Here is a 226,700-nt window from a genome sequence, read left to right as displayed (position 1 = left end):
CGAACGGCACCTCGCGCAGCGCCGCCATCTCGCCCCCGCGCATCTCGTGCAGGATCTTGCCCGGCGCGGCATCGGCGAGCGGATCGACCGCCTTGGCCTGGAAATGGGCGAGCCGCCGCAGCACGCCCTTGGCGATTCGCGGATCGACCCACAGCATCTGTAGCGCGGTGATCAGCCCGTCGCGGCCGAACGTCGTCGAGTACCAGGGAATCCCCGCATAGGGATAGCGGCCCTGCGGCGTCTCCGTCATCAGCATGTTGAGGTCGGCCATGGCCTGGCACAGCACCTCGTTGAAGATGTTGTTGGAGGTCTCGATGCTGGCGGCGCCCATCGTCGATCGGCGCATCTCGCGGCGGTGGGCGAGCAGGCTTCTGAAAAAGCGCGCCGGCTTCTCCGCGACCGGCCGATTGCAGGACACGGCCACGAACAGAGATTTCGACTCATGAGGGTCGAGTTCGAGCTGCCAGGTCGCGGCGTTCACCGACAATTTTGTCGGGCGCGGATCGAAATGCAGGCCCGTGGTGCGCTCGGCGTCATCAAGACCGCGGTAGTCGAACAGCACGTCGGTCGGTCCCAATAGCCGGCTCGAGCCGATGCCACGGCGCGGGCGCCGCTCGCCGCGGACTTCGAACAGATCGGCGAAATCGTTGTCGAACAGCAGCGTTAGCGCGAAAGCGGCCGGGCGGTCGCCGTGGTTCTGCACGCCGATGCGCTGATAGGCGGTGCCGCGCCACAGGAAGATCGTGCGTACGATGTGCAGCAGGTCCTTTTGCAGCACGAGGCTGCCCTGCCGGTAAATGTCCGGATTGGTGAGATCGACGGTCAGGGCTGAATTGTCGTCGCGCAGGTTCGAGCCCAACAGCAACGGCTGGAGATCGTCGAGCACGAGCTCGAGCCTCGCAAGGTAGCGCGTGTCGTGATGAAACAGGCCATCGGGACCGCCGGCCGAAGCGCCGATGTCGCCATGGCTGTCGAGCACGATAAAGGTGTCGTCGTGCTTGAGTGAACGCCGCGGCCGCGCCGACGGTCCCGTCATCGGGATATAGAAAGGCTGCTCCGCGACCTGGTCCACGGTCCGCGTCACGGAGACGAATTGGGTAACGGCTTCAGCCGACATCAGCAGCTCCCCTGCGCTTGTTTCGACACGCAACCGACTCGAACGCGACTGTTGGTTTACGCGGCGGCCTGGGCGAGCCGGCTCATTTCCTGCGTGACCAGCTCACGATAGGGACCGTGGCCCTGCATCAGACGCTCGGGCGACCCGTCCTCGATGATCTTACCACCCCTCAACACGACCACGCGATCGAAATTGCGCAGGGTCGCGAGGCGATGCGCGATCGCGATGACCGTGCGGCCGCGCATCAGCCGCGACAACGCCTCGCGGATCGCCTCCTCGGATTCGCTGTCGAGCGCGGCGGTCGCCTCGTCCAGCAGCAGGATCGGCGCGTCCTTCAGGAAGGCGCGCGCAATCGCGATGCGCTGGCGCTGGCCGCCGGACATCTTGACGCCGCGGTCGCCGACCATGGTGTCGAGACCGCCAGGCAGGCTTTCGACGAAATCGCAGCGTGCCGCAATCGCGGCACGCAGCACCTCGTCGTCGGTCGCGTTCGGGCGACCATAGCGGATGTTCTCGCGAATTGAGCGGTGGAACAGCGAGATGTCCTGCGGCACGACGGAGATCGCCTCGCGCAGGCTCTGCTGCGTCACCTTGGAAATGTCCTGGCCGTCGATGGTGATGCTGCCCTCGTCGGTATCGTAGAAGCGCTGGAGCAGCGTGAACAGCGTCGACTTGCCGCCGCCGGACTGGCCGACCAGGCCGACGCGCTGGCCGGGTTGCAGGCGCAGGCTGAAGCGCTCGAAGATCTTTTCGCCGCCGGGATAGCCGAAGGTGACATTGTTGAACGCGATCGCGGCGCCGCTCTTCACCAGCGGCTCGGCCTCGGGGTGGTCGCGCAATTCATGCGGCACCAGCAGCGTGGCGATTGCCTCGGTCAGTCGGGCAACGTGCTGGGTGACGTCGACCAGCGCCACCGCGAGATCGCGCGTGGCGTTCAGAATGGAAAGACCGAGGGTGCAGACCAGCACGACGTCGCCCGTGGTCGCCCGGCCATCCTGCCAGAGCATGATCGCCCAGGCCATCAGGGCGATCGTGAGCACGACAGTGACGCCGGCATGAATAAGCCGCAGCTTCTCGAGATACCGCAGGCTGCGGCCGCGCGCGGTGAGCTCCCGGTTCACGGTCGCGTCGAACCGCTCATGCTCGTGCCCGATGCCGCAGAAGGCGCGCACCAGCGGCATGTTGCTGATGACGTCGATCATCTCGCCGTCAACGACGGCGGCCTTGTCGGCGAAGTCGTCATGCAGAGGCTTTCCCGCGGCAGCCAGGCGGAACATCGCAAGCACCATGCCGCCGGCAATCACCATCAGGCCGAGTGCCATGTAAGGGCTGACGGTTCCTATCAATGCGATGGCCGCAACCGTTGCGATGCACGGTGGCAACACATTCCAGACGAACATGTTTTCGACCGTGAACACCGCATTGGACGTCGCCGTGATGCGGCTGGTCAGCATGCCGGGCATCCGGTCGGAGAAGTAGCTCGGCGCGTGGCCGGTCAGATGACGAAATATGTCACGGCGTAAATCACCCGTGACACGGACGAAGGTGAAGCTGGCCGTCCAGCTCGCGATCCGCCAAAGGAAATTGTCGGCGGCGATCAGCGTCATGAGGAAAATGAATGCCAGCCATACGTTCCCACCATGCGAAGCGCCGGCCGACAAGCTGTCGACGAGGGATTTGACGCCATACTGCGTGCCTACGGAGCAGGCAACGGCCGCCACGACCGCGGTCAGGATCACGAGATGCGACGCAAGGCGACGCCGAAGATAGCGCAAGACAAAAGCAAACGGCCGGTGCGCATACCCAGAAAGATGATCCATGTGACTATTGACCCCGTCGTGATGTTTTCAATTTTTCTGTTAGCCGACTGAACATCGACTACTTCGCCTCGGTTCCCGGGCACACTCATCACGACATGCGGATGCGGGCGTTCTGCGAAGATGTGATGGCAGCATCGCGACGAGCATCCGACGTGTCGAATAAGTAACGTTCTGAAGAAGGAACTTCGCAAGTGCGGGAACGTTCCCTTGATTGGCGTGCCGGTGCTGAACAGGCGGGGGCTTCTACAATCATGATCGCACAGAGGAGATGGTGAGATGCGCATTGCGCAGGTAGCTCCGTTGACGGAAGCTGTTCCACCCAAGCTGTATGGCGGCACCGAGCGGGTGGTGCATTGGTTGACGGAAGAGCTGGTGGCCCTTGGGCACGATGTGACGCTGTTCGCCAGCGGCGACTCGCAAACCTCGGCAAAGCTGGATGCGCTGTGGCCGCGGGCGCTCCGCCTCGACGGTTCCGTGCGCGATCCCAATGCTCTGCACATGGTGATGCTGGAGCGGGTGCGGCAGAAATGTGACGACGAGGAGTTCGACTTCCTCCACTTCCATCTCGATTATTATCCGTGGTCGCTGTTCTACCGGCAGCCGACGCCGTTCCTGACCACGCTGCACGGCCGGCTCGACCTGCCGGAGCATCAACCGGTCTTCAACACCTTCTCGAAGGTCCCCGTCATCTCGATCTCGAACGCGCAGCGCCGGCCGGTGCCGCAGGCGAACTGGGTGAGGACGATCCACCACGGCCTGCCGGAGAACCTGCTGACGCCGAAGCCGGCGAAACAGGAATACCTCGCCGTGCTCGGCCGCATCGCGCCGGAAAAGGGCGTCGACCGCGCCATCAAGATCGCGACGCATTGCGGCATTCCGCTCAAGATCGCCGCCAAGGTCGATCGTGCCGACCAGGATTACTATGACGAGCTGATCCGGCCGATGATCGAGAACAATCCGCTTGTGGAATTCATCGGCGAGATCAGCGATCACGAGAAGGCGGACTTTTTGAGCGGCGCGCTTGGCTTGTTGCTGCCGATCGACTGGCCGGAGCCGTTTGGCCTGGTGATGATCGAAGCCATGGCTTGCGGGACGCCGGTCATCGCCTTCAACCGCGGCTCAGTGCCGGAGATCATCGACGAGGGCCTCACCGGCTTCGTCGTCGAGGACGTCCTCAGCGCAGCCGGCGTCGTCGGCCGCCTGCAGCAACTCGACCGCTCCGTTATCCGCAAGCAGTTCGAGACGCGCTTCACGGCGCGGCGGATGGCGCTGGATTATCTCGCGGCCTATCGCAGCCTCGGCGAGGAACAGGCGCCGCGGATCAAGCTGGTGAGCAGCGCGGAGTAGCAGTAGCGGGCGGCCATCCCATCGCGACCGTCATGGCCGGGCATGTCCCGGCCATCGACATTTGCGCCATGCTCCATCAACACGTCATTGCGAGCGTAGCGAAGCAATCCAGACTGCCTCTCCGGAAAGACTCTCGATTGCTTCGCTACGCTCGCAATGACGGAAGAATGCGCTGCCCTATCTCACCACGGCCCGCTTCGGCTCGACGATCTCGAACATGCGCGGGAATTCGTCCATCAGGCCCATCAGCTCGGCGAGGCGCATCGGGTTGCCGGCGAGTTTGACCTTGCCGGCGGCCACCGCCTCCGGGAAGCTGGTCAGTTTGGCGATCACCTCGTCGAGCGTCGACCGCGCGAGCGTGAAGCTGGCATCGGCATTGTCAGCCTGCATGCCCTCTGTGTAGGTCAGGCGCAGTTCTCCAGATTGAGCACGAAGCTCTCACCGGTGTCAGAAAAATCCCAGTTCAGCACGATGTGCTTTCCTTCCGCCTTGGGTCCGTTGAGGCGGATGCCGAGCACGTCCCAGAGCTGTGCGGTGCGCAGCGCCGCCAGCGTCTCGCGCGGCATCGGCGGGCGTGCCGGCACCTTCGGCATGCCCTGGCGCAATTCCTGCGCGCCGAACAGATAGGCATTGCGCCAGGTCGCGCTTTCTGCGGCGTAGCCGAGCTGCTCCAGCGTATCCGCCAGCAACGCACGCGCGGCCTGATTGTCCGGCTCGGCAAAGACGAGATGGCCGAGCGCCTGCGCCACGAAGCGGAATTCGCCCTTGTCGAAATCGACACGTGCCCGCGCGAGGATGGCGTCGGCGCCGCCCATGTACTCGACATACTTCTTGCCCGACTCGACCGGCGGCAGCGGGTCGAGATTGACCGGATTGGCGTCGTACCACCCCAGGTACTTTTGATAGATCGCCTTCACATTGTGCCGGATGTGGCCGTAATAGCCGCGGCCGTGCCAGGCGCCCTCCAGGCTCTTGGGCAGCTGGATCGCTTCGGCGATCTCGGCCGCGGTGAGGCCGTGGTTCATCAGGCGAATGGTCTGGTCATGCGCGAATTTGTAGAGGTCGCGCTGCTGCCGGATCATGGTGCCGATGCGTTCGCGTCCCCACACCGGCCAGTGATGCTGGCCGCACATCGCCTCCGCCTTGCCGTCCCAGAGCTGCAAGGCCTCGCCCAGATATTTCGACCAGGCCAGCGCGTCGCGCACGTCGGCGCCGCGGAACGGCAGCAGATTGTGGAAATTGTGGGTGCAATTTTCGGCGAGGTTCAACAGCTTGTAGCGGGGGATGAAGAAATGCATCTCCGCCGGCGCTTCGCTGTTCGGCGCCATCTGGAACTCGAACTCGACGCCGTCGATCACGCGCCGGTCGCCGGTCGCCATGATCAAATCGGTCGGCCGCAGCAGTGCCACTGAACCTGCCGCCATCGACTTGCCGAGCCCGCAATCGACCTGCCCGCGCGCGCCCTTGGCGAGGAGCGGCCCGAACTGGTATTGCGCCCGGCGCAGCATCGCAGGTCCCGCGATGATGTTCTCGGAGACGGCATGCTCCATGAACAAGTTCGGCGCGATGATCGGCACGCGGCCGCTCGCGAGCGCATCCTCCTCCAGCACGCCGCGCGCGCCGCCCCAATGGTCGGTGTGGGTATGAGTGAAGATCACGGCCGCGACCGGCCGCTGGCCGCGGTGCTTGTAGTAGAGATCAAGCGCGGCGCGCGCGCCCTCGATCGAGGTCAGGGCGTCGACGACGATGACGCCACTGTCGCCTTCGATCAGCGTCATGTTGGCGATGTCGAGCCCGCGCACCTGGTAGATTCCGGGTACGACCTCGAACAGGCCGTGCTGCATGTTGAGCCGGGACTGCCGCCACAGGCTCGGATTGACCGTGGCCGGCGCCTGCTCGGCGGCGAGAAAGCCGTAAGGCTCGAGGCTCCAGACCGTCCGCCCTTGCGGATTGGTGATCGCCGCGTTTTCGATCGTGCCGAGGAAGCCGCGCGCGGCGTCGTCGAAATCGCGCGTGTCGGAGAACGGCAGCGCATTCAGCATCGCCGTTTGCTGCGCGACGACGGACGGCGTTGCGCCCTTCGGCGCGTCGCTGGCTTCAATGCTGCTCATAAGGCCCTCCCCGGCTCGTCGCTCTTGGGAGGCATCTAACCGCATCTCGATTGCGGTTCCAACAGGTCCTTACGCGGCCAAACCTCCAGTCACCGGCTTGCCGGAGGCGCGCATCTCCGCCATCCGCAGCTCCCGCGCCAGCACGTAGCCGCCCCCGTCCTGCTTGGCGCGGTACATCGCCCGGTCGGAGCGCGACAACAGCCCCTCCACCGTGCGTCCATCCTGCGGCGCGACGGCAACGCCGACGCTGACGCCGAGCCCGATCACCTGCCCGTCGACATCATAGGGCGCGCTGATCGATTGCACGATCCGCCGTGCCATCGCTTCCGCATCGGCCGCCGCGCGCTGCACCAGGATGAACTCGTCGCCGCCCATCCGGACCACGAGATCATCAGCTGCGGCAAGCGCCTTGAGCCGTCCGGCCACCTGCTTGAGCAGCGCGTCGCCGACGGGATGGCCGAAGCGGTCATTGGCCTCCTTGAAGCGGTCGAGATCGAGGGCGTGGACCGCGATCGTGCTGGAATTTCCATCCGCCAGCATTCGCGGGAGATTCTCCGCCAGCACCGAACGGTTAAAGACGCCGGTCATCGAGTCCGAGCGCGCGAGCTGCTCGAACTGTCGTTTGAGCGTGATCTGGCTGATCGAGGCATTGAAGCTCAGCCGCACCATCTCGAAGCTCGCGGCCACATACATCAGGATGAGGAGCCCGAGCCCGACATGCCGCAAATCGGGCTGCATCAACGTCACGATCGCAGCAGGCGCGGCGATCGCGACGAGATCGAGCAGCGCTGCGACTGGACGTAGCGCCAGCCGCGCCACCACGCCGGCACCGAAGCCGAAACCAATGCCGACCGCCATCACGCAGCAGAGCGCATCGCCCAGCACGATGCTGCGCGCCGCAAACACGCCGAGCACCAAGGCCGTCATGACGGTGCCGGCAATGTACCGCCGTTCCCAGCGCGCGGCCTCGGCCCGATCGAGCTGCGGCGGCTGCGTGAGGCGACGGCGGAACGCAGCGATTTCAAACAGACGGATGATGGCCACCACGACACCGGCGACGGTAAGGGCTGCCGTTACCGCGTCACCGGTCTCGTAGGTTGTGATCGCGCCGACCATCACCTGGCAGACGGCGGCGAGAATAGTGGGCACCGTCGTGCCGTGCAGCCCCGTGATCACTTCCATGTAGACGGCGTCGGAAATCGATGCCCGTCCGGATTCCATTCTGTTGAACAACATGCCAGCCCCATCCGCTGGCACGGTTCTACCGCACATCCGTAAAAATGCGTGCACCGCACAGTGGTGGCATTTGAGCGAGCAGATTTACCTCGCGTTAGCCATGCGTCGCCCGACGCTCGGTTACATCCCCAGCAATCTCGGCAGCCACAGCGACAGACCGGGCCAGTATGTCACGACCACCAGGAATCCCAGCATCGTCAGCAGCCATGGCCACACCGCGACCGTGAGCTCGGTGATGCCCATCTTGGCGATGCCCGAGGCGACGTAGAGATTGAGGCCGACCGGGGGATGGCACAGCCCGACCTCCATGTTGACCGTCATCAGGATGCCGAAATGGATCGGATCGATGCCGAGCTTGATCGCAACCGGAAACAGGATCGGCGCCATGATCAGGATGATCGAGGACGGCTCCATCACGTTGCCCGCCACCAGCAGCAGGAGATTGACGAAGAGGAGGAAGCCGATCCAGCCGAGGCCCTGGTCGATCATCCATTGCGCCAGCGCTTGCGGCACGTTCTCGTAGGTCATCAGGAACGAGAACAAGACTGCGTTGGTGATGATGTAGAGCAGCATCGCCGAAAGATTTGCCGACGACAGCAGCACGCGCGGCACGTCTCGCAGCTTCAGATCCTTGTAGATGAACACTGCGACGATGAAGGCGTACACCGCACTGACGGCGGCAGCTTCGGTCGGTGTGAACAGGCCGCTGTAGATGCCGCCGATCACGATCACGATCAGCAGGATACCCCAGATCGACTTGCGGAACGCATCGAAGCGTTCGTAGAAGGTTGCTTTCGGCATCCTCGGATAGTCGTTACGCCAGGCCCGATAGAACGTCGTGGCGCCGAGCAGCATGGCGAGCACCATTCCCGGCACGATGCCGGCGATGAACAGCTTGCCGACGGAGGTGTTGGTGGAGACGGCAAAAAGAACCATCGGAATCGAGGGTGGAATGAGAATTCCCAGCGAGCCCGAGGTCGTGATCACGCCCGCCCCGAACCTCTTCGGAAATCCCTGCGCGACCATCGCGGGCAGGATCACCGATCCGATCGCCACCACGGTGGCCGGCGACGAGCCGGAAATCGCGGCGAACAGCGCGCAGGCGACGACGCCCGAGAGCGCGAGGCCGCCGTACCAATGCCCGACCAGCGAAGTCGCGAACGCGATCATCCGGCGCGCCACGCCGCCATGGGTCAGGAAGTTGCCGGCAAGGATGAAGAACGGGATCGCCATGATCTCGAAGCTCTCGATGCCGGTGAACAGCTTCAGCGCCACCGATTCCGTTCGCACGTCGGTCAGCGTGAACATGAAGCTGAGCACGGTCAGGCCGAGCGCGATCGAGATTGGCATGCCCGTGAGCATCAACGACAGCAGAAGGCCGAAAACGACGGCGACACGCATGCCCTGCGGCAGCGTGATCACGTGCGCTGAATGGGCGAAGCACACGGCCACGATCAGGACCGGCAACAACATCAGGACCCAGCCGAGCGGGCTGCGCTCGTCGCGGATGACCTGACTACGCGTGACCGGGGCCGGATGAACCGGGTCTACTTCCACGCCCTCGACGCCGGCCACGTCGTGATGCGGCAGCTCGCCGGTGTGATAGAACGACCAGGCGACTTGCAGGAAGCGGAAGCACATCAGCCCGGAGCCGAGCGGGATGGTGAGATACACCAGCCACATCGGCGCTTCCAGATCGTTGGATTGCTGGCCGGTCTGCCACATCTGACCGACGAACGCAGCCCCGAAATAGCACACGATCGCAGTGAAAAGAGCGCCGCACATCAGGCCGAACGTGATGACGCGGCGGCGCGATCCGCCGGGAAGGATGTTGACCAGGACGTCGACGCCGACATGGATGCCAGTGCGCACCCCGTAGGCCGCACCGAACTTCGCCATCCAGATGAACATGTAGATGCAGAGTTCCTGCGCCCAGGACAGGTCGAGAGCGGCAAGCCAGACGAACGCGGCTCGCATGGGGACGGCCAGGAAGGCCAGGTTGCGGGCCTCCGCCCATTTGGCGATGTCGATCGACAGCCCGGCGCCATACCGGTGCAGCACGGCAACGAAGATGAGCGATGTCGCGGCCGCGATCATCGTCGCGATCAGCCATTCCTCGAGATGATTGAGCACACGATTCAATGCACGCAGCAACTTGGTCCCCTCAGCTTGGCTCATCATTCAAGAGCAACGGCCGGGAGTGCGATCACTCCCGACCGTTCATGGTTGTTCTCAAAGCGCGCCGGCGTCAGTTCATCTTGACGTCGAGTTCCTTGGCGACGAGATCAAGCACCTCCTGCCCAACCCGCCCCTTTGCCCATTTGTAGGTCGGCTGCATCGCTTCCTGCCACGCCTTGCGATCGGCGTCCGTCAGATAATGCAGCGTGGTCTTGCCTGTCTTCTTGATCTCGGCCAGCGCGTCTTCGTTCTCCTGGTGCGCGATCTTGTTGGTGTAGTCGGTCGCCTCGTTCATCGCCTTCTCGAGCTGGGCGCGGATATCCGGCGGCAGGCCGGACCAGAATTTCGAATTGACGATGACAGCATATTGCAGGTGCGCGTGATAGGACACCGTGATGTCCTTCTGCACCTCGTAGAACTTCTGCGTCAGGTAGTTGGACGCGGTGTTCTCGCAGCCGTCGACCACGCCCGTCTGCAAAGCCTGGTAGACTTCGGAAAACGCCATGATCTGGGGGATCGAGCCCATGATCCGGAGATATTGGTCGGCGACCTTCGATCCGGAGATGCGGAATTTGAGACCCTGGAAATCGGCCGGCTTCATCAGGGGACGGTTGGCGGAGAGCATGTGGAAGCCGTTGTCCCAATAAGCGAGCCCGGTGATGCCCTTGGTCTCGAGCCTCTCGAACAGCCACTTACCGATCGTGCCCTTCATCGCGTTCGAATAGGTCTGGTCGTCCTTGAACAGCCAGGGCAGGTCGAGCGCCTCGAATTCCTTGATACCGAGCGGTGCGAACTTCGCGGTGGAGGGGGCGAGCATCTGCACCGAGCCGAGCTGCAGCGCCTCGATCTCCTCCTTGTCCTTGTACAGCGTGGAGTTCGGGTAGATTTCGACCTTGACCTTGCCGTCGGTGTACTTCTCCGCAAGTTCCTTGAACTTCAGGGCGCCCTTGCCCTTGGGAGTGTCGTTGGCGACGACGTGGCTGAATTTGATGACGATCGGGCTCTGGGCCTCGACAACGGCGGGCGCCACGAAAATGGCCGCGGCGGCGACCGCAAGAAGCAACTTGCGCATGAACGAACCTCCCAACAACCTCTAAAACCGGGTCTTTTTTGTTTTCCGATTTCAGTAGTGACAGCAATCCGCCACCCGAACAACTAGACCTAAGCCCAATTTGCCGCAGCCAGGCTATCTTGCGCAACCCGGCTCCCGCTGCCGTTCCCGGAAGCGAGCGCTTATGTCGCATTGCGGCAGTGCGATCAGCCGTTGCGCTGGGCAACCATGAACAGACGCCGGAACGGAAACAGCGTTTGTCCCGCGGCGTTCTTCGGATAGGCTTTCGCGACCCGCATCCCATAGGCGGCTTCGAATGCCGCCTTCTCGTCGCCCTGCAAGATGTCGAGATAGCGCGTCAGCCAGGTCCCCTTGGTCCACTCCTTCACGGGGTTCTCGCCTTCCAGCACCTGCAGATATTCGGTCTCCCAGATGTCGATATTGGCCGACATCGGAGCAAGAAGACCGTGATAATAGGCCGGCGCTTCGACCGGCGGCGGCGTGACGAGATGCTCGACCTTGGACCGCCAGGGACCGTTCAGCGCGGTCTCGCCGATCAGCACATGCGAGGGCGCAAGAAAGTTGCGCGGCATCTGCACCGCGAGGATCCCGCCGGGCGTCACCTTCTCCATGATCGATGGAAACAGTGCCGCATGATTGGGCAGCCAGTGCAGCGCGGCATTGGAATAGACGACGTCATATTGCTTCGTCGGGCGCCAACGGCCGAGGTCCTCGTGGGACCATTCCACGTCCGGCGCCGCCTTGCGGCCGGCGGCAACCATCTCGGCTGAGCCCTCGACGCCGGTCACCGTCGCGTCCGGCCAACGCTCCTTGATCAGCCTGGTGACGTTGCCCGCGCCGGCGCCGAGATCGGCGACCTCACGCGGGGCGAAATCCGGAATGCGCATCAACAGATCGACGGCGGGCCGAAGCCGGTGGCCGGAGAACTTTAGATATTGCTGCGGATCCCACACCATCGCTCGGCGCCTTTTCTTTTTCGTGTTTCCTTCAACGCGGCTCTTGGTTACCACTGCTCGTCCCGTTCAGGCAATTCGCAAGCCGGCGGGACGGGGCAGGAAACGAACAGCAAGAAACAAACAAGAGGGCGTGTCACCATGGATCTCGGGCTCAAATCGAAAACCGCCGTCGTCACCGGAGCGAGCGTCGGCATCGGCCGTGCCATCGCGAAGGGCTTGGCTGCCGAAGGCGTGCGCGTCGTCGGCGTGGCACGGCGCACCGATCTGCTCGCCGGGCTGGTGACGGAAGTCGGCTCCGGCCTGATCACGCCGTTCGAGCAGGACGTGATGGCCAAGGACGCGGCGGAGAAGATTTCGGCCTTCGCGCTCAAAGAACTCGGCCATGTCGACATCCTGATCAACAATGCCGGCGGCAGCCGCCCCCTCCCCGTCGATGCGCCCGACAGCCAATGGGACGAGGCGATCGCGCTGAATTTCACCAGCTACCGCCGCATCGCGCATGCGCTGCTGCCGCAGATGATCGAACGCAAATGGGGCCGCATCGTCAACATCACCGGCAAGTCCGAGCCGGAAGGCCTCAACGCCGCGTTCGCCGCCAAAGCCGCCGTGCACGCCTGGGCCAAGGGCCTGTCGCGCGAGATCGGCGAGCACGGCATCACCATCAATTGCATCCCGCCCGGCCGCATCATGAGCGAACAGATCCGCCGCAACTACGCGCCTGATTATCGCGAGCGCTTCGCGGAAGAAGAGATTCCCGTCGGCTATTGGGGCGAGCCGGAAGACCTTGCGGCGTTGGCGGTGTTTCTGGCGTCACCCGTGGCGCGCTACATCACGGGCACGGTGATCCCGGTGGACGGGGGGCTGAGGAGGTATCAGTTCTGAGGCTATCATCCCTGGCGTCCATCAGTCCCGGAGGCAGGTCCTTTCCGGACTGTCTTCAGGAGGAGCGGAAAGTGCCAGTTCGCCCTGACGAACTGGCTAAGGACACCAGCAGAGCGGTGACGAACCGCCCGCAATCATCTCCATACCTCCAAAAGGATTTGACGGCCTGCCCGATGGCAGCCTTGCAATCGTGCGGCGCGAGGTCCTTCCAGACGGGATAGTTGCCGTTTAGCGTCGTTAGCCTAGCCGAAAACAACGTAAGCCATCGCTAGCGGGCCCGCGATCAATGCCGTCCTGATGAATCTTGGTCCTTTATGGACAGCGATGGCGCCTTATCGCCACCGAGTTGGCCCACATGCAGCATTGTCGGGTTCTTTCGAGGCCCCGCAACGGATGGTCCTTGACCATTGATCTAAATCAACCGACGACAGGTTGGTTCGTTCTCCTCTCAAAAGAATCGCTGGTCATCGTAATCGTACCGAAATCGAGCGATCGAGCTTCAATTGGAGAAAGGATGAAGCAGACTTGGTACGTAACCTTTGAATTGCCCTTACGGAGCTTTTCAAGGTTGGACGCAAGACCAACAAGAACGGCGATTCAGGTTGCAGCGATATCGCCTCACCCTATTCGCAATCGTTCCGCAATGGGGGTGGGGATATGCGAGACGGCAAGTTCTTCGATAGCCCCGCAGGCTTGACGGTAGCCAGAATTATCTCGCTAACCGGCGCCGAATGTCACGACGCGACACGACTTTCACATCTGATTACAAACGTTGCGCCACTTGAACTCGCCGGACCGAATGACCTCGCTTTTATCGAAAGCGGCAAGTACGCCGACGCGCTGACTACAACGCGCGCCGGGGCCTGCCTGATGCTTCATCGCTTCGAAAACTGCGCCCCAAGTACTCTCATCTCGCTGCTTGCGAAGCAGCCCTACCAAGCATTTGTCGACGTCCATAGCGAACTTTACCCCCGATCTCTTCGGCCCACCTCCGTTTACGAAGCCAGCGATATAGCTTCCGGCTCGATGATCCATCCAACTGCGCGCCTTGCTGGCGGAATCACGGTTGATCCGGGAGCCGTGATCGGACCCCGAGCTGAGATTGGGGCGGGAAGCATCATCTCCGCCACGGCCGTGATCGGCCCGGATGTTCTGATAGGCCGCAACTGCACGATTGGCGCGGGCTGTTCGATTACACATACGCTCATGGGCGAGCGCGTCGTAATCCATCCGGGTTCCCATATTGGGCAGGACGGTTTTGGCTATGTCGCCGGTGTCCGATGGCAAAAAGTCCCGCAGACCGGGCGAGTCATTATCCATGACGACGTAGAAATCGGTGCCGGCACGACGATCGATCGGGGCGGCATAAGAGACACGATCATCGGAGAAGCTACAAAGATCGACAATCTCTGTCAGATCGGTCACAACGTAGTCATTGGCCGCAATTGTATCATCGTCGCACAATCGGGTCTTAGTGGCAGCGTTACGATTGAAGATTTTGTCGTCCTTGGTGGCAGAGTTGCGATTGCTCCTCACGTCACGATAGGCAAGGGTGCAAGGGTGGCGGGGGGCTCGGGAGTTATGACCAACGTTCCCCCGGGAACGACCTGGGGTGGCTATCCAGCCCGGCCTAGAATGCAATGGATGCGGCAACTCGCTACGCTGGCTCGACTTACGAAATCGGGCATATAGCTGCCGCCACCCCGAAGCCTCCGTAAAAAACACGCAAGGCCCCGCAGGGCGACCTCATCCCAGCGGCAAGTTCTCCGCGGTCGCGGAGAACGAGGCTACTGCAGAGGTTGGGCTGTTATTCGATCACGTCATCCGCGCGCACCAGCAACGACGGAGGTATCTCCACGCCGAGCGCCTTTGCGGTCTTGTGGTTGATAACCGTCTTGAACTGCGTCGGCTGCTCGATGGGAATCTCGGCGGGGCTGGCACCCTTCAAGATCTTGTCGACGAAAACAGCGGCGTGGCGGAACATTGCGGTGAAGTCCACACCGTAACCCATCAGGGCGGCCCCCCGGGAGGCGACAATGGGTGCGGCGACCGATGGCACGCGGCACTTGTCCACGATCGCGGCGACCACGGACGTGTTGGTGACGAACGCGTTTGCGTCCGTGATCACGAGGCCGTCCATAGGGTTAGAGCCGACGAGTGACAGCGCGCTTTCGAGATCGCCGGGAACGTCGACCTCGATAGGTAGCAGCTCCATCTTCAACGCCTGCGCTGCGTTCCTCATGGTGCTCATTGTAGCGTTGTTCAGTGGATTTCCTCGCTGCATGAGCACCCCTACGCGTCTCGTCGAGGGAGTCAGGCCAGCGAGAATCTCCAAGCGCTTTGCAGCCAGTTCTGTCAGGAAAAAGGTCTGTCCCGTGATGTTGCCGCCAGGATGAGCCATGCTGGCTGCAAGGCCTATGGTCACCAGATCGGGGCCCACGATCATCACCGTCGGGATTTTTGCCGTTGCGTTGTGAGCGGCAAGAATCCCGGGAAATGTGGCTGTGACGAGAACGTCAATATCAAGAGCGACGAGTTCATTCGCAAGCGCCGGCAGCCTTGCGTCGTCGCCACCGGCGTCGCGATATTCGACATGAACGTTCACGCCGTCAACCCAACCGAGATCGCCGAGCCCCTTGAGGAATGCGTCGACTTCCAAATTCCGCGGTGGCGGGAGGAGAAGGCCAATTCGAGGCCTTCGCTTCCCTTGCTGTGCTCGCGCTGCCAGAGGCAACGCAGACGCCACACCAACCAGAGTCAGGAATTCTCGTCGTTTCATTACCAATCCAATCTCATACACTCCGGCTGAGAACAGCCATTGTTCTACGTTGCTCCAAGCGAACTGACGACCGGATCGGGGCAAAGGCGGCAGTCTGCACCGGAGGCGATGACTTCTGCTCTCCCCAGACTTCGGACTTGCCGATGCCCACGCCAACCGACGCTCCACGCCAGGGAGCGACGTCATTCCCCGCAGCAGCGGCTTGGATCATGGCGAGAGCGACGCCACGTAGGCAGCCAGCGCGATCATGTCGTTCTGCGACAACTTTTCGACGGTCTGTTGCATCAGGGAGCTTGCGCTTGCCACGCGCCCCCCGCTTTGAAACTCATGAAGCTGGCGCACGATGTAGGTCGGCGAGCGCCCGGCAATCGGCGGAATATCACCGACGCCCTTCAGCTCCGGACCGTGGCAGCTACCGCAGGCAACGGTTATTCCCGATCCGCCCGTCTTGGCGAGTGTTTCTCCCCTCGTCAGGCTTCCAACCGGCACATAGGCTGTGAAGGTCGCTCGGGAGTCTCGGAGCTCGAATTGATCCACATCGTCCGGCATCTCGACGATGCGCGGGCCGAGGATTTCGGAGCCGCCCTCGGTGCTTTTGACGAAGAACAAGCGGGACGGCCCCGTCTTTGGAATGCTTTCACTTTCGACGACCTTGATAATCTGCTGGGGCTTCTGCGCAGAGAAATACGCTGCCGCAGCACGCACCTCGGCGTCGGTCATGGCTTTGACTGACGCCATCATCAATTGTGTGGCAGGCCTCTCCGGCCCCGACATCTTTCGCGCGCCGCTTTTGAAATCAGCGAGTTGCTGAACAAGATAGCTCTCCGGCAAGCCCGCCAGACTCGCATTTTCAGGACCGCCGGTGCCCTCGACGCGATGGCACGATCCGCAAGCGCGGACATCCGGCTTTCGTCCGTTGGCAACGATCTCCGGCATGGCCGGATGGTCATCAGGATGCCAATCAGGCGCAAAGAAAAGGTCGCGCGCCTGCTTCCAGCTGAACGCGGCATTACTGCCGGCGAGTTGATTGGGCTTGTCGTCAGCCGGGGGCACCTTCACGGTCGGATCCCACAAGAACGCCCAGGCCGGAAGCCCATTCTGCGCCAAGGCAGCCGTTGCTGTAAGGATCACGGCTGCCCACAAAATTGGCACAGACATCTTCATGGCAATAAACCTCTGCAATGTATCGAGTAAAATCACCAAAAAAGAAAAAAGAAACTTAGCACTTCGAAAGCGGAGTGCCGGAGCTGCACGCCCAGATCTGCTTCACCACAGGAAGCGCACATCGCTCCTTCACGGGAAGCACACAATGGTCTTTTGTCGACCGGTGCAATCCTGGCATCCTGCCAGTGTTTTGCCCGACGCGTCAACGTCATGGCCGCGGCGAATGTCGTCGCTGCGCGTTTCGGAAATCCCTTATTAATCAAGGGGCCTTCTACTGTGCATGGGGTTGTTTTCGCGTTTTTTGTTTTGAGCCCTTAAAAAAAACACGCAAGACCCCGCATGACCACTCACCCGGCCTGCAGGATCTCCGCGATCGCCGCCCCCGCCGCGATGGTGCCGAGCTCGCCACCGACATCGCGCGTTGCCCTGCCCTCGCCGATCGCCTTCGCTACCGCCGCCTCGATCGCACGCGCGGCTTCCTCGTACTGCACCGCGCCGCTCTTCTCACCATGCCAGGCCAGCAACAACGCCGTCGACAGGATCAACGAGACCGGATTGGCGACGTCCTGCCCGGCAATGTCAGGCGCCGAGCCGTGCGCGGCCTGCGCCATGGCGTGGCTGTGACCGACATTGAGCGAGCCGCCGAGCCCGAGGCTGCCCGAGAGTTCGGCGGTGAGATCGGACAGGATGTCGCCGAACATGTTGGTGGCGACGATGACGTCGAAGCGGTCGGGGTTGCGCACCACATGCGCCATCATGGCGTCGACGAGGATGTCGTCAACCCCGAGGCCGGGATAGGCCTTTGCCGCCTCGCGGCAGATCTGGAGGAACATGCCGTCACCGAGCTTGAGCACATTGGCCTTGTGCACGATCGTCAGATGCTTGCGCCGCTTCATCGCCAGCCGGCACGCCGCGTGCGCGATGCGCTCACAGCAATGGCGCGTGATCCGGCGCAGCGAGATCACGACATCCGATGTGACCAGCATCTCGCCATTGCCCTGCTCCATGTTGCGGTCGGCGTAAAACCCTTCCGTGTTCTCGCGCACCACGACGAGGTCGAAATCGCCGACCCGGCCGGACAGCCCCGCATACGTGCGTGCCGGCCTGAGATTGGCGTAGAGGTCGAGGTTCTTGCGAAAATGCCGCGACGGGTTGATCTCGCCACGGGCTTCGTCCTTGAAATCGAAGGTCGCGGTCGGCCCGAGCACCAGGCCGTCGGCGGCGCGGACGGTGTCGAGCAGCTCGGGGCGCACCGTCGTACCGAATTGTTTGAGGCTCGCATGGCCGACTGCGTGCTCCTCCAGGCGCAGATTGAGCTGGAAGCGTTCGGAGGCCGCGCGCAGCACGCCTGATGTCGCGGTCGTGATCTCGGGCCCGATGCCGTCACCGGGCAAAACGACGATGTGCATGGCGCTCCCCTGACATTGCAGCCGTTCGCGCGATCATACGCCGGCGCCCGGAATCATCGCCCAGCCTTCGCGCATACACTGCATGCAAGCATATGCCTGTGGCAGGCGGCCGCGCCGTAGTACATGCCAAAGTCCCCTGGAGCCGGCCGCCGGAGCAACGCGCCCACGCAATGACAATCACGTTACCTGCCACCGCGCGCAAGCCCGACCACACCATTTCCGACGGCCTTCCAACCGCACAGCGGCGCTGGGCCATTGCCGCGATCTTCACCGCGCTGGCGATGGCCTCGCTCGACACCGCGATCGCCAACATCGCGCTGCCCGCCATTGCCGGCGACCTGCATGTCAGCCCGGAGCAATCGGTCTGGGTGGTCAACGTCTACCAGATCGCGTTGGTGGCGACGCTGCTGCCGTTGGGAGCACTCGGCGAGATCGTCGGACACCAGCGCATCTATCTCGGCGGCCTGATCCTGTTCACCATCGCCTCGCTGTTCTGCGCGGTGGCCTGGTCGCTTGAGAGCCTGCTGGTTGCGCGCACGCTGCAAGGGCTGGGTGCGAGCGGCATCATGAGCGTCAACACGGCACTGGTGCGCTTCGTCTATCCCGGCCGGATGCTGGGCCGCGGCTTCGGCCACAACGCGCTGGTGGTCGCGACCGCCTTTACCTTCGGTCCTTCGATCGCCTCCGCCATCCTCGCGGTCGGCCCGTGGCCATGGCTGTTCGCCGTCAACATCCCGTTCGGTCTGGTCGCGATCGGCATCGGCTTTGCGATGCTGCCGAAGACGCCGCGCGCCGATCACGGCTTTGACTTTTTCGGCGCGGCCCTCGCGTCGGCCTGCCTCGGCCTGTTCATCACGGGCATCGGGAGTGCCGCGCATAATCTGTCACCAGTGGTCGTGGGCATCGAGCTGCTCACGGCCTTGGTGCTCGGCTTCATCCTGACGCGCCGCCATGCCGATCATCCGGCCCCGATGCTGCCGATTGATCTGTTCAGCCGGCCGATGTTCGTGCTGTCGGCGGCGACGGCGGTGTGCTCGTTCGCGGTGCAGGGTCTCGCCTTCGTCTCGCTGCCGTTCTATTTCGAGGACGTGCTGGGGCGTTCGCAGGTCGAGACCGGCTTTTTCATGACGCCATGGCCGCTGGTGGTCGGCATCATGGCGCCGATCGCCGGACGCCTCTCCGACCGGCACGCGGTCGGATTGCTCGGCGGCATCGGGCTCGTGCTGCTGGGCCTCGGCATGGCCTTGCTCGCGATGCTGCCGGCCAATCCTGCGATCCCCGACATCATCTGGCGGATGGTGATCTGCGGTATGGGGTTCGGCTTCTTCCAGGCGCCGAACATGAAGGCGGTGATGTCGAGCGCGCCGCCGCATCGCAGCGGCAGCGCCTCGGGCATCGTCGCCACCGCGCGCCTGACCGGGCAGACCACGGGGGCGGCGCTCGCCGCGCTCTGCTTCTCGCTCGCTGGTCACAATGGCGCAGTCGTGGCATTGGCACTCGGCGCCGGCTTCGCAGCGCTCGGCAGCGTGATGAGCTTTTTGCGGCTGGCGGTGAAGTAGACCGTCAGGCCAGATGTCGGGCCGCCGTCACCTCGACGGTCGCGACCGGAACGACCGTCTCTTCGTCGAGTGCGGCGAGGCGCTCATCGATGGCAGCGATCACCTTGCGCGAGAACGGCCCGAGATGCGCATAGGCAGCGATCATCTGCACGGCGATCCGCGCCGATGTGGTGTCGCGCTTGGCGCAGTTCATGAAGGTCTGCCACAGCGGCCCGCGCGCCTCGGGAAGGGCCGTGACCACCTTGTGCACCGTTTCCATCGCGCCGATCCGGGCGCGGATGTCGCCTTCCGCGAGCTCCTGGCGCTGGCGAGAGCGGTCGAGCAGCGTCATCAGACGGTCGATGCGCCTCGCATAGGCCTCCGGGCTGTAGATGTGCTCCAGCACGCGCTTGTAGTCCGTCAGGATGTCGCGCAACGGGCGCACCGGATCGAAGTTGATCCCGGCGGTGCACTGATCGGCGCCGATGGTCGGCGCCAAATCGTGGCCCGGATGCAGCCGGCCTTCGCGCTCGAGGCGGCGCGTCAGCTGCGTGTTCGGCAAGGCATAGAGCAGGCCGACCATGCTGACCGGGATCGCCGCCTCTTCGATGAAGTCGATCATGGCATCCGCCATCGAAAGCTTCTCATTGTCAAAGCCGACGATGAAACCCGCGGTGACGAGCATGCCCGCGGCGTAGATCTTGTGGATGCTCTCGGCGATGTTGCGCCGCGTGTTCTGCTTCTTCCGCATCGCGACCAGCGTCGCCGGATCCGGACTTTCAATGCCGACGAAGATGGCGAAGAAATTCGCCTGGCCCATCAGGTCCAACAGCTCGGGATCGTCGGCCAGATTGACCGAGGCTTCCGTCGACAATTCGAACGGATAGCCATGAGCACGTTGCCATTCGGCGAGTTGGGGCAGGAACAGCCGCAGCGACTTCTTGTTGCCGATGAAATTGTCGTCGACGAAGTCGAGATGGCCGCGGTAACCCATGGCGTAGAGCCTGTCGAGCTCGACCAGCATTTGCTCATTCGTCTTGGTTCGCGGCACCCGGCCATAGAGCTCGATGATGTCGCAGAACTCGCAGGTGAACGGGCAACCGCGGGAATACTGCACACCGAGATAAAGGTAGTCCTCGAACTTGAGCAGGTCGAAGCGCGGCACCGGCGTCTTGGTGACGTCGGCCTGGAATTTCGGCGCGATGAAGACGCCGGAGCGTGCGCCACTGTCCCAGGCAGCGACGAATTCGTGGAGAACGCTTTCGGCCTCGCCGAGCACCTGGAAGTCGGCCCTCTCATAGATATGGGGGCTCGAGGTGGGATCGGGACCGCCGACGACCACCGGCTTGCCCGCGGCACGGCAAATTTCGATCAGGCGCAGCGTGTCGGCCTGCTGCGGCATCATTCCGCCGGTGAAGACGACGTCGGCCCAGGAAAGATCCTCGTCGCTGAAGGCTTCCGTGTTGCAATCGATCAGCCGGACCGTCCAGCTCTCGGGCAACATCGCGGCAACGGTGATCAGCCCCAAAGGGGCCGCGGGCCGCTTCACGCCCAATACTTTGCAGGATTCGCCAAAGCTCCAGAAGGACTCTGCCGAGAACAGCGGATAGAGCATCAGGACGTTGCAAGGCTGCGGTACGTTCATGGAACCCCTTTTTGGCTGATTCCACTGTAGCAGAGCATTGTCGACTTGCACCCTGCCAAAAGGGACAAACTGTCGCTCTCGGTTCCACGGGCGTCGGCGCGGAAGCCGGTAGACGTCGCCCCAAACCATGCCGCGGGCGCTCAGGGAAGGAATCCCCGGCGGCTGCCCCTCGGACTATTGATTTGAACGTTTCCAATTTGCCGGACACATTGCGCCCCTGAGTCCAATCGGTGGATTGGGCCAATCAGGGGACTGCGATGGCAAACCTAACAATCAACGGAAAGACCTTCACCCTCGACGTCGAGCCGGATACGCCGCTGCTCTGGGCGATCCGCGAGAACGCCGGCCTGACCGGCACCAAATATGGCTGCGGCATTGCACAATGCGGTGCCTGCACGGTTCACATCGACGGCGTCGCCATTCGCTCCTGCGGCGTTTCGGTCGGCGAGGCCGCAGGCAAGAAGATCACGACCATCGAAGGGCTCGCCTCCGGCAATGCACTGCACAAGGTGCAGGAAGCCTGGATCGCCCAGGACGTTCCGCAATGCGGCTATTGCCAGAGTGGAATGATCATGGCGGTGGCGGCGCTGCTGAGCGAGAAGCCGAAGCCGACCGACGCCGACATCGACGAGGCCATCACCAATATCTGCCGCTGCGGCACCTTCCAGCAGGTGCGCGAAGCGATCCACACGATCGCAAGCGCGTAAGGAGCCGCCACATGAACAAGCATGTCTCTCCCAGGATGAACCGCCGTGCCTTCGTCATCGGCACCGCCGCGGTCGGCGCGGGTCTCGCAATCGGCCTCGATATCCCCTTCGGCGGCCCCGCCGTGGTCCGCGCGGCCGACGGCTCCCCCGAGATCGGCGCCTGGGTGGTGGTCAGGCCCGACGACACCGTAGTCATCCGCATCGCCCGCTCCGAAATGGGCCAGGGCTCGCTCACCGGCCTCGCCCAGCTCGTCGCCGAGGAACTCGAATGCGACTGGTCGAAGGTCTCGACCGAATATCCGACACCGGGCCAGAGCGTCGCCCGCAAGCGCGTCTGGGGCGATTTCTCGACCGGCGGCAGCCGCGGCATCCGTTCTTCGCAAGACTATGTCCGCAAGGGCGGCGCCACCGCCCGCGTGATGCTGATCCAGGCCGCCGCCGAGGCGTGGAAAGTGCCGGCGTCGGAATGCACGGCCGCCAACAGCGTCATCACGCACACGCCGTCCGGCAAGACCACGACTTATGGCAAGGTCGCCGAGGCCGCGGCCAAGCTGACGCCGCCGGCCGACGTCAAGCTGAAGGACCCGAAGGACTGGAAGCTGATCGGCAAGGGCGTGAAGCGGCTGGACACCGCCGAGAAGACCACCGGCACCATGATCTACGGCATCGACGTCAAGCTGCCGGGCATGCTGAACGCCGCGATCAAGGATTGCCCGGTGTTCGGCGGCAAGCTGAAGAGCTTTGACGAAGCCAAGGTCACCGGCATGAAGGGCGTCAAGAAGGTCGTCAAGGTCGGCGATACCGCGGTTGCGGTCGTTGCCGACACCTGGTGGCACGCCAAGACCGCGCTGGATGCGCTGCCGATCGTCTGGGACGAGGGCGACAACGCCAAGGTCTCGAGCGAGTCGATCGCGAAATGGCTGACGGAGGGCCTCGCCAACGAGCAGCCGGCCTATGTCGGCAACAAGAACGGCGATGCCAAGGCGGCGATTGCTACTGCCGCCAAGAAGATCGAGGCCGTCTATAGCTATCCCTACCAGAACCACGCCACGATGGAGCCGATGAACGCCACGGCGCTCTACACGGCCGACAAATGCGAGGTCTGGTGCGGCACGCAGAATGGCGAGGCGGCCTTCGCGGCCACGTTGGAAGCGTCGGGCCTCCCGGCGGAGAAGTGCGACGTGCACAAGGTGATGCCGGGCGGCGGCTTCGGCCGGCGTGGCCAGACCGACTATGTCCGTCAGGCCGTCATGATCGCCAAGCAAATGCCGGGCACGCCGATCAAGCTGTTGTGGTCGCGCGAAGAGGACATGGCGCACGGCCGATATCACCCGATCACCCAGTGCAAGATGACCGGCGCGTTCGATGCCGACAACAATCTGGTCGCGCTGCACTACCGCCTGTCCGGGCAATCGATCCTGTTCTCGCTCCGTCCCGAAGCGCTGCAGAACGGCATGGATCCGGCCGCATTCCAGGGCGTCGCCCAGACCGGCGAAGCCGCGTTCGGTTATTCCGTGCCAAACCTCCTGGTCGAGCATGCGATGCGCAACCCGCACGTTCCGCCGGGCTTCTGGCGCGGCGTCAACGTCAATCACAACGCGATCTACATGGAATGCTTCATGGACGAGCTCGCCCATGCCGCAGGCCAGGACCCGCTCGAATTCCGCCGCAAGCTGATGGGCAATCACCCCAAGCATCTGGCGGTGCTCAATGCCGTGGCCGAGAAGATCGGCTGGAACACCCCGGCGCCGCAGGGCATCTATCGCGGCATCGCGCAGGTCATGGGCTATGGCAGCTATGTCGCCGGCGCCGCCGAAATCTCGGTGACCGACGGCAACAAGATCAAGGTGCATCGCATCGTCGCCTCCACCGATCCCGGCTACGTCGTCAATCCGGCGCAGGTGGAGCGGCAGATCGCGGGGTCCTTCGTCTATGGCCTCTCCGCGCTGTTCTACGGCGGCTGCACCGTCAAGGACGGTAAGATCGAGCAGACCAACTTCGACACCTACAATTCGATGCGCATCAACGAGATGCCGAAGGTCGAATCGGTGATGGTGCCGAGCGGCGGGTTCTGGGGCGGTGTCGGCGAGCCGACCATCGGCGTCGCGGCGCCGGCGGTGCTCAATGCGTACTTCGCGGCGACGGGCAAACGCATCCGCTCGGTGCCGCTGCGCGATCAGAACATCACCTTCGCCTGAGAAACGCCGCGGCGGCCGTAACGGCCGCCGCGGCACACTTTCCGGACAAGACTCATGAATGCGCCGGTGACACGGCGGGTTGCCGTCCTCGGCATCACCGCCGCGGCCACATCATTCGCCGCTCCTTCGATCCTGCGCGCGCAATCGGCGGGCCGCGTCGTCGTGGTCGGCGGCGGCTTTGGCGGTGCGGCCTGTGCGCGCGCGTTCAAGCGCGCCGATACAAGATTCCAGGTGACGCTGATCGAGCCAAACACGACCTTCACTTCCTGCCCGTTCAGCAACGAGGTGATCGCCGGCCTGCGCGATATCGAGGCGCAACAGTTCGGTTACGAAAAGCTTGCCGCCGAGGGAATCGCCGTCGTCGCTCAGGCCGCGACGACCATTGACACGCAAAAGCGCAGCGTGACCGCAACCGATGGCACCGCGTTTGCCTATGATCGTCTCGTGCTCTCCCCCGGCATCGACTTCCATTTCGGAGCCATGCCCGGCTACGACAACGCGGCATCAGAAAAAATGCCGCACGCCTGGAAGGCCGGCGCACAGACGCTGCTGCTGCGGCGGCAATTGGAGGAAATGCCGGACGGCGGCACCGTTGCCATTGCCATCCCCGCCAATCCCTCGCGCTGTCCGCCGGCGCCTTACGAGCGCGCCAGCCTGATCGCGCATTACCTGAAAACGAGGAAACCGCGCTCGAAGGTCTTGATCCTCGACGCCAAGGACACTTTCTCCCAGCAGCGGCTGTTCGAGAAGGCGTGGAAGGAGCTTTACGGCGACATGATCGAACGCATCGGGCTGTCGCAAGGCGGCCGCGTGACCTCGGTCGATGCCGCGACCAGGACCATCGTCACCGAATTCGGCAACTACACGCCTGATGTCGCCAACGTCATTCCGCCGCAACGCGCCGCGCGCATCGCCCAGATCGCGGGCGCTGCGGATGCGACCGGCTGGTGCCCGATCGACCCCGTTACCTTCGAGTCGAAGCTTGTCCAGAATGTCCACGTCATCGGCGATGCCTGCCTCGGCGGGGGCATTCCCAAATCGGCATCCGCGGCAAGCGCACAGGGCAAGGCCTGCGCTGCTGCGATCGTGAACCTCCTTGCCGGCCGCGCACCAGAAACGCCGCGGCTGACAGGCGTCTGCTACAACATCGTCGCACCCGGCTACGGCTTTTCGCTCGCGGGCAATTACCAGCCCAAGGGCGACATCTTCGCCGAGGTCGAGGGCGGCGCGACCAGCCCGGTCGATGCACCGCGCGAATTGCGCGCCCGCGAGGCGGCTGAAGCCGAGCACTGGTTTCAAACCATCACGGCGGACACGTTTGGCTAAGGCATCGGTCCATATCGCAGCTCTGATCGCCGCCAGTTGCGCCTTCGCCTGCCATGTGGGAGCCGAGGAGCTCCTGCCCTACAACATCGCCGGCGACGGCATCGCGGAATCGCTCACCGGCGCGCCCGGCGATGCCGCGCGCGGGCGCGCGCTGGTGCTCGCGCGCACGACAGCCTGCATCCTGTGCCATTCCGGCCCATTCTCGGAGACCCGGTTCCAGGGCGACCTCGCGCCTGACCTTTCGGGTGCGGGGAACCGCTGGACGGTAAGCCAGTTGCGGCTTCGACTGGTCGATGCAGCGCGTTTAAACCCCGAGACCATCATGCCGTCCTATTATCGCAACGACCACCTCGTGCGGGTCGGGCGAAATTTCGTCGGCAAACCGATCTTGTCCGCCGCCGAGATCGAGGACATCGTGGCTTTTCTTGCAACGCTTCGGGACTAGGACTGTTCATGCCAACCACGCGACGACAATTCCTAAATCTCGCCGGAAGCGTGACGTTCGCCGGGACGATCCCGATCGTCACGCTGCGGCCGCTCGGGGCGACACCGGCGATGCTCACCGCCGCGATCCGCAACGTCGTCGGCGAAGCACCTGTCCGCACCGGCAAGGTGAAGCTCGACATTCCGCCGCTGGTCGAGAACGGCAACACGGTGCCGCTGACCGTGAGCGTCGCGAGCCCGATGACGGCGAACGACTACGTCAAGAGCATCCACGTCTTCAACGAGAAGAACCCGCAGCCGAACATCGGCAACTTCCATCTCGGCCCGTCCTCCGGCCGCGCCCAGGTCTCGACCCGGATTCGCCTTGCGGACACCCAGAAGGTGGTGGCGATCGCGCGTCTTTCCGACGACACGTTCTGGCAGGTCACGACCGAAATCGTCGTGACGCTGGCCGCCTGCACCGAGGAGATGAATTAATGGCCGCGCTCATCAACGTTCCGGCGAAGGCCAGGCGCGGCGAAATCATCGAGATCCGCACGTTGACCTCGCACATCATGGAGACCGGCTTCCGCCACACGGCGGACGGCGCGCTGGTGCCGCGCGACATCATCACGAGCTTTACGTGCCGCTACAACGGCACCGAGATTTTTCGCGCCGATCTCTTTCCTGCGATCGCGGCCAATCCCTATCTGTCGTTCTTCACGGTCGCGAAGGACAGCGGCGAGTTCGAGTTCGAATGGATCGGGGACAACGGCTATTCGTCCAGCGCATCGGCGTCGATCACGGTCGAATGAGTTTTTGGCGCGCGATAGCGGCCGCGGCGCTCCTCGCCACCGGCCCTGCCCTGCTCGCCGGCGAGATTCCGCCGGACGCGCGCCGCTCCGGCTATTCGTTCATGGGGCCCGACACGCGCGCGATGCAGGATGACGACACCTCGAATCCCGGCATGCTGTTCGTGCTCGACGGCGAGGCGTTGTGGACGAAGAGGACCGGCAGTGCCGACAAGGCCTGCGCTGACTGCCATGGCGATGCACGCCGCAGCATGAAAGGCGTCGCCGCGCGCTATCCGGCGTTCGACAAGGCGCTGGCGCGCCCCGTCACGCTCGACCAGCGCATCAATCTCTGCCGCAGCAATCATCAGCAGGCAACGGCGCTCCCCTACGAGAGCCGCGACCTGCTGGCCCTGTCCGCCTTCGTCGCGCACCAATCGCGCGGCACCGCGATCACGGCTGGCGGCGATCCACAACTAAAACCCTTCGTTGAGCAAGGGCGCAACCTCTTCATGCAGCGCGAAGGCCAGCTCAACCTCGCCTGCGCCAATTGCCACGACGACAACTTTGACAAGCGCCTCGCCGGCGCGCCGATCACGCAAGGACAGCCGACCGGCTACCCGCTCTATCGCCTGGAATGGCAAACGCTGGGATCGCTGGAGCGCCGGCTTCGCAGTTGCATGACCGGCGTCCGCGCCCAAGCCTATGATTACGGCGCACCCGACCTGGTCGCGCTCGAGCTCTACCTGATGTCGCGGGCGCGCGGCCTGCTGATGGAGACGCCGGCCGTGCGGCCGTGATCCGTCAGATTAGGGCTAGGCACGCGCGGCACGGCCGCTAGTATCCCTCCCAAACAAAACGAGTCATCCGGGAGGGATACAGTGGCTTACCATCAGATTTCGCGTCGTACGCTCTTGACGGGCACTGCCGCAGCTGGCGCGCTCGGCCTGACGGGATTGCCAGCCCGCGCGGAGGTGAACTGGAAGAAATACGCCGGGACCAAGCTAGAGGTGATCCTCGCCAAGGGCCCGCGCGGCGACAACCTGCAAAAATACGTCAAGGAGTTTACCGAGCTCACCGGCATCCAGGTGGAGGCGGAGCAGATTCCCGAGCAGCAGCAGCGCCAGAAGGTCGTGATCGAGCTCACCTCGGGCCGGCCGAGCTTCGACGTCGTCCATCTCAGCTATCACGTGCAGAAACGGCAATTTGAGAAAGGCGGCTGGCTCGCCGACCTCACGCCTTACATGAAGGACCCGACGCTGACCGCGCCCGATCTCGTGGAGAGCGATTTCTCGGCCGCCGGCCTGCAATACGCCAAGAACGACAAGGGCCAGATGCTGTCGCTGCCCTGGTCGGTCGACTATTTCATCCTCTATTACAACAAGGAGCTGTTCCAGAAGAAGGGCGTCGCCGTCCCCAAGACCCTCGACGAGATGGTCGCGGCCGCCGAAAAGCTCACCGATGCCAAGGAAGGCACCTACGGCTTTGTCGGACGCGGCCTGCGCAACGCCAACATGACGTTGTGGACCAACTTCTTTCTCGACTATGGCGGCGAATTCCTCGATGCGAAGGGCAACATCCTGACCGACGGTCCGGAAGCCATTGCTGCAACCAAGCTCTATCAGACATTGTTGACGAAAGTCGCTCCGCCCGGCGTCGCCGGCTTCAACTGGATGGAGTCGATGGCCTCGTTCACGCAAGGACGTTCGGCGATGTGGATCGACGGCGTCGGCTGGGCGCCGCCGCTGGAAGACCCGGCGGCCTCGCGCGTGGTCGGCAAGGTCGGCTACACCGTCGTGCCGGCCGGTCCGAAGGGACAATATTCAGCGACCTATGGCGACGGCATCGGCATCGCCGCGGCGAGCAAGAACAAGGAAGCCGCCTATCTGCTCTGCCAATGGGTGGTGTCGAAAACGCAAGGCGCCCGGCTGTTGCAAGCCGGCGGCGGCGTGCCGTTCCGCAACTCGATCCTTGGCGATGCCGAGATCCAGAACGGCGTGAAGATGCCCAAGGAGTGGCTGCAGTCGGTGATCGATTCCGCCAAGATCAGCAAGCTAGGCCTGCCCGTCGTGATTCCGGTCGCCGAATTCCGCGATCTCGTTGGCGCGGCGATCACCGCAACCCTTGCCGGCGCCGATCCCGCGACAGAGTTGAAAAAGGCCCACGAGCAGTACCGGCCAATCCTGGAGCGCAGCGAAAAGGCGTGAGTGCGATCATACAGGCTAATCCGGCAGCGGCACCGTCAGATGCCGCGCCGGAGAAGGAGTTGCGGCCGCCGTCCTACTGGCCGTTCGTGGTGCCGGCGCTCATCGTCGTGCTCGCCATCATCATCTTCCCGTGGGTCTTCACGATCTGGATGAGCCTGAACGAGTGGAAGGTCGGCTCGTCAACCACCTTCGTTGGACTGTCCAATTATCTGCGGCTGACGAGCGATCCCCGCTTCATTGAGGCCATCGGACATACACTGGTCTACACCGTACTCTCCGTGCTGCTGCCGCTTGTGCTCGGCACGTTTGCGGCCGTGGTGTTTCACCGGAAATTCCCAGGCCGCGGCTTTCTGCGCGGCGTTTTCATCATGCCGATGATGGCGACGCCGGTGGCGATCGCGCTGGTCTGGACCATGATGTTCCACCCGCAGCTCGGCGTGCTGAACTATCTGCTGTCGCTGGTCGGAATCCCAGCGCAGCTCTGGGTGTTTCATCCCGCGACCGTCATTCCCTCGCTGGTGCTGGTCGAGACCTGGCAATGGACCCCGCTGGTCATGCTGATCGTGCTCGGCGGCCTGGCCGCGATTCCGAGCGAGCCTTATGAAAGTGCACAGATCGATGGCGCCAGCCTCTGGCAGGTATTCCGATTCATCACCCTGCCGCTGATCATGCCGTTCCTGTTCATCGCCGGCATGATCCGCATGATCGACGCCGTGAAGAGCTTCGACATCATTTTCGCAATCACCCAGGGCGGACCGGGATCGGCGTCGGAGACGATCAACATCTATCTCTACAGCGTCGCCTTCTCCTATTACGACCTCGGCTACGGCTCGGCGATCGCTGTGGTGTTTTTCCTGCTGATCGTTCTGCTCGCGGCGATGATGCTCTACGCGCGCCAGCGCATGCTGTGGACCGAGATCGCGAGCGGCACATGACTCCAAGGCAAATCATCGGCAAGATCGGCCTGTGGTTCTCGGTGTTCGTCATCGTGTCCCCGGCAATCCTGTTCTTCCTCTGGATGCTGTCGCTGTCGCTCAAATTCGAGATCGACAATGCCGCCTATCCGCCGGTGTTCATTCCCGAGCATATCGCCTGGAAGAACTATGCCGACGTGCTCGCCTCCAACCGCTTCCTGACCTATTTCATCAACAGCCTGATCGTGACCGGCAGCGCGACGTTGCTTGCGCTGCTCGTCGGCGTTCCCGCCGGCTACGGCATCGCGCGGATGGCCGCGCACAAATCCGCGATCGTGATCCTGATCGCCCGTATCACGCCGGGATTGTCCTATCTGATCCCGCTGTTTCTCATGTTCCAGTGGCTGGGACTGCTCGGCACGCTGGTGCCGCAGATCATCATCCACCTCGTGGTCACGGTGCCGATCGTGATCTGGATCATGATCGGCTATTTCGAGACGACGCCGATGGAGCTGGAAGAAGCCGCGTTCATCGACGGCGCCACGCGCTGGCAGGTCTTCCGCCATGTCGCGCTGCCGATCGCCAAGCCCGGCATCGCCGTCGCCTTCATCCTGGCCGTGATCTTCTCCTGGAACAACTTTGTCTTCGGCATCGTGCTGGCCGGACGCGAGACACGCACTTTGCCGGTCGCGGTCTACAACATGATCTCATTCGACCAGTTGAGCTGGGGGCCGCTCGCGGCCGCCGCGCTGATCGTCACCCTCCCGGTGCTGCTGCTCACGGTGTTCGCCCAGCGACAGATCGTCGCCGGGCTCACCGCTGGTGCCGTCAAGGGCGGGTAGCTACTCCGCCGGTGCCGCGTGCATGTCCGCATGCGGCATGTAGGGCTCGCTCGCGCCGAGCTTGCTGGCCGCGAACAGACCGGCGGCCATCGCGGCATAGGCGAACGCGACCGCTGGCGTGACGCCAAAGCCGCCGCCGATGCCGACGGCTTCGCCGTGCATGAAGCCAAAGTAGGTCAGGACCGCACCAACCAGCGCAAACGCCGAGGCCTTCTCGAAGTCACGCTCGATGATGAAGACGCCGATCGCACCCAGGATCAGGCCGCCGAGGATGGAGCCGCCGCCCATCACTTCTAACCCGTGATAGAACACGCCCTGCTGCGGCAGTGCTGCGATCGCGGCAGCCTTGACCGCGTCGGCCTTGTCGGCGGCCATTCCGCCGACGGTCGCAGCCGCGTTCATGGTCGAGCCCAACATGGTGTCGATCTGGAGCTTGGCCCACGCGGCCAGATGCGGCGTCAGCGCCAGCACGACCGCGGGTGCATGCTTGACCGGCGTGGTCTGGAATGCCTGTGCGCCGATGAGCATGCCGATATAGAGCAGGATCGGCGAGATCGCGACGACCGGCACCAGCGCCAGTAGCACCGGGATGATGCCGAACCACGCCAGCACGACCACCATGATGCCGGTCGCGGCCGAGTAGCCGATCCGGCCGCCCATCGCCTTCCAGCCGGGATGGCCGATATAGACGGCGTTAATGAAGGGGTTTCCCATCAGGCAGCCGATCAGGCTGACGACGCCATCGGCCGTGAGCACGCGCGTGGTCGGATATTCGTCGCCAGCGGCTTCCGCGCTCTCGACATTGTCCATGGCCTCGACAAGGTCGTAGATGCCGAAGGGAATGGCGGTGACCAGGATGACGCCAAGGAATTCGAATCCGGAGAAGACGTAGCCAACGGCGGGGATCGGCACCGAGAAGCCGAAACTCGCAAAGGCGTCACCGACGCCCTTGATGCTCAATCCACCCAGATTGAGCCCGAACAGGTTCGAGCCCCAGGCGATGACCATCCCGACTGCGATCGCGATCAGGCCCGCTGGAATGCTCTTTGGATATTTCACGCCGCCGAACCAGCTCACCAGGATGATGGCGAAGCAGACCAGGCCGATCTGCGGCGTCATGTACATTTCGAGCGCCGGTCGCATCGAGATGAAGGTGACGGAGACGCCGGCGAGCGTACCCAGCAGCGCCGCGCGCGGTGTGATTTTTCGAATGAAAGGCGCAATGAAACCGCCGATCATCAGGATGAAGCTCTGGAAGAACACCCAGACCAGGCCAGCCGACCAGCCCTTGAGCGGATCTCCGGTCTTGATCGTGATCGGCAGCATGATCACGAAGGTGACGATGAACATGTGCGGCACGCTGACGCCCGAGGGCAGCGCACAGACGTCGTTGCGGCCGGTCTTCTGCGCCAGACGATAAGCGAGGTATGCGTAGTAGAAAGTGGAAAGGCACATCATCAACCCGAGTGCGGGAAGGATGCGGCCGAACACGAGACTGTCAGGCATCTTCAGGACGAAGCGCAACAGGCCCGTGAGCACCAGCATGTTGACGAGGATGTTGGTGCCGAAGCCGAAAAACGCGTTCCAGTCGCCCGGTGTCCATAGTGCCGGCTTGAACTCGGAGGTGCCGGCCGTCCCCGTCGTGCTTGTGCTCATGGTGATGCCCCTAAGCTGGAATGTTTGAAGTCTTCATCGCCTCCAGAACCGCGGCTGAGCTTGCGACCCAGCCGAAGATGCCGCCCTGGGCCTTGATCATTTTCAGGCCCATCTCATGAAACTCGGGAAAGTAGGACGCGCAGCCGTCCGAGATGACGACGCAGCGATAGCCGCGGTCGTTGGCCTCGCGCACGGTGGTGTTGACGCACACTTCGGTGGTGACGCCGCACACCAGCAGATTCTCGATGCCGTATTTCTCCAGCACGTCGGTGAGCTCGGTGGCGTAGAACGCGCCCTTGCCGGGCTTGTCGACCACGATCTCGCTGTCGAGCGGATAGAGCTCCGGGATGATGTCGTGGCCGGCCTCGCCGCGAATGAGAATGCGTCCCATCGGACCGGGGTCGCCGATGCGCAAGGATGGCGCGCCGCGCTCGATTTTCGCCGGCGGCGCGTCGGAGAGATCGGGCAGATGGCCCTCCCGCGTGTGGATCACCAGCATGCCGGTATCCCGCGCGGCCTTCAGCACGGCACCGATCGGCTTCACCGCGCGCGCGAGCTGGCTGACGTCGTTGCCGAGCGTCTCGCCGAAGCCGCCGGGCTCCATGAAGTCGCGCTGCATGTCGATGATGAGGAGCGCGGTGGCAGGCCAGTCGAGCTCGATCGGCCCGGGTTCGGCGCTGATGACGCCCAATGTCGGCTTGCTTGAGTTCAACATGACGCCCGCCCCTCGCGAGAACTCTCTGTGCCAGGAGTTCTGCAAGCGCCGTGCCATTGTGTACAATGACGATCGGACGGACAGCGCGGGAAAATTTGCTGCACTGTCAGAACGTTATCAGGACGGCTCGCGTCTGCTTATTCGCTGTGCGGCGACTTTGCGACGTGCATTTGCTCAAAGGATGAGCGACAACGAAGCTCGTTTTTAGCGGGAGTATCTCCGTACAGCCGTCGATATTCTTCCTCATACGGCGCGTAGGAATCCTTCAGCGTCGCCATGTTCAGCAGCATGGTCGCCACCACAATGTTCGCCTTGTCGAACACGCGCGTCTTCACCCAGGCGCTCTCAGTGCGTCGACTGCCGGAGAGAGCGACCACCTCGCGCTCGACTTCGTACTCCTCGTCCACAAACAGCGGGCCCTTCACCAGCCTGATCTCCTGGTCGGCGAACAGGCCGACGGCCGGGCCTTTGGCCGGGAGAGGATCGTCCTTGGAGCGGTACTGGAACAGCACGCTCAGCATCTCCATCGGAATGATGGGCTTGCGCCATGGATTGTCCCCGCTCGAATAGTAAGGCAAGGTCTCGGTGATCACCGCGAGCTTCTGCCGCAGCGAAAACGGATAGAGCTCGCCCATGATCTGATCGAACGCCATCCGCACCGCCTGCCGCCGGCTCGTCTGCGCCACCTTCAGGTCGCGCAGGATCACGGGATCAGTGAGCGGCTTGAGTTCGCCAAGACGCGCCTCCAGGGCGGTTGCGGCGTGCGGTTCTCCGACCGAGGCCGTGCCGCGCAGCACCTCCGTGCCGTCGCGCTTCACCATCTGGATCTGGCACTGGCTGGTGCCGGGCAACGGCTCCGATAGGATCGCCTGCACCTCCTTCGTAACAGACGCTGCGGTAATGCGCGGAGAGACAGCCGCTCTCGAACCAGGCCTGTCCCCACAAACGCGCACACAGCGGTGCGAACTGGCTGAAATGGGTCGGCCCCTCGATGGTGCCGCCCTTGAAGCCAAGCTTCTGCGCGGTGGCGTCGTCGTGGATCGAGGCGTGCGCGTCGTAGGTTTGGGCTTGCAGCATTTGACGCGGCTGACGCCACGGCCCGATCAGAGCGCCTTCGGTCTCCGTGATCTCGGTATCGAACGCTTGTGCCGTCATGATGTCCTCCGCAAGCAAGCCATGACTAGCAGGAGCGCCACGGATGCGGCCAGCGATATTGACTTCGCCTCTGCATGCCCTTGACTGTCACAATTCGCGTCGCGCAGCCGCTCCTTCCTCCCGCAGCGCAAACCCCAGGTCAAACAAGAAACGAGGACTTCCGAGATGACGCTGATGCAGGTCGAGCTGGACGACAAATACCGGCTCGAATCGAAGCGGATCTTCCTGTCCGGCACGCAGGCGCTGGTCCGGCTGCCCATGTTGCAGCGCGAACGCGACCGGCTTCAGGGCCTCAACACCGGCGGCTTCATCTCGGGCTATCGCGGTTCCCCGCTCGGCATGTACGACCACGCACTGTGGCGGGCGAAGTCGCACCTCCAGCAGCACGACATTGCCTTCGTCCCCGGGCTCAACGAGGACCTTGCGGCGACCGCCGTCTGGGGCAGCCAACAGGTGGGCCTGTTTCCTGGTGCCAAGGTCGATGGCGTGTTCGGCATCTGGTACGGCAAGGGGCCCGGCGTCGATCGCTCGGTCGATGCGCTCAAGCATGCGAATGCCGCCGGCACCTCGCTCAATGGCGGCGTGCTCGCGCTTGCCGGCGACGACCACGGCTGCCAGTCCTCGACACTGGCGCACCAGAGCGAACAGGTATTCGCGGCGGCGCTGATCCCCGTCATCAACCCGGCGACGCTCCAGGATTATCTCGATCTCGGCCTCTACGGTTTTGCGCTGTCGCGGTTCTCCGGCTGCTGGGTCGGCTTCAAGGCGATCAGCGAAACCGTGGAGAGTTCGGCCTCGATCTATAGCGACCCCGAACGCATCCAGATCAAGCTCCCCGACGATTTCGAGATGCCGCCCGGCGGCCTCAACATCCGCTGGCCCGACCCGCCGCTCGACGCCGAGAAGCGCCTGTTCGGCCCGAAGATGGCGGCGGTACAGGCCTTTGCGCGCGCCAACCAGCTCGACCGCATCGTGCTCGACTCCAGACCGGCACGGCTCGGCATCGTCGCGACCGGCAAGGCTTATCTGGATCTGCGGCAGGCGCTGGCCGATCTCGGCATTTCCGACAAGGACGCGCAGGACCTTGGCCTGCGCATCTACAAGGTCGCGATGACCTGGCCGCTGGAGGAAAGCGGGGCCAAGCGCTTCGCCGAAGGACTTCAGGACGTGCTGGTGGTCGAGGAGAAGCGCGGCTTCATCGAAGACCAGCTGATGCGCATCCTCTACAATATCGATGCATCGAGGCGCCCGACCGTGACGGGAAAACGCGACGAGCGCGGCGCGCCGCTATTGCCGAGCGAGGGCGAGCTGACGCCGACCATCGTTGCATCCGCCCTGGTTGCGCGGCTGCGCAAGCTCGGGCATCACAGCCCGGTGCTTGAGCAGCGCCTCGCCCGGCTCGAGGCCTTCGACAATCCCGCCACCACCAGCACGCCGATCAAGCTCGCGCGCACGCCGTTCTTCTGCTCGGGCTGCCCGCACAACACCTCGACGCGCGTGCCGGAGGGCAGCCGCGCCATGGCCGGCATCGGCTGTCACGGCATGGCCCTGAGCATGCCGACGCGCCGCACCGATCTGATCTCGCATATGGGCGCCGAGGGCGTGAACTGGATCGGGCAAGCGCCCTTCACCACCGAGCAGCACATTTTCCAGAACCTCGGCGACGGCACCTACACCCATTCCGGACTGCTCGCCCTTCGCGCGGCATCGGCCGCCGGCATCAGCATCACCTACAAGATCCTCTACAATGACGCCGTCGCGATGACCGGCGGCCAGCCGGCCGAGGGCGGCTTCAACGTCGCCCAGATCGCGCATCAGGTCTGGGCCGAGGGCGTCAAGCGCCTCGCGATCGTGTCGGACGATCCGGGCAAGTATCCAGACGGCAATTACTTCCCGCAAGGCGCAACCATCCATCACCGCCGCGAGCTCGACGCCGTGCAGCGCGAGCTGCGCGACATCAAGGGCCTTACGGTCATCGTCTACGACCAGACCTGCGCCGCGGAAAAGCGCCGCCGCCGCAAGCGCGGGCTCTATCCGGATCCCGCCAAGCGCGCTTTCATCAACGAGCTGGTCTGCGAAGGCTGCGGCGATTGCTCGCAAGCCTCGAACTGCGTCTCGGTGCAGCCGCTGGAGACCGAGTTCGGCCGCAAGCGCCAGATCGACCAGTCGAACTGCAACAAGGACTTCTCCTGCGTCGAGGGTTTTTGCCCGAGCTTCGTCACCGTGCATGGCGGCATGCTCAAGCGGATCAAGACCTCGGCAGTGGACTCAGGCCAATTGTTTGCCGACCTGCCGCTGCCACCCGCGCGTGAGCTGGACGCCACCTACAACATTCTCGTCACGGGCATCGGCGGCACCGGTGTCATCACCATCGGCGCGCTGCTCGGCATGGCCGCCCATGTCGACGGCCGCGGCTGCTCGGCGCTGGATTTCACCGGCCTGTCGCAGAAGAACGGCGCGGTGATGAGCCATGTGCGCATCGCCGCGAAGCCGGAAGACATCTCCGCGGTCCGGATCACCACGGGCGGCGCCGATGTCATCCTCGGCTGCGACATGATCGTCTCGGCAGGTCCCTCCGCGCTCAGCCGCGTCGAGCGCGGAACGACGAAAGCGTATATCAACGCCGACCTGCAGCCGACCGCGAGCTTCGTGCAAAACCCCGACCTCGATTTCGAGATGGGCACCATGCAGACGGTGCTGCGCGATGCCGTCGGCGACAAGAACCTCGACATCATCGACGCGACCGGCATTGCCTCGGCGCTGATGGGCGATTCGATTGCGACAAATCCCTTCATGCTCGGCTTCGCCTTCCAGAAGGGCGCGATCCCGCTGTCGCTGGAAGCGCTGCTCCGCGCCATCGAGATCAACGGTGCCGCGATCGAAATGAACAAGCTCGCCTTCACCTGGGGGCGCCTCGCCGCCCACGACATGTCGCGGGTGCGCAGCGTGCTGCAATTCAGAAGCCGAGCATCCACGCCGACAAAGTCGCTCGACGACATCATCGCAACGCGCGCGGAGTTTTTGACCGGCTATCAAGACAGGGCCTACGCCGATCGCTACCTCGCCGCCGTCGCCAAGGTGCGCAAGGCGGAAGCAGCTGCCTCGCCCGCGTCCACGGAGCTGACCGAGGCTGTCGCGAAAAACCTGTTCAAGCTGATGTCCTACAAGGACGAGTACGAAGTCGCGCGGCTCTACACCGACGGCAGCTTCACCAAGAAGGTCTCGGAGAAATTCGACGGCGACTTCAAGCTGAAATTCTATCTGGCCCCGCCGATCTTCGCGCAGCGCGACAAGACCACCGGACATCTCCAGAAGAAAGAATTCGGCGGCTGGATGATCCATGCCTTCCGCGTACTGGCCAAGCTGAAATTCCTGCGCGGCGGCGCGTTCGATCCGTTCGGCCGCACCGAGGAGCGCCGGACCGAGCGGAAGCTGGTCGCGGATTATCTCGGCATGATCGATCAGCGGATCGCCGGCCTGAAAGCGGAGCAGATCCCGCTGCTGACGAGGCTCGCGCGGCTGCCGGAGACGATCCGCGGCTTCGGGCATGTCAAGGAAGCCAGCATCAAGCTGGCGGCCGCGGAGAAGGCGCGGCTGGAAGCGGAACTGGAGAACAGCCGCTTTGCGGCGGCGGCGGAGTAGCGGAAGACTGGCGCTACATTCTCGGTGTCATCGCCCGCGAAGGCGGGCGATCCAGTACTCCGAGGCGGTTGTGATTAGTCCGATGGGCTGCGGCGTACTGAATCCCCCGCCTTCGCGGGGCATGACAGCGGTGGGGATGGTTAGACTGAGGCTGCGGCCGTGCCCATCGCGGCCACACTCCCCTCCGCCAGATGCCTTGCCGCGATGTACCCGAACGTAAGCGCCGGTCCCAGCGCGATCCCTGGCCCCGGACAATTGCCGTTCATGATCGAGCCCATATCGTTGCCGCAGGCGTAAAGCCCCGCGACCGGCGTGCCGTCCTCACGCAACACGCGCGCCTGGGCATCCACCTTCAAGCCGATCGCCGTGCCGAGATCGGCGGGATAGATCCGCATCGCAAAGAACGGCGCGCAGAGGATGGGTGCGACGCAGGGGTTCGGCTTGTGGCTGATATCACCAAGGTGTCGCTGATAGATGCTACTGCCGCGACCGAATTCCGGGTCACGCCCGTCCTCCGCATCGGAATTGTAGTTGGCGATGGTCGCCACGAGTGTCGACGGCTTGATGCCGATCTTCGCTGCGAGCTGCGCGATATCAGCAGCCTCGACCAACTCGCCGCTCGCCGCATAGCGCCTGCTATTGCGCGTGAACGGCTGGATGCGGCCGAGGCCATAGCGCCAGAGGAACTGACGATCGCAGATCAGATAGAACGGCCGGTCCGATTCGCCGTCGCCATCGCGCAGCATGGCGAGCATGAATTCGTGGTGCGACAGCGCCTCGTTGACGAAGCGCCGGCCGGCCGCATTGACCGCGATCACGCCGGGCTTGGCGCGGTCGGTCACCATGTGCGGGAAAACACCACGGCTTCCATCCGGGCGCCGGAACAGCGAGGCCGGCACCCAATAGGCCGGGCTTGTCGCATCCGTATTGAGCGCTGCCCCGGTTGCGGTCGCGAGGCGGATCCCGTCGCCCGTAGCGGACGTGTGGGCCGCCGAGATGAATCCGGCTTTGGGCGGGAAGATGCGTTTGCGCAAGGTTGCGTCGTGCGAAAAGCCGCCGGTTGCGAGCACCACACCGCGCCGCGCGGCGATCAGGCGATCGCGCGAGCCATGACGGATGACCACGCCGCCGACGCGCTCGCCCTGCATCGACAAATCCTCGACGTCGGCGCTGAAGAGGACCTCGACCTGCCGGGCCAGCAGCGAGGCATACAGCCGTGCGGCGAGCGCATTGCCGAGATGGAGCGTCGTGCCGCGCGGGCTCCGCAGCCGCTGCCACGCATACTCCAAGACGAGCTGCGTAGCGCGAACAGTGGAGCGCAGCGATTTTCCGACCCGGCGCAGATGCGGGATGTCGAGGCGGTTGACCATCATCCCGCCGAACAGCGTGAACTCCGGCAGCGGCGCGCGCAGCCGCGCGAAATGCGCGCCAAGCCGCGTGCCGTCGAAGACGACCGGCTCAAGCACGCGCCCGCCCGGCGTCGCGCCTAATCGCTCCGGATAATAGTCCGGACAGGCTTCCACCGGCTGGAGGCGCACTTGCGTGTTGGCTTCGAGATAGGCGACCGCCTCCGGTCCGCGCGCGAGGAAAGCGGCGCGCAGGCCCGCATTGGCAGGCTCGGGCACCGTGTTCGACAAATATCGCACGGCATCGGTGACGCTATCGGAGAGCCCCGCCTCTTTCATTTTGGCATTGGCGGGAATCCAGATCATGCCGTCGGACCATGCGGTCGTGCCGCCGACGAAAGCGGTCTTCTCGATCACCAGCACGCGCAGGCCCTCGGCGGCGGCAACGGCCGCGGCCGTGATGCCACCGGCGCCCGCGCCGACGACGATGACATCGTAGGTCTCATGCGCCGGCATCATGCGGCGGGGTTCCCGAAGCGAGGCATGACACCGTCATACCCCGCCTGGGCGCCCTCACGCTAGCGGGCCGGCTTGCGCTCGACCGGGTCGATATCGATCGCCCGCAGGCGGCCGAGCCGCAGCACGTCCATGGCCAAGCGGCGGCCGATCCGGTCGCGGTCGAGCACGCGGATCAGATCGTCGACGCCGTTGATCTCGACGCCGTCGAGGCCGATCACGACATCGCCGGACAACAGGCCCGCCTTCGCCGCCGGCCCGTCCGGCTCGATCTGCGCCAGCAGCGCGCCCATCTTGTTCTCGACGCCGGCCAGCACCGCGTGCCGCCGCGGGATCGGCGCGGTCTGGCCGGCCACGCCGATAAAGGCACGACGGACATAACCGTGGCGAATGATCTCCGACAGCACGAATTGCGCGGTGTTACTGGCGACGGCAAAGCAGATGCCTTGCGCGCCATTGATGATCGCGGTGTTGATGCCGATCACCTCGGCATTCGACGATACCAGCGGGCCGCCGGAATTGCCGGGGTTGAGCGCAGCATCGGTCTGGATCACGTCCTCGATGGTGCGGCCGCTGACCGAGCGGATCGAGCGCCCGAGCGCCGAGACCACTCCGGCGGTGACGGTCGATTCAAAGCCGAGCGGATTGCCGATCGCGATCACGAGCTGGCCTCGCCGCAAGGTCTTGGAGTTGCCGAGCGCCGCATAGGGCAAGTCCCGCACGCCGTTGGCGCGCAGCAGCGCAAGGTCAGTGTCGGGATCGACGCCGAGCACCCGGGCGTCGCCGACATGGCCCTCGACGTCGCGCAGCCGGATCTCCTTCGACGAGCCGACCACGTGGCTGTTGGTGAGAACGAGCCCGTCCGGCGAGATCACGATGCCCGAGCCGAGCCCGCCGCGCTCGCGGCCGTTCGGCACTTTTGGTCCCGTCTCGACGCGCACGACGGCTGGACCGACGCGGTCGGTCACGTCGATCACGGCATTGGAATAGGCGTCCAGCAGGGCCCGGTCATTGTCCGGGATAGCCGCCGCCGCTCGCGATGACGGTGCGTCATCGACGATGTCTGAAGTAAGATCCAACATGGCAGGAGTCCTTGAGGCTCACACAGATGGTGGCCTGCTCCGTGAGGCGCAAGGGACCCGTCCGGGGCGCAAGGCTGGACTGCCCAGGTGGCTAGGGCGCCCGTCGCAGCGTGCCGCCCCTCGCCTTGACCGGCTCCAGCAGCGACCAGTCACCATCCGGCAGCACATGGCCCTTGGGAAAAGGTGCGCGCGGCTCGAGCCCGAGCGAGCCCAGCACGCGGTCGTCGCGGTAGTAGCATTGCAGTACCACGCGAACGAGCGTGTCCCCAGCCGCACCGCCATGCTTGCGAAACTCGTGCGCCACCGCATCGCGCCTGGCAGCATCGAGCTTCGCGAGCGGTTGGCCGGCTAGCCGCGCCAGATGGTCGAGCGCCGCCACCACCAATTTGCTGTCCCGTCCCAGCGTCGCCAGCATGTCAGCCTGGATCGCGGGGTCGTCGGCGCCCGGCACCTTGTACTCGTTGCTGGCGGGAACGATCATCGCGGCGATGGTGCGGAGGTCGTCGCGCTGTCGCGGCGTGAGGGGGAGTTGATCAGCCATTATGTCCTCTCGTTAGAACTTTACAGCCGCGGTGACGGTGCGCTCCCTCCCCCGCTTGCGGGGGAGGGTCGGGGAGAGGGTGCCTCCGCAGAGAGACTCCCCCAGAGGAGAGAACCCTCACCCGGCACTTCGTGCCGACCTCTCCCGCAAGCGGGAGAGGTGCACCGAACGCGCGGTCAGGTTTGAACATAATCATTCTCAATCGAAGAGGTTCGCGAGGCGCTGCTTCATCTGGTCGGCGATGTAGAGCGCGAGCGCCTGGATAGTGGACGTCGGGTTGACCCCGCCCGAGGTGACGAAGATGCTGCCGTCAACGATGAAGAGGTTTTTCACGTCGTGCGAGCGGCCCCATTCGTTGACGACGGAGCGTTCGGGGTCGGTGCCCATCCGTGCTGTCCCGAGCAGGTGCCAGCCGCCCCACGGGATCGGCGAGTTGACACAGACGTCGCTCGCTCCGGCGGTTTCGAGAATCTCCCGCCCGCGCGCCAGCGCATGCTCCATCATCTTCCGGCTGTTCTCGCTGATTGTGTAGTCGATCCTCGGCGCGGGAATGCCGTGGCTGTCCTTCAAGAGCGGATCGAGCGTGACCTGGTTATGCTCCTCCGGCAGGTCCTCGCAGATCGCGGAAAATCCGAGCCTGTGGCCGTTGAGCTTGCGGAAGACGCGGTGATGATCGGCGCCCCACGGCAGAATGCCCTTCTGCTCGCTGACGACAGCCTCGAACACCGGTCCGGCGCCGCGCACGAACTGAACGCCGTAGCCGCGCACGAAGCCCCGCGACGGGTCGGTGTCGTACCACTCCTTGCTCCACAGGCAGGTCGGCGGCGCGCGATTGCTGTCGGTCGGCTCCTTCACATAACCGTAGATCTGCGCATAGGGATGGAACATCAGGTTCTTGCCGACGAGGCCGGACGAATTGGCAAGCCCGTTCGGAAAGCGGTTCGACGCCGAGTTCAAAAGCAGCCGCGGCGTGCCGACGCCGTTGCAGGCGATGATGACGACATGCGCCGGCTGGAATTGCTCGACGCCGTCCTTGTCGTAATAGACCACACCGGTGGCCATGCCGTTCTCGTCGGTGGTGATCTCGCGCACCCGGCAGTGCGTCCGCAGCTCGACGCCGGCGCGGACCGCGTGCGGCCAATAGGTGATGTCGGTGGAGGATTTAGCGCCTTGCGCGCAGGCCGGCGTGCAATGGCCGAGATTGATGCAGCGCGCGCGGCCCTCGTAGTCCATGGTCGCGACCGTCGTATCCGACGGCCACCAGTGCCAGCCGAGCTTGTTCATGGCCTTGCCGATGATGGCGCCGGACAATCCGAGCGGCTGTTGTGGCATCGGCGGATGCGTCAGTGGCGACAGCGGATCGCCCGAGAGGCCGGACGTGCCCATCATCCGGTCGTTCTCTTCGAAGAACGGGGTCAGCGCGTCGTAGTCGATCGGCCAGTCGTCGGCGACGCCGTCGAGCGTCCTCACCTTGAAATCGGAGGGATGCAAACGCGGCCAGTGCGCGGTGTACATCACTGTCGAGCCGCCGACTGCATTGTAGTTGACGACCTTGATCGGCGAATTGTCGTCGTTGATCGGATAGTCCTCGGGCCGACCGCGGACGTTGGGGCTGGACGACCACTCGCCGTAGAACTTGGCCTCCCAGTCCCGGCCCGTGCTGGGATATTCCGCCGGGTTCATCCAGCCGCCCTGCTCCAGGCAGAGAATGTGCATTTTGGTCTCGGCCAGCGACCACGCGACCGCCGCGCCTGAAGCGCCGGCGCCGATGATCAGGACGTCCACGGGGTCTTTCATCGCGAAATTTTCCTCCCTTCGCCGCTTCCCGGGCGATTCGGCCTCCGCTCCGCAAGGCCGGCGAACGATAGGATCAGAGCGACGGCCGAGTAAAGCCACGGGGCCGGAATGTCGCACTTCGCGGGGCGCAGACCATTGGTATCGCCACATCCGGATGCTAGGAACAAGGCGAACGAGCCATCGATAGCGAGACCTTATGTCCTTCCGAAAATCCTTTGCCAGCGCCCGCGCTTTTGCGCTCGTTTCCTTTATTGCCCTGTCCGGATTTCTGGGCACCTCCGGCCCCGCCTCCGCGCTGACCGCCGCCGCGACGGTCCGCGACGGCAACGCCGTCCAGCTCGGCGACGTCACCTATCGTCTCGACGGCGTAGACGCGCCCGAGCTGGACCAGGTCTGCATCGACGATCATGCCGATCCCTGGACCTGCGGCATCGAGGCCCGCGACCAGCTCGCCAAGCTGATTGGCAAGCGATCGGTGCGTTGCGACGATGTCGGACCGGAAAAGAGCTTCGGCAAGCGGCACCGCGCGATCTGCACGGCCGAAGGCGACAAGACCAGCTTGAACGAGCAGCTGGTCAAGCTGGGCTTTGCAATCGCCCGCGAGCCGGTCAAGGCGAACGTCAAGTCGGCCGCGGCCGACGCGAAATCAACCTCCGCCGGAATCTGGAAGGGCTGCTTTGTTGCACCGCAAGAATTCCGCACCGGCAAGAAGGACGGCGCGCTCCTTGGCGCCGCCTGCCGCGCCGACCGCGACAAGGAGATTCGCGCGGCGCTGTTCCCCGAAAATCTGACGATGCCACCGAGCTGTGGCATCAAGGGCAAGCTTGCGGTGCGCGCGCGCGTGACCGGCAATATCGGCATCTACCATTTACGCGGCTGCCCGAGCTACCCCGCGACGACCAAGCCGGACCGCTGGTTCTGCTCGGAGGAGGACGCCCAGGCCGCGGGCTTCCGCAAGGCCTACAACTGCCGGCGGCCGAAATAACCAAGCCCATCACGCAGCCGTGAGCGCCAGCCGGAGACAGTATTCATCCGGAATTGAACTCTATCGGGAGTTGCTGCATTTGTAAGCGTACGCAAGCGCTTTGCGCGAGCGTTTCCTTGGCGGCAATCCGGCTCCGGCCCGATTGCTTTGCTCGGGCGTTTCCTCCCTAGACTTGGGCCGCTTGTCACAACAAGCGGCTCTTCTTTTTTGCACAATGCGCTAGTGGCGCATCGGCACGATCTGATCCATCGCCGGCATGTTCGCATTCAGATGCGCCATGATCCAGACGGTGCCACCGACCACCAGGAACACGACCAGCAGCCCGAACGCGAGCGCCAGCACGTTGTTGGTGTTGTCGGGGCCGGTGGTGATGTGCAGAAAGAACACGAGGTGCACGCCCATCTGCGCGATCGCCAGCACGATCAGCGCGACGGGAATGGAAGGCTGCCAGACCAGATCGGTGCCGGCGATGAAGAACGAGGTCGCCGTCAGCAGCAGGGCGAGAACAAGACCCACCACGTAGCCGAGGACGCGCGTGCCGACACTGTGTTGCTCCTCGTCGCCCGGCGCAAGGTCATGACCGGCCGGCATGTGCGTCTGATCGCTCATACGCCACTCCCAAGCAAATAGACGACGGAGAAGACTCCGACCCAGACGATGTCGAGTGCATGCCAGAACAACGCAAAGCACATCATCCGGCGCAGCACGTCGGCACGAAAACCCTTCGCAGAGACCTGGGCCATCATGGTGAGGAGCCACAATATGCCGGCCGAGACGTGGAGGCCGTGGCAGCCGACGAGGGAGAAGAACGCAGTCAGGAACGCGCTGCGCGATGGGCCATCGCCTCGCGCGACGAGATCGGCGAACTCGCGAAACTCAATGACCAGAAAGATGAGGCCGAGCAAACAGGTCACGGCCATCCCGAGATAGAACCAGAACCGATTGCGCACATCGGCGGCGATGCTGGCCATGCCGCAGGTGAAGCTCGACAGCAGCAGGCAGACCGTCTCGATCGCAACGTTTCGCTGATCGAATATCTCCGAACCCTTCGGGCCGCCGGCGGTCTGGTCGGCCAGCACCGCATAGGCCGCGAAGAAGCAGGAGAACATCACGATGTCGGAGAGCAGGAAGATCCAGAAGCCATAGGCGGTCACGATGCGCTTCGGCGCTGGGCCGGGATGCTCGATGACGAGCCCGATGTGATGCGGATCGGCGTGTGCACGGCCGGTGGTTGCGGTCATTGACATCAGACTGTCCCCGCCATGCTGACAAGACTGCGCCGCTCCTCGAGATTGACGCGGTCTATTGCAGCGACTTCGTCGGCCGGAATGACGTATTCGTCATGGTCACGCCAGGCGAACACGACGAAGGTCGCGAACGCTCCGATGCCGCCCAAAATCACCATCCACCAGATGTGCCAGATCAGCGCAAAGCCCATGACCGTGGCGAAGAACGCGCAGACAAAGCCGGTCGGCGAATTCCTGGGCATCTCGATGTCATGATACTCGGGCGCATCATGATCGAGCGATTGCTGCTGGCCACGTGTCTTAATGTCCCAGTAGGCATCCTCGCCGCGCACATCGGGATTGAAAGCGAAGTTGAAAACCGGTGGCGGCGACGACGTCGCCCATTCCAGCGAACGGCCGTCCCAAGGGTCGCCAGTGCGATCGCGCAGGGCCTCGCGGTTGCGGATGCTGACCACGATCTGCATGATCTGACAGATCACGCCGATCGTCAGCACGGCCATACCGACGGCTGCAACCAGCATCCAGGGCCGCCACGCCGCGACGTCGTAGTGCTGCATGCGCCGCGTCATTCCGAGCATGCCGGCGACGTAGAGCGGGATGAAGGTGACATAGAAGCCGAGAAAAGTGAACCAGAACGCAAGCTTGCCCCAGCGGTCGTCGAGGCGAAAGCCGAACGCTTTGGGGAACCAGTACTCGAACCCCGCGAAGGCGCCGAACAGCACGCCGCCGATGATGACGTTGTGGAAGTGCGCGACCAGGAACATGCTGTTGTGGAGGACGAAATCGGCCGGCGGCACCGCGACCAGCACGCCCGTCAATCCGCCGATGATGAAGGTGACCATGAAGCCTATCGACCACAGCATCGGCGTCTCGAAGCGGATGCGGCCGCCATACATCGTGAACAGCCAGTTGTAGATCTTCACCCCGGTCGGTATCGCGATGATCATGCTGGCGATGCCGAAGATGGCGTTGACGTCGGGGCCCGCGCCCATCGTGAAGAAGTGATGCAGCCAGACCATGAAGGAGATGACGCAGATCGCCATCGTCGCCAGCACCATCGAGCGATAGCCGAACAGCGCCTTGCCCGAGAAGGTCGAGACCACCTCGGAGAAGATGCCGAAGGCCGGCAGCACCAGGATGTAGACCTCGGGATGCCCCCAGGCCCAGATCAGGTTCATGAACATCATGACATTGCCGCCGGCCTCATTGGTGAAGAAGTGGAAGCCGAGATAGCGGTCGAGCAGCAGCATCGCGAGGGTGGCGGTCAGAATCGGGAAGGCCGCGACGATGAGGAGGTTCGAGGCCAGTGTGGTCCAGCAGAACATCGGCATGCGCAGATAGTTCATGCCCTTGGTGCGCAGCTTCAGCACCGTCGTCACGAGATTGATGCCAGCCACCAGCGTGCCGACGCCGGAGATCTGCAGCGACCACGCGTAATAGTCGACGCCGACGCCGGGCGAGTAGGACAGTTCCGACAGCGGCGGAAACGCGAGCCAACCGGTGCGGGCGAACTCGCCTATCACGAGCGAAAGATTGACCAGCAGTGCACCGGTCGCGGTCAGCCAGAAGCCGACCGAATTGAGCGTCGGGAAAGCGACATCTCGTACGCCAAGCTGGAGCGGCACGATGAGATTCATCAGCCCGATGACGAACGGCATCGCCACGAAGAAGATCATGATGGTGCCGTGCGCAGAGAATATTTGGTTGTAGTGCTCCGGCGGCAGATAGCCTTGTGACTGGTAGGCAACCGCCTGCTGGATCCGCATCATGATGGCGTCGCTGCCGCCGCGCAGCAGCATCACCGAGGCCAGCAGGATATACATCACGCCGATGCGCTTGTGGTCGACGCTGGTGATCCATTCGTGCCAGAGATAGGGCAGATGCCCCTTCACCACGACCCAGGCCAGCACGGCGAGAATCCCGACCAGCACCACCGCGCCTGCGATCAGGGGGATCGGCTGATCGAACGGAATGGCCGACCAATCGAGCTTACCGAGCATCATGGCCTCCACTGTGCGACCGGCCTGCTTCGGATGCGAGCTCTGGGCCCGGTCCCGGCGGAATGTGCTGGGTCGCGATCAGGTCGAACAGCCGGGGATCGTCGAGCCTGTAGGTCGGCCTGCCCTTTTCGATGCCCTGCTGCATCAACTTCTTGTAGCTGTCCTCATTGAGGACGGCACCGCTCTTCGCCGTGGTCGCGACCCAGTCCGGAAAGGCGAGCGGAGAGATCACGTTGACGTCGAACATCATGTCCGGAAAGCCGTCGCCGGAGAAATGCGCCGACAGTCCCTGGAGCTTGCCTTCGTTGTCGGCGCGCAGGTTCAGCTTCGTCACCATGCCGTTCATGGTGTAGATCATGCTGCCGAGCTGCGGGATGAAGAACACGTTCATCACGCTCGACGACGTCAGCTGGAAATTCAGTTCGGCGCCGGCCGGCACCGTCAGGGTGTTGACGGTGGCGATGCGCTGGTCCGGATAGATGAAGAGCCATTTCCAGTCGAGCGAGACGGCCTGGATGCGCACCGGGCTGCCGGTGCCGGGCACGGGTGCCGCGGGATCGAGCTGGTGCGAGCCGATCCAGGCCACGCCGCCGAGCAGGATCACGGTGAGCGCGGGGATCGCCCACACCACCATTTCCACCCGCCCCGAATAGACGAACTCCGGTTGAAAGCGCGCCTTTGGATTGGATGCGCGAAACCAGAACGCAAAGGCCAAAATCGCGAAAATGGTCGGCACCACGATCGCGAGCATGATGAAGACGGAATCGACCAGGATGGTGCTGTTGGCCGCAGCCACAGGCCCTTGTGGATCGAGCAGATTCATCGGCAAGCCACTGGCGGTTGGGAAGCCCCGGGACAGAGCCTAGCGCGGGAAAGGCTCCGCAACAAACGCGATCGCGCGAGGTCGGTTCCTAACGGCGCGGGGCGATCGTTCGCCCTTCTCGCGCGGCGGCATGCAATTCCATGCGATGTCAATGACATGAAAGCGGGAGCCCGGCCCTTCTCGCCGCTCGGGGCGATTGCTAGACTGCACGAAAATGTTTGGGGTGAAACGATATGCAGGGGCCCGAGGACGATCCCGGTCTCGCCGGCAAGGTGGCGCTGGTCAGCGGCCGCGGCGCTGCGGGCGACGGCATTGGCAATGGCCGCGCCGCCGCAATTCTACTGGCTCGCGCCGGCGCCAAAGTGCTGGTGGCCGATCGCGACCTCAAGCTCGCCGAACGTCACGCGACAAGCGCCCGAACGCGAGTCACAAGAACACTAGCAAGGAAAGGAAACACAGGGATGGCCCGCCTGCCCTATCTCGAGGCCGACCAGGTCGCGCCAGAATATCGCGACATGCTCAAGCGCAACACCAATCTGCACAAGCTGCTGGTCAATTCGCCGGAGATGGCGCGTGCCTTTAACGGCATCGGCGGCTACATTCGCTTCAAGAGCAAGCTCGATCCACGGCTGCGGGAGCTTGCGATCCTCCAGGTCGGCTGGATGGAGAAATCGGAATACGAATTCACTCACCATGTGAAGATCGGCAAGGAATTCGGCGTCACCGATGATGATATCGCCGGCCTGATTGCCGAGACCGACGGCGAGCCCTCGACGCTCGAGCCACAGGCGAAGGCGATCCTGAAAGGTGCCCGCGAGATGGTACGCGAGCTCGCGATGTCGGACGCAACCTTTGCAGAGATCAGGCAGCATCTCTCGGACGAGCACATGGTCGACCTCGTGCTGACCATCGCCTTCTATTGCGGCGTGGTGCGCGTGCTCGCCACCATGAAGATTGACAACGAGCCGTATTACAAAGAGGTACTCCAGCAGTACCCGATCCCGGGAGTGAACTGACATGCGCTTGAAGGACAAGGTTGCGATCGTCGTGGGCGCCGGCCAGAGCCCCGGCGAAGGCATGGGCAATGGCCGCGCCACTGCTCTGACCTTCGCGCGCGAGGGCGCCAAGGTGCTCTGCGTCGATCATCATCTGGAATCGGCGCAGGAGACCGCCGCCATGTTCGCGGCGAACCATGGCACCGCCGCGGCGTTCAAGGCCGACGTCACAAAGTCCGCTGACATCAAGGCGATGGTCGCGGAGGCGCAGGCGCGCTGGGGCCGGATCGACGTGCTGCACAACAATGTCGGCGTCAGCCTGTCCGGCGGCGACGCCGAGCTGCTGCAAATTACCGAGGAGGCCTTCGACCGCGTCGTCGCGATCAATCTGAAGAGCTGCATTTGGGCGGCGAAAGAGGTGATCCCGATCATGCGCGCGCAAGGAAGCGGCGCGATCATCAACATCTCCTCGATGGCGGCGATCACCACCTATCCTTACGTCGCCTACAAAGCGACGAAGTCGGCGATGATCGCTTTCACCGAGCAGCTCGCCTACCAGAACGCGGAATACGGCATCCGCGCCAACGTCATCCTGCCGGGCCTGATGAACACGCCGATGGCGGTCGACACCCGCGCCCGCGAATGGCACAAGACCCGCGCCGAAGTCGAAGCCGAACGCGACAGCAAGGTGCCGCTGCGCAGGAAGATGGGCACAGGCTGGGACGTCGCGAATGCCGCGCTGTTCCTGGCCTCGGACGAGGCGAATTTCATCACCGGTGTGACCTTGCCGGTGGATGGCGGAGCGAGTGTGAGACGGGGGTAGGCACCGCAAGCACGCTGCTCTTCCTTCTCCCTTGCGGGAGAAGGCGGTGCGAAGCGCCGGATGAGGGGTTTCTCTCCGCACACGCAGAGGAGTTCGCCGATAGAACCCCTCACCCGTCTCGCCGCTGCGCGGCGAGCCACCCTCTCCCGCAAGGGGCGAGGGTACACCTTCATCGCGGCACGCTTGTCACCCGCCAGATCGTCCCGTTGCCATCCTCCGACACCAGCAGCGATCCATCCTTCGCCACCGCAACTCCCACCGGCCGCCCCCACACCTCGGTGTCGCTGACCACGAATCCTGTGACGAAATCCTCGTACTCGCCGGTCGGCTTGCCGTCCTTCATCCGGATGCGGATCACCTTGTAGCCGGTGCGCTTCGACCGGTTCCAGGAGCCGTGCTCGGCCGCGAAAGCATCGCCCCGATACTCGGACGGAAACTGCGTGCCCTGATAGAAGGTTATGCCGAGCGAGGCCGAGTGCGGCTGCACCAGCACATCAGGCACCGTCACCTTGTCCTTGAGGTCCGGCCGCGCGCCGGCGTGGCGCGGGTCTTCATTGCCGCCGATATAGAACCACGGCCAGCCATAGAAGGCGCCTTCCTTCACGCTGGTGACGTAATCAGGCACGAGATCGTCGCCGAGCCCGTCGCGTTCGTTGGTCGAGCACCAGGGCAGCCCGGTCTGCGGCTGGACCGCGAGCCCGACACAGTTGCGGATTCCGGTGGCGTATATCTTCCGCTCCTTCCCCTCGGGGGTAAAGGCGAGCACGGTGGCGCGCTCGGTCTCGCTGGCCCAGGCCGCACCGAGCGGTTGCGCTTTCGACCAGGCTTCCACGCCACCCGGCGCCGTGCCCATGCCCTCGGCGACATTGCTGAGCGAGCCGACCGATACCAGCATGCGCTTGTTGTCGGGCGTGAACACGATGTCGCGGGTGGAATGACCGCCGTCATGCGGCAGGCTCGCCACGATCGTCTCCGCCTTGCCGCGCGCCTTGAGATCGCCGGCCTGATAGGGAAAGCGGACGACGCTGTCGGTGTTGGCAACGTAGACCCATTGCGGATTGTCGCCGTTTGGGAAGAAGGCGATGCCGAACGGCTGCCGCAGTCCGGCAGCGAACACCTCGTTGGTCGCGACCTTGCCGCCGTCGCCGGCGCGCAACACGCGGATGTTGCCCGCGCGCGTCTCGGCGACGAAGACATCGCCGTTCGGCGCCACGCGCACGATGCGCGGGGCGCGCAGACCCTCGGCGAACAGCTCGATCTTGAAGCCGGCCGGCACCTGAAGCGCCCCCTCCGGCGGGCGCGGCACCACGCGCGACGAACTCGCAACCGACCGGGTAGCGCCGGGCCTGACCAGATCCTGCGGCCGGATCAACCTGACCGTGCCGGGCTTGTCGGCCTTCCAATCGCCGTAGGCGTCCTTGCCCTGCAACAGCGCCTCAGCCTGGGCGCAGGTCGCGACCGCGACCAGCCACCCCGTGGACATCGCCACGAACGAAATCCTGTTCTTCAAATCATTTCCTCCCGGCCGTTACATCTGGCGCATCAACGCCGATTGGCGCGCAAACGTTCTGCGACAGGTCAAATGCCTGCCGAATCCCACGTCAGCTCATGCCCGCACGATGTGCATCAGCCGCAGCCCATCGTACTGGAAAATGCGGCTGATCGGTGCGACACATTGTAAGGGCGGGGCCGCCGGTTGCGGTCATCAAGCTGCGGCATTGGTGTCGCATCTGTTGGGGTGGTCATGTGGGGATCCATCATATCGGAATGGGCGAGCCTGCTGCTCCGCTGGTTGCACGTGGTCGCCGCGATCGCCTGGATCGGCAGTTCCTTCTATTTCATCGCCCTCGACCTCAGCCTCAAGCCTGACAGCGATCTGCCGGACGGCGTGCAGGGCGAGGCCTGGCAGGTCCATGGCGGCGGCTTCTACCGGATCATGAAATACCTGGTCGCGCCCGCCCAGATGCCGGACGAACTGACCTGGTTCAAATGGGAGGCCTACACCACCTGGCTGTCCGGTTTCGCGCTGATGGTGGTGGTGTATTATCTCGAAGCCGATTTGTTCCTGGTCGACAAGTCGATCCTCGACCTCACGCCATTCCAGGCCGGCTTGTTCAGCCTCTGTAGCCTGGCGCTGGCATGGCTGCTCTACGAAGGCGCCTGCCGTACCGGGCTCGCGCAACGCGAGCTGCCCTTCGCAATCGGCGGCTATCTGTTCCTGGTCGCGTTGACCTATGCTTTCACCCACGTGTTGAGCGGCCGCGGCGCCTTCAATCAGATCGGGGCGATCATCGGCACCATCATGGTCGCCAACGTCTTCACGCTGATCATCCCGAACCAGAAAAAGATCGCGGCCAGCCTGATCGCAGGACAGGCGCCCGATCCAAAGCTCGGCAAGTCAAGCAAGGAGCGCTCGGTCCACAACAACTATCTGACGCTGCCTGTCGTCGTACTGATGATCAGCAACCATTATCCCCTGCTCTATGCCACCCGCTTCAACTGGATCATCGTCGCCATCATCCTGGCGCTCGGTCCCGTGATCCGTCATTTCTTCAACGAGGGTCATGCCGGACGCAGATCGCCGTGGTGGGTGTGGGGTGTCGCAGCCGTCGGCGTGATCGCGATCCTGTTCCTCTCGGCGGCCGGCCCACGCGAGGTCAAGGCAAGCGCGCTGTCGGCGCAGCCGACGCTTGCCAATGTCGAGGAGATCGTGATGTCCCGCTGCAGCATGTGCCACGCGACCGAGCCGGTCTGGGCCGGCATCGTCACCGCGCCGAAGGGCATATTGCTCGACGCGCCCGAGCACATCCATCGCAACATCCGCCTGATCGGCCGCGTCGCTGCCTGGTCCAATGCGATGCCGCCGGGCAACATCACCGAAATGACCAGCGAGGAGCGCGCCATCCTCGCCGCCTATATCGAGCAGGCGCGCTGACGCCATCACCCGTCGATATCGGCTTTCGCGGAACGAAATTTCTGCATGTCCCGCCGATTTGAAAATGACTTGAACGCTTATCCGGCGTAGACAGAAGCAGTGGCCCGGCGCGGCCTCAAGTCAATTTGCATGCGGGGAAAGAACAGTGGCCCTCAAGAACGTCATCGGTATCGACCACGCCGTGGTCATGGTTCAGGACCTCGACAAAGCCGCCGAGAACTACCGGCAGCTCGGCTTCACCATCTCGCCGCGCGGCACCCACAGCGCGCATATGGGCACCGGCAACTACACCATCATGTTCGACCCGGATTATATGGAGCTGCTTGGCGTGCTCGCCGCGACCGAGCACAACGCGCCGGCGCGTGCCTTCCTTGACAAGCGCGGCGAAGGCATCGAGCGCATTGCCTTCACCGCGATCGATTCCACCGCCGGCGCGGAGGAAATCCGCGCGCGCGGCCTGGAGCCGATCGGCCCGACCGATTTCGAACGACCCGTGACGCTGCCTGATGGCACGATCTCGGCGGCGAAATTCCGCACCTTCATGTGGCCGACCGCTGAAGCGCCCGGCGGCGTGCGCATCTTCGCCTGCCAGCACAAGACGCGCGAGACGGTGTGGATTCCCGAGCTAATGAAGCACGCCAATGCAGCCAAGCGCATCAAGCAGACATTGATCGCGACGCCCGATCCCGCGAAGGACGCCTCGCATCTGGGACGGCTGATCGACCGCGAGCCGAAGGCCGAGGCCGACGGCGCGGTGACCGTGCCCTCCGGTGGCGATCGTGCCGATTTCGTTTACTTGACGCTGGAGCAACTCGGCAAACGCTATCCCGGCGTGCCGCTCGCGGGTCTTTCCGAACGCGGTGGCGCTGCCCTGGTGCTCGTGAGCGGCGATCTCGCGGCTACCGAGAAGGCGCTTGGTTCGGCAGCGGTGCGCAGCGGGCCTGCGATCTGCGTGCCGCCGGCCAAGGCGAACGGCACCCTGCTCTCCTTTGTTGCCGGCTGATTTGAACTAACTCTTTAACAAGCTGTCGCCCGGCGATGCCGCCGAGATCGCGATGCGCAAGGACTTTCCCAAAGACTAGTTCGAGGCGCGCCTGCCGCCGGACTTCCCCTGCTGCTCGGACGAGGAGTCCGTCGGCGGATCCAGGAAGACCACCGGCATGCCGCGCTTGACGTGTTCGCCCAGCGCGCGCACGTCCCAATTGGTCAGCCTGACGCAGCCATGCGACGCGGACTTGCTGACCCTGTCGGGCTCCGCCGTTCCGTGGATGCCGTAACCCTGTGCGGACAAGCCGATCCAGTATGCTCCCACCGGATTGTTCGGGCCCGGCTGAACATCGAACGGCTTTTTCGATCTGACGCTTCTGAACTTGTAGTCGGGGTTGTAGTGATAGACCGGATTCTCGTGCGTGCTGGTGATCTTGAGCGTACCGCTCGGCGTCGGACGATCCGGACTTCCGATTGACGCGGGATAGAAGGCGATCAGGGTGCCGCCCCCATCGAATGCTTTCAGCGTGCCGTTCTTCTTGTCGATCTCGAGCCGCGCAACATCTGGTAGCTCGCTTCGTGCAGAGACATTCGCAACGGTAATCGTCTCTCCAGCCTTGTCGAAGGACTTACCGGGATTGAGCGTCCGAAGCAGGTCTGCGCTCATGTGGAATTTCTCGGCAAGCCCTTCGAGCGGACTGGTGTAGCTCAGCGCCTTCAGCGGCTTCATGTCATCAAGCTTGCCGGGCAGCTCCTTCAGAAACGGCCCCTTCACATCGGCGTCGGTGATCTTGTATTCGACGAGGACAGGGCCTTCGCTCGCGGCATTCAACTTGTCCCAAAGCTCCGGTGCGATCATTTTGTCGGATGCAACGCCGTTCTGCTCGGCGAATGCCTTCAGCGCCTTCTGCGCGTTCTCGCCGAGCTTGCCGTCGATCTCCCCGGGCGAGAACCGGGCACGATCGAGCAGAATCTGAAGCTTCACGATTGCGGCGTTGAGCTTGTCGCTAGCAGGTGGCTTGGCGGGACGCGCAGCATCGTTCACCGCTGCTGCATCGAGATTGCCCGCAAGCGCCGGAGAGATCACCGACAGCAAAATCACCGCGCCCAGCATCCACCGCATCATCTCGTTCGTCCCAATTCGCCAATGCCCGCAAATTCGCGGAGCAGAGAGTTTCCCGGCGGGAACACCGTAGTAACACCGGCGGAACCGACGAGACCGCAGCTTTGCCGCAATCGCAGGGTTAAGAACTCCTTAGCGTCGGCGCACCGCCGGCCGTTCACCCACAGTTCGAGGTTGCTCCAGCAAATGCGATTTGTCGTCGCGGCTTGCGCCGCGTTCATGATTCTGATGTGCGACTTCGATCCGTCGGCGTCCCGCCAAACATCAGCTTTCGACCGTGCCGTTCTTCAAAACACTCAGGCCTCGCCACTTGTTCCCGTGGTCGAGCTGTTCCTCGCAAGCGTGCAGGCCCTCGAGCTTGCCAATGCGCGCGCGGCCTATGAGGAGACACCCGCGCCGCCGCGGGCGGTTGAACCCATCGCGCAGGCGCCGGCTTCGCCGACGGAGCGATTCTGCCACGCGCTTCGTGGCGCTGCCGAAGCCAGCGGCATTCCCGTGCCGTTCTTCGCGCGCCTGATCTGGCAGGAGAGCCGCTTCAAGTCGAACGAAGTCAGCCAGGCCGGTGCGCAAGGAGTCGCACAGTTCATGCCGGAAACCGCAGCGGAGGTCGGGCTGGATGATCCGTTCGACGCGATGAAGGCGCTGCCGGCATCGGCCAAATTCCTGCGCAAGCTGCGCGACGATTTCGGCAATCTCGGCCTTGCCGCAGCCGCCTACAACGCAGGCCCCGGCCGGATCCAGAAATGGCTCGCCAAAGAGAGCGAGCTGCCGCGCGAGACACGCGACTATGTCCGCATCATCACCGGCACCAAGGCTGAGGACTGGACCGAACGCGCGGAAGCCCTCGCGATCCGGATCGACCTGCCGCGCGAAGCTCCATGCGAGGGCATCGGCAGCCTGTCCAAGACCAAAGACGTCGCCTGGGTTCCGGTGAACCTGACACCCTCGGTCACGACCATCATTCGCAAGGCGGAGCAACTGGCGGCGCGGTTGACGGCCAGCCGCGCGCGCAAGCGGCTCGCGTCCCTGATCCGGAAGAGCACCCACGGCAAGGCACGCAGCATGATCGCCGCGCGCGCGGCGGGAAAGAGCGCGAAGGCCCGCGCTATCCGTTTTGCAGCGCGCGAACGATCTTCGGGCTGATGCGAAACCCGGAAGCCGCTCAATGGAGCGGCTTCCGGCGGTCCGCGTTCACTTGAAACGTTGGCTAATTGACCTACGCTATGCGCCGCCTGCACGGAACCAGCGATGCCATCGAAAAGCGCCGGGATCATTGCCTATCGGAAGCGCCTGGAGGTCGAGGTCCTGCTCGTTCATCCCGGAGGACCGTTCTGGCGCAACAAGGACCTCGGTGCATGGTCGATCCCGAAGGGCGAGTATGCGGACGGAGAAGACGCAGAGATCGCCGCGCGACGGGAGTTTGCGGAGGAGCTTCGACTTGAGCTGTCCACGCCGCTGACTTCGCTTGGTCAGGTCAAGCAGCGCGGCGGCAAGGTCGTCTCCGCGTTCGCGGCCGAGTTCGACGACGATTTGCGCAGCATTCGCAGCAACACTTTCGAGATGGAATGGCCGCCGCGCAGCGGCAAACGTCAGACCTTCCCGGAGGTCGACCGTGCAGAATGGTTCACGCTCGCGGAAGCGCACGAGAAGATCAACGCCGGACAGCGCCCTCTGCTCGAGCGGCTGGCGGAGGTGGTCGACATCACGCCAAGCAGACGCGCTACTCCGCCTTGATGTTCGCGGCCGCCACGACTTCGGCGAGCTCCTTGGTCTCCTTTGCGATCTTGGCCGCATACTCGGCAGGACTCAGCACGCTGACGACGCCCTGCGTCTCCAGCCGCTCCCGTAACACCGGATCGTTGGCGGCGGCGACGATCTCCCGATGCAGCATCTCCAGCGTCGACGCGGGCGTTGCTTTCGGCATGAAGAAGCCGACCCAGAACGAGATGTCGAAGCCGGGATAGCCGGCTTCCGCGACGGTCGGCACATCCGGCAGCGCCGGCAGCCGCTCGGCTGAGGACACCGCGAGCGCGCGCAGCTTGCCGGCCTTCACCAGCGGCACGGCGGACAAGGGATCGAACACCGCCAGGACCTCCTGCGCGAGGATGCCGACCTCGGACGCAGCACCGCCGCGATAGGGCACGTGGATCATCTTGACGCCGGCCTTCTGGCTGAGCAGCTCCATGGCGAGATGGGCGAGGTTGCCGTTGCCGCCCGAGCCGTAGGCAAGCGCGCCGGGCGCGGCCCTTGCCGCCGCGACGAGATCGGCGACGGTGTTGATGTTGGCCGTCTTGGGATTCTCCGGATTGACCACGAGCACGAGCGGCGCGGACACGACGGTGGTGAGCGGCGCGAAGTCTTTTTCCGGATCGTAGCGGATATCCCTGAACAGCGTCTTGTTGAGCGTGATGGTGGAGGAGTTGCAGGCCAGCATCGTGTAGCCGTCGCCTTCCGCACGCGCGACGCCTTCGGCGGCGATCATGCCGTTGGCGCCGGCGCGGTTCTCGACCACGAAGGCTTGTCCGAGCTTGTTGCTCAGCCGATCGGCGACGATGCGCGCGACGACGTCGACCGGGCCGCCCGCGCTGAAGCCGACCATGATCTTGACCGGCCGCACCGGATATTTCTGCGCAAAGGCCCCGGTCGTCGCGCACAATCCGGCGACGATCGCCAGCAGGCGAAGCGTTCGTTGCATTCGTTCTCTCCCCAGGCGACTCAGGCCTCTTTTGCATGAGGCGGCGCATTCGCAGATCATGATGAGGGGGTGCGCCGGATTTCGCAATCGCGTTTGCACGCTGGCATTCCGTCGCGCGGCAGGTCGGAGCAGCTTCAAAACAAAAAACGTGAAAACAACCCCATGCACAGTAGCCGGCACTTGCGAAATCAAGGACTTGCAAGAACAAGGACTCGCACGAACAAGGATTTGCACGAACGAGGATTGCGCGCTTTGCAATCTTCGTTTGACTCGTCGGGCAAAACACTGGCAGAATGCCATCATCGCAACATTCGCCAGCGTCCACGCCGCCCGACCACGGGGCGCCTCGCGGCAATTGCGCATAAGCCCTTCATCAACATCCCGAAAATCCCACAGGCGCGCAGCGAGCGATCGATGTCGCGCGCAATGCGCCCGCGCGGGCAAAGGACACAGCACATGACGACATCTGCGAAACGCCACAGCACGCTGCCGGTTGCGGCAAACGATCGCAGCGGCCCCGCCGCGAGCCCGCGGGTCAAGCTCTACAAGCGGCGGATTGCGATCCGCCATGCCGACCCGCAAGCCGGCGAACGGTTACTCGCCGAGGCGCTCGGCGCCGCCGACCGCGACGCGCTGCATGGTCTGCTCAGCCAATTGGTGAAGGCCAGCGTGATCGGGCGCAAGCCCGATGAAGCCAACCTCGCCTTCCTGATCTCGCTGGTGAAGAATATCGCGCCGAAGGACTCGATCGAGGCCATGCTCGCAGTGCAGATGGTGTCCGTTCACGCCGCAGCGATGCGCTCCGCCTGCCGCCTCGGCCTCACCGACGACATTCCGCAGCAGGAGAGCCTCACACGCGCCCTGACCCGGCTGGCCCGCACCTTCGCAAGCCAGATCGAGGCACTGAGCCAGCACCGCAACAACGGCGAGCGCGCGATCACGGTCCGGAATTTGTCGGTGCAGGACGGCGGCAGGGCGATCGTGGGCAACGTCACGCAACACGCGAGCATGATCGTCGCGGCGCCGAACCTTGCGACGGCCGCAGGACCAGTCCCGCCGCGCGAGGCCGGCGAATACGAACGGGCCGAATCCAGACATGGCGCCAGCGCATGAGCGGCGATCACATCCGCAACACGAGCGCGATGTGGACGAGCCCGCGTTGCGGCGCCGAAACGCGACGCGGCACCACCTGCCGCGCGCCCGCAGTGCACGGCAAGTCCCGCTGCCGCATGCACGGCGGCGCACGGAAATCAGGCGCGCCGCAGGGAAATCAGAATGCGCGGACGCATGGCGCATTCACGGGCGATGCGGTCGCTGAACGAAAGCAGGTTCGCGAGGTGCTGGATGATGCGTTGAAGCTGCTTGGGAAGCTGTCGCGAGTTGCCGAATAGATTCTCAAGGCAAGCCACCGTAGATCGCAATCGTTGTTGACGAACAGGTTGCTGAGACCCGCAACAGATGCCCTGCAGACTTGCACCGTGGGTCATTTCTTAAGTCCGTGAGGGCTTCGGTCGGCTACGCCGTCACGAGCGGACAAGCTCGGTGTCAGCCAAGAGGTCGGCTAAGGGCCAAAACCGGAAGTGCCAGTCATAAGGCTTGAGTGCTCGTTACTCCGGCAGCCCGGCTTGGCGTAATCCTTCTTCGCATCGCGAAACGTTCTCGGTCTTTCGATAAGGGCACAATCCGTCCTTCAAATTGGAAGCGAGCAGCTTGGGATATATCTCCCGCAGCCGGTGCAGCGAATGCCGTCCCGCTCCAGGTGTCCGGCATTGTGTTGCTTGCAGCGGCGATACGAAAAGCACGACTCGGTGCTGCCGCTGTGCTCGCGGGGCGGCTGCTTCATCGCCGTAATTCGGCCGAAAGAGAGCCGTCTTCAATTGCAAACTTCTACCGTCCCGCCCCGCCGCCACGCGTCAGCATACATATTAGTCGGTTGTAGGCGACAGCCCGGACGCACCGGCCTACAGCCACCCTGACCACAGACGATCTGTCCAGTCGCCTGCGGCTTCGCGGGCGCGGCCTCAACCTTCCTCCTCTCGTCGTCTCGCTTCTTGGCATCCTCGCGGGTCGCAACCGGCTTCTTGTCCTGCACCTTTTCGCACTCGTTGTCGTCGTTGACGCGATAGCCAGCCCGACATGCAATCTTCACGCAGGCATCTCCATCGGCCTTGAAACCTTGATCGCACACTAGCGGACACACGCGGCCTGACCGGGCCTTGATGGCGTCGAGCGCATCTGAGCTTGCAAGCGCCGTGTTGAGCTTGGTTCCGGCATATTTGTTGAACAGTGTGAGGGAGCGCTGTGACTTGGCGCTCCACTCACTGCCCTCATTATTGGCGAGACAGCCGACGCGGCGTAGTTCGGAATGTACCGCCTTGGCAAGCTCTTGCGGCGACTGCGTGGGTTCGGGCGACGATGCGGGCGATGGCAGGGCCGCAAGCTTCTGGTCAGTTTCAAAGCTGACTTTCTTCTCTGCTGCCTGCTTGTCGGCTAGAGCCTTGAGAACTGCGGCCTCAATCTCCTTACGCCGTTGCTCGGCTGCGGCGGTTTTGGCCTCCTCGACCTGCTTGACCTTCTCGGCGGCGAGCCGCGCATCCTCAGCAGCCTTGGCGATGGCTGCGGCCTTGTCCTGGTCCGTCTTCTTCGCACGGTCGGCGGCAAGCCGAGCCTTGTCATCTTCGGCCCGTCGAGCTTTCTCGACTGCTGCTGCGCGGGCTTCCTCGGCCGCGATCTTGTTGAGCTGACCTTTGGCAAGGTCGGCATAGAAGCCATCGGCGTGTCGGCTCAGGAAAGCCGTCCAGCCATCGCGGGTGCCGAGTTGCAGTGCAAGCTCATAGTTGCGGCGAATGGCATCATCAGGGCTGGCCTGAGGGCCGGTTGCTGCCGGCTTCGCGGCCACGATCGCTACATCATCACCGCCCAGCGAGCCATAGACATACGGTTCCTGCTTGTAGCTGGTGTTCTTCAAGACATCGTCACGGACGAAGCCGAATGCCTTGCGCAGATCGAGACCCGGCGTCGGTAGCCGCTCGACTAGCGCTGCGGCGAATGGGCTGTTCTTGCTGTCGCCATCCGAGGCGGTAGAGCCTGCCTTCGCCGCGAACGCAATCATCGTGTTCGGGCTGGTCGGCTCGACCTTGGCAAGGCCGCGACCAATGGCACGGGCAGCAACCGTGCGCTTCATGGTTTTGGCGAACGGATTATCCCGGCAGGCATCGAGGATAATCAGCCGAAGCTGTTTGGCAGGCTCGACGGCGAACAGCGCCCGATCTAGCGCCACGGTCTCGTCAAGAACGTCGCTGTCGGTCTCCAGAGACGCGTCAGTCGGGATGAGGTAGTTGGTGCCGTCAAGTTCGATGCCGTGACCGGCGTAGTAGACGACAGCGACCTCAGCATCTCGCGCCCGCCCGCCGAAGTCACGCAGCGCCTTGCGCATCTCGGAAGCATTGAGATCGGTCCTGATGTCGATCCAGTCGAACCCCGCCTTCTTGAACATACCTCCGACCAGGGCGGCATCGTTCGCAGGGTTGGAGAGCTTGGGTACGCTCTTGTAAGCCGAGTTGCCGATCACCAGCGCGATACGGCGCTCGGCATGGGCTGAACCGCACATCAGCCATATGGAAACGAACAAAGAAAACCAGCGAAAAGCGCCCATTACAATCCCCGGCAATAAGTGCGCAGCCTATGCACAGACTGCCGAAAGGCAAGTAGGGCTTATGTGACAATTGTCACATTCGACATGCTTGGCGACTCGGTGACGTTCCGAGACGCCGGAGTCCGCTTTGGGTCACAAACGGCGCTCGCCGCCAAGCTGGTCGACGTCCGGTTTGCCCCTGATAACCGACATGAGACGTCTTCAAGCGACCTTCGGCGATGGGCCAGAAACGGACACTAGGTGCATCCATCAGCTAGAAGCAGACGGCCGGTCGTCGAGCCATGACGAATTGCGAAAAGCTTCTGCGCCTCAGGGACTTTCAACAACGCTTCGGCATCTGTACGACTAGCAAACTCAATAACGACAAGTCTCTCATGCTTCCATTCGCCTTCGAGCGGCGTTGGCTCCACGCCCTGAACTATATACTTGCCATTATGTCTCGCGAGGATCGCAGGGATCGAACCTCGTTATCCCGTTGTTTGGTCGCGTCCGACAATCTTTAGGCGAGTTCCTCTTTCGAGTTAGTTAGAAGGTTGTTTAGTATTGATCGTCTGCTTCCGAAGACTGATCGCCCAATCAACAGCCGCTTTGGGTCAGAATGCGAAGAACTCAGAGTGAGCAAAGTCAGTCCATCTACCCCACCAAGCGGACCTCAATGAAAGGTGTCGCCACTTCGCTGATGGGGCCACTTCAGACATCGCCGATGGGTATATAGAATCATCGTCCACGCTGGAGCACAGCCAAGTGGCCCGAATAGAAACCTTCGTATTGATCGTAACGACTTTCATAGTCATTTTGGCCGCCACTCCACTACGGGCTTTGGCAACACCAGAAGCGTCTGCATGCGGGTACCTCGCTGGTCTAGTTGATAAGGCACAGCCAGGGCCGTTGTTTTTGCACAGCTATCCGACCGTGGAATCGGGGCCTCTCCATGGCGCCGCATACCTTTATGACAATGCGGTGGCCGCCATCGCGTTGGTCGGTTGCGGTGAGCGAGACAAAGCAGGTCGGATCGGCGCGGCGATTCTCTGGGCCGTCGATAACGACCGGACCTGGCATGATGGACGGCTCCGAAACGCTTACGCCGCGGGTGTGGTGGCGAATGACTCCGCCAAGCTTCCGGGTTGGTGGGACAATACTCGGAACGAATGGTTGGAGGATCGATATCAGGTGGGCAGCGATGTTGGTAACATGGCATGGGCCATGTTGGCGTTGCTGTCGATTGATGATGTGAACACCGGCTCCCGGTTCCGCGATGGTGCAGCGCGGCTCGGCGCTTGGGTCGCGCAATGGGCCGATACGCGCGGTACTGGCGGTTTCACGGGAGGTACGTTTGGGCACGAACCGACGCCGGAGGTGCGGACGTGGAAATCGACTGAACATAATACTGACCTCGCCGCCGCATTTGGCCTTCTTGCGATCCGTACAGGCGATTCGCGCTGGCGCGATAAGGCAACGGTTGCCGAGTACTTTGTAAATACGATGTGGGATCCGGGGTGCGCCTGTTTCGCCGCAGGGACCGCTGAAGACGGTGTCACGCATAATCCGATTTTGGCTCTGGATGCCCAGATCTGGCCCTTGACAGCGCTTCACGGAGCGGCCGGGAAATTTGCATCGGCAATGACGACCGCCGAACAGCGAATGAGTGTCGGCGGAGGCTTTTCTTACGGTGAAGACCGGGACGGTGTGTGGACCGAAGGTACGGGCCAAATGGCTCTCTTGATGAAATTGCTCGGCAAGACCAAGAGGGCAGAATCGTTGATCGCTGTCATCGAATCCCAGAGGTCGCCCGATGGTGGGTTCTATGCCACGACTGTCCGCGCGTTACCGACGGGGTTCGTGTTGGACACCGACCCGACCAAGCCGCGAAACTATTTCCGATTGTCACATCTTGGCGCAGCTTCGTGGGCTGCCCTCGCGGAACGTGGGTTCAATCCCTTTACGATGACAAAAGGACTTCCCTAGCTGAGCCGCAGTGCTTCTCGTCTCGGCCGTTTCGGTCTGTCTTGATGTCGATATGTCCGCTCAGGGTCACAAGCGATCCTCCACCGGCTGCGCACGGCAGGTCAGCTACGGGCCAGCAACGGAACGTCGCCCGTCCGAGTCTTCAATCGCCTTATCGACACGAGTCGACATGTTGATTCAAATCAATGGCTGTCCCGACGCTTCGGGATCAATTGCCGCGCGGATACCATTTCATCCTCACGGGAGACGAGCATGCGGATGTTGGCTGTCGCTGCTGTCCTGAGTCTGACGCCGGTTACGGCCCTCGCCGTCTCCGAGTGCCGTGTCACCGGTCAGCCGTCCGTGTTTGGCGTTGACATGACGGCCTACTTCGCTGTCAGGTCGGGGGAAACGTGCAATTTCCCGATGCGAATTCCGGGAGCGATGCATAGCTCGGGCGTCTCGCAGAAGCCTGCGCACGGGACGCTCAGACAGATCAACGTAACGACGTTCAGGTACACCGCAGCATCCGGTTACAAGGGCAACGATACGTTCGCCATCTATGGTGAAGGAAAGGGCCCATACGGGTCAGGCAGATCGGTCATGACCGTGAATGCGACGATAGAGTAGGAAACGAACCGGCGTCGGTTGACGTCCGAGTTGGGTCAAAGGCTCGCTTGGCGCTTCATCCGCAAGCTTCCGTTCGCTTCCTGTAAGACCGACATGCAACTGAGCCGCGTCGATGGAAGCGATCGGCCACAGGCGAAAGCCAGGCATGATGGTAACGGTCAGAACCCTCCTGAACGACTCACGATCCCGGCTCGCATCGACGTCCCCGAGAGTCACATGCTCTCCTGCGCGGCGCCTGCTGCTGGAATCTCGCGCGTGGATTGATATCGCAATAGGTGGTCCACCGTCCGGATGCCGATGCCAGGCACTGCTCTCTCGTCTCATACATACACTCCCCGGGAGCGCCAGCATGGCCACCAAAGACGCACCAGGGATAGTCACGGTCGGCCTCTGCTGCTGAAGAAAGTCCCATAACCAGGAAGCCGATAAGCAAAGCGAGTCGCATTCGACCCTCCATCATGTAAAGCCGACGGACTATAGAACGTCCCGAAAAGCAAGTGGATCCTCAAAAGGCCATCCGTAAGCCGACAGCCAACAGACAATTCTGGCGCTTGGTTTGGACGCTCCCGGATGTCCGTTCGCCCCTCAACAGCAGTAGAAAAGCGGACATGGCCGGAGGTCGCCCAAGGCCCCCAAGCCGCCCCTGGTCGCGCCCCACAATAGCCGCAGACTGCCCTTTGGACGCAAGAAGCCGTGTTCTTGGAACCTGCATCACGACGCAAGCGCGTCGAAGCCGCCGGCTTTCCTCAAGGGCCCCGCTCGGCCCGGCTGCCAATGCCCCACAGCTCCAGATAGGCGCCGCGCGCCCAAGCGCCTGCACGCGAATGGCGTGCTCTCGCCGAGCATGAGGATGTCGTGCCTGCATCGAACCGTGGTGCTGTTGCTGGAGCCGGGTTGGGCGCGCGCCGAAAAAATTCTCAGCGCGGACGGCCCGATGAGGCCGCACACATCAAGATTATCGTCATCTCTTAGGAACGGCGGCAATTAGCTAGGGTTTGACGAACACAACCTCAAAACGGAGTTGACGATATGCGAAAGACAATTTTCTCGGTGGCGATGTGCGCCATGCTTGCGGGTGCCTCGATCGGCTTCGCCCACGCGCAGGCTGGCGGCGGTGCAGGTGGAGGTGCTGGCGCTGGGGGAGCCGGCGCGGGTGCGGGAGCCGGCGCAGGAGCAGGCGGAGCGGGCATGGGCGGAGCTGGGTCCGCGGGATCGGCCGGCGGCACGAGCGGCTCGGGAAGCGGCGCTGGCGCTAGCGCCGGCGCAAACAGCGGCGGAACGAGCGGCGGCCAGGGTGGCCCGCAAAAGGTTCGTCCGGGCGCGAGCCAGGATCCCACTGGTCGGTGACATTTTGCCTCGTCACCGACACGAAGGAGGCTGCTGGGTCCCTGCTCGGCAGCTTCTTTCAAAGGCACGCTGTGATTAGTGCAGCGGATGCGGGGTCTCTTGCCCGAGGCCCGCTATCTGCCTAGGAATAGATCAGGAACAGTCGAGGTCAAACTATCGGAGCAACCCGATAGCCTGGGTGGTCGTCGCAAGCGTCGTGATCGCGGCGATCGCCGCCGTTTTCTACAGTACTGGCAATCACACCACCGCATCTAACCAGCCCAGCGCGCCCTCATCGAGCAGCGAACGAGCCAGGTGAAGGCCCAAGCGCCTTGCACATTCTGGAGGAGATGAGCGCTGGGCCAGGGGCCTCTCCGGGATATAGGCAGCCAGGTCGCCTTCGGGTCATTCGCGTCGGTTTAGTCCTCCCGCGACTGACTGCCGGTCAGCCCCCATGAGCGGACATCTTCGGTTGCCCATCGCAAGGTCTCAAGCGGGCCGCGAGCCACCATCGTAATTCGCTTGCAGGCCAGATCTCTACGAACTTTGGGTCCGCGGCCGTGTGATGAACGTCACTGATCTTAGTTTGCATTCGACCATGCTGCGGATAATCTCACGCTATTGCATCGGGGGCTGGGATGCGGCTTCGGCTGTTTGTTTTACTAATTCTTGCGGGCTGGCTTGCGACTGGGCTTGGGGCCGGCTCTGCGCAGGCGGAGAAGCGCGTCGCGCTCGTGATGGGCAACTCGGCCTACAAGAATGTGGCGAGGCTCTCGAACCCCGCGAACGATGCCGCGCTGGTCGGCGGCATGTTCAGGAAGGCCGGGTTCGATACGGTCGACATCAAGCTCGACCTGAACGTCGCCGAGATGCGCAAGGCGTTGCGCGATTTTGGCGGCAAGGCGCGCGAGGCGGACGTTGCGGTGATCTATTATGCCGGTCACGGCATTGAGCTCGACGGGACCAACTACCTGATCCCCACTGACGCGACGCTGGAGACCGACAGCGATGTCCTCGACGAAGCGCTGCCGCTGGATCGGGCCCTTTTCGCCGTCGAACCTGCCAAGCAGCTTCGGCTCGTCATTCTCGATGCCTGCCGCGACAATCCGTTCGCTAAGACGATGAAGCGGACCATTGCCGCCCGCGCCATCGGCCGCGGCCTTGCCAAGGTCGAGCCGACCAGCCCGAACACCATGATCGCCTTCGCGGCCAAGGCTGGCTCCACCGCCTCGGACGGCGACGCAAAGAACAGCCCGTTTGCCACCGCTCTCGTCGAACGTCTGCCGATGCCGGGGCTTGATCTTCGCAAGGCATTCGGCTTCGTGCGCGACGACGTGCTCAAGACCACCGGCTACAAGCAGGAGCCGTATGTGTACGGCTCGCTCGGCGGCGATGACGTTTCGTTGGTGCCGGCCATCAAGCCGGCGGCAGCGCCAGGCCCGCAAGCCAGTCCCCAGGATGGCGTGCGCCGGGACTATGAGTTGGCGCTCCAGGCCGGAAACCGAGACGCCTGGGAAGCCTTCCTCCAGGCTTATCCGGACGGGTTCTATGCGGGCCTTGCCCGCGCGCAACTGAAGAACGTGGCAGCCGAGGAGGCGCGCGCAGCTGCGGCCACGAAGGCACGCCAAGCCGAAGACGAAAAGGCAAGGCTAGCCGCCGAGCGCGCCAACAAGGCCGAACAGGAGAAGGCCGCTGCCGCCGCCAAGGCCGCCGAGAACGCCCGGCTTGCCGCCGAAAAGGCCAAGCAGATCGAGGAGGCCAAGGCGGCCGCCGCCGAGCTGCGCCGGAAGGACGCCGAGGCCGCCGTGGCCAAGGCGCTGGCCGATAAGCAAGCCGCCGAGAAGGCGCTCGCCGACAAGACCGCCAGCGAAAGGGCAGCCGCCGAGAAGCAGCAAGGTGCGGACAGCGCACAGAAAGTCGCGGCCCTTGCGCCAACTTCATCGCAGCCCACGGTCTCCCCCGCGGAGACGGCGAGGCTGATGCAGTCCGAACTGCGCCGCGTCGGCTGTCTGGCGGCATCGGCAGACGGCGACTGGAATGCGTCATCGCAGCGTTCACTGACTCTCTTCAACAAATATGCGGGAACGAAGTTCGACGCCAAACTCGCGAACGTCGACGCGCTCGACGCCATCAAGGCCAAGCCGGGCCGGGTCTGCCCGCTGGTGTGCGACCAGGGCTTCAAGGCCGACGGCGATACTTGCGTGAAGATCGCATGCCGCGCCGGATATCGCGTCAACGACGATAACGAATGCGAGAAGGTTCCGGACAAGAAGCCGGTTGCGACCCGCGAGGACAGCAAGCCACGAGACAATGAGCGCAAGAAGGTTGAGTCCACACCGTCAAAGCCGCAGGCGTCTGGTCAAATGATTTGTAACAACGCGGGCTGTCGGCCGGTGAGACCCGGCTGTCGAATCGGAACCCAAAAGTTTGGCAGCGCAGTCTCCATGGTAGGAGGGGGACAAGCAGAAGTCTGCGATTGAGCCGCGTCCGCGACGCAACCATTCTCTGCAGACCAAGCTGTCTGCCGCGATGGGCAGACGCCCGTCGGACCCTGCTCGACTTCGCAGCTGGGCCATAAAGCGGACCAATGCGACGTACGTCGGCGCTCCCAGTTCAGGCAGGAGGCGAGATCGCCCGCAGGACGTCCCTGAAGACGGAGAACTGCGCTTGAAAGGCGCGCGGGCTGTAGTCTTGGTAATATCCCGCGGTCACCGCCACGATCAGATCGAGCTCCGGCACGATGCGGATCGACTGTCCGCCGCGACCGAGTGCGCCAATCCAGTCGATCTCACGCCCATTGACCTTGGCGCGGCCAAGCCACCACAGGTACCCGTAGGATTGACCGTCGGTGGCCTTGAACTTGAATGCCGTCGATTCCGCGATCCATGCCTTCGAAACGATTTGACGTCCGTTCCAGCGGCCGCTGGAGAGGACGAGCTGGCCGATTTTCGCCATGTCGCGCGGCCGCAAGTGCAATCCGCCGCCGGCGTCCGCTTCGCCCCAGTACCGATCCCACGCCACGCGCGTGATGCCCAGAGGCTCGAACAGGTTGACGCGGACAAATTCTTCGAAGGGAATGCCGGTAGCATTGCGCAGGATTGCCGACACCAGTGCGAGCGCTCCGGTGTTGTAGAAGAACTCCTGTCCCGCCGGGGCGGTGACGGGGAGACCGAGGACATAGCGACAGGGATCCCACGCAATACGCATGCGCGCCTCGTCGTTGTTATAGTCCCCAGTGGCCGGAGTCGCCTCCACCCACTTCAGACCCATCGACATTGTGAGCGCGTGCACGAGCTGAATGCGGTCCTTCTCAGGGGATCGCAAGTCCGACAATTCGGGGAAGAAGTTGAAGATCGGCTCGTCGACGCCAGGTATTAGCCCGCGATCGATCGCGATGCCCATTGCGAGTGACAGGACGCTCTTCGAAGCCGATTTCATGATGTGGAGCGTATCGGCATCAAAAGTAACGTATTCCAGCCGGTGGCCGAAAAAGCGGCCGGGGACCTCGTCGTTGCCCCTGAAGTAGCGCTCGAACACCAGCTTGCCGCCCCGTGCGAGCAGGACGGCGTGCACGTCGGCGCTGCCCGCGAGCCGATCGGCCATCCCGCACAGAGCGTTGCGGTCGATGAGCTTGTCCTCGTCCATAGAAGTGGGGAGCCAGCCGTCATCTCGCGCGCCTGGGATACCGCAGCCGCCAAGTTCGGCCCCGAACACACGAGAGGCGGAGAGTGGCGCCAGCACAGCTCCTCCGAGAAGTGAAACGAATTGACGCCGTCTCATTCTCCTCGCAACCCCTCTGACGAGCATCAAGATACATAACACGCTGTTGTTGAGTAGCAAATACTACTCATGCCGAGGTCGGCAATGGGTCACAAACGGCGCTGGCCGCCAAGCTGGTGAGGCTATGGCTCTCCTTGGCGGTCCCGTCGCACAACCGATCAACGCAGGCTCGCCTCCCGGCAGCTGCCGACGACATTTCGCGTAACCGTCCGGGATCAGGAGAACCGCGTCGTGCATGATCAGACCGGCAGTTCGGACGGGATCGTCGCATCAACAGCTATCTCCCGCGCTCGTGAACTCGCCTTGTTGCCGCTGGATGAGGGTCTCTACACTCTGAGCATTGCGCCCTTGATAGAAGTGTCGGCATTAGCTCCATTCCGGACCGAGATCGAGCTCACTCGGGAAAATAGTCGTGGTGCAGGCGAGCGGTCCAAGTCAGCTATGGGTCACTAGCGCTCCTCCACCGGCTGCACGCGGCAGGTCAACTACGGGCCACACGCCCTCGCAGAGGATCCATGATAGATAGCCCCTCACGAGAGCGGCATCGGCCCTGCCGCGGTTCGCTAAACCAAGAGCGTGAGGAATGCCGAGTGATGGGAATAACGATGGATGATTGCCTAGTGGCGGCTTTGCTCGGCTTGTACCCGAGTTTGACGTATTCGACCTGGAACGCAGCAAGAATTTTTGGTGCGACATACTTGGCTTCCAGATTGCCTATCAAAGGCCTGAGAATCTCTTCATATACATCGAACTACAAGGGGCACAGGTCATGCTGAATCAGAGAAATGGCAACTGGGAAACCGAGCCTCTGGAGCGGCCGTTGGGGCGCGGGATTAATTTTCAAATCTCCGTCGACTCTGTTGCTCCTCTTCTGGATGCACTGAAGCAGCACAAATGGGCTCTCTTCAAAGAGTGTCATGACGCATGGTATCGGATCGCCGGAGAGGAGCGCGGCAACAGGCAATTCTTGGTCCAAGACCCCGATGGTTACCTCCTGCGGTTCGCTGAGGATTTGGGGAAGAGGTAACCACGCTTTCGAAAGAGAGCCGCGTCAAGTGGCCCGTCCGCTCCGGGCCAGAAGCGGACTTCGTCTACGCAGCTTCACTTTCCTCCCCAAGCGACTGATCAGGCAACGATGTAAAGTGATCCGCGCGACCAGCGACGGTGAAGCCCCGCTCGCCCGCGGGCGCGGCAACTCCTGCTAACCACTCAACGGACATTCACTGGTGCCTGCGCCCGCTCGGCGTCGGCGGTCGCGGTGCCCATGTATTTCGATTGGAAATGAGCAACCCGCTCGCGCCACATTCCGACGAACGCCTCCGACGTCAGCTTCTCCACGGATTTCCACGCCTCTTTGACAGCCGGAAGCGTATTGCCCCAGATCGCGCGCCTGCACCATTTTTCGCCCTTCTCCCTGCCTTCGCCGGTGGCGCACATCGATTTCCAGGCGATGCGATTGGGTTGGCTGAGGTGCTCCGCGGCGCCTTCCCAGCCCTGCTGATGGATCAGGTAAAGATCGTTCAAGTCCGGGGTCCTGTGCGTCACCCACTGGAATAGAATGCCTTCCGTGATGACCTTGTAGGCTGCCGCAACGGCATTATCGCGGGGATTAAGAATGTCTCCGGAGCCGAATTTTCTGAACTCGTATTTGCTCAGCTGGAACAGCCCGATATACGACCCGGTGCGTTGCTTGGGGTCGAACCCGGACTCGACCTTGGCCACCGCCTTCATGAAAGCGAAATCCAGACCGAAAGCGTCGGACGCTCGCTTGATCTCTTCCACCGGCGTTCCGACCGGGATGTCCTTGAACGAACGCAAGACGATCGCAGCCGGCTTCTCGGCAGGCGGCAGTTCGGACCAGACATAACAAATGAGATACCGGAAATCCTGCGGCCCCGTGCTGGAGGCACCGCCGGATGCACCGCACGTGGTCGGCGCCGGCTGGGCGACATCGTGGTGGCCCAGGTCCACCGAGTCTTGCGCAGGCGGTAAATCGGCCGACAGCGTTTGCGACGGATCGGACAACGCGGCCACGACGATCGATTCCGATTTGTCCGAGGCCACCGTCGCGTCGGTGGCCGTCCCTGCCGCGGGCTCAGCGGCCGTCGCCACTTCGGCGCTAGCAACAGCGGCGTTCGCGGGCCCGGTGTTGCCCATTGCGATTGCCTGCGGTTCATCCGCGAGCCTCGCGCTGGCGGCGAGGAATGCTGCGCGCTGCTGGATTGTCACCGCGCGGGAGTTTTCGGTGCCCGCCGGACCGAAGCCAGCCAGCCAGCCAACGATCCACCCCGCGAGAACGACCGTTCCGCAAAACGTCGGCGCCACTATCGCAAATCGCCGCGGGTTCATGATGCCGTCGCCCCCATAGGCTCCACCGGAGCGTGTAGAAAAGCCAAGCATGCGAAGAGGCTCATCCTTGGGATCAATGTGGGCCGCGCAATGGCGCGAACGGCCGCTCGTCAATTTTTCCGAAACGTGTTGCCCGATTGCAACGCGTCGATCACAAGCCATTGCGCCCCTCTCAGCGGCAACTCGCACGGTCATTGTGAGTACCGTCCAATTTTCGACCCACTGCGACCAGATTTGGAGGAGAGGCTTGGCGCGCCGTCAGGATGACGCACCAGGCTTCGGCTTCGCGCATCGTCTCGAAACGATGGAGTCGCGCCTACGGGACCGGGCGATGTTCGTTAAGGAATTACCAGCAATGCAGCGCGCGATAACAACCGCTGTATTCGCCATTTTCATGCTCCCCGCGGGGATCGCACACGCTCAATTTCTGTTTGGACCCCAACACACGTTCTGGCGAAGCCATTACGCTCCGTACAAGGGCAAGCACCACCACCGGCAGACAAACTCTGAAACGGCGAAGAGCGTTCGGTCCGAACCCCTTCCGAAGGGCCCGCTCCAGATCATCATCTCGATCGCAGACCAACGGGTCTCGCTTTTTGACAACGGGGCCCTGATTGCACGCTCTTCGGTGTCCACGGGAATGGAGGGGCATCCGACGCCCCTCGGCGTGTTCAGCGTCATCAGCAAAGAACGATGGCACCGTTCAAATATTTATAGCGCCGCCCCCATGCCCTACATGCAACGCATCACCTGGTCAGGGATAGCGTTGCACGCCGGTGTCGTCCCTGGGCATCCAGCGTCACACGGCTGCATCCGTTTGAAGAATGATTTTGCCGTTCGGCTCTGGCATCTCACGAAGCGCGGCACGCGCGTGATCATTGCGCATGGTGATGTCCAGCCGGTCGAGATAACCAATCCGCAGCTTTTTCAACCGAAAGCCGCGTCCGGTTCGTCCGAATTCCAGAGTGCCACCGTCGCAACCAAGAGCATCGGTGCAGCCGCGGCAACGCAGGGATCACTGGTGTCAAACGCCGAGACTCCAGAAGCCGCCAGTCTCCAGGAGCCGGGCTCGGCTCCCGCTGCAAGCGTGCCTAAAAAGATCGTCCCGATCTCCATCTTCGTCAGTCGTAAGTTGAGCAAGCTGTTCGTGCGTCAGGGCTTCACGCCGTTGTTTGATGTCCCGGTCAAGATCGAAAATCCGGAGGAGCCGCTGGGAACGCACGTGTTTACCGCAATGGAATTCCCGAACGAGGGAACGGCTATTCGCTGGAGCGTCGTGTCGATTCCAGAGGAATTGCCCCGTATGTCCGAAGCTGCCACGAAACGGCGAGAATCGCCCGCGCAGCAAACCGCGCCGGGACCGTTACCCGACAAAGCCAACGCTGCGCTCAACCGTATCGAAATGCCCCAGGATACGGTTGAGAAGATCTCTGAACTCCTGACGCCGGCCTCTTCGTTGATTGTTTCCGACGACGGAATTAGCCAGGAGACGGGGAAAGACACGGATTTCATCGTGGTAACGCATTGACGCGGCGCAACCCACCAACACGCGATGCCGCTGCGCGACCCACTGGAATTGTCCGACGACAACTTGATGTCCGCACCTGAGCCAAAGCGGCGCGAGGTCCGCTAATGGTCTTGGCTGTGTAAAAACACCTTTCCCCGGGAGGGCGGTGAGGAGCCAGGACGGTTCGGTCTCAGGCCACGATCGCGGCCATCAGCGGCTTGGTCCCTACGATGCTGTCCGCATAGTCCTCTCAATGGCGCCGTAAACCAGTGTCGCGTCAAAGCAACATAGCTCCAACTAAAAGCGCAGCAGACACTTTGGAAACCGACACATGCCCGGCGGGCTTGTTATACAGGTCATCTATGTTTGATGAAAACTCTGCATTGATGATTGGGGGCAGCGATGTCTTTTCGGAATTTCTTGGGGATTGCGCTGGCTGCGCTCGCGGTATCCGCAACGACAGCGCAGGCTGCTGATCTGGGCACGCGCCCCTACACCAAAGCTCCGGCCGCGGCGGCTCCGATCTATAGCTGGACGAGTTGCTTCATCGGCGGAAATATCGGCGGTGGCTGGGACCGCCAAGGTTACACCAACGTCAACCCGCAACGATTGCCAAATTTCGATCTAGGGTCTGAGCGCAATTCGGGCGTGCTCGGTGGCGGTCAGCTTGGTTGCGATTATCAGGCCGGATCTTGGGTGATCGGCGCGCAAGGCATGTTCCAGGCTGCTGATCTCCGCGGCAGCAACCACGTGGTGCCAGGACCAGCCGACCCTCAATTCCCGAACATCTTTGACCTAAGTGCGAGGACCTCCTGGATTACGACCGCAACGCTGCGGGTTGGCTATGCGGTCGTTCCGCAGGCGCTTCTTTACGCCAAGGGCGGTGCGGCCTGGACGCATGGAAAGCTTGACTACACGATCACTGGAATGGGCGTCGCAAATTACACAGGTGCGGAGACCCGGTCCGGCTGGATTGTCGGAGGCGGTCTCGAATATCTGTTCGCGCCGAACTGGTCGGTCTTCGTGGAGTACGACCACATGGATTTCGGTACGCAGACGCTCAACACACAGGATGCGTTTGGTTTCATCGAGCCTATTCGAGTTAGCCGCCGGATAGATACGGCCATGGTTGGCGTGAATTTCAGGTTCGGACCATGGGGTAGGTGAGCAGAGCTTATTCGGTTTATCGTTGTGCAGCCGCCGGACATCGGTAGTTGGTCACAAGCTGAACTCTTGTATTGAAAGTCAGGGGTCCGCTCGGTGTCGAAAAGCAGACGTCGGCTGGTCCAGCCCCCGAATATGATGAGAGACGAGATTGAGTCTCTGACCTCAAGATCACGAGCTTAACGAGAGCGCGGCCGACCCAGCCTTGGTCAATCGCTGCGCGCCCAGCTAACACCGCACCACGCAAGCCGACGGGCGCCGCGCACGGCGCCGGCCGTCTCCCCCCGCCCGTTACTGCGACCGATCCGAGGTCCAGCCCTTGTAGTCTTTGACATTGTCGCGGGTCACGAGTTTCGACGGCAGCAGCTCGACGGTGGATGCCGGCTTCTGGCCGTTGAGAATGTTGACGCCGACCTGCACGGCGCGGCGGGCCATGAAGAACGGGTCCTGTGAGGCGGAGGCCTGGATCTGCATCGCCTGCGGGTCCTTGAGGGCGGCTTCGATGTCGGGTGCGCCGTCGACCGCGGTGATGATGATGCCGGTGCGCTGCTGTTGGCGCGCGGCAAGGTCGGTGCCGATCGCCTGCGGATCGTTGATGGCGAAGATGGCGTCGATCTTGGCGAAGCGGGTCAGATAACCCTGCGCCACCGTGAGGCCGCCTTCGCGCGAGCCCTTGCCGTCCTGGTCGTTGGACAGGACCTTGATGCCGGGATTCTTGCCGAGCACGTTCTTGCAGCCGACGACGCGGTCGATCACCGCGGAGACCTGCGGGCCGTTCTCGATGATCACGTCGCCTTTGCCGCCCAGCTTGTCGACGATGTACTGGCAGGAGATCTCACCGGCCTGGACGTTGTTGGTCGTTACCGTGGCGTCGGCGCCTTCGGCCGCGGTGTCGACGGCAACGACGACGATGCCAGCGGCCTGCGCCTTCTTGATCGCCGGACCGACGGCCTTGGGATCGCCGGGGTTGAGCAGGATCAGGTCGACGCCGGCGGCGATGAAATTGTCGATCTGGGTGACCTGCTTGCCGAGATCATATTCGAAGCCGACGGTCGTGATCTTCACGTTGGGGTTGGTCTTCTTGGCCTCGAACTCGGCGCCCTTCGACAACGCGACGAAGAACGGATTGCCGAGCGAGCCCAGCGAAACGCCGATCGACTTGAGCTCCTTGGCGAGGGACGGCGCGGAGCTCAGGACGAGCGCCATCGCGGCGCCGGCAAACGAGATCGACTTCAACATTGGCTTCCTCCCTGGTCTGTTTGAATCTCCGGCACGGCGACCAGTTGCCGTGACGGAATGGACATGACGGCGCAGCGCCCTGCATTCTCTTGCTCTCAAGTCCGCGCCGAGCCCTGCAGCCGATAGCGGTCCAGCGCCACCGCGCCGATGATCACCAGGCCCTTGATCACATATTGCCAGACGTCGGACACGCCGATCAGGATCAGGCCGTTCGACAACACGGCAATGATCAGCGCGCCGACCAGCGTTCCCCAGATCGAGCCGATGCCGCCGACAAAGGAGGTGCCGCCCAGGATCACGGCGGTAATGGCGTCGAGCTCGTAGGACTGGCCGAGCTGCAGGCCATTGGCGGCGTAGAGGCGCGCCGCCTGCATCGCACCGCCGAGGCCCGCGAGCAGGCCGGATACGCCATAGACGAAGATCAGCACGGCCCAGACCTTGATGCCGGCGAGCCGCGCCGCGCTCTCGTTGCCGCCGACCGCGTAGATGTGCACCCCGAGCACGGTGCGCTTCAGCACCAGCCACGACACCAGGATGACCAGCAACGCGATCACCCAGAGCCAGGGAATCGACAATACACCGGGAATGAGGGTCAGCGCGCCGTTGCCGATGAAGGCGTAGGCGATCGACGGATTGAACACCGTGGTGTCGGCGCCGAGCAGGCGCGCCGCGCCGCGCACGGCGGTCAACGACCCCAGCGTGACGATGAAGGGCGGCAAGCGCAACAGCGCGATCAAGCCGCCATTGAGAATGCCGAAGACGGCGCCGGTGAGCACCGCGGCCGGCAACCACAGCACCCCGAGATCCGGGAATTTGGAGATGATCAGCCCGGCCATCGCCGACGCCGCCAGGATGGAGCCGACCGAAAGGTCGATGCCGCCGGTGAGGATGACGAAGGTCATGCCTGCGGCCAGCACGGTATTGACCGCGGACTGCTGCACCACGATGCCGATGTTCTGGCCGGTGAAGAAGCGGCCATCCGACAGCACGTGAAAGCCGATGCACAGCAACAGCAGCACCGGCAGCATGCCGACCGCGCGAATGATCATCCGCGTACGCTGCCGCTTCGTCTCCTGCGCGGCGGCAAGACCGGGCGCGACGGGGGCGGCTTTGGCGGGGGCTGTGCTTGAGGAAGCGCCGTTCTCAGGCATCGAGCTGCTCCGTTCCGGTGGCGAGGGCCATGATCTCCTCCTGATTGAGCGGCGATGTCGCGTTGCGCCGGATCTGCCCCGCGATATGTCCCGCGCGCATCACGATGGCGCGGTCGCAGATGCCGATGATCTCGGGCAGGTCGGACGAGATGACGAGAACCGCGGTGCCCGACTTCGCGAGATTGTCGATGATCGAATAGATCTCGGACTTGGCGCCGACGTCGACGCCGCGCGTCGGCTCGTCGAGGATCAGGATCTTCGGGCCGATCGCGAGCAGCCGCGACAGCAGCACTTTCTGCTGGTTGCCGCCGGAGAGCCCGCCGGCGGGAACACCGACATTCGCAGCACGGATGCCGAGGCCCGCAAAAGCGCGCTCGGCGCGGTCGCGGGCCTTGTCGCGGTCGAGAATGCCGCCGAATTTCGCATCCCGGCCGAGCACCGCGAGATTGATGTTGTCGAGGCAGGACATGTCGAGGAACAGGCCGAGCGCCTTCCTGTCCTCGGTGAGATAGGCAATGCCGGCATCCAGCGCCTCACCGGGCGTGCGGATGGAGACCGCGCGCCCGTCGATCTCGACATGGCCCGAAACCATCGGCGCGGCGCCGATGATGAGGTGCGCAAGCTCGGTGCGGCCGGCGCCGACCAGGCCGGCAAGGCCGACCACCTCACCCGCATGCACCGTCAGCGAACATCCCTTGACGCGCCTGCCGTCGGCGATCTCGACGGCCGCAAGCACGGGAGCTCCCGACCGCGCGTTGGGATCGTTCCTGGGATCATGCTCCTTCTTGTAGAAGGACGAGACGTCGCGTCCCACCATCATCCGGACGATGGTGTCGGCGCGGATGTCGCCCTTGTCGAGCGAACCGACCAGCGTGCCGTCGCGCAGCACCGTGACGCGATCGCCGAGCGCATAGACCTCGTCCATGCGATGCGAGATGTAGATGATGGCGAGACCTTCGGCACGCAGCTGGCGGATCAGCGCGAACAGCCTTTCGCTCTCGCCGGCCGACAGCGCGGTGGTCGGCTCGTCCATGATCAGGATCCTGGAGCGGGCGTGCAGCGCGCGCGCGATCTCGACCAATTGGCGCTGGCCCATCGAAAGATTGGCGACCTGGGTCTGCGGCGTGAAATCCGCGCCGAGTCGCGCAAGGATCGGACCGACGCCGGCCTGCATCGCCTCGCGCGCCAGCAAGCCGCCGCGGGAGACCTCGCGGCCGAGATAGATGTTCTCCGCGACGCTCAGATTGGGGGCGAGCGAGAGTTCCTGATAGATGATTGCGATGCCGGCCGCGCGGCCGCCGAGCGGGCCGCTGATCTGCACGGGCTGGCCGTCGATGCGGATTTCGCTGCCCGGGTCTGGCCGGTAGGCGCCCGACAGGATCTTCATCAGGGTGGATTTGCCGGCACCGTTCTCGCCCATCAAAGCGTGGATTTCGCCCGCGTAAACGGTGAGATCGACGTCGCGCAGCGCCTTGATGCTGAAGAACGATTTGGAGACCCGGCGCATCTCGAGGATGGGCTCGCTCATCACACCTCCCCCGACGCGCCGACGGCGGCCGCAATCTCACGCGCGTCTCGTTGGTCCCTGGCGCGCGCAAGCATTAAACAAAAGGTTGTGGCGCAGGGCAATACCTCCGGCATGCCGACCAACGGTCCGGCGCTGCTTTTATCTTTTGCAGACGGAACCGATCTCGCGCGTGATGCCTTTTCTTCGCCACATCATCGCGCATTGCGATCAGCGCCGCGGCCGGTACAGGCGGCGCCATTGCTGAAGCCGCTCGGCATAGGCCTGTGCAAGCGCGGGCTCAGGCTCGAACGTCTCGACGCGTTCGGGCGCGGTGCAGACGGCATCGATCGCCTCCCCGGTGACGGCCAGGCGGCCAAGCCGCGCCGCACCAAACGCCGCGCCCGTCTCGCCGTCGGCAAAGCGATGCATCGGCACGTTCAGGACATTGGCCAGCACCGCAAGCCAGAACCGCGACCGCGAGCCGCCGCCGATGACGTCCGCCTCCGCGATCGCCAGTCCGGTCTCGGCGAGAACGTCCCGGCAATCCGCAAGCGCGAAGGCGACGCCTTCCAGCACGGCTTGCACGACCGCGTCACGATCGGTGCCATGACTGAGTCCATCGAGCATGCCGCGCACATCCGGGTCATCGTGCGGGGTGCGTTCGCCGGAGAGGTACGGCAGGAAGCTGACCGGCGACGGCGCCCGCGGGCGCAACCCGAGCGGCGCCAGCAGGTCGGCCTCGGAAGTCCCCAACAGCCGGGCGATCCAGGCCAGGCACGATGCCGCCGAGAGGATCGCGCCGGCTTGTATCCACCTGTCGGGGACGGCGTGACAGAACGTGTGCACGACCCGCTCGGGGTTGGCCGCGATCGTCTCGGTCGGCACCAGCAATGCGCCGGAGGTTCCGAGCGAAATGAACGCTGCGCCGGGATTGATGGCGCCGATGCCGACGGCTCCCGCCGGATTGTCGCCGGCCCCGCCGGCGAGCATCGGCCGCCCGGCCATGCCCCAACGCTGCGCCAACTCGCTCCGCAGCCGTGCCGACGGCGCGCAGCCCTCGACGAGACGCGGCATCTGCCGGCGCGATAGTGCGGTCGCGGCGAGCCCCTCATCCGACCAATCGCGGCTGACAACATCGAGCCACAGCGAACCCGAGGCGTCCGAGACATCCTCGATCGCCTCGCCCGTCAGCACCAGGCGCAGATAGGCCTTTGGTTGCAGCACGAGTTTTGTCGCCGCGAAGGTCTCCGGTTCGTGCCTGGCGAGCCACAGCAGTTTCGGCGCCGTGAATCCCGGCATCGCCTTGTTGCCTGTCGTCGTCCGCAAGGCGGGCCAGCGCCGCTCCAGCTCGGCGCATTCCGCAAAGGACCGTCCGTCGTTCCAGAGAATGCAGGGCCGCAACGGCGTGTGGCTGGCGTCGAGCAGCGTCGCGCCGTGCATCTGGCCGGACAGGCCGATGCCCTCGACCTCGGCCAGTTCGCGCGCGTGATCCGCCTTCAAGGCGTCCAGCGTCGCGAATGTGGCCTCGGTCCACTGCGCCGGGTCCTGCTCGCAATGGCCGGGACGCGGCGAGTTGACCGTCAGCGACCGGCTGCGGCTCGCCACCACACGCTGCGCGTCGTCGACCAGAACGATTTTGACGGCAGAGGTGCCGAGGTCGATGCCGAGATACATGATGTCACTTGCCTTGTGCGTCCATTGCGCTGCGCGTCCAGTGCGTTACGCGTCCATGACATTGCGGGCATGGCGGTCCCGATGTTGGCATGCACCCGCCAATCATGTAACCCCACCCGAAACCTTGCCGGGACGCAACGCCTATGACCACTGCCGCCACCAACGACGCGGGAGCCACCCGCGCGCTGATCCTTGCGTTGCTGGCGCTCGCCTGCGGGCACATGCTCTCGACCTTGCTGCGCACCATTCCGGCGGTCAGCCTCGACCTGATGGCGGCGGATTTCGGCATCGAACCGCAGGCGCTGGCGAGCCTCACCTCGGTCTATCCGTTCGCGTTTGCGGCCGCGCAGATCCCGGTCGGTGCGGCGATGGACCGCTTTGGCGTGCGGCCGGTGTCGCTGAGCCTGCTCGCGGGCACCGTGGTCGGCGCCATCGCGTCGGGATTCGCAACGGGACCCGAAAGCTTCGCAGTCGGTCAGGTGCTGCTGGGCGTCGCCACCTCCGGCATGCTGATGTGCCCGATGACATTGGCGGCCAAGCAATTGTCGGCCGCGCGCTTCGGGCTGTGGTCGGGCGCGATCCTCTCGATCGGGAATATCGGCATGCTGTTGTCGTCGAGCCCGCTCGCCTTCGTGGTCGACACTTACGGCTGGCGCGCCGGATTCTGGATCTCGGCACTCGGCGGCGTCGCCGTGGCGCTCGCGGTGTTCCTGCTGGTGCCGAACCAGCCGGCCGAGCACAAGGACGAATCCTCGCCGCTGTCGCAGATGATCGAGGTGCTCAGGCTGGGACTGTCGCGTCCCTTGCGCGGCCTGATCGCGCTGGCGCTGGTGTCGCTTGCGACCTCGCTGGTGCTGCGCGGCCTGTGGGGCGGACCGTGGCTGATGCAGGTCAAGGGATTGTCGCGAGTCGAGGCCGGCAACCAGCTCGGCGCGTTCACGCTCGCGATGATCGCCGGTCCGCTTCTCGTCGGCATGATCGACCGCAGGATCGGCCGCCGCCGCGCGCTGGTGGCGGGAACGCACCTGGCCGGCGCATTGCTGCTGGCGCTGATGGCGTTAGGGGCGCCGCATTATGCCGTCTCGATGCTGCTCGGCCTTCCCGTGATGCCGCCGCAATACGACCTCGTGCTGTTCGTGCTCATTGGCTTGGCGACCTCGGCGCAGCCGCTTCTGTTCGGCATGTCGCGGCAGCTGGTCGATGCCCAAGTCGCGGGCAAGGCGCTCGCGGCGATCAACCTCGCCTTCTTCCTCGGCGCGGCGCTGATGCAGTCGATCACCGGCGCGGTGGCGGCCTTCGCGGGACTGCCGGCGGTGCTGCTGTTCATGGCTGCCATGCTTGGCATGGGCGCGCTGATCTTTTTAGTCTACACCGCGCCAAGACCGGCGATAGAGTAGAGCCCTGCATCAAGGGGACATCTCATGCCTGTCGACACCAAAGCCGCCACCGACCGCCTCATGCGCTTTCTCGCCGTCGAGGGCGTCACCGGACAGGAGGCGGCGATCGGGCGTGAGCTCACGGCCGCGCTGAAGGAGAGCGGCGTGCCGGCGAAGGCGATCCGGCTCGACGACGCCAATACGCGCATTCCCGTGCCGACCGAGACCGGCAACCTGATCGTCGACCTGCCCGGCCGCGGCGCGCTGCACAACCAGCCGCGCATCATGTTCATGACCCACATGGACACCGTGCCGCTGTGCGCCGGCGCCAGGCCGAAGAAGTCGGGTCGCAAGATCGTCAACGAGGCCAAGACCGCGCTCGGCGGCGACAATCGCTGCGGCTGCGGCGTGCTGGTGACGCTGGCGGCCGAGCTCGAAAAGCAGCAGCTCGATCATCCGCCGATCACGCTTTTGTTCTGCGTGCGCGAGGAGAGCGGGCTCTACGGCGCGCGCCACGTCAAGCTCGACGAGCTCGGCTCGCCGGTGATGGCGTTCAACTATGACGGCGGCTCGGCCTCCAACGTCGTCATCGGCGCGGTTGGTGCCGACCGCTGGACCGTCGAGATCTTCGGCCGCGCCTCGCATGCCGGCGTCGCGCCGGAGCGCGGCATCTCCTCGACCATGATCCTCGCGCTTGCGCTCGCCGACGTGAAGGCCGGCGGCTGGTTCGGCAAGGTGGTCAAGCGCAAGCAGCAAGGCACCAGCAATGTCGGCCCCGTCACCGGCGGCGAGGGGCGGCCTGCGGGCGACGCCACCAACGTCGTCACCGACTACGTGCATGTGCGCGGTGAAAGCCGCAGCCATGATGGAAAGTTCTTCAAGGAGATCACAAAAGCCTACAACGCCGCGTTCGAGAAGGCGGCCAAGAAAGTCACCAACGCGCAAGGCAAGTCCGGCAAGGTCAAGTTCAAGGCCGAGACCGATTATTTCCCGTTCCGCATGAAGGACAATTTGCCGGTGGTCAAACGCGCGGTGGAGGCGGTGTCCGCCGTCGGCGGCACCCCGAACGTGCGCACCGCCAATGGCGGCCTCGATGCCAATTGGATGGTCCGCCACGGCGTTCCGACCGTGACCTTCGGCGCCGGCCAAAACGAGGCGCACACGATCGACGAGTGGATCAATCTGGACGAATATGATCGCGCCTGCGCGCTGGCCGTGCAGCTCGCAACGATGCGGTGAGCTGCCCACCAAAACCCCGCCGACAAATTGGAAAACAAAGCCGGCGATATCCTTCGGCGGGACAGCGCCGCACGCGTTGGCTCGGCCGGCCCGCGCCGGCCGCGGATCGAGGCGCCCGGCCCTGTGCGCTTGATCTAAATCAAGTGATACAGAGGCCGAAGGTCCAGCAGTGGGCGGAGGTCGCGAAAGATCGGGGCACGGACCCATTGCCATTCCTCGCAGCAGCATGAGCTCCCAGGCCATCTCCCGCAGTTGCCGGCGCGTGACGGGCGTCTTGATCCTGTCTCTTGCTTGCGCATCCTGCGCAGGACGCCCCTTGCAGGGCGTGCTCGTTCCGGTCGAGGCCGCGGAGAGCACGTCGCGGGTCCCGATCCTTGTTGCGACGACGCGCGAGCGCGCCGCCGTCGACACTGGCGACATGTTCAGCCGCGAACGTGCCGCCGCGATGTCCTACGCGATGGTCTCGGTCTCAATTCCGCCTGACGAGGCCCGCGTGGTCGGAGCGATCCAGTGGCCGGTGGCGCCGCCCGGCGATCCGCGCCGCGAGTTCGTCACGGTGTCGGCCGACTACCTCGACAGGGCCGCCTTCAATACTACGATCAACAGTGTCGCCAAGAAGACCCGCCGCAGCAAGGCGATGATCTTCGTCCACGGCTTCAACAACCGCTTCGACGATGCGGTTTATCGCTTCGCGCAAATCGTCCAGGACTCGCGAGCCCCGGTGATCCCGATCCTGTTCTCTTGGCCCTCGCAAGGCCTGGTCGGATTGCGCGCCTATGAGCGCGACGGCGAGGTCGCCCGTGAATCCGTCGGATCGCTCGACGGGCTGATCGAGCAGGTGGCGCTCAACCCCGCAATCCGCGAGGTCACCGTGCTCTGCCATTCCATGGGCTGCCTGATCACGCTGAATGCCCTCCAGGCCAGGGCACGCCGGACTGGGAAGATCGGCGGCAAAATCAGGAACGTGGCTATGGTGGCCCCCGATGTCGACTTCGCAGCGTTTCGCGAACAGATGCAGGAAATGGGATCGTCGCGGCCGCGCTTCGCGCTGTTCCTGTCGCAGGATGACGGTGCGCTGAAGCTGTCGAAGTCGATCGCGGGCGGCCTCACCCGTCTCGGCGATGTCAACGCGGAGGAAGAGCCCTACAAGGACGAACTGGCGCGGGCCAATATTCTGGTGTTCGACATCACCCGCTTACAGGGACAAGCGCATTCGCGGGCCTTCGAAGACGTGACCACCGTGATGGGCATGATCGAGCGCAGGCTCGCTCAAGGTCAGCAGCTTGCCGAGGACGTTTCGCGGCGACCGGCCGCTGGCGCGCCGGCGCAATAGCGCAACGCGATCTTGCCCAAGATGCGCCGCGATGTCGCAACGACCGCATTGCCGCGGCGCGAACCTCGGGCTAGCCTGCAAAGAAAACGCAGGAAGAAAATCATGCCGCGCATTGCAAACATTGAGACCGGATTCTACCGGATCCCCCTCCCCGTCATGCTCTCCGACTCGACCCATGGCGACATCGCGGCGTTCGAGCTGATCACCTGCCGCATCCGGGATGCCGATGGCGCCGAGGGCGTCGGCTACACCTACACGGTCGGGCGCAATGGCGGCGCCGTCGCCGACATCCTCAAGCGCGAGATCCCGCCGCTGGTCGAGGGCCGCGAGGCCGATGATACCGAAGCGATCTGGCATCACGTCTGGTGGGGCCTGCATTATGGCGGGCGCGGCGGACCGGCGGTGCTGGCGCTCTCGGCGCTCGATATCGCCCTATGGGACTTGAAGGCGCGGCGCGCGACATTGCCGCTGTATCAGTTGCTCGGTGGATTCGACGCGCGCGTGCCCTGCTATGCCGGCGGCATCGATCTCGATCTCTCGGTCGAGGCGCTGCTGAAGCAGACCGACGGCAATCTCGCCAAGGGCTTTCGCGCCATCAAGATGAAGGCCGGCCGGCCCGATCTCAAATCGGATGTGGCGCGGGTCGCGGCGATGCGACAACATCTCGGCGACGGCTTTCCGCTGATGGTGGATGCCAACATGAAATGGACGGTCGAGGAAGCGATCCGCGCCGCCCGGGCGTTCCAACGCTACGACCTCACCTGGCTCGAGGAACCGATCATTCCCGACGATGTCGCGGGCCACACCCGCATCATGCAGGCCGGTGGCGTGCCGATCGCGGCGGGCGAGAATCTGCGTTCGCTGTGGGAGTTCAAGAACTACATCGTCGCAGGCGCAGTGTCCTATCCCGAGCCTGACGTCACCAATTGCGGCGGCGTCTCCGCCTTCATGAAGATCGCGCGGCTGGCGGAGGCGTTTAACCTGCCCGTCACCAGCCACGGCGCGCACGACATCACCGTGCACCTGCTCGCGGCCTGCCCGAACCGGTCGTATCTGGAGGCGCACGGTTTTGGACTCGACAAATATATCGAGCATCCTCTGGTGCTTCAGGACGGACTCGCGCTCGCGCCGGACCGGATCGGCCACGGCATCAGCTTCGACTGGAACGGGCTGGCGAAGCTGTCGGCGTAGCGCGGAGCCACGGCCGCGGGTGCGCCCCCTCTCCCGCTTGCGGGAGAGGGTTGGGGAGAGGGTGTCTCCGCAGTGAGAACCCCAATGACGATCGAGCCCTCTCCCGGCCTCTCCCGGCCTCTCCCGCAAGCGGGAGAGGTAAAGTGGAGCGCGCAGCGCATTCGGTTTGCCCCAGCAATCACCAACGCGTTGCTGCACGCGAGGCATTCGCTGACGCTTGATGCAAGCTGCGGTTATTCGGCTATGGTGTCGACGCCGACACACAATCCGAGAGAATCCCGCCTTGAGCCCCGAGCTGCACCAGAAACTGACCGCGTGGCGCCGGCACTTGCACGCGCATCCCGAACTGTCCCTTCAGGAGGAAGCCACCGCCGCTTTCGTGCAGGACAGACTCACCGAGCTCGGCATTCCCTTCGTGTCAGGCATCGGCGGTCACGGCATCGTCGCGACCCTCACGCGAGGGGCTGCACAGCGCCGGGTCGGCCTGCGCGCCGACATGGATGCGCTGCCGATCACCGAAGATACGGGGCTAGCTTACGCTTCGCAATATCCCGGCGTGATGCATGCCTGCGGCCATGACGGGCACACCGCTTCGCTGCTCGGTGCCGCCGCACTGCTCGCCGCCGATACCAGCTGGAGCGGCACGGTCGATTTCATCTTCCAGCCGGCCGAGGAAGGTTATGGCGGCTCGCGCGCGATGGTCGCGGCCGGGCTGTTCGAGCGCTTTCCGATGCAGCGGGTGTTCGGATTTCACAACTGGCCGGGCCTTGCCGCCGGCACCATCGCGGTCCATGACGGCGTCGTGATGGCCTCCGGCGGGCGTGTCATCATCACCATCGACGGCCATGCCGGACACGCCGGCATGCCGCATCTGACGCGCGATCCGGTGATGGCGGCCGGCCATTTGATCGTGGCGCTGCAATCGATCGTGTCACGCAGCGTCGATCCGCTCGACGCCGCCGTGCTCTCGCTCTGCACGCTCGAAGGCGGCACGGCACGCAACCAAATCGCCGGACGCGTCTCGATCGGCGGCACGCTGCGTTACCATCGTGATGCGGTGAAGGACACCGTCGTGGCGCGGATCGAACAGATCTGCGCCGGGATTGCCACGAGCTTCGGCGTCAAGGTCACGCCCGAGATCGTCATTGGCGTCGGCGTCGTCGTCAACACGCCGGCCGAGGCGGATCTCGCGCGGCTCGCCGCGGACAAGGTGCGGGCCGAGTTGCGGCGCGACCTTGCGCCCAGCATGGCCGGTGAGGATTTCGCCCATTATCTCTCGCGGCGCCCCGGCGCCTTCGTCTGGATCGGCAACGGCGAATTGCGTGATGGCGCCGAGCTGCACGGCCCGCGCTATGATTTCAACGACGCGATTCTACCGGTGGCGGCAGGCTGGATGGCGGAAGTCGCCAAGGCGGCACTGGCCTCAAACTAGGCGGCGCTAGCCTCGAACTAGGCCCGCTCAGGAGATCTCGCGCGGCAGCTTCCAGCCCGGCTTCGGCTCGAACGTCTCCTCGACCTGCGCGACGTGGTAGCCGGCTGGCAGAAGCCGGCCGCCCTCCTCGTCCGCGACCGGCACGTCGGTCACCAGCCCCTCGATCAATGCGGCTTCCCACACCTCCTTCTCGGAGGGAAAGGGGTCGCCGATCTGCTTGTTGCCTTCGAACAGCGCGTACATCGGTTCCGGTCCTGCGTTGATCAAGCTCACGAGCAACGTATCGGCCGCACGGACGTTCCCATCCGGCAAATCGCAACGGATGGACACGTCGAACATGGCGCGCGTTCTGATCGGAACTTCCGGCTGGCACTACGCCTCCTGGCGAGGCCCGTTCTTTCCCGAGGGCGTGACGCTGAAGCAGCAGCTTAGCTATTATGCCGGACAATTCGACACCACCGAGCTGAACGGGGTGTTCTACCGCACCCCGACGCCGGAGGCCGTCGAAGGTTGGCGGGCGCAGACCGGCCGCGATTTCGTCTTCGCGTGGAAAGCGTCGAAATTCATTACGCATTGGAAGCGCCTATCGGACCGCTCGGTGAACAGCCTCGAGCTGCTCGAGGATCGCATCTCACGGCTCGGCGGCAAGGCCGGCCCGATCCTGTTCCAACTGCCGCCGCAATTCGAGGCCGACGCGGACCGCCTCGCCGGCTTCTTCAAGCTGTTGTCGCGGAAGCGGCGCTACAGTTTCGAATTCCGTCATCCGAGCTGGTATCAGCCACGCATCTTGCGGATGCTGGCCGAAGAGAACATCTCGCTGTGCCTGTCCGATCATCACGACGCGCCCGCGCCATGGAAGCGCACGGCCGATTTCGTCTATGTGCGCGGGCACGGGCCCAGCGGGCGTTATCACGGGCACTATACGAAACCCACGCTGGCGCAATGGGCGCGGCGCATCAAGTCCTGGAAGCGGCAGGGCTGCGACGTCTACGTCTATTTCGACAACGACCAGAAGAGCGCGGCGCCGGCCGATGCAGGAGCGTTGAAGCAATTGCTCAACGTGCGGCAAAGCGCGGCGATCACGACGGCAAGCCGCCGTGCAGGCGCCGTTGTTCACCGCTAGACGATGCCGCCCTGCCGGAGCGCCGCGATCGCGGCCTTGTCGTAGCCGAGCTCGCCCAGGATGAGATCGGTATGCTCGCCGAGCGTGGGCGGGCGCGTCGCGATTTCGCCGGGCGTTTCCGAGAGGCGGACGGCGGCGCGCGCCACCGGTGCGGGCTTCGGTAGGCCGGGATAGTCGACGTCCTGCATGAAGCCGGCGGCGCGGATGTGCGGATGATCGAGCGCCTGCTGCGGGCTCAGCACGGGGCCGGTCGGAATCATGGCCTTGCCCAGGGTGTCGACGGCTTCCTGCGTGGTGCGCTCGGCGCACCAGCGCGCCATCCGCTCGCTGATGACAGGACCGTTGTTGCCGCGGCTGATGTCGTCGGCAAAGCGCGGATCGTTCAGCCAGACCTCCTCCTCGCCCATCAGCTTCGCCCAGCGCTTGAACAGCGGATGTCCCGTGACCTGGCACAGCACCCAGCCGTCCCTGGTGCGGTAGATGTCGGCGGGCGCCGCGGTCTGGCCGAGATTGCCTGATGGCACGCGATTGACGTTGATGACAGCCTGCTCGATCAGCGTGGCATTGGTGAAGGACAAGGCGGTTGCGAGCAACGCGCCCTCGACGATCTGCCCACGCCCGGATTTGCCGCGCTCGATCAGCGCGGCCAGCGTGCCGAACGCGCAATGCAGCGCGGTTCCGAAATCGACCCAGTTGACCGCTGCCCGGTAGGGTGGATCGCCGGCGCCCGTCATGTACACCGAGCCCGACATGACCTGGCCTACGCCGTCGAAACCGACGCGGTCGGACCATGGCCCCGGCCCGCCGAACGCGGTTGCCGTCGTCAGGATGATGTCCGGCTTGATGGCCTTGAGCGAGTCGTAGTCGAGCTTCATCGCGCGCAAGGTCTGCGGCGGCAAATTGGCGACCACCACGTCCGCGGTCGCAATCAGCCGGCGCATCACCTCCTGCCCTTCCGGCTTCATCGGATCGAGCGTGAGGCACTTCTTGTTGCGGTTGACCTGAAGAAACAGCGCGCCTTCGCCATTTTCGCCCACCGGCGCCACGAAGCGGTCCTCGCTGCCGTCGCGCTTCTCCACGCGAATGACCTCGGCGCCGAATTCGGCCAGCAAGGTCGCGCAATAGGGGCCCGCGATATAGCGCCCGAAATCGAGAACGCGGACGCCGTCCAGAACCCCTCCCATCGATCTCTTTCCTTTGTGCTGTTTGTCAGCTTACAGGGATTGGCATTTGCGGCAAGGTGGCAACGGACGTCACGCCCGCCCTCGAGATGTGATCGGCGAATCATTTCGACTGGCGGAAATTGTGCTCTAGTATGGGCCTGTCTCTCCCGCATCAGAGCCCCGTCCATGCCGCAACAATTCGATCGATCCAAAGAAGATCTCGGCAACGCGATCCATTTCGAGCACGTCAACATCCAGGTCCCGGACCAGCGCCTCGCCACGCTGTTCTATGTCGCAGGCCTTGGGCTCACCCGCGATCCCTTTCTGATGGTGTCCGACACCAACATGTGGATCAACGCCGGACGGAGCCAGTTTCACTTGCCGAGCGGCCGGCCGCAGGTGCTGCGCGGTCATGTCGGGCTGGTCATCGCGGGCCGCGAGGCGCTGCTGGCGCGATTGGCGTCGGTCGCCAAAAAGCTCGAGGGCACCGCGTTCGCCTTCGCCGAGCATAACGACCATGTCGAGGCGATTTGTCCGTGGGGCAACCGGCTGCGCTGTTACGAGCCCGACGCCGCGCGCTTCGGTCGCGTCGCGCTCGGCATTCCCTATGTCGAATTCGACGTACCGGTGGGATCCGCCGCGCGCATCTGCGCCTTCTACCCCGAGATCATGGGCATGCCATCCGAGTTGCGGAACGGCGACGGCGCGGTTGCCGCCGTGAGGACGGGCCGCGACCAGCATCTGTTGTTCCGCGAGACCGATCGGCCGCAAGGCGACTATGACGGCCACCATGTGCAGATGTACATCACCGATTTCTCCGGCCCTTATCGCAAGCTGCTGGCGCGCGATTTGATCTCGCGCGAGGACAATCAGTACCAGTATCGGTTTTGCGACATCCTCGATCTCGACAGCGGCAAGCCGCTGTTCACGGTCGAGCACGAGGTGCGCAGCGCCACCCACCCGATGTTCATGCGACCGATGGTCAATCGCAATCCGGCGCTGAACAATCGCAATTACGCGTCCGGCCACGATCAATCGCTTTGGGCGATGGGGCCGGACCAGTACGAGGGATAAGCAAACCTTGCACCTGGCAGCGGCAACGTCGGAAGTCCCGGTTGCAGCAGGGCGGCCCCGCTCGGGGCAGGGCCGCCCGCATGCTCCGTGTGCTCCTCAGCCGGGTTAGCGTCCCTCCCGCCGTTCAGGCTTTGCTTGCTTTGCCTCGCGTCCCTGCCCAAAGCCCTCGAGCCTGAAACGCGCCCCTCCCCAGCGGTCGCCGGCCAGGCAGCCTTGTGTCAACTGGAGCGTGGATCCGTCATGCCAGATCACCCGTTCTCGCCGGCAATGCATCCGCGGCGCGCGGTGCCGCGCCTTGGACTTGCTCCGGCGATGTCGATTTCGGCGCGGCGCGGGCGAGGCCGGCAAGCGCCAGCTTGCGGCGCCGTCGTGCCTGCAATTGCTGATCCGCCAACACGCCGATCAGAATGACCGTGCCCATCACCGCGAAATTCAGTGAGTTGGGAATGCCCAGGATGTTCACGAGGTTCTGCAACACCTGCAGCAACGCCGTGCCCAGCACGATACCGAGAATTGACCCCTCGCCGCCGCGCAGGCTGCACCCGCCCAGCACGGCAGCCGCGATCGCGTAGAGCTCATAGAAATTGCCAAAGGAACTCGGAGACACCGAGTTCGTGTAGAACACGAACAAGACCGTCGCAACTCCGGCGAGCCCACCACTGATGATATAGGCAGTGGCGATCACCATATTCGTGTTGATGCCGGAGAAGCGCGCCGCCTCCTCGTTCTTGCCGACGGCATAAAGCCAGCGTCCGTAGACCGTGCGGTGCAGCACCACGCCGAGGACCAGCGCAAGAATGATCAGGAGAATGAAGGTGTTCGGGATGCCCGCCACATGGCCGGAGGCAATGCTGCTCAGGGTCGCGGCCTCGTCGCCGTAACCGAAGCCGCGGGTCGAATCGGTCGTGTAGTAGCGGGCGGCGCCGCGATAGATCAGCAACCCACATAGCGTCACGATGAAGGGCTGCATCTTCAGCCGGGTGATCAGAAGCCCCTGGATGCCGCCGAGCACCAGCCCGCCCAACAGCACGGCCGCCAGCGCCAGGGGCCACGGCACTTGGTAGGTCGTCAGAAGGTCGACGAACACGACGCCGAGCAGCGCAAACATCGAGCCGAGCGAAAGGTCGATGCCGCCGGTGATGATCACGAGCCCTTCGCCAAGCGCAAACACGCCGAACAGGCCGATCAGATTGGCCATATTCAGCAGGTTCACCAGCGACAGGAAGGCCGGATTGATCATGCCCGTGATGACGGAAATCACCACGAGCAGCAGGCCGAGGCCGAGTTCTTTTTTGTTCATGGGGCAGCGGCTTCCACGGTTTCCAGCGCCTGGCCCATCGCAAGCCGCAGCACGTTGTATTCACTGAATTGCCGTCGCTCCAACACGCCGCTGACACTGCCTTCGTGCATCACCGCCACGCGATCGGAGACACCGATGACCTCCTCCATGTCCGAGGAGATCATCACGATCGCGACGCCCTGGTCGGCGAGTTCGCGCATCAACGCGTAGATCTCGCTCTTGGCACCGACATCGATGCCGCGGGTGGGCTCGTCGAAGAACATCACGCGCGGCTGCATGGACAGCCATTTGCCGAGCACGACCTTCTGCTGGTTGCCGCCGGAGAGCGTCACCACCTCCATGTCGATGCTCGGCGCCTTGATGGAGAGGCGCCTGACCTGCTCTTTCGCGACCTTGCGCTCGGCTGCGCCGCTGACCAGCCACATCCGCACATAATTCAGCAGACCGGCCAGCGTCACGTTCTCCCGGATCGGCAGTTCCAGCACGAGCCCGGATTTCTTGCGGTCCTCCGGCACCAGATAGATGCCTTGCCTGATCGCGTCCCGCGGCGACGCGATTGCGATCGGCGCGTTATCGATCCTGATCTCGCCGCCCAGCAGCGGGTCGACGCCGAAGGCCGCACGGGCAAGAGAAGTGCGGCCAGCGCCCACGAGCCCCGCCAGGCCCAGGATCTCGCCATGCCGCACGGAAAGATCAACCTGCCGGTCGGGAAAGGCTGATGTCACGACGCCGACGATGTCGCAGCCGCCCGGCTGCGGCGGTCGTTTCGGCGGGGTATACAGCGCCTTCAGGTCGCGGCCGATCATCAGCCTGATCATTGCGGCATGGCTGAGTTGATCTCGCGCCAGCTCTCCCACCGTGCGCCCATCGCGCAGCACCACGACGCGGTCGGCGCAGGTCATGATCTCGCCGAGCCGGTGGGAGATATAGATCACCGAGATGCCGTGCGCCTTCAGATCGGCAATCACCTCCAGCAGACGCTCGGTCTCCGAAATCGTCAGGCTCGAGGTCGGCTCGTCCATGATGATCACGCGGGCATCGATCGAGAGCGCCTTGGCGATCTCAACCATCTGGCGTTCGGCGATCGACAAATTGTCGACCAGCGTGTCAGGGGTGAAATCTGCGCCCAGACGCTGCAGCAGCGGCATCACGCGAGCGCGCATCTGCGCGCTGTCCACCAGCTTCAGCGGGCCGCCGACGAGCTTCTCGCGTCCGATGAAGACGTTGGCGGCGACGTCGAGATTCTCGAACAGGTTCAGTTCCTGGTGCACGAAGGCGATGCCGGTCTGCGTCGCCTCGCTCACCGTCATTTCTGCATGGTCAGTTCCGCCGATGCGGATCACGCCCGCGCTTGGCGCGATCACGCCGCCCAAAACGCGCATCAAAGTCGACTTGCCGGCGCCGTTCTCGCCGATCAGGCCCAACACTTCGCCACGGTACACGCGCAGGCTGACATCGTTGAGGGCCATGACCCCGGGATAGGACTTGCTGATCCCGGCGAGTTCGAACAGGATTTCCGCCATTCACTTCCTCCCAACCGACGCCCGACGGCATTCTCGCCGGGCGTCGAAAGGTACAGAGGGTCACTTCTTCAGCAGCTCCTTCATGTGAGCGGTGAACTCCGCGACATTGGTCTTGCTGATCACTTGGGTCGGCACGATCAGCTTGCTGTCGGCGGGAATCCAGGACTTGTCGCCCTTCAGCGTCTTGATGATGTTGGTGGCGGAGAGATAGCCGAATTCGAACGGCTGCTGCACCACCGTCGACTCGATCGTGCCGTCGGAAATTCCCCGCAATGTGCGCTGGTCCTCGTCGAAGCCGACGATCTTCACCTTGCCGGCCTTGCCCGCCGCCTTGACCGCGTCATAGATCAGCGGTGTCTCGTAGCTCCAAAGGCCGGACAGCAGCGCGATGTCGGGATATTTGACGAGCACGTTCTCCATGTTCGCCTTGGCCTTGGCGGAGTCCACCTGGTCCGTGAACACGTCGACCAGCTCGATCTTGGTGCCGGCGATCGAATCCTTGATACCCTGCACTCGCTCGCGGGCGTTGTCCGCGTCCATCGTGCCGACGAACAGCGCAATCTTGCCACCGTTCGGCAATGCCTTCTTGAACTCCTCGCCTGCTTGCCGCCCGGCCGCGACGTTGTCGGTGCCGATATAGGCGAGACGCTTGCTCTGCGGCGCGTCGCTGTCCGTCGTAATCAACACGGTCTGGGACGCGACCTTGTTGAGTTCTTCGGTTGCGTGCGGCGCATCGTCGACCGAGATGGAGATGCCGGCAACGCCGCGCACCAGCAGGTCGTCCAGCAAGCGCCGCTGGCCCGCCGCGGTCGCATCGTTGGTGACGATCAACTGGATATCGTATTCCGGGTGCTCCTTTTGAGCCTTCTCGAGCCCGCGGCCGGCAATGGTCCAGAAATCGGCCGCGGCATTGGTGACCAGCGCGATGGTCTTTTTCTGCTGGGCCTGCGCCGCCCCCGTAGCAACCGCCAGCGCAGCTGCGGTCGCAAACAGCGACACCATCAGTTTCTTCATCGATCCGTTCATGTACACCTCCCTTGGTCACCCCCGTTGAGGGGTTTCACAGCGCTTATGCGCCATCTTTTATTTACGTCGCGAACAAATGCAGCAGGGCAAACCAGCCGGATCAGGATGTATGCGCCCCTTCTTCCAGTCTAAATAGTACATGCGGTACGATATTAGTAAACATGGCTGCTGCAAACCGTATTCCGATTGTGCTTTTCCGGTCGCACCGGCATCTCATTTCTGCATTAAATTTACCTGATGAATTAAAGAGGCAGCATGGTTGACCAAATTGAGCCGTCCAGACGAGTGTCGAACACGGCTCGTGAATCCAACCGCGGCCGTCTCGTCGACGTCTTGCGACGCCAGGGGCCGCTGCCGCGCGTGGCGTTGGCCCGAAGCACTGGCCTGAGCTTCCCGGCGGTTTCCGGCCTGACGTCGCGACTGATCGCGGAAGAGCTGCTCTGCGAGACCGAGACGGCGGCAAGCCCCTGGTCCGAGGACGGCGAGGAAGAGGATGCGGACGGGCTGAATGGCCGCCGCCGCGGCCGGCCGGCCGTGCTGCTGACCCTGAATCCGGAGTTCGGGCGCATCGCCGCGGTCTCCGTGCGCATGAACCTGATCGAGACGCTGATCGCGGATTTCCGGGGCTCCGGCGTGGCGCAGTCGCGACTTGCACTATCGACGCGCGCGCTCGATGCAGGCGCGCTGCGCGATCTCGTGATCGCGCAGATCAATGCGCTGCTCGATGCGACGGCGACGCCGCGCCATCGGCTGCTGGGAATCGGCATTGCGCTGCAAGGCATCGTGAACGTCGACACCGGCTCGACGCTGTGGAGTCCCGCGCTGTCGATCACCGAGGTCGATCTCGCGACGCCGATACGTCAGGCGTTCGGGGTCGAGGTCGTGATGGCGAACGACGCTGTCGCGGTCGCGCTCGCCATCACGGCCGCCGAACCGGCATTGGCGCAAGGCCTCTCGGCCACTATCATGGTCGGTCACGGCATCGGGATGGGCGTCGTTGCCGATGGTGAAGCACGCTGGGGCGCCGGCAGCGAGATCGGCCATGTCAAGCTGGCGCCGGATGGCCCGCAATGCCGCTGCGGCCAGCGCGGCTGTATCGAGGCTTACCTTGCCGATTATGCGCTCTACCGCGATGCCCGCACCTTTCTCGATCTGCCGCCGGCGGACTCGCAGCAGCCATCCGAGGGACAGATGGCCCTGCTGCGCGAGCGCGCACTGGGCGGCGATCCACGTCTCGAGCACCTGTTCCTGCAGGCAGGTCGCGCGCTCGCCGAGGCGGTCGCGGCAACGATATCCGTATTGCGCCCACACCATGTCATCCTGGCGGGTCCAGGCCTGATGGCATTCGACATGATGCGCCACGCCTATGAAGAGCGGCTTGAGCAGGCGGTGTTGCCATGGCTGCTCAGATCCACGGCGATCCATCTGCGTCCAAGCGAGTCGGCGGTCATTGTCGAGGGCATGGTGCGGCGGACGCTGCGGGTCGTCGACCAAAACCACATGGAAGCGACCGAGTAAGCGCCGAGAGCTGCGGCGCGCTGGCTGGGGCGGGAGGGTCCCCACTCAGATTTCGGTCCATGGCCGTTGCAGCTACGCACCTGAAAAGACTGGAGAAAATCCGGGCGACACTGGCAATGTGTAGCATCCTGGGGTCGCACTATCAAGAAACACCAAAACCGAAACGGCGGCGGCAATCTTGAAGCCGTCGCATCTGAACCAACTGGCCACCACACTGTCGTCTCACGTCCGGAGCGACCGCAACACAGGATGAGCGACCATACCGCCCCAAGCTGGAAGCCGTTCATGTCGTGCGGCTTGAGCGGCGCGCGGCCAACGTGTGCGACAGCAGCAGCGCCGCGGGGGAGTCGAAGAAGGCGCAGGCCAAGATGCTTGGGGAAGGACGCGCTTGAGAGTTCGCGTCCAGCACAATGGCTGTGTGGCAGACACAATGAAGCTGAAAAGCTCAGTCAGCCAGGCATTCCGAGTTCTGTATCTCCCAGATCACGCGTTCCTTGTTCGAGAATTGGCCGTTACAGTTTGCGGGATTAGGCATTTCTTTTTGAAAGAAGTAACGCAGCTTGCAACACATGTGGGTCCGGCTCACGTCCACCTCGTCGCGCGACTTCCCTGCCTTGTAAGGACCCGGTGCACAACCCGGCCCCCACACGGCCGAAACGCGGTCGGTAGTTCGGAGCGGCATCACCGCAAACAAGGTAACGGCGGTACGGATTGGGCTGGGAGGCGCTCGACATTCGGGGACATCAAGCCGCCGGGCCCGCGCCGCTTCTTTCCTTGATCACGTTGCGTGTCGCGGGCCTACTGGTCCTCATGCTCCAACTGTTCGGCAAGTCCCTTGTATTCTTCAGTCAGATCCTTGATCTTTTCAGCGAATTCCGGGTGAGCCGCCCCTTCGGCTAATTGACGCAACCACACGGCCCTTTTGCGCGACCTTTCCGTGTCAAGATCGATAGGAGCTTTCAGATGCATTTGCTTTTCCTCCTATGCTCACAGAAAAGCCGCCCCGAAGAGCGGCCTTTCCATCCTTGGACGCAATTGTGTGCGGCGTTCGAGCGCCGTCTTCGGCAGACGTTGAAGCATACTCCCACTCCTCGGGCGATTACTATCGTGCAGCGAACCGAGCCACATCACGACTGAACCTTCCTCGCCCGAGCGCAGGTCATGATAGTCAGGATTTTCCTGACGGGCGACAAGCGATCTCCCGACTGCCCGGCGAGCTGCCCATCGCTACATTTCGTTGGGCCTGAAGTGATTGTTCGTGCAGAGTCCCGTGAGGAACGCATTTTTTGAGGGCGCCCCGGCCGACAACTTTTTGCGCAGCATCAAAAACGACTCGCCGTAGAGCCGAAAAACTCGCGTGCAGGTGCCAGCAAGGCTCGGGCTGCAGGTACCGGCCTTGCGTGCGCACACTCATCTGCCCGCTTCTGTCCGCATGTGCAATTGCTCGATCGACAACTCCCCTCTATCCGCGATCTCGGCGCCGCACGTTGTCGAACCACTGGCTGCTCACAGGAGCAGCTGGGTAGGAGTCATCTAAATGTACGGCACCCTGCTGCTACTCGTCATTCTAATCGCTCTCTCCGTCTTCGGCCTCGTGGCCTTGGAGGTCGCGGCGCGTCGATCGCCTGAAGGTAAACCTCAAGCGGCCAGGCCGAAGCGGCGGCTGAGATAATCCACGTTTCTCGGTCCATTCGCTGGAGATTGCTCAATCGATAGCCGCCGTGCAACGGCGGCTATCGCGGCGCTCTGTCCGTGTCCTTATTTACTCGGTGCTGGGAGGCGAGCCGGCGAGTGATCGCTTGAGCCGCCCGTCGCATTCGGAGACGAACCCGGTGCGCCACTCGTTGCATACAGGTAGAGGGCCACGACGAACATCAGAATGGATACGATGCTGACGATCCAGCCAACGGGGCCGCTCGCGCGGGAGCCCCACAAGCTTGATCCGTTACCGTTTGGTTGAGGCATTTTGTTCTCCCAAGCCAACGATACTGGACCGCGGCCTTTCAGCACATGAGGCTTCTTAGCGCAGTCCGGTTCGGGCATGATCGGCCCGAAATTCGGATTCGGAGGTTCGTTTTGCTGGTCGCACTCGTCGTCGTTTTCGTCGTGGTTTATGCCGCTATAGCGCTTGAGCACCCGATCCAAATAGAGAAATCAGCTTCCGCCCTCTTTGGGGCCGGCCTGCTCTGGACGATCTATGCCGTGGGTGCAACTGACCACGAAGCGATCGTCGATCAGCTCCGCGAGACCATCGGTTCGACGGCAGGGATCATATTTTTCCTGATGGGCGCCATGACCATCGTCGAGGTCATAGACGCCCACGACGGATTCGAGATCATCACCTCGCAAATCAACACGAAGAAATTGACGACCCTGCTGTGGCTCATCTGCACCGTGACGTTTTTTCTGAGCGCCGTGTTGGATAATCTCACCACCACCATCGTCATGGTTTCGCTGATCAGGAAGCTGCTGGACAAGCAAAGTGATCGGCTGTTGTTCGTCGCGATGATCGTGATCGCTGCCAACGCAGGCGGCGCGTGGTCCCCCATCGGGGACGTCACCACGACCATGCTGTGGATCGGCGGCCAGATCACCGCTCTCGCCATAGTCAAGACGCTATTCCTCGCGTCCCTCACGAACATGCTGATCCCGCTGCTCATCGTGAATTACCGGTTGCGCGGGCGAACCTTCGCGGCTCCCAAGGTCGATGGCAGCGACGATGCCTTTACGCCCGCCTTCGAACGAAACGTCATGTTCACCCTCGGGGTTGCCATCCTCGTCCTGGTGCCAGCGTTCAAAACCGTTACGCACCTGCCGCCTTTCATGGGCATCCTCTTCGGCTTGGGAACATTGTGGCTCGTCGGAGAGGTCATTCATCGCCGGAAGCAACTGCTGGAGAGAAGGCCGTTGACTGTGGCGCACGCTCTTACCCAGATCGACCTCAGCTCAATCGTCTTCTTCCTGGGCATTCTGCTGGCCGTTGCCACGCTGGAGCACACCCATATTCTGGCCGCCCTTGCAGCCTGGCTGGATCAAAGCATCGGCCGCACCGACGCAATCGTGCTTGCGTTGGGGCTGCTCAGCGCCATCGTCGACAACGTTCCATTGGTCGCAGCATCGATGGGCATGTATGGAATGGGCCAGTATCCACCGGACAGTTTCCTCTGGGAATTCATCGCCTACTGCGCCGGCACGGGCGGATCGATACTGATCATCGGCTCCGCTGCGGGCGTTGCCGCGATGGGAATCGAGAAGATCCAGTTCATTTGGTACATGCGAAAAATCAGCGTACTCGCGATTCTCGGATACTTCGCCGGAGCGGCGGTCTACATTGTGCAGTTCCGGTACTTTCACTGAACGCAGATTCTTTTCAGTGTGTCTGTCCAAGGATTCAACCCCTCGGCAGAGCGGCTAGTCGCACCGCCCGCACGCGCGGCGTTCAGGACGGAGCACCGCTCAATTTCCAACCACAACAAACAGAAGCGCGGAAGCAGACATGTTCGACGAGCGACGGTTCGACATCTTGTCCCCGGAGTTTCACGCGAACCCTTTTACGACGCTCGACCGCATGCGAACCGAAGGCCCGGTGGTGCGCTTGAGGTTGCCGATCGTCGGCCGCACCTGGCTCGCGGCGAGCCATGAGAGCTGCGCAGACCTGTTGAAAAACAGCCAGGACTTCGCGCGCGATCCCGCCAACGCCGGAAGCAGAACGCAGGAGCGGATATTGAAAGTTCTCCCGAGGACGCTCGGGCTTCTTGCGTCGAACATGCTCGGCCACGACGATCCGGAGCACCGTCGCCTGCGTGCCCTCGTCGACCACGCCTTCCAGAGGCGCACGATCGCAGCTCTCAAGCCGACGATCGTTGAGACGGCCGATCGGCTGCTCGACAAGCTGGACGCCAAGCCCGAGGCCGATCTCATGGCAGAGTTCTGCCGCGATCTGCCCCTTTCGGTAATCTGCGCGATGCTAGGGTTGCCGGAGAAGGATCACGACCGGTTCAAGAACTGGTTGGGCCGGTTGAAGGATACTGCGAATGTCTTTGCGGTGATACGCGCCATCCCCGGTGTGATCAGCGTCGTGCGGTACCTTCGGCGCGTTTCGAGACCCGGCGGCGGGGCGCGGCCGGAGGGGCTGATCGCTGCGCTGCGCGAGGCGGAGATCGAAGGCCAGAGGCTCAGCGAGGACGAAATCGTCTCCATGATCTTCCTCCTCTTCGGTGCGGGACAGGAAACGACCACGCATCTGATATCGGGCGGTCTCTACGCGCTGCTCACGAATAGGGACCAGTTGAGCCGGTTGCGCCAAGACCCGGGCCTGATGCCGACATGCATCGAGGAATGTCTTCGCTACGTCTCCCCCGTGCAGATGACCAAGCCCCGTTTCGCGACCCGGGATTGGATCTGGCAAGGACGCCAGGTCCGGCGCGGCGAGATGTTTGCGGCATTTCTTGCCGCGGCGAACTGCGACCCGACACGGTTCGAGCAGCCCCACACGTTCGACATCGGCCGCCATCCCAATCCGCACCTCTCGTTCGGCACCGGCGCACACTTTTGCCTCGGATTCCAGCTCGCGCGCGCAGAAGCGTCGATAGGCATTCAGCGCATCCTGGATCGCTTTCCCGCTTTGCGGCTTGCCCGGCAGCCCGAAGACATCAGTTGGCACAAGCGGCTTGGCATCCGCGCGTTGGCGAGATTGCCGGTGCGACTGGCGGCCTAAGGGCCGGTCCGAGAACTGGGCCATCGGCTGCTCGCGCCTTGCCGCCTCTTTCGATTACCGAAGGATGTTGCGGATATGCCAGACCATGGTGGCGGCATAGACGAGGAGAGCAATGCAAATGCCAGCCGCTAGTTGAGGCGTTGAAAGCGACGCTCTCGTCAGGAAGAACACGATGCAAAACAGGGCGATGACGCCCAGCAACGACGGCACATGTTTCATAGTCGCCTACCAACCCTTCCGGGCGGCCGGAGCAATGCTACCTCCGCACTCAAATACCTCGCCTCGGTCATCCCGCCTCCGGTTTACGAGTCGTAGCAGGGCCGCGGCTGATGATACCGTTAGATTTCCCCGCTGCGGGTCGAAATGAGCCGAATGGAAGAAGGACCTTCCACATTGGCGCTGGTGTACGCCTCTGCCGCTGCGATCAGTTGTGTGACGGCCAAGCGGTCGTAGGCGGGATGCCGCGGATTCAGGTGCAGGTCCGTCTCGACGATCATCACCTGTGTCACTCCGGAGGATTGGACCTCGACGGCAAATGACACGAACGAGACATGCGGGGCTCTAAAGGGCATCGGTTGGACTTTCACAAGCGCCGGACTTGGCTGAATCCCCAGCCGAGGCCGAGCATGGCCGCGATGAGCGAGCCGAGAAGGACGCCCAGTTTGGCCGCCGTCAGCAGTCCTTCATCAGAGAAGGCGAGCATCGAGATGAAGATCGACATCGTAAAACCGATGCCGGCCAGCAGCCCGACAAGGCAGACCCCAGCCCACGAAACGCCCGGGGCCAACCGACACCAGCCGAGTCGTACGGCCGCCCAAGTCGCGCCGACGACGCCAAGCGGCTTGCCGGCGACCAGGGCGAGCGCAGTGCCCAGCATCACCAAATGCCCGCCCGCGGGCAGATCGACGCCCGTCAGCGCGACGCCGGCGTTCGCCAGCGCGAAGATCGGCATGATGAGGTATGCCACCCACGGATGCAGCGCCGTCTGCACCCGAGAGACCGGCGGCAGTAGCTCCCGTTGGGCCACGCGCAGGTCCCGCAGTGGTTGCGCCAACCTGTGCGGATCCTTCGCCCTAACCGCATCGCTGCTTCGCAATTGCTTGAGAGCGCGAGAGACCATCTCCAGGGGTGGCTCACGCATGGGGATGGCGCGCGCGGGAGTCATCAGCCCGAGCAGCACACCCGCTAGGGTGGGATGGATCCCAGCCGCCATGAACCCGATCCAAACCAGAGAACCAGGCAGGAGGTAGAAAAGCGCAGAGCCGACTCCGATCCGGCGAAAGCCCAGGACGGCGACAACGCCGATCATCGACACGACGAAACCGCCAGGCTGAAGGCCTGCGGTGTAGAAGAGCGCGATGATCAGCACTGCAATGATGTCGTCGATGATAGCCAGAGCAAGGAGGAAGACCCGCAAATTGACCGGGATTCTTCGTCCGAGCAGGGCGAGCACTCCGACTGCGAAGGCGATGTCCGTCGCCGTAGGCACGGCCCAGCCCTGCCCTCGATCCGGACCGGCGTTGAGGCTCAGATAGATCAGTGCCGGGAGGACGACGCCACCAATCGCCGCGACCAGCGGCAGCATGGCCTGGTCCAGCCTGCTCAGCGCCCCTTCGTGGACTTCCCGCCGAATCTCCATGCCCACGACGAGGAAGAACACGGTCATCAGCACGTCGTTGACCCAGAAATGCAGCGAGCGTGAAAAGACGAATTCTCCCAGGGCGATCGTCACCGGAAGGTGCCAGAAATCGTGATAACTGTGAGCCACCGGGGAATTCGCCCAGATCAGTGCAGCGGCGGCGGCAGCGAGCAGGACCGCACCGCTGACGGCCTCGACATGCAGGAACCGCTGAAGGGTGTTGAGGGCCTGTTCCGCCAGCTGCTGGGCTTTCGGCAGACCGTCAAACGGAGGATTGTGGTTCACGGGCGCAGGATCTCCGCGTGGCGGCCCGACCATCGCTTTCCTGTCGCTGCCGATACAGCGAACACCCGAGCCCCGGTTATACATCGCATGGGCGTCATTTCAACCTTCCACGACGGAACACGGCGTCCGGGGAGTCGGCCGTGGAGAGGATCAGGCGGCAGCAGCTGCATCCGCCCTCTCGGGCGGCACTCATTCCGGGTGTGTGTGCTCGCAGGCGCTCGGAATCCTTTCAGACTCAGGAGCGGTACCGGCGCGCTACAACGCCTGGCAGGTTCCGCCCTTGCGCTTGGCGGCACGTCCCCGGCGGACTGAAATCCGCCTCTGGTTGGTGTTGCGGGGAGTTCTACAGGGGCTCGGCGCAGCGCTGAACAACACGACACCATAGGTTGCCGCCAGGATCGGAGTTTTGGTCGGGCTGCCCGGCAGCGAGAGAGGAAGCGCCGCGGATGTGCCGCCGCGCACGCCCGCCCGTTACGTACTCCAAGAGGAGCGCACCTGCGGGTGCGCTCCTGTTATGCGACCACGCGGTCGGAACACGACTATCAGTGTGTAACCAGCGGACACGCCGAGTCGGACAACTTTCCGAATGCTTCTTCGCCCGACATAGTGTGAACCAGTTTGTAATAGTCCCAAGGTTGTTTGGACTCATCGGGTTTCTTGACCTGCATGATATACATCTCATGCTCCATCAGGCCGTCGGCACGGATCTTGCCGTTGCTGGTGAACATGTCGTCGATCTTCATCTTCTTGAGCTCCGCCATGACCTTCTCTGAATTGGCGGATCCGGCAGCCTTGACCGCGTTGAGGTAGCTCATGGTCGCCGAATAGTAGCCCGCCTGATTCATGGTGGGCTCGCGCTTCGTCTTCTCATAGTAGCGTTTGGCGAAAGCGCGGGTCTTCTCGTTGAGATCCCAATACCAGCCGGTGGTGAGATACAGGCCCTGTGCGGTCTTGAGGCCGAGGCTGTGAATGTCGCTGATGAAGGCGAGCAATGCGGCCGGCTTCATCGTCTTGGCGATGCCGAACTCGTCGGCAGCCTTGATCGAGTTAGTGAAGTCGTTGCCGGCATTGGCGAGTCCAAGCACCTGCGCACCTGCGTTTTGCGCCTGGAGCAGATAGCTCGAGAAGTCCGACGTGGAGAGCGGAACGCGCACGGCGCCGATCACCTTGCCGCCATTGGCCTCAACCACCTTCGAGGCGGATTCCTGCAACTGGGTGCCGAAGGCGTAGTCGGCGGTGAGGAAGAACCAGCTTTTACCGCCCTGCTTCACCATGGTCTTGGCGGTACCGTTGCCGAGAGCCGTCGTGTCGTAGACGTAGTGCACCGTATAGGGTGTGCAGTCCTTGCCGGTCAGCGATGCGCCGGCTGCGCCGATGGCGATGAACGGAATTTTCTTCTCCTTGGCGACATTGTTCATCGCCAGGCTGACTCCCGTGTTCGAGCCGCCGAGAATCATCGTAACGCCGTCGCGATCGGCCCATTCGCGGAATTTTTGCGCTCCAACGTCGGGCTTGTTCTGGTGATCGGACACCATGAACTCGATCTTGTTCCCGAGCACGCTGCCGCCAAAATCCTCGATCGCCATCTTGGCCGCCTCGACGCCGCCGGGGCCGATCACGTCGGCATACAGGCCGGACATGTCGTCGATATCGCCGATCACGACCTTGTTTTCGGCCGCGTGTGCAGTCGTCACCGCCATCGACGCTGCCAGCAACAGTTGAACCGCTCTTACCGCAATGTATTTCATTTGACGTGTTCCTCCTTTTCGATTTCAGCGCGAAGTCGTCAAGACTTCGCGTCGTCACGTCGCGCTCGGTGAAATCAACTAGACGCCGAGATAGCGCTGGAGCAGCTCCGGTTGTGCCTTGAGCTCCCGAGCTGGCCCGTCGTGCACGATGTGTCCGTTGTTGATGATGTAGATCCGGCTCGCCAGCGCCAGCGTCGCCGCCAAATTCTGCTCGACCAGCACGATGGTCTGGCCGGCGGCGGCGAGCTCGCGGCAGGCCTTGACGAGATCGTGGACGATGACGGGCGCGAGCCCCTCGAACGGCTCGTCCAGCAGCACGATCTTGGGATCGCGCACCAGCGCCCGCGCGATAGCGAGCATCTGCTGTTCGCCGCCCGACAGCTCGGTGCCGCGGTTGCTACGCCGCTCCTTCAGTCGCGGAAACATCTCGTAGATGCGGTCGAGAGGCCAGCGTTTGGGCGCCGTGATCCCGGCGAGCAGGATATTCTCTTCCACCGACAGGCTGCCGAAAATGCGGCGCTCCTCGTGCACGAGCTGCATGCCGGCCTGCGCGATTCTGTGGCTCTTTCGGCCGGCGATATCGATGCCGTCGAACTTCACGCTGCCGCTACGCGGCGTCACGACGCCCATCAGGCTCTTCAGCGTCGTGCTCTTGCCGGCGCCGTTGCGGCCGAGCAGCGCCACCACCTCGTGACGCTCGACGTGCATGGCGACGTCGAACAAGATGTGGGAGTCCCCGTAATAGCTGTTCAGGCCGTTGACCTCGATCAGGCTCATGCCGCGATTTCTCCGTGCACCCCGCCGAGATAGGCTTCCTGGACGGCGGCGTTGGCCTTGATTTCCTCCGGCGTGCCGGAGACCAGCACCCGGCCTTCCTGGAGCACGGTGACGCGCTCGACCAGCTCGAACAGGGAATCCATGTCGTGGTCGATGATGATCATGGTACGGCCGCGCGCGATCGACTTGAGCAGCTTGACGGTCTCGACACGCTCTCGCGGGCTCATGCCGGCGAGCGGCTCGTCAAGCAGCAGCAGGCGCGGCGACGTGGCGAGCGCAAGCCCGATTTCCAGCCTGCGCTTCTCGCCATACGCAAGCTCGGACACCGGCGTGTCGGCACGACGAGTCAGGTTCACCAAAGCGAGCGTGTGCGCCACCTGCTCCGTCAGGCCCTTGACGCCGGCGAGCGTGCGGAACGGGTCGAGCCGGAATTTTCCGCGCAGCTCTGCGAGTGCGGCGATCGTCAGGTTCTCCCGCACCGTCAGCCCGGTGAAGAGCTGGTTGACCTGATAGCTTTTGGTCAGTCCGAGCTGGCAAACCTCGGTGACCTTCAAGCCCGTGATGTCGCGCCCCTCGAACACGATCTGGCCGGAGGTCGGCGCGATCTCGCAGGTCAGCATCTTGAAGAAGGTCGACTTGCCGGCACCATTGGGGCCGATGATGCCGCGCAATTCGCCCTGGTTGACGCTGAAATCGATGTCGCTGTTGGCGATGAGCCCGCCATAGCGCTTGGTAAGGCCGGTGGCTTTGAGAATCGGCCCGGAATAGACGGGATGCGCGACCTCCTTCGCCTGCATCGGCGCGGGCGGGAGATGCTGCGCGGCCTCGCCGTCAGCGGCCTCTTGCCCCACTTCCGCTTCCCTCCGCTTCCGCCCGTCCGAGACAAGGCGATATAGATCGGCAAGACCGCCGATGATGCCGCCGCGCAGGAAGCAGACCAGCAGCACGAACACGACGCCCAGCACCAGCTTCCAGGCCGCTCCCAGGCCGAGCGCGGACTGCAGGAAATCCTGCAGGAACAGCCACACGGTTGCGCCGACCAGCGGTCCGAACAACGTGCCCCTGCCGCCGATGGCCGTCTGCATCACGAGCTGGCCCGAGGTGTCGAAAGTGAAGGCATCAGGCGGCATGAAGGCCTGGAGCACGCCGAGCAGGCCGCCGGCGAAACCGGCGTAAGCCGCCGCGATCACGAAGGCCGTCAGCTTGTAGCCGTGGATGTTGTGCCCGACCGCGGTGGCGCGCAGCGGATTGTCCCGGATCGCGCTGAAAATAGCGCCGACCGGCGAGCGCACGATCCTGAGCGCGATGATGACGCCGACGAAGTAGCAAAGCGCGATGAACTGGTAGAGCGACCAGCCATTGGTGAAGTGGAGCGTGGTGAAGCCGAGATTGAAGCTCGGCGTCGGCACCCCCGGCAGCCCGTTCTCGCCGCCGGTGAAATCCGACAAAGGATTGAACTCGACGAAGAAGAAGACCTGCGCGATCGCCACGGTGATCATGGCGAAATAGATGCCAGTCCGGCGCAGCGCAATCAGGCCGACAAGGTATCCGGTCGCCGCGGCCGCGATCATGCCGATGATCAGCGCACCCAGCACGTTGCCGAAGCCGGCGCGCGTCAGGAGGTAGGCGGCGACGAAGCCGCCGGTGCCGTAGAAGGCGGATTGGCCGAACGACAATAGCCCAGTGAAGCCGAACAGGATGTCGAAGCCGAGGCCGAACAGGCCCCAGACCAGGATCCGGTTGACGGTGTTCGGCGCGAAGCCGAGATGCGGCAGCACGAAGGGAGCCACGATCAGGCCGATGGCCGTCAGTGTCTCGATCAGGAATGGGCGTTGCTTGAGCATGGGAAAATCGCTTACTCGCGGCCCTGGACGCCGAGCAAGCCATGCGGTCGCACCACGAGCACGAGCGTCATCACCGCAAACAGCATCACATAGGCATAGCCGGGGTTGAACATGGAGGTGACGCTGATGATCTCGCCGGCGATCAGACCGCCGAGGATCGCGCCTGGAAACGAGCCGACGCCGCCGATCACCACCACCACGAAGGTCTGGACCAGGATGTCGTCTCCGATGCCCGGCGTCAGCGACACCACCGGCGCGTTGACGATGCCGGCAAAGCCGGCGGCCATCGCGCCGATGCCGAACACCACCATGAAGACGCGATAGACGTTGATGCCGAGCGAATCCACCATCACCGAATCCTCGATGCCGGCCCGCACGATCAGGCCGAGCCGGGTCCGGTAAAGGATGATGAACAGCGCGCCGAGGGCGATCGCGACGATGCCGACCACGGCGAGGCGGTAGGTCGGATAGAACATGAAGCCGAGGTTGGTGATGCCCTGGAATAGCGCCGGCGGCGGCACCAGCTGCGACTGGCTCGAGAAGATCAGGCGCACCAGCTCGACGAAGCAGATGCCGAGCCCGAAGGTCACGAGCAGTTGATCCTCGTGCGGGCGATCATAGAAGTGGCGGATAATGACGCGTTCCATGACAACGCCGAGCAGCATCACGAACAGCGAGCCTGCGATCACGGCGAGGATGAACGATTCCGTGTACTGGTAGGCCACGAAGCCGGCATAGCCGCCGATCATGAACATCGCGCCGTGCGCGAGGTTCAGCACGCCGAGCGTGCCGTAGATGATGGTCAGGCCGGAGCTGATCAGCGCGAGCAAGGCACCCAATGCGAGCCCGTTGAAAAGCTGTGAAACGAGGTTAGGCCAACTTATCATGCGACAATCGCTGTTGTGGCGCGCGAGGGTGCGCGTCAGAAAAAGGTGACGCCGCGGGACCGGAGTGCAGTCCGCGGCGTCACAGGGGTTTGCGAGATCTCAGCTGTAGTCGCCGAGATGGCAGCCGAAGGCGTCGGGCTTCTGCATCAGGGCTTCGCCCGGGACGATCTCGACGACGTCGTACCAGTCTTCCTTGTTCTTCATGTCCTTCTGCTGCTTGCCCTTGACGATGATCACCGGGCGAACGCACTGATGATCCTCGGGGCGGTAATGCACGTCGCCGACCAGCGACGGGATTGTTTCGCCCTTCTCGTAGGCCTTGATCACGTCGGGCGGACTGAAGCTGCCGGCCTGCTCGCACATGTGCGCCCAATGCGCGAAGCTGACATAGGCGTTCTCGGCGCCCCATTCGGGCTTGTAACCGTACTTCTTCTCGAAGGCTTCGTTGAACATCTTGGCCAGCGGGAACTTGTCCTCGATCGTCCACCAATAGTCGGTGGCGGCATAGACGCCCTGCATCAGGCCGCCGGTCTCGCGCGCGATGAAAGGCACCTGGTAGGGGACGACCAGCTTCATCTTGTCGAGCACGCCGAACTGCTTTGCCTGCTGGGTCGACAGCACCGCATCATGGCCCCAGTTCACGTTGATGAGCACGTCGGCGCCAGAGTTCGCGACGTTCAGCAGGTAAGAGGAATAGTCCGGCGCGCCGAGCGGGGCGACCTGGTTGGTCACGGTGGTCCAGCCAGCGGTCGCCAGGAAGTCCTGCATCGACTTCGTGACGGTGTGGCCGTAGGTGTAGTCCGGCGTGAGATACGCGGCTTTCTTGCCCTTGCCGAACTCCCGCACCATCACCGGGCCGATCGCTGCAGCCGCAGTCTGCCCGTAGAAGTTCTGGCGGAAGCCGTAGCGAACGCAGTCCTTGCCGGTCGTGTCGTTCGAGCCGGAAATGCCGCACACGAAGATCACATGCTCGCGCTGAGCGAGCTTGTTCAGCGCCACCGCAACGGCGCTCGACGTGCCGCCGGTGATCATGATCGCCTTGTTCTCGCTGATGAAGCGCTGCTGCGCCTGCACCGCCTCGTTCGGCTTGGCCGCCGAATCGGCGACGCCGAACTTCAGCTCCTTGCCGAGCACGCCCTTGCTGGTCTTGGGCGAGATCTTCTTGATCAGCTGGTGGCCTTCGTTGATGTGCTCGATCGCGAGCTGGTAGCCCTTGAGCTCGTCCTCACCCTGCACCGCGTAGGTGCCGGTGCGCGGCACCGAGATGCCGATGAAGGCGGTGGAACCCGACACGCCAACCGGATAAGTGCCAATCGCCGGCTTGTCGTCGGCAAAGGCCGGCATCGCCGGCAGCATGGAGCCGCCGATGAGGCCGGCGGTGGTCTGGAGCAGACCACGGCGCGAGATGCCGCGGCGAATGAGATCGTCAGTCATGATCGTTTCCTCCGAATATCACTCTTGTTTGCAGGCGCCAGCACGACCTGTCCGGCGCCAGCCGACCGCAAAGGCCTGCTGCGCCGGGCACGTCACATCCGCGTGTAGCTCTTGGCGCTTAGCATTGCTTGTAAAGCCCCGCTGTCAATTTCGCCTTTGGTCGAACGACAAAAATTATCACGTGAAAACATATCGGATCACGATATATATTAGCCTTTGTGAGTACGAGGCTGGCGAGCTTGGCGAGAGAAATGGCGCGGCGAACGACAGTGGCGGGTACCCGGAAGCGACGGTCGTGGCCGCAAGGTGCGGAGCGGCAGGAGGCGGCGTGGTCGGTGGAAGAGGTGAACGGACAGGGGGCGACACCACAGTCCGGCGATGCCTCGCGCATGCCCGACCCTCGCAATCGAACGACCGGTGAGCGGGGACCGGCAGTCGGCTCTGTTCAGGCGAAGCGTGTGCCCGGGCCGATGAAGCGGCTGAGCGTGCGTGCCCAGAACGTCCTGAAGGAGCTCGCAGTCGAGCTCAACGGCGAGCAACCGCCGAAAGGGAATTGGTCGCCGTCGCGCGAATTGCTGCGGGCGCTCACGGCCGAACGTCTCGCGACGGCGCGCAATTGCGGGCCGCATACGATGCGGGAGATCGTGGAATGGGCGCAGGGCTGCGGCGTGACCATCAAGCCGGTAATCCCGCCCGGCGGTTCGCTGTCGCAGATGTGGAGCGAGCTGATCGCCAATGCCTCGGCAGGCAGCCTGACCAGCGCCGAGATCGCCGGTGCGCTGCAGCGCTCGATCAGGCGGAAGAGCGCCCGGATCCCGATCGCGTTTCAGGTCATCCTGGTGAAGATCCTACTCTCGAGCTTCGAGTAGAGCGCCGGATAGCTGTGTATCCAGAGTTCCCGCTGCTTGGTGCGGGCGCTCCTGCTTGCTACTTTTGGCTAACGGCCCGCGTCGCCGGGTGGGAAGCACGGAGACGGCATGGCATGGTTCAGGTGAAGAAGGCGCAACGGGCGACTGCGGTCAGGTCTGCGCCATCCGCAGCCACCCACTCGATGCATGACTCCGACTATGCTGCGCTGGCGCAGTTCCGGTACCAAATCCGGAGCTTTCTGGCCTTCAGCGAGGCAGCCGCAGCAAAGCAGGGATTGACGCCTACGCAGCATCAGGCGCTGCTTGGCATCAAGGGCTTCGTGCGCCCGGGTCCTGCGACAGTCGGTGATGTTGCGCGCTTTCTGCTGATCCGACCTCACTCGGCGGTCGAATTGATCAATCGTTTGGCCAAGCTTGGGCTAGTAAGCCGGGTTGCCGACCCGCAGGATGCCAGACGTGTGCGCCTCAAGCTGACCGGGAGAGGTGAACAGAAACTGCGGGCACTATCGCAGAGAAATCTTCAGGAGCTCCGCCGTGCCGCGAGCCCGGCGCTGGATCGCCTGCTGAGGTCGTTTCGGGAATCTGGCGGGCCGAAACCAGCGCGCTAAGCCCCAAGGAGGCCACGTCTACTCAGGCTTGCGCTATCGGCACCGGCTACGCATCAGCCTCCTGGACGATTGGTTTCCACCTCCGCGGCTGACGGACCGCATTTTCCGGCGGATTTTGAGAGCCGTCTCATGGCTCGAAAGGCGACTATCTGGTGAGCAGGCCTGAAATCAGCGCCGCGGCGCCAAGGCCCAGAAACGACAGAATGACTGGAGGGTACAGAACCAGAGCGGCTTCGAAGCGCAGGAATTTTGGATGATCGCCAGCGCGACTCGGGAGCCCAATGAAAATCAGGACGCCTGCAGCTGCGATCATGACAGCTCCGATCAGGATGTCCATTTCCGCCTTCCTTTCCACATGCCCAAGTCCACATGCCCAAGTCCACATGCCCAAGGCAACAGCTCGCGAACGACAAGAGTGCCAGCGAGCTATTCGCCGTGGAAAGAGGGAACGGTACGCTTCAGTACGGTGTTTGTTGAAAAATCGGCATTTGGAGAGCTCGCTCAGATCTGCTTCACGCCATGACCGGCCTTGGTGGCCAGGCCAAGAACCCGCTCGCGGGTGCGACTTCTCGCTGCGTCCACCAGCATCGTGCCTGCCCAGCGATAGACGTTATGCTCCTTGACCTGCTGTCGCATGAGCTTCATGCGCTCGGCCTGCTCCTCGATTGGCATTGTAAGTGCAAGCTCGATAGCCGATGCTATTTCTTCGGTGTCATAGGGATTGACGATGAGAGCCTCGGATAATTCTCGTGACGCCCCGGTGAAGCTCGACAAGATAAGGACCCCAGCGTTGTCTTCTCGCGAGCTAACGAACTCCTTCGCGACGAGGTTCATTCCGTCATGCAGGCTGCTGACGACGCAGGCATCGGCCGCTCTGAACAGCCGGAACACGTCTGACGGCTCGTAGTGCCGCGCGACCAAATGCATCAAGGGTTGGCGACCGCGGTGCCGCTCGTTAATTTCGGCAGCGAGCGCCTCCGCTTCAGCCTGGAGCTTCGAGTACGCGTTGAGTTTGCTGCGCGTCGGTGCTGCGACCTGGATGAAGGCAAGCCGATCTGTCCAGGCCGGATTTCGCGACAAAAGCGCGTCTACGGCCCGCATGCGATCAAGAATGCCTTTGGTGTAATCGAATCGCTCAACGCCTACGATCAGCCTCGTATCCTCCGCCAATCCGAACTGGGCGAGGATGCTAGATCGGCATTCCGTGGGAGGTGGTAGCTTTTCCAGTTCCCTTGGCGGCCATTCGATCGAGATGGGATAAGGACGTATTCTGGTCTCATGTCCTCCAAGGCTGACTGCCTGCACTTCGCGATCGATCCTGCTCTCCAAGAAGCGATCCACACCCTCGATGAAGTTGTTGCAGTGAAATTGGGTATGAAATCCAACAATGGTGCTGCCGAGCAATCCTTCGATAATCTCCGCCTTCCATGGGCAGATGCTGAAGGTTTCCGCATTCGGCCACGGAATGTGCCAGAAAGTTATGATCGTCGCCCTGGGCAGGCGCTCACGGATCATTCTTGGAGCAAGCGCGAAGTGATAGTCCTGGACCAGCACAATGGGGTCCTCGGCGCGCGCCTCGGCAACGACTGCATCGGCAAAGCGCTGGTTGATCTGCCGATACATTTGCCAGTCGCTGGACCTGAACGTAGGGCGCACGAAAGCGATATGGCACAATGGCCAGAGCCCTTCATTGGCAAAACCGTAGTAATATCCGTCCTGTTCTTTCTCAGAGATCCAGATGCGCCGAAGCGTGTAGGCCGGGGCTGCCTCGGGGACGCGGAGCCTATCGTGGTCGTCGACGGTCTCCCGATCGGCGCTGCCGCTGCCGTGTGCGATCCAAGTGCCACCGCAGGCACGCATGATCGGCTCCAGGGCCGAGACCAATCCACTCGCCGGCCGCTGCACCACAGTCCCCGCTTCCGAAGTGTTGTGAATGTAGGGCTCCCGATTGGAAAGGACGAGAACTTCGGCCCCCGGGAGGACGCTTTGCAGCACCTCCTGAAGCGATTTCGGCGTCCAATCGATCTGGCTTGTAAACGTAACTTGTTCGGCGCTACGCAAGAGCTTGTGAATTTCTCGATCAATAGACGAGCCACCGAGTTGGAGTGGCACTCCCTGAGCACCTCGACGGACCTCCTCGACCGCGCGTCGCAATGCCTTCATCCAGCCGCGCATCATGAGGACGGCGAAAATGATCGTGCCAACGGTCAGGACCAGAACGACGCCGGCAAGCGCGGCAAGCAGATACGCCAGCACCTGGCTGGACCTGGCCGCCGCGAAGCTGAGGTCGGTTAGAATGACGAGGTAGGAACGACCTCGGCTACTCGAGATCGGAAACGCAGCTACGAGAATTCGTCGCCCGCCGCTGGCGATGCTTGCGAAACTCTCGTTCTCGGATTTGGCCGACTTTTCGCAGGAGAAGCTCGCCGGCATCTCCGGTGTTGGCGCGAGCAACGAGCCTTCCGGATCACAAAATCCAACCGCGAGAATCTTCTTGTCGAGCGCCACTCTCTTGAAAAGGTCCGAGAGCCGGTCCCAGGCCTGGTCTTCCACATCACGACTAAGCAACGGCTGGATGGCGTTGAAGACCAGCTTGGATCTGGCTTCAACATCGCTTCGCGACCACTGCTGTACGATTCCTCCGGTAAATGGCGAGATACCGAACGCCACGATTGCGGCTACCGCCAGGCCGAAAATGCCATAGCGGAAGAACTCCTTGTACGATATCGGGGTCACTCCGGAGCTACCCCGACCGTCCGCAGGCATTTGCTCGAGCCGTCTAGCAGGCGCAGCTCTCGCGGCGCATTGGGCACTGCCGATTGCGCTAAGCGGTAGTGAGCGAACATATACCAGACCAAAGGACGGCTGCTGTTAGCTCGGATTGGCGAGCCGCTTCCCCTCCTCAAAGCCCGTACGCTCGTTGTTGCAGGTGAGACAAGTCGCACGTGCCATTTGCGTACCGTGGATTGCCAACCGTTCATGCCGATGCGGCGTCTTTTCCTCGCAAGACAGGCAGTACGCTTGCGGAAAGACATTGAGTGCCGTTTGATTCGATTTGCTGATCATGAAAGCCCCCTGCGCAATATCCTTCGGAGGTCGCCCGCGGGCAAGCGGCAGCGGGGCAGATCGGCTGCTATTGTACAGAACTGTACCGTGTTTCGTCACGTAGCAAGCTGTGCGCGCTCTGCCGAAGATCACTCCTGTCCCACACAGCAGCCCGCCAACGTGCGGGTGAATTAGCGCGCGGCGGGAGTTGGAATCCCAGCGTTCCTCGGCTGGGGTCCGCCTCTCCTGACGGCATGACCTGTCCATCCGTCCCGGGCAAGGTCGGTGGTCGATTCCCCTGCCCGTCGTTCAAAGCGCGAAACCGGTTGTACGGTTGCACCCCGAGTAATCTTGCAAGTCAGCGCCTCTTGAATTCGCGCTTCACTTGCGCTTCTTCGGCAGTGCGTTCTTCCCGACGATCGAAAGCGCAATCAGACCGAATGTGATCAGGCGCGGGATGAAGTACACCGGCTCGCTCGCATTCGTCACTTGCACCACAGCCAGGACAAATCTCGCGACGGCGTCGATCACAAACGCAGCCGCAAAGAGCAGGAAAAAGGTGTCGCCCGTCTTACGCCAAAACTTCAGGAAATATATGCTCGCCAGGAGCGATGCGAATGCCGTCGCACCTGAAAGAACGGGATTCAAATGGTCCATCAGTCGGCCTCCCAGATCATGCCGATAAGCAGGACCGTCATGGCGAACAGGCCGATCGATAGACGCACGGCGGAAAGATCAACTTGAGGAAATACGATCTTATCGATCCAGAGAGCAGCATTTTCGAAAGTCAGACCCGCGAAGCAGACGGCGCTCCATAGGAGCAACTTCGACCTGTTACCGATATATGCCCGAATGAGCAGCCATGCACAAAAGCCGCTCGTGATCGCGCAAAGTGTGTAAATCACCGCAGCCATGACTAATCCTTTCGAATCCTGAAGGCATCTGAAAATGCCTGGATGCGGTGTGGGCTGTTGTGGATGATATGTGTGATTGGGATCAAATGCCGCGAATACGCCAAGGCCAAGCTATCGACCACTGGCCGCAATTCGGGCCGCGGCGCAAACGCATAGATCCCCGCCTCGCCGTCGAGGAAGCCATCCTTCCTCAGGGACGCTAGAGCATCGGCCATCTCGATCTTGCCCGCGTAAAGGCGTGCAGCGAGCGACTCCACGTCGAAGCGCTCGCCGGGCCGCTTGTGGAAGAACAAAAGGGCTTCGAGCTGCGCCACAGAGCGAATGTAGCGTCGGACAAGCTCCTCTACCTCTTCCGGCAGTGCTTCATCAGACATCGTCGACCTCAGCCAGCGGCACGCAAGCTGATCGATTCAATGCAGAAATTCAAGACTGCTTTTCCTCTGCCACAAATCTAAGCCGACCGGATCAAATGCAACTGGAAAAGGCGGCGTCATCTCAGATGACACCGCCGATAAGCATGCTGGAAATAGGGACCGAAATCGGCTCAGTACTTGAATTCGGGCATCTTCTTCAGCTGATCCTTGTTGGCGTTCAGCACCACGTGATCCGGATACCAATTATCGCTTCGCTGGGCCGACGTTGATGCGCTTCCCGTCGTGCTCGTCGAACCGGCATTGCCGGTCTTTCCAGCGCCATCGCTGGACACGGTCTTCACCGGTTCTTTGGCGAATTTGAGCTGATCGAACGTTACGGCGACGTTGTGCTCGCCCATTCCAAGGAATCCTCCCACTCCGATCACCACGTTGGCAACCCGCCCGCTGGAATCCAGGATCAGATCATTGATGTCGCCGATCTTCTCGTTGTTGTTGTTATAGACGTTCACGCCAACGAGTTTCGATGCACGCCATTCACCTTCCTTGTGCATGGAGGCGGTCGAGGCAGCCGGCTGCACGTTGGGCGCCGCGGTCGTCGCGTTGTTCTGGGACGACTGCGCCATGACCGGCGTAGCCAGCAGCATCGCGGAGGCAAGAATGCAAAGTGATATCTTCATGACGATTGCTCCTACTTCTGTTGGATCATCGTCAACTCATCGCACGCTCGCAAGTTTCGTTTTCCTGAATGCGAATGTACGCTCCCGCACGAGACTTATCCGACCAGCTTGAGGCGGCTGCGCATCTTTTGATGAAGCATTGCACGTGTCACGGAAGGGTTGCATATGATGAACTCGACCATAGCGATAATGTCGTCCCTGGTGCGATTGCAGCAAGGGTTCTCGTAAGCGGCAAGAAGCCTTTGCGCCTCCTCCAAGGCCCCCACCAGAACTTCGGTATCGGTTCGGATCCGGACTTCTTGCGATGACATCTCCGCCTCTATTGCTTCAAGAATATCTGGACTCTGTTGGCTGCCGTACAGCCGACTTAACGGCAGTAGGGAATCGCGTTCACGAATATGCAATTCGGAGGGGCGGCACCGCACAAGGACGGTTGTGCGCCGACAGGATGATCCCCTGACAATCGCAAGACATCGCTTTCAGCCTGGCCTCGTCCATGACGACGATCCCCGCCCTGCGACATCCAATCACTCCGTCGCGCATCATACTCCCGAGAGCGACCGTAACGCCGGCGCGCCGGACCGCGAGAGCATTGGCTATGTAACTATGCGTGAAAGGTATCTCGCGAGACCCGAGCCTGTCGCTGGCAACCAGGAGCCACCGGGCGAGGCGCTGGTGCAGCGTGTGCCTGGAATTGCAGGCTGATAGCTGCGAACTGTGAATCAGGATCGCCTGAACATAGCCTAAAAGCATCTTTTCAAGCTCGACGTCACTCTTGATCAAAGAAATCAGCTGATCGGACTGGATCCGAAGCGCCTGGCCCGGCACTCTCACGCTGCAGCGGTGCGGCGAAACGTGCATGCCCAGGACCAACGGCACGCCGACAAAATCCTTCATCCCGAGCGTATGGATCTCGACCGGCAGGCAGTCGCCCGCACGGGTCGTGACAGAACACCCGCCGGACTCGATGAAGTAGGCATGGCGAAGAGGAGTGCCGCGATCGTAGAGAATTTGTCCTTTGTTCAGAGACACCGTCTCGCAGCTTTCGAGCAAACGGCACTGCGATGAAGCCGACAGTCGGGAGACGAGTTCGTTGCGGCTAGTCCCGCAGAAGGGCTCGTCCAAACCAAGCCGCTTCGGGTTGAATTCATTTTCGATCAACCGCAGTGGCGATGAAGAATGTTCCATGTCAAGCCCAATTCTAGACCGCTACAATGATTGCCTGTACGATGGGATGGATCGAGCGATCCTGGGAGTCAGGGTGACCGATAGAAGTGTCGGGAAAAACCTGACAAGAACCAGAAACATCGAGGAAGTGCCAGCACGTGGGCGTTTTGCTGTCTCATTTGATACCCACCCGCATGGAGGCGCCCACCTCAATCTCCCGGCGCGCAGCCCGCCGCCCCTTGATCCTCGTCTTCATCGCGGCAGCGATGCCTCTTGCGCTTTTTGCGGGTTGGGTCGTTTTCCTGAACGCGCAGCAGCAGCGCAGGGGCTCTCAGGCTGCCGCCGTGGAGACGCTCGATAGCGTCGTCAACCGGCTTGCCTCCGAGATCAGCCTCCAGCTCGAGATCGCCGAGACCGTCGCGGCTTCCGCAACACTCGACAAGCCGGACCTTGACGCGTTCTATCGCGAAGCGACGCGTGTCAACGAAGCACGTCCTCTTTGGCAGACGATTCAGCTCGTCGATCCTGACGGGAATCAGGTGCTTGATGTCAGCCGTCCACTCGGAGATGGGATGCGCGCCACCGCCGACCGAGAGAACTTCGAACAGATCCTGAAAACGAGAAAGCCGGCGATCGGCGGAATTGGGCCGCGTGGTCCCATCACCGGCAAACGCGTGGTGGCGGTCAGGGCCCCCGTTGAGCGCGATGGACAATTGAAGTTTGTACTCACGGTGGCCCTGGTGCCCGATGCAATAAGCCAGATTTTGAAGAGCGCAGGAGCTCCGGCCGGCTGGGTGGGTTTCGTGGTCGATGCCAAGGGGAACATCGTCGCCCGCACCTTCGGTGAACAATCCGAACTCGGACAATCTGCCAGCGCTACGGTCCGCCAGGCGATAGCCTCAGCGCCAGAAGGAAGCTACGTCAAAACCACCCCTGCCGGCGAACAAGTCGACTCGATCTACAAAGTCATCCCCGGAACCAGCGGATGGTCGGTCCATTTCGGAATACCGACGCAGGAACTGAATGGTCCCGTCCAGCGCTCAGCCATTTTCCTTGCCGGGGGTGGGGTATTGAGCTTCGTCTTGGCTCTGACTTTGGCCTGGTACACCATACGCGACATTTCGCTTCGCCGGCGCGAGCAAGAGGCGCAGGCAGCATTGGCACTCAGCGCAAGTGAAGAGCGACGGAGGCTGACGATCGATGCCGCAGATCTCGGCGTGTTCAGCTGTGATTTTGCGAGCAGAGAAGCGATCGTGTCGCCCCGCGCCCGGGAGATGCTCCGGATAGACGGTTCGCGCTCCGAAGGAGATACGATCCTTCCGATGGATCGGATACTGAGCTGTATTGATCCCGCCGACCAGCGGAACTTTGAGGCTTCCTTGCTGAGTTGCCGTTCGGGAAACGTGGCGATTGCAGATTTCCGGACCGCTCCCCCTCACAGCCGGTGGCTGCGGGCCAGCGGACGGCTGTCTCGCATCGATGATAAGAACTTGGACGTCGTATATGGCGTCATTCTGGATATCGACGAGACCAAGCGAGCTGAGCTGGAGCGACAGCAACTGCTTCGACGTCTTTCCGAAGCGGAAGAAAATGAACGCCGTAGAATCGCAAGAGAGCTTCACGATCAGATCGGCCAGACGGTCACAGGTCTCCTTCTCGGTCTGAAGAACCTGGAGCCGCTTCTGGGCACGAGCCCCAAACGCAAGCTCGGATTGGAGAGGCTCAATTGGCTGCAAGGACTCGCGAGAGGGATTGGGCGCGATATCCATCAAATCGCCTCTGACCTGCGCCCGACTGCCCTTGACGACCTGGGCCTTTACAAGGCGCTGGAGGCATTCTGCGCAGAGATCCGGCGCCGGTTCGGGATCAGCGTCGATTTTCAGCCTCTGGGCAGAAGAGATCGTCTCGGCCAGGACGTCGAAATCGCGGTTTACCGCGCCGTCCAGGAGGCCGTGAACAACGTGGTCAAACACGCGCAAGCTCGAAACGTCAGCGTGGTCATCGACCGACGCACAGCTGAGCTTAGGATCGTCGTCGAAGACGACGGGAACGGCTTCGACTTTCAGGAATTCTCGCAGGGTGAGAGCCGCCACGCAAAATTGGGCCTGTCCGTCATCGAGGAGCGCCTCACGCTGCTCGGTGGATCTTTGGCGATCGAATCTGAACCCGGCCACGGCACCTCTCTTTTCATGAGAATACCGGTGCCAATAGAGGAGATGGGCTATGTGCCCGATCCGGATCACGTTGACTGACGATCATCCACTTGTTCTGGCCGGAATGAAGGCGTTGCTTCAGGATGTGCAGGACATTGAGATCGTCGGGGAAGCAACGGATGGACAGGCCGCCCTTGAGGTCATTCGCAAGGCCACACCGGATATTGCCATCCTGGACATTTCACTGCCCGGTATCAGTGGCCTTGAAGTTGCTCGCACCCTGGCGACGCAGCTTCCTCAAGTTCGTCTTCTGGCGCTGACCGTGCACGAGGATCACGCCTACGTTCAACCGATGCTGCAAGCGGGAGCTCGCGGCTATCTGCTGAAGCGCTCCGCGGCCGACGAGCTCGAGCGCGCAGTTCGCGCGATCGCTGGAGGTGGTTTGTATCTGGATCCCGCAATTGCGGAGAAAGCACTTCCATCCGCGCAGGGCGCCCACTCGTCTTCCGGCGCTTCCACAGCCGGCGAGCTGACACCGCGCGAGAGTGAGGTTCTCAGATTCATCGCACAAGGCTTCAGCAACAAGGAAATTGCCAATCAGCTAAGCATCAGCATCAAGACCGTCGAAACTTACAAGGCCAGGGCGGTCGAAAAGCTCGGACTCTTCACGCGTGCCGACATCGTGCGCTACGGCGTGGCCCTTGGCTGGTTGAGTCATTCGGGAAAGAGTGCGGATCAAGTTTGAGCGGGAAGTAGGTGGGCCAAACGGCCCCGCGTGGCATGAGGACGTCAGGATTATCCCGACAAGCCCCGCTCATCTCCTGACTGCCCGATGGGACGCCGTCCATTATCTTCCATGAAGCGGACGAGAGAACCAACGCGAATCGCCGGCCGGAACACCGTTCTTTCCGGCTTCTGCATTCCGCACGTATTGGACGGATCATGGTTGTTTGGAGGCATACATGAGAAATGTACTTTTCCGAGGACGTCCCGGTCGCCAGCTCTTTGCACAGTATGAGAAACTGCCCGGGCTCGCCACTCGGACGAGCTCGCGGCTAGATGCCCGCACGGCGAGAACCGCGGGCATTTGCCTCGCTTGCATCTACCTCACCTGTCTCCTGTTCTCGGCATACGCGATTGCTTGACGGCAATAGGCGTGTGGCAACCGACATCGAGGAATGACGGGGTCGGATTCATCGTCCCGATCCTTTGCAGGAACTCGTTTGATCATGGATACAGTCGTGGTGCTCCTGATCCTCGGTATGTTGTTTACGGCTCTTTGTGTCGCAGCGCTGAAGATCGCGGCACGTCGATTTTCCCGGACTCTTGAGCGTCAGCTTCCGATGTAGTGTGCCGCGCACCCATCTCACTGCGCGAAGATTGCTCTTATGCAAGGTGAGGGCCGCCTCGATCGACGGCCCTCCAAGTTCGCGTTTATCGGCAGACGCGCACGTGCTTGACGATACGCCGACCATGATAGCCGCGCTTGACTACGGTCCGCACGGTGCAGACCCTCCGAGGATGATGATAGTGATAGCCAGCCTGCATCGTCTCGGATGTTGCCGCGGCGCCGACCGGTGGCGCCATCATCGCATTGGCAGGAACCAAGAACTGAGTGCCCGCAAGCAAAGCAGCGGCCGCAAATCCATAGGCGATTTTCTTCATAGTTTTTCCTTGTCGTACGCCCCCTCCGCACTTCTATGTCGGTCCAATGAATGCGGAGTGAACGACGATACTGACAATCGTCGTCGCGATCTTTCGCCGCAGATGCAGAAAATGGATAGCTGCCCCCGCCGCTGAGAGGTGCTTGGAATTGAGGCTTATCCCAATCCGCTTAGATGTCCCGCAGGAACTGCCGAAGTTGTTTTTTGCTTATTCACGTCTCAAAAGTCGCTATCTCGAACGCACTACCCTCACCGGCTAGAGCGAACAGCGGCCTTAACGGAAGGGAGTGAACAGGCACTCTCGCCAGAGCACATGGGAGCCTGCCGTGCTTTCGCTGATGGATATTGCTGCCGTTCTGCTCACATTGTCTGCCGCCTTCGGCTGGCTCAATCACAAGTTCCTGCCGCTCTCCCGCAGCGTAGGTCTTCTTTTGATGAGTGTCCTGACGTCGCTGCTGATGATCGGTCTGGATGCAGCGGTTCCGACGGCTCATCTGCTAAACCAACTTGCCGACGGACTCCGACAGATCGACTTTACCGAAGTCGTCGTCAACGGAATGCTTGCATTTCTGCTGTTCGCCGGCGCGTTGCACGTAGATCTGGACACACTCAGAAGCCGCGCCATTCCGGTATTTATTCTGGCCGTTCTCGGCACCTCGATCTCAACCGTCCTCGTAGGCCTGATGTTCTGGTTCGTCTGCGGCCTTGTGAACCTACCCGTATCGTTGGCTTGGGCATTCGTGTTCGGCGCATTGATCAGCCCGACTGACCCCGTTGCTGTCCTGAGTACGCTTCGCAACACCAAAGTGCCGAAAGAGCTGCAGATCGAGACGGAAGGCGAGGCATTGTTCAACGACGGCGTCGGGATTGTTCTGTTCACGATCATGCTTCGCTTTGCGAGCACCGGAGACGGCGCTCAGGTTTCGGCTGCCGATGTCGCTGAGTTACTTGTTCGCGAAGCTGGTGGCGGAATAGTGCTGGGCTTGTTGACTGGCTATGTTGCGTATCGCGCGATGCGGCTCATCGACGACTACGCCATAGAGGTACTAATCTCTCTCGCGCTCGTCACCGGAACATACGCACTTGCGTTACATCTGCACGTCAGCGGGCCGCTCTCCATGGTCGCCGCAGGCCTCCTCATCGGCGACCGAGGACCGCGATATGCGATGAGCGAGCGGACACAAGGATATCTCTTCGCGCTCTGGACCCTCATCGACGAAATCCTCAATTCCGTCCTTTTTCTGCTTATCGGGCTCGAGACCTTGATACTGCGCTTTGATCTTCGCAGCCTTGGCCTGGCGGCAGCGTCAATTCCAGTCGTTCTCTTCGCCCGGTTTGTCTCCGTTTCAGTCCAACCGTTTTTGTTCGGATGGACTCAGCTGCTTTCCCTGCGCAACGCGCCCTTTCTCACCTGGGCGGGCGTTCGAGGCGGGATTTCAGTTGCACTCGCCCTATCAATCCCGGATAGCCCGGCCAAGGCCGCCATGCTCGCCTCAACCTATGCGGTCGTCCTGTTCAGCATCATCATTCAAGGCTCGACTCTAGCCTGGGTGGCAAAGCGGACTGTCGGACAATAGGTCTCGTCTCCAATGACCCTTCAAGCGCAGGCGACAAGCGCCTCATTTTTGAACGGATCAATCCTCATAGCTGTCGATGACGGCATCGGCGATCACGCGTTTGGTGAGGACGCCAACGATATCGTTCACGCGCGGGCGCGAGGCAGAGCGGACAACAATTGCCGCGCCGGCCCGATGGCGCTTCAACCTGGCAAACACCAAGCTTAAAAGGTCCTGATCTCGGCAAATGACCATTCGCCGCTCGACGAATTGCTCGACCATGAGAGCTGGGTTCGATTGCGACTCCGCCCATAAGCCGGAACGTGGTGGGATCAGCCCGACAATTCGGCCTTCGCGCTCAACCACGATAGGAAGTGCATCATCGATATCTTCCGCAGCCATAGCCTGTTTTAGTGTCGTTCCTACTCCGGCGACGATAAAGCGCCTCTCCATGATGTCCTGGGCCTGCTTCACCAGATAGAGGTTGATATGCCGCTCCTTCGGAATGCGGTGCCCGCGGTGGCGCAGCTTGATCGTGTAGATCGTCTCGTTGACGAGTGCACGCCTGACGCCTGCAGCCAACGCCACCGCAACGATCACCGGAACGATGATTGCGTAATCGCGGGTCATCTCGAAGACCATCACGATCGCAGTCATGACGCCGCCCGTACCTGCACCGACGATGGCCGCCATTCCAATGATCGCGGCCGAAGATGGCGTTAGCCCTGAATGAGGCAGGATTGGATTGGTTGCAGCGGCAAAGGCGGCCCCCAGCGTGGCGCCAAGGTAAAGCGATGGCGAGAAGATCCCGCCCGACGCCCCGCAGCCGAGGCTGACCGTCGTTGCCAACAGCTTCAGCACGAACAGCAGCGCCAGTAACCCCGCCGCCGTCATCTTGTGGTCCAGTATCTCCTGAATGACGGAGTAGCCGACGCCGTCGACGTAGGAGTGGCCAAAGGCATGGGTGAGCACCACCATCATCAGGCCGATTGACGACATGCCGATGATATTTTGAACATACTCGTTGCCAGACAGCTTCGGAAACCCGTCTTCCATGAAGACGAGCAGACGGATAAACGCCCAGGCTGCCGCTCCAGACAACAAGCCAAGCAGGACAAATGCGAGAGCTTCCTGCGCATTGAAGGATGCGACCATGCTGAATTGCACATCCGGAACCGAAAAGGCCGGGTCCGGACCGATCAGGATGCGCCCGATCGTCGTCGCAGCCCCCGTGGCCACGACGACTGGGAGGAATGTCCGGTTTGAAACTTCCGGCAGAAGAATTTCCAGAGCAAACAGCACGCCGCCCAGCGGAGTATTGAAGGTTGCGGCAATGCCCGCGCCCGCGCCCGCGGACAGCAGCGTGATCCTCTGCCGGGTCGAGAGCCCGATGAATTGAGCAAAGGCTGAGCCAAGGGCTGAGCCTATCTGAATGATAGGGCCTTCGCGCCCGACGGCGGCGCCGCTTCCGATCGATATTGCGGACGCCAGCGCCTTTATCAAAGCTACCGTACCCCGAATTTTGCCGCGCTTGTAGAATATGGCGTCCATCACTTCGGGTACGCCATGTCCCTTTGCTTCTGGAGCGAACCGCCGGACGAGAAAAACGACGATGAGGCCGCCGATCACAGGCGCAAGAAGAACAAAGTCGCCGAAAGGACTGGGGCCCTCACTGACGTTTGCGTCGTAAACGACGCTCAGCCTGCCATTGTAAGACAAGTTGTGCACGAGGCCGATCAGCGCGCGAAAGCCGACGGCGCCAAGTCCGGTCATGACGCCAATCACCAAGGCGAGCGCGCAAAGCACGAGAAGGCTGACCTTCCGCTCTTCAGCAAACGGCTTGATGCTGCTGCCGATCAAGGCTTTTCGCGTGCCGTAAGTCAGGACCGAGGGCATTTGACCACTATTGCGCACAGACACCGATATGAACTCTGGTTCCGAAAGGCGGTTCCTGCCAAGAGGCATGGCGACAATCCGCGCCCACCGAGCCTCCACGTCACCGCCATTGGACGCCCTTAGTGGTTGTCCGTCGATTCATGGTGCCCTCCCAGCGGTAGTCAGGAAGCTCCAGTTCGTCGGCGATGTCCCGCCCAATTGCGAGCCTCGCCAGCCCCGGTATCGAGAAACTTCTGACCACGACGTTGCGGAAGAGCATTCCCACACGCGTTCTCGGCGCCAGCGCCCCGGCAAAGCGCTCCGCACCCCGCTGTTTTCGGCCTATATAGCTCTTCAGCCGCGCCTCGTATCCCGCAAACGCCTCCAAATATCGTCCACCGGACATGGCGAGTTCACCGGCCAAGACATAAGCTGAAATCATCGCCAGCGCCGATCCCTGCCCTGCCAGGAGCGAGACGCAGAAGGCGGCATCACCAATGAGCGCCACCCGACCTCGTGACCAGTTCGGCATCCTGATCTGACTGACGGCGTCGAAATAGAGTTCACCGGCGCGCTCCAGTTCGGCGAGCATCTGATCGCATTCCCAGCCATCTCCGCCATAGATTTCACGAAGGAGCGCCTTTTGCGAGGCCGGCGTTTCCGGCAAAACTGAGTGATGCTCGGCAAATACCAAGAGAAACAAGGTGCGATCATCACGCAGCGTGAAGCGGCCTACCATGCGGCCCGGTTGACCGTAGATCAGGTACACATCCTCGTCGCGCGGTCGATAGCCGTGAGCTTCGAAGGCAGCCACGATATACCCCAGACGCCGCTCGAAGTGAGCCTGTGGTCCAAAGACCAGATTGCGCACGGCTGAATGCAGGCCGTCTGCCCCGACGAGAAGGTCGAACCTCCGCCTGCCGCCGTGCTTCAGTTGGACTTCGACGCAATCTGGTTTCTCTTCGACGAGAATGATCTCGTCTCCGAAAATGGTTTCGACGCCGCTGGCCCGTTCGAACAGCATGCGCGAGAGGTCACTGCGCTGAAGAGTAACGTATCGTCCATTCGTTAACTCGGAGAAGACGTCGGTACCGAAGCCGGCCAGCCGACGGCCAGCTTCATCTACGATCCGAAACTCTCGGGCGTAGTAGCCGTCGCGACTGATCTCCGGCATCAATCCCATCCGTTCAGCGATGGTGTAGCCGAGCCCCCAAAAATCGATGACATAGCCTCCGCTCCGTAGAGCGGAGGCGCGCTCGAGGAGCGTCGGCTGGAAGCCGGCTGCTTTCAACCAATAGGCAAGCGCGGGTCCGGCAATTCCAACCCCGGAGATTAGAACGCTGTTCATGCCATCTCCTCAGAAACGAACGACGATCAGCAACACGATGCCCGACCCGCTCTGGTGCTTCGGCGGTCCTCGGACGAGAATTAGTCGCTTGCGTACAAGAACATTTGAGGCCGCAACAGAGTATTACATACATCGCGACGCGATCGCCGCGATGATGTTCCGAGTAGTCTCGCCTGCGCAACTTCAATGTCGAGCTTCGGAATCTGGACTGTTCCGACAAAGGAGACGAATTGGAAGACAAGTTGACTGTCCATGTGAGGCATATCGAGCGCACCCTTCGTGTAAGCGCAATCGCTCTATTTCTCGCGCTCTCGGTCTGGCTGCTTCGAGACATACTGTTGCTCTTGTTCAGCGCCGTGGTCATCGCTTGCGTTTTGCGGGGCGCCAGCAACGCGGTCCGTCGGGTAACGCGCCTCGGGCCATACACGTCTTTGATTTCCGTCATTCTTGTGACAGGGCTCGCACTCGGTGCGCTGCTGTGGTGGCGCGGCAGCGCCATTTTCATCCAGGCCGACGAGATCAGCCAGCAACTGAGAACCCAACTGGCGCGGATCTGGAGCGAACTGCAAAACAGCTCGTGGGGTTCGATTTTGGCTCAACAGTTGCAGATCGCCGGAAAGTCTCTGCGCACTGGCCTGACAGGCTACGTCACCGGCGTCGTTGGCTCCGTTCTCGGCATAGGTGGCACTCTCGTCGTGACGGCGGCGACAGCGATATTCCTCGCTGCGTCGCCCCAATTGTATCTCGAAGGCTCGCTTCGTTTGCTTCCAATGGCCTGGCGACCTCGCGGCCGAGAAGTTGCCGGAGAGCTCGGTGCTACGCTTAGGCTCTGGTTTCTTGGTCAACTCGTCGACATGCTGATCGTTGGTCTGCTCCTCGGATTTGGCCTTCTCCTCATCGGTTCGCCCTTGCCACTATCACTGGCCCTGCTGGCGGCCCTTCTGAACTTCGTGCCATACATCGGGGCACTTGCAGGCGCACTGCCGGCGATCCTCGTGGCTCTGGCACAGTCTCCTGCTCTTGCCGCTTGGGTCGCTCTCTTGTTTTTGACGATCCAGCTGTTGGAGGGAAATGTCATCGCACCATGGATTCAGAAACGAACTGTCTCGCTGCCACCCGCACTGACGATACTTTCCCAAACGATCCTTGGCACTCTCTTCGGTTTGATCGGACTGATCGTTGCCACGCCCTTGATCGCCGTTCTGCTCGTTGCTGTCCGCATGATCTATGTCGAAGGTTTCCTGGAGCGCGAGAGTAAACAGGCTGCCTAGTTCAGGAACACTGTTGAAAAGGTGCGGAGGCCACGGAGTTGGTACGGTGTCGTACACTCGTGTGTCTGACCGGCAATCGGCGCGACATAGTGTCCCGAACCCTTGACCCGAGAAACCAAGATTGCAGGCTGATGTTGAGACCGCATTCTGAAATTACAGGAGCCACAGATGCGGAGACTCACACTTGTCCTTTCTCTCACCGGCCTGATCGCAATTTCTCCTGTCAGCAGTAGCCAGGCTGCGCCTCTGACACCGCTCTCGGCAGCCGCGAGCTCCACGCAGCACACGTCGGCAGTGCAGGATAATCTGACCCAGGTTCGATGGCGTGGCGGCTGGGGAATCGGCGCCGGCCTGCTGGCAGGAGCCTTGATTGGCTCAGCCTTTGCGACCCCGTATTATGAGGAATATCCGCCGTACTATGGCTACAGATACCCCTACGGCTACGGTGGGTACTATCCGGCTTACACCTACACACCTTACTGGGGTGGCTATGGTTGGAGACCGCGGCCATACGCCTGGGGCCCGCGCCCCTGGCGCTATAGCTACGGCTGGTCCGCGCCGAGACCGTGGGGATATACGGTCCGGCGCGCGCAACCTTGGCGTCATAGCTACGGCTGGGCGCCGCGGCACTATCGGCACCACCATCACGGCGTGATCCGTGCGCACCATCGGTGGTGACGCGCTGCGCGTGTAGAAAAGTGCCCGGCGCATTCAATCATTGGAGAACCGCGCCGGGCGACGACGAATTTTCGTTGGAGAAGCCGCTAGATGGTGGAATTTCTGCAGGACGTACGTCAGCCGTTCGAAAGACTTCGAGAGGCGATCACGGTGCAAGATTGGCTGTGTTGACGTCCTGCTTCCGAGTGAAGGTTGCACCTACGGCTCGTTTCGCCGGGTGTCGAAGCTCGTGCTTCCACAATGCGGGCATTTCGGAATCTTGTGTCCTTTGGTGACGTGAGTGGCCTGATGACATCGCTCACACCTGAAGTCTCCAGTCTCTTGGGCTGTCTCACCTGCATGCGCTGCCATGATACTTCTCCCTGTTGAGCGCGAGCGCCCCATTTGGTCCAAGCGTCGCGAGCGAAGAGAGTTGCTAATTGTGTTCGGGGTCGCCAAAGCAGCACCCTCTTGCCCCTACATGCGTTCTTTCACGCCGGCCTCTATAAGCCACCAATTCACTGGGTAGCTCGTGAAAAAGCCCGCAAGCATCGCGATCTGCATCATGAACCAAAACTCCGGCATCGACGGCTCCAGCCTCACCCCGAAGAGATTCCTGAAGATCGCAAACTGCGCGATCGCCATAAATCCGTACATACCGATTTGCCACGCAGTCAGCGAGAGAGTGTCTGCCTTCACGGCTTGAACGACGCCCGCGCCTGGCGACAAGTCGCGCATCGGCTTGATCGTGAAGTACTGGAACGCGACGCCGAGCACGAAGGCGAACAGGTAATCCACCACCCAGATCGCGAACATCTTCTCTGAAAACAGACTCTTCCATCCCGCCCAGATCGCGATCACCGGAAACGCGAGCACAAGGCTCTCGGCGATGATGTCCCCGAGTGTACATCCGGCGCCACAGTGCATGGCACCTTTCGCGACCATGACGGGAAACGGTGTCTCCCTCTTGCTGTCGGAGTGCTTGTTCTGCTCAGTCGCATCCCGGGCCGCAAGCCGGCCGAACCGGTAGTACAGCCACAACGTCAGTACGGTGCCGAACAGACCGTTCACTGGCCAGACGACATTCATGATCCACATACGCTGTGGATGGCGGGTGAGGTCGATCGCGATGATGACCGCGCAGACAAATCCGACACCCAGACAAGCGAGCGCGATATCTCTTAGCCAAATTGGTATCATGGCTCCTCCGTTTTCTCGGAGAAGAAACGTTGTGAAGATCGCCTTCGTTCAAATCGAGCTTTGTGGTTTCCCACGATCATCTCGGGGCGGAGCGCTTGGAGAATTGGCTATTCCACATTCAATTCTCACGCACGCAAGCGACGGCCGATCTGCCGATCGTACTCGCGCTGTATCAATCCAGAGCACGAACAGGCGGAATGCTCCAGCTGGGCCCGGTCGACCAGAGTTATCGCTGCTCGGGTGTTGCGGATGATGCCGGCCTGTTCGAACGCCTCGAGACATTCGCTGACACTGGCCCGACGAATCCCGAGTAATTGAGCTAAAACAGCATGCGTGATCGGCAGTTCTCCAGAGTCCATTGCGTTTGCCGCGACCAGAAGCCAGCGGGCAAGTCGCTGCTTGACGGAATGGAGCGAGTTGCAGGCTCCCGCCTGTGAGGTCTGAAACAGGACAAGATTGATGTAAGAGAGGATCACTCCACGGAGGGTCCCAAGATCGTCAAGCGCGGCGAGAAAAGCCGGCGTCGGAATTCGTAGTGCCGCTCCGCCCACCTGAACGACCCGACGGTGCGGCGGCATCGGATCCTCCGGCGCCAAAACGCAGGGCGCGCCGATCATTCCCTCGGAGCCCACCAGCCAAGCCTCCACGAAGCGCCCGGCCTCGACCTTGGCTGAGACCGATACGAGACCACTGCCAAGAAAGTAGACATATTCCATCGGCAAGCGCCAATGATGAAGGACCTGACGCGGCTTGAGCTCGACATGCGTCCCGATCGACTGGAGTACTGTGAGCTCGGTTTTTGGGATGCAACGCAGCAGCTTGTTCCGTGCAGCCAAGGGGCCAACGCGGCCTCCAGGCGCAATTGATGTCGGAACTAGGCCTGTCGCCCGGCCGTCCTGCATTGCTGCGCTCCCCGCAATCTCCGAGGATCGATCGGAACGGTCCGCGGGTCTGCGGAGAGTACGCACTCGGGCCATCGGCGGTTCCTTTTTCAGGACTACTCCTATTCTCCGTTCCATCATCCTGATTTGAGGCCTTCTCCTCGAACCGAAGGGCGGCTCGGACCGACGCGCTGGGGGGCTTCGGACGTTCCGACCCAAACAGTTGAGTGATGCGATGTCGGTACGAGACCGAACGAAGGCACACGACGTTCTCTGGGACAGAGCTGGGTTGCCAAGGTCTTGCGGAAAGCAAGTCAGAGCCGGCCCAGCGCAGCGGAACCCAACTCCTCTCCAAAGATCAGTCGGCCGGCGTGGCTAAATATTTCGTAGCCATCGTCGCGCGCGACCGCGACGAGCGTCACGCCGGCACGCTCAGCGGTCTCGATCGCCAGCGAAGTCGGTGCGGAGACGGCGATGAGCAAGGGCACGCCCATTCGTGCCGTCTTCTGAACCAGTTCGACGGAGACCCGACTGGTCATGAGGACAGCCCCCCGTGACATTTCGAGCCCGACTCTGGCCGCCGCACCAGCGAGTTTGTCCAGCGCATTGTGGCGTCCGACATCTTCCCTTACCAATCGGATGTCATGGCCGTCCCAGAAGGCCGCAGCGTGCATCGCGCCCGTCGCCTGGTTATGAGGCTGGAGCGGTCGCAAGGAGCGCATCGCCTCCAGAATGTCGACCGGGCGAAACCCGCCTTCGCTGACTACGCGCGTCGGCCGCGGGCAAGCCTGTTCCAAGCTCTCAATTCCGCACAGGCCGCAGCCGACCGGCCCGACCATCGCCCTCCGCCTGTTGGCGAGGAGATCACCATAGGAGTCGTCGAGCCAGATCCGTACTTCGCAACCGAGCTCGAGCTCGACGACTTCGATGCTGATGATGTCCTCGCCATGCTCCACAATGCCCTCGCTCAAGCTGAAGCCTACGCCGAAGTCCAGGAGGTCAACGGGAGAGGCCATCATCACCGCGTAAGTCGAGCCGTTGTACGTGAGCGCAATCGGCCGTTCCTCTGCGACCTTGCGTGAGGACGGAATCGGGCGACTCCCCCGCCACACGAGCTCCGGCTTGTCGCGCGTACAACGATCCTGCATATCCGGCTCCGAGGTTGGCTTCTGGCAACCTCAACCATTGGGCCGCGTTCCCTGGCCATCATCCATTGTCGGGCCCCGCTCCCGCTGTTCAACATCGCGCGATCAAAACCATTCCCTTGGTACGGCACCGTGCACAGATTTCCTGAGCGGAGAATGCGTGCGTCGCCCGTCCGTCGATGGTCTTGCAGGTGCTGGTTTTTTTTACGCGCTTGCCGCTCAAGCCGCCGTCCCGCCGAGAAGCGGCTGCTCAGGAACCCGCGCGGGGAACATACGTTGCCGATGCACAGGCTGGCCGGTTCCCGAAGAGAAGCAAGATCATGGCGCGACCCAACAAAGCTGGTGACCACACTCCCGACACGGTTGAATACGACGGCCCAGCTGGCGGATGGGGGTCCCTGAAAGGAATAGCGCGGATCTTCGGCAAGGAGTGGGATTCGCCCGCGGCCTTGAACACCCTTCGTCGGCAGAACAAGCCGAAAGGCTTCATGTGCGTTTCCTGCTCATGGGCCAAACCTGCGGATTATCATGCCTTCGAATTCTGCGAGAACGGCGCCAAGGCAACGCTCTGGGAGCTAACGTCGCGCCGCTGTACGCCGGAGTTCTTTGCCGAGCATACCCTAACCGAGTTGTTGTCATGGAGCGACTATGACCTCGAGCAGCAGGGGCGCCTGACACATCCACTGCGTTATGACGGCACCACTGACAAGTACGTGGCCTGCTCTTGGGACGACGCATTTCATGCCATCGGCTCGCAATTGAGGGCCCTCGATCCGCAATCGGTCGTGTTCTATGCGTCCGGACGCGCGAGCCTCGAAACCTCCTACCTCTATGCCCTGTTCGCGCGGGTTTATGGCAACAACAACCTGCCAGACAGCTCCAACATGTGCCACGAGACGACGTCCGTCGCGCTCAAGAAGCTGATCGGCGCGGGCGTGGGGACTGTGGTCTTCGACGATCTCAGCAACTGTGACGCCATGTTCTTCTTCGGCCAGAATACCGGGTCGAACAGTCCGCGCTTTCTGCATCCCTTGCAGGACGCAGCCAAGCGCGGCGTCCAGATCATTACGTTCAACCCCGTCCGCGAAAAGGGTCTCGAAGTCTTCATCAATCCGCAGAATCCGACGGAGATGCTGACCGGCAAGACCACACAAATCAGCAGCCAGTACCATCAAGTGAAGGTGGGTGGCGACATCGCGGTCATTGTCGGAATCTGCAAGCACGTCTTCGCGGCGGACGATGCCGCCAAGCAGCAGGGCAAACGTGTGATCGACGCTCCCTTCGTCGAGCAGCACACACATGGTTTCGAAGAGTTCGAAGCCAAGGTCCGGGCGACGTCTTGGGACGACATTGAAAGCGCATCTGGTCTCAGCCGATCGGTCATCGAGGGGGCCGCGCAGGTCTATGTCGAGGCTGATCGCGTGATCGGGATCTACGGCATGGGGCTGACCCAGCACGTACACGGCTTTCAAAACGTGGCGATGCTCGTCAACATGCTGCTCCTTAAGGGCAACATCGGGCGAGATGGCACCGGCATTTCACCCGTGCGTGGACACTCGAACGTCCAGGGTCAGCGCACCGTCGGCATCTCCGAGAAGCCTGAATTGGTCCCGCTCGATAAATACGCCAAGCAATTCGGATTCGAGCCGCCACGCGACAAAGGCATGAACACCGTTGAGACCTGCGAAGGCGTCCTCGCCGGCAAGGTCAAGGCGTTCGTCGGCCTCGGCGGAAATTTTGTCCGCGCCATTCCGGAGCGATCGAAGATGGAAGCGGCCTGGCGCGGGCTGGAGCTGACGGTCCAGATTGCCACCAAGCTCAACCGCAGCCACCTCGTGCACGGCAAGGCCGCCTATCTGCTGCCGTGCCTCGGCCGAACCGAAGAAGATGTGCAGGCGAGCGGCCAGCAGGCCGTTACCATGGAGGATACGTTCAGCTGTATCCAGGGTTCGATCGGGTTGCGCAAGCCCGCCAGCGAGCACTTGAGATCCGAGGTGGCGATCGTCGCCGGTCTGGCCAAAGCAACCCTGAACCCCAATCCCAAACTGAAATGGGATGAATGGGTCGGCAACTACGATCTCATCCGTAACGAGATCGCCGAGACCTATCCGGACGAATTCCACGACTTCAATGCGCGGATGTTCACGCCGGGCGGGTTCTATCGTGGCAATTCAGCCCGCGAACGGATTTGGAAAACCGAGAGCGGCAAGGCAGAATTTACAGCGCCCGAAACCCTCACCTCGACCGGCTTTTCCGATGCGCCCGGCCGCTTCCGGCTGCTCACGATGCGCAGCAACGACCAGTTCAATACGACGATCTACGGCTACAGCGATCGGATGCGAGGCATTGAGGGTACACGGGACGTATTGCTGATGAATCCCGACGAAATCGCACGCGCCGGACTTCAGGAAGGTCAAATGGTTTCCCTCGTCAGCGACGCAGAGGATGGCATCCTGCGCGAGGTGGGTCCTCTCAAGGTGACCCCGTTCAAACTGCCGGATGGCTGCGTCGGGGCCTACTATCCGGAAATGAACCCCCTGATCCCGCTGTCGCACCACGACATCCATTCGAAGACGCCGGCCGCTAAATCGGTGCCGGTTCGAATCCGCGCGTGAGCGATGGCGCGGAAGGGGGGCCGATGAATGCAGCTTTTCCGCCCCGGCGCGAACACGATTGCGACGGTGATGATCGCGGCAATTGGAGCAGCGCCGGTGCTTGCAGTTGGGTTGTCCTATGAGGTGATGCGATCCCCTTACGTGACCAACCAGAACATCACGCGGAATCAGCCGGTGCCGTTCAGTCATGAGCATCACGTGTCGGGCCTCGGTCTCGACTGCCGCTACTGCCACACCTCTGTAGAGAAGGCGCGCTTTGCCGGCATCCCGCCGACCGAGACCTGCATGACCTGCCACTCCCAAATCTGGACCAACGCGCAGATGCTGGCGCCGGTGCGCGAGAGTCTGGTCAAAAACAAGCCGCTGGCATGGCAGCGCGTCCACCGCCTCCCCGACTACGTTTATTTCGATCACTCGGTCCACGTCGCAAAAGGTGTCGGATGCACCACCTGTCATGGCGACGTCGGAGGCATGCCGCTGATGCGCCAGGCCGCGCCGCTGACGATGCAATGGTGTCTCGATTGCCACCGCTCTCCTGAACGTTACCTGCGTCCTCGCGAGGCGGTTTTCGATCCGAACTGGCAGACCCCGAAGAACCAGGCCGAGGTCGGGCCCAAGCTTGCCGCAGGCTATCACATCAACACAGGTCATTTGACGGACTGCACGATATGCCACCGCTGAAGGAATTGCCGACGCGGCCCGATCCTGCCGGGCGCAGCAAGCTCAATCGCCGTCAGGCGCTCAGCTTGCTGGCGACCGGCATGGCCGGTGGACTCGCGGCCTGCAGCAAACCCGACGAGCAGATCCTGCCTTATGTCAGGATGCCGGAGCGCATCGTTCCCGGCGAACCGCTGAAATTTGCGACGACGCTCGCGTTGGCGGGGATCGGTCGCGGCGTGATCGTGACTTCGATCGACGGCAGGCCGATCAAGGTGGAGGGCAACCCGCGTCATCCGGGCAGCCTGGGTGCCACCGACGTTTTCGCTGAAGCAGCCGTTCTTTCGCTTTACGATCCCGACCGCTCGCGCACGATCCTGCACGATGGCGCGATTGCGCCGCGCGAAGCGTTGAACCGAGCGCTGGTGACCGAACTCTCCGAGGCCCGCAGCAGCCAGGGTAAAGGCCTGCGCTTGTTGACCGGGCGCACCACCTCCCCGACTCTGCTGCGCCAGATCGACGAATTGCTTGAGGCGTTCCCGGCCGCATCGTGGCACGCTTACGATCCAACGGACGACGAGAACGCGCGACAAGGCGCGCAGCTCGCTTATAGCCAGCCTGTGAGCAGCATTGCCGATTTCGCAAAGGCCCGCGTGATCGTCGCGCTCGATGCCGATCCGCTCGGGCATGGCCCCGATCAGATTCGGATTGGCCGCGGTTACGCAACCGGCCGCGGCGACGCGAATGCCTTCTCGCGTCTCTATTGTCTTGAGAGCGCACTCACGCTCACCGGAGCAAAGGCGGACGAACGTCTGGCGCTTCGTCCCGAGGCAATCGAGCGGTTCTCAGCGATCCTCGCGCGGGAGTTCGGCGCGACGACCGGCGCAACCGAACTTCCGGAGCGCGAGCGCCTGCTGCTTCAGCAGATCATGGCCGACTTGAACTCGCACAAGGGAGAGGCGCTCGTCATCGCGGGCCCGGCAGTGTCCAGGGAAGTCCACGCATTGGTGCATTGGATCAATGCCAAGCTCAATGCGCCCATTCGGCTCATCGATCCCATCGATCGTACGCCGTCCGGCAAGCAGGCGGGATCGCTCGAACAGCTCGCAAGCGATCTCGACGCCGGACGCGTGCGTCAGCTCGTGATGATCGGCGCCAATCCCGCTTACGACGCACCAGCCGATTTGCGGTTCGAGGCGCGGGCGCAAAAAGCGACATTCCGCCTGCATATGGGCGAGTACGCGGACGAAACCGCGGCTGTCGCGAACTGGCATGTCCCGCAGAGACATCGTCTCGAAACGTGGTCGGATCTGCGAGCCAGCGACGGGACGGCCAGCATCGTCCAGCCTCTGATCAAGCCGCTCTACGAGAGCTTCAGCGAGCACGAGCTTCTCGCCTGGCTGAGCGGGGAAGAGGACGCAAGTTCTCACGAGCTGGTGCGGCAGACCTGGCAAGGCATGGCTTCTGCCGATTTCGAGGCGTGGTGGCGGCGCGTGCTGCACGACGGCCTCATTGCAGGAAGCGGTGCCACTGCACTTTCGACGGCTGCTCCGCTTCTGCCGCCGCTCCCGGACGCCGAGCCCCACGATCTGCAGGATGACGAGATCCGTCTAGTCCTGCGCCCTGATCCTTGCCTGTGGGACGGCTCATACGCCAATAACGCATGGCTGCAGGAGTGTCCGAAACCGCTCAGCAAGCAAGTCTGGGGCAATGCGCTGGCGCTGCATCCGGATCAGGCAACCCGCCTCGGTCTCACATCCGGGGACGTCGTTACGGTCGCCGCGAACGGCCGATCGATCGAGGTGCCCGTGCTGACTGATCCCGGGATGGCCATGGGCGTCGGCGCGCTCGCGCTTGGTGGGGGGCGGCAAAAGGCCGGCGCGATCGGCAACGGCGTCGGCGCCAGTGCCTACACGATCCGAACCTCCGATAATAGTTGGCGCCTTCCGCAAGTTGCGATCAAGCGGACAGGACGCCGGGAGCCGATTCTCACGACGCAGAACGTCGTTCGCACGCCAGAGGACGTCCGCGAGCTCTATCCACAATACCGGCTCGGGCAATCCCTGCCCCCGTCGGCAAATCCCGATCCTCCAAGCCTAATGCCCCCGGCCGTGAAGTCGGGCGACGGCCATGCCTGGGCGATGGTGATCGACACATCGGTTTGTATCGGTTGCAATGCTTGCGTGCTCTCTTGCCAGGCCGAGAACAGCATTCCCGTGGTGGGGCCGGAGCAGGTGGCCATGGGACGCGACATGCACTGGATGCGCGTCGATGCCTATGATCATGGCACGCCGGATAGCCCGCAACTCGGCTTTCAGCCCGTGCCGTGCATGCATTGCGAGCACGCGCCTTGCGAGCCTGTCTGCCCTGTCGCCGCATCCGTTCACGACAGTGAGGGCCTCAACGCGCAGGTCTATAATCGCTGCATCGGCACCCGCTTCTGCGAGGCGAACTGCCCTTACAAGGTTCGGCGCTTCAACTTCTTCGGTTATGCCGACGGTGAGGAATACGGCAATCTGGGCGCGGAATCCTATCGCGGCCAGAAGAACCCGGAGGTGACCGTACGCGCCCGCGGCGTCATGGAAAAATGCACCTACTGTGTCCAGCGCATCAGCGGCGCACGTCGCGCCTCGGAACGCGAGAACCGGCCGCTCGGTCCACACGAGGTGCAGACTGCCTGTCAGAACGCATGCCCGACCCGCGCCATCAGCTTCGGAGACCTGAACCAGGCTGACGCAGAGATCAACCACAGGAAAGCCGACCCGCGCCACTATGCCTTGCTCGGCCACCTCGGCACGCGGCCGCGCACCACCTATCTTGCCGACGTGCGCAATCCCGCACCTTCGGAGCCGGAGAGGCGGACATGAGCGAAGTTCTTCTTCCCCAGCATCCCCCGGCGCACCGCTGGATCTCGGCAGCGCGGGCAGGAGACGCCGCAGTCACCCAGGCCGTAACTGATCCGCTCTTCACCGGCTTCGGGAAAGCATGGTGGCTGGCCCTGCTAATCACCCTGCCGTTCGTGCTCTGGCTGTTCGTTGCAATCGCCTGGCTGTTCTACGAGGGCATCGGCATATGGGGCATCAACTCCACCATCGTCTGGGGAGTCGCGATCGCCAACTACGTCTGGTGGATCGGAATCGGCAATGCCGGCACGTTGATTTCGGCGATGCTGCTGTTGACTCGACAAAGATGGCGCGCCTCGATCAATCGCTTCGCGGAAGCCATGACGCTGCTTGCGGTCGCGATCGCCGGGCTGATGCCCATCGTTCACCTCGGTCGACCAATCTACGCCTATTGGCTCGCCCCATATCCGAACACCATGGCGCTTTGGCCGCAATGGCGCAGTGCCCTGGTGTGGGACTTCTGGGCCATCGTCAGCTACCTGCTGTTCTCCATTCTGTTCTGGTATGTCAGCCTGATCCCCGACCTTGCGACCATGCGCGACCGCACGCCCCGCCGTGCCGGCCAACTGCTCTACGGCGCATTTGCGCTGGGATGGCGCGGCTCGTCGCGTGAGTGGTCGCGGTTGCAGACACTGCATACCACGATGGCCGCCCTCGGCGTGCCTTTGGTCTGCTCGGTGCACTCGATTGTCGGTCTCGACTTCGCGGCGAGCCTGATGCCGGGTTGGCAGGAGAGCATCTTCCCACCCTACTTCGTCGTCGGCGCAATGTACTCCGGATTCGCGATGGTCGTGGTGCTGGCGGCGGCGATCCGCTGGGGCCTCAGCCTTCAGGCTATTATCACCCGCCGCCATTTCGACGTGATGGCCCGCATCCTGCTGATGGCCTCCATCGTCATGTTCTATTCCTATGCGACAGAGTGGTTCATGGGCTGGTACGGCGGTGAGCATGCCGACCGTGAGGTGGTTCGCTTCGAGTTCACTGGCACCTACGCGCCGCTGTACTGGGCCTTGCTGGCCTGCAACTGCCTCATCCCGCAGTTGCTATGGTGGCCGTTCGCCCGACGGTCGCTCTTCATTCTGATTCCTGTTGCCATCGCGATCAACATAGGCATGTGGCTCGAGCGCATCCTCATCGTCTGGAACACGCTTTCGCACGGTTACATGCCATCCCTGTGGCGGACGTTTCACTTCACGTTCTGGGACTGGAGCTTTCTTGTCGCGCCGCTCGGCCTTTTCGCCTTCCTGTTCCTGATCTTCGTGAGGCTCGTCCCGAGCATATCAATGTTCGACGTGCGCGAGCTCGCCCATCAGGAGGCCGCGGCATGACGGCCAAGCTTGTGGCGGAATTCCTCGACGGTGAAGCGCTGAAGGCGGCCCTGCAGCGCGTGCGTACCGCGGGACACGCCGCACTCGAAGCATTCACGCCGTATCCGATCGAGGGGCTCGCCGAACAGCTTGGGCAGGACCGATCCGCAATTCGCGGCGTGATGCTCGCCGGCGGCCTCGGAACTGCAGCATTCGCCTTCGCACTGCAATGGTACAGCGCCGTGATCGACTATCCCATCAACAGCGGCGGCCGGCCGCTGAACTCCTGGCAGGTGTTCCTGCTGGTGCCGTTTGAGGTCGGTATCCTCGCGGCGGCGCTCGCCGGCGTCATCACCTTTCTTTGGTCGTGCCGCCTGCCTCGTCTGCACGATGCAATGTTCGAGATTCCGGGCTTCGAACGCGCAACGCAGGACCGCTACTTCCTGCTGGCCGCTTCTGACGGCGACCCGAACGAGCTGAGGACAGTCCTCCGCGACGCCGGCGCCGTGGCGGTCACGGAGCTGAGCACGCCATGACCGCCCGCGCGCTGCCATGGCTGTTGTTGCTATCATCGGCGCTCGCCGGCTGTGGCGATCATTCCATGTCTCAGCAGAATCGCTATGGGACGTTCTCGAAGGCTGGGCTGTTCAAGGATGGCACCGAAGCCCAGGCCTTACCGCAAGGGGTCGTTGCACAGGGCGATCTCCACCGTTTGCAGCAGATCACCAAGCCGCCCGCGGTCGACATGGCGCTGCTGGCCCGCGGCCGCGAGCGCTACAACATCTATTGCTCCCCGTGTCATGGCTTCTCCGGCCACGGCGATGGCATGATCGTGCAGCGTGGCTTTCCCGCACCCCCCTCCTACCATTCCGCGCGCCTCCGCTCGGCCGATGCTCAGCACTTTTTCGACGTGATCACCCATGGCTACGGCGTGATGTATTCCTACGCTGCGCGCGTCGAGCCGCGCGACCGCTGGGCCATCATCTCCTATATCCGCGCGCTGCAGCAGTCGCAACGAACCGACGTCGCCGACTTCCCGGAGCTGAGGAGCAAGCTACCGTGACCGCCGTGCTCCGCAGCCCTGCCCTTAGAGCAATCGGGACGCCGCGAACCGCAGCGGGCCTCGTGTTGATCTTGCTCGCATCCGGCCTCGTGCTCGCGGCAGGGAGACTCCGCCCTTATCCGAGCCTGCTCCAGGGCTGGCTCTTGGGATTTGCGATCTGGAGCTGCGCACCCATCGGCTGCATGACGCTCCTGCTGATTCATCGCTTGACCGGCGGCCGCTGGGGCTTTGCGGCCGGACCGGTGCTGCGACCCCTGGCGGTCATGGTGCCTCTCGTCGCCATCGCCTTCATCCCCGTTCTCGCCGGACTGACTGACATCTACCCCTGGGCCGCGGGTGCCAGCCAGATCAAGCCCGACATTGCGCGCTGGTACCTCGGCCAGCCATGGTTTGTCCTGCGTGCCGTGATCGCATTGATCGGATGGTCCGTGCTCGGAGTGACTTTCGGTCTCGGACTCGGTGGGCGGCTATTGGCGGCGCTCGGACTTGCGTTCTTCGGCTTCACCATCAGCATGGTTGCTGTCGATTGGTTCCTCTCCCTCGAACCTCATTACGTCTCCACTGCCTTCGCCTCCATGATCGCGATACAGCAGTTGGTCGCTGCGCTTGCCGTTGTTGCCGTGCTTGCCTCCTATTTCGAGGGTAAAGCGCTGAACGACATCGGCAACCTTTTGATCGCGACAGTGCTAGGCGTCGTCTACCTCGAATACATGACATATGTGGTGGCCTGGTACGGCGATCTGCCTCACAAGGCCGAGTGGTTCCTGAGGCGCAGCACGGACGCATGGATAGGCATTCTGCTCGTGACATTCGTCACCGGAGCCGTTCTTCCATTTGCGATGTTGCTGTTCGAGGGCGTGCGCGGCAGCCCTGCAGGCTTGCGCATCGTCGGCCTTTTGCTGCTCTTCGGGACCGTCATGCATTTCGCTTGGCTGCTAGTGCCCGCATTTTCGGCGCAAGCTCCTGTTGCACTCACGGCTCTGGGCGCTCTCCTTACCTTGACGATAGGTTCTGTCCTCTTTGGGAAGGGCATCGCATCCGCGGAGGTGCGCCATGCCGAATGAGGAGATGGGCAGCCGCGCGCTCCCGCAACCGGCCGGCATTCACAACCGTGCCGTTCTCGTCGTCGTGGGTAGCTTCCTGCTCTTCGTGGGGGCCGCGATTGCGGGAATGCTGCTGTTCCTGAATACGCAAGCGCCGGGCGCATTCACCCCGCGCGCAGAGCGCCGGTTTCCCTCGCCCGAGCTCCAGACCTTTCCGGAGGCCGACCTGACCCGGTTCGAGGCCGCGCAGCGTGCCAGGCTCACCGCTTATGCCTGGGTCGATCGCGACCACAACATCGCCAGCATCCCGATCGATGAGGCGATGCAGCTCGTCGCCGGACGGGGCGATCAAGCTTATGACGCCCTTCAACCTACGCCTGCCCCTCCGCCCGGTGCAAGTGGGGGCAATCCATGAGGCAGGCCATCGTTGTGTTGGCGCTTGCGCTCTGGCCGGGGCTCGCGCATGCCGGTTTGACCGAGCAGCAGATCGGGCGCGTCGGCTTCGATCCTCCTCAGGGCGCGCGCGTTCCGTTATCGCTGCAGTTCAGCGCAGTCGGCGGCCACACCGTCACCCTTCGCGATGCGATCGACGGACGTCCGACCCTGCTCCTTCCAGCGGACTTCACCTGCAGGCAGATTTGCGGGCCGGCGCTGACAATCGCAAGCTCAGCGCTGCAGCAAACCGGGCTTGTCGCAGGACGCGACTACAGCCTTGTCGTTGTCGGAATCGATCCGCGCGACACCGTTGACGACGCCCGCCGCTTTACCCAGGGGCAGATCGGGGGCGCGGGAACATCGGTCCTGTCAGGACCGAAGGAGACCGTTGCCGCGCTGCTCGGTGCAATCGGCTACCATACCGAAATCGACGACAAGCATGACGCGATTGCGCATCCGGCAGCCTTCGTCACGCTCGCGCCCGACGGACGGGTCGTCCGCGCGCTGTCCAGCCTCGCGCTGCAGCCCGTTGATATTCGCCTCGCTCTGTTGGAAGCCGGTGACGGTCGGATCGGCGGACTTTCCGGCCGCGTCGCGCTGCTCTGCTACGGATTTGACGCGGTGCACGGCATCTACACCCGCAGGATCACCGTCATTCTGCAGATTGTCGGGGCCTCCACGGTTGCCATCATGGCCGCCTTCATCGGACTGATGCTGGTCCGCAGCAGAGGTCGCGGAGCGTCGGCATGAACTCGCTGTTCAGGCTGCCGGAAGCGAGCACGCACGCCGTCACGGTGGACCACATCTTCTATCTGTTGCTCGTCCTGTCCGGTGCGACCGTGGTCCTCGTGTTCGGCCTCATCCTGCTGTTTGCTGTCCGGTACCGCCGCGGATCAGCTGCCAAGCGCGGCCCGATGCCTGAGATTCTCAGCCGCGAGTTCGAAATCGGTTGGACGGTCGCGACGTTGCTGACGTTCGCCTTCCTATTCTGGTGGGCATCTTCTGCTGACCTCAGCAGCCTTGCCGCGCCCACGGGAGCACTGGAAATTCACGTCGTCGCCAAGCAGTGGATGTGGAAGACGCAGCATTCAAACGGCGCGCGTGAGATCAATGCCCTGCACGTGCCGCTGGATAAACCAGTCCATCTCCTGATGAGCTCGCAGGACGTGATCCATTCCTTCTTCGTCCCCGCGTTCCGGGTCAAGAAGGACGTGCTGCCCGGACGGGACACCGATCTCTGGTTCCAGGCCAGCAAAACCGGCACCTTTCCACTGCTCTGCGCTGAATATTGCGGCACCAACCATTCCATGATGCGCGGCAAGATCGTGGTCATGCGGCAGGATGACTATGCCAAATGGCTGGTGCAGCAGCCGGAGGGCGACGACCTTGCTCATGAGGGCGCCAGGCTGTTCGTATCGCGGGGATGCTCGGGCTGCCATGCCGGCTCCTCGAACGTCCACGCGCCGCGCCTGGCGGGTCTTTTCGGCCGCGCCGTGCAGCTGGCGGATGGACGCACCGTTTCCGCGGACGATGCCTACATCCGCGATTCGATCCTGCAGCCGAAACGCGACGTCGTGGCCGGGTTCGAGCCGATCATGCCGAGCTTCAAAGGGCTGCTCGACGACGGAGAGATCCAGAGCCTGACCGCCTATATCCGCTCGCTCAGGGAGGAGCAGCAAAATGACTGACGCCCTGCTCGCCGGAGAGCTGCCGCTGCCGCCGCGCCCCGACTATCTGCGCCACGGCTCGACGATCTCGTCTTGGCTTGCCACGACAGACCACAAGCGCATTGCAATCCTTTACGCGATCACCATCACGTTCTTCTTTTTTCTGGGAGGCGCCGCAATCACCGCTGTTCGGCTCGAGCTGTTCCAGCCGAACGGATGGCTGTTGACGTCGGACACCTACAACAAGCTGTTCTCGTTCCACGGGATCATCATGGTCTGGTTCTTCCTGGTGCCGTCGATCCCGAATACGTTCGGCAATTTCCTGCTGCCGCTGATGATCGGGGCGCCTGACGTCGCCTTTCCGCGCCTCAATCTTTTCAGCTGGTATTTGACCGTCGCTGCCGGCGCTTTCACCGTTTATGCCCTTGTTGCCGGTGGCGTCGACACCGGCTGGACGTTCTATACGCCTTATTCGTCGATGTTTTCCAACACCCACGTCTTCGCGGCCGCCGCCGGCGTGTTCGTCGTCGGCTTCGCCAGCATCGCCACCGGCGTGAACTTCATCGCGACCACCCACATGCTGCGCGCTCCCGGCATGACCTGGTTCCGGCTGCCGCTGTTCGTCTGGGCGATCTACGCGACGTCGCTGATCATGGTGCTTGCCACCCCGGTGCTCGCCATCTCGCTCCTGCTCGTGATCGCGGAGCGCGTGCTGGGCTTGCCGATCTTCGATCCGGCTCGCGGCGGCGATCCGATCCTGTTCCAGCACCTGTTCTGGTTCTACTCGCACCCGGCGGTTTACATCATGGTGCTGCCGGCAATGGGCGTCGTGTCCGAAATCATCCCATGCTTCGCGAGGCGGCGGATTTTCGGATACGACTTCATGGTCTATGCGATGCTTGCGATTGCGGGCGTCGGGTTCTTCGTCTGGGGCCACCACATGTTCGTCTCCGGTCAGTCGGCCCTGGCCAGCCTGGTGTTCTCCTTCCTGTCCTTCATCATCGCCGTGCCGTCGGCAATCAAAGTTTTCAACTGGACCGCTTCGCTGTATCGCGGTCAGATCAGCTTCGAATCGCCGATGCTGTATGCGCTTGGCTTCGTCGGTCTGTTTACGACCGGCGGGCTCTCCGGGCTGTTCCTCGCCTCGATCCCGGTGGACATCCATGTCACCGACACCTACTTCGTCGTCGCGCACTTCCACTACATCATGGTGGGCGGCTCCGTATCCGCCTTCTTCGCCGGGCTTCACTTCTGGTGGCCCAAGGTCACGGGGAAGCTCTATCCGGAGAGCTGGGCAAAGTTCGCGGCCATCCTGATGTATGCCGGATTCAACATGACATTCCTGCCGCAATTCTTTGCCGGGTACCTCGGCATGCCGCGCCGCTATCATACCTATCCGGCGGAGTTTCAGATCTACAACGTCATGTCGTCTGCGGGAGCGGCAGTCCTCGCCATCGCCTACTTGTTGCCTCTGGGATATCTCACTTGGTCCCTGTTCTACGGCGGAAACGCCGCGAAGAATCCTTGGGGCGCGACAGGCCTGGAGTGGACCACGGGTTCTCCGCCTCCCCCGAAGAATTTTGACAGGCAGCCCCGCGTAGATCGCGGACCCTATGATTACCACGTCGAAGGTATGTCGGCCGGAACCGATCCTCCCGAAATGCAAAACGCAAGAGAAACGCGATGAGCGACGAAAGCGCACTGCTGAGAGAACCCTGGTCGAATTTCGGCCGGCAGCGCGAGGCAGGTAAGTTCGGCATCTGGGTCTTCCTCGCCAGCGAAACGCTGTTCTTTGGAGCCTTGATGCTGACCTACACGGTTTGTCGAGTCGAGCATCCGGAGGCGTTCGCTGCAGCCGGGAGGGAGACAAATATCTGGTACGGCACGATCAACACCGCCGTGCTGTTGACCAGCAGCCTCACCATGGCGATCGCCGCGCAGGCGGCGGAGGAGTCGGCACCACTGCGGCGGCTCGTCCTCGCGTGCCTCATGCTCACCGCGATGCTCGGGCTCGCGTTCATCGTCATCAAGGGCTTCGAGTACAAGGAGGACATTGACAAGCAGCTCGTGCCGGGAGCCGGGTTTGCATTGTCTCAGCCCGGAGCGCAGCTGTTTTACGGATTTTATTGGCTGGTCACGGGCGTCCACGCGATCCACCTTTCCATCGGGATTGCTCTCGTGAGCCGCTTGTTCTGGGTGCTGCTCCGGCGCCAACTTCCGCCCAAAGACAATCCCGAAATCGAGGTCACAGCCCTCTACTGGCATCTGGTCGATATCGTATGGATCTTCCTCTATCCGCTGATCTATTTGCCGGGGCGCGCATCATGAGCAGGCAGGGCGAATCAGGTGGTATTGTGCGCCGCCTATGGGCGAGGAACCTCTTGATCTGGGCAGCGCTCCTCGCACTCCTCGTGCTCAGCCTCTTCGCCGCCTATGTTCCCATGGGCCGAATGACAACAGCCAGCGGCATCATCATCGCGGGGGTGAAATCGGCCCTCGTCGTCTTGCTCTTCATGGAGCTCGCCTCAGCGAAGCCGCTGGTCCGGATCGCGGCGATCTCGGGGCTTGTTTTCGTGATCGCGATGTTCGCATTGACCTTCGCTGATGTTCTCGCACGCATCTGACGCACGGGAGCAAAGCGCTCTGATGCAGCCACGTTCGAACGCAAGCTTCGGAGAGGAGAACTTTCGCTGCGCTCAAAGGCGTGACTGCACCAGTTCGCTCGTGAAGCCGCGCGCCTCTCTCATGAGGCACACCGCCGAGGACCATTAGGCGGACGTTGGTGGCTCACGAGTTCTGAAACTCCTTCATATTGAGCCGCAGACCGGCTTTGTTTGCTTGCTCTGCCGTTACGTAAGGCAGACCATAATAGCTTAGCTTCGGGCTCCACCGCCCCGTTTGACCCGGGTACGGAAAGGCATACGTCCCTCCGCCAACGGACGCCTCGCGGGATATCACAACGGCGGCGAGCTTTCCCCCGCTGTCGAAAACGAGATCGGAGACATAGCCATAGCCTTGGCCTGCCTGCAGCCGCGCATAGTCTCCGATGACCTTTGAGACCGAGAATTCGTGCGGCTCTGCTTGCGCCTGATCAGGGTCAACGAAGAGGCCGTATTCTCGCGACCTCAAATCGGAAAAATTGGCCACGATAGCTCCTTCATGAAGCGGGCGGAGCACCCGGCTGAAGGGAATTCGGGAGATGAACTCCGGCTCATCCTTCGTTCTGAAGCCTTCGACGAGCAAAGAATCAATCTGCCCGTCGTCTGCCAAGGTCACGTTCCGGACGGCTCCCAAATACTCACCTTTCAGCGAGAACACCGCGCTCCCAAGCAGTCGCGACGCACGGTATCCATTATAGACCGTGCTGGCGAACTGCTGTGACTGCGCCGACTGTTCCGTCGTAGCCTGCGTCACCGTCTCTGCCCATGCGGGACCCAACAGAACGGAGGTTGAGATTGTACCTATGACAAATGCAAGGGTGATCCTGCTCTTTACGCCCATCCAGTGCTCCTGCGATCCGTCGCGCCAAAATTGCCATTGATCGTATAATCGTTTCCGATGCGCAAAGTTCTGGCCGCCGGTCGAGCGAACGGTCCGCTGCCGTGCCAAGGAGAAAGTGCAGCGACCAATCGAGTACCCGGCCCTTGGGAAACGCACCGCAGATCCACGCGTGCACATCCAGGCAACGCTATCACATGCCTCGGCCGACGTACTTCATTCGTTGCTCGCGATCAGAGGCAAGCTCACGATCCAGGCCTTGAGGACCAGGTCAGGTTTCTCCTGACGGGTCTTCACCTTCAGCCCGACTGTGAGGAGGCCGGCGCGCGCCCCACATCTTGGCGAATAGCCGTTCCAAGGAGACGCGAAATGTTGAGCAACGAACTCGAAAACCTCCTGCCAACGCACGGTCGGACGCCATCTCTCGCGCCGTCACGAGAGCGCGATCAAACGCCGCACGCGCACCACGCCACGAACGATCTGGTGCGCCGCCTTCCACACTCATCACGCAGCCGGCTAGTCGAACTCTGCGACGAAGTAACGCTGCGACCGAGACAAATGCTGCAGGAACGTAATGTGCTGTTGCAAAATGCTTATTTTCTTGAAAATGGCGCGGCCTCGCTGACGGCCAGAGCCGGAGACTGCCTCCCGGTCGAGATACAGACTGTCGGAGCGAAGGATTTCATCGGCATTCCCCTGATCCTTGGCATGCGCATTTCCCCTCACCGTTGCATGGTTCAGGTTCCCGGTAGAGCCTTGCGCATCGAGGCAGATGCTTTGATTGAGCTGGTGAGGGGCGATGTCGAGATCCAGAAGCTATTGCTGCGGTACGTGCAGGCCACCCTGATCCAAAGCTCGCAGCTCGCTGCATGTAACTCGCGTCACAGTCTGCAGCAACGACTGGCTCGGTGGCTTCTCGTTGCAGCGGATAAATTGTTCTCCCGCGAAATCCCGCTCACGCATCGATGCATTGCACAGGCCCTTGGAGTTCGGCGCGCAGGTATCACGTCGACAATGGGCGAAATGGAAGCGCGAGGCATCGTCAAGCAAGGCCGCGCTCAAGTCGAGATTCTGGATCAATCGCAACTCGAGCAATTGTCCTGCAACTGCTCTCGCGTGATTTTATCTGCACATGAGAACTCTCTCAATGCAGCCAATGCTCGACAAGCAAGCAACTCATGATTGATCGCGGGAAGAAATGAGGGCTTGGGCGTCACAATGCGTTTGCCTTGTCCGGTTGCGTACCGAGTTCGGGCCGGCGCAGCGAACGCTGCGTATCTTACCTCGTTAGTCGTCACGAGCTGCCCGGGAATCGAAATGCGAAGAGCTTTGTGGGTGCAGAAGCCACGCTCCGTCGGCGGCGGAATGGCCCGATGTGCCCGCTAAAATCGAAGTAGCGAGCCTTGCGGGATCGCCAGGAGCCAGTCGCCAGCTTGCCGAAGTCCAACGTCTCCAGAGCAACGACTATCTTTGGGCAGTACGGTACCATCGCGCGCGTTGCGCCGCTGGCGTTCGTTCTGCTCACCCCGATGGGCGAGTACATTTTTCATCTTTCTCCGATCTGGATATTCGGATCCGGCGTTCTCGCAATAGCTGTACTGGCTGAATGGATTCGCGTAGCAACCGACCAGCTATCCTCCCACACCGGTCCTGCCATAGGCGGTCTCCTGACCGTCAGTCTTGGAAGCTTGGCCGAGCTCATTCTTGCGCTATTTGTTCTCGCGCGCGGCCATGTCGAGGTGGTCCATGCCCAGATCACCGGGTCCATAGCGGCGACCTGCTTGCTGGGGTTGGGTCTGGCCATCGTCGCCGGCGGGTTCAATCGCGAGCGCCAAAGCTTCACCCAGGCGCGCGCTGGGTTGTTGTCGAGCATGCTCGTTCTGTCGGTGATCGCTCTCATTCTGCCGGCAGTGTTCGACTACACGGGTCGCAGCATCCGTCATGTCAATAACGTGAATGCCTCCGATGAGCTACTTAGCCTGGCTGTGTCCGTGGTGCTGCTAATTCTCTACTCCGGAAATCTTGTCTTCACCCTCGTTACCCACCGGAATGTCTTCGCGACCAATGAGGAGGCTTCGGCTAAATCGGCGTGGTCGGCAACCACATGCTTGATCGTGTTACTGGCGTGCACCGGCGCGGCGGCCCTGCAGAGCGAATTTGTGTCCGGCGCTCTGACGGAAGCGGCCAAATCAACGGGTGTGACACCACTCTTTCTTGGCGTCGTCGTGCTTGCTCTTGTGGGCACCAGCTCGGACATTTTTGCGGCTGTTTGGTTCGCTCGGCGCGACAGGATGGGACTCGTGATGACGCTCTGCATTGGATCCGCCATTCAGATTGCGCTGGTTGTTGCTCCGCTTCTCGTCATTTTCTCCTGGGTGATCGGCAAGCCGATGACCCTTGTCTTCCAAAATCCCGTCGACCTCTTTTCAATCGCCGGCACTGCGTTCATCGTGAATGCCATCACCAGAGACGCCGAGACCACCTGGTTCGAGGGCGTACTGCTCATTGGAGTTTACCTCGTGCTGGCCCTTGCATACTTTCTTTCTTGAAGTGCAAAGCCGAGATGAGCTCAACAGCGGCAACCGTTGGAACTCCAAAGTAGTTGCGTGTTGACAGATCGGAGGCGCCGCCGGCCATCGCCCCGGCGCCTCTCCAAGATCTAAGTGGGACGCCTTCGGAGCAGACCCTCGCGATTGCTGGACGTGCCGAGCGCCCGTTGATCAGCGCTAAAGAATCACCTCCCCCGCAAAGAAGGCGAGGAGCACGAACACCAGAAAAATCGCAACGGCCGCGAAAAACAGCCACTTGGCGATGGTGGATGCACCAGCGGCGATTCCGCTGAACCCGAGCAATCCGGCTACGATCGATATCACAAAGAAGATCAACGCCCACTTCAGCATGCCAAGCTCCTACGGCCCTCTTTACAGTCGAGGTATGCACAAGTCCGGTTCGGAAGCACACCCACTTCGAAGGTGCTCCCGGGCTTGCCTAGCGACAATCGTTCTGGGCATTCGGCGTTCCGATCAGAACGTTTTATGCCCGGCAGAAGGTCGGCGCGCCTGCGTACGCGCTACGTCAGACGCCAAGCCACAACGCTATGGGCCCCTGTCGCGGCAATTACGGACCAACGCCATACCAGTCCCGCGGCGAGCCGTGCACAAGCGCATGCCAACACAAGCGATCAACCACGTCACGAATTGGAATCGGCTTTTCAACCACGTACCGGGCAAATCGGCTGGGTATGACTTCGCGGCTGTATCCCGTGTAGATCAGGAAGGGGATGCTTGTGTTCAGGAGGAGATCTGCGAATTCGAACGAGGCCCGCCCGTGCAGGTCGACGTCAAGAAGCGCCGCATCGATAGCTGCGCTCGCAGCTGCATGGAAAGCTGGGCTTAGCTCTGCAAACGGGCCGATTGGTTGATGACCGCTGCGCCGGATCTCCACCGCGAGATCGTCGGCGATGAAGTATTCGTCTTCGATTATGACTATTCGCATTGGGACTCCAATGACCTTGCGGCAAGCCCTACGAGTCTTCGCCTATCGTATGGATGATGCCGCGGTGATCAACCCGGAGCCGGATTGCAGAACGCATAAGTTGGTCCGCTGCCGCACGGGGCCAGTGGTGCTTTGACCGGAGCCTTGCTGCTGCAGGAAGCAGGTGCTCCCGGCGGGGGTACACATATGTACCAACTGTCTCTGCAACGGCACCGCAGCTCGCGCATTTTCTTCAGGTAACGAAAACCGCGGAGATGAGTTTATGAAAGCAAACAGATGGTACGTTGCCGTCGCCGTATTGGCACTCGCAATTCCGGTCGGAACTACTGCGCAAGCCGCACCGATGTTGGCCGCGAGCGGGATGACCAAAAATGACGCAAGGCTGGTGGAAGTTCAATGGAGGCATGACCGCCACCATGGTTGGCATCGTCATCACTGGCGTGACGGATACCGCCGCTATAGCCGCGGCTGGGGTCCAGCGTTGGGTGGCTTCGTGGCAGGTGCGGCGATTGGAAGCGCCGTCGCCAACAGCCGGGCGCAAGCTGCCGAGAACAACGCCTACTGCTCCCAGCGATACAAGTCGTACGACCCGAGCTCCGGGACTTACATGGGATACGACGGCATACGGCATCCATGTCCCTGACCTAGACCGCGTTCTACCGGCGCCAACCGTTAGGAACGCCTACTACTTTTGAAACTCGAGCAAAGGAAATCTAAACATGAAAGCGACCTCATTCTTGGCGGCGGCAGCTCTTGTCGGCGCATCATCGGTTGCGATGGCGCAAGGCGCTCCGCAAGCTACCGGTCCCGTGGACCATAGCGCCGTGCAGAGCTCGAGCCGCAATCAGTCGGCCGACCAACGCGCTGAAAACAGCATGACAAACAAGGGGGGCAACAAGGCAGACGCGGTCCAGTCCGACCCTGGTCAGGCGAGCACTCGGCAACAGATGGTCAACGACCTGCAACAGGCAGGTTTCACCGACGTCAAGGTACGGCCGCAGTCGTTCCTGGTGGAGGCCAGGGATCGATCAGGAAATCCGGTGACAATGTTCGTTGGTCCAAATACGTTTGCCGAGGTGAAAACGGTCGGCGCTAACGCGCAGAAGTCGTCTACGAATTCAAACTCATCCAGCAACAGCGCTAACGCAACTTCGGATCGCCTGGGCGGAGCCTTCACATCGGTGCCGCCGAAGGACGGCCTGAGCTCGCAGTTGATGGGTCTGCAGGTGTACAACAACGCCAAACAGGACATTGGCACGATCAAGGACGTCGCGCTGAACGAGAACGGCATCGACGGCTATGTCCTCTCGGTGGGAGGGTTCCTGGGCCTTGGCGACCACTACGTCGCAGTGCGGCCTTCGGCAATCAATCTGAAGTTCGATCATGCGGCCAACAAGTGGACCGCGACCATGGACACGACGGCCGACCAGTTGAAGTCGGCGCCTGAATTCAAGTACCCCAGCAACGGGTAATCTTCTGAGGTGGAGCGGTTGGGCGGAACCGCTCCACCTCCCGGATGTTGGTTCCAGGTTCGATGTGGTTATGCGGCTCAAAATATGCTCGCCCGCGCTGAAAAACTGCTGGCTGACCTTGGCGAGACATTCTGGCTGGTGCCTATGGTCATGGTGCTTTGCAGCCTGATCGGCGCCTTCACCCTCGTTCATATCGACCAGAGCAACACGGTCTACCTCTCCAATCTACAGAGTTGGACGTACGACGGCGGCGCGACCGGCGCTCGCACCCTGCTCGGCACCGTAGCCGGCGCGACGATCGGTGTCGCGGGAACCGTGTTCTCGATCACCATTGCCGCGTTGTCTCTCGCTGCAGGTCAGATGGGGCCGAGACTGCTGCGCAATTTCACTCGCGATCGCGGCAATCAACTCACGCTGGGGATGCTGCTCGGCACCTTCTGTTACGCTCTCGTCGTGCTGAGAAGCATCCGGACAGAGCCCGAGGGGGGCTTCGTCCCTCATCTATCATTAAGCGTTGGAATTCTGCTCGCATTGGCTTGCGTGGCGACGCTCGTCTACTTCGTCGGTCACGTCGCCGGCCGGATCAACGTTGAAACTGTCGTCGAACTCGTCAGTGAAGACCTCCGCAGCGCTACACGCCAGCTAACGGTCCAGGATCCGCAGCCGAAGCCTCCGCCGGGCGAGTACTGGATCGGCTCCCTGCCTCTGAAGGACTCGCGGCGCGGTTATCTGCAGCATCTGGACGAAGAGGGCCTGGCCACCTGGGCGGCCAAGCATAGAGCCACCATTCGGCTGTTGATCGGCCCCGGCGACTATGTTTTTCCGGGGGCGACCGTCGCTCTGGTTAATCCTCCCGTCGACGGTGCCGAAGCGGCTATCCGGAATGCGACGGCGCTGGGCGCAACAAGCAGCATCGCTTCCGATCTGCGCTTTGCCGTTCGCCAACTCGTCGAAGTCGCGGTGAGGGCACTTTCGCCCGGCATCAACGATCCACACACCGCGCTCTCGGTCCTGGATCGACTGGGTGCGGCGCTCTGCGATCTCGTACCCCTGCATCTGCCATCAGGAGTGTCGATCAGAGGAAGTCAGCCGGTGCTGGTGGTGCCGCATGTGCAATACGATCAACTGCTCGGGACGATGTTTCATATGATCCGGCAAAGCGCAGGCGCCCAGCCTGCAATTTCGATCCGAATGATTGAGGTGATGACACAAGTCGCAAGCTCCGAGCGCGACCCCACCCGGCTCGCGGCGCTCTCCCACCACGCCGACCTCGTCCTTGCAGACGCTCGTCGCCTGATTGCCGCTCGCAGCGACAGGGAGGATGTCGAACGCCGACATCAGCTGTTTACTCTGATGGTCCGGGCAGGTCCGATGGGGCAATTCACCGAACAGATCTTGCCTCTGCCGGGTGACGATGAGCCGCCAAAGGCTATCGCTGAGACAGTCTCCTTCCGATCTCAGCGTTAAGTTCGGCGCCCGCCAGGACGGAATAGGCGGCGACCCAGAGCCATATCATCAACACGGCAACTGCGCCGAGCGATCCGCAGGTCTTTGTGATAGGCAGCGAACACATACGTTGAGAATGCGTATGACCCCGAAATCAAGATAGCCGAGCAGAAACGAATTGCCCATCTGTTCGGGCTGCTGAGGGTCGCTTGAGCTCATCGCCTCCCCGAGCCAACGGCGCTCCGTGGTCCGGAAGCGTACGTGCAAATGCAGGAACCAAAGCGGCGGACGCACTCTTGGATCTGGAGCAAAGTAATCAACAGATGACGAGTAACCGGCATGGCTCAGAGATATCGCGCAGCAGATTGGGCGGCATTCGCTCTCGGAGGAGTCATGGTTCTCATCGGCCTCGTGCTCGGAGCCGGCGGAGCATGGCTGCTTTGGTTGGGGGGCTCCTTCTACTATCTGCCCAGCGGAATCGTCCTGATCCTCTCGGGTCTCCTGTTGGCCCGCCGGCGCGTTGAAGGCGCATGGCTTTACCTTGTTCTCTTCCTGCTCACCCTCGCCTGGGCGTTCTGGGAAGTTGGCGCTAACGGTTGGGCCTTGGTGCCGCGGACCGTCGGACCGGCCATTTTGCTGATCGCTGTCCTGGCGCTCACGCCGCGGCTTCGGCCCATTCGCCACCAGTATGAAGCTGCGGCGACAATCGCTGCGGGGCTTGTACTGCTGGTAGCCACAACTGTGTTGATGTCCGGGGCTTTTCGGCCGGCAAGCGCCGCTCCTCGCGTCATGCCATCTCCGACCGTCGCGATGGCCGACCCTTCCTCTCTCAAGGCAGGCGCAGATTGGCCTGCGTATGGCGGCAGCTACAGTGCGCGCCGCTATTCGCCGCTCGACGAGATCAACTCGACGAACGTCGCCAAGCTCACCAAAGTCTGGACCTTTCACACGGGCGACTTGCCTACCAAGAATACAAAGGGCACATACGGCGCAGAGAACACGCCGCTGAAGGTGGGGGATAACCTCTACGTCTGCACGCCCAAGAACATCGTTATCGCCGTCGACGCCAAGACCGGCAAGCAGATCTGGCGATTTGACCCGCGCGTTCCGGACGAGTTCATTCCGTATACCGCAGCTTGCAGAGGCCTTGCATATTACGAACTCTCCAATGCCGATCAGGGCGCGGCCTGTGCCAGCCGCATCATCGAAGGTACGCTTGACGCACGCCTGATCGCAATCGATGCGATGACCGGCAAGCGCTGCGAGGCATTCGGACATGATGGACAGGTCGACACCGCGAGGGGCATCGGCCGGCACGATCCCGGCATGTTCGCGATTACCTCGGCGCCGACGATCGTTCGCGGCGTCATTGTTGTCGGGCATGAAGTGCTCGATGGGCAAAAGCGGGACGCGCCCTCGGGTGTGATTCAGGGATACGACGCGCAGACGGGGGCGTTGCGTTGGGCCTGGGACATGGTCAAGCCGGATGCAAGCGCGCCGCCGGCGGTTGGACAAACCTATACCAGGGGCACGCCCAACATGTGGACGACCGCCTCCGGCGACGAGGAGCTGGGACTCGTCTATCTGCCGCTTGGGGTTTCGGCCGTGGACTATTGGAGCAGCAGCCGCTCGGACCGCGAGAAGGAGTTCGCGACATCGCTGGTCGCGCTCGATGTCACGACCGGCAAGCCTGCCTGGCATTTCCAGACCGTGCACAATGATGTCTGGGACTACGATCTCGGCTCTCAAGCGACGCTGATCGACTTCCCGACGGACAATGGCGCGCCGGTGCCGGCGCTGGTGTTGCCGAGCAAGCGCGGCGACATTTTCGTGCTCGACCGCCGCACGGGCAAGCCGCTCGTCGGCGTCGAAGAGAGGCCGGTGCCGCAAGGCGGCGTTGAGCCGGCGCAGCGCGCCAAGACGCAGCCATTCTCGCTTTACCACACGCTGCGAAAGGCCGATCTCACCGAGCGCGACATGTGGGGCATGTCGCCCATCGACCAGATGATCTGCCGTATCCAGTTTCGTCAGGCGAGCTATAAGGGCATCTTCACGCCACCCACGGCCAGCCCGCACTGGATTGAATATCCAGGCTATAATGGCGGCTCCGATTGGGGCGGCATCGCCATCGATCCCGTTCGCGACGTCATCGTTGCCAATTACAACGACATGCCGAATTACAATCGGCTGGTGCCGCGCGACGAGGCCAATCGTCTCGGTTGGGCGCCGCGAGACCAGGCGCGCGGCGAAATCGGCGGGCAGGAAGGCGCGGGCGATCCGCAGCTCGGTTCCCCATATGCGATCAACGTCAATGCCGGCTGGCGGCTGCCGGGCACCGGATTGTTGTGCAAGCAGCCGCCCTATGGCGGAATTCGCGCTATCGATCTGAAGACCGGAAGGACGCTGTGGGATCGTCCGTTGGGTGAAGCCCGCACGAACGGCCCGTTCGGGATCCCTTCGATGCTGCCGATCAGGATCGGGACGCCAAATAATGGCGGTGCCGTCGTGACCGCCGGCGGGCTTATCTTCGTCGCAGCGACGACCGACAATCTGATCCGTGCCATCGACATCAAGACCGGAAAAACCGTCTGGAAGGACGTGCTTCCTGCCGGCGGCCAGGCCACGCCGATCACCTATGAGGCTGGCGGCCGCCAGTACCTGGTCATCATGGCCGGCGGTCATCATTTCATGGAGACGCCGATCGGTGATTCCCTGGTGGCGTACGCCTTACCGGCTAAGTAGTGCTACCCTAGTTCACAATCGGCGGCGCTGCAGGGAGGCAGGATTGCGTTTGTTGTGAGCTTTCAGAAAAACGTGGGGACACGCAGCGGCGTTCCGAGCGTGAGAGCCGGCACTTGGAAACGAAAGCGCGCTCTTGGTAGCAACATCCGATTTGTTCGCCGGGGTACTCTATCCTACGATGACGACGTAGTGGACCTGCGCCGGCCCGTCTCCCGAGCAATATGTTGGGATGAAAGCGACGGAGGGCATCGTGCTGTACGACGCGATCTCGTTCGGACCGGACCGAGCTCAGAATCTGTATTTCCAAACGGCCCTGAAAACCTTGGCGGAAATAGGCTGCTTATGAAGCGAACTCAACAGCTTACGTGCTGGCTGGGGCGGGAGGGATCGAACCTCCGAATGGCGGAATCAAAATCCGCTGCCTTACCGCTTGGCTACGCCCCATCAGGCCCTCGGGAACGGCGGCGACAGGAGCGTCCGCGGATTCCCTCGAGTGGTGCCGGTCTATAGGGAGAGACGCGGCATTTCAACCGCCCGGAGGAGCAAAATACCACAGGCGCCGGTGGCGACGCGCCATGCCTGATAGGGCGTTACGCCCGCCGCTTCCGACGGGCGTTCCGCCCCCCTCCTGACAGTTGAGACCTCCCCCATTTCATGGGAATACGGCGGCAAGAACTGTTTCCCCGGGAGTGAGCCATGACCTACCGCGCGCCGATCTCTGACATGCTGCTGTCGCTGAACCACGGCGCCGGCCTGAAGGCTGCCATGGAGGCCGGCCATTACGGCGATTTCGACGGCGATATCGTGAGCGCCGTGCTGGAGGAAGCCGGCAAGTTCGCGACCGACGTGCTGGCGCCGCTGAACAAGGTCGGCGACGAGCACGGCATCAAGCTCAGCGACGGCAAGGTCACGACCGCGCCGGGCTGGCCGGATGCCTATAAGCGCTGGACCGAGGGCGGGTGGAACGCGGTTTCCGGGCCCGAGGATTTTGGCGGTCAGGGCCTGCCGCTAGCGATCAACGCCGCCTGCACCGAGATCTGGAGCGCCGCCAACGTCGCCTTCGGCCTCTGCCCGTTGCTGACGGCATCGGCGATGGAGGCGCTGGACGCGCATGGCAGCGACGCGTTGAAGAAGATCTATCTCGAGAAGCTCGTCTCCGGCGAATGGACCGGCACGATGCAGTTGACCGAGCCGCAGGCCGGCTCCGATGTCGGCGCACTGCGCACCCGCGCCGAGAAGCAGGCCGACGGCACCTATCGCATCAAGGGGACGAAGATCTTCATCACCTATGGCGAGCACGACATGACCGACAACATCGTGCATTTCGTGCTGGCGCGCCTGCCGGACGCGCCCGCCGGCACCAAGGGGATATCGCTGTTCCTGGTGCCCAAATTCATGGTCAACGAAGACGGCTCGCTGGGTGCGCGCAACGACATCTTCGCCTCCGGCGTCGAGCACAAGCTCGGTATGCATGCCTCCCCCACCTGCACCATGACCATGGGGGATCATGGCGGCGCGATCGGCTTCCTGGTCGGCGAAGAGAACCAGGGCATGCGCTGCATGTTCACGATGATGAACCAGGCCCGCCTCGGCGTCGGCCTCGAAGGCGTCGGTGTTGCCGACCGCGCCTATCAGCAGGCCTTGTCGTACGCACAAGAGCGCAAGCAGGGCCGCGCCCTCGGCAAGAAGGGTGACGGCTCCGATGCGATCTTCGTGCATCCCGACGTCAAGCGCATGCTGATGCGGATGCGGGCGCAGACCGCGGCGGCGCGCACCATCTGCTATGCGACCGCGGTGGCGATCGACATCTCGACACGCGCCAGAGATCCGAAGGTCCGCGCCGATGCTGCCGCGCGCGCGGCGCTGTTGACGCCGATGGCCAAGGGCTATTCCACCGATATCGGCAACGAGGTCGCCTATCTCGGCGTGCAGGTGCATGGCGGCATGGGCTTCATCGAGGAGACCGGCGCGGCGCAGCACTATCGCGACGCCCGCATCACCGCGATCTACGAGGGCACCAACGGCATCCAGGCCATCGACCTCGTCACGCGAAAGCTCGCGGCCAACGGCGGCGCGTCGGTGTGGGCGCTGCTCGACGAGCTCTCCGCAATCGTGAAGCAGGTCGAAGCCTCCAACGATCCCGCTTTCGGCACCACCGGCGTGAAACTGCGCGAGGCACTGGAGGCGCTGACGCGCACCAGCAAATGGCTGCTGGAGCGGGTTGCGTCCGCGCCGAACGAGGCGCTTGCCGGAGCAACGCCGTATCTGCAGCAGTTCGGCGCCACGCTCGGCGGCTGCATGCTGGCATCCGAAGCGCTCGCCGCGAAATCCGATGGCATCACGGATGCCGCGCGCTACGTCTCGCTGGCGCGCTTCTTCGCCGAGAACATCGCCGTGCAGGCCGGCGCGCTCGAGCGCACCGTGACGGAGAGCGCGGAGTCGGTCGCTGCTGCGGATGCGGTGCTGTTGGGGTAAGGCCGCATATGCGCGCCACACATTCAGTGTCGTCCGGCGAAGGCCGGGACGACACCAGATTTTTTACTCGCGCCTCCCCGCTCGCAGATCGTAGCGGGAACGGCCAGCCCGGATTGCGCTGCGCTCCATCCGGGCTACGAAGCCGCGAGCTTCGTACGTTTCCCCGGCCGCCATAGTACGACGCTCGCCGCCACTAGGTCGAGCATCACGCACATCGCAAACGCGCTCGTGTAGTCGCCGGTCACGCTGCGCACGAGACCGACGATGCCGGGGCCGAAGGCGCTGACGATGCCGCTGATCGACGTGCCCAGTCCCATCGCGGCGGCGAAGGCGCTCGCGCCGATCTCGCGCTGGATGATCAAGGGCGGAAACGTGATCATGTTGCCGATCGAGAAGCCGTAGACGGCGCAGCACACGAGCAGCACGGTCGGGTTCGTGCTTTGCAGAAGCACGAACAGCGCCGCCGCCTGGCTGGTCATCGATGCCGCGCAGGCGAGCCGCGGATCGAGCCGGTCCACGAACAGGCCGAGCGACAGGCGCCCGACCACCGCCATCGCCGCCATGATGGTGACGGCAAGACCCGCACTGGCGCGGCCGATCAGCGGTTCGAGGAACGTCACCTGGTGGATGATGAATCCCATCTGCGCCAGCAGCGCGACCGCGATCGGCAGCACCATGGTCCAGAACGCCGAATTGGCGAGCAGCGTCTTGCGCGAGTGAACCGCAGGCACGGCGGTGCCGCCATCGAATGAATCCCCGCCCGGCGTTGGCGGCATTTCCGTCGGCCAGCCGGTGAAGATGACCACCACCGGCAGCACCAGCACCACCATCGCCAGCGTGGCCGCCAGCATCGCGGAACGAAAGCCGATGCTGCCGCTCAGCGACAGCAGCAGCGGCACGAGCACGATGCCGCCGCAGGTCGCGCCATTGTAGGCGAGGCTGAGCGCGAGCCCGCGGCGCCGTTCGAACCAGGAGTTCAGCACGGTCGCGATCACCACCGTGCCCATGCCGGTCCAGCCGACCGACATCAGCGCATAGGCGAGATAGAGCTGCCAGGGCGTCTGCAGCAGCGCCAGCAGCACCGTCGAAGCGCCGAGCGCCGAGAGGCCGCACAGGATCAGCGACCGCAGCCCGATGCGGGCGAGCAGATCGTCGGTGAAGATGACGAGCACGGCGGTCAGGAGAAAGGAGAAGGTGCTGGCCGCGGAAACCAGCGTACCCGGCCAGCCATGGGCGCGCTGGAGTTCGGCGAGATAGACGCCCTGACCGTACAGGCCGAAGCCGAACATGAAGAAGGCCATCAGGAAGCAGGCCAGCACGACGCGCCAGCCGCGATAGTGCAGCGAGGATTCGTCAACACGCGTGGCGGCAATCATCAATCGGGCAATCGGGCAATCGGGCAATCGGCCAAATGGAACGGCGCGAGACGATCGTGCACCACAACCAGGGGTTTTTCAATCGAAAATGGGTAGCTAATTATTGCAACGCGTAACACAGCAGCGGCCGATGCGCCCGTCCCATGCGAATTCGGTCCCCAAAAGCTCGAGCGAGCGCATTGGCACGCCTGCAAGATGATGTAGGCTGACGTTTCGCGAGTCTAGCCAATGTCAGTATCGCGGCGACTGCAGGGGCCCCTCATGCCGAATGGCAACATCATCGTCACCGAAGAGCGCGGAACGCGCGTGATCACCCTGCGCCGTCCGAGCAAGAAGAACGCGATCACGCAGGACATGTATCGGGAGATGAGCCGCGCGATCGACACCGCGCAGAACAATCCCGACATCCGCTGCATGATCATCACTGGCGGCTCCGGCGTGTTCACCGCCGGCGACGACATCGACGATTTCATGCACGCCGACACATCGCGCCCCGAGACGCTGTCCGACGGCGCCAAGTTTCTCTATTCGCTCGCCCTCAACGCCAAGCCGGTGATCGCGGCCGTGGACGGCGCGTCGATCGGAATGGGCACCGTGATGCTGTTCCATTGCGACTATGTGCTGGCCTCGAACGCGGCGACCTTCTCCGCGCCCTACATCCATCTCGGGCTCGTGCCGGTCGGTGCGTCCAGCCTCTTGATGCCGAACACGATGGGCTACCAGCGCGCCTTCGCCATGCTGGTGATGGGACGGACTTTTACGGCCGCGGAAGCGCATGCCGCAGGCTTCGTCAACACCGTGGTCTCGCCGGGTCATACCGAGGTCGAGGCGCGCAAGGTGGCGCGCGATATCTGCAGGCTCCCCGCCGAAGCGGTCGCGACCTCGCGCAAACTGCTGCGCGTCGCATCCGAGGAACTCACCCGCCGCATCGACCAGGAGGCCCATCTGTTCGGCGAGCGGTTGAAGTCGGAAGAAGCCACCGCCGCGTTCAACGCGTTTATGAACAGGAAGAAGAAAAAATAGGCTGTCGTCCGGCGCATCGCCGCGGAATGACGGCGAGAACTTTCGTGAAATCTTCGCGCGGAGCGACTAGTCTGGTTCCATGCGACATGTTCTCCGCCTGACCGTCTTCGCGCTTGCGCTCGCCGCCCTGCCCGCGTCCGCCCAAACCGCCGCACCCGTCGAGCTGCGCATCCTCGCGATCAATGATTTCCACGGCAATCTGCGCTCGCCACCTGGCGGCATCCGGATCAGCGATCCCGAGGACAGGTCCAGGAAGGTGATGGTGGCGGCCGGCGGTGCCGAATACATGGCGACGCTGGTGAAGCAGCTGCGCGAGGGCCACAAGAACACGATCTTCGTCGCCGCCGGCGACCTGATCGGCGCGAGCCCGTTCCTGTCGGCGATGTTCCACGACGAGCCTTCGATCGAGTCGCTCTCGATGATGGGGCTCGCGATCACCTCGGTCGGCAATCACGAATTCGACGAGGGCAAGACCGAGCTCCTGCGGATGCAGAACGGGGGCTGTCATCCGGTCGACGGCTGCCAGGGGCCCCATCCCTTCCAGGGCGCCAAATTCCATTATCTCGCGGCGTCCACCATCGAGACCGCGACCGGCAGGAGCGTGCTGCCGCCTTACGAGATCAGGGAATTCGAGGGCATCCCCATCGCCTTCATCGGGCTGACCTTGAAGGAGACCGCGGGCATCGTATCGCCCGCGGGCATCACCGGCCTCGAATTCCGCGACGAAGCCGAGACGGTAAACGCGCTGGTGCCGCAGCTGAAGGCGCGCGGGGTCGAGGCGATCGTGGTGCTGATCCACCAGGGCGGCGAGCCGGCCGGCGACTACAATGAATGCCCTGCCGTCACGGGGCCGATCGTCGACATCGTGAAAAAATTCGATCGCGCCGTCGACGTCGTCGTCAGCGGCCACACCCATCGTGCTTATGTCTGCGATATTGACGGGCGGCTCGTCACCAGCGGCGACAAATACGGTACCCTGGTCACCGCGATCGACCTCAAGCTCGATCCGGCAACGCGCGACGTCGTCCGCGCCAGGGCCGAGAACGTCCTCGTCGCCAATGCCTCGCTGCCTAGGGATCCCGAGCAGACCGCACTGATCGATACCTACGACAAGCTTTCGGCGCCGATCGCCAATCGCCCGGCTGGATCGGTGACGCAGACGCTGTCACGCGTGCCGAACGAGGCCGGCGAAAGCCCGCTCGGCGACGTCATTGCGGACGCGCAGCTCGCCGCGACCAGGGATGCCAAGGACGGCAGCGCCGTCATCGCGCTCACCAATCCCGGCGGCATCCGCACCGACATCGTTCCAAAGGAGAACGGCGCGATCACCTTCGGCGACGTTTTCGCCAGCCAGCCGTTCCGCAACCGGCTCGTCACCATGACGCTCACGGGCAGCCAGCTCAAGGACATGCTGGAGCAGCAATGGCTCGACCCGAAGCGGCCGCGGATTCTCCAGGTCTCGAACGGGTTCAGTTACGCCTGGGATGCGGCGAAGCCATTCGGCGAGCGCGTGATCACCGAGAAGATGACGCTCAATGGCAGACTGGTCGAAGCCGGAAGCGGCTACCGCGTCACCCTCAACGATTACCTCGCAGTCGGTGGCGACGGCTTTACGGTCGCCAAACAAGGCACGGGGCCGCAATATGGCGGCTACGACGCTGACGCGCTGTTCGCGTTTTTCAGGGCGCACGGACCGATCGGGCCGCTGCCGCTGAGCCGCATCCTGCGCGTGAATTGATCCGGATCAAACGGGCCGGTCCGGGACCACCCTTTGCCATTCCCGGGGGAACGCATAGATTGGGTTTTGTATTTGCGTTTTGGCGCCGGATGCGCCAAGCGACGTCGAGAGCCCGCATTCCATGAGGCCGAACTGATGAGTACGCTTCTCCTCTCCCACAAGGCCTGCCTCGACCACGTCACGCCGCCGGGACACCCTGAAAGGCCGGACCGCCTGCGCGCGGTGGAGGAGGCGCTGTCGCATGAGCGCTTCCAGTTCCTGGTGCGTGACCAGGCGCCGGAGGGCGATCTCGACCTCGTCACGCTCTGCCACAACGAGCACTACGTCACGGAGCTGCGCCACATCGCGCCGACCAGCGGCCTGGTTTATATTGATGGCGACACCTCGATGTCGCCGGGCACATGGGAAGCGGTGATGCGCGGCGTCGGCGGCGCGGTCGCGGCGACCGAAGCGGTGATGGCGGGCGAGCATCGCAACGCCTTCGTCGCGGTGCGCCCGCCCGGCCACCACGCCGAGATCGGCAAGCCGATGGGCTTCTGTTTCTTCGACAACGTCGCCATCGCCGCGCGCCACGCGCAGCGCAAATACGGCATCAAGCGCGCGGCCATCGTCGATTTCGACGTGCATCACGGCAACGGCACGCAGGACATCTTCTGGTCGGACCCGACCGTGATGTATTGCTCGACGCACCAGATGCCGCTGTTTCCGGGCACCGGCGCCAAGAGCGAGCGCGGCGACCACGACACCATCGTCAACGCGCCGCTCGCCTCCGAGGACGGCGGGCCGGAATTCCGCATCGCGTTCGAGAATTTGATCCTGCCGCAGCTCGAAAAATTCAGCCCGGAGCTGCTCGTCATCTCTGCCGGCTTCGACGCGCATTATCGCGATCCGCTGGCGTCGCTGAATTTGCGCGCGGAGGATTATGCCTGGGTGACGCGCAAGCTGATGGACCTCGCCGACAAGACCGCCGGGGGGCGCGTTGTTTCTGTGCTCGAGGGCGGCTACGACCTGCAAGGATTGAAAGAATCTGTTACGGCGCATGTCGGCGCCCTGATGGGCGCCTGACACACCCGCCACATTGCGCCCGCAAAACTTTGCTTTCTCCGAGGTGAAGCGAATCGGGCAATCGGAAACTTATATGGCCGAAAATACCCAAATCGACATCTCCAGGCTGACCTTCGAACGCGCCATCGAGGAGCTCGAAACCATCGTGAAACGGCTCGAGGACGGCAAGGTGCCGCTCGAGGAATCCGTGACAATCTACGAGCGCGGCGAGGCCCTGAAGCGCCGCTGCGAGGAGTTGCTGCGCCAGGCCGAGGCGCGCGTCGACAAGATCACCACCGATGCCAGCGGCCAGGCCACCGGCACCGCGCCGCTCGACGTCCAGTAAGCCGCCTATCTCACGCAGCGGGCACCGGCAATTCTTCATGATCGCATGCCGCGGTCGGCGTTGCTGCTGCTGCTGCTTGATTCCAGGGAACCGGCGCTCTGGCGATCACGGAACCTCCCTCAGAGGGGCCCCTCGCCCTCCTGAATCCGTCTAGAAATAGCCTCCCCATGCGAAAAACCTTGCCGAGGAACTGGGCAAGCTTGGAACCCTTCGGCTGGCGCCAGGATTAACCACTCTGGCCCGCGGGTTGCAGGTGCATGCCCGTAATCGGCGGAGCGGGTTGGCTTTGGCCCAAGCTTTGGTGTAAAGCTGCGCGGAGTGTGGCTTTTTGTAAGCCTTGCGTGGGCACTGATTACCGACGACAAGCGCTTCAAACTGCTGATGAATTGGCTGGATGGACGAAGCCGATCTAAGTGACAGGGATCACAGAGACTGAACCGGAGAGCACTTAAGCTCACCTAAGCTTGAAGACGGGGCTTTGCCCCATGCAGGTGGCTCCGACGGTTTAAGGACTCGCGCTGCGCCGATATTGTGCAAACCCATCGCGCACCGGAACGATCTTCCGGCGCTGACAAATTGGAAATCGCCGTGAACGCATATAGTAAAACGCCGCTTCTCGACACCATCCGGACGCCGGACGACCTGCGCAAGCTCAAGGTCGAGCAGGTTCGCCAGGTCGCCGACGAGCTGCGTCAGGAGACCATCGATGCCGTCTCGGTGACCGGCGGTCACTTCGGCGCAGGCCTCGGCGTGGTCGAACTCACCACTGCGATCCATTACGTTTTCGACACCCCGCGCGACCGGCTGATCTGGGACGTCGGCCACCAGGCCTATCCGCACAAGATCCTCACCGGCCGGCGCGATCGCATCCGCACGCTGCGCACCGGCGGCGGCCTGTCCGGCTTCACCAAGCGCAGCGAGAGCGATTACGATCCGTTCGGCGCCGCGCATTCCTCGACCTCGATCTCCGCCGGCCTCGGCATGGCGGTCGCGCGCGACCTCTCCGGCGGCAAGAACAACGTTATCGCCGTCATCGGTGACGGCGCGATGTCGGCGGGCATGGCCTATGAGGCCATGAACAATGCGGGGGCGATGAACTCGCGCCTGATCGTCATCCTCAACGACAACGACATGTCGATCGCGCCGCCGGTCGGCGCGATGAGCGCCTATCTCTCGCGGCTCTACTCGGGCAAGACCTATCGCACGCTGCGCGATGTGGCCAAGCAGATCAACCAGCGCCTGCCCAAGATCCTCGCCAACCGCGCCAATCGCGTCGAGGAATATTCCCGCGGCTTCATGATGGACGGCGGCACGCTGTTCGAGGAGCTCGGCTTCTATTACGTGGGCCCGATCGACGGCCACAACCTCGACCATCTCCTGCCCGTGCTGAAGAACGTGCGCGACATGGAGACCGGCCCGATCCTGCTCCACGTCGTGACGCAGAAGGGCAAGGGCTACGGCCCGGCGGAAGCCTCCGCCGACAAGTACCACGCGGTGGTCAAGTTCGACGTCGCGACCGGCACCCAGGCCAAGTCCAAGCCGAACGCGCCGGCCTATCAGAACGTGTTCGGCCAGAGCCTCGTCAAGGAAGCGGAGAAGGACGACAAGATCGTCGCCATCACCGCGGCGATGCCGTCCGGCACCGGCGTCGACATCTTCAACAAGGCGTTCCCGGACCGCACCTTCGACGTCGGCATTGCCGAGCAGCACGCAGTGACGTTCGCCGCCGGCCTCGCCACCGAAGGCTACAAGCCGTTCTGCGCGATCTACTCGACGTTCCTGCAGCGCGGCTACGACCAGATCGTGCATGACGTTGCGATCCAGAGCCTGCCGGTTCGCTTCGCCATCGATCGCGCCGGCCTCGTCGGCGCCGACGGCGCAACCCATGCCGGCTCGTTCGACAACGCCTATCTCGGCTGTCTGCCGAACATGGTGATCATGGCCGCGGCCGACGAAGCCGAGCTGGTGCACATGGTCGCAACCCAGGTCGCGATCAACGATCGTCCGAGCTCGTTGCGCTATCCGCGCGGCGAAGGCCGCGGCATCGAGATGCCGGAAGTCGGCGTTCCGCTCGAGATCGGCAAGGGCCGCATCGTCCGCCAGGGCAGCAAGATCGCCCTGCTCTCCTTCGGCACGCGCCTCGCCGAATGCGAGAAGGCCGCCGACGAGCTCGCAGCCCACGGCCTTTCGACCACGATTGCGGATGCGCGCTTCATGAAGCCGCTGGACACCGAGCTCGTGCTCAAGCTCGCGCGCGACCACGAGATCCTGATCACGATCGAGGAAGGCTCGGTCGGCGGTTTCGGCTCGCATGTCGCGCAGTACCTCACCGATCAGGGCGCGCTCGACAGCGGCCTGGTGCGGTTCCGCACCATGGTGCTGCCCGACGTGTTCCAGGACCACGACACGCCGGCGGCGATGTACGGTCGTGCCGGTCTCGATGCCAAGGGCATCGTCGCCAAGGTGTTCGAAGCGCTCGGCAAGGATGTCAAGGCCGAGACGGTCAAGCTCGCCTGACAGCGAGCTTCGACCTTCCGCGAAACAGCTCGATGAAGATCTATCTGGCAGGCCCCGACGTGTTCCTGCCAGATGCGGTCGAGATCGGCCGGTGGAAGGTCTCGATCTGTGCCGCGAACGGCCTCACCGGGCTCTATCCCCTCGACAACGAGATCGACCTCGCCGCTCCCGACGCCTCGCGGCAGATTTTTTGCGGCAACGAGGCGATGATGGACGCGGCCGATGCCATCATCGCCAACCTCACGCCGTTCCGCGGCGCCGGCGCCGATCCCGGCACCGTCTACGAGCTCGGCTACATGGCCGGCCGCCGCAAGTTTTGCCTCGCCTATTCCAACGACGGCGCCGCCTATGCCGACCGTGTCGGCCGCTTCATGGAGGTGACGTCCGAGGACGGGCGGCTGGTCGACGCGCAGGGACTGACGGTCGAGGATTTTGGCCTCGTCGACAATCTCATGATGATCCACGCGCTGGAGCTGCATGGCTGCCCGCTGGTGACGCCGGCGCAGATGCCGATCGACGTGTGGCACGATCTGGCCGCGTTCGAGGCTTGCGTCCGGATGGCGGCCGCGCGATTGATCGCTACATAAGCGCCTCAGGCGTCTTTCGGAGAGATGATGTCCCCTGCCCGCAAGCGCGCGGATATTCTGCTGGTCGAGCGCGGCCTGTTCGAGAGCCGGGCGCGGGCGCGCGCGGCGATCGAGGCCGGGCTCGTCACGGCCGACGACAAGCAGGTGGCAAAGCCATCGGAGACCATCGCCGAGGACGCCGTGATCCAGGCCGAGCCCGCGCATCCCTACGTCTCCCGCGGCGGCGTCAAGCTCGCCGGCGCGCTGGAGCGCTACCCGATCGAGATCGAGGATCATGTCTGCCTCGATGTCGGTGCGTCCACCGGCGGATTCACCGAGGTGCTGCTGGCGAACGGCGCGAGCCTCGTTTTTGCCGTCGATGTCGGCACCAGTCAGCTGCATCCCTCGCTGCGCGGTCACTCCAAGATCGTGTCGATGGAAGAGACCGACATCCGCGCCTATGACGGCAAGCGCCTGCCAGCGCGGCCCGATGTCGTCGTAATCGACGTCAGCTTCATCTCGCTCAAGACGGTGCTGCCCGTGGCGCTGTCGCTGGCCGCCGCGCCGATGAGCCTGCTGGCGCTGATCAAGCCGCAATTCGAGGCAGACCGGAAGCACAACAAGAAGGGCATCATCCGCGACGCCGCCGTGCACCGCGAGATCTGCGACGACGTCGCCGCCTTTGCGGCCTCGCTCGGCTGCACCGATATCGAGGTGTTCCCCTCGGCGATCACCGGCGGCGACGGCAATATTGAATTCTTCCTGGGCGCGCGCCGTGGTTGAGCGCATGACAATCGATCACGTCGGCCATCGCGGCGACGGCGTCTCGCTCGACGCCGGCGATGCCATCTATGTGCCCTACACGCTCGGCGGCGAGAACGTCGAGGTCGATCATGTCGTCGGCAACCATCCCGACCGCCGCAAGCTGCTGGCGGTGGATGTCGCCAGCCCCGAGCGCGTCGCGCCGTTCTGTCCGCATTTCGGCGTCTGTGGCGGCTGCGCAATCCAGCACTGGGCGGCCGAACCGTATCACGCCTGGAAGCGCGGCATCGTGGTCGAGACCCTGGCCCAGGCCGGCATCGACTGCGAGGTGGCGTCGCTGGTCGATGCCCACGGTGCGGGACGCAGGCGCATGACGCTGCACGGCCGGTTCGGCACCCATGACATCCTCAAGGTCGGCTTCTCGGCTGCCAGCTCGCACGACGTCATCCCGATCGATCGCTGCCCGATCCTCGATCCCGGGCTCGAGGGTGCGCTCGATGCCGGCTGGGCGCTCGCCGAGCTGCTGACGTCCAAAATGCCGGTGACGAAACCGCTGGACATCCAGGTCACCGCGACCGCCAACGGTCTCGACATCGACGTGCGCGGCTCCGGCCCGCTGCCAACGTCACTCGTGACGGCGCTGTCGCGCGTCGCCGAGCAGCACCGCCTGGCGCGGCTGACACGGCACGGCGAACTGGTGCTGCAACGCCTGCCACCGACCCTGCAGATGGGCCGCGCCGAGGTGACGCTGCCGCCGGGCTCGTTCCTGCAGGCGACCGTCGCCGGTGAAGAGACGCTTGCGTCGCTCGTCGCGGAGCGCATCGGCAAGGCCAAGAACGTTCTCGATCTCTTCTGCGGTGTCGGACCGTTTGCGTTGCGGCTCGCCGAAAAGTCCCGGGTCACCGCCCATGACAACGACGCCGGCGCCATTGCAGCGCTCGCAAAGGCCGCGCGCACACCAGGGCTCAAGCCGATCAAGGCCGAGCCGCGCGACCTGTTCCGCCGTCCCCTGGTGGCGCCGGAGCTGCGCGATTTCGACGCCGTCGTGTTCGACCCGCCGCGCCAGGGCGCGCAGGCGCAGGCCTTGAAGCTCGCCGCGAGCAAGGTGCCTGTGGTGGTCGCGGTCTCCTGCAACGTCGCGACATTTGCCCGCGACGCGCGGCTGCTGATCGATGGCGGCTACAAGATGGATGCCGTGGTGCCGGTCGACCAATTCCGGCACACGCCGCATGTCGAGCTGGTGGCGCGGTTTGTGAGATAAGCGCGTCCCTCCCGACCTTGATGCCGGTCAACCGACCGGCTCTGCCGTTGCGCTAAGCTCGCGCGGGAATGGCCGCGGAGCGGATGATGGCGATCGACCGACGACAATTCATGACCAATACGTTCGGCCTTTCCGCGGCGACGCTCACGGCCAGTCCCGCGCAGGCCTCGAACGGGAGCTATGAGGACGCGGTGCAGGCGGCCCGGGCACCGCTGCGATCGTCCCCGAGAGACCGCGAGTTCGTGCGTTTTGCGACACTCGCGGCCAACAGCCACAACACCCAGCCCTGGATTTTTTCCGCCCATGATAATGTCATCGTGATCAGGCCAGACGTCGCACGCCGCTGTCCCGCAGTCGACCCGGACGATCACCACCTCTTCGTCAGCCTCGGCTGCGCCGCCGAAAATCTCGCGCTTGCGGCGGCAACGCTGGGTTGGCGCGCAAACCAGACGGTCGACGGCGGCCGGATCGTGATCGCACTCGACCAAGCTCCGCCTGCCGCATCGGCGCTGGCGGCCGCAATTCCAGTCAGGCAATGCACCCGTGCGGCATTCGACGGCAAGCCGGTCGCGCCCGAGATGTTGCGCCAGCTCGAGGACGCCTGTCGCGAGCCGAACGTGTCGGCAATCCTGCTGACCGAACGCGCAGCCATCGCCAAAGTCACCGACTATGTGCTCGAAGGCAATTCCGCACAAATGCGCGACAAGGCCTTCATGAGCGAACTCGTGAGCTGGATGCGCTTCAACGAGGCGGATGCGGTCGCGTCCATGGACGGGCTATTCTCGCGCGCGTCAGGCAGCCCGTCACTGCCGGCATGGGTCGCGCGGCCGCTGCTGAAGCTCGTCTTCACCGAGCAGGGCGAGAACAGAAAGTACCGCGAGGAGCTCGACAGCTCCGCGGGGATCCTCGTGCTTGCCGCCGACCGCAGCGACACATCGCAGTGGATCGCGGTCGGACGCGCTTGCCAGCGGTTCGGTTTGCAGGCGACCGCACTGGGGCTGAAATATTCCTTCGTCAACCAGCCGGTCGAGGTGCCGACACTGAGATCGCAATTCGCAGCCTCACTCGGACTCGGTGAGCGGCGTCCCGACATTGTGATCCGTTTCGGAGCCGGACCGAATTTGCCGAAATCGCTGAGGCGCGGCCCGGAGCTGGTGATGCGCGGATGATGCAGTCTAGCGCCGAAGGCCGCCCAGGGCCGGCGACTCGCCGGGCAATATCGACGAGTTGATGTCGCTGTCCATGCGCCCGGATTGCTGTTGGGTGAAGCCGGCGCCGAACGACAGGCTGAGGTTGGAGGTCGGTTTGAACTCGACACCCGCGAATGCACCATAGCCGGGCGAGGCGCTGGAGGTGAGCGGCGCAAGCGAGCTGCCAATGCCGCCGCCGTATTTCAGTGTGTCGAAACCGGCAAAGAACGTGACGGGCATGCCGCCCGCGGTCTTGGTGTTGTAGCCGAACTGCGTGCTGTCGTAGGAGAGCGCGCTGAAATTGCCGCTCAGTCCGGCCGGGCTGAGGCCGCTCCAATTGAGATTGCCATGCTGGCTGCCGACAAAGAAGCCGTTCGCAAAATTGCTGCGGCTGCTTGCGTCGCCGCCATTGAAGCTCGGGACATTGCCGTAGCTGTCGGCGCTCTGACCGGCAACGCCGCCGAAGCCGAAAGGTCCGCCGGGGATCCAATATTGCAGGGGTGCGGCTTGCGCATGAGCCGGCGCTTCGCCGAGGCAGAGCAGGGCAAGAAAAACCGCGAGACCGCAAGAGCGGGTAAGCCTGGACATCCAAATAACCGTCGAAAAGCTTGCGAATTATACCCACCAGGCATCATGAATGCCAGCATCGCGACACCAGTCTTCCCTTGAGTTCCGGGATCACGTTTTCCTGTCAATTGAACTTCCCGCATTCCGGATCGACCCACCTGAGGGGGCGCGTCAGCACGGAGGCTGTCATGGAGGTCAATTCCGACAGGTTGAATGCCTTTATGGGCAAGATGGTCACCGAATTCGGGGCGGCGATGAATGCGTCGCTGGTCCTGCTCGGGGACAAGCTCGGTCTCTACCGTACCCTTGCCGCCAAGGGACCGATGAACTCGTCCGAGTTCGCAAGCGCCACCGGGACCGCGGAGCGCTACGTCCGCGAATGGCTCGCGAGCCAGGCGGCGTCCGGCTACATCGAATACGATTCCGCTTCGGCAAAATTCTCGATGCTGCCGGAGCAGGCGATGGCGCTTGCCGACGAGAACAGTCCGGTGTTCCTCGGCGCGTTCGGCAATGTCATTGCCTCGGCTTTTCTCGACGAGCCGAAGGTCTCGGACGCATTCAAATCCGGCAAGGGCGTCGGGTGGAACCGGCGCAGCGAATGCCTGTTCTGCGGCACCGCCCGCTTTTTCCGGACCGGGTACATGCATCATCTGGTGCAGGAATGGCTGCCCTCGCTCGACGGCGTCGTGGACAAGCTGAAGCGCGGCGCCAAGGTCGCCGATGTCGGCTGCGGGCACGGCGTCTCGACACGGCTGATGGCGGAAGCCTTCCCGAACTCCCGCTTCTACGGCTTCGACTATCACGAGGGTTCGATCGAGGCCGCGCGAAAGGCGGCCACCGAAGCCAAATTGGGCGACCGGGTCAGCTTCGCTGTTCATTCCGCCAAGACCTATCCGGCCGAGGGCTATGATCTCGTCTGCTTCTTCGATTGCCTGCATGACATGGGCGACCCCGTCGGCGCCATCGGCCACGTGCGCGAGACCATGGCAAAGGACGGCACCTGCATGCTGGTCGAGCCGTTCGCAGGCGACCGCCTCGAGGACAATCTCAACCCGGTCGGGCGGGTCTACTATGCGGCGTCGACCATGATCTGCACGCCGGCCTCGCTCGACCAGGAGGTGGGCCTCGCACTGGGCGCGCAAGCGGGCGAGGCAAGGCTGCGCAACGTCGCGCGAGAGGGCGGACTGACGCGCTTCCGCCGCGCCGCTGAAACGCCCTTCAATCTGATTCTGGAGGCGCGGATCTGATCTTCCCCTTTCCGACGCGTGGCTGCGGCATATGGCCGTGCCGATGCTGCAGCCACGCCTGGCGCCGACAGCCTTGCCTCGCTCGCGCCGCAACGTAAGCTGGCCGCCGCAAATGATCGGCAATGGCGCCCTCACGCGCGCTTGCGATGTCTTGCGTGAGATCGAGCGGCAATTGAAGGCGCTGATGCAATCTGGCAGCTAGCAGCCGTGACGGTTAGGCCGTCCTGTCCACCGTGGACGACGAATCCGCCGGCGGATATTTCGTCACGGGCACCACGAAGGACTTGTTGCGGACTTGGTAGATGATCTTGCCGTTCTGCCCGTCGTCGGTCGCAATCTGCGCCTGCCCGAACATTATGACGTTCTTGTAGACGGTGCCGGTGCCCTGACGGGTGACGCCATCGGTGGTGACGCTGACCTGCGCTTCGTTGCCGTTGACAGCGAGCACCCTGAAGCTCGCGCTCTTGCCATTGTCACTGGAATAGCCGCCCCAACTTCCCATCAAGCGGCTGTCGGAGGCCGGCGGCGCCTGCTTCTCGAGAGTCGCGGTCTGCTTGCCCGCGCCCGCAGATGACAACAGCACCAGACTCTTGCCGTCCTTTGTGCCGACCGTGACCGTGCCGAAGGTAAGAAGCGAACCTGCGACCTCGCCAAAACCGCGCTCCGTGCGCCCGTTATGGGTGTACTCGACCTGCGCCCGGGCACCGCGGATGTTCACGACCTTGAAGCTGACGGGCTGGTTATTGCCCGCCCAATTGCCTTTCCACTCACCGAGCAGGGAGCTCTGGTGATACACCCGCTCGAGAGCGGGAGAAATCTGGCTGGTGCTCGACGTGACGATGGCCATTGGATTGCTCGGCGGATTTGTCTGACAGGCCCGCTTGGTTCGCGCCCCGACAGGAACGTCAGAACAGTATCCGGAAACAACTGGAAGCAGCCGATTAGGGCCACGCAACAGTTAACGCGTGGTTAAAATTCCATCGCGGGCAAATGGGGCAAAAGGTCTCCTCCGGGGGCCGCGCTCAACGACCCCAGCGGTCTGACCAGATCTTCTCGCCGATCAAGCAGTTCACACGCGGCTCCTTGTCCTTGTCCGCAACGTGCATCACGGGGCGCTCCGGCATACGGCCCGCAACCTCCATCAAGAGCTTGGTGCGGATGGCTTCCTTGAACTTGTCGCGGTCCTTGATCGTGATGACGAAGGAACCGGGCCCGCCGATGACGCAATCTTCATAATAGAAGTCGAGATTGTCGATATCCATGGTCGAATAGGACGGCTCCTTGACCATGATCGGCAGGCCGTTGATGACGATGCCCTTCTCGATCGCCGCGTCGCGCGCGATCGTGACCGGCGTGCCATTGTTGTTGGGACCGTCGCCGGAAATGTCGATCACGCGGCGCAGCCCCCGATAGGGATCCTCATCGAACAGCGGCATCGCGAAACTGATCGCGCCGGAGATCGAGGTGCGCGAGGCGCGCCGGATCGGCGTCTTCAGGATTTCGGCGGCGACGGCATCGGCGGTCTCCGGTCCGTCGATCAGGCGCCAGGGAATGATGATCTTCTGGTCGGTCGAGGCGGCCCACTCGAAATAGGTCACCGCAATGCGGCCGTTCGGGCCCAGCTTCAGCGCCTGCAGGAATTCCTTCGACTGGATCGCCTGCGCATAGCCTTCACGCTGAACCGCGAGCTCGTCCATGTCCATGGAGTAGGAGACGTCGACGGCGAGGATCAGCTCGACATCGACCGTCTGCGCGTCCCTGTCGGCTGCTTGCCGCTCCGGCTGAATTTTAGGCGACTCAAATTTGGGTCCTGGTGCCGCGATGCCCGCGACGTCCCCTCCGGCGAAGATGCCGGTCACCAGCACAGCCCCGATCGAGAACAGCAAGCGCATCGCAGCCTCCCGTCGTATGACGCGATGGTGACATGCAATCGCCTTGCAGCAAAGTCCGAAGATCGCTCGCGCTTCACATTCCAGTTAGGCATTTGCCAGTTAGGCATTTGCGGCGGGAATTGCGAAGCACTGCGCAAAGCTGCCGGCATGTTGCCGCGCTCGCGCCGCTGACTGCGGGATCGTGGGCACCCGAATGCAATAGTCCGGTGCGCTCCCGGATTGACGGGCCACTGGACAGAGTACCTCGCCCACTTGTCCGGCGCGATTTCCATGTTAGGCTGGCGACACAGGATGGGGATGGAGTCCCCCGACAACCGCCCGGCGGCCTGTGACCGTGGTGGGCTGATGACTCCTGCTAGAGGAGGGGCAATTTCGGGCCTCTGCCTTCGGCGGGAGCATGGACAACCCCGCCGCTGGCGGGTTTTTTGTTGCCTGGACGCGAAGGCAAGGAGCGGCCGAGGAGAGGCCGAGGAGAAGTCCTGGACGTGACGACGACAACACCGAATGCTGCACGTGCGGGGCTGCCCAGGGGGATCTGGGTGCTCGGTTTCGTCTCGATGCTGATGGATGTCTCTTCCGAGATGATCCACGCGCTGTTGCCGGTCTATCTCGTCACCGTGCTCGGTGCCTCCACACTCACGGTCGGCTTCATCGAGGGCATTGCAGAGGCGACCGCCTCGATCACGAAGATCTTCTCCGGCGCATTGTCCGACTGGCTCGGTCGGCGCAAATTGCTCGCCGCGCTCGGCTACGGACTGGCCGCGCTGACAAAACCGCTGTTCCCGCTTGCCCCCAGCGTCGAATGGCTGGTTGCCGCGCGCTTCATCGATCGCGTCGGCAAGGGCATTCGCGGCGCGCCGCGCGATGCGCTGATCGCCGATATCGCACCCATCGGCCTGCGTGGCGCGAGCTTCGGCCTGCGTCAGTCGCTCGACACCATCGGTGCGTTCGTCGGGCCGCTCGTGGCGATCGGCCTGATGTGGTGGACGGCGGACAATTTTACGATGGTGTTCTGGGCGGCCGTGCTGCCGGGCTTCCTGTCGTTCGGACTGATCGCGTTCGCGGTGAGCGAGCCGGAGCCGGACCCAGGCCGGGAGCCGTCAAGGAATCCGCTGAACATCGCCGCGATGCGGCAGCTTGGATCCCTGTACTGGCGTGTGGTCGCGGTTGGCGTCGTGTTCACGCTGGCGCGTTTCAGCGAAGCCTTTCTGATCCTGCGCGCGCAGAACATCGGGCTCAATGCGATGTGGGTGCCGGCCGTGCTGGTGCTGATGAACATCGTCTATGCATTATCGGCCTATCCGGCCGGCGCGCTCTCGGACCGCATCAACCGCACCGGCCTGCTCGCGCTCGGCCTCGTCTTCCTTGCCGGCGCCGATCTCGCGCTCGCGCTGCTGCCAAACCTTGGGGGCCTCGCCCTCGGCGTCGCGCTGTGGGGACTGCATATGGGATTGACGCAAGGCCTGCTCTCGGCCCTCGTCGCCGACGCAGCGCCACCGAGCCTGCGCGGCACCGCGTTCGGCTATTTCAACCTGTTCACCGGCCTTGCCTTGCTGGCCGCAAGCGTGATCGCCGGCGCACTGTGGGATGCCTATGGTCCGGCCGGCACGTTCCTGGCGGGGCTCGGCTTCGCGCTGGTCGCGCTCATGGGACTATTTGCCGTCGGCAACGGGCTGGCAACGGAGGAGAAACGATGACGGGGGGCTGTTCGCCGTGCTGAGCGGAGTGCTTGCGATCATGATCGGCAGCGTGCTCGGCGGCTGCGCGCGCTATTTCATCTCCGGCGCGATCGCCCGGCGGCTGGGCGAGACGTTTCCGTGGGGCACCGTGACCATCAACGTCACCGGCGCCTTTCTGATCGGCATTTTTGGCGCATTGGCGACCCATCCCGGCTCGGCCTTCGCCGCGCCCGATCCATGGTTGTTCGCGGTCACCGGCTTTCTTGGCTGCTACACCACGGTCTCCTCGTTCAGCTTGCAAACGCTGACGCTGGCGCGCAACGGCGAGGCGATGCACGCGCTCGGAAATGTCGCGGTCTCGGTCGTGCTCTGCCTCGCGGCAGTCAGTTGCGGCTTCCTCCTCGCGGACACTCTGGGAGGCTAGAGGCAGATGAAGTCCTCCTCCTCTGCCGATCGCTGGCGCACCGCGACGCTCTATGCCTGGATTGCCGCCGGCAGCATGGTCGGCGGGCTGACGCGCTATCTGGTTGGGCTTGCGCTCGACACCGGCCCCGGCTTCCCCGTCGCGACGCTGTTCATCAACGCCACGGGCTCTCTGATCATCGGCTTCTACGCGACGCTGACCGGCCCCGACGGCCGGGTGCTGGCGCGGCCCGAGCACCGGCAGTTCGTCATGACCGGGTTCTGCGGCGGCTACACGACCTTTTCAACCTTCAGCCTGGAGACCTTCCGCCTGTTCCACGGCGGCATGAAATACACGGCGCTCGCCTATATCGCGGCGTCCGTCATTTGCTGGCTGGTGTCGGTATGGGCAGGCCATATGATGGCCAGCGGCACCAACCGCTTGCGAAGGAGCTGACACCATGCAAATCCCCAATCAGGCAGTTTCGCTCCGGATCTTCATTGGCGAGAGCGACCATTTCGACGGCAAGCCGCTCTATGAAGCGATCGTGATGACGGCGCGCGAGCGGCATCTGGCCGGCGCCACCGTGCTGCGCGGCCCGATGGGCTTCGGCAAGTCGAGCCGGCTCCACACGTCCAAAATCCTGCGGCTCTCGGAAGACCTGCCGCTGCTGGTCGAGATCGTCGACAGCGAGGACAACATCAATGCATTCCTGCCCATCCTGGATGGCATGATGTCGAGCGGCCTGATCACCTTGGAGAAGGTGCAGGTCCTGCAATATGGTGAGAAGGCCGCGCGCTGAGCGCGCCGGCAGGAACCGGAGCCCGCCATATCCGGGAGGCGGAATGAACGATACCGTTGCCAAACCGAAAACCAGGACGAAGACCAAGGTCGAGCGGCCGAAGCTGCATAAGGTCATCCTGATCAACGACGACTTTACGCCCCGCGAGTTCGTCACGATGATCCTCAAGGCCGAGTTTCGGATGACCGAGGATCAGGCCTACAAGGTGATGATCACCGCCCACAAGCTCGGCGCCTGCGTGGTCGCGGTTTTCACCAAGGACGTCGCCGAGACCAAGGCTACCCGCGCAACGGATGCCGGCCGCACCAAGGGCTATCCCCTGCTGTTCACCACGGAGCCGGAGGAATAGTGGCACCGGTCCGGCTTTGGTGCTTTGGCGCCCCCTTCGATTTCGGCGCCTAATCTGTTCTGCCGAATAATGTATCTATTGGCCGTCAACAGGCGCATGGTAACCCATCACCGGCCCGCCACGGCATCCATCGGTGACTGAGAGAGTCTTTGCGCTCCCGCCCAATGCGGAGCGTCCTGTGCAAGACACCACCAAGAGAACCATCCCGCTGAGCAATCGCCTTGCCCAATTGGCAGCCGAGGCTCGCCGTCGCGCAGAGATTGCCCCGCCCGGCGTGCAGCGGGAATCGCTGCTTAGAGCGGCGCGATTGAGTGAAACGGCCTCGCACATTCACGACTGGATAAGCCTGCCTGGTCCCAAAACACCGAGGTAGCGGCAAGCCAACCTGGTCGGCGGCCTCTTCTCACTGAGCGACGATCCGGGCCGTGGCGGCATCCTGCTGCAAATCACACTTCAAATATAAGTTGTAAAAAATGAACTATATCTCATTTTGGTTGTTGTAACAGCATCCCCAAACGAAACGGGGCGGTCGACAGCCAAAGCAGCCCCAAATGATGAAATCTCTTATTGCGTTCGCGATGTTCGCGCTCCTCGGAGTGTCCGTAATGGTGTTGCCCGGTTTTGCTCCGCAAGTAAAAGCGCGCGAAACCGTTGCTTTGGCGAAGGCGGACCGGCTGGCGAGCCATCCGGTGGCCAGCAATTGCCTGGGCCAGGTCTGGCCGGACTTCGAAGCATCATGTCTGCGCCGAGGTGAATCCGATGTCAGGATTCATGAAGCTCGTTTGGTCACCGCGCGCCGTTAGACCACAATCGCAAAGCGCCGGCCGAGCTTGTCGGATGATCCAGGAAAGTGTCGTGCACAGATGTCAATGCCCCCAACCTCCTTGCCGAACGTTCTCGTCGTCGAAGACGAGATGATCCTGCGCATGCGCGCAGTCGATATCGTGGAGGATGCAGGCTTCTGCCCTGTGCAGGCCGTCAACGCCGACGAAGCCATCGCGATCCTCGAGTCGCGGTCGGACATCTCGCTTCTGTTCAGCGACATCCAGATGCCCGGGACCATGGACGGCTTGAAGCTGGCCCACGCGGTGCACGATCGCTGGCCTGCCATCAAGATCGTGCTGGTTTCCGGTCAGGTAAAGCCGTCTGAAAACGAAACGCCGGCGGACAGCCGCTTCTTTCGCAAGCCGCTCGCCGTCGACGAAATGATCTCGCAGTTGCAGACGATGATCGGAGCGGGCGCGCTAAAAATCCTTCCGACCACAACGACTGATCCCGGGGAAAATCTTGAGGTTAGTCGTTCGCCACAGGAATCGGTTCTGGCCGCGGAAAACGACAATTTGCGCCTGTTGCTGGAACAGGCGGACACCGACGCCAAGGTCCTGCTCGCTCAAGCCGGCATCGAAGCCCACGAGCGCGAGGCTGCCGACAAATTGCAAAAGCTGATCCTCGGAGAGCTGCATCATCGCATCAAGAATACGCTTGCAACGGTGAGCGCTATTGCGGCCCAGAGCTTCCGGACGGCGATCAGTCTGGAGCACGGGCAAAAGGCCATGGATGGCCGCTTGCTGGCGTTAGGACGTGCCCACGACCTGTTGATACAGGTCAGCTGGTCAAATGCGAGCCTCACTCATACCCTGAGCGGCGCCACCGATCCCTTTGACAGTCAGGGGGGCCGACGATTCCATTTCAATGGCCCGGACCTCCGGATCACGTCCGGTGCCGTGATAGCGCTCGCAATGACGTTCAACGAGCTCTGCACCAACACGACGAAGTTCGGCGCGCTGTCCAGTTCCTCCGGGCATGTCGAGATCGCATGGACGGTCGACGAGATCGAGCAAAGGCTGCGCCTGAAGTGGAGCGAAAGCGGCGGCCCTGCGGTGGCGCCGCCAACACGACGGAGCTACGGCACCCGGATGATCGAGTCGCTCGGCCAGCAACTGAACGGGCAGGTGCGGCTGGCCTACGAACCGTCCGGATTTGTCTATCAGCTGGATGTCCCGCTGAGGTCGGTGATGGCGTCGAACGCCTGAATTCTGCTCACCGGGTTGATGGCGGCGGACATCCGAGGACGACCTCAGGCCATCACCATTGGCGTCTCCTCCGTCAGCCCGTATACGCGCTGCGCCTTTGAAAAGCCCGCGATCGGGAATTCGCCGAGCTCGTGCCAGTCGTGGCGGCAGACATTGGCGAACATTTCCGAGGCGACGACGGTCCGCCCCAGGCGACCCGTGATCTTCTCGAGCCTGGCGGCAAGGTTCACGGCGGGGCCGATGCAGGTGAAGTCGAGGCGGTTGCCGCCACCGATATTGCCGTAGAGGATGTTGCCGACGTGGAGCGCCACGCCGAAGCGGAAGCGCTCGATGACGTCGCCGACCGGATACGCGAGCGCCTCGACGCTGGCGCGGGATTCGCGTGCCGCCTCCAGCACGCGCGTGCAGACATGCGCGGTATCGCCGACATATTCGTCGATGGGGAATACCGCGAGCAGGCCGTCGCCCATGAATTTCAGCACCTCGCCGCCATGGCCGCGGATCGCGGCGACTTGGCAGTCGAAATAATGGTTGAGGATCTCGACCACGGTCTCGGCCGGCAGCCGGTCCGACAGTGCGGTGAAGCCGCGCAGATCGGAGAGCCAGATCGCAGCCTGCATGGTGTCGTTGTGGCCGCGGCGGATCTGACCGCCAAGGATGCGCGCGCCGGCACGATTGCCGACATAGGTGTCGAGCAGCATCTCGGCGGTGCGGCGCAGGCTGATGATCTCGGTGATGCGCGCGAGCGGTTTGAGGATGGCGTGAATCGCCGCGATGTGGTCATCAGTGAAGCCGCCTGGATGGCGCGTGGTCCAGCTCGTCGCGTGGACCGAGCCGTCGAGAAACTGCATTGGCGTCGCGACGTAGTCGGTTACGCCTTCGGCTCGCATATCGTCGAAAAAAGGGAAATGCTTGCTGCCGGGATCGTCCATGCGTCCCCGCACCTCAAGTCCCTGCTCGAACACGACCCGCAGCGGACTTCTGGCGAATTCCGGCGTCTCCAGGATCTCGAAATCGACCGTGCCGATCTCGACCTCCTCGCCCTCCCGCCAGATGAAGTTGCGACCGAAAATTTCGGGATGCAGCGTGCGGATGAAGATGCCGAACCGCCATAGCGGCAGACCGGCTGCGACCATCCGTTCGCAGGCTTCCGCCGTCATCTCGGCCGGGGCCTTCGACGACCAGGCGCCGTCGATCAGCCAGCTGGTGATGCGTTGGAGCTCGGAGCTTTCCATGTCCGCATTTGCGGACGAAGTTGTGGGATCGTCAAGCTGCGCGGTGGGCGACTGGCGCGATACAAGCGCCTCGCGCAATGCTAGCGCCCGACCTGGCCGCGGTCGCGCAGGAAATGATCCGCCAGCACGCAGGCCATCATGGCTTCGCCAACGGGGACGGCGCGGATGCCGACGCAGGGATCGTGGCGGCCCTTGGTCATGATCTCGGTGTCGGCGCCGTTGCGATCGACGGTGAGACGCGGCTGCAGGATCGACGAGGTCGGCTTCACCGCAAAGCGCACCACCACCGGCTGTCCGGTGGAGATACCGCCCAGCACGCCGCCGGCGTGGTTGGACAGAAAACGCGTGCCGTCATTGCCGGTGCGCATCTCGTCGGCGTTCTCTTCGCCGGTCAGTTCGGCCGCGCCAAAGCCGGCGCCGATCTCGACGCCCTTCACCGCATTGATGCTCATCATTGCGGAGGCGAGCTCGGCGTCGAGCTTGGCGTAGATCGGCGCGCCAAGGCCAGCCGGCACGCCTTCGGCGACGACCTCGATCACCGCGCCGATCGAGGAGCCGCTCTTGCGGATGCCGTCGAGATAGGTCTCGAAGAACGCGGCCTTGTCCTTGTCGGGACAGAAGAACGGATTCTTCGCGATCTCGTCCCAGTCCCACTTCGCCCGGTCGATCTTGTGCGGCCCGATCTGCACCAGCGCGCCGCGCACCTTCACGTCGGGCAGCACCTTTCGCGCGATCGCGCCGGCGGCGACGCGCGTTGCGGTCTCGCGCGCCGACGAGCGGCCGCCGCCGCGATAGTCGCGCAGGCCGTACTTCGCTTCATAGGTGAAGTCGGCATGACCAGGGCGAAACTTGTCCTTGATCTCGGAATAGTCCTTCGAGCGCTGGTCGGTGTTCTCGATCAGCAGCCCGATCGGCGTGCCCGTCGTCACCTGCACGCCGGTCTCCGGATGCGCCATCACGCCGGAAAGAATCTTGACCTGGTCCGCCTCCTGACGCTGGGTCGTGAAGCGCGACTGGCCGGGCCGGCGGCGATCAAGATCACCCTGGATGTCGGCCTCGACGAGCGGGATCATGGGCGGGCAGCCGTCGACCACGCAGCCGATCGCCACCCCATGGCTCTCGCCGAAGGTCGTGACGCGGAACATATGGCCGAAGGTGTTGAAGGACATCGCGAACTGCCGCTTGGCGTTGACGTTTTGCACGGACGTTGGTCAACGTCGTAGCGCCGAGGAGCATTGGGTTCAACCCTAGTTCCGTCATTCCGGGGCGATGCAAAGCATCGAACCCGGAATCTCGAGATTCCGGGTTCGCCCCTTCGGGCGCCCCGGAATGACAGTTGCTTAACTAAACTTCTCCAGCCGCCCGTCCCGGAACACGTAGACGGCGCCCTGCTCGATATAGAGTTCGGCCGCGCTCGCCGGCGTCTCAAGGCCGAGTGAAACCATCAGGGCCCGGCAGGTCCCACCATGGGCGACCGCGACGGTGTCTGTACGGAGCTGGTCGTACCAGGCGCGCACTCGGACCTGCACATCGGCGTAAGTCTCCCCGCCCGCGGGGCCCACCGTCCATTTGTCAGCGAGGCGCCGGGCGTAGATCTCGGGATCGGAGGCCTCGCTCTCGGCCAGCGTCAGCCCCTCCCAGGTACCGTAGCCGATCTCACGCAGGCGATCGTCGAGCGCATAATCCGCAGTCGGCAGTTCGAGCTTGCTCCGCGCCAGTTCCATGGTCTCTCGCGCGCGGCCAAGCGGACTCGACACGTAGGGTAATGCTGCCTTGTCGCGGCCTTCGCGCTTGAACAGATCGGCGAGAATGCCGCCGGCCTGCACGGCCTGATCGCGACCGCGCGCGTTCAGCGGAATGTCCCTGGTGCCCTGAAGCCTCCCGAGCGCATTCCACTCGGTCTCGCCATGGCGCAGATAATAGATCGTGGGCACGGGCATTCCAGATTCAGAAACTAGTCCTTCGCGCCGAACGAAATGTCAGGCGCGTCCGGGCGCTTCATGCCGAGCACGTGATAGCCGGAATCGACGTGGTGCACCTCGCCGGTGACGCCGCGCGAGAGGTCGGAGAGGAAATACAGCGCGCTGCCGCCGACGTCTTCCGTGGAGACGTTGCGCCGCAGCGGCGCGTTGGCCTCGTTCCACTTCAGGATATATCTGAAATCGCCGATACCGGACGCCGCGAGGGTCTTGATCGGCCCCGCCGAGATCGCGTTGACGCGGATGTTCTTCTCGCCGAGATCGGCGGCGAGATAACGCACGCTCGCTTCGAGCGCCGCTTTCGCGACGCCCATGACGTTGTAGTGCGGCATCCACTTCTCGGCGCCGTAATAGCTGAGCGTGATGAGCGAGCCGCCGTCGGTCATCAGCTTCTCGGCGCGCTGCGCCACGGCTGTGAACGAATAGCAGGAGATCAGCAGCGACTTCGAAAAATTCTCCTGCGTGGTGTCGACGTAGCGGCCGTCGAGCTGCTCGCCATAGGCGATCGCATGCACCAGGAAGTCGATCTTGCCCCACTTCTCCTTCAGCACCGCGAAGGCGGCATCGATGGTCGCGGCATCGGTGACGTCGCAATGGCCGAGCACGAGCCCGCCGATCTCGGCGGCGAGCGGCTCGACGCGCTTCTTCAGCGCATCGCCCTGATAGGTGAAGGCGAGCTCGGCGCCGGCCGCGTGGCATGCCTTGGCAATGCCCCAGGCGATCGAGCGGTTGTTGGCAACGCCGAGGACCACGCCCCGCTTGCCTTGCATCAGACCTGAATTCTGCGCCATTTTGCTAACGTCCCGTCGAGCTCCCGGTGAGGTTTGGAGGTACACCAGCCCTCCGTTGCGGTACAGTCCTAATACGCGGCGTTAACGCTGTTTCAAGCGCCGGAATAGCCGTTCCGGTCGGGTGTTATGAACGTTGTGGCGCTCGCGCCGACATCAGGACGTCAAGACCGCAATGAGTGCGTTTCGCCAGAGTGTTGAAGCCATGATCCCGGCGTTGCGCCGCTACGCCCGCGCGCTCACGCGCGAGGCGGATGCGGCCGACGATCTAGTGCAGGATACGCTGGTGCGGGCGCTGCGTTCGGAGCGCCTCTTCCTCGGGGGCGACGTCAGGAGCTGGCTCTATACGATCCTGACCAACCTCAACAAGAACCGGCGGCGCTCGCTGGCACGACGGCCGCAATTCATGCAGCTGACGGAGAACAACCCGGATGCCAGCGGGACCGAAGCCGAAGGGCGCGATATCGAGAGGGCGCTGGCGACGCTCGTCGAGGAGCAACGCTCGGTGCTGCTCCTGGTGATGCTGGAGGGCATGAGCTACCGCGAGGTCGCCGACATCCAGGGCGTGCCGATCGGCACCGTGATGTCGCGCCTGGCACGCGCCCGCGCCCACGTTAAAGCCTCGCTGGAGGGTGAGCGCCCGGCGCTCAGGCGGGTGAAATGATGGCAGGATTGATGCATCGCGCCGGTCGTTTCTCCTGCATGGCATGGGAAGCGGCGCAGTTGAACCACGAAGAACATTTTGGGCCGCAGAGCCAGAGACGATCGATATGAACGACCGCAAGATCCCAGTGACCGAGGACGAACTGCACGCCTATGTCGACGGCGAGCTGCCGGCCGAGCGCCGCGCCGATGTCGAGGCCTGGCTTGCCGCGCAGCCTGAGGATGGCGAGCGCGTGCAGTCCTGGCGCGCCATGGCCGAGATGCTGCACGCCCGCTACGATTCCGTCGCCCAGGAGCCGGTGCCGGCGCGGCTCGAGCTCGAACGGCTGGAGCGCCGCCCGCGGCACTGGCTCTATGGCGCCGCCGCGGCCGTGCTGGTTGCCTTCGTCGCCGGCGGCACCGCCGGCTGGGTGGCGCATGGCGCCGCCAACGCGCCCTCGACCTTCCAGAGCTTTACGACCGACGCACTCGACGCCCACCGCCTCTATGTCGTCGAGGTTCGCCATCCCGTCGAGGTCGGCGGCAACGAGCGCGACCACCTCCAGGCCTGGCTGACCAGACGCTGCGGCTGGACCGTGTTTGCACCGAACCTGGAGGCGAGTGGACTGAAGCTCGTCGGTGGCCGGCTCTTGCCGGGGCCGAACGGGCCGGCGTCGTTCCTGATGTATGAGGGCGCCTCGGGCGAGCGGTACACGATCTACACCGCCAAGACCGAGAATGGCGCGACGCAGATGCGCTACGCCAGAACGGACAAGGACGAGGCGCTGTTCTGGGCCGAGCGCGGCGTCGGCTACGTCGTCAGCGGTGGCAGCGACCGCGATCGGCTGACCAAAGTGGCGCAAGCGGTCTACGACCAGGCAGAGAAAAACGGCACCTAGACAACCACGCAAACGCGGTGCCTCGATTCCGACATTGAAAATTTGGAATGAAGACATCGGCGCGTCTCATTATCGCACCGGATGATCACGCGAAAATGAGCAGCGTTCGATCCGCCGATCGACGCGGGCGGCCTCGATTGGGGTTTTTGGTACCGCGCTGGTCCCCCTCTCGAGGCCGCACCTTTTTATCGGCTGCCCCGCCGGACAGCCGACACGTCGAGCACGTGAGCCAAGAAGGGCTACCACGCCTCGGGCATATGATGAGCATCATCTCGATGGACGACGCTCTCAGTCTTTAGGAGAACCCCTTCAGCTGCCGATCTCGCCCAAAGCGCGATCAATCGCGCTTCAGCTCTTGTTTGCACATGACTTTCCGGAAAACCGCTACACGCTTTTCCGGATCATGCGTTAGCCAAGCCCGCTACGTGGATTGTAGGGGTGCTGGTCCCGCCACTTCTCCATCAATGCTTCAAGCTCGGCGTCGTTCCCGTCCGGTAGCATAATCCTGACAGTGACAAAGAGATCCCCGGTTCCGCCAGCTTTCGGCAATCCCTTGCCCTTAAGGCGGAAGGTCCGGCCACTGGAGGTGTTTTGCGGGACCGAAAGCTCCACGGCATTGCCGAGGGTGGGCACCCGGACCTTGCCGCCGAGCACCGCCTCGTAAAGCGTGACCGGCAGGTCGATCCTGAGATCGGCGCCCTCGATCTTGAAGAACGGATGCGGTGCGATGCCGATCGTGATCAGGAGATCGCCCGGCGGATGGCCCTGAGCGCTCTCGCCCTGTCCCCGCAACCGGATCTGCTGACCCTCGGTCACGCCGGCCGGAATCTTGACGTTGAGTTCCTTGCCATTCGGTAGCCGGACGCGCTTCTCGCCGCCCTTGACCGCCTCTTCCAGCGAGACGGTCATGGCGACAGTGACGTCGAGATCGAGCCCGATCCCGCCGGTGTCGAACTCGAATTGGGCACCGCCGCCGGCCCCGGGGCGCGGACGCTGCCCACCGCCGAACATGCTGTTGAGAATGTCCTCGAACGCGCCGCCGCCCGGACCAGGGCCCGCGCCGCCACCGCGGAACGTATAGCTCTCGAACCCGCCAGGACCGGCGCGACCGCGCGGCCCGCCGCCGCCCGGAAAGCCCTGGAAGCGCGGCTTGCCGTCGGCGTCGATCTCGCCGCGATCGAATTGCTTGCGTTTGTCCTCGTCGCCGAGGATCTCGTTGGCCGTATTGAGCTCAGCAAAGCGCTCGGCCGCCTTCGGGTCGTTCTTGTTGCTGTCGGGATGGTGCTTCTTGGCAAGCTTGCGATAGGCGCTCTTGATCGCGGCAGCGTTGGCGCTCCGCGGCACCCCCAAGACCTCATAGGGGTCGCGCATCCGTCACGTCTCCTTCAAGAAATCGAATTGTTCAAAGGGCTCCCCGCCCCACCTGCGTCTCATGTGGGGGGCGAGTGGTATTTTTGCAACTAGCCTGGTGAAGCGATTCCTAGCTCCGCCACGGCTTTAGCGTATGAATCTCCCAACTGCCACGGCTGCTTTGGCAGCCGGCGCCCTGGAGCCAGCTTTCGGTGCTGCCGTTGACGTAGCTCGCCAGGAAGTCGCGGCACCTGCGGCCGTCCTCGGCGGCATAGGCTTGCGCGATCGGCGTGACCGAACCGCGCGCCCCGGTTTCCGGATTCTCCCAATGCTGGCTGGAATCCTTGTCGTTCTTGCTGAGGACGTCGGAGGCGGCGTTGCGGGCGAAGGCGAGATCGGTCTCGGTCGGTGCCGCCACTCTGGCCGGCATTGCGATCGAGCCGGTGAGATCGCTGTCGTCGGCCTTGGCGTAGGCACTCTTTTCATTGCGGGAAAAGCTGCAACCGCCGGTGCCGAGCCCGATCAGAATGATCGTCATGACGAAGCCGGATGGCCGGATCGCCAATAGGCCAACGCGTCCCCATACCCTATATAGGGCGGTAGCAGACACCAGCGCGTTTTGGACCGCAGGACGCAACTCGGACCCCAGACATGACCGACACGACCTCGATGAAACACCAGACACCCTTAACATCCGGTGATTTCACCGCCGCCGACGAGCCGTTTGCGCTGTTCGAGGCCTGGCTGAACGAAGCCATCAAGAGCGAGCCGAACGATCCGAACGCCATGGCGCTCGCCACCGTCGACCCCGACGGCCTGCCGGACGTGCGCATGGTGCTGATGAAGGGCTTCGATATCGATGGTTTCGTCTTCTACAGCCACATCGCCAGCCAGAAGGGCCGCGAACTCGCCGCAAATCCTAAGGCGGCGTTACTTTTTCACTGGAAGTCGCTGCGCCGTCAGGTCCGCATCCGCGGCAACGTGACGCCGGTGACCGAGGCCGAGGCCGATGCCTATTTCGCCACCCGCCCGAAGCAGGCGCAGATCGGCGCCTGGGCGAGCAAGCAGTCGCAGGAGCTGGAGAGCCGCTTCGCGTTCGAGCAGGCGATCGCCAAGGTCGCCGCCAAGCACATGATCGGCGAGGTGCCACGGCCGCCGGGCTGGAGCGGCTGGCGTATCACGCCGTCGCGTATCGAGTTCTGGCATGATCGCCCATTCCGTCTGCACGACCGCATCGAATTTCGCCGTGACGCGGCCGGCCAGAAATGGTCCAAGACGCGGATGTATCCCTAGTATTTTGTTCGAGCATGATCCTTTCGTAAAGCCGCTGCACGTTTTGCGCTAACGCGGCCCTCCGGATCCAGATCATGCTCCAACCTGAAAGACCTTCATGCCGCAGCCTTCCAACGCGCCGCGCCGTACGCTGCTCCTGACCGGGGCGAGCCGCGGCATCGGCCATGCCACCGTGATCCGTTTCTCCTCGGCCGGCTGGCGCGTCATCACCTGCTCGCGACATCCGTTCCCGGAGGATTGTCCCTGGGATGCGGGCCCTGAGGACCATATCCAGGTCGACCTCGCCACCCCCGCCGATACCACCCGCGCGATCTCCGACATCCGCGACCGTCTCGAAGGCGGGATGCTGCATGCGCTGGTCAACAACGCCGCGATCTCACCGAAGGGCGCCGGCGGCTCCAGGCTCGGCTCGATCGACACCGACCTCGACACCTGGACGCATGTGTTCAACGTCAACTTCTTCGCGCCGATCATGATGGCGCGCGGGCTGATCGAGGAACTGAAGACGGCCAAGGGCTCTGTCGTGAACGTCACCTCGATCGCGGGCTCGCGCGTGCATCCCTTCGCAGGCGCCGCCTACGCAACCTCGAAGGCCGCGCTGGCATCCCTGACGCGCGAGATGGCCTCCGATTTCGGCCGCGTCGGCGTGCGCGTCAACGCGATCGCGCCGGGCGAGATCGACACCTCGATCCTGTCGCCGGGTACCGAGAAGATCGTCGACCAGCAGATCCCGATGCACCGGCTCGGCACGCCCGACGAGGTCGCCAAGATCATCTACGTGCTGTGCACGGACACCTCGTCTTACGTCAACGGCGCCGAGATCCACATCAACGGCGGCCAGCACGTGTAGGTCATTGCGAGCGCAAGCGCTCCTCGCAATGAGATGTTGGAAACAACGCCGGGGAAGCAAGGCGATCCAGACAACGCCGCCGCAAGACCTGGATCGCCCTTAGCTTCCGTTCCTCAATCGAGTCGAATCCGACGTGACCTCTCGCGTGGCTGCGGAGCGGCCGTGCTGATTGCGGTCGAGCAATCGTCGTCGTTCTCACCGTCGAGCAGCGGAGCACCACAGTGCCGGCACATGCGTGCCGACATCGACGACGCCTTGCCGCTCGCCACGACGTGGCGATAGCTCGCCAGATCGATGACGTTGGGGGGCGTCGTTATGTGTTTTTCAACCATGGTTGTTCCTCGCGGCTTACCTGCTCCTTATCGCAGACAAGCTTCGCGTAAACGTTCAGCCCACTGCTCAAATTTTACCGGAGGAATTGGGGCGGCGAGCACACATCGCCGTGCGGCCGCAATCCCGCTCTATTCTGCGACACCAGGCACCAGGTCTCTGCGTCGGGCGTAAGGTCTCGGTAGCTATTACAGCCACTTCTTCCACTTGAAGATCCAGTACGGAACGATCGCCGCGATCAGCATCAAGACCAGCGCGAACGGATAACCGTGCGCCCATTCGAGTTCCGGCATCGACTTGAAGTTCATGCCGTAGATCGAGGCGATCAGCGTCGGCGGCATCAGGACAACCGCCATGACCGAAAACAGCTTGATGATGTTGTTCTGCTCGAGATTGACGACACCGAGCATGGCGTCGAGCACGAAGGTGATCTTGCTGGAGAGGTAGGAGGCGTGATCGGTCAGCGAGACCACGTCGCGCTGCATGGTCTTGAGCTGCTCGCGCATGTCCTTCGACCATTTCACGCCCTCCACCACCGCCGACAGGAAGGCGACGACGCGGCCGATCGAGACCAGGCTCTCGCGAACCTTGGAGGTCAGATCGCCCTTGCGGCCGATCGAGATCAGGATTTGCGAATATTGCTTGGCGTGACCGTGGCGCTCGCTCTCCGGCTCGAAGATGTCATGCGAGACCTGGTCGATCTCGGCGCCGCAGCGCTCCAGGATGTCGGCGCAGCGGTCGATCACGGCATCGAGCAGCTCCATCAGCACCATCTCGCCGGTGACGGCCGGCGCGCAGGACCGGGCCAGCTTGGCCTCGACCAGCGCAAAGGGCTTGGGCTGGTCATAGCGCACCGTCACCAGGCGGTGGTCGCCGAGAATGAACGTCACCGCCGTGGTCCGGGGCATATCGGTATCGGAGTGGCACATCAGCGTCGCGGTCATGTAGCGCGCGCCGTTCTCCATATAGAGGCGGCTCGAGATCTCGATCTCCTGCATGTCCTCCCGGGTCGGGATTGCGATCCCCGAGAGCTTCTCGACGGCCTTGTCCTCGGCGGCAGTCGGGTTGACCAGGTCGATCCAGACCGCATGCTCCGGGACTGCCGCGAGATCCTCGACGACGGCCTTCTTGAGAGAGGACTCGGAGGGAACGAACACAGAAAACATGCACAACTCCAGCAGGGGCCTGCGACAGACTGACAGCCCTTAGCGCGATTCTGACAAGTTGATGATGACAAGCACATTAACGGAGCGTTTGCATTTGTGGCGACGCCGTGGCCCAACTGTGGCACGGAATCGACACATCCCCCCGTTTCGCCCAGAAACCGACTCTGACCCGTAAAACTTGCGGCAGAAAAGCCACAGGTAAGGTCTTGCAGCGCGGTAGAAGCTTCGTAAGGCTGGAATTGTGGCAGATTTCAACGATAATGGAGCCAACGGAATCGTGGAATTGGGCTGGTTCAAGCCCCACGAAAGCTTGTTGTTGTCGATTGGAACCAAATCATGTCGTCGCTGAAAGTTACGCTGGGTATTTTGGCCGCTGGCCTGATGCTGTCGGGCTGCATGCAGGCCACGCATTTTGAAGCGACCGACACCAAGGCCTTCAAGCCGAAGGACAAGGAACTCCTTGCCAAGGTTCGGTACGAGAACACCCCGGTCGCAGAGCCGTTCCGCCGCGCCATCGTCGAGTACCACCGCAAGGAATCGCCGGGCTCGATCGTGGTCGATTCCGACAACCATTACCTCTACTACGTCCTGGATGGCGGCAAGGCGATCCGCTACGGCATCACCGTCGGTGAAGAAGCCATGGCATGGTCCGGCATTGCCAAGGTCGGCAGCATGACCGAATGGCCGGCCTGGCACCCGACCCCCGGCGAGATTTCGCGCCTGGGCGTGCCCACCTTCGTCGCCCCCGGTCCGGACAATCCGATGGGGTCGCGCGCGATGTATCTGTATTCGGGCGGCAAGGACACATTGTTCCGCATTCACGGCACCAATCAGCCTGAATATATCGGCGCCTCGATCTCGTCGGGCTGCATCCGCCTGACCAACGAGGACGCGATCGACCTCTATGGCCGCGTCAAGGTCGGCACCATCGTCGTGGTGCTCGAACCGAAGCATGGCGATTCGCCCTACAATTCGCGCCTCGCACTCGGCGGCAGCCAACCCGGCCAGGCGAACTACTGATCAGGTACCTGATCTCAGACATTCAAAGCGCCGGTTTCACCGGCGCTTTTTTGTTGCCGGCTTGTGCGGCTGGGCTTTGTGGCCCTCGGCCGCCGGGTTGTCCGCAGGCACAGGCGATTTCTCCGCCGCCTCGTCGTCAACTCCTTGCGTCGTCTCGGGCTTGGTCTCGGGCCTGGTCTCGGGCTTCGCTTCAGGTTTGGCCGCGACCTCACGCGGCGGCGCCTCCTCGGGCCGTTCCGCCGGCAGGAGCGGGGCAACCTGCGGCAGGGGATCCCAGACGTTCCACTGGCAGATCCGGTAGTCGTTGCGCCGCTGCGCCAGATCGAGATGGATATGGTCCTCGTGGTACCAATCCGAGCCGGGGCCGAGCACGGTCGAAAAACGCGAGCAGACCGAATGCAGCACGCGCTCGCGCACCTCGCGCGACATGGTGCGGTCGGTGAGGCCGAGCGATTGCCCGTTAGCGAGCTTGATGGCACGCACATCGATCGCGTTGGCCTTGCCGTGCTCGGACAGCAGAGCGCCGACAACGCGGTTGCGGCCGCGGCACTCGAAGCTGTCGAAATTGTCGAGATCGCTGATGGTCGAGCCGAGGCTCGCGGCCAGCGGCACCACGTCCTTGCGCACCCAATCGGCGATTGCGGACGCCATGGTGCAGCGGAGGATCGCCGCCGGCTTGACCGCCACCTTGCGCTTGTCCGGCAGCACGATGGCTTCGAGCCGCACCAGATCCTCGCCGCCGCAGGCGCCAGGGCCGCGGATATCCGGGATCGAGGGCGCGATCGCAATCTCCTCGGTCAGCGCGAGGCGGCACGCCGAGGCCTGCTTCTCGGGCGGCGGCGCCGCCTCGGCGGGCTTGGTGGCGCCAGGTTTGTCCGCGGAAGGCTTGCCGTCGGTCTCCGCAGGAGCCTCGTCCGACGCCTTGGCCGGCGCCTTGGGGGCATCCTCGGGGCGGGGCCTTGGGAGCGGGATCTTGCCAGAGGTATTGGCAGAATGAACCGTCGCGCGCGGCCGTGGTGCAGCAATACCAAAGATATCCAGCGGGGCCCCATATTTGCGCGCCTCTGCCCGATCCGCGAGCCCGAGCGCGACGGTAACCATCGCCGCGCCGACGGACATATAGCCGCGACAAGACCATTTGCGGCGAAAGGCGGGCAGGTTAAAACTCATGACAATTCTTTGGCCCAACGCTGAGAGCGACAATCCGCCCAGCGGCTTCTCGGAGGAACGACGGAATGCTTGGTTTGATGCAAGACTGGCCCCTGCTCTGCCACAGGATCATCGAACATGCTGCCAAGATTCATGGCAAGCAGGAGGTCGTGACGCGCTCGGTCGAGGGACCGATCCATCGCACCACCTATGCCGACATCCACAAGCGCGCGCTCAAGGTCTCGCAGATGCTGGAGCGCGACGGCATCAAGCTCGGCGACCGTGTCGCAACGATCGCCTGGAACACCTGGCGCCATCTCGAGGTCTGGTACGGCATCATGGGGATCGGCGCCATCTGCCATACCGTCAACCCCCGCCTTTTCCCCGAGCAGATCGCCTGGATCATCAACCATGCGCAGGACCGCATCGTGATGACCGACATCACGTTCATTCCCGTCCTGGAGAAGATCGCCGACAAGCTGACAAGCGTGGAACGCTACGTCGTGCTCACCGACAAGGCGCACATGCCGCAGACGAGGCTGAAGAACGTGGTCGCCTACGAGGACTGGATTGCGGAGGCCGACGGCAAGTTTAAATGGAAGGACTTTGACGAGAACACGGCGGCCGCGATGTGCTACACATCAGGCACCACCGGCGATCCCAAAGGCGTGCTGTATTCGCATCGTTCCAACGTGCTGCACGCGCTGATGGCCAACAATGTCGACGCGCTCGGCACCAGCGCCTCCGAGACCATGCTTCCCGTGGTGCCGCTCTTCCACGCCAACAGCTGGGGCATCGCCTTCTCCGCGCCCTCGCAGGGCACCAAGCTCGTGATGCCCGGCGCCAAGCTCGACGGCGCCTCGGTCTATGAGCTGCTCTCGACCGAGAGGGTGACGCATACCGCCGGGGTGCCCACGGTGTGGCTGATGCTGCTCCAGCACATGACCGCCAACAATCTCAAGCTGCCGGACCTGAAGATGGTGATCTGCGGCGGCTCGGCGATGCCGCGCTCGATGATCAAGGCCTTCCTCGACATGGGCTCGAACGTCCGCCACGCCTGGGGCATGACCGAGATGAGCCCGATCGGCAGCGTCGCGGCGCTGAAGCCGCCGTTCCAAAATGCAACCGGCGAGGCGCGGCTCGACGTGCTCCAGATGCAGGGCTACGCGCCGTTCGCCGTCGAGATGAAGATCACCGACGATGCCGGCAAGGAACTGCCGTGGGACGGCACGACCTTCGGCCGCCTCAAGGTCGCCGGCCCGGCCGTCGCCAAGGCCTATTACCGGGTCGACACTGACATCCTCGACGAGGACGGCTTCTTCGACACCGGTGACGTCGCGACCATCGACGAAGCCGGCTACATGCGGATCACCGACCGTTCCAAGGACGTGATCAAGTCCGGCGGCGAGTGGATCTCCTCGATCGAGCTGGAGAACCTCGCAGTCGGCCATCCCGCTGTGGCGGAAGCCGCCGTGATCGGCGTGTTTCATCCCAAATGGGACGAGCGTCCGCTGCTGATCGTGCAGCTGAAGCAGGGCCAGCAGGCCAGCCGCGAGGACATCCTGAAGTTCATGGACGGCAAGATCGCCAAATGGTGGATGCCCGACGACATTGCCTTCGTCGACGGCATCCCGCATACGGCGACGGGCAAGATCCTGAAGACCGCGCTGCGCGACCAGTTCAAGGAATACCGCTTCCCGAACGCGGCGGCGTAGGCGGCCAAACCAACCACCGTCATTCCGGGCGATGCCATTGGCATCGAACCCGGAATGACAGACCGTAACATCCCGGGAACCCTTGAATTTGCCTCGGGGCCGTGGTCTCAACGGGCCCCATAGTCGTGCCAGATCGGCCGGCACCGTCCCCGAGACCCGGCAGAGCTCACCCGATGGCCCGCAGGTTTTCCGCTCCCTATCAGTCGGAGCCCGTGTCCAGCCTCGCGAGCTGGGCGCGCAATCTGGCCGTGTTCGCCGTGGTGGCGGTGGTGGTCTCGACCATCATCGTCCGGTTCGGCTTCCTGGAGATGAAGCCTGCACTCGCGACCTTCTTCGGCGGGCTTGGGATTGCGGCGCTCTCGATCCTGTTGGGGCTCGCCGGCTTCGCCGCGATCTGGCAGAACGGCTCGCGCGGCATGGCGCGCATCCTGCTTGCGTTCCTGATCGACGGCGCGATCCTCGCCTATCCCGCTTATCTCGGCCTGCAATACCGCAAGCTGCCGGCGATCCACGATATCACCACCGACCCGATCGACCCGCCGCGCTTCGACGCACTGGCCCGCTTGCGCACCGGCGATGGTGCCAACACCGCTGTGTATGCCGGCCTCTATTCGGCCGAGCAGCAGCGACATTTCTATCCCGATATCGAGCCGATCGAACTCGAGATCTCAGTCGACCGCGCCTATGCGATCGCGCTTCAGCTGGTCAACAAGCGCAAATGGCTTGTCATCGACGAGCGTGCGCCGCAGCCGCCGCGCCGCATCGGCCGCATCGAGGCGGTCGCGCGCTCGCCGATCATGGGGTTCCGCGAGGACGTCGCGATCCGCGTCGTGCCCGACGGCGAGGATTCCCGCGTCGATATCCGATCTGCCTCGCGCTATTTCGAGAGCGACCTCGGCAGCAACGCCGCGCGCGTGAAGAAATTCATCGACGACCTCAACACCGCCGCCGATGCCGACGCACTCAAGCCGGTGAAGAAGACGCCGGTGGCGCCGCCGAAGGCGCCGGCGAAGACGGTGAAGAAGTAGGGTTCTGTCATTCCGGGGCGACGCGAAGCGGCGGGCCCGGAATCCATCGGCCGCAGCATCCGCGGATAAATGGATTCCGGGTTCGCGCTAACGCGCGGCCCGGAATGACGAGAGACTAGCCCGCCATCCGATAGGTCCCGCCAATCACGGGATCGCCGTCCGTCGCCACCACGCCGCGGGCGACCAGGTCTTCCAGATGCGCCAGCACGGAGTAGCCCGCCGCGGTGGTGAGCCTCGGATCGATGCCGATATAGATCGCCCGGACCATGGTCGGGATGTCGGTCTCGCCCTTGGCAAGGCGGTGCAGGATGGAGGCCTCGCGCGCCTTGCGGTGACGGATCAGGAAGCGCACGAAGCGCGGACCGTCCGGAATTTCGGGGCCGTGGCCGGAGAAATACACATCCTCCTCGCGCGCGGCGAGACGATCCAGCGATTCCATATAGTCGATCATCGAGCCGTCGGGTGGCGCCACGATCGAGGTCGACCACCCCATCACGTGATCGCCGACGAAGTTGAATTTCCGCTCGGGCCAGGCAAAGGCGAGGTGATTGGCGGTATGACCGGGTGTCGCCACGGCCTCGAGCCGCCAGCCGTCTCCTTCGACCACGTCGCCATGGGCGATCCTGATATCGGGCGCGAAGTCGCGGTCGGCGCCGGATTCCGGGTTGTGCTTCTCGCTCTCGAAGCGCGGGCGCGAGGCGCGGTGCGGGCCTTCGGCGTAAACTGGCGCGCCGGTCGCCCGCTTGATCCGCGCGGTGTTCGGCGAATGGTCGCGGTGGGTGTGGGTCACGAAGATATGGCTCACCGTCTCGCCGCTGACGGCATCGAGCAGCGCCGCCGCATGCGCCTCGTCGTCCGGACCGGGATCGATGATCGCGACGTTGCCTCGGCCCACGATGTAGCTGACCGTGCCGGTGAAAGTGAACGGGCTCGGATTGTTACAGAGCACGCGCCGCACGCCCGGGCGGACTTCCTCGACGATGCCGGGCTTCAGCGGAAAGTCGCGGTTGAACGGGACGTCGTCATTGTCGGACATGGCTTGCTCATAACTTCCTGACTTCGTCATGCCCGGCCTCGTGCCGGGCATCCACGTTCTTCCCGTGGTCTAAGACGCGGATGGCCGGGACAAGCCCGGCCATGACGCAATTGGAGAGTTCAGTCGCATCCCACACTCGGGCGGCTTGCTCAGAAAAACGCCTGAATGCCCGTGATCGCGCGGCCCAGGATCAGGGCGTGGACGTCGTGGGTGCCCTCGTAGGTGTTGACGGTCTCGAGGTTATGGACGTGGCGCATCACGTGATACTCGATCGAGATGCCGTTGCCGCCGTGCATGTCGCGCGCGACGCGGGCGATGTCGAGCGCCTTGCCGCAATTGTTGCGCTTCATGATCGAGATCATCTCGGGCGCGAACTTGCCCTCGTCCATCAGGCGGCCGACGCGCAGCGAGCCCTGAAGGCCCAGCGCGATCTCGGTCTGCATGTCCGCGAGCTTCTTCTGCACGAGCTGGGTCGCAGCGAGCGGCTTGCCGAACTGCTTGCGGTCGAGCGTGTACTGGCGGGCCCGGTGCATGCAGTCCTCGGCGGCGCCGAGCACACCCCATGAAATGCCGTAGCGGGCGCGGTTGAGGCAGCCGAACGGGCCCTTCAGGCCGGAGACGTTGGGCAGCAGCGCGTCTTCCGGAACCACGACGCCGTCCATCACGACCTCGCCGGTGATGGAGGCGCGAAGCGACAGCTTGCCGCCGATCTTCGGTGCCGACAGGCCCTTCATGCCCTTCTCCAGCACGAAGCCGCGGATCTGGTTGTCGTGCGCGGCCGACTTGGCCCAGACCACGAACACGTCGGCGATCGGCGCGTTCGAGATCCACATCTTGCTGCCGGTCAGGCGATAGCCGTCCGACACCTTCTCGGCGCGGGTTTTCATGCCGGCCGGATCGGAGCCGGCGTCAGGCTCGGTCAGGCCGAAGCAGCCGACCCACTCGCCGCTGGCGAGCTTCGGCAGGTACTTCTTGCGCTGGTTCTCGTCGCCATAGGCGTAGATCGGATACATCACCAGCGAGGACTGCACCGAGTTCATCGAGCGGTAGCCGGAATCGACCCGCTCGATTTCGCGCGCGACGAGACCATAGGCGACATAGCCTGCATTGGCGCAGCCATATTCCTCCGGCAACGTGATGCCGATCAGGCCGAGCTCGCCCATCTCATTGAAGATCTCGCGATCCGTCTTCTCTTCGAGATAGGCCTTGGCGACGCGCGGCAGCAGCTTGTCCTGGGCGTAGGCGCGCGCGGTGTCGCGCACCATGCGCTCGTCTTCGGTGAGCTGCTCGTCGAGCAGGAACGGATCGTCCCACTGGAAAGAAGCCGAAGCCGGCTTGTCCTTGGCCTGAGGGCGCGCGGTCATGAAACGTCCTTTCGTCTGGTTCCGTCAAAATTTGCCCGACAACGTAAAGCGCCGCGGCAACAAGTGCAATTGCGTTGCAGATGTACGGGTCTGCGTGAATCCCGGGACCCGCGAGGCGCGCCTCGGGGGATTCGCTTCGCGCACCCCGAGATGACAGCGCTAGCTTTCGAGCAGCTCGTTGGCGACGATCTCGATGCCGAAGCCGGAAAGCCCCTTGTAGTCGTGCACCGAAGAGGTGAGATGCCGGATCGAGGTGACGCCGAGATCGCGCAGGATCTGTGCACCGACGCCGACTTCGCGCCACTGCCGGTTGCGGTCAGCCTCGGTCGCGCTCTCATCGGGCAGCGGCGCCACGGGGACACCGGCCGCGCCGTCGCGCAGGTAGACCAGAACGCCACGGCCGGATTTCTTGAAGTGCTCGAGCACCGCCGCCATGCGCTTGTGGCCGGTGAAGATGTCCTTGACGATGTTCGGCTTGTGGAAGCGTGTCAGGACGTTCTTGCCGTCGCCGACGCCGTTGTAGACGAAGGCGACGTGGGCGATGGAATCGAACGGCGAGCGGTAGGCATAGCCCTGCAGCGGCCCGATCGGGCTCTCGGTGACAAAGGTCGAGACCCGCTCGATCAGCTTCTCGCGCACCTGGCGGTAGGCGATCATGTCGGCGATGGTGACGTGCTTGAGCTTGTGCTGCGCGGCGAAGCGGGCGACCTGCTCGCCTTTCATCACGCTGCCGTCGTCGTTCATCAACTCGCTGATGACGCCGACCGGCGGCAGGCCGGAGAGCTTGCACAGGTCGACCGCGGCCTCGGTATGGCCGGAGCGCAGCAACACGCCGCCGTCCTTGGCGATCAGCGGGAAGATGTGGCCGGGACGGGCGAAGTCGTTGGCGCCGGCGTTGGGATTGGACAGCGCGCGGCAGCACGAGGCGCGCTCCTCGGCCGAGATGCCGGTGCCGCCGTCGGGCTTGTAGTCGATCGAGACCGTGAATGCGGTAGTGTGCGCTGAATCGTTGTGGGCCACCATCGGATCGAGCCGCAGGCGGCGCGCATCTTCGGTCGTGATCGGCGCGCAAACGATGCCGGAGGTGTGGCGGATGATGAACGCCATCTTCTCGGCGGTGCAGAACGAGGCGGCGACGATCAGATCGCCCTCGCCCTCGCGATCATCGTCGTCGGTGACGACCACGAGCTCACCCCGGGCAAAGGCCTGCAAGACTTCCTGGACGTTATCCGGCATTTCCCAATCTCTGACGGTTATGGCCCGGAGGCTTAGCCGGACTTGGGCCGGGGCGCTAGTGTCCCCGGCGCAACCACATATGCCGGACCGCAGCCCTGCCCGACGGGCGGCTTGCACCGGGCATACCAGGGATATGGGCGCGGAGAAGCCCGTTGAGAAGCCGGCCGGGGCGCGGTCAGGGCAGCACTTCGCGCCGCTCGCCGAGCCGCTGATCGAGCTCGGCACGCTTGTCGGCCAACAGGCCGGCTTGAGCGGCCTCGATCACCGTGAACAGCTCATGGGCGTCGCTGAGCCGGGTCACGGTGACATAGCTGGCGCCAGCGGCGTAGAGTTCGCCCACATCCGACAACAGATCGGCCGTGGCAATGATCATGGCGGTCGGGTTGAGGGTGCGGACATGGCGGACCAGCTTCTCGTTGCTGGCCCCCTTCAGAAGCGCATCCGGGACGCTGAGGATGATCATCTCGGACTTGCCCACGCCGGCATGGAGCAGCGTGTCGGCGCTGCTGATATCGCCATAGACCACGTGCAGGCCGCGCGAAAGCAGCGTCTGGTACACATTGGGATTGAAGTCGATTACGGTGATCTGCTCGAGCAGCACCGGTGCCTGCCGTTCGATCTCGGCCAGCAGCGCGCTCGCCGCACGGAAAAAGCCGAGGATGACGATGCGGCGGGCCTCGCCATGGCCTTCGTGCCCTTCCTCGCCATGACCGTTGCCGTGGTCGAGATCGCGCAGGCCAATCCGCTTCAGGGGGCCGATCGCCCAGCGGGTGATTTCGTCGCTGCGGGTCATCACAAAGGTCGAGAGCACCGCCAGCACCACGAAGGCGAAGGAGGCCGCATTCGCCGTCTCGGCTGCGATGTGGTGGTCGGCGACGCCGGTCTGGATCACCACCAGCGAGAACTCGGAGATCTGCGCGAGATTCAGGGCCGGCAACAGGCTGGCGCGCAGGCCCTGTTTCATCAGATAGAGCGGGGCGAAGGTGGTGACGAGGCGGCTCACCACCGTGAACGCCGCGATCATCAGGGCAAGCCCGATCACGGAGAGGCCGGGCACCGGAATGGTCATGCCGAGCGCGACGAAGAACAGCGTGATGAAGAAATCGCGAAGCGTGGTGACCTTGGCCGTGACGTCGAGCGCGTAGGGAAAGGTCGAGAGCGAGACGCCGGCGATCAGAGCGCCCATCTCGCGCGACAGCGACAGCCGCTCGGCGGTCTCGGCGACCAGGAAGCACCAGGCGAGCGCGCCGAGCAGGATCAGCTCGGGGCGGCGGGCGATCTGGTGAAACAGGCGCGGCAGCACGTAGCGGCTCACCAGCAGTGCGGCGGCGACCAGCACCGCGACGCGGCCGATCGAGAGCAGGATGACGCTGATTTCCAGATTGGCAAGGCTCGGCTGCACCGCCAGAAACAGGATGGCGAAGATGTCCTGGAGCACCAGCACGCCGAGGGTGATGCGGCCCGGCAGCGTGTCGAGCTCGCGCTTCTCGTAGAGCACCTTGACGATGATGACGGTGCTCGACAGCGCGCAGGCGACACAGAGGTAAACCGCGTCGAACTGTCCGCCCCCGAGCGATAGGCCGATGCCGGCGAAGAACAGCACCCCGAGCACGCAGCCGCCGAGGAGCTGGCCGCCCGCCGCGAACAGGATGACCTTTCCGGCCCGCACGATCTTCTTCAGGTCGATCTCCAGGCCGATCATGAACAGCATGAAGATCAGGCCGAGCTCGGAGATGACGCTGATCGATTCCTGCGACTTGACCCAGCCGGCGCCAAATGGACCTATGCAGAACCCGGCGATAAGATAGGCCAGGATCAACGGTTGCCTGGAAAAGTGGGCAAGCAGGCCCAGCATCCAGGCAAACAGGATACAGAGAGTGATGTCGCGAATGAGCTCGTGCATGCCAGATTGGTCCGTTTTGCCGCACCCTAGTGATCGAGTGCGGCGCGGCAAGCGAGCAATTCGTCACATGCGGATGGGGCTCGCCATTGCAATGCTGCTATGCCCCCTCGCCTCCTCCGTACCGGCAGCCGCTCAATCCAAGGTCAATATCGAACAAAGCTTTGCCGATTCCCTCACCGCACTGCCGAAGGAAGAACTTGCCGTCTCCGGCGGCTTCTACGTGCCCGCCTATTCCAGCGTCGCGATGAGCCAGGGCAAACTGCGCGTCGACTTCTCGGTGACCTTGAGCGTGCACAACGCCTCCGAGACGCAAGCCCTGGTGGTCAAACGCATCGGCTATTTCGACACCGCAGGCAAGCAGGTCGAGAGCTATCTGAAGGCGCCCGTCGCGTTGAAGCCCCTCGCCACCGTCTCGATCTTCATTCCGACCGACGACGTACGCGGCGGGACCGGAGCCAACTTTCTCGTCGATTGGGCTGCAACAAGCGAGATCGCCGAGCCTGCTGTCGAGGCCTTGATGGTTGGCGGCGTCGCCAATGCGCATTACGCTTTCATCAGCCAGGGCCGTCCGACCCGAACGGTCGGCAAGAAGTAAGCAAGAAGCACGACTGACCGGCGCAAGGCGGGCAGCCTGACAAGAAAGAATAGAACGAGGAACGCCCCCATGACGTCCAGCTTCGATTTTGCGCCCCTGTTTCCCGCAGGGCTGCCGGCCCCCTCTGCGCGCTGGACGGGCCTCGCCAAATACAGTTTTGTCGGCGGCAACAACGACTCCGAGCAACTGCCGCTCGATCATCTGATCGAGGCGGCTAACCTCGCTCTGCAACGCGAAGGCCGCTCGCTTGCCACTTACGGGCTGGCACATGGTCCCCAAGGCTATCTGCCCTTGCGCGAATTCCTGGTGACGAAACTCAAGCGCGATGCCGGCATCAACTGCACGGTCGACGATCTGCTGATCGTCTCCGGCTCGCTGCAGGCGCTCGACCTCGTCAACGCCACGCTGCTGACGCGCGGCGATACCGTGATTTTCGAGCAGGATAGCTATCAGGGCTCGCTGACCCGTTTGGCCCGACTCGGAGTCAACGTGGTTGGCATTCCCCTCGACAAGGACGGCATGCGCATGGACGTGCTTGCCACGACGCTGGCCGACCTCAAGGGCCGTGGCATCCGGCCGAAATACATCTACACCATTCCGACGGTGCAGAACCCGACCGGCAGCATCATGCCGGAGGGCCGCCGCACCGAGCTGTTGCGGCTGTCGGCAGACTATGGCGTGCCCATCTTCGAGGACGATTGCTATGCCGATCTGGTCTGGTCAGGACAGCGGCCGCCGGCGATCCATGCGATGAGCCCGAACGGCGGCGTGATCCATATCGGCTCGTTCTCGAAGTCGATCGCGCCCGCGCTGCGCGTCGGCTTCATCGTCGCGCCCTGGGATGTAATGTCGCGAATGCTGGCGCTGAAGACGGACGCCGGCTCCGGCGCACTGGAGCAGATGGTGCTTGCTGCCTATTGCAAGCCGCATTTCTCGACCCACGTGCCGGCGCTGACGAAGGCGCTGCGCACCAAGCTCGACACGCTGATGGAAGCCGTCAACGAGCAGTTCGGGACGGCAGCCGAGTTCGAGGAGCCGAAGGGCGGCATCTTCCTGTGGGTCAAGCTGCCCGATCAGGTGGATACGCTGAAGCTGTATCAGGCCGCGCTTGCCGCCGGCGTCTCGATCAATCCGGGGCCGGAATGGTCGACCGACAAGAACCATTCCAGATCGCGACTGCGGCTGTGCTTCGCGAGCCCCTCGCATCAGCAGATCCGCGAGGGCGTCGCCGTGCTGGCCGAGATCTGCCGCAACGAGTTCGGCGTGCCGGCCCGCAGCGCCAATGTGGAGAAGGCGTCAGTGTGAGGGCGACGCCTTATGCCGCGACGTGAAACTCCACGTTGACCTGGCCGCTGCCGGATGACGGAAAGTACTCGCAGAGCTGCTCGGCCCTGTCATGGTATTCGTACCAGCCAAGCGCGGCGAACAGCATGATGGTGTCGGCCATACCGCCCTCGCCGTTGCACTTGGTTGCGTAATCCGGAAGCATGTCGAGGAATTCGCGGTAGCGACGGCTCTGCCAGAGCTCGAGCACGCGGAGGTCGACCTGGCGATTGAACTCGCTGGCAACGCTCGTCCACGCCTCAGAGCCCAGCTTCTTGTTGGGCCAGAGCCGATGTGAGAGTGAGCCGCTGGCCAGGATCGCAACCCGTTCGCCGGATTTGTCGACGGCACGGCGCGTCGCCTCGCCGAGGGTGCGGCTTTCCTCGAACGACGTGAACAGCGGCGAGGCAACCGAAACCACCCTCGCGAAGCCGTCCGGGTTCATGTAGTGCATCGGCACGATCGTGCCGTATTCAAGCCCGAGGCTCGGTACCTGATGCGCGTTGACATCGAGACCTGCAACGCCGGCTTCGGCGGCGATTGCTTCGGCGAGTCTCGTGTCGCCCGGCAGATCATAGCTCAGATCCTGAATCATGTGCGGCGCCTCGTGACTGGTGAACGAGGCGCGATGCCGCGCGTTGGCGTTGATGTGATAGCCAAAATTGGAGAGCCAGTGGGTGTCGAACACCACGAAAGTGGTGACGCCGCGCGATCTCGCCCGCCGCCCGAGCTCGCGCAAGGAGTCCACGGCCGCCTCGCGCGCCGAGCGCAAGTGACTGCCGGGCTTTTCCGAGAGCATCAGCGATGGGACATGCGTGACCTTGGCTGCCAATACGAGTTGCCCCATCGCGCTCACCTCAAGCGTCAGGCCACTTGCGGCTGGCTGCCGTGGATCGCAGAGGCCAGCCGCAGCAGCAGCACGATCGAGACGTTGCCCTTGCCGGCCTCGATCTGGGCGATGTAGCGCTCGGAAATCCCGGAGCGGCGGGCCAGCTCCCGCCGCGACAGGTCGCAGCGCATGCGCGAGGACCTCAGGCGGTCGCCCAACTCGGCCAGAAACGCGGTCTCGGAATAAGGCGGCACGGCACAGCTCCCCGGCAGCACCTCGCCCGCGAAATCCCTGACTTGATTCAGCATCGGTCTATCCAATCTCGCCTTCGGGAGCGCCATCCTACGGGTGAAACGGGCGGCCTCATTGACGCGGATCAAATTCGCGCGCGAATGGCGGTCAGCGTGGACGATCGCGCGCGGGATGCTACACTTCGGAATTGTTTGCAGATGGGGCCTTTCAGGACATGGGACGTTGTTTGAGCCGCTCGATCGCGGCAGCAGTGCTGTGGGTTGCGTTCACGCCCGCGGCCGGTGCCGAGTCGCTTGCGGCGACCGTCGAGCAATGGGGCTTGCTCGGCTCATGGGCGATCGACTGCGCGGTCCGGCCCGACCGTGACAAGGGCGCGCTCTTGACCTACGAGATCCGGAAGGACGGAAGGGTGATGTACCGGCGCAATTTCGGCGAGGCCAAGGACGAAAACGAAGTGGTATCGGCGATGGTCAACGCCGACGGTCTGCTCAATGTGATGGTGTACTTCCCCTTGCTGCAGCAGACCCGCGAGTTCGGTCTGCTACTCTCGAAGCAAGGCAGCTTGCGCGCAATCTACAATCGCAGTGAGCGCGGCGAGTACACGATCAGGGACGGCAAATACGTCGCGACAGGCGCGCCAACACCCGCACAACAGCGCTGCGATTAACCCACCTGAACAGGCGTTCAGAATTCTCCTGCGATTCCTCCGGAACGTTCACGCGAATGCGCCGTTTAGATTTGCATTCCATTGGAGGAGGACATCATGAAGAAGTTTGGTTATGTGCTTGCCGCTGTCGGCGCGCTCGCGGTTGCACTGCCGACGCTCGCCAGCGCGGAGACGGTGGTGATCAAGCGCGGAGGTCATCATCACGGCATGTATGGCGCCCGCGCCGAATACGGCATGCATCGCGATCACGGCTGGCATCGCGGCTGGCACCATCGCGACCGGGTCGTCGTGATCAAGCGTGGTCACCGCCATCATTGGGACTAATGCGCAACGCAATATGGAGATGGCCCCTCACGGGGCCATCTCTTTGCGTGTACGAAACGTTCGGCGAGGTCAGTCCCATGCCGGCGCAAAGCCGGGATTGACGCAGCGCCTGTCCTTCGGCAGCGCGGCGATTTTGTTGCGGTCGGCGTCGTCGAGCGTGATCTTCAGCGCGTCGAGATTGGCCTGCTGGCTCTCTCGGCGCGAGGCCTTCGGGATCGCGGCGACACCGTTTTGGTCGAGCAGCCATTTCAGCGCGACCTGCGCGGCGGTTGCATTGTGCCTGGCGCCGATCTCGGCCAGTACCGGATCGGAGGCAACGCGCCCCTGTGCCAGCGGGCAATAGGCGACCAGCGGGATCGATTTGGCGTTGAGATAAGCCAGCACCTTCGATTGATCGAGCATGGCGTGATATTCGATCTGATTGCAGGCGATCGGCGCCTTGATGTCCTCGACCGCGATCTTGAGCAGCGCCGTGGTGAAGTTGGCGACGCCGATCGCCCGTGTGCGCCCTTCCTCCTTCAGCTGCATCAACGTCTCGAACACCGCACCCCAGTTCGCAGTCTTGGACGGCCAGTGCACGAGATAGAGATCGACATGATCGAGCCGCAGCTTGTTCAGGCTGGTGTCGAAGGCGCGGCGGATGGCGTCGGGGCTGAGGTTCTCGTGCCAGACCTTGGTCGTGACGTGCAGCTCGCCCCGCGGCAGCCGGGCCGCGGCGAGCGCCGCGCCGATCGATTCTTCGTTGCCGTACATCTCGGCGGTATCGATATGGCGATAGCCGATCGACAGGGCGCTCTCGACCGCCGCGCGGCAGGCATCGCCCTGCATGCGGAAGGTCCCGAGGCCGAGCTTGGGCATGCTGATGCCCTGTGTCTTGAGATTGTCCATGAAAAGGCTCCTGACATCGTTCAGCCCGCCGGAGGCCAGCAGCGATGCTGCGTGAGCAGACTCTTCGGGGATGGAAAAGAGGTGGCGGGAACGGACAGCATAGCGCGGCAGGCGCACGGCGGCCAATCAAGATCGGGTTAGCGTCCCTCAGGAATGCTGCGCCACCATGGCTGGACGCGCCTGCGGCTGCGGCTCGATATCGACCGACCAGAGGTCCCGATTGTCGACGTCCTTCAGCGTCACGGTCATCACGCCGGTCCGGCCATCGATGTCGACCTTGCCGAAGAACTGCAGTCCGAAACAGGGCGCGAGGTCTTCGCCCTGCGTTTCACTGCACCCGTTCTGGTACATCGCGACCGGACCAAAGGTGTCGTCGAGCTCGCCCGGGCCCCAGGTGCCGGCATGCAAGGGCCCCGAGACGAACTCCCAGAACGGGTCGAAGTCGCTAAATTGCGCCCTGTTCGGATCGTAATGGTGCGCGGCGGTGTAATGCATGTCGGCGGTGAGCCAGACGATGTTGCGGATTCCGGCGCGCTTGATGGACGCGAGAAGGTCGGCGATCTCGTGCTCGCGCCGGTCGGGCGGCCCATTGCCGAGCGCAACCGCATCGAGGCTGACCAGGCCGATCGGCAGGTCGGCCGCGATCACCTTCCAGGTCGCGCGCGAGGCCGCGAGCTCACGCTTCAGCCAGGCGAGCTGTTCGGCGCCCAGGATCCAGCCGCGGTGATCGCCGCCCTTGTTCCAGCTGTCGTCGCGATAGCTGCGCATGTCGATCATGAAGACGTCGAGCAGCGGACCATAGGCGATCTTGCGATAGACCCGCCCCTTTCGCGCGCCGATCTCGCGGATCGGCATGAAGTCGAAGAAGGCGCGGCGGGCGCGCGCGACCAGGCGGGGCGTGCCGTCATCCTCATGGCCGGCCCCGTCGTAGCTGCCGGTCGGCGACCAGTCGTTGGTGACCTCGTGGTCGTCCCATTGCGCGAACATCGGCACCTCGGCGTGGAAGGCGCGGAAGTGCTGGTCGAGATGGTTGTATTTGTAATTGCCGCGGAACTGCGCCAGCGTGTGCGCGACCTCGGATTTCTCCTCGGTCACGATGTTGCGCCAGATCTCGCCGTTCGGCAGCTTCTGCTCGGAGGGGATCGTGCAGTCGGCGTAAATGTGATCGCCGGAGTGGATGAAGAAGTCCGGGCGATTGTCGTGCATGGTGCGATAGCTGCGGTAGCCGCCGCGCGATGTGTCGATGCCCCAGCCCTGCCCCGCGGTATCGCCGGACCACAGGAACGAGATCGACCGGCCGGCACCCGGCGCAGTGCGGAAATGGCCGATGCGGCTTTCGCCAGCGATGCCGGTCGCGATGTCGTCGAAGCGCACGCGATAGAAGATGTCCTGCCCGGGAGGCAGATCATTCAGCAGCAGCTTTGAGGCGAAGTCGGCTTCGGGCAACGCATCGCGCGAAGCCGACGCGATGACGGTCTTGAAGCTTTCCACGGTCGAATAGTCCACCTGCATCCGCGCCGGCCGGTCGGCGCGCGCCCAGATCACGGCGGAGCCATCCGAGACGTCGCCGGACTGGATGCCGCCTGCGATCTGCGGACGATCAGCGGCGCGGCTGAGATGTGGCGTTGCGAGCGCGGCAACGGCGAGGCTCGAGGTGGAACGGACCAGGAATTGCCGCCGGGTCCAGGCGCGCGAGGCGCGGAGCGCTACCATTCAGGAAACCTTCGTCGACTAGCGACGGAAGGTGCCTGCGTCGTTTGACCCCCGGCTTACGGTTTCTTGACCGCGGGTCTACGGTTTTGCGACGTGCGGATGACGGCTCGGAACTAAGCTAATGCTTCCAGTTGCAGATGCCCCCGCTGCGACACGGCCAGGTCTGGATGCGGGTGTCCATCGCCTGCGCGTCGAGCGGATTGCCGTGGCGATGCGCGAGCTTGGTGCGTGCCGCGCCGCGCGGCTGCGCGGGCTTGGCGTGCGCAACCTTCGGCTCCGACACGCGCACGCGTTCGGCGGCGACTTTCTTCGGCACGTCGACCGGCACGGCGCGCGCCTGCGCCTCGTTGCCGCCGCGCGCCTCCAGAGCGACCGGCGCGAATTGGGTTTCGGGCCCGAGCCGCTTCGGCGACAACACTGCCTTCGAAAGGTCGAGGCCGAGATATTCGCTGGGCTTGTAGTCGTCAGCGCGCGCGACGCCGCCCCATGCGAGCATGAGGGCAACGGCCATTGCAAAAGGAGCGCTCTTTGGAATCACGGACGCCTCCTGAAATTGATTGTTAAGAGGTAATTTACCTCTATTTAGGAGGCGTCGCGCGCAATTCCAGCGGTCAACTGGCGCCGTGGTTAAGAAGTTTGGCGGTGTCAGGCGACCTTTCGCGGTGCACCCGTCCCTTCAAGAAACCCCATCAGACGGGTACGGATGATGGTTTCCGCCTCAGTCATGATCCTGTCGACGAGTTCCTTGCAGGTGGGGATGTCGTGGATGAGGCCTGCGACCATGCCGCAGCTCCACGCGCCCGCGTCCATCTGCCCGTCCAGCATGATCCTGGGATAGACGCCCGCGACCTGGTCGTGGATGTCGTCGATCTTCAGTCTGTCGCCCTTCTCGCGTTCGATCTCGAGCAGGCGGTCGACATTGGCGTTCTTCAGCACGCGCTCGGTATTGCGCAGGCTCCGCATGATCAGGCGGGTGTCGAGCTCGGTCGCGGCGACCAGCGCGTTCTTGACGTTCTGATGCACCGGGGCTTCCTTGGTCGCGATGAAGCGCGTGCCCATGTTCATGCCGGCCGCCCCCAGCGACAGCGCCGCGACGAGGCTGCGCCCGTCGGCCATGCCGCCGGACGCGACGAACGGGATCTTCAATTCCTCCGCCGCGCGCGGCAGCAGAATCATGTTGGGAATGTCGTCCTCGCCCGGATGGCCGCCGCACTCAAAGCCGTCAACGCTGACGGCGTCGCATCCGATGCGCTCGGCCTTCAGGGAGTGGCGCACCGAGGTGCATTTGTGGATGACCTTGATCCCGGCAGCCTTCAGCGCGGGCATGTAGGCTTCCGGGCTGCGGCCCGCGGTCTCCACGGACTTGATGCCGCCTTCGACGATGGCCGCGATGTATTCCGGATAAGGCGGCGTGGCGAAGGTCGGCAGGAAAGTGAGGTTCACGCCGAACGGCTTGTCGGTCATGTCGCGGCAGCGCGCGATCTCTTTTGCCAGCAGCTCCGGCGTCTTCTGCGTGAGACCGGTGATGATGCCGAGCCCGCCGGCATTGGAGACGGCAGCCGCCAGCTCGGCAAAGCCGACGAAATGCATGCCGCCCTGGATGATGGGGTGCTCGATGCCGAACAGTTCGGTGATCGCGGTCTTCACTTAAATTACCTCCCGGGCTTTTGCTTGGTGTGTTCGGACCAGTCTAGCCGGACTTTTGCGCCGCGGTCACCCTTTCTCTCCGAACGGCCGTTGGCTCAATGCCCCCGCGCGGGAGCGCCCAGCTTGATCGGGCGCAGCACCGCGGCGGTCGGGATCATCAGCACCGCGATGATCGCGAGCGTCCAGAACACGTCGATATAGGCGAGCAAATCGACCTGATGCTGCAAGGTGCGCCCGACCCAGGCGACCGCCTGCGAGGCCGCATCGCTCGCATTCGAGCCCTGAGCCTGGAAGAAGCGGGTCATCGTCTCGATGGTCTGCTGGTAGCCGAGGTCCGATGGCGCGGCGTGTTCGATCAGGCGGCTCTGGTGGAATTGCTGGCGCTGCGCCAGGATTGTCTGCGCCAGTGCAACGCCCATGGAGCCGCCGATATTGCGGGCGACGTTGATCAGTGCCGAGGCCTGGTTGGTCTTGTCGGGCGGCACGCCGTCATAGGACGCGGTCGTGACCGGCAGGAACAGGAAAGGCAGACCGAGCGCGAGGAAGATGCGGGACATCGCGGCATAGCCGTAGGTGATGTCGCCGGTGAGGCCCGTGAGATGCCACATCGAAAACGCGACGATGCTCGCCCCGAGCATGATGAGGTATTTCGGCTGCACGCTGCTGACGAGACGGCCCACCACCGGCATCAGCACCAGGGTCGCGATTCCGCCAGGTGAAAGCGCAAGACCCGCCAGCATGGCGGTGTAGTTCAAATCGCTCTGGAGCAGTTGCGGTAAAAGCTGCGTCGTCGAGATCAGCACCGCGCCGGTCGCAAGCATGACCAGGAAGCAGGCGGCGAACTGGCGACGGCCCAGCAGGCGAAGATCGACGATGGGATCCTCGCGCGTCAGCTCCCAAGGGATCAGCGCAAACAGTGACACGGCCGAAAGTACCGCGAAGAACACGATCACGTTCGAGCCGAACCAGTCGCTGCGCTGGCCTTCGTCGAGCACGTATTCGAGCGAGCCGAGCCCGATCGCGACCAGCAGGAAGCCGACATAGTCGACGCGCAGGCCCTTGCTCAGCAGCTTCTCCCGCTCCTCCTCCGCCCCCGATGGCTCCTTGACCAGCGTGCCGACCAGGAACAGCGACAGCATTCCCATGGGGACGTTGATCAGGAACACCCAGTGCCAGGTGTAGGTGTCGGTGATCCAGCCGCCGAGTGTCGGACCGACTACGGGCGCGACCACGACGGCGACGCCATAGATTGCGAAGGCCTGGCCGCGCTTGTGCGGCGGAAAGGAGTCGGCGAGGATCGCCTGCTCGCTGGTCGCCATCCCGCCACCGCCGAGGCCCTGAAGGATGCGGAACAGCACAAGCGACTGCAAATTCCAGGCGAAGCCGCACAAAAGCGACGAGAGCGTGAAGATCGCAACGCAGATCATGTAGAAGCGCTTGCGGCCGATCACGGTCGACAGCCAGCCCGAGATCGACAGCACGATGGCGTTGGCGACGAGATAGCTGGTGATGACGTAGGTGCTCTCGTCGATGCCGACGGCAAGCCCACCGGCGATGTGGCGCAAGGCGACATTGGCAATGGTGGTGTCGAGTACCTCCATGAAGGTCGCGATCGAGACGACGAATGCGATGAGGTAGGGATTATGACCGCCCGCCGCCGAGCGCTCCGGCGACCAGCCGCCCGCTGACGCGCCCCCTTGCGCCGTGTCCGTCATCGCACCCTGGTCCAGGGCACGACCGACATGCCGGGGCCAACGGGCAAATCGGCTGGCCAGCTGTCGACCACGATCTTCACCGGCACGCGCTGCACCACCTTGACGTAATTGCCGGTGGCGTTCTCCGCCGGCAACAGGCTGAACGCAGTGCCGGAGCCCGGCTGCACGGACTCGACGTGACCGGTCAGCTTGCGCCCGGGATAGGCGTCGATGCGGATCTCAACCGGCTGGCCCGGCCGCATGTCGTTGAGCTGCGTCTCCTTGTAGTTGGCGACGATCCAGACTTCGTCAGGCACGAACATCATCAGGCTCTGGCCCGGGTTGACGAAAGTGCCCTTGGCGCCGCTGAGCTTGACGACGCGGCCGGACTGCGCGGCAACGACGCTGGTATATTGCAGGTTCAGCTTGGCCTGATCAAGCTGCGCCTGCGACTGCTGGAGCTGCGCCCGGGCGCCTTCGAGCTGGGCCTGCAGCGTCTTGATGCCGACTTGCGCGGCCGTCACCGCGGTCTTCGCGCGCTCAGTATTGGCCTGCTGCGCCTGAAGATCGGAGCGGGTCTGCTGCTGGCGCTGCACGGTGCCTGCGCCCTTCTCGACCAGATCCTGAGCGCGCGCGAATTCTTCCTGCGAGAACTTGAGCTGGGCCTGGGCCTGATCGAGCTGCGCCTCCGCCTGCTTGATCTGCTCCTGCTGAGAAACGATCTGCGCCTCGACATTGGCGATGTTCGCCCTGGCGACCGCGACCTGAGCATTGGCCTGATCGATGGCGATGCGATAGTCGCGCTCGTCGATCTTGGCGAGAAGGTCCCCGGCTTTGACATGCTGGTTGTCCGTGACCGGGATCTCGGTCACGTACCCGCCGACCTTGGAGGCCACGGAAAAGCTGCGCGCGGCGACGAAAGCATCGTCGGTGGATTCATAGTGGCGTACCTGAAGCCAGTAGAGCACTCCGCCGATCAGGGCCGCGAGCAAGACAATGGTGCCAACGGTTGCCACCAACCAATGCTCGCGAATCCGGTCCCGCAGCGACGGCGCCTTCGCCGGCTTCGAGTCCTTGGCTTCGCGGACCTGATCAGGAGAGGTCTTCGGAGCTTCCTTCGCCCTCTGCGGCTGCTCCGCGGATGGATCACGCTCCCGGGTTTGAGCATCCACGGTGAACACCTTTCTCAGGGATCAAACTGGCGGCAGAGCCGCCAAAGCCGGCTCACGCGACGCGAGCCCAACTGCAACTCCTGATCATGGTTCCGCTCGTTGCGAGCACCATCGCGTTCGTGAACGCCCTGCCTAAAAAGCGAGCGCGGCGCACCGGGTGCCGCGCTCGCGTCGAGCTTCCTTTCAGCGGAAATGTCTAAGCGGCGGGGACGCCGTAATAGGAATCGATGCCGCGAACCGCGGCGTCGTCACCCCAGTTCCACTCGCTCCGTTCGCCGTATTTCGGCGCGCCTTCCAGCTCCTTGGTGGTGATGCCGGTGATATAGCCGCCGAGCTCCGTGTCGTATTTCAGCGACTGCCACGGCAGCGGATAATGGTCGTTGCCGAGGCCCAGAAATCCGCCGAAGCCGAGCACGGCGTAGGATACCTTGCCGCTGATCTTGTCGATCATCACGCGTTCGATCGAGCCGATTTTGTTGCGATCGGCGCCGTAGACCGATGTTCCCTCGACCTTGTCGCTACCGATCAACCGACCCATTTCGTCTCGGTCCAGTTCACCCTGATTCAACATCTCAATTCTCCACTCAGCCAGTGTGAGACAACCCGAAGAGGTGCGCGATCGTTCCGGCATGTTCCTTCAGACTTGAGGAACATCGCCGGAAACGGGCGGTTCTCTCAACTTCAAATCCCGGAAACCAAATACCGGAACACGAAGGGCGCCCTCGATGTCCCAGACCGTCTCCGACTTCATCGTTCAACGTCTGCATCAATGGGGCGTGCGCCACCTCTTTGGCTATCCCGGCGACGGCATCAACGGCGTATTCGGCGCCCTTCAGCGCGCTGAGGGCAAGATCGGTTTCGTCCAGACGCGGCATGAGGAGATGGCCGCCTTCATGGCCACCGCCTATGCGAAGTTCTCCGGCCAGCTCGGGGTGTGTATCGCAACTTCGGGTCCCGGCGCCTCGCACCTGATCACCGGGCTCTACGATGCCCTGCTCGATCACCAGCCCGTGCTCGCGATCGTCGGTCAGCAGGCACGCAATGCGCTGGGCGGACACTATCAGCAGGAACTCGACCTCGTCTCGATGTTCAAGGATGTGGCTGGCGCCTATGTCATGCAGGCATCCTCGCCCGCGCAAATCCGGCATCTGATCGATCGGTCGATCCGGATCGCGTTGGCCCGGCGGACGCCCACTGTGGTCATCCTGCCCAACGATATCCAGGAGGAGCCCTACGAGGATCCGCCGCGCGCACACGGCACCCTGCACTCCGGCGTCGGCTATAGCGCGCCAAGCATCAAGCCTCGTGACACTGACCTCGATCGTGCCGCCGAGGTGCTCAACGCCGGCAAGAAGGTCGCGATGCTCATCGGCGCCGGCGCGCTCCATGCCACCGAAGAGGTGATCGCCGTCGCCGACCGCTTGTCCGCCGGCTGCGCCAAGGCACTGCTCGGCAAGGCGGCGCTCCCGGACGATCTGCCCTGGGTCACCGGCTCGATCGGCCTGCTCGGCACCGAGCCCAGCTACAACATGATGATGGAATGCGACACGCTGCTGATGGTCGGCTCCGGGTTTCCGTATTCCGAGTTCCTGCCGAAGGAAGGCGCGGCGCGCGGCGTGCAGATCGACATCGACGCCAGCATGATGTCGATCCGTTTTCCCATGGAGGTCGGCCTGGTCGGTGATGCCGCCGAGACGCTACGCGCCCTGCTGCCGCGGCTCGCACCCAAGACCGACGGCGCCTGGCGCCAGGGGATTCAAGAGGACGTCGCGAAATGGTGGAAGACGCTCGATGATCGGGCACATCAGCCCGCGGCACCGGTCAATCCGCAGCTCGTCACCTGGGAGCTGTCGCCGCGCCTGCCTGACCGTGCCATCATCACCAGCGATTCCGGCTCCTGCGCCAACTGGTTCGCGCGCGACCTGAAGATGCGTCGCGGCATGACGGCCTCGCTCTCGGGCGGCCTCGCCTCGATGGGTGCCGCGGTGCCCTATGCGCTCGCCGCGAAATACGCCCATTCCGACCGCCCGGTGATTGCCCTCGTCGGCGACGGCGCGATGCAGATGAACAACATGGCCGAGCTGATCACCGCCGCGAAATATTGGCGCGACTGGAAGGATCCGCGCTTCGTCGTCTGCGTCTTCAACAACGAAGATCTCAACCAGGTGACCTGGGAGCAGCGTATCATCAACGGGGATCCGAAATTCGAGGCATCGCAGCGCATCCCAAACGTGTCCTATTCGCGGTTTGCCGAGCTGATCGGCCTCTCCGGCATCTATGTCGACAGCCCGCAGATGCTGGGCTCGGCGTGGGAGCAGGCGCTGGCGAGCCGGATGCCGGTGGTGCTGGAGGTGAAGACCGACCCCGAAGTGCCGCCTTTGCCGCCGCACATCACCCTGCAGCAGGCCAAGAACTTCGCGCTTGCGCTGATGAAGGGCGATCCCAACGAGAGCGGAGTGATCAAGGGGGCGGCGCGGCAGGTGTTGGAAAAGATCCTGCCTGGAAGTGAATGAGGTGAAGCATGAGCGATTTCCGCGATATCCAGCACGGCGTCAACGATCCCGTCGATGGCCTCGACGTGAAGCGGCAGATCAACGACAACCGGACGCCGCACGAGCGGGCACAACGCCATGCAGACGTGCGTGCCGAGGCCACCGCGACGCCGACCGAGCCGTTTCTGCCCGAACGGCTTCGCCGCAAGCCGACGGATCCGATCAATCCGCGCACCGGGCGGCGTCCAACGGATTAGCCGTTAGGAACCTCGGCCCCCGCGGCGTGTTGGTCGGCGCAACGTCGCGCGGCGAGAGGCTGCGCGCCCATTCGAAGGGATCGGACCATGAAACGAATGATTATCGCAGCTGCCTGCGTGCTTCTCGCAGGTCCCGCGCTCGCCCAGTCGCTCGGCGAGAAGACCGGCGTCAACTCGGCGCTCGGCGTCGCGCCTGCCACCGCCGACTTCGTCAAGGAAGTCGCCATCAGCGACATGTTCGAGATCGAGTCGAGCAAGCTCGCCGAGCAGAAAGGCAACGCGCAGGAGAAGACCTTTGCGCAGCAGATGGTGACCGACCACACCAAGACCAGCAGCGAACTCAAGGGCCTCGTCAGCGGCGGCAAGGTGAAGGCGACCCTGCCGACAGCGCTCGACAGTTCGCACCAGAGCAAGCTCGACAAGCTCAAGAGTGCGAATGGGAAGGACTTCAGCTCGGATTACAATTCGTACCAGGTCAGTGCTCATGAGGACGCGGTCTCGCTGTTCGAGCGTTACGCCAAGGGCGGCGACAATTCCGACCTGAAGGATTGGGCCGGCAAGACGCTGCCGGCGCTCAAGCACCATCTCGAAATGGCCAAGGAGCTCGGCAAGGCGCCGAGCGTCGGCCAATCGTCCAAGTAATGGTTGCCGAGGACGCCGGCCTGCAGTCGGCGTCCTCTCGTTTTGCAACGATGCCTGTCTCCGCGCATTGAGATCGCGAGATCGCGGAGAGCCTCATGACACATCAAGACAAGACTTCATTATCCCGCCGGCACGTCGTCCAAGCGGCGAGCGCAACGCTCGCTGCTGCGCTGGCCTCTTCGACAGCGAAAGGAGACACATCCATGGCTGAGCAGAAACTCGTCGATCCCGTCAGTCGTTTTCCAAAGCCGCCGTTCAAAAAACAGTCGCAGCCCTGGCCTGGCCTTGCCGGCAAGATGGAGCCGCCGCCGGATCACGGCGAGAGCAGCTACAAGGGCTCTGGCCGGCTCGCGGGCCGCAAGGCGCTGATCACCGGCGGCGATTCCGGTATGGGCCGCGCCGCTGCGATAGCCTATGCACGCGAAGGCGCCGACGTCGCCATCAACTATCTCCCGGCCGAAGAGCCGGATGCGCAGGACGTCATCGCGCTGATCAAGAAGGAAGGGCGCACCGGGCTCGCGATTCCCGGCGACCTCAAGGATGAGGCTTTCTGCAAGCAGCTGGTGGAGCAGGCCGTCCAAGGTCTCGGCGGACTCGACATCGTCGTCTGCAACGCGGCGCGGCAGCAGACACGTGCGTCCATTCTCGACGTCTCCTCGGAAGACTTCGATGCGACCATGAAGACCAACATCTACGCGCCGTTCTGGATCATCAGGGCGGCGCTGCCGCATTTGAAGCCCGGCTCGTGCATCATCGGCACGACGTCGGAGCAGGCTTACGATCCCTCGCCCGATCTCTACGACTACGCGCAGACCAAGGCAGCGACGATGAATTACGTCAAATCGCTGGCGAAGCAGCTCGCCTCGAAGGGCATTCGCGTCAATGGCGTCGCCCCGGGACCGATCTGGACGCCGCTCCAGGTCTCCGGCGGCGCTACAATGGAGAAGCTCGAAAAATTCGGCGGCATGACGCCGCTCGGCCGTCCCGGCCAGCCCGCCGAACTGGCCTCGATTTACGTGCAGCTTGCCGCGGCCGACGCGAGCTATGCGACCGGCCAGGTGTATGGGTCCGCTGGCGGATCGGGACAGCCGTAGCCCGGCGCTGCAGGCTGATGTCACGCGGCAGAGCCCAGGAACCTTCTTTGTCTCCGGGCTTTACAAAACTGTCACAAAGGACATTACGCTTGCAGACAGATGGCATTGGTAGAGGTCAAACCCAGCCGGATCGATACCGCGATCGCGGATACGATTGCTGATCACACCAATTCAGGCGTCGAGCACACGGCGCAGACATTAACCTGGGCCGCCGACGAGCACGTGCTGCTCGCGCTGGCCGCAATAGGGTGGCTCTACACTCACATTCGGCAGCCGCAACAGCGGCCCGTGGCAAATCACATCTTGGCCGTGTCGCTGGCAACGGCCGTCCTGCCGCATCTCCTGAAATCCGTGTTCGATCAGACCAGGCCAGACCGGCTGACCATACGCGGGCACGGGCATGGAGTACCCGTCTCAGGACGGGCGCGCGACGCCTTCCCCTCCGGTCACGCGGTCCATATGGGCGCCCTTGCCTCGGCGGCGGGCTTGCTGCCGAAGACGCCGCGCCGATTGCTGCGCACAGCCGCAATCGCACTATCGCTGACCCGGATCGCGGTACTCGCGCACTGGGCAAGCGACGTGGTCGAAGGCTTTGCGCTTGGCGCGGCCGTCGAGAGACTCTTGCGGCCATGGACACTGACGCAATCGTTCCGCAAGCAAGTCAATCGGCGGGAAAAGCCGTGACCGAATACATCGTGCGCTTCATCGCCGGTGGCATCATCGTCTCCGCTTTTGCGATCTTGGGCGACATGCTCAAACCCAAAAGCTTTGCGGGGTTGCTCGGCGCAGCACCGTCGGTCGCACTGGCGACGCTCGGCATCGCCGTCGTCCAGCACGGCCCGCAATATGCCGCGGCCGAAAGCTGGACGATGATCTATGGCGCGGTCGCGCTCGGCTGCTACAGCGTCGTGGTCTGCCATCTGCTGATCAGATATCGTCTGTCCGCGCTGCCCGCGACCGTCCTCGCTGTCATCGTCTGGCTTGCGGTCGCCTTCGGCCTGCTCGCCGGCTTCGGAGGTGCGGCCTGATGCCGGTCAAGCTGTCGCTCTCCGCGCTCAAGCAGACACGCTGGTACGAATACGGCATTCGTTTCCTGCTGGGGGGCCTGGCGACCGTGCTCACGGGGGTTCTGGGAGCGCGCTTCGGTGTGTCCGTCGGCGGACTTTTCCTTGCGCTTCCCGCCATCTTCTGCGCGAGCGCCACGCTGGTCGAAAGCCATGAACGCCGCACCAAGGAGAAGGCCGGCCTCAGCGGCACGCGCCGCGGGCAAGAGGCCGCCGGGCTCGACGCAGCTGGTGCCGCCTGGGGAAGCATCGGTCTCCTGGCATTCGCCGCCGTCTTTCATTTCACCGTGGCTGCAAGCGTTCCGGGCGCTTTCGCTGCCGCGTTGATAGTCTGGGCCTTCGTTTCGGTCTTGGCCTGGTGGCTCAGGCGCAAGCTGCGCATCGTCTCCCGCAAACCGCACCGATCAGCGCATTCACTATCGGCCAAGGGCTCTCCCCTTGCGAAGCGCTAGCCCGCTTTGGCATGCGTTGCCGGCTGCAGTCTCGGCGGTTGAAGGCCCGGGCTGTTGGCCCAGCGCTCGACCTGCTCGATGACCTTCTGGTGGCTTGGGCGCACCGGCTTGGGTGCGTCGCTCACTTCGAGATGTATGCGGGGCAATCTGACTTCGTTCGTCATGATGTCTCTCCCATTTGCCGGGAGCATACACCTGCCCAAGAACATTTGCATCACATAACTTATTGAAATTGCTGTTCTTTTTTACTAACTTGGCGCCGTAGCCGCATCTTGTGGAACCGCGGCCGAATGAGTTCGTTGAGTAAACTACTCAACTTGCTCATTTTGGATGATTGATCATGAACGACCTTCGCGCCGAGCGGCTCCAGGTCATGCTGTCACCGGAAGAACTGGCCGCGGTGGACGACTTCCGGTTCAAACATCGCATGCCGACGCGAGCCGCGGCCGTGCGCGAGCTCCTCAAGCTTGGATTGGCCGCTGCCGCGGTCGATGCAGGGAGCAATGTCAAATCGAGCAGCTTCGGGGTTTTCGGGCGCGGCCCGGACGGCCACACACACGCCAATTCGGCGCGCGACTCCGAGGATTAATCCAACCTGATGCTCAAGCAAACGGCCCCGGCACGGGAGTGCCAGGGCCGTCCTTGGAGATTGCTTCCGGATCACCGGGGGCATGACAACCGGAAGCAATCCCTCGACTCTTTGCGCGGGGATTCGTTCCTGATGGAATTAGCCGCTCGGGGCGTCGCCGGAATCATCCGGCGTCATGCCGGAGCCGGGCGTCTTGCTGTTGTCGTTCAATTTGGGATCGCGCGTGGCCTCGCGAGAGGGCGAGCCCTCCGGCTCCGACTTGTGCACGGTCTGCGCACGCTGCTTGTCCCGCGGCTGCTGTTCACCGCGTTGATCTCTGATGATGCCTTGGTCGGAATGGGCCATGATAGCTCTCGCCTCTTTGCTGTCTCGAAGCGCTTACGCGCCGGAGCGTCGAAGGTTCCGACCCGCGAGATCAGACTGCTAACTGTGCGCCGAGTGCACCGGCGCCGATGCATTTTCGTGATGCACCTGCCGCACCGTCGTCACGGTGGCGAACGCGACCGACACGCCAAAGGCGAGGACGAGCGAAAGAAGAGCCAGACGTGGAGCCATTGCAAAAACCTCCTGGAATAGGAAATCAACGCGATCGACTGTTACGAATGATCCTGCTTGCTGTCCGTGAGCAGTCTCACACGCAGATCCACGAAAACGACAGCATTACGCATCCTGCTTTTGAGGCCTGCGCGCTGGAACGGGCGGCACCTCGCCGTCGAGCCAATCCTGCTCGTCGGCAAGTGCCGTCCACGCATTCGCCATGCGCAGAAAACGATTGTGTGACGGCTGTCCTTCGGCGCGCTCAGCGAGCTGGAGGCAGTTGTCGGCGTTATCCCTGAAGATCTCGGACTGTTTCATGAAGATGAATTGGGGACGGAACCGCCGCGTCGCAACCGCCCTTACCGGATCATAACATCTGCGGAACTTTCGACCGCTGTCTGCCATTGAATATCCATGCGGATTCTCCTCGCGATGGTTTTGGCGTTCATCAGCACGGCAGCGCTTGCCGACAGCACCGGGGAGCGAAGGCCGGCCGGCCGCACGCCGACCGCAACCGAGACCATCAGCGATCTCTACACCTTCAGCCGCTTCCAGCAGGGTCTGCTGGAGAGCACCGACCTCAAGGGCAATGCCGAGGTCAAGAACCTCGCCGCCCTGCGCGCCGAAGAAGCGGCCCGGCGTGACAAGGCTCTGAAGTTGATTCAGGAGGCGATCGGCACCGAACCGCGCATCACCAAGACGACCCCGGCGAGCGCGAGCCTGATCGAGCCCGAAACCTCGGACGGGCCGACTTTCGTCAGAAGCTTCTATGCCGCGCAGATTCCCGAGTATGAAGCGGTGATCGACCTGCTCGAACGCTATCTCAAGGCGCCCGACAATGCCGCGCTTGCAGCGTTCGCGCGAGAGCAGCTCCCTCTGTTGCGCTCGCAGGTCAAGGACGCCGAGCGCACGATGGCAGACAAGTAGGGCGGCCAAGCAACCCCTTACTTTTGCCGGTTCTCCGGCCGCGCGCTGCGGTTGCCCTCCAGCATCTTGTCCCTGCCGGCATCCCCATTATCATCCTTGCCGCCCGAACTCGACGTGCCGCTACCGCTGGGATTGGACCGGGTCGACGTACCCGTGGTTGGTGTGTCCGCGCGTGGCGTGGCGGAGCTTGCGGCGGGATCACCGGTGACGGCCCCGCGGCCGCTGGGGGCCCCACCTTGCGCGAACGCCGATCCGGCCAACAACATCACCGTGCCGATGACGGCAAATCCTTTCATGTGGGCTCTCCCTGTATTTGCGGGCTAACGGCAGGCCCGGGCCTCCGTTCCGCAAAGGGATCAAGTCCTAGAAACAAGTTGCTGAGAACAGGTCAGAAAAACATTGGAACCCGATGGAACCATTCTGAATGGACGCACTTATGCTAATCGGGCTGAGCAAAGCAGGTTCCACTTCCGGGCGCCGTGACGTTGGCGCTTGATTTCGAATTTGGCTGACGCTCTATTTTGATAAACCGCGTCTTGCCTGGGAATCGGCCGACGCCTGCGGGGGACAAATTATGAGCGACCTCGATCCCGGATCTGCATCACGTTCCGGTCGTCGCATTCCAAAGCCAAAGACCAACGGCATGTCGGAGCCGGATTCCCGGGCAGAATTGCTGCTCGCCCTGCAGGCCATGCGCAACGGCGATTTCTCGGTGCGCATGAGCGGCGACTATCTCGGCATCGACGGCAAGCTCGCCGACACTTTCAACGACATCATCGCCGCCAATCAGCGCATGGCGCAGCAGCTCGAGCTGGTCGGCCAGGTCGTGGGCCGCGAGGGCAAGACGCGCCAGCGCGTGAAGTTTGGGCTGGCCTCCGGCTCCTGGGCCGACATGGAAGGCTCGGTCAACACGCTGATCGACGATTTGCTGTGGCCGACGCGCGAGGTGACGCGAGCGGTCGCGGCCGTGGCACAGGGCGACCTGCTCCAGACCGTCAAGCTCGACGTCGATGGACGTCCCCTGCGCGGCGAATTCCTGCAGTCGGCGACCATCGTCAACACCATGATCAAGCAGCTCGGCGTGTTCACCTCCGAGGTGACGCGCGTGGCGCGCGAGGTCGGCACCGAAGGCAAGCTCGGCGGCCAGGCCCAGGTGCCTGAGGTGACCGGCGTCTGGAAGGATCTGACCGAGAGCGTCAACTCGATGGCGAACAACTTGACCAACCAGGTTCGCAACATCGCCGAGGTGACGATCGCAGTTGCGAACGGCGACCTCTCGAAGAAGATCACGGTCGACGTCCGCGGCGAGATCCTTCAGCTCAAGGAAGCCATCAACACGATGGTGGACCAGCTCCGCTCCTTTGCCTCGGAAGTGACGCGCGTGGCGCGCGAGGTCGGCACCGACGGCAAGCTTGGCGGCCAGGCCATCGTGCCCGGCGTCGCCGGAACCTGGAAGGATCTCACCGACAGCGTCAACGCGATGTGCGGCAACCTCACCGCACAGGTGCGCAACATCGCCAACGTCACCACCGCCGTGGCGCGCGGCGACCTGTCGCGCAAGATCACGGTGGACGTGCGCGGCGAAATCCTGGAGCTGAAGGACACCATCAACACTATGGTGGACCAGCTCAACTCGTTCGCCTCGGAAGTGACGCGCGTGGCGCGCGAGGTCGGCACCGAAGGCAAGCTCGGCGGCCAGGCCCAGGTGCCGGGCGTCGCCGGTACCTGGAAGGACCTCACCGACAACGTCAACTTCATGGCGTCGAACCTCACCGCGCAGGTCCGCAACATCGCCGATGTTGCCACCGCCATCGCGAGCGGCGACCTCTCGAAGAAGATCACGGTGAACGTCTCGGGCGAAATCCTTCAATTGAAGGAAACGCTCAACACCATGGTCGATCAGCTCAACGCCTTTGCCGGCGAAGTCACGCGCGTCGCGCGCGAGGTCGGCACCGAGGGCCGGCTCGGCGGCCAGGCCAACGTGCTCGGCGTCGCCGGCACCTGGAAGGACTTGACCGAGAGCGTCAACTCGATGGCCTCGAACCTCACCGCGCAGGTCCGTAACATCGCGGAGGTGACGACCGCGGTCGCCGGCGGCGATCTGTCGAAAAAGATCACCGTCGATGTCCGCGGCGAAATCCTGGAGCTGAAAGACACCATCAACACCATGGTGGACCAGCTCAACGCCTTTGCCGGCGAAGTCACGCGCGTGGCCCGCGAGGTCGGCACCGAAGGCAAGCTCGGCGGCCAGGCCCAGGTGCGCGGCGTCGCCGGCACCTGGAAGGATCTCACCGACAGCGTCAACTCGATGGCCTCGAACCTGACCGGCCAGGTCCGCAACATCGCCGAAGTCGCGACCGCGGTGGCCAAGGGCGATTTGTCGAAGAAGATCACCGTCAACGTGTCAGGCGAAATCCTTCAGCTGAAGGAAACGCTCAACACCATGGTGGACCAGCTCAACGCCTTCGCCGGCGAAGTCACGCGCGTCGCGCGCGAAGTCGGCACCGAAGGCAAGCTCGGCGGCCAGGCCGAAGTGCCCGGCGTGGCCGGCACGTGGAAAGACCTCACCGACAGCGTCAACTCGATGGCGGGCAACCTCACCGCCCAGGTCCGCAACATCGCCGAAGTCGCGACCGCGATCGCCGGTGGCGATCTGTCCCGCAAGATTACCGTCGACGTGCGCGGCGAGATCCTTCAGCTCAAGGACACGCTGAACACGATGGTCGACCAGCTCAACCGCTTCGCGGGCGAGGTGACGCGCGTGGCGCGCGAGGTCGGCACCGAAGGCCGCCTCGGCGGCCAGGCCAACGTGCCCGGCGTGGCCGGCACCTGGAAGGACCTCACCGACAGCGTCAACTCGATGGCGGGCAACCTCACCGCCCAGGTCCGCAACATCGCCGAAGTGACCACGGCCGTGGCGCGCGGCGACCTCTCGCGCAAGATCACCGTCGACGTCCGTGGCGAGATTTTGGAGCTGAAGAATACCATCAACACCATGGTGGACCAGCTCAACGGCTTCGCCGGTGAAGTGACGCGCGTCGCGCGCGAGGTCGGCACCGAAGGCAAGCTCGGCGGCCAGGCCGAGGTGCCCGGCGTTGCCGGCACCTGGAAGGATCTCACCGACAACGTCAACTTCATGGCCTCGAACCTCACGGCGCAGGTCCGCAACATCGCCGAGGTCGCGACCGCGATCGCCGGCGGCGACCTGTCGAAGAAGATCACGGTGGACGTGCGTGGCGAGATTCTGCTGCTCAAGGACACCTTGAACACCATGGTCGAGCAACTCCGCTCCTTCGCCGCGGAAGTGACGCGCGTCGCGCGCGAAGTCGGCACCGAGGGCCGGCTCGGCGGCCAGGCCGTCGTGCCCGGCGTCGGCGGCACCTGGAAGGACCTCACCGACAACGTCAACCTGCTGGCCGCGAACCTCACCACCCAGGTCCGCAACATCGCCGAAGTCACCACCGCCGTCGCGCGCGGCGACCTGTCGCGCAAGATCACCGTCGACGTGAAGGGCGAAATCCTCGAGCTCAAGAACACCATCAACACCATGGTGGACCAGCTCAATGCGTTCGCCGGCGAAGTGACGCGCGTTGCCCGCGAGGTCGGCACCGAAGGCGAACTCGGCGGCCAGGCCCAGGTGCCCGGCGTCGCCGGCACCTGGAAGGACCTCACCGACACCGTCAACTTCATGGCGGCGAACCTGACCGAGCAGGTCCGCGGCATCGTCAAGGTGGTGACCGCGGTCGCCAACGGCGACCTCAAGCAGAACCTCACAGTGAAATCGAAGGGCGAGGTCGCGGCGCTCGCCGACACCATCAACAATATGACCGAGACGCTCGCGACCTTCGCCGACCAGGTGACGTCGGTGGCGCGCGAGGTCGGCGTCGAGGGCCGGCTCGGCGGTCAGGCCGACGTGCCCGGCGCCGCGGGCACCTGGAAGGATCTCACCGGCAACGTCAATTTGCTGGCAGCCAACCTCACCTCGCAGGTGCGCGCGATCGCGGAAGTGGCGACCGCCGTGACCAAGGGTGACCTGACGCGATCGATCCAGGTCGACGCCCGCGGAGAGGTCGCGGAGCTGAAAGACAACATCAACACGATGATCACGAACCTCCGTCTTACGACGGACGTGAACACCGAACAGGACTGGCTGAAGACCAATCTGGCAAAATTCACCAACATGCTTCAGGGCCAGCGCGACCTCACCACCGTTGGTCGCCTGCTGTTGACCGAATTGTCGCCGCTGGTGAACGCACATACCGGCGTGATCTATCAGGTCGAGAACGAAGACAGTCCGCGGCTCCTGCTGCTTGCCTCCTATGCCGGTGACGGAGTCTATCCGTATCCGCGCGTGCTACCATTCGGCGACGGCCTGATCGGCCAATGCGCGCTCGACCGGCGCCCACGCGTGATTGCGGACATTCCGGCCGACGTGGTGCCGATCAATTCGGCGCTGCTTCGCGTCGCGCCGAAGAACCTCGTGGTGCTGCCGGTGCTGTTCGAAGGCCAGGTCAAGGCGGTCATCGAGCTCGCCTCGCTCACCTCCTTCACGACCTCGCAGATGACCTTCCTGGAGCAGCTCACGGACTCGATCGGCATCGTGCTCAACTCGATCGAGGCGACGATGCAGACCGAAGGCCTGCTCAAGCAGTCGCAGCAGCTCGCCGGCGAGCTCCAGACCCAGCAGCGCGAACTGCAGCAGACCAACGACCAGCTCGAACAGAAGGCGCAGCAGCTCGCCGAGCGCAACGTCGAAGTCGAGCGCAAGAACCAGGAGATCGAGCAGGCCCGCCGCGCACTGGAGGAAAAGGCAACCGAGCTCGCGCTGACCTCGAAGTACAAGTCCGAATTCCTGGCCAATATGAGCCACGAGCTGCGCACGCCGCTGAACTCGATCCTGATCCTCGGCCAGCAGCTCACCGACAACCCGGACGGCAATCTTACCGGCAAGCAGGTCGAATTCGCCCGCACCATCCATGGCGCCGGCACCGACCTGCTCAATCTCATCAGCGACATTCTCGATCTCTCCAAGATCGAGTCCGGTACGGTGACGGTCGACGCCGAGGAAATCCTGACCGCGAACCTGCTCGAGACGGTCGGGCGGCCGTTCCGTCACGAGGCGGAGAACCGCAATTTGTCGTTCAAGATCGACGTCGATCCGAATCTCGCGCGCAGCCTCGTCACCGACTCCAAGCGCCTGCAGCAGGTTTTGAAGAACCTGCTCTCCAACGCCTTCAAGTTCACCGCCGAGGGCGAAGTGCGCCTTAAGGTGGCCGCCGCAGTCGGCGGCTGGGGCACGGATCATCCCGTGCTGAACTCGGCGCCGGCCGTGATCGCATTCGAAGTGTCCGACACCGGCATCGGCATTCCCCTGGAGAAGCAGAAGCTGATCTTCGAGGCGTTCCAGCAAGCGGATGCCGGCACCAGCCGCAAATATGGCGGCACCGGCCTCGGCCTTGCGATCAGCCGTGAGCTCGCAAGCCTGCTCGGCGGCGAGATCCACCTGCGCAGCTTGCCAGGCAAGGGGTCGTGCTTCACGCTTTACCTGCCGCTGAAATATTCCGGCCCGACGCTCGCGCCCCGCGCGGCGCCCCAACAGAGCCAGCCGCCGGCGCTGCAGCCCGCTACAGCCGAACCGCAGCGCGTTATCGAGCAGCTTCCCGACGACCGGCTCAACCTCGAACCCGGCGACAGCATCCTCCTGATCGTCGAGGACGACCCGCACTATGCGCGCGTGCTGGTCGACCTCGCGCGCGACAAGGGATTCAAGGTGCTGGTCGCCGCCCGCGGCGCAGAGGCGCTGGAACTTGCAAAGCAGTACCAGCCGAGGGCCGTCTCGCTCGACGTATTCCTGCCGGATATGCTCGGCTGGACTGTGCTGAGCCAGCTCAAGCACAATCCGCTGACCCGCCACATCCCCGTGCAGATCATCACGCTCGACGAGGACCGCCAGCATGCGCTGGCGCGCGGCGCCTTCTCCTTCGTCAACAAGCCGACGACGACCGAGGGTGTCTCGGCCGCGCTGACGCAGATCAAGGAATATGCGCGGCCACGGCGCAAGCGGCTGCTGATCGTCGAGGACAACGAGGCCGAGCAACTCTCGATCCGTGAGCTCCTGCACCACGACGACATCGAGATCGTGGCGACCGGCACCGGTGCCGACGCGCTCTCGATGCTGCGTGAGAACCCCTGTGATTGCGTCGTGCTCGACCTGCGCCTGCCCGACATGACCGGCTTCGAGGTGCTGGACCAGATCCGGAACGATGACGCGCTATCGAATGTTCCGGTCGTCGTCTTCACCGGCCGCGAGCTGTCGGCCGAGGAAGATGCGGAACTCCACACCATGGCGCGGAGCATCGTGGTCAAGGGCGTGGAATCGCCGGAGCGCCTGCTTGACGAGACCGCGCTGTTCCTGCACCGCGTGATCACGGAATTGCCGGTCGAGAAACAGCGCATGCTCGAGAAGCTGAACAGTTCCGACGAGGACCTGATCGGCAAGACCGCCCTGCTCGTCGACGACGACGCCCGCAACATCTTCGCGCTGTCGAGCGTGCTGGAGCGGCGCGGCATGAAGGTGCTGACGGCCACGACCGGGAACGAGGCGGTGACCCTGGTCGAATCCAACCCGGAGATCGCCATCGTGCTGATGGACATTATGATGCCGCAGATGGATGGGTATCAGACGATCGGCGTCATTCGTGAAAATCCGACCTTCGCCCGTCTCCCGATCATCGCGTTGACGGCCAAGGCCATGAAGGGCGACCGCGAGAAATGCCTCGAGGCCGGCGCGTCGGACTACCTCGCCAAACCCGTCAACACCGATCAATTGCTGCTTGCAATCCGCATGTGGCTGCACCGCTGAGTTGGATGCCCGTATGGACCACGAAAAGGTCAACATCCTCCTCGTCGACGACCAGCCGGCCAAGCTGCTCGCCTATGAGGTGATCCTGAAGGATCTCGGCCAGAACCTCGTGATCGCCTCGTCCGGTCGCGAGGCCCTGGAGGTGCTGCTCAAGACCGAGATCGCGGTGATCCTGGTCGACGTCTGCATGCCCGAGCTCGACGGCTTCGAGCTCGCCGCGATGATCCGCGAGCACCCGCGCTTCCAGAAGACCGCGATGATCTTCATCTCGGCCATTCAAGTCAGCGACATTGACCGCCTGCGCGGCTACGAGATGGGCGCCGTCGACTACGTCCCCGTGCCGGTCGTGCCGGAGGTGCTGCGCGCCAAGGTCAAGGTGTTCGCAGAGCTCTATCGCAAGACGCGCGAACTCGAGCGGCTGAACCAGGATCTCGAGGACCGCGTGCGTGCACGCACCGCCGAGCTGGAGAATTCCACCGCAAAGCTGCGCGAGAGCGAAGAGCGGCGCAGCATGGCGATCGCCGCCGGCAAGATGGGCTCCTGGGACTGGGACTGGATCACGGGCGACTGGATGTGGGACGAGGGGCAATACCGCATCTTCGGCGTTGGCCCGGAGAGCTTCGAGGTGAACCCGGCCAACGTTCAGGCGCTGTTGCATCCGGATGACGTCGATCAGTTGCGCAAGGCGATCGCCGAATTCAACAAGGGCACACGCTCCTATGAAACGGAGTTCCGCATCGTGCGGCCCGACGGCGATGTGCGCTGGTGTGTCGGCACGGCCGCCGCCACGGTCGACGAGAGCGGTCGGGTCATGCGCGTCAGCGGCGTGACGGTGGACATCACCGAACGCAAGCGCGCGGAGGAACGGCAGACTCTGCTGGCGCGGGAAGTCGACCATCGGGCCAAGAATGCGCTGGCGCTGGCGCAATCGATCGTGCGCCTCACCCGCGCCGACGAGGTGAAAGCCTATGTCAGCGCCGTCGAGGGACGCATCAATGCACTGGCGCGCGTGCATACGATCCTGTCGCTATCGAGCTGGCAGGGCGCCGAACTCTCGAAGCTGATCGACGAGGAGCTTGCGCCCTATTCCCTCGGCGGCCAGATCAAATTGGCGGGGTCCGAAGTTCAGTTGCTGCCCGCGACCGCCCAGACGCTGGCGCTGGCGCTGCATGAACTTTTCACCAACTCGGCGAAGTATGGCGCGCTCTCGACGCGGACGGGACGGCTCGCAATCGGCTGGCAGGTCGAGGACGAACTGCTCACCCTGACGTGGGAGGAATCCGGCGGCCCGCTTGTCAAGACGCCGAAATCCCGCGGCTTTGGTACGCGGAGCCTGCTTGCGAGCGTCGAGTCCCAGCTCGGCGGGCAGGCGCGATTCGATTGGCGCGCCGAGGGCCTGTTGTGCCGGCTCGAGGTGCCGTTGGTCGGCAAGAGTGCCGCGACAACCGCGCCCGGCAACTTCGAAGCCGCCGGCTCCGCCGAATTGCAGCGCGCGTCCGGTTAACCGGAGGCCGCACTCTTCCTGCGCTCGATCGTTTGCGGTTCGCGCGCGACCCGTCCCTCGAGCCAGGCTTCCGTTTGGGCGAGATCACGCAGCGCCTTGGCATAGCGCCGCGCCGCGCTTCGCTCCGCGCCGCGGGGCAGCTTGCGCGCCTTGCGGAGGATGTCCGCCGCGGCGTTACGATAAGCCAGAGAGCGATAGAGAAAGACCACCTTACCCATATCGAATGTTCCCGTGTTGCGTGGTCATTCTTGCAGGCTTGGCATGAACGTCGGATGAAGCGGGCGATAACGATTCCTTCATGCGGATGGAACCGGCGCGTATCGCAGGCGTTGCTTGCGACATCGGAATAAAGTTCCATGCGCGCGAAAAAGTCGGACCTGATCTCTCCGAGCGGGCTCATCAAGCTGATGACGCACGCCATGATGGGCGCAGCCCTCGGGCTCGCTTTCAGCCTCTTGCTGGTGCTGTCCAATCCAGGCGTCGCCAATTTGCTGAGTCACGGCGGAAGGCAGGCCGTAGTCGTTTTTGCCCTCACATTGGTGACGACGTTCGCGATCGGCGCGACACTCACCGGCGTCGTATTCATCCTCGCAGAGAACGACCAGCAACCTTGAAGTATTGGTGATTTGCCGGAACTCCCTTGTTCGGACCTCCCGCGACGAATGACGGTTGGCTGCCTGCGTCAATTCAACTCAGGGAGTTCCCGCGCATGAAGACCACCAAGCTCGCGCTTGCGGTGATGTTGGCAACCGGCCTCGCCGCCGCGCCGTTCGCCGTGCAGGCCAAGTCGCACAAGGCAAAACACGGATCCTCGATGTCATCGTCGCAGACTACGGGCGCCAACACCAAGTCCTCCAAGGGGCCTGATCCCTCCGGTCAGGGCGGCTCCGGTCCCG

General features: G+C 63.2%; 202 protein-coding genes, 1 tRNA gene, 4 pseudogenes and 1 riboswitch (2 of these 208 only partly in view). Of the genes and pseudogenes, 108 read left to right on the top strand and 99 right to left on the bottom strand.

The features are described 5' to 3' along the window. Both BRA471DRAFT_RS12525 and BRA471DRAFT_RS12520 read right to left on the bottom strand, forming a co-directional pair. Positions 1–1,117: the 5' portion of an amylo-alpha-1,6-glucosidase gene (locus BRA471DRAFT_RS12525; RefSeq protein ID WP_007607667.1), read on the bottom strand. 1,088 nt of this gene lie to the left of the window's left edge; only the first 1,117 of its 2,205 coding nucleotides appear in the window; it begins with the start codon at positions 1,115–1,117; its stop codon lies off the left edge, out of view. Positions 1,118–1,173: 56 nt separating this feature from the next. Then, positions 1,174–2,937 (bottom strand): ABC transporter ATP-binding protein, encoded by a 1,764-nt coding sequence (locus tag BRA471DRAFT_RS12520; RefSeq protein ID WP_007607666.1) that lies wholly within the window; start codon positions 2,935–2,937, stop codon positions 1,174–1,176. A 276-nt stretch (positions 2,938–3,213) separates the two neighbouring features. On the opposite strand from BRA471DRAFT_RS12520, the gene BRA471DRAFT_RS12515 reads away from it, so the two are divergent. Beyond that, positions 3,214–4,284: a glycosyltransferase family 4 protein gene (locus BRA471DRAFT_RS12515; protein ID WP_007607665.1), complete on the top strand. Its 1,071-nt coding sequence runs from the start codon at positions 3,214–3,216 to the stop codon at positions 4,282–4,284. 177 nt (positions 4,285–4,461) lie between these two features. Here BRA471DRAFT_RS12515 and BRA471DRAFT_RS12510 read toward each other — a convergent pair. The 6 genes and pseudogenes from BRA471DRAFT_RS12510 to BRA471DRAFT_RS12490 all read right to left on the bottom strand — a co-directional run bounded on the left by BRA471DRAFT_RS12510 (position 4,462) and on the right by BRA471DRAFT_RS12490 (position 11,837). Next, positions 4,462–6,395, bottom strand: a pseudogene (locus tag BRA471DRAFT_RS12510) (alkyl/aryl-sulfatase). Positions 6,396–6,464: 69 nt separating this feature from the next. After that, positions 6,465–7,631 (bottom strand): GGDEF domain-containing protein, encoded by a 1,167-nt coding sequence (locus tag BRA471DRAFT_RS12505; RefSeq protein WP_007607664.1) that lies wholly within the window; start codon positions 7,629–7,631, stop codon positions 6,465–6,467. 120 nt (positions 7,632–7,751) lie between these two features. Further along, positions 7,752–9,032, bottom strand: coding sequence for a TRAP transporter large permease (locus BRA471DRAFT_RS40335; protein WP_231171153.1), 1,281 nt, complete (start codon positions 9,030–9,032; stop codon positions 7,752–7,754). Between the two features lie 222 nt (positions 9,033–9,254). Beyond that, positions 9,255–9,608, bottom strand: a pseudogene (locus BRA471DRAFT_RS40330) (TRAP transporter small permease); the annotation flags it as partial. A gap of 271 nt (positions 9,609–9,879) precedes the next feature. Continuing rightward, the gene (locus tag BRA471DRAFT_RS12495) at positions 9,880–10,881 is read right to left on the bottom strand and encodes a DctP family TRAP transporter solute-binding subunit (RefSeq protein WP_007607658.1); all 1,002 of its coding nucleotides are present in this window, start codon (positions 10,879–10,881) and stop codon (positions 9,880–9,882) included. A gap of 185 nt (positions 10,882–11,066) precedes the next feature. After that, entirely contained in the window at positions 11,067–11,837 is a 771-nt protein-coding gene (locus tag BRA471DRAFT_RS12490; RefSeq protein ID WP_007607656.1) for a methyltransferase domain-containing protein, read from the bottom strand. A gap of 138 nt (positions 11,838–11,975) precedes the next feature. Between BRA471DRAFT_RS12490 and BRA471DRAFT_RS12485 the strand changes: the two genes are divergently transcribed. Beyond that, positions 11,976–12,719, top strand: a complete 744-nt coding sequence (locus BRA471DRAFT_RS12485) for an SDR family NAD(P)-dependent oxidoreductase (protein ID WP_007607654.1) — start codon at positions 11,976–11,978, stop codon at positions 12,717–12,719. A 657-nt stretch (positions 12,720–13,376) separates the two neighbouring features. Continuing rightward, complete coding sequence (lpxD, locus tag BRA471DRAFT_RS12480; protein WP_007607651.1) at positions 13,377–14,411, top strand: UDP-3-O-(3-hydroxymyristoyl)glucosamine N-acyltransferase; 1,035 nt, start codon at positions 13,377–13,379, stop codon at positions 14,409–14,411. A gap of 115 nt (positions 14,412–14,526) precedes the next feature. On the opposite strand, the gene BRA471DRAFT_RS12475 is transcribed toward lpxD, so the two are convergent. The 3 genes from BRA471DRAFT_RS12475 to BRA471DRAFT_RS12465 all read right to left on the bottom strand — a co-directional run bounded on the left by BRA471DRAFT_RS12475 (position 14,527) and on the right by BRA471DRAFT_RS12465 (position 18,071). Beyond that, positions 14,527–15,378, bottom strand: coding sequence for an ABC transporter substrate-binding protein (locus BRA471DRAFT_RS12475; protein ID WP_231171110.1), 852 nt, complete (start codon positions 15,376–15,378; stop codon positions 14,527–14,529). A 327-nt stretch (positions 15,379–15,705) separates the two neighbouring features. After that, on the bottom strand, positions 15,706–16,662 hold the full coding sequence (locus tag BRA471DRAFT_RS12470) for a c-type cytochrome (RefSeq protein WP_007607648.1): 957 nt from the start codon (positions 16,660–16,662) through the stop codon (positions 15,706–15,708). A 347-nt stretch (positions 16,663–17,009) separates the two neighbouring features. Further along, on the bottom strand, positions 17,010–18,071 hold the full coding sequence (locus BRA471DRAFT_RS12465) for an isocitrate/isopropylmalate dehydrogenase family protein (RefSeq protein ID WP_007607647.1): 1,062 nt from the start codon (positions 18,069–18,071) through the stop codon (positions 17,010–17,012). A gap of 170 nt (positions 18,072–18,241) precedes the next feature. Here BRA471DRAFT_RS12465 and BRA471DRAFT_RS12460 point away from each other — a divergent pair, with 170 nt between their 5' ends. After that, positions 18,242–19,630, top strand: a complete 1,389-nt coding sequence (locus BRA471DRAFT_RS12460) for an MFS transporter (RefSeq protein ID WP_007607646.1) — start codon at positions 18,242–18,244, stop codon at positions 19,628–19,630. A 4-nt stretch (positions 19,631–19,634) separates the two neighbouring features. On the opposite strand, the gene BRA471DRAFT_RS12455 is transcribed toward BRA471DRAFT_RS12460, so the two are convergent. Beyond that, entirely contained in the window at positions 19,635–21,254 is a 1,620-nt protein-coding gene (locus tag BRA471DRAFT_RS12455; RefSeq protein WP_007607645.1) for a B12-binding domain-containing radical SAM protein, read from the bottom strand. A 257-nt stretch (positions 21,255–21,511) separates the two neighbouring features. On the opposite strand from BRA471DRAFT_RS12455, the gene BRA471DRAFT_RS12450 reads away from it, so the two are divergent. From BRA471DRAFT_RS12450 to BRA471DRAFT_RS12405, 10 genes are all read left to right on the top strand, one after another. After that, positions 21,512–21,961 (top strand): (2Fe-2S)-binding protein, encoded by a 450-nt coding sequence (locus tag BRA471DRAFT_RS12450; protein WP_007607643.1) that lies wholly within the window; start codon positions 21,512–21,514, stop codon positions 21,959–21,961. An 11-nt stretch (positions 21,962–21,972) separates the two neighbouring features. Continuing rightward, positions 21,973–24,159 carry a molybdopterin cofactor-binding domain-containing protein gene (locus tag BRA471DRAFT_RS12445; RefSeq protein ID WP_007607638.1) on the top strand — a complete coding sequence of 729 codons (2,187 nt, stop codon included), beginning with the start codon at positions 21,973–21,975 and terminating at the stop codon, positions 24,157–24,159. 54 nt (positions 24,160–24,213) lie between these two features. After that, on the top strand, positions 24,214–25,485 hold the full coding sequence (locus tag BRA471DRAFT_RS12440; RefSeq protein WP_007607637.1) for an NAD(P)/FAD-dependent oxidoreductase: 1,272 nt from the start codon (positions 24,214–24,216) through the stop codon (positions 25,483–25,485). Beyond that, positions 25,478–25,930, top strand: coding sequence for a sulfur oxidation c-type cytochrome SoxX (gene soxX / locus BRA471DRAFT_RS12435; protein ID WP_007607636.1), 453 nt, complete (start codon positions 25,478–25,480; stop codon positions 25,928–25,930). The genes BRA471DRAFT_RS12440 and soxX overlap by 8 nt, the downstream gene beginning before the upstream one ends. A gap of 8 nt (positions 25,931–25,938) precedes the next feature. Further along, positions 25,939–26,406, top strand: coding sequence for a SoxY-related AACIE arm protein (locus BRA471DRAFT_RS12430; protein ID WP_007607635.1), 468 nt, complete (start codon positions 25,939–25,941; stop codon positions 26,404–26,406). Further along, positions 26,406–26,723, top strand: a complete 318-nt coding sequence (gene soxZ / locus BRA471DRAFT_RS12425; RefSeq protein WP_007607634.1) for a thiosulfate oxidation carrier complex protein SoxZ — start codon at positions 26,406–26,408, stop codon at positions 26,721–26,723. The genes BRA471DRAFT_RS12430 and soxZ overlap by 1 nt, the downstream gene beginning before the upstream one ends. Further along, on the top strand, positions 26,720–27,499 hold the full coding sequence (soxA, locus tag BRA471DRAFT_RS12420; protein ID WP_007607633.1) for a sulfur oxidation c-type cytochrome SoxA: 780 nt from the start codon (positions 26,720–26,722) through the stop codon (positions 27,497–27,499). The genes soxZ and soxA overlap by 4 nt, the downstream gene beginning before the upstream one ends. Positions 27,500–27,580: 81 nt before the next feature. Then, positions 27,581–28,906, top strand: a complete 1,326-nt coding sequence (locus BRA471DRAFT_RS12415) for an ABC transporter substrate-binding protein (RefSeq protein WP_007607630.1) — start codon at positions 27,581–27,583, stop codon at positions 28,904–28,906. Positions 28,907–28,911: 5 nt separating this feature from the next. Then, positions 28,912–29,841, top strand: coding sequence for a carbohydrate ABC transporter permease (locus tag BRA471DRAFT_RS12410; RefSeq protein ID WP_371258325.1), 930 nt, complete (start codon positions 28,912–28,914; stop codon positions 29,839–29,841). After that, positions 29,838–30,662, top strand: coding sequence for a carbohydrate ABC transporter permease (locus BRA471DRAFT_RS12405; RefSeq protein ID WP_007607625.1), 825 nt, complete (start codon positions 29,838–29,840; stop codon positions 30,660–30,662). Before BRA471DRAFT_RS12410 ends, BRA471DRAFT_RS12405 begins: the two co-directional genes overlap by 4 nt. Here the strand turns inward: BRA471DRAFT_RS12405 and BRA471DRAFT_RS12400 are convergent, their stop codons facing one another. The 3 genes and pseudogenes from BRA471DRAFT_RS12400 to BRA471DRAFT_RS12390 form a co-directional block, all read right to left on the bottom strand. After that, entirely contained in the window at positions 30,663–32,318 is a 1,656-nt protein-coding gene (locus BRA471DRAFT_RS12400; protein ID WP_007607623.1) for a hypothetical protein, read from the bottom strand. A gap of 10 nt (positions 32,319–32,328) precedes the next feature. Continuing rightward, complete coding sequence (locus BRA471DRAFT_RS12395; RefSeq protein WP_007607621.1) at positions 32,329–33,033, bottom strand: cysteine hydrolase family protein; 705 nt, start codon at positions 33,031–33,033, stop codon at positions 32,329–32,331. Between the two features lie 218 nt (positions 33,034–33,251). Continuing rightward, positions 33,252–34,188, bottom strand: a pseudogene (locus tag BRA471DRAFT_RS12390) (hypothetical protein); the annotation flags it as partial. A 165-nt stretch (positions 34,189–34,353) separates the two neighbouring features. Here BRA471DRAFT_RS12390 and BRA471DRAFT_RS12385 point away from each other — a divergent pair. Then, entirely contained in the window at positions 34,354–37,830 is a 3,477-nt protein-coding gene (locus BRA471DRAFT_RS12385; RefSeq protein WP_007607618.1) for an indolepyruvate ferredoxin oxidoreductase family protein, read from the top strand. 140 nt (positions 37,831–37,970) lie between these two features. Here the strand turns inward: BRA471DRAFT_RS12385 and BRA471DRAFT_RS12380 are convergent, their stop codons facing one another. The 4 genes from BRA471DRAFT_RS12380 to BRA471DRAFT_RS12365 all read right to left on the bottom strand — a co-directional run bounded on the left by BRA471DRAFT_RS12380 (position 37,971) and on the right by BRA471DRAFT_RS12365 (position 43,112). After that, complete coding sequence (locus tag BRA471DRAFT_RS12380) at positions 37,971–39,695, bottom strand: FAD-dependent oxidoreductase (protein ID WP_007607616.1); 1,725 nt, start codon at positions 39,693–39,695, stop codon at positions 37,971–37,973. Positions 39,696–39,754: 59 nt separating this feature from the next. Continuing rightward, positions 39,755–40,774, bottom strand: a complete 1,020-nt coding sequence (locus tag BRA471DRAFT_RS12375; protein WP_007607611.1) for a S1C family serine protease — start codon at positions 40,772–40,774, stop codon at positions 39,755–39,757. Between the two features lie 91 nt (positions 40,775–40,865). Then, positions 40,866–41,315: a hypothetical protein gene (locus BRA471DRAFT_RS12370; protein ID WP_007607606.1), complete on the bottom strand. Its 450-nt coding sequence runs from the start codon at positions 41,313–41,315 to the stop codon at positions 40,866–40,868. A 198-nt stretch (positions 41,316–41,513) separates the two neighbouring features. Then, entirely contained in the window at positions 41,514–43,112 is a 1,599-nt protein-coding gene (locus BRA471DRAFT_RS12365) for a GMC family oxidoreductase (protein ID WP_007607603.1), read from the bottom strand. Between the two features lie 196 nt (positions 43,113–43,308). Here BRA471DRAFT_RS12365 and BRA471DRAFT_RS12360 point away from each other — a divergent pair, with 196 nt between their 5' ends. Beyond that, the gene (locus BRA471DRAFT_RS12360; protein WP_007607601.1) at positions 43,309–44,097 is read left to right on the top strand and encodes a thermonuclease family protein; all 789 of its coding nucleotides are present in this window, start codon (positions 43,309–43,311) and stop codon (positions 44,095–44,097) included. Between the two features lie 219 nt (positions 44,098–44,316). Here the strand turns inward: BRA471DRAFT_RS12360 and cyoD are convergent, their stop codons facing one another. From cyoD to BRA471DRAFT_RS12340, 4 genes are read right to left on the bottom strand one after another with little or no spacing between them, the layout of a single operon-like run. Next, positions 44,317–44,706, bottom strand: coding sequence for a cytochrome o ubiquinol oxidase subunit IV (cyoD, locus tag BRA471DRAFT_RS12355; RefSeq protein ID WP_007607599.1), 390 nt, complete (start codon positions 44,704–44,706; stop codon positions 44,317–44,319). Then, a complete protein-coding gene (locus BRA471DRAFT_RS12350) occupies positions 44,703–45,344 on the bottom strand; it encodes a cytochrome (ubi)quinol oxidase subunit III (RefSeq protein WP_007607598.1) in 642 nt (213 codons plus the stop codon). The genes cyoD and BRA471DRAFT_RS12350 overlap by 4 nt, the downstream gene beginning before the upstream one ends. After that, entirely contained in the window at positions 45,344–47,344 is a 2,001-nt protein-coding gene (cyoB, locus tag BRA471DRAFT_RS12345) for a cytochrome o ubiquinol oxidase subunit I (RefSeq protein ID WP_007607597.1), read from the bottom strand. Before cyoB ends, BRA471DRAFT_RS12350 begins: the two co-directional genes overlap by 1 nt. After that, positions 47,334–48,167 carry a hypothetical protein gene (locus tag BRA471DRAFT_RS12340; protein WP_007607596.1) on the bottom strand — a complete coding sequence of 278 codons (834 nt, stop codon included), beginning with the start codon at positions 48,165–48,167 and terminating at the stop codon, positions 47,334–47,336. The genes cyoB and BRA471DRAFT_RS12340 overlap by 11 nt, the downstream gene beginning before the upstream one ends. Positions 48,168–48,400: 233 nt before the next feature. On the opposite strand from BRA471DRAFT_RS12340, the gene BRA471DRAFT_RS12335 reads away from it, so the two are divergent. Together BRA471DRAFT_RS12335 and BRA471DRAFT_RS12330 are read left to right on the top strand one after the other, a co-directional pair. Then, a complete protein-coding gene (locus BRA471DRAFT_RS12335; RefSeq protein WP_007607595.1) occupies positions 48,401–49,183 on the top strand; it encodes a carboxymuconolactone decarboxylase family protein in 783 nt (260 codons plus the stop codon). Position 49,184: 1 nt separating this feature from the next. Then, complete coding sequence (locus tag BRA471DRAFT_RS12330; RefSeq protein ID WP_007607591.1) at positions 49,185–49,985, top strand: SDR family NAD(P)-dependent oxidoreductase; 801 nt, start codon at positions 49,185–49,187, stop codon at positions 49,983–49,985. Positions 49,986–50,154: 169 nt separating this feature from the next. On the opposite strand, the gene BRA471DRAFT_RS12325 is transcribed toward BRA471DRAFT_RS12330, so the two are convergent. Continuing rightward, positions 50,155–51,495 carry a sorbosone dehydrogenase family protein gene (locus BRA471DRAFT_RS12325; protein WP_007607590.1) on the bottom strand — a complete coding sequence of 447 codons (1,341 nt, stop codon included), beginning with the start codon at positions 51,493–51,495 and terminating at the stop codon, positions 50,155–50,157. A gap of 234 nt (positions 51,496–51,729) precedes the next feature. On the opposite strand from BRA471DRAFT_RS12325, the gene BRA471DRAFT_RS12320 reads away from it, so the two are divergent. Next, positions 51,730–52,920 (top strand): urate hydroxylase PuuD, encoded by a 1,191-nt coding sequence (locus tag BRA471DRAFT_RS12320; RefSeq protein ID WP_007607588.1) that lies wholly within the window; start codon positions 51,730–51,732, stop codon positions 52,918–52,920. A gap of 145 nt (positions 52,921–53,065) precedes the next feature. Then, positions 53,066–53,923, top strand: coding sequence for a VOC family protein (locus BRA471DRAFT_RS12315; RefSeq protein WP_007607586.1), 858 nt, complete (start codon positions 53,066–53,068; stop codon positions 53,921–53,923). Positions 53,924–53,998: 75 nt separating this feature from the next. Here the strand turns inward: BRA471DRAFT_RS12315 and BRA471DRAFT_RS12310 are convergent, their stop codons facing one another. Continuing rightward, complete coding sequence (locus BRA471DRAFT_RS12310) at positions 53,999–55,033, bottom strand: L,D-transpeptidase family protein (protein ID WP_007607584.1); 1,035 nt, start codon at positions 55,031–55,033, stop codon at positions 53,999–54,001. A gap of 183 nt (positions 55,034–55,216) precedes the next feature. Between BRA471DRAFT_RS12310 and BRA471DRAFT_RS12305 the strand changes: the two genes are divergently transcribed. Continuing rightward, positions 55,217–56,173, top strand: coding sequence for a lytic transglycosylase domain-containing protein (locus tag BRA471DRAFT_RS12305; RefSeq protein WP_007607579.1), 957 nt, complete (start codon positions 55,217–55,219; stop codon positions 56,171–56,173). A 105-nt stretch (positions 56,174–56,278) separates the two neighbouring features. After that, positions 56,279–56,764, top strand: coding sequence for an NUDIX domain-containing protein (locus BRA471DRAFT_RS12300; protein ID WP_007607577.1), 486 nt, complete (start codon positions 56,279–56,281; stop codon positions 56,762–56,764). On the opposite strand, the gene BRA471DRAFT_RS12295 is transcribed toward BRA471DRAFT_RS12300, so the two are convergent. After that, the gene (locus tag BRA471DRAFT_RS12295) at positions 56,751–57,725 is read right to left on the bottom strand and encodes a tripartite tricarboxylate transporter substrate binding protein (protein WP_007607576.1); all 975 of its coding nucleotides are present in this window, start codon (positions 57,723–57,725) and stop codon (positions 56,751–56,753) included. The two genes, BRA471DRAFT_RS12300 and BRA471DRAFT_RS12295, sit on opposite strands and share 14 nt — an antisense overlap. Before the next feature lie 456 nt (positions 57,726–58,181). Between BRA471DRAFT_RS12295 and BRA471DRAFT_RS12290 the strand changes: the two genes are divergently transcribed. Together BRA471DRAFT_RS12290 and BRA471DRAFT_RS12285 are read left to right on the top strand one after the other, a co-directional pair. Beyond that, on the top strand, positions 58,182–58,838 hold the full coding sequence (locus BRA471DRAFT_RS12290; RefSeq protein WP_007607574.1) for a hypothetical protein: 657 nt from the start codon (positions 58,182–58,184) through the stop codon (positions 58,836–58,838). After that, the gene (locus BRA471DRAFT_RS12285; protein WP_007607572.1) at positions 58,835–59,116 is read left to right on the top strand and encodes an HGGxSTG domain-containing protein; all 282 of its coding nucleotides are present in this window, start codon (positions 58,835–58,837) and stop codon (positions 59,114–59,116) included. Before BRA471DRAFT_RS12290 ends, BRA471DRAFT_RS12285 begins: the two co-directional genes overlap by 4 nt. Positions 59,117–59,598: 482 nt before the next feature. Here BRA471DRAFT_RS12285 and BRA471DRAFT_RS12280 read toward each other — a convergent pair whose 3' ends face one another. Both BRA471DRAFT_RS12280 and BRA471DRAFT_RS40325 read right to left on the bottom strand, forming a co-directional pair. Beyond that, positions 59,599–61,380, bottom strand: a complete 1,782-nt coding sequence (locus BRA471DRAFT_RS12280) for a caspase family protein (RefSeq protein WP_007607570.1) — start codon at positions 61,378–61,380, stop codon at positions 59,599–59,601. A 236-nt stretch (positions 61,381–61,616) separates the two neighbouring features. Continuing rightward, positions 61,617–61,829 carry a DUF1330 domain-containing protein gene (locus BRA471DRAFT_RS40325; RefSeq protein ID WP_371258324.1) on the bottom strand — a complete coding sequence of 71 codons (213 nt, stop codon included), beginning with the start codon at positions 61,827–61,829 and terminating at the stop codon, positions 61,617–61,619. 445 nt (positions 61,830–62,274) lie between these two features. Between BRA471DRAFT_RS40325 and BRA471DRAFT_RS12270 the strand changes: the two genes are divergently transcribed. Further along, the gene (locus BRA471DRAFT_RS12270; protein WP_231171109.1) at positions 62,275–63,345 is read left to right on the top strand and encodes a hypothetical protein; all 1,071 of its coding nucleotides are present in this window, start codon (positions 62,275–62,277) and stop codon (positions 63,343–63,345) included. 252 nt (positions 63,346–63,597) lie between these two features. Next, positions 63,598–63,954, top strand: coding sequence for a hypothetical protein (locus BRA471DRAFT_RS12265; RefSeq protein ID WP_007607567.1), 357 nt, complete (start codon positions 63,598–63,600; stop codon positions 63,952–63,954). A gap of 178 nt (positions 63,955–64,132) precedes the next feature. Here BRA471DRAFT_RS12265 and BRA471DRAFT_RS36835 read toward each other — a convergent pair whose 3' ends face one another. Then, on the bottom strand, positions 64,133–64,399 hold the full coding sequence (locus tag BRA471DRAFT_RS36835; protein WP_156526759.1) for a DUF3551 domain-containing protein: 267 nt from the start codon (positions 64,397–64,399) through the stop codon (positions 64,133–64,135). A 1,519-nt stretch (positions 64,400–65,918) separates the two neighbouring features. Here BRA471DRAFT_RS36835 and BRA471DRAFT_RS12255 point away from each other — a divergent pair. Further along, positions 65,919–67,760, top strand: a complete 1,842-nt coding sequence (locus BRA471DRAFT_RS12255) for a caspase family protein (protein WP_007607564.1) — start codon at positions 65,919–65,921, stop codon at positions 67,758–67,760. A 133-nt stretch (positions 67,761–67,893) separates the two neighbouring features. Here the strand turns inward: BRA471DRAFT_RS12255 and BRA471DRAFT_RS12250 are convergent, their stop codons facing one another. Beyond that, a complete protein-coding gene (locus BRA471DRAFT_RS12250) occupies positions 67,894–68,925 on the bottom strand; it encodes a serine hydrolase (protein ID WP_231171108.1) in 1,032 nt (343 codons plus the stop codon). 748 nt (positions 68,926–69,673) lie between these two features. Between BRA471DRAFT_RS12250 and BRA471DRAFT_RS12245 the strand changes: the two genes are divergently transcribed. Then, on the top strand, positions 69,674–70,087 hold the full coding sequence (locus BRA471DRAFT_RS12245; RefSeq protein WP_007607562.1) for a VOC family protein: 414 nt from the start codon (positions 69,674–69,676) through the stop codon (positions 70,085–70,087). Positions 70,088–70,269: 182 nt separating this feature from the next. On the opposite strand, the gene BRA471DRAFT_RS12240 is transcribed toward BRA471DRAFT_RS12245, so the two are convergent. Next, entirely contained in the window at positions 70,270–71,460 is a 1,191-nt protein-coding gene (locus tag BRA471DRAFT_RS12240) for a transglycosylase SLT domain-containing protein (RefSeq protein WP_007607561.1), read from the bottom strand. 196 nt (positions 71,461–71,656) lie between these two features. Here BRA471DRAFT_RS12240 and BRA471DRAFT_RS12235 point away from each other — a divergent pair, with 196 nt between their 5' ends. Both BRA471DRAFT_RS12235 and BRA471DRAFT_RS12230 read left to right on the top strand, forming a co-directional pair. Continuing rightward, positions 71,657–72,937 carry a L,D-transpeptidase gene (locus BRA471DRAFT_RS12235; protein ID WP_231171107.1) on the top strand — a complete coding sequence of 427 codons (1,281 nt, stop codon included), beginning with the start codon at positions 71,657–71,659 and terminating at the stop codon, positions 72,935–72,937. 381 nt (positions 72,938–73,318) lie between these two features. Further along, positions 73,319–74,083, top strand: a complete 765-nt coding sequence (locus BRA471DRAFT_RS12230) for an outer membrane protein (RefSeq protein WP_007607557.1) — start codon at positions 73,319–73,321, stop codon at positions 74,081–74,083. A 288-nt stretch (positions 74,084–74,371) separates the two neighbouring features. Here the strand turns inward: BRA471DRAFT_RS12230 and BRA471DRAFT_RS12225 are convergent, their stop codons facing one another. The 4 genes from BRA471DRAFT_RS12225 to xylB all read right to left on the bottom strand — a co-directional run bounded on the left by BRA471DRAFT_RS12225 (position 74,372) and on the right by xylB (position 79,651). Beyond that, entirely contained in the window at positions 74,372–75,319 is a 948-nt protein-coding gene (locus tag BRA471DRAFT_RS12225; protein ID WP_007607554.1) for an ABC transporter substrate-binding protein, read from the bottom strand. A gap of 95 nt (positions 75,320–75,414) precedes the next feature. Then, entirely contained in the window at positions 75,415–76,470 is a 1,056-nt protein-coding gene (locus BRA471DRAFT_RS12220; protein WP_007607552.1) for a ribose ABC transporter permease, read from the bottom strand. Then, positions 76,463–77,998: a sugar ABC transporter ATP-binding protein gene (locus BRA471DRAFT_RS12215; RefSeq protein ID WP_007607551.1), complete on the bottom strand. Its 1,536-nt coding sequence runs from the start codon at positions 77,996–77,998 to the stop codon at positions 76,463–76,465. The genes BRA471DRAFT_RS12220 and BRA471DRAFT_RS12215 overlap by 8 nt, the downstream gene beginning before the upstream one ends. A 207-nt stretch (positions 77,999–78,205) precedes the next feature. Further along, positions 78,206–79,651 (bottom strand): xylulokinase, encoded by a 1,446-nt coding sequence (gene xylB / locus BRA471DRAFT_RS12210; protein WP_007607549.1) that lies wholly within the window; start codon positions 79,649–79,651, stop codon positions 78,206–78,208. A 143-nt stretch (positions 79,652–79,794) separates the two neighbouring features. On the opposite strand from xylB, the gene BRA471DRAFT_RS12205 reads away from it, so the two are divergent. The 5 genes from BRA471DRAFT_RS12205 to BRA471DRAFT_RS12185 all read left to right on the top strand — a co-directional run bounded on the left by BRA471DRAFT_RS12205 (position 79,795) and on the right by BRA471DRAFT_RS12185 (position 86,222). After that, a complete protein-coding gene (locus BRA471DRAFT_RS12205; RefSeq protein WP_007607547.1) occupies positions 79,795–81,048 on the top strand; it encodes an MFS transporter in 1,254 nt (417 codons plus the stop codon). A 24-nt stretch (positions 81,049–81,072) separates the two neighbouring features. Continuing rightward, positions 81,073–82,266, top strand: coding sequence for a M20/M25/M40 family metallo-hydrolase (locus BRA471DRAFT_RS12200; RefSeq protein ID WP_007607545.1), 1,194 nt, complete (start codon positions 81,073–81,075; stop codon positions 82,264–82,266). Positions 82,267–82,591: 325 nt separating this feature from the next. Next, entirely contained in the window at positions 82,592–83,599 is a 1,008-nt protein-coding gene (locus BRA471DRAFT_RS12195) for an alpha/beta hydrolase (protein ID WP_231171151.1), read from the top strand. A 102-nt stretch (positions 83,600–83,701) separates the two neighbouring features. Then, a complete protein-coding gene (locus tag BRA471DRAFT_RS12190) occupies positions 83,702–84,790 on the top strand; it encodes a mandelate racemase/muconate lactonizing enzyme family protein (protein WP_007607542.1) in 1,089 nt (362 codons plus the stop codon). A 283-nt stretch (positions 84,791–85,073) separates the two neighbouring features. Continuing rightward, on the top strand, positions 85,074–86,222 hold the full coding sequence (locus BRA471DRAFT_RS12185) for an amidohydrolase (protein ID WP_007607540.1): 1,149 nt from the start codon (positions 85,074–85,076) through the stop codon (positions 86,220–86,222). 27 nt (positions 86,223–86,249) lie between these two features. Here the strand turns inward: BRA471DRAFT_RS12185 and BRA471DRAFT_RS12180 are convergent, their stop codons facing one another. Further along, positions 86,250–86,561, bottom strand: coding sequence for a hypothetical protein (locus BRA471DRAFT_RS12180; RefSeq protein ID WP_231171106.1), 312 nt, complete (start codon positions 86,559–86,561; stop codon positions 86,250–86,252). Here BRA471DRAFT_RS12180 and BRA471DRAFT_RS12175 point away from each other — a divergent pair. Continuing rightward, on the top strand, positions 86,560–87,345 hold the full coding sequence (locus BRA471DRAFT_RS12175; RefSeq protein ID WP_007607538.1) for a DUF72 domain-containing protein: 786 nt from the start codon (positions 86,560–86,562) through the stop codon (positions 87,343–87,345). The two genes, BRA471DRAFT_RS12180 and BRA471DRAFT_RS12175, sit on opposite strands and share 2 nt — an antisense overlap. On the opposite strand, the gene BRA471DRAFT_RS12170 is transcribed toward BRA471DRAFT_RS12175, so the two are convergent. Further along, the gene (locus tag BRA471DRAFT_RS12170) at positions 87,342–88,529 is read right to left on the bottom strand and encodes a CaiB/BaiF CoA-transferase family protein (RefSeq protein WP_007607537.1); all 1,188 of its coding nucleotides are present in this window, start codon (positions 88,527–88,529) and stop codon (positions 87,342–87,344) included. The genes BRA471DRAFT_RS12175 and BRA471DRAFT_RS12170 overlap by 4 nt on opposite strands. 165 nt (positions 88,530–88,694) lie before the next feature. Here BRA471DRAFT_RS12170 and BRA471DRAFT_RS12165 point away from each other — a divergent pair, with 165 nt between their 5' ends. Further along, positions 88,695–89,582: a VOC family protein gene (locus BRA471DRAFT_RS12165; RefSeq protein WP_007607534.1), complete on the top strand. Its 888-nt coding sequence runs from the start codon at positions 88,695–88,697 to the stop codon at positions 89,580–89,582. Between the two features lie 238 nt (positions 89,583–89,820). Here the strand turns inward: BRA471DRAFT_RS12165 and BRA471DRAFT_RS12160 are convergent, their stop codons facing one another. Genes BRA471DRAFT_RS12160 through BRA471DRAFT_RS12150 form a run of 3 tightly spaced genes read right to left on the bottom strand, consistent with a single transcriptional unit; the run spans position 89,821 to position 93,431 of the window. Then, positions 89,821–90,882, bottom strand: coding sequence for an ABC transporter permease (locus BRA471DRAFT_RS12160; protein WP_007607532.1), 1,062 nt, complete (start codon positions 90,880–90,882; stop codon positions 89,821–89,823). Continuing rightward, complete coding sequence (locus tag BRA471DRAFT_RS12155) at positions 90,879–92,405, bottom strand: sugar ABC transporter ATP-binding protein (protein ID WP_007607530.1); 1,527 nt, start codon at positions 92,403–92,405, stop codon at positions 90,879–90,881. The genes BRA471DRAFT_RS12160 and BRA471DRAFT_RS12155 overlap by 4 nt, the downstream gene beginning before the upstream one ends. 60 nt (positions 92,406–92,465) lie before the next feature. Beyond that, entirely contained in the window at positions 92,466–93,431 is a 966-nt protein-coding gene (locus tag BRA471DRAFT_RS12150) for a sugar-binding protein (RefSeq protein ID WP_007607528.1), read from the bottom strand. A 255-nt stretch (positions 93,432–93,686) separates the two neighbouring features. Between BRA471DRAFT_RS12150 and BRA471DRAFT_RS12145 the strand changes: the two genes are divergently transcribed. Continuing rightward, positions 93,687–94,949 (top strand): ROK family protein, encoded by a 1,263-nt coding sequence (locus BRA471DRAFT_RS12145; protein ID WP_007607526.1) that lies wholly within the window; start codon positions 93,687–93,689, stop codon positions 94,947–94,949. Between the two features lie 798 nt (positions 94,950–95,747). On the opposite strand, the gene BRA471DRAFT_RS38320 is transcribed toward BRA471DRAFT_RS12145, so the two are convergent. Next, a complete protein-coding gene (locus tag BRA471DRAFT_RS38320) occupies positions 95,748–95,918 on the bottom strand; it encodes a hypothetical protein (RefSeq protein WP_007607525.1) in 171 nt (56 codons plus the stop codon). A 1,107-nt stretch (positions 95,919–97,025) separates the two neighbouring features. Here BRA471DRAFT_RS38320 and nhaD point away from each other — a divergent pair. After that, on the top strand, positions 97,026–98,306 hold the full coding sequence (nhaD, locus tag BRA471DRAFT_RS12135) for a sodium:proton antiporter NhaD (protein ID WP_007607518.1): 1,281 nt from the start codon (positions 97,026–97,028) through the stop codon (positions 98,304–98,306). 139 nt (positions 98,307–98,445) lie between these two features. Then, complete coding sequence (locus BRA471DRAFT_RS12130; RefSeq protein ID WP_007607516.1) at positions 98,446–99,666, top strand: cytochrome P450; 1,221 nt, start codon at positions 98,446–98,448, stop codon at positions 99,664–99,666. 338 nt (positions 99,667–100,004) lie between these two features. Here BRA471DRAFT_RS12130 and BRA471DRAFT_RS12125 read toward each other — a convergent pair whose 3' ends face one another. The 7 genes from BRA471DRAFT_RS12125 to BRA471DRAFT_RS12095 form a co-directional block, all read right to left on the bottom strand. Next, complete coding sequence (locus BRA471DRAFT_RS12125) at positions 100,005–100,166, bottom strand: hypothetical protein (RefSeq protein WP_231171105.1); 162 nt, start codon at positions 100,164–100,166, stop codon at positions 100,005–100,007. A gap of 83 nt (positions 100,167–100,249) precedes the next feature. Further along, positions 100,250–101,623: a Na+/H+ antiporter NhaA gene (gene nhaA, locus BRA471DRAFT_RS12120; RefSeq protein ID WP_007607513.1), complete on the bottom strand. Its 1,374-nt coding sequence runs from the start codon at positions 101,621–101,623 to the stop codon at positions 100,250–100,252. A gap of 509 nt (positions 101,624–102,132) precedes the next feature. Then, a complete protein-coding gene (locus BRA471DRAFT_RS12115; RefSeq protein WP_007607512.1) occupies positions 102,133–103,338 on the bottom strand; it encodes an ABC transporter substrate-binding protein in 1,206 nt (401 codons plus the stop codon). A gap of 78 nt (positions 103,339–103,416) precedes the next feature. Then, positions 103,417–104,115: an ABC transporter ATP-binding protein gene (locus BRA471DRAFT_RS12110; RefSeq protein WP_007607511.1), complete on the bottom strand. Its 699-nt coding sequence runs from the start codon at positions 104,113–104,115 to the stop codon at positions 103,417–103,419. Then, entirely contained in the window at positions 104,112–105,959 is a 1,848-nt protein-coding gene (locus BRA471DRAFT_RS12105) for an ATP-binding cassette domain-containing protein (RefSeq protein ID WP_007607510.1), read from the bottom strand. The genes BRA471DRAFT_RS12110 and BRA471DRAFT_RS12105 overlap by 4 nt, the downstream gene beginning before the upstream one ends. A gap of 11 nt (positions 105,960–105,970) precedes the next feature. Beyond that, positions 105,971–106,846 (bottom strand): branched-chain amino acid ABC transporter permease, encoded by an 876-nt coding sequence (locus tag BRA471DRAFT_RS12100; protein WP_007607509.1) that lies wholly within the window; start codon positions 106,844–106,846, stop codon positions 105,971–105,973. 99 nt (positions 106,847–106,945) lie between these two features. Then, positions 106,946–108,280, bottom strand: a complete 1,335-nt coding sequence (locus BRA471DRAFT_RS12095; RefSeq protein WP_007607508.1) for a substrate-binding protein — start codon at positions 108,278–108,280, stop codon at positions 106,946–106,948. Between the two features lie 269 nt (positions 108,281–108,549). Here BRA471DRAFT_RS12095 and BRA471DRAFT_RS12090 point away from each other — a divergent pair, with 269 nt between their 5' ends. Together BRA471DRAFT_RS12090 and BRA471DRAFT_RS12085 are read left to right on the top strand one after the other, a co-directional pair. Further along, entirely contained in the window at positions 108,550–109,149 is a 600-nt protein-coding gene (locus tag BRA471DRAFT_RS12090) for a hypothetical protein (RefSeq protein ID WP_231171104.1), read from the top strand. A gap of 113 nt (positions 109,150–109,262) precedes the next feature. After that, positions 109,263–109,757, top strand: coding sequence for a MarR family winged helix-turn-helix transcriptional regulator (locus BRA471DRAFT_RS12085; protein WP_007607499.1), 495 nt, complete (start codon positions 109,263–109,265; stop codon positions 109,755–109,757). Between the two features lie 145 nt (positions 109,758–109,902). Here the strand turns inward: BRA471DRAFT_RS12085 and BRA471DRAFT_RS12080 are convergent, their stop codons facing one another. The 7 genes from BRA471DRAFT_RS12080 to BRA471DRAFT_RS12045 all read right to left on the bottom strand — a co-directional run bounded on the left by BRA471DRAFT_RS12080 (position 109,903) and on the right by BRA471DRAFT_RS12045 (position 115,955). After that, positions 109,903–110,094: a hypothetical protein gene (locus tag BRA471DRAFT_RS12080; RefSeq protein ID WP_007607498.1), complete on the bottom strand. Its 192-nt coding sequence runs from the start codon at positions 110,092–110,094 to the stop codon at positions 109,903–109,905. A gap of 164 nt (positions 110,095–110,258) precedes the next feature. Next, the gene (locus BRA471DRAFT_RS12075) at positions 110,259–112,523 is read right to left on the bottom strand and encodes a trehalose-6-phosphate synthase (RefSeq protein ID WP_007607497.1); all 2,265 of its coding nucleotides are present in this window, start codon (positions 112,521–112,523) and stop codon (positions 110,259–110,261) included. 660 nt (positions 112,524–113,183) lie between these two features. Continuing rightward, complete coding sequence (locus tag BRA471DRAFT_RS12070; protein ID WP_007607495.1) at positions 113,184–113,459, bottom strand: DUF5985 family protein; 276 nt, start codon at positions 113,457–113,459, stop codon at positions 113,184–113,186. Next, the gene (locus BRA471DRAFT_RS12065; protein WP_007607494.1) at positions 113,459–113,716 is read right to left on the bottom strand and encodes a DUF5985 family protein; all 258 of its coding nucleotides are present in this window, start codon (positions 113,714–113,716) and stop codon (positions 113,459–113,461) included. Before BRA471DRAFT_RS12065 ends, BRA471DRAFT_RS12070 begins: the two co-directional genes overlap by 1 nt. 2 nt (positions 113,717–113,718) lie before the next feature. Then, on the bottom strand, positions 113,719–114,090 hold the full coding sequence (locus BRA471DRAFT_RS12060) for a hypothetical protein (protein ID WP_007607493.1): 372 nt from the start codon (positions 114,088–114,090) through the stop codon (positions 113,719–113,721). Positions 114,091–114,260: 170 nt separating this feature from the next. Continuing rightward, a complete protein-coding gene (locus tag BRA471DRAFT_RS12055; RefSeq protein ID WP_007607491.1) occupies positions 114,261–114,767 on the bottom strand; it encodes a PRC-barrel domain-containing protein in 507 nt (168 codons plus the stop codon). A 390-nt stretch (positions 114,768–115,157) separates the two neighbouring features. Next, positions 115,158–115,955 (bottom strand): Crp/Fnr family transcriptional regulator, encoded by a 798-nt coding sequence (locus BRA471DRAFT_RS12045; protein WP_007607486.1) that lies wholly within the window; start codon positions 115,953–115,955, stop codon positions 115,158–115,160. A gap of 137 nt (positions 115,956–116,092) precedes the next feature. Between BRA471DRAFT_RS12045 and BRA471DRAFT_RS12040 the strand changes: the two genes are divergently transcribed. Both BRA471DRAFT_RS12040 and BRA471DRAFT_RS12035 read left to right on the top strand, forming a co-directional pair. Next, positions 116,093–118,186 carry an ATP-binding protein gene (locus BRA471DRAFT_RS12040; RefSeq protein ID WP_007607485.1) on the top strand — a complete coding sequence of 698 codons (2,094 nt, stop codon included), beginning with the start codon at positions 116,093–116,095 and terminating at the stop codon, positions 118,184–118,186. Beyond that, positions 118,158–118,832, top strand: a complete 675-nt coding sequence (locus tag BRA471DRAFT_RS12035; RefSeq protein WP_007607484.1) for a response regulator transcription factor — start codon at positions 118,158–118,160, stop codon at positions 118,830–118,832. The genes BRA471DRAFT_RS12040 and BRA471DRAFT_RS12035 overlap by 29 nt, the downstream gene beginning before the upstream one ends. Positions 118,833–119,521: 689 nt before the next feature. Here BRA471DRAFT_RS12035 and BRA471DRAFT_RS12030 read toward each other — a convergent pair. Then, a complete protein-coding gene (locus tag BRA471DRAFT_RS12030) occupies positions 119,522–119,752 on the bottom strand; it encodes a hypothetical protein (RefSeq protein WP_007607481.1) in 231 nt (76 codons plus the stop codon). A 325-nt stretch (positions 119,753–120,077) separates the two neighbouring features. Between BRA471DRAFT_RS12030 and BRA471DRAFT_RS12025 the strand changes: the two genes are divergently transcribed. Beyond that, positions 120,078–121,328: a sodium:proton antiporter gene (locus BRA471DRAFT_RS12025; protein WP_007607479.1), complete on the top strand. Its 1,251-nt coding sequence runs from the start codon at positions 120,078–120,080 to the stop codon at positions 121,326–121,328. A gap of 57 nt (positions 121,329–121,385) precedes the next feature. Here BRA471DRAFT_RS12025 and BRA471DRAFT_RS12020 read toward each other — a convergent pair whose 3' ends face one another. Together BRA471DRAFT_RS12020 and BRA471DRAFT_RS12015 are read right to left on the bottom strand one after the other, a co-directional pair. Then, positions 121,386–123,167: a chloride channel protein gene (locus BRA471DRAFT_RS12020; protein ID WP_231171102.1), complete on the bottom strand. Its 1,782-nt coding sequence runs from the start codon at positions 123,165–123,167 to the stop codon at positions 121,386–121,388. A 136-nt stretch (positions 123,168–123,303) separates the two neighbouring features. Then, complete coding sequence (locus BRA471DRAFT_RS12015) at positions 123,304–124,530, bottom strand: FAD-binding domain (RefSeq protein ID WP_007607475.1); 1,227 nt, start codon at positions 124,528–124,530, stop codon at positions 123,304–123,306. A 230-nt stretch (positions 124,531–124,760) separates the two neighbouring features. Between BRA471DRAFT_RS12015 and BRA471DRAFT_RS12010 the strand changes: the two genes are divergently transcribed. Further along, complete coding sequence (locus BRA471DRAFT_RS12010; RefSeq protein WP_007607473.1) at positions 124,761–125,801, top strand: AI-2E family transporter; 1,041 nt, start codon at positions 124,761–124,763, stop codon at positions 125,799–125,801. An 876-nt stretch (positions 125,802–126,677) separates the two neighbouring features. Here BRA471DRAFT_RS12010 and BRA471DRAFT_RS40320 read toward each other — a convergent pair. The 4 genes from BRA471DRAFT_RS40320 to fdhD all read right to left on the bottom strand — a co-directional run bounded on the left by BRA471DRAFT_RS40320 (position 126,678) and on the right by fdhD (position 129,687). Next, a complete protein-coding gene (locus BRA471DRAFT_RS40320) occupies positions 126,678–126,830 on the bottom strand; it encodes an alpha helical protein (protein WP_083843319.1) in 153 nt (50 codons plus the stop codon). A gap of 105 nt (positions 126,831–126,935) precedes the next feature. Beyond that, positions 126,936–127,658, bottom strand: a complete 723-nt coding sequence (locus BRA471DRAFT_RS12005; RefSeq protein ID WP_007607468.1) for a DUF4396 domain-containing protein — start codon at positions 127,656–127,658, stop codon at positions 126,936–126,938. 125 nt (positions 127,659–127,783) lie between these two features. Continuing rightward, entirely contained in the window at positions 127,784–128,494 is a 711-nt protein-coding gene (locus BRA471DRAFT_RS12000) for a Crp/Fnr family transcriptional regulator (RefSeq protein ID WP_231171101.1), read from the bottom strand. Positions 128,495–128,853: 359 nt separating this feature from the next. After that, positions 128,854–129,687 carry a formate dehydrogenase accessory sulfurtransferase FdhD gene (gene fdhD, locus BRA471DRAFT_RS11995; RefSeq protein ID WP_007607465.1) on the bottom strand — a complete coding sequence of 278 codons (834 nt, stop codon included), beginning with the start codon at positions 129,685–129,687 and terminating at the stop codon, positions 128,854–128,856. 317 nt (positions 129,688–130,004) lie between these two features. Here fdhD and BRA471DRAFT_RS11990 point away from each other — a divergent pair, with 317 nt between their 5' ends. The 13 genes and pseudogenes from BRA471DRAFT_RS11990 to BRA471DRAFT_RS11930 all read left to right on the top strand — a co-directional run bounded on the left by BRA471DRAFT_RS11990 (position 130,005) and on the right by BRA471DRAFT_RS11930 (position 143,998). Next, positions 130,005–132,299: an FdhF/YdeP family oxidoreductase gene (locus BRA471DRAFT_RS11990; protein WP_007607464.1), complete on the top strand. Its 2,295-nt coding sequence runs from the start codon at positions 130,005–130,007 to the stop codon at positions 132,297–132,299. Positions 132,300–132,326: 27 nt separating this feature from the next. Beyond that, a complete protein-coding gene (locus tag BRA471DRAFT_RS11985; RefSeq protein ID WP_007607463.1) occupies positions 132,327–132,980 on the top strand; it encodes a cytochrome c3 family protein in 654 nt (217 codons plus the stop codon). Beyond that, positions 132,968–135,823: a 4Fe-4S dicluster domain-containing protein gene (locus BRA471DRAFT_RS11980; protein WP_007607461.1), complete on the top strand. Its 2,856-nt coding sequence runs from the start codon at positions 132,968–132,970 to the stop codon at positions 135,821–135,823. The genes BRA471DRAFT_RS11985 and BRA471DRAFT_RS11980 overlap by 13 nt, the downstream gene beginning before the upstream one ends. Continuing rightward, a complete protein-coding gene (nrfD, locus tag BRA471DRAFT_RS11975) occupies positions 135,820–137,187 on the top strand; it encodes an NrfD/PsrC family molybdoenzyme membrane anchor subunit (protein ID WP_007607460.1) in 1,368 nt (455 codons plus the stop codon). The genes BRA471DRAFT_RS11980 and nrfD overlap by 4 nt, the downstream gene beginning before the upstream one ends. After that, a complete protein-coding gene (locus BRA471DRAFT_RS11970) occupies positions 137,184–137,702 on the top strand; it encodes a DUF3341 domain-containing protein (protein ID WP_007607459.1) in 519 nt (172 codons plus the stop codon). The genes nrfD and BRA471DRAFT_RS11970 overlap by 4 nt, the downstream gene beginning before the upstream one ends. After that, the gene (locus BRA471DRAFT_RS11965; RefSeq protein WP_007607458.1) at positions 137,699–138,229 is read left to right on the top strand and encodes a cytochrome c; all 531 of its coding nucleotides are present in this window, start codon (positions 137,699–137,701) and stop codon (positions 138,227–138,229) included. Before BRA471DRAFT_RS11970 ends, BRA471DRAFT_RS11965 begins: the two co-directional genes overlap by 4 nt. A gap of 62 nt (positions 138,230–138,291) precedes the next feature. Further along, positions 138,292–139,293: a hypothetical protein gene (locus tag BRA471DRAFT_RS11960; RefSeq protein ID WP_231171100.1), complete on the top strand. Its 1,002-nt coding sequence runs from the start codon at positions 138,292–138,294 to the stop codon at positions 139,291–139,293. Then, positions 139,283–139,687: a hypothetical protein gene (locus BRA471DRAFT_RS11955; RefSeq protein ID WP_007607455.1), complete on the top strand. Its 405-nt coding sequence runs from the start codon at positions 139,283–139,285 to the stop codon at positions 139,685–139,687. Before BRA471DRAFT_RS11960 ends, BRA471DRAFT_RS11955 begins: the two co-directional genes overlap by 11 nt. Continuing rightward, positions 139,684–140,229: pseudogene (locus BRA471DRAFT_RS11950) on the top strand (SCO family protein); the annotation flags it as partial. The gene BRA471DRAFT_RS11955 and the pseudogene BRA471DRAFT_RS11950, both read left to right, overlap by 4 nt. A 224-nt stretch (positions 140,230–140,453) precedes the next feature. After that, the gene (coxB, locus tag BRA471DRAFT_RS11945) at positions 140,454–141,395 is read left to right on the top strand and encodes a cytochrome c oxidase subunit II (protein ID WP_007607453.1); all 942 of its coding nucleotides are present in this window, start codon (positions 140,454–140,456) and stop codon (positions 141,393–141,395) included. Then, entirely contained in the window at positions 141,388–143,061 is a 1,674-nt protein-coding gene (locus BRA471DRAFT_RS11940) for a cbb3-type cytochrome c oxidase subunit I (RefSeq protein WP_007607451.1), read from the top strand. Before coxB ends, BRA471DRAFT_RS11940 begins: the two co-directional genes overlap by 8 nt. Next, on the top strand, positions 143,058–143,702 hold the full coding sequence (locus BRA471DRAFT_RS11935) for a cytochrome c oxidase subunit 3 family protein (RefSeq protein WP_007607444.1): 645 nt from the start codon (positions 143,058–143,060) through the stop codon (positions 143,700–143,702). Before BRA471DRAFT_RS11940 ends, BRA471DRAFT_RS11935 begins: the two co-directional genes overlap by 4 nt. Further along, a complete protein-coding gene (locus tag BRA471DRAFT_RS11930; RefSeq protein ID WP_007607442.1) occupies positions 143,699–143,998 on the top strand; it encodes a cytochrome C oxidase subunit IV family protein in 300 nt (99 codons plus the stop codon). Before BRA471DRAFT_RS11935 ends, BRA471DRAFT_RS11930 begins: the two co-directional genes overlap by 4 nt. Positions 143,999–144,161: 163 nt before the next feature. On the opposite strand, the gene BRA471DRAFT_RS11925 is transcribed toward BRA471DRAFT_RS11930, so the two are convergent. Then, the gene (locus BRA471DRAFT_RS11925) at positions 144,162–144,875 is read right to left on the bottom strand and encodes a PRC-barrel domain-containing protein (protein WP_007607440.1); all 714 of its coding nucleotides are present in this window, start codon (positions 144,873–144,875) and stop codon (positions 144,162–144,164) included. Positions 144,876–145,241: 366 nt separating this feature from the next. Between BRA471DRAFT_RS11925 and BRA471DRAFT_RS11920 the strand changes: the two genes are divergently transcribed. Together BRA471DRAFT_RS11920 and cax are read left to right on the top strand one after the other, a co-directional pair. Next, positions 145,242–146,054 carry a Crp/Fnr family transcriptional regulator gene (locus tag BRA471DRAFT_RS11920; protein ID WP_083843226.1) on the top strand — a complete coding sequence of 271 codons (813 nt, stop codon included), beginning with the start codon at positions 145,242–145,244 and terminating at the stop codon, positions 146,052–146,054. Positions 146,055–146,305: 251 nt separating this feature from the next. Next, a complete protein-coding gene (gene cax / locus BRA471DRAFT_RS11915) occupies positions 146,306–147,421 on the top strand; it encodes a calcium/proton exchanger (RefSeq protein WP_198287882.1) in 1,116 nt (371 codons plus the stop codon). A gap of 177 nt (positions 147,422–147,598) precedes the next feature. Here cax and BRA471DRAFT_RS36815 read toward each other — a convergent pair whose 3' ends face one another. Further along, a complete protein-coding gene (locus tag BRA471DRAFT_RS36815) occupies positions 147,599–147,772 on the bottom strand; it encodes a DUF1328 domain-containing protein (RefSeq protein ID WP_007607434.1) in 174 nt (57 codons plus the stop codon). Positions 147,773–147,989: 217 nt separating this feature from the next. Next, positions 147,990–148,367, bottom strand: a complete 378-nt coding sequence (locus BRA471DRAFT_RS11905; RefSeq protein WP_007607432.1) for a response regulator — start codon at positions 148,365–148,367, stop codon at positions 147,990–147,992. Between the two features lie 262 nt (positions 148,368–148,629). On the opposite strand from BRA471DRAFT_RS11905, the gene BRA471DRAFT_RS36810 reads away from it, so the two are divergent. From BRA471DRAFT_RS36810 to BRA471DRAFT_RS11895, 3 genes are all read left to right on the top strand, one after another. Further along, complete coding sequence (locus tag BRA471DRAFT_RS36810) at positions 148,630–149,010, top strand: BA14K family protein (protein ID WP_007607430.1); 381 nt, start codon at positions 148,630–148,632, stop codon at positions 149,008–149,010. Between the two features lie 76 nt (positions 149,011–149,086). Continuing rightward, complete coding sequence (locus BRA471DRAFT_RS35775) at positions 149,087–149,839, top strand: PRC-barrel domain-containing protein (RefSeq protein WP_007607425.1); 753 nt, start codon at positions 149,087–149,089, stop codon at positions 149,837–149,839. A gap of 84 nt (positions 149,840–149,923) precedes the next feature. After that, positions 149,924–151,306 carry a DUF2254 domain-containing protein gene (locus BRA471DRAFT_RS11895; protein ID WP_007607422.1) on the top strand — a complete coding sequence of 461 codons (1,383 nt, stop codon included), beginning with the start codon at positions 149,924–149,926 and terminating at the stop codon, positions 151,304–151,306. Here BRA471DRAFT_RS11895 and BRA471DRAFT_RS39705 read toward each other — a convergent pair. Beyond that, positions 151,269–151,355 (bottom strand): hypothetical protein, encoded by an 87-nt coding sequence (locus BRA471DRAFT_RS39705; protein ID WP_231171150.1) that lies wholly within the window; start codon positions 151,353–151,355, stop codon positions 151,269–151,271. The genes BRA471DRAFT_RS11895 and BRA471DRAFT_RS39705 overlap by 38 nt on opposite strands. Before the next feature lie 269 nt (positions 151,356–151,624). Between BRA471DRAFT_RS39705 and BRA471DRAFT_RS11890 the strand changes: the two genes are divergently transcribed. Then, on the top strand, positions 151,625–154,027 hold the full coding sequence (locus BRA471DRAFT_RS11890; protein ID WP_035973877.1) for a membrane-bound PQQ-dependent dehydrogenase, glucose/quinate/shikimate family: 2,403 nt from the start codon (positions 151,625–151,627) through the stop codon (positions 154,025–154,027). Positions 154,028–154,396: 369 nt separating this feature from the next. Here the strand turns inward: BRA471DRAFT_RS11890 and BRA471DRAFT_RS11885 are convergent. Continuing rightward, positions 154,397–154,471: transfer RNA gene (locus BRA471DRAFT_RS11885), tRNA-Gln, on the bottom strand. Between the two features lie 252 nt (positions 154,472–154,723). On the opposite strand from BRA471DRAFT_RS11885, the gene BRA471DRAFT_RS11880 reads away from it, so the two are divergent. Continuing rightward, on the top strand, positions 154,724–156,502 hold the full coding sequence (locus BRA471DRAFT_RS11880) for an acyl-CoA dehydrogenase (RefSeq protein ID WP_007607419.1): 1,779 nt from the start codon (positions 154,724–154,726) through the stop codon (positions 156,500–156,502). A gap of 134 nt (positions 156,503–156,636) precedes the next feature. On the opposite strand, the gene BRA471DRAFT_RS11875 is transcribed toward BRA471DRAFT_RS11880, so the two are convergent. After that, entirely contained in the window at positions 156,637–157,878 is a 1,242-nt protein-coding gene (locus BRA471DRAFT_RS11875) for an MFS transporter (protein ID WP_007607418.1), read from the bottom strand. A gap of 261 nt (positions 157,879–158,139) precedes the next feature. On the opposite strand from BRA471DRAFT_RS11875, the gene BRA471DRAFT_RS11870 reads away from it, so the two are divergent. The 9 genes from BRA471DRAFT_RS11870 (at position 158,140) to BRA471DRAFT_RS11830 (ending at position 168,304) form a co-directional block, all read left to right on the top strand. Next, positions 158,140–158,901, top strand: coding sequence for an enoyl-CoA hydratase-related protein (locus BRA471DRAFT_RS11870; protein ID WP_007607416.1), 762 nt, complete (start codon positions 158,140–158,142; stop codon positions 158,899–158,901). A 79-nt stretch (positions 158,902–158,980) separates the two neighbouring features. Further along, the gene (locus tag BRA471DRAFT_RS11865) at positions 158,981–160,639 is read left to right on the top strand and encodes a bifunctional UDP-sugar hydrolase/5'-nucleotidase (protein WP_007607414.1); all 1,659 of its coding nucleotides are present in this window, start codon (positions 158,981–158,983) and stop codon (positions 160,637–160,639) included. A 135-nt stretch (positions 160,640–160,774) separates the two neighbouring features. Then, positions 160,775–161,704, top strand: a complete 930-nt coding sequence (locus tag BRA471DRAFT_RS11860; RefSeq protein ID WP_007607412.1) for a histone deacetylase family protein — start codon at positions 160,775–160,777, stop codon at positions 161,702–161,704. Positions 161,705–161,777: 73 nt separating this feature from the next. Further along, positions 161,778–162,029 carry an exodeoxyribonuclease VII small subunit gene (locus tag BRA471DRAFT_RS11855; RefSeq protein WP_007594646.1) on the top strand — a complete coding sequence of 84 codons (252 nt, stop codon included), beginning with the start codon at positions 161,778–161,780 and terminating at the stop codon, positions 162,027–162,029. Between the two features lie 588 nt (positions 162,030–162,617). Beyond that, positions 162,618–164,546: a 1-deoxy-D-xylulose-5-phosphate synthase gene (gene dxs / locus BRA471DRAFT_RS11850; RefSeq protein ID WP_007607410.1), complete on the top strand. Its 1,929-nt coding sequence runs from the start codon at positions 162,618–162,620 to the stop codon at positions 164,544–164,546. Positions 164,547–164,578: 32 nt separating this feature from the next. Then, positions 164,579–165,133 (top strand): nucleoside 2-deoxyribosyltransferase, encoded by a 555-nt coding sequence (locus BRA471DRAFT_RS11845; RefSeq protein WP_007607408.1) that lies wholly within the window; start codon positions 164,579–164,581, stop codon positions 165,131–165,133. A gap of 27 nt (positions 165,134–165,160) precedes the next feature. After that, positions 165,161–165,895: a TlyA family RNA methyltransferase gene (locus tag BRA471DRAFT_RS11840; RefSeq protein WP_007607406.1), complete on the top strand. Its 735-nt coding sequence runs from the start codon at positions 165,161–165,163 to the stop codon at positions 165,893–165,895. Then, a complete protein-coding gene (locus BRA471DRAFT_RS11835; RefSeq protein WP_035973875.1) occupies positions 165,888–167,135 on the top strand; it encodes a class I SAM-dependent RNA methyltransferase in 1,248 nt (415 codons plus the stop codon). The genes BRA471DRAFT_RS11840 and BRA471DRAFT_RS11835 overlap by 8 nt, the downstream gene beginning before the upstream one ends. A gap of 110 nt (positions 167,136–167,245) precedes the next feature. After that, complete coding sequence (locus tag BRA471DRAFT_RS11830; RefSeq protein ID WP_231171099.1) at positions 167,246–168,304, top strand: nitroreductase family protein; 1,059 nt, start codon at positions 167,246–167,248, stop codon at positions 168,302–168,304. Between the two features lie 6 nt (positions 168,305–168,310). Here the strand turns inward: BRA471DRAFT_RS11830 and BRA471DRAFT_RS11825 are convergent, their stop codons facing one another. Beyond that, positions 168,311–168,913 carry a hypothetical protein gene (locus BRA471DRAFT_RS11825; RefSeq protein WP_007607400.1) on the bottom strand — a complete coding sequence of 201 codons (603 nt, stop codon included), beginning with the start codon at positions 168,911–168,913 and terminating at the stop codon, positions 168,311–168,313. Positions 168,914–169,080: 167 nt separating this feature from the next. Here BRA471DRAFT_RS11825 and BRA471DRAFT_RS11820 point away from each other — a divergent pair, with 167 nt between their 5' ends. Then, positions 169,081–170,139 (top strand): class I SAM-dependent methyltransferase, encoded by a 1,059-nt coding sequence (locus BRA471DRAFT_RS11820; RefSeq protein ID WP_007607398.1) that lies wholly within the window; start codon positions 169,081–169,083, stop codon positions 170,137–170,139. A gap of 31 nt (positions 170,140–170,170) precedes the next feature. Beyond that, positions 170,171–170,341: a hypothetical protein gene (locus BRA471DRAFT_RS38310; protein ID WP_157234069.1), complete on the top strand. Its 171-nt coding sequence runs from the start codon at positions 170,171–170,173 to the stop codon at positions 170,339–170,341. 12 nt (positions 170,342–170,353) lie between these two features. Here BRA471DRAFT_RS38310 and BRA471DRAFT_RS11815 read toward each other — a convergent pair whose 3' ends face one another. Together BRA471DRAFT_RS11815 and BRA471DRAFT_RS11810 are read right to left on the bottom strand one after the other, a co-directional pair. Beyond that, a complete protein-coding gene (locus tag BRA471DRAFT_RS11815) occupies positions 170,354–170,986 on the bottom strand; it encodes a hypothetical protein (protein ID WP_007607396.1) in 633 nt (210 codons plus the stop codon). 175 nt (positions 170,987–171,161) lie between these two features. Further along, positions 171,162–172,031 (bottom strand): DUF1194 domain-containing protein, encoded by an 870-nt coding sequence (locus BRA471DRAFT_RS11810; protein ID WP_007607395.1) that lies wholly within the window; start codon positions 172,029–172,031, stop codon positions 171,162–171,164. 284 nt (positions 172,032–172,315) lie between these two features. Next, positions 172,316–172,393, top strand: a riboswitch (Fluoride riboswitch). Between the two features lie 123 nt (positions 172,394–172,516). Here BRA471DRAFT_RS11810 and BRA471DRAFT_RS11805 point away from each other — a divergent pair. From BRA471DRAFT_RS11805 to BRA471DRAFT_RS11780, 7 genes are all read left to right on the top strand, one after another. Beyond that, positions 172,517–173,728 carry an MFS transporter gene (locus BRA471DRAFT_RS11805; protein ID WP_035973872.1) on the top strand — a complete coding sequence of 404 codons (1,212 nt, stop codon included), beginning with the start codon at positions 172,517–172,519 and terminating at the stop codon, positions 173,726–173,728. 16 nt (positions 173,729–173,744) lie between these two features. Then, positions 173,745–174,134 (top strand): fluoride efflux transporter CrcB, encoded by a 390-nt coding sequence (crcB, locus tag BRA471DRAFT_RS11800; protein WP_007607393.1) that lies wholly within the window; start codon positions 173,745–173,747, stop codon positions 174,132–174,134. Between the two features lie 6 nt (positions 174,135–174,140). Next, on the top strand, positions 174,141–174,569 hold the full coding sequence (gene crcB, locus BRA471DRAFT_RS11795) for a fluoride efflux transporter CrcB (RefSeq protein WP_007607392.1): 429 nt from the start codon (positions 174,141–174,143) through the stop codon (positions 174,567–174,569). A gap of 4 nt (positions 174,570–174,573) precedes the next feature. After that, entirely contained in the window at positions 174,574–174,915 is a 342-nt protein-coding gene (locus BRA471DRAFT_RS11790; RefSeq protein ID WP_007607391.1) for a DUF190 domain-containing protein, read from the top strand. Positions 174,916–174,958: 43 nt separating this feature from the next. Further along, positions 174,959–175,264, top strand: a complete 306-nt coding sequence (gene clpS, locus BRA471DRAFT_RS11785) for an ATP-dependent Clp protease adapter ClpS (protein ID WP_007594672.1) — start codon at positions 174,959–174,961, stop codon at positions 175,262–175,264. A gap of 551 nt (positions 175,265–175,815) precedes the next feature. Further along, positions 175,816–176,067, top strand: a complete 252-nt coding sequence (locus BRA471DRAFT_RS36800; protein ID WP_007607389.1) for a hypothetical protein — start codon at positions 175,816–175,818, stop codon at positions 176,065–176,067. A gap of 60 nt (positions 176,068–176,127) precedes the next feature. Next, positions 176,128–177,297: a sensor histidine kinase gene (locus BRA471DRAFT_RS11780; RefSeq protein WP_007607384.1), complete on the top strand. Its 1,170-nt coding sequence runs from the start codon at positions 176,128–176,130 to the stop codon at positions 177,295–177,297. Between the two features lie 44 nt (positions 177,298–177,341). On the opposite strand, the gene BRA471DRAFT_RS11775 is transcribed toward BRA471DRAFT_RS11780, so the two are convergent. The 4 genes from BRA471DRAFT_RS11775 to fabI form a co-directional block, all read right to left on the bottom strand. Further along, complete coding sequence (locus BRA471DRAFT_RS11775; RefSeq protein ID WP_007607383.1) at positions 177,342–178,532, bottom strand: adenylate/guanylate cyclase domain-containing protein; 1,191 nt, start codon at positions 178,530–178,532, stop codon at positions 177,342–177,344. 80 nt (positions 178,533–178,612) lie between these two features. Then, on the bottom strand, positions 178,613–179,701 hold the full coding sequence (gene aroC, locus BRA471DRAFT_RS11770; protein ID WP_007607382.1) for a chorismate synthase: 1,089 nt from the start codon (positions 179,699–179,701) through the stop codon (positions 178,613–178,615). 171 nt (positions 179,702–179,872) lie between these two features. Then, a complete protein-coding gene (locus BRA471DRAFT_RS11765; protein WP_007607381.1) occupies positions 179,873–180,472 on the bottom strand; it encodes a histidine phosphatase family protein in 600 nt (199 codons plus the stop codon). Between the two features lie 14 nt (positions 180,473–180,486). Next, entirely contained in the window at positions 180,487–181,302 is an 816-nt protein-coding gene (gene fabI / locus BRA471DRAFT_RS11760) for an enoyl-ACP reductase FabI (protein ID WP_007607380.1), read from the bottom strand. 172 nt (positions 181,303–181,474) lie between these two features. Here fabI and BRA471DRAFT_RS11755 point away from each other — a divergent pair, with 172 nt between their 5' ends. Beyond that, entirely contained in the window at positions 181,475–181,963 is a 489-nt protein-coding gene (locus BRA471DRAFT_RS11755; RefSeq protein ID WP_007594679.1) for a sigma-70 family RNA polymerase sigma factor, read from the top strand. 106 nt (positions 181,964–182,069) lie between these two features. Continuing rightward, positions 182,070–182,840, top strand: a complete 771-nt coding sequence (locus tag BRA471DRAFT_RS11750) for an anti-sigma factor (protein WP_007607379.1) — start codon at positions 182,070–182,072, stop codon at positions 182,838–182,840. A 408-nt stretch (positions 182,841–183,248) separates the two neighbouring features. Here the strand turns inward: BRA471DRAFT_RS11750 and BRA471DRAFT_RS11745 are convergent, their stop codons facing one another. Together BRA471DRAFT_RS11745 and BRA471DRAFT_RS11740 are read right to left on the bottom strand one after the other, a co-directional pair. Beyond that, a complete protein-coding gene (locus BRA471DRAFT_RS11745; RefSeq protein ID WP_007607378.1) occupies positions 183,249–184,211 on the bottom strand; it encodes a DnaJ C-terminal domain-containing protein in 963 nt (320 codons plus the stop codon). Positions 184,212–184,320: 109 nt separating this feature from the next. After that, entirely contained in the window at positions 184,321–184,728 is a 408-nt protein-coding gene (locus BRA471DRAFT_RS11740) for an RT0821/Lpp0805 family surface protein (protein WP_035974878.1), read from the bottom strand. A gap of 113 nt (positions 184,729–184,841) precedes the next feature. Between BRA471DRAFT_RS11740 and pdxH the strand changes: the two genes are divergently transcribed. Both pdxH and BRA471DRAFT_RS11730 read left to right on the top strand, forming a co-directional pair. After that, complete coding sequence (gene pdxH, locus BRA471DRAFT_RS11735) at positions 184,842–185,483, top strand: pyridoxamine 5'-phosphate oxidase (RefSeq protein WP_007607376.1); 642 nt, start codon at positions 184,842–184,844, stop codon at positions 185,481–185,483. Positions 185,484–185,580: 97 nt separating this feature from the next. Continuing rightward, entirely contained in the window at positions 185,581–186,333 is a 753-nt protein-coding gene (locus tag BRA471DRAFT_RS11730) for an SDR family NAD(P)-dependent oxidoreductase (RefSeq protein ID WP_007607375.1), read from the top strand. Between the two features lie 113 nt (positions 186,334–186,446). Here BRA471DRAFT_RS11730 and BRA471DRAFT_RS36795 read toward each other — a convergent pair whose 3' ends face one another. Then, positions 186,447–186,665 (bottom strand): hypothetical protein, encoded by a 219-nt coding sequence (locus BRA471DRAFT_RS36795; RefSeq protein ID WP_007607374.1) that lies wholly within the window; start codon positions 186,663–186,665, stop codon positions 186,447–186,449. Between the two features lie 186 nt (positions 186,666–186,851). After that, positions 186,852–187,829 carry a magnesium transporter CorA family protein gene (locus BRA471DRAFT_RS11725; protein WP_007607369.1) on the bottom strand — a complete coding sequence of 326 codons (978 nt, stop codon included), beginning with the start codon at positions 187,827–187,829 and terminating at the stop codon, positions 186,852–186,854. Positions 187,830–188,165: 336 nt separating this feature from the next. Between BRA471DRAFT_RS11725 and BRA471DRAFT_RS11720 the strand changes: the two genes are divergently transcribed. After that, positions 188,166–188,849 (top strand): L,D-transpeptidase, encoded by a 684-nt coding sequence (locus tag BRA471DRAFT_RS11720; protein ID WP_007607367.1) that lies wholly within the window; start codon positions 188,166–188,168, stop codon positions 188,847–188,849. A gap of 36 nt (positions 188,850–188,885) precedes the next feature. On the opposite strand, the gene BRA471DRAFT_RS11715 is transcribed toward BRA471DRAFT_RS11720, so the two are convergent. Then, the gene (locus BRA471DRAFT_RS11715; RefSeq protein ID WP_007607366.1) at positions 188,886–190,019 is read right to left on the bottom strand and encodes an extensin family protein; all 1,134 of its coding nucleotides are present in this window, start codon (positions 190,017–190,019) and stop codon (positions 188,886–188,888) included. A 65-nt stretch (positions 190,020–190,084) separates the two neighbouring features. Here BRA471DRAFT_RS11715 and BRA471DRAFT_RS11710 point away from each other — a divergent pair, with 65 nt between their 5' ends. Together BRA471DRAFT_RS11710 and BRA471DRAFT_RS11705 are read left to right on the top strand one after the other, a co-directional pair. After that, the gene (locus BRA471DRAFT_RS11710; protein WP_007607365.1) at positions 190,085–191,713 is read left to right on the top strand and encodes a fatty-acid--CoA ligase; all 1,629 of its coding nucleotides are present in this window, start codon (positions 190,085–190,087) and stop codon (positions 191,711–191,713) included. 173 nt (positions 191,714–191,886) lie between these two features. Then, positions 191,887–192,741 carry a DUF1499 domain-containing protein gene (locus BRA471DRAFT_RS11705; RefSeq protein ID WP_007607361.1) on the top strand — a complete coding sequence of 285 codons (855 nt, stop codon included), beginning with the start codon at positions 191,887–191,889 and terminating at the stop codon, positions 192,739–192,741. 115 nt (positions 192,742–192,856) lie between these two features. On the opposite strand, the gene BRA471DRAFT_RS11700 is transcribed toward BRA471DRAFT_RS11705, so the two are convergent. The 4 genes from BRA471DRAFT_RS11700 to BRA471DRAFT_RS11685 all read right to left on the bottom strand — a co-directional run bounded on the left by BRA471DRAFT_RS11700 (position 192,857) and on the right by BRA471DRAFT_RS11685 (position 198,280). Continuing rightward, the gene (locus BRA471DRAFT_RS11700) at positions 192,857–193,777 is read right to left on the bottom strand and encodes an MBL fold metallo-hydrolase (RefSeq protein WP_035973870.1); all 921 of its coding nucleotides are present in this window, start codon (positions 193,775–193,777) and stop codon (positions 192,857–192,859) included. 149 nt (positions 193,778–193,926) lie between these two features. Next, on the bottom strand, positions 193,927–195,141 hold the full coding sequence (locus BRA471DRAFT_RS11695) for an acyl-CoA dehydrogenase (protein WP_007594720.1): 1,215 nt from the start codon (positions 195,139–195,141) through the stop codon (positions 193,927–193,929). A gap of 159 nt (positions 195,142–195,300) precedes the next feature. Continuing rightward, positions 195,301–196,377, bottom strand: coding sequence for a 3,4-dihydroxy-2-butanone-4-phosphate synthase (gene ribB, locus BRA471DRAFT_RS11690; RefSeq protein WP_007607359.1), 1,077 nt, complete (start codon positions 196,375–196,377; stop codon positions 195,301–195,303). A gap of 175 nt (positions 196,378–196,552) precedes the next feature. Continuing rightward, on the bottom strand, positions 196,553–198,280 hold the full coding sequence (locus BRA471DRAFT_RS11685; protein WP_007607358.1) for a cation:proton antiporter: 1,728 nt from the start codon (positions 198,278–198,280) through the stop codon (positions 196,553–196,555). Between the two features lie 67 nt (positions 198,281–198,347). Between BRA471DRAFT_RS11685 and BRA471DRAFT_RS11680 the strand changes: the two genes are divergently transcribed. Together BRA471DRAFT_RS11680 and BRA471DRAFT_RS11675 are read left to right on the top strand one after the other, a co-directional pair. Continuing rightward, entirely contained in the window at positions 198,348–198,875 is a 528-nt protein-coding gene (locus tag BRA471DRAFT_RS11680) for a DUF3124 domain-containing protein (RefSeq protein ID WP_007607357.1), read from the top strand. Between the two features lie 69 nt (positions 198,876–198,944). Next, entirely contained in the window at positions 198,945–200,180 is a 1,236-nt protein-coding gene (locus BRA471DRAFT_RS11675; RefSeq protein WP_007607356.1) for a PLP-dependent aminotransferase family protein, read from the top strand. A gap of 10 nt (positions 200,181–200,190) precedes the next feature. On the opposite strand, the gene hpaD is transcribed toward BRA471DRAFT_RS11675, so the two are convergent. Together hpaD and BRA471DRAFT_RS11665 are read right to left on the bottom strand one after the other, a co-directional pair. Continuing rightward, positions 200,191–201,045: a 3,4-dihydroxyphenylacetate 2,3-dioxygenase gene (gene hpaD, locus BRA471DRAFT_RS11670; protein ID WP_007607355.1), complete on the bottom strand. Its 855-nt coding sequence runs from the start codon at positions 201,043–201,045 to the stop codon at positions 200,191–200,193. A gap of 17 nt (positions 201,046–201,062) precedes the next feature. Next, positions 201,063–201,335: a helix-turn-helix domain-containing protein gene (locus BRA471DRAFT_RS11665; protein ID WP_007607351.1), complete on the bottom strand. Its 273-nt coding sequence runs from the start codon at positions 201,333–201,335 to the stop codon at positions 201,063–201,065. A gap of 158 nt (positions 201,336–201,493) precedes the next feature. Here BRA471DRAFT_RS11665 and BRA471DRAFT_RS11660 point away from each other — a divergent pair, with 158 nt between their 5' ends. Beyond that, the gene (locus BRA471DRAFT_RS11660; RefSeq protein ID WP_007607349.1) at positions 201,494–201,946 is read left to right on the top strand and encodes a hypothetical protein; all 453 of its coding nucleotides are present in this window, start codon (positions 201,494–201,496) and stop codon (positions 201,944–201,946) included. 96 nt (positions 201,947–202,042) lie between these two features. Continuing rightward, the gene (locus BRA471DRAFT_RS11655; RefSeq protein WP_007607347.1) at positions 202,043–202,270 is read left to right on the top strand and encodes a hypothetical protein; all 228 of its coding nucleotides are present in this window, start codon (positions 202,043–202,045) and stop codon (positions 202,268–202,270) included. A 69-nt stretch (positions 202,271–202,339) separates the two neighbouring features. Here BRA471DRAFT_RS11655 and BRA471DRAFT_RS11650 read toward each other — a convergent pair whose 3' ends face one another. The 7 genes from BRA471DRAFT_RS11650 to BRA471DRAFT_RS11620 all read right to left on the bottom strand — a co-directional run bounded on the left by BRA471DRAFT_RS11650 (position 202,340) and on the right by BRA471DRAFT_RS11620 (position 209,955). Next, entirely contained in the window at positions 202,340–203,158 is an 819-nt protein-coding gene (locus BRA471DRAFT_RS11650) for an aldo/keto reductase (protein ID WP_007607345.1), read from the bottom strand. Between the two features lie 147 nt (positions 203,159–203,305). Then, the gene (locus BRA471DRAFT_RS11645) at positions 203,306–204,871 is read right to left on the bottom strand and encodes an alkaline phosphatase (RefSeq protein WP_007607344.1); all 1,566 of its coding nucleotides are present in this window, start codon (positions 204,869–204,871) and stop codon (positions 203,306–203,308) included. Between the two features lie 118 nt (positions 204,872–204,989). Continuing rightward, on the bottom strand, positions 204,990–205,382 hold the full coding sequence (locus BRA471DRAFT_RS11640; RefSeq protein WP_371258311.1) for a hypothetical protein: 393 nt from the start codon (positions 205,380–205,382) through the stop codon (positions 204,990–204,992). A 134-nt stretch (positions 205,383–205,516) separates the two neighbouring features. Then, positions 205,517–206,518: a nitronate monooxygenase family protein gene (locus BRA471DRAFT_RS11635; protein ID WP_007607341.1), complete on the bottom strand. Its 1,002-nt coding sequence runs from the start codon at positions 206,516–206,518 to the stop codon at positions 205,517–205,519. Between the two features lie 95 nt (positions 206,519–206,613). Then, on the bottom strand, positions 206,614–208,233 hold the full coding sequence (locus BRA471DRAFT_RS11630; protein ID WP_007607339.1) for a DHA2 family efflux MFS transporter permease subunit: 1,620 nt from the start codon (positions 208,231–208,233) through the stop codon (positions 206,614–206,616). Beyond that, complete coding sequence (locus tag BRA471DRAFT_RS11625; RefSeq protein WP_007607337.1) at positions 208,230–209,384, bottom strand: HlyD family secretion protein; 1,155 nt, start codon at positions 209,382–209,384, stop codon at positions 208,230–208,232. Before BRA471DRAFT_RS11625 ends, BRA471DRAFT_RS11630 begins: the two co-directional genes overlap by 4 nt. Before the next feature lie 196 nt (positions 209,385–209,580). Then, a complete protein-coding gene (locus BRA471DRAFT_RS11620) occupies positions 209,581–209,955 on the bottom strand; it encodes a PRC-barrel domain-containing protein (RefSeq protein WP_007607335.1) in 375 nt (124 codons plus the stop codon). A gap of 154 nt (positions 209,956–210,109) precedes the next feature. Between BRA471DRAFT_RS11620 and BRA471DRAFT_RS11615 the strand changes: the two genes are divergently transcribed. The 7 genes from BRA471DRAFT_RS11615 to BRA471DRAFT_RS11585 all read left to right on the top strand — a co-directional run bounded on the left by BRA471DRAFT_RS11615 (position 210,110) and on the right by BRA471DRAFT_RS11585 (position 215,385). Then, on the top strand, positions 210,110–211,897 hold the full coding sequence (locus tag BRA471DRAFT_RS11615) for a thiamine pyrophosphate-requiring protein (protein ID WP_007607333.1): 1,788 nt from the start codon (positions 210,110–210,112) through the stop codon (positions 211,895–211,897). An 8-nt stretch (positions 211,898–211,905) separates the two neighbouring features. After that, positions 211,906–212,133, top strand: a complete 228-nt coding sequence (locus tag BRA471DRAFT_RS11610; RefSeq protein WP_007607330.1) for a hypothetical protein — start codon at positions 211,906–211,908, stop codon at positions 212,131–212,133. A gap of 87 nt (positions 212,134–212,220) precedes the next feature. Beyond that, positions 212,221–212,775: a DUF4142 domain-containing protein gene (locus BRA471DRAFT_RS11605; protein ID WP_007607327.1), complete on the top strand. Its 555-nt coding sequence runs from the start codon at positions 212,221–212,223 to the stop codon at positions 212,773–212,775. Positions 212,776–212,978: 203 nt separating this feature from the next. Then, positions 212,979–213,869 carry an SDR family oxidoreductase gene (locus tag BRA471DRAFT_RS11600; RefSeq protein ID WP_007607319.1) on the top strand — a complete coding sequence of 297 codons (891 nt, stop codon included), beginning with the start codon at positions 212,979–212,981 and terminating at the stop codon, positions 213,867–213,869. A gap of 99 nt (positions 213,870–213,968) precedes the next feature. After that, positions 213,969–214,553, top strand: coding sequence for a phosphatase PAP2 family protein (locus BRA471DRAFT_RS11595; protein ID WP_007607315.1), 585 nt, complete (start codon positions 213,969–213,971; stop codon positions 214,551–214,553). After that, positions 214,550–214,897 (top strand): DUF3147 family protein, encoded by a 348-nt coding sequence (locus BRA471DRAFT_RS11590; protein WP_007607314.1) that lies wholly within the window; start codon positions 214,550–214,552, stop codon positions 214,895–214,897. The genes BRA471DRAFT_RS11595 and BRA471DRAFT_RS11590 overlap by 4 nt, the downstream gene beginning before the upstream one ends. Continuing rightward, positions 214,897–215,385: a hypothetical protein gene (locus BRA471DRAFT_RS11585; protein WP_007607313.1), complete on the top strand. Its 489-nt coding sequence runs from the start codon at positions 214,897–214,899 to the stop codon at positions 215,383–215,385. The genes BRA471DRAFT_RS11590 and BRA471DRAFT_RS11585 overlap by 1 nt, the downstream gene beginning before the upstream one ends. On the opposite strand, the gene BRA471DRAFT_RS38830 is transcribed toward BRA471DRAFT_RS11585, so the two are convergent. Continuing rightward, complete coding sequence (locus BRA471DRAFT_RS38830; RefSeq protein WP_007607312.1) at positions 215,382–215,549, bottom strand: hypothetical protein; 168 nt, start codon at positions 215,547–215,549, stop codon at positions 215,382–215,384. The two genes, BRA471DRAFT_RS11585 and BRA471DRAFT_RS38830, sit on opposite strands and share 4 nt — an antisense overlap. 176 nt (positions 215,550–215,725) lie before the next feature. On the opposite strand from BRA471DRAFT_RS38830, the gene BRA471DRAFT_RS11575 reads away from it, so the two are divergent. Continuing rightward, entirely contained in the window at positions 215,726–215,974 is a 249-nt protein-coding gene (locus tag BRA471DRAFT_RS11575; RefSeq protein WP_007607311.1) for a hypothetical protein, read from the top strand. Positions 215,975–216,112: 138 nt separating this feature from the next. Here BRA471DRAFT_RS11575 and BRA471DRAFT_RS11570 read toward each other — a convergent pair whose 3' ends face one another. The 3 genes from BRA471DRAFT_RS11570 to BRA471DRAFT_RS11565 form a co-directional block, all read right to left on the bottom strand. Continuing rightward, positions 216,113–216,319: a hypothetical protein gene (locus tag BRA471DRAFT_RS11570; RefSeq protein WP_007607310.1), complete on the bottom strand. Its 207-nt coding sequence runs from the start codon at positions 216,317–216,319 to the stop codon at positions 216,113–216,115. A gap of 78 nt (positions 216,320–216,397) precedes the next feature. Continuing rightward, positions 216,398–216,529 carry a hypothetical protein gene (locus BRA471DRAFT_RS39980; protein ID WP_007607309.1) on the bottom strand — a complete coding sequence of 44 codons (132 nt, stop codon included), beginning with the start codon at positions 216,527–216,529 and terminating at the stop codon, positions 216,398–216,400. A gap of 105 nt (positions 216,530–216,634) precedes the next feature. Next, a complete protein-coding gene (locus tag BRA471DRAFT_RS11565; RefSeq protein ID WP_035974876.1) occupies positions 216,635–216,829 on the bottom strand; it encodes a hypothetical protein in 195 nt (64 codons plus the stop codon). A gap of 96 nt (positions 216,830–216,925) precedes the next feature. Here BRA471DRAFT_RS11565 and BRA471DRAFT_RS11560 point away from each other — a divergent pair, with 96 nt between their 5' ends. Next, the gene (locus tag BRA471DRAFT_RS11560) at positions 216,926–217,438 is read left to right on the top strand and encodes a DUF4142 domain-containing protein (protein WP_035973865.1); all 513 of its coding nucleotides are present in this window, start codon (positions 216,926–216,928) and stop codon (positions 217,436–217,438) included. A 17-nt stretch (positions 217,439–217,455) separates the two neighbouring features. On the opposite strand, the gene BRA471DRAFT_RS11555 is transcribed toward BRA471DRAFT_RS11560, so the two are convergent. Continuing rightward, positions 217,456–217,734, bottom strand: coding sequence for a hypothetical protein (locus tag BRA471DRAFT_RS11555; protein ID WP_007607301.1), 279 nt, complete (start codon positions 217,732–217,734; stop codon positions 217,456–217,458). Between the two features lie 278 nt (positions 217,735–218,012). On the opposite strand from BRA471DRAFT_RS11555, the gene BRA471DRAFT_RS11550 reads away from it, so the two are divergent. Then, complete coding sequence (locus tag BRA471DRAFT_RS11550) at positions 218,013–224,300, top strand: HAMP domain-containing protein (RefSeq protein WP_007607297.1); 6,288 nt, start codon at positions 218,013–218,015, stop codon at positions 224,298–224,300. A 13-nt stretch (positions 224,301–224,313) separates the two neighbouring features. Continuing rightward, a complete protein-coding gene (locus BRA471DRAFT_RS11545) occupies positions 224,314–225,804 on the top strand; it encodes an HWE histidine kinase domain-containing protein (protein WP_007607295.1) in 1,491 nt (496 codons plus the stop codon). Here BRA471DRAFT_RS11545 and BRA471DRAFT_RS11540 read toward each other — a convergent pair. Continuing rightward, entirely contained in the window at positions 225,801–226,022 is a 222-nt protein-coding gene (locus BRA471DRAFT_RS11540) for a hypothetical protein (RefSeq protein WP_007607293.1), read from the bottom strand. The two genes, BRA471DRAFT_RS11545 and BRA471DRAFT_RS11540, sit on opposite strands and share 4 nt — an antisense overlap. A 138-nt stretch (positions 226,023–226,160) precedes the next feature. On the opposite strand from BRA471DRAFT_RS11540, the gene BRA471DRAFT_RS11535 reads away from it, so the two are divergent. Together BRA471DRAFT_RS11535 and BRA471DRAFT_RS11530 are read left to right on the top strand one after the other, a co-directional pair. After that, the gene (locus BRA471DRAFT_RS11535; protein WP_007607288.1) at positions 226,161–226,418 is read left to right on the top strand and encodes a hypothetical protein; all 258 of its coding nucleotides are present in this window, start codon (positions 226,161–226,163) and stop codon (positions 226,416–226,418) included. 95 nt (positions 226,419–226,513) lie between these two features. Then, positions 226,514–226,700 carry the 5' portion of a hypothetical protein gene (locus tag BRA471DRAFT_RS11530; protein WP_007607286.1) on the top strand. Its footprint extends 59 nt past the window's final position, so only the first 187 of its 246 coding nucleotides appear in the window; it begins with the start codon at positions 226,514–226,516; the stop codon falls past the right edge of the window.

It is taken from the genome of Bradyrhizobium sp. WSM471 (genome assembly GCF_000244915.1).
Taxonomy (GTDB): Bacteria; Pseudomonadota; Alphaproteobacteria; order Rhizobiales; family Xanthobacteraceae; genus Bradyrhizobium.
This window is presented reverse-complemented; position numbering and strand designations above follow the sequence as displayed.

Excerpts from the sequence above, each read along its gene's own strand:
- BRA471DRAFT_RS12520 (WP_007607666.1), bottom strand. The coding sequence starts at position 2,937 with ATGGATCATCTTTCTGGGTATGCGCACCGGCCGTTTGCTTTTGTCTTG.
- BRA471DRAFT_RS12515 (WP_007607665.1), top strand. The coding sequence starts at position 3,214 with ATGCGCATTGCGCAGGTAGCTCCGTTGACGGAAGCTGTTCCACCCAAG.
- BRA471DRAFT_RS12505 (WP_007607664.1), bottom strand. The coding sequence starts at position 7,631 with ATGTTGTTCAACAGAATGGAATCCGGACGGGCATCGATTTCCGACGCC.
- BRA471DRAFT_RS40335 (WP_231171153.1), bottom strand. The coding sequence starts at position 9,032 with ATGCGTGTCGCCGTCGTTTTCGGCCTTCTGCTGTCGTTGATGCTCACG.
- BRA471DRAFT_RS12495 (WP_007607658.1), bottom strand. The coding sequence starts at position 10,881 with ATGCGCAAGTTGCTTCTTGCGGTCGCCGCCGCGGCCATTTTCGTGGCG.
- BRA471DRAFT_RS12490 (WP_007607656.1), bottom strand. The coding sequence starts at position 11,837 with ATGGTGTGGGATCCGCAGCAATATCTAAAGTTCTCCGGCCACCGGCTT.
- BRA471DRAFT_RS12485 (WP_007607654.1), top strand. The coding sequence starts at position 11,976 with ATGGATCTCGGGCTCAAATCGAAAACCGCCGTCGTCACCGGAGCGAGC.
- lpxD (WP_007607651.1), top strand. The coding sequence starts at position 13,377 with ATGCGAGACGGCAAGTTCTTCGATAGCCCCGCAGGCTTGACGGTAGCC.
- BRA471DRAFT_RS12470 (WP_007607648.1), bottom strand. The coding sequence starts at position 16,662 with ATGAAGATGTCTGTGCCAATTTTGTGGGCAGCCGTGATCCTTACAGCA.
- BRA471DRAFT_RS12465 (WP_007607647.1), bottom strand. The coding sequence starts at position 18,071 with ATGCACATCGTCGTTTTGCCCGGTGACGGCATCGGGCCCGAGATCACG.
- BRA471DRAFT_RS12460 (WP_007607646.1), top strand. The coding sequence starts at position 18,242 with ATGACAATCACGTTACCTGCCACCGCGCGCAAGCCCGACCACACCATT.
- BRA471DRAFT_RS12455 (WP_007607645.1), bottom strand. The coding sequence starts at position 21,254 with ATGAACGTACCGCAGCCTTGCAACGTCCTGATGCTCTATCCGCTGTTC.
- BRA471DRAFT_RS12450 (WP_007607643.1), top strand. The coding sequence starts at position 21,512 with ATGGCAAACCTAACAATCAACGGAAAGACCTTCACCCTCGACGTCGAG.
- BRA471DRAFT_RS12445 (WP_007607638.1), top strand. The coding sequence starts at position 21,973 with ATGAACAAGCATGTCTCTCCCAGGATGAACCGCCGTGCCTTCGTCATC.
- BRA471DRAFT_RS12440 (WP_007607637.1), top strand. The coding sequence starts at position 24,214 with ATGAATGCGCCGGTGACACGGCGGGTTGCCGTCCTCGGCATCACCGCC.
- BRA471DRAFT_RS12430 (WP_007607635.1), top strand. The coding sequence starts at position 25,939 with ATGCCAACCACGCGACGACAATTCCTAAATCTCGCCGGAAGCGTGACG.
- soxZ (WP_007607634.1), top strand. The coding sequence starts at position 26,406 with ATGGCCGCGCTCATCAACGTTCCGGCGAAGGCCAGGCGCGGCGAAATC.
- soxA (WP_007607633.1), top strand. The coding sequence starts at position 26,720 with ATGAGTTTTTGGCGCGCGATAGCGGCCGCGGCGCTCCTCGCCACCGGC.
- BRA471DRAFT_RS12405 (WP_007607625.1), top strand. The coding sequence starts at position 29,838 with ATGACTCCAAGGCAAATCATCGGCAAGATCGGCCTGTGGTTCTCGGTG.
- BRA471DRAFT_RS12400 (WP_007607623.1), bottom strand. The coding sequence starts at position 32,318 with ATGAGCACAAGCACGACGGGGACGGCCGGCACCTCCGAGTTCAAGCCG.
- BRA471DRAFT_RS12395 (WP_007607621.1), bottom strand. The coding sequence starts at position 33,033 with ATGTTGAACTCAAGCAAGCCGACATTGGGCGTCATCAGCGCCGAACCC.
- BRA471DRAFT_RS12385 (WP_007607618.1), top strand. The coding sequence starts at position 34,354 with ATGACGCTGATGCAGGTCGAGCTGGACGACAAATACCGGCTCGAATCG.
- BRA471DRAFT_RS12380 (WP_007607616.1), bottom strand. The coding sequence starts at position 39,695 with ATGATGCCGGCGCATGAGACCTACGATGTCATCGTCGTCGGCGCGGGC.
- BRA471DRAFT_RS12375 (WP_007607611.1), bottom strand. The coding sequence starts at position 40,774 with ATGTTGGATCTTACTTCAGACATCGTCGATGACGCACCGTCATCGCGA.
- BRA471DRAFT_RS12370 (WP_007607606.1), bottom strand. The coding sequence starts at position 41,315 with ATGGCTGATCAACTCCCCCTCACGCCGCGACAGCGCGACGACCTCCGC.
- BRA471DRAFT_RS12365 (WP_007607603.1), bottom strand. The coding sequence starts at position 43,112 with ATGAAAGACCCCGTGGACGTCCTGATCATCGGCGCCGGCGCTTCAGGC.
- BRA471DRAFT_RS12360 (WP_007607601.1), top strand. The coding sequence starts at position 43,309 with ATGTCCTTCCGAAAATCCTTTGCCAGCGCCCGCGCTTTTGCGCTCGTT.
- cyoD (WP_007607599.1), bottom strand. The coding sequence starts at position 44,706 with ATGAGCGATCAGACGCACATGCCGGCCGGTCATGACCTTGCGCCGGGC.
- BRA471DRAFT_RS12350 (WP_007607598.1), bottom strand. The coding sequence starts at position 45,344 with ATGTCAATGACCGCAACCACCGGCCGTGCACACGCCGATCCGCATCAC.
- cyoB (WP_007607597.1), bottom strand. The coding sequence starts at position 47,344 with ATGCTCGGTAAGCTCGATTGGTCGGCCATTCCGTTCGATCAGCCGATC.
- BRA471DRAFT_RS12340 (WP_007607596.1), bottom strand. The coding sequence starts at position 48,167 with ATGAATCTGCTCGATCCACAAGGGCCTGTGGCTGCGGCCAACAGCACC.
- BRA471DRAFT_RS12335 (WP_007607595.1), top strand. The coding sequence starts at position 48,401 with ATGCAGGGGCCCGAGGACGATCCCGGTCTCGCCGGCAAGGTGGCGCTG.
- BRA471DRAFT_RS12330 (WP_007607591.1), top strand. The coding sequence starts at position 49,185 with ATGCGCTTGAAGGACAAGGTTGCGATCGTCGTGGGCGCCGGCCAGAGC.
- BRA471DRAFT_RS12320 (WP_007607588.1), top strand. The coding sequence starts at position 51,730 with ATGTGGGGATCCATCATATCGGAATGGGCGAGCCTGCTGCTCCGCTGG.
- BRA471DRAFT_RS12310 (WP_007607584.1), bottom strand. The coding sequence starts at position 55,033 with ATGATGCGGTGGATGCTGGGCGCGGTGATTTTGCTGTCGGTGATCTCT.
- BRA471DRAFT_RS12305 (WP_007607579.1), top strand. The coding sequence starts at position 55,217 with ATGCGATTTGTCGTCGCGGCTTGCGCCGCGTTCATGATTCTGATGTGC.
- BRA471DRAFT_RS12300 (WP_007607577.1), top strand. The coding sequence starts at position 56,279 with ATGCCATCGAAAAGCGCCGGGATCATTGCCTATCGGAAGCGCCTGGAG.
- BRA471DRAFT_RS12295 (WP_007607576.1), bottom strand. The coding sequence starts at position 57,725 with ATGCAACGAACGCTTCGCCTGCTGGCGATCGTCGCCGGATTGTGCGCG.
- BRA471DRAFT_RS12290 (WP_007607574.1), top strand. The coding sequence starts at position 58,182 with ATGACGACATCTGCGAAACGCCACAGCACGCTGCCGGTTGCGGCAAAC.
- BRA471DRAFT_RS12285 (WP_007607572.1), top strand. The coding sequence starts at position 58,835 with ATGAGCGGCGATCACATCCGCAACACGAGCGCGATGTGGACGAGCCCG.
- BRA471DRAFT_RS12280 (WP_007607570.1), bottom strand. The coding sequence starts at position 61,380 with ATGGGCGCTTTTCGCTGGTTTTCTTTGTTCGTTTCCATATGGCTGATG.
- BRA471DRAFT_RS12265 (WP_007607567.1), top strand. The coding sequence starts at position 63,598 with ATGCGGATGTTGGCTGTCGCTGCTGTCCTGAGTCTGACGCCGGTTACG.
- BRA471DRAFT_RS36835 (WP_156526759.1), bottom strand. The coding sequence starts at position 64,399 with ATGCGACTCGCTTTGCTTATCGGCTTCCTGGTTATGGGACTTTCTTCA.
- BRA471DRAFT_RS12255 (WP_007607564.1), top strand. The coding sequence starts at position 65,919 with ATGCGGCTTCGGCTGTTTGTTTTACTAATTCTTGCGGGCTGGCTTGCG.
- BRA471DRAFT_RS12250 (WP_231171108.1), bottom strand. The coding sequence starts at position 68,925 with ATGGACGAGGACAAGCTCATCGACCGCAACGCTCTGTGCGGGATGGCC.
- BRA471DRAFT_RS12240 (WP_007607561.1), bottom strand. The coding sequence starts at position 71,460 with ATGCTTGGCTTTTCTACACGCTCCGGTGGAGCCTATGGGGGCGACGGC.
- BRA471DRAFT_RS12230 (WP_007607557.1), top strand. The coding sequence starts at position 73,319 with ATGTCTTTTCGGAATTTCTTGGGGATTGCGCTGGCTGCGCTCGCGGTA.
- BRA471DRAFT_RS12225 (WP_007607554.1), bottom strand. The coding sequence starts at position 75,319 with ATGTTGAAGTCGATCTCGTTTGCCGGCGCCGCGATGGCGCTCGTCCTG.
- BRA471DRAFT_RS12220 (WP_007607552.1), bottom strand. The coding sequence starts at position 76,470 with ATGCCTGAGAACGGCGCTTCCTCAAGCACAGCCCCCGCCAAAGCCGCC.
- BRA471DRAFT_RS12215 (WP_007607551.1), bottom strand. The coding sequence starts at position 77,998 with ATGAGCGAGCCCATCCTCGAGATGCGCCGGGTCTCCAAATCGTTCTTC.
- xylB (WP_007607549.1), bottom strand. The coding sequence starts at position 79,651 with ATGTATCTCGGCATCGACCTCGGCACCTCTGCCGTCAAAATCGTTCTG.
- BRA471DRAFT_RS12205 (WP_007607547.1), top strand. The coding sequence starts at position 79,795 with ATGACCACTGCCGCCACCAACGACGCGGGAGCCACCCGCGCGCTGATC.
- BRA471DRAFT_RS12200 (WP_007607545.1), top strand. The coding sequence starts at position 81,073 with ATGCCTGTCGACACCAAAGCCGCCACCGACCGCCTCATGCGCTTTCTC.
- BRA471DRAFT_RS12190 (WP_007607542.1), top strand. The coding sequence starts at position 83,702 with ATGCCGCGCATTGCAAACATTGAGACCGGATTCTACCGGATCCCCCTC.
- BRA471DRAFT_RS12175 (WP_007607538.1), top strand. The coding sequence starts at position 86,560 with ATGGCGCGCGTTCTGATCGGAACTTCCGGCTGGCACTACGCCTCCTGG.
- BRA471DRAFT_RS12180 (WP_231171106.1), bottom strand. The coding sequence starts at position 86,561 with ATGTTCGACGTGTCCATCCGTTGCGATTTGCCGGATGGGAACGTCCGT.
- BRA471DRAFT_RS12170 (WP_007607537.1), bottom strand. The coding sequence starts at position 88,529 with ATGGGAGGGGTTCTGGACGGCGTCCGCGTTCTCGATTTCGGGCGCTAT.
- BRA471DRAFT_RS12165 (WP_007607534.1), top strand. The coding sequence starts at position 88,695 with ATGCCGCAACAATTCGATCGATCCAAAGAAGATCTCGGCAACGCGATC.
- BRA471DRAFT_RS12160 (WP_007607532.1), bottom strand. The coding sequence starts at position 90,882 with ATGAACAAAAAAGAACTCGGCCTCGGCCTGCTGCTCGTGGTGATTTCC.
- BRA471DRAFT_RS12155 (WP_007607530.1), bottom strand. The coding sequence starts at position 92,405 with ATGGCGGAAATCCTGTTCGAACTCGCCGGGATCAGCAAGTCCTATCCC.
- BRA471DRAFT_RS12150 (WP_007607528.1), bottom strand. The coding sequence starts at position 93,431 with ATGAACGGATCGATGAAGAAACTGATGGTGTCGCTGTTTGCGACCGCA.
- BRA471DRAFT_RS12145 (WP_007607526.1), top strand. The coding sequence starts at position 93,687 with ATGGTTGACCAAATTGAGCCGTCCAGACGAGTGTCGAACACGGCTCGT.
- BRA471DRAFT_RS38320 (WP_007607525.1), bottom strand. The coding sequence starts at position 95,918 with ATGCATCTGAAAGCTCCTATCGATCTTGACACGGAAAGGTCGCGCAAA.
- BRA471DRAFT_RS12130 (WP_007607516.1), top strand. The coding sequence starts at position 98,446 with ATGTTCGACGAGCGACGGTTCGACATCTTGTCCCCGGAGTTTCACGCG.
- nhaA (WP_007607513.1), bottom strand. The coding sequence starts at position 101,623 with ATGGTCGGGCCGCCACGCGGAGATCCTGCGCCCGTGAACCACAATCCT.
- BRA471DRAFT_RS12115 (WP_007607512.1), bottom strand. The coding sequence starts at position 103,338 with ATGAAATACATTGCGGTAAGAGCGGTTCAACTGTTGCTGGCAGCGTCG.
- BRA471DRAFT_RS12110 (WP_007607511.1), bottom strand. The coding sequence starts at position 104,115 with ATGAGCCTGATCGAGGTCAACGGCCTGAACAGCTATTACGGGGACTCC.
- BRA471DRAFT_RS12105 (WP_007607510.1), bottom strand. The coding sequence starts at position 105,959 with ATGCTCAAGCAACGCCCATTCCTGATCGAGACACTGACGGCCATCGGC.
- BRA471DRAFT_RS12100 (WP_007607509.1), bottom strand. The coding sequence starts at position 106,846 with ATGATAAGTTGGCCTAACCTCGTTTCACAGCTTTTCAACGGGCTCGCA.
- BRA471DRAFT_RS12095 (WP_007607508.1), bottom strand. The coding sequence starts at position 108,280 with ATGACTGACGATCTCATTCGCCGCGGCATCTCGCGCCGTGGTCTGCTC.
- BRA471DRAFT_RS12085 (WP_007607499.1), top strand. The coding sequence starts at position 109,263 with ATGGTTCAGGTGAAGAAGGCGCAACGGGCGACTGCGGTCAGGTCTGCG.
- BRA471DRAFT_RS12080 (WP_007607498.1), bottom strand. The coding sequence starts at position 110,094 with ATGGACATCCTGATCGGAGCTGTCATGATCGCAGCTGCAGGCGTCCTG.
- BRA471DRAFT_RS12075 (WP_007607497.1), bottom strand. The coding sequence starts at position 112,523 with ATGCCTGCGGACGGTCGGGGTAGCTCCGGAGTGACCCCGATATCGTAC.
- BRA471DRAFT_RS12070 (WP_007607495.1), bottom strand. The coding sequence starts at position 113,459 with ATGGACCATTTGAATCCCGTTCTTTCAGGTGCGACGGCATTCGCATCG.
- BRA471DRAFT_RS12065 (WP_007607494.1), bottom strand. The coding sequence starts at position 113,716 with ATGGCTGCGGTGATTTACACACTTTGCGCGATCACGAGCGGCTTTTGT.
- BRA471DRAFT_RS12060 (WP_007607493.1), bottom strand. The coding sequence starts at position 114,090 with ATGTCTGATGAAGCACTGCCGGAAGAGGTAGAGGAGCTTGTCCGACGC.
- BRA471DRAFT_RS12055 (WP_007607491.1), bottom strand. The coding sequence starts at position 114,767 with ATGAAGATATCACTTTGCATTCTTGCCTCCGCGATGCTGCTGGCTACG.
- BRA471DRAFT_RS12045 (WP_007607486.1), bottom strand. The coding sequence starts at position 115,955 with ATGGAACATTCTTCATCGCCACTGCGGTTGATCGAAAATGAATTCAAC.
- BRA471DRAFT_RS12035 (WP_007607484.1), top strand. The coding sequence starts at position 118,158 with ATGTGCCCGATCCGGATCACGTTGACTGACGATCATCCACTTGTTCTG.
- BRA471DRAFT_RS12030 (WP_007607481.1), bottom strand. The coding sequence starts at position 119,752 with ATGAAGAAAATCGCCTATGGATTTGCGGCCGCTGCTTTGCTTGCGGGC.
- BRA471DRAFT_RS12015 (WP_007607475.1), bottom strand. The coding sequence starts at position 124,530 with ATGAACAGCGTTCTAATCTCCGGGGTTGGAATTGCCGGACCCGCGCTT.
- BRA471DRAFT_RS40320 (WP_083843319.1), bottom strand. The coding sequence starts at position 126,830 with ATGGCAGCGCATGCAGGTGAGACAGCCCAAGAGACTGGAGACTTCAGG.
- BRA471DRAFT_RS12005 (WP_007607468.1), bottom strand. The coding sequence starts at position 127,658 with ATGATACCAATTTGGCTAAGAGATATCGCGCTCGCTTGTCTGGGTGTC.
- fdhD (WP_007607465.1), bottom strand. The coding sequence starts at position 129,687 with ATGCAGGATCGTTGTACGCGCGACAAGCCGGAGCTCGTGTGGCGGGGG.
- BRA471DRAFT_RS11990 (WP_007607464.1), top strand. The coding sequence starts at position 130,005 with ATGGCGCGACCCAACAAAGCTGGTGACCACACTCCCGACACGGTTGAA.
- BRA471DRAFT_RS11985 (WP_007607463.1), top strand. The coding sequence starts at position 132,327 with ATGCAGCTTTTCCGCCCCGGCGCGAACACGATTGCGACGGTGATGATC.
- BRA471DRAFT_RS11980 (WP_007607461.1), top strand. The coding sequence starts at position 132,968 with ATGCCACCGCTGAAGGAATTGCCGACGCGGCCCGATCCTGCCGGGCGC.
- nrfD (WP_007607460.1), top strand. The coding sequence starts at position 135,820 with ATGAGCGAAGTTCTTCTTCCCCAGCATCCCCCGGCGCACCGCTGGATC.
- BRA471DRAFT_RS11970 (WP_007607459.1), top strand. The coding sequence starts at position 137,184 with ATGACGGCCAAGCTTGTGGCGGAATTCCTCGACGGTGAAGCGCTGAAG.
- BRA471DRAFT_RS11965 (WP_007607458.1), top strand. The coding sequence starts at position 137,699 with ATGACCGCCCGCGCGCTGCCATGGCTGTTGTTGCTATCATCGGCGCTC.
- BRA471DRAFT_RS11955 (WP_007607455.1), top strand. The coding sequence starts at position 139,283 with ATGCCGAATGAGGAGATGGGCAGCCGCGCGCTCCCGCAACCGGCCGGC.
- coxB (WP_007607453.1), top strand. The coding sequence starts at position 140,454 with ATGAACTCGCTGTTCAGGCTGCCGGAAGCGAGCACGCACGCCGTCACG.
- BRA471DRAFT_RS11940 (WP_007607451.1), top strand. The coding sequence starts at position 141,388 with ATGACTGACGCCCTGCTCGCCGGAGAGCTGCCGCTGCCGCCGCGCCCC.
- BRA471DRAFT_RS11935 (WP_007607444.1), top strand. The coding sequence starts at position 143,058 with ATGAGCGACGAAAGCGCACTGCTGAGAGAACCCTGGTCGAATTTCGGC.
- BRA471DRAFT_RS11930 (WP_007607442.1), top strand. The coding sequence starts at position 143,699 with ATGAGCAGGCAGGGCGAATCAGGTGGTATTGTGCGCCGCCTATGGGCG.
- BRA471DRAFT_RS11925 (WP_007607440.1), bottom strand. The coding sequence starts at position 144,875 with ATGGGCGTAAAGAGCAGGATCACCCTTGCATTTGTCATAGGTACAATC.
- BRA471DRAFT_RS11920 (WP_083843226.1), top strand. The coding sequence starts at position 145,242 with ATGTTGAGCAACGAACTCGAAAACCTCCTGCCAACGCACGGTCGGACG.
- BRA471DRAFT_RS36815 (WP_007607434.1), bottom strand. The coding sequence starts at position 147,772 with ATGCTGAAGTGGGCGTTGATCTTCTTTGTGATATCGATCGTAGCCGGA.
- BRA471DRAFT_RS11905 (WP_007607432.1), bottom strand. The coding sequence starts at position 148,367 with ATGCGAATAGTCATAATCGAAGACGAATACTTCATCGCCGACGATCTC.
- BRA471DRAFT_RS36810 (WP_007607430.1), top strand. The coding sequence starts at position 148,630 with ATGAAAGCAAACAGATGGTACGTTGCCGTCGCCGTATTGGCACTCGCA.
- BRA471DRAFT_RS35775 (WP_007607425.1), top strand. The coding sequence starts at position 149,087 with ATGAAAGCGACCTCATTCTTGGCGGCGGCAGCTCTTGTCGGCGCATCA.
- BRA471DRAFT_RS11895 (WP_007607422.1), top strand. The coding sequence starts at position 149,924 with ATGCTCGCCCGCGCTGAAAAACTGCTGGCTGACCTTGGCGAGACATTC.
- BRA471DRAFT_RS39705 (WP_231171150.1), bottom strand. The coding sequence starts at position 151,355 with ATGATATGGCTCTGGGTCGCCGCCTATTCCGTCCTGGCGGGCGCCGAA.
- BRA471DRAFT_RS11890 (WP_035973877.1), top strand. The coding sequence starts at position 151,625 with ATGGCTCAGAGATATCGCGCAGCAGATTGGGCGGCATTCGCTCTCGGA.
- BRA471DRAFT_RS11880 (WP_007607419.1), top strand. The coding sequence starts at position 154,724 with ATGACCTACCGCGCGCCGATCTCTGACATGCTGCTGTCGCTGAACCAC.
- BRA471DRAFT_RS11875 (WP_007607418.1), bottom strand. The coding sequence starts at position 157,878 with ATGATTGCCGCCACGCGTGTTGACGAATCCTCGCTGCACTATCGCGGC.
- BRA471DRAFT_RS11870 (WP_007607416.1), top strand. The coding sequence starts at position 158,140 with ATGCCGAATGGCAACATCATCGTCACCGAAGAGCGCGGAACGCGCGTG.
- BRA471DRAFT_RS11865 (WP_007607414.1), top strand. The coding sequence starts at position 158,981 with ATGCGACATGTTCTCCGCCTGACCGTCTTCGCGCTTGCGCTCGCCGCC.
- BRA471DRAFT_RS11860 (WP_007607412.1), top strand. The coding sequence starts at position 160,775 with ATGAGTACGCTTCTCCTCTCCCACAAGGCCTGCCTCGACCACGTCACG.
- BRA471DRAFT_RS11855 (WP_007594646.1), top strand. The coding sequence starts at position 161,778 with ATGGCCGAAAATACCCAAATCGACATCTCCAGGCTGACCTTCGAACGC.
- BRA471DRAFT_RS11845 (WP_007607408.1), top strand. The coding sequence starts at position 164,579 with ATGAAGATCTATCTGGCAGGCCCCGACGTGTTCCTGCCAGATGCGGTC.
- BRA471DRAFT_RS11840 (WP_007607406.1), top strand. The coding sequence starts at position 165,161 with ATGTCCCCTGCCCGCAAGCGCGCGGATATTCTGCTGGTCGAGCGCGGC.
- BRA471DRAFT_RS11830 (WP_231171099.1), top strand. The coding sequence starts at position 167,246 with ATGACCAATACGTTCGGCCTTTCCGCGGCGACGCTCACGGCCAGTCCC.
- BRA471DRAFT_RS11825 (WP_007607400.1), bottom strand. The coding sequence starts at position 168,913 with ATGTCCAGGCTTACCCGCTCTTGCGGTCTCGCGGTTTTTCTTGCCCTG.
- BRA471DRAFT_RS11820 (WP_007607398.1), top strand. The coding sequence starts at position 169,081 with ATGGAGGTCAATTCCGACAGGTTGAATGCCTTTATGGGCAAGATGGTC.
- BRA471DRAFT_RS38310 (WP_157234069.1), top strand. The coding sequence starts at position 170,171 with ATGGCCGTGCCGATGCTGCAGCCACGCCTGGCGCCGACAGCCTTGCCT.
- BRA471DRAFT_RS11815 (WP_007607396.1), bottom strand. The coding sequence starts at position 170,986 with ATGGCCATCGTCACGTCGAGCACCAGCCAGATTTCTCCCGCTCTCGAG.
- BRA471DRAFT_RS11810 (WP_007607395.1), bottom strand. The coding sequence starts at position 172,031 with ATGCGCTTGCTGTTCTCGATCGGGGCTGTGCTGGTGACCGGCATCTTC.
- crcB (WP_007607392.1), top strand. The coding sequence starts at position 174,141 with ATGAAGTCCTCCTCCTCTGCCGATCGCTGGCGCACCGCGACGCTCTAT.
- BRA471DRAFT_RS11790 (WP_007607391.1), top strand. The coding sequence starts at position 174,574 with ATGCAAATCCCCAATCAGGCAGTTTCGCTCCGGATCTTCATTGGCGAG.
- clpS (WP_007594672.1), top strand. The coding sequence starts at position 174,959 with ATGAACGATACCGTTGCCAAACCGAAAACCAGGACGAAGACCAAGGTC.
- BRA471DRAFT_RS36800 (WP_007607389.1), top strand. The coding sequence starts at position 175,816 with ATGATGAAATCTCTTATTGCGTTCGCGATGTTCGCGCTCCTCGGAGTG.
- BRA471DRAFT_RS11780 (WP_007607384.1), top strand. The coding sequence starts at position 176,128 with ATGTCAATGCCCCCAACCTCCTTGCCGAACGTTCTCGTCGTCGAAGAC.
- BRA471DRAFT_RS11775 (WP_007607383.1), bottom strand. The coding sequence starts at position 178,532 with ATGGAAAGCTCCGAGCTCCAACGCATCACCAGCTGGCTGATCGACGGC.
- aroC (WP_007607382.1), bottom strand. The coding sequence starts at position 179,701 with ATGTCCTTCAACACCTTCGGCCATATGTTCCGCGTCACGACCTTCGGC.
- BRA471DRAFT_RS11765 (WP_007607381.1), bottom strand. The coding sequence starts at position 180,472 with ATGCCCGTGCCCACGATCTATTATCTGCGCCATGGCGAGACCGAGTGG.
- fabI (WP_007607380.1), bottom strand. The coding sequence starts at position 181,302 with ATGGCGCAGAATTCAGGTCTGATGCAAGGCAAGCGGGGCGTGGTCCTC.
- BRA471DRAFT_RS11755 (WP_007594679.1), top strand. The coding sequence starts at position 181,475 with ATGAGTGCGTTTCGCCAGAGTGTTGAAGCCATGATCCCGGCGTTGCGC.
- BRA471DRAFT_RS11750 (WP_007607379.1), top strand. The coding sequence starts at position 182,070 with ATGAACGACCGCAAGATCCCAGTGACCGAGGACGAACTGCACGCCTAT.
- BRA471DRAFT_RS11745 (WP_007607378.1), bottom strand. The coding sequence starts at position 184,211 with ATGCGCGACCCCTATGAGGTCTTGGGGGTGCCGCGGAGCGCCAACGCT.
- BRA471DRAFT_RS11740 (WP_035974878.1), bottom strand. The coding sequence starts at position 184,728 with ATGACGATCATTCTGATCGGGCTCGGCACCGGCGGTTGCAGCTTTTCC.
- pdxH (WP_007607376.1), top strand. The coding sequence starts at position 184,842 with ATGACCGACACGACCTCGATGAAACACCAGACACCCTTAACATCCGGT.
- BRA471DRAFT_RS11730 (WP_007607375.1), top strand. The coding sequence starts at position 185,581 with ATGCCGCAGCCTTCCAACGCGCCGCGCCGTACGCTGCTCCTGACCGGG.
- BRA471DRAFT_RS36795 (WP_007607374.1), bottom strand. The coding sequence starts at position 186,665 with ATGGTTGAAAAACACATAACGACGCCCCCCAACGTCATCGATCTGGCG.
- BRA471DRAFT_RS11725 (WP_007607369.1), bottom strand. The coding sequence starts at position 187,829 with ATGTTTTCTGTGTTCGTTCCCTCCGAGTCCTCTCTCAAGAAGGCCGTC.
- BRA471DRAFT_RS11720 (WP_007607367.1), top strand. The coding sequence starts at position 188,166 with ATGTCGTCGCTGAAAGTTACGCTGGGTATTTTGGCCGCTGGCCTGATG.
- BRA471DRAFT_RS11715 (WP_007607366.1), bottom strand. The coding sequence starts at position 190,019 with ATGAGTTTTAACCTGCCCGCCTTTCGCCGCAAATGGTCTTGTCGCGGC.
- BRA471DRAFT_RS11710 (WP_007607365.1), top strand. The coding sequence starts at position 190,085 with ATGCTTGGTTTGATGCAAGACTGGCCCCTGCTCTGCCACAGGATCATC.
- BRA471DRAFT_RS11705 (WP_007607361.1), top strand. The coding sequence starts at position 191,887 with ATGGCCCGCAGGTTTTCCGCTCCCTATCAGTCGGAGCCCGTGTCCAGC.
- BRA471DRAFT_RS11700 (WP_035973870.1), bottom strand. The coding sequence starts at position 193,777 with ATGTCCGACAATGACGACGTCCCGTTCAACCGCGACTTTCCGCTGAAG.
- BRA471DRAFT_RS11695 (WP_007594720.1), bottom strand. The coding sequence starts at position 195,141 with ATGACCGCGCGCCCTCAGGCCAAGGACAAGCCGGCTTCGGCTTCTTTC.
- ribB (WP_007607359.1), bottom strand. The coding sequence starts at position 196,377 with ATGCCGGATAACGTCCAGGAAGTCTTGCAGGCCTTTGCCCGGGGTGAG.
- BRA471DRAFT_RS11685 (WP_007607358.1), bottom strand. The coding sequence starts at position 198,280 with ATGCACGAGCTCATTCGCGACATCACTCTCTGTATCCTGTTTGCCTGG.
- BRA471DRAFT_RS11680 (WP_007607357.1), top strand. The coding sequence starts at position 198,348 with ATGCGGATGGGGCTCGCCATTGCAATGCTGCTATGCCCCCTCGCCTCC.
- BRA471DRAFT_RS11675 (WP_007607356.1), top strand. The coding sequence starts at position 198,945 with ATGACGTCCAGCTTCGATTTTGCGCCCCTGTTTCCCGCAGGGCTGCCG.
- hpaD (WP_007607355.1), bottom strand. The coding sequence starts at position 201,045 with ATGGGGCAACTCGTATTGGCAGCCAAGGTCACGCATGTCCCATCGCTG.
- BRA471DRAFT_RS11665 (WP_007607351.1), bottom strand. The coding sequence starts at position 201,335 with ATGCTGAATCAAGTCAGGGATTTCGCGGGCGAGGTGCTGCCGGGGAGC.
- BRA471DRAFT_RS11660 (WP_007607349.1), top strand. The coding sequence starts at position 201,494 with ATGGGACGTTGTTTGAGCCGCTCGATCGCGGCAGCAGTGCTGTGGGTT.
- BRA471DRAFT_RS11655 (WP_007607347.1), top strand. The coding sequence starts at position 202,043 with ATGAAGAAGTTTGGTTATGTGCTTGCCGCTGTCGGCGCGCTCGCGGTT.
- BRA471DRAFT_RS11650 (WP_007607345.1), bottom strand. The coding sequence starts at position 203,158 with ATGGACAATCTCAAGACACAGGGCATCAGCATGCCCAAGCTCGGCCTC.
- BRA471DRAFT_RS11645 (WP_007607344.1), bottom strand. The coding sequence starts at position 204,871 with ATGGTAGCGCTCCGCGCCTCGCGCGCCTGGACCCGGCGGCAATTCCTG.
- BRA471DRAFT_RS11640 (WP_371258311.1), bottom strand. The coding sequence starts at position 205,382 with ATGGCCGTTGCCCTCATGCTCGCATGGGGCGGCGTCGCGCGCGCTGAC.
- BRA471DRAFT_RS11630 (WP_007607339.1), bottom strand. The coding sequence starts at position 208,233 with ATGACGGACACGGCGCAAGGGGGCGCGTCAGCGGGCGGCTGGTCGCCG.
- BRA471DRAFT_RS11620 (WP_007607335.1), bottom strand. The coding sequence starts at position 209,955 with ATGTTGAATCAGGGTGAACTGGACCGAGACGAAATGGGTCGGTTGATC.
- BRA471DRAFT_RS11615 (WP_007607333.1), top strand. The coding sequence starts at position 210,110 with ATGTCCCAGACCGTCTCCGACTTCATCGTTCAACGTCTGCATCAATGG.
- BRA471DRAFT_RS11610 (WP_007607330.1), top strand. The coding sequence starts at position 211,906 with ATGAGCGATTTCCGCGATATCCAGCACGGCGTCAACGATCCCGTCGAT.
- BRA471DRAFT_RS11605 (WP_007607327.1), top strand. The coding sequence starts at position 212,221 with ATGAAACGAATGATTATCGCAGCTGCCTGCGTGCTTCTCGCAGGTCCC.
- BRA471DRAFT_RS11600 (WP_007607319.1), top strand. The coding sequence starts at position 212,979 with ATGGCTGAGCAGAAACTCGTCGATCCCGTCAGTCGTTTTCCAAAGCCG.
- BRA471DRAFT_RS11595 (WP_007607315.1), top strand. The coding sequence starts at position 213,969 with ATGGCATTGGTAGAGGTCAAACCCAGCCGGATCGATACCGCGATCGCG.
- BRA471DRAFT_RS11585 (WP_007607313.1), top strand. The coding sequence starts at position 214,897 with ATGCCGGTCAAGCTGTCGCTCTCCGCGCTCAAGCAGACACGCTGGTAC.
- BRA471DRAFT_RS38830 (WP_007607312.1), bottom strand. The coding sequence starts at position 215,549 with ATGACGAACGAAGTCAGATTGCCCCGCATACATCTCGAAGTGAGCGAC.
- BRA471DRAFT_RS11575 (WP_007607311.1), top strand. The coding sequence starts at position 215,726 with ATGAACGACCTTCGCGCCGAGCGGCTCCAGGTCATGCTGTCACCGGAA.
- BRA471DRAFT_RS11570 (WP_007607310.1), bottom strand. The coding sequence starts at position 216,319 with ATGGCCCATTCCGACCAAGGCATCATCAGAGATCAACGCGGTGAACAG.
- BRA471DRAFT_RS39980 (WP_007607309.1), bottom strand. The coding sequence starts at position 216,529 with ATGGCTCCACGTCTGGCTCTTCTTTCGCTCGTCCTCGCCTTTGGCGTG.
- BRA471DRAFT_RS11565 (WP_035974876.1), bottom strand. The coding sequence starts at position 216,829 with ATGAAACAGTCCGAGATCTTCAGGGATAACGCCGACAACTGCCTCCAG.
- BRA471DRAFT_RS11560 (WP_035973865.1), top strand. The coding sequence starts at position 216,926 with ATGCGGATTCTCCTCGCGATGGTTTTGGCGTTCATCAGCACGGCAGCG.
- BRA471DRAFT_RS11555 (WP_007607301.1), bottom strand. The coding sequence starts at position 217,734 with ATGAAAGGATTTGCCGTCATCGGCACGGTGATGTTGTTGGCCGGATCG.
- BRA471DRAFT_RS11550 (WP_007607297.1), top strand. The coding sequence starts at position 218,013 with ATGAGCGACCTCGATCCCGGATCTGCATCACGTTCCGGTCGTCGCATT.
- BRA471DRAFT_RS11545 (WP_007607295.1), top strand. The coding sequence starts at position 224,314 with ATGGACCACGAAAAGGTCAACATCCTCCTCGTCGACGACCAGCCGGCC.
- BRA471DRAFT_RS11540 (WP_007607293.1), bottom strand. The coding sequence starts at position 226,022 with ATGGGTAAGGTGGTCTTTCTCTATCGCTCTCTGGCTTATCGTAACGCC.
- BRA471DRAFT_RS11535 (WP_007607288.1), top strand. The coding sequence starts at position 226,161 with ATGCGCGCGAAAAAGTCGGACCTGATCTCTCCGAGCGGGCTCATCAAG.